Origin of the sequence: Candidatus Nitrospira allomarina (genome assembly GCF_032050975.1) — a bacterium.
Classification (GTDB): Bacteria; Nitrospirota; Nitrospiria; order Nitrospirales; family UBA8639; genus Nitrospira_E; species Nitrospira_E allomarina.
Genome location: NZ_CP116967.1, coordinates 2,825,470 through 3,056,155, shown reverse-complemented (window position 1 = coordinate 3,056,155; position 230,686 = coordinate 2,825,470). Strand labels below are relative to the sequence as shown.

The 230,686-nt window shown below is 50.1% G+C and carries 198 protein-coding genes, 2 tRNA genes and 1 pseudogene (2 of these 201 running past the window's edge); 74 read left to right on the top strand and 127 right to left on the bottom strand.

What is annotated here, in order from left to right:
- A protein-coding gene (locus tag PP769_RS13560) for a class I SAM-dependent methyltransferase (protein WP_312640985.1) crosses the window boundary here: on the top strand, positions 1–591 show its 3' portion. It extends 363 nt beyond the left edge of the window; only the last 591 of its 954 coding nucleotides appear in the window; the start codon falls outside the window, past its left edge; its stop codon occupies positions 589–591.
- A gap of 161 nt (positions 592–752) precedes the next feature.
- On the opposite strand, the gene PP769_RS13555 is transcribed toward PP769_RS13560, so the two are convergent.
- The 3 genes from PP769_RS13555 to PP769_RS13545 form a co-directional block, all read right to left on the bottom strand.
- The gene (locus PP769_RS13555) at positions 753–3,053 is read right to left on the bottom strand and encodes a hybrid sensor histidine kinase/response regulator (RefSeq protein ID WP_312640983.1); all 2,301 of its coding nucleotides are present in this window, start codon (positions 3,051–3,053) and stop codon (positions 753–755) included.
- A gap of 81 nt (positions 3,054–3,134) precedes the next feature.
- Positions 3,135–5,354: a histidine kinase N-terminal 7TM domain-containing protein gene (locus PP769_RS13550; protein WP_312640981.1), complete on the bottom strand. Its 2,220-nt coding sequence runs from the start codon at positions 5,352–5,354 to the stop codon at positions 3,135–3,137.
- A 350-nt stretch (positions 5,355–5,704) separates the two neighbouring features.
- Positions 5,705–6,430 (bottom strand): HAD-IA family hydrolase, encoded by a 726-nt coding sequence (locus tag PP769_RS13545; protein WP_312640979.1) that lies wholly within the window; start codon positions 6,428–6,430, stop codon positions 5,705–5,707.
- A gap of 411 nt (positions 6,431–6,841) precedes the next feature.
- On the opposite strand from PP769_RS13545, the gene PP769_RS13540 reads away from it, so the two are divergent.
- The 8 genes from PP769_RS13540 (at position 6,842) to PP769_RS13505 (ending at position 16,901) form a co-directional block, all read left to right on the top strand.
- Positions 6,842–9,658 carry a valine--tRNA ligase gene (locus PP769_RS13540; RefSeq protein ID WP_312640977.1) on the top strand — a complete coding sequence of 939 codons (2,817 nt, stop codon included), beginning with the start codon at positions 6,842–6,844 and terminating at the stop codon, positions 9,656–9,658.
- Entirely contained in the window at positions 9,658–10,566 is a 909-nt protein-coding gene (gene nadC / locus PP769_RS13535; protein WP_312640975.1) for a carboxylating nicotinate-nucleotide diphosphorylase, read from the top strand. Before PP769_RS13540 ends, nadC begins: the two co-directional genes overlap by 1 nt.
- 32 nt (positions 10,567–10,598) lie before the next feature.
- Complete coding sequence (locus tag PP769_RS13530; protein WP_312640973.1) at positions 10,599–11,423, top strand: biotin--[acetyl-CoA-carboxylase] ligase; 825 nt, start codon at positions 10,599–10,601, stop codon at positions 11,421–11,423.
- A 40-nt stretch (positions 11,424–11,463) separates the two neighbouring features.
- Positions 11,464–12,240 (top strand): type III pantothenate kinase, encoded by a 777-nt coding sequence (locus tag PP769_RS13525; protein ID WP_312640971.1) that lies wholly within the window; start codon positions 11,464–11,466, stop codon positions 12,238–12,240.
- A 111-nt stretch (positions 12,241–12,351) separates the two neighbouring features.
- A complete protein-coding gene (gene grpE, locus PP769_RS13520; RefSeq protein WP_312640970.1) occupies positions 12,352–13,014 on the top strand; it encodes a nucleotide exchange factor GrpE in 663 nt (220 codons plus the stop codon).
- A complete protein-coding gene (gene dnaK, locus PP769_RS13515) occupies positions 13,011–14,942 on the top strand; it encodes a molecular chaperone DnaK (protein ID WP_312640969.1) in 1,932 nt (643 codons plus the stop codon). The genes grpE and dnaK overlap by 4 nt, the downstream gene beginning before the upstream one ends.
- Before the next feature lie 59 nt (positions 14,943–15,001).
- On the top strand, positions 15,002–16,126 hold the full coding sequence (dnaJ, locus tag PP769_RS13510; protein WP_312640966.1) for a molecular chaperone DnaJ: 1,125 nt from the start codon (positions 15,002–15,004) through the stop codon (positions 16,124–16,126).
- A complete protein-coding gene (locus tag PP769_RS13505; protein WP_312640964.1) occupies positions 16,050–16,901 on the top strand; it encodes a 16S rRNA (uracil(1498)-N(3))-methyltransferase in 852 nt (283 codons plus the stop codon). Before dnaJ ends, PP769_RS13505 begins: the two co-directional genes overlap by 77 nt.
- A gap of 23 nt (positions 16,902–16,924) precedes the next feature.
- Here PP769_RS13505 and PP769_RS13500 read toward each other — a convergent pair whose 3' ends face one another.
- The 9 genes from PP769_RS13500 to PP769_RS13460 all read right to left on the bottom strand — a co-directional run bounded on the left by PP769_RS13500 (position 16,925) and on the right by PP769_RS13460 (position 28,180).
- Positions 16,925–17,950, bottom strand: coding sequence for a YCF48-related protein (locus PP769_RS13500; RefSeq protein WP_312640962.1), 1,026 nt, complete (start codon positions 17,948–17,950; stop codon positions 16,925–16,927).
- Between the two features lie 11 nt (positions 17,951–17,961).
- On the bottom strand, positions 17,962–19,608 hold the full coding sequence (locus PP769_RS13495) for an IPT/TIG domain-containing protein (protein WP_312640960.1): 1,647 nt from the start codon (positions 19,606–19,608) through the stop codon (positions 17,962–17,964).
- A 514-nt stretch (positions 19,609–20,122) separates the two neighbouring features.
- Positions 20,123–20,587, bottom strand: a complete 465-nt coding sequence (locus tag PP769_RS13490; RefSeq protein WP_312640958.1) for a RidA family protein — start codon at positions 20,585–20,587, stop codon at positions 20,123–20,125.
- 24 nt (positions 20,588–20,611) lie between these two features.
- Positions 20,612–21,619 carry an endolytic transglycosylase MltG gene (gene mltG / locus PP769_RS13485; RefSeq protein WP_312640956.1) on the bottom strand — a complete coding sequence of 336 codons (1,008 nt, stop codon included), beginning with the start codon at positions 21,617–21,619 and terminating at the stop codon, positions 20,612–20,614.
- A gap of 77 nt (positions 21,620–21,696) precedes the next feature.
- On the bottom strand, positions 21,697–24,357 hold the full coding sequence (gene alaS / locus PP769_RS13480; protein WP_312640954.1) for an alanine--tRNA ligase: 2,661 nt from the start codon (positions 24,355–24,357) through the stop codon (positions 21,697–21,699).
- Between the two features lie 42 nt (positions 24,358–24,399).
- A complete protein-coding gene (gene recA, locus PP769_RS13475; RefSeq protein WP_312640951.1) occupies positions 24,400–25,500 on the bottom strand; it encodes a recombinase RecA in 1,101 nt (366 codons plus the stop codon).
- Positions 25,501–25,583: 83 nt separating this feature from the next.
- Positions 25,584–26,198, bottom strand: coding sequence for an RNA 2',3'-cyclic phosphodiesterase (gene thpR / locus PP769_RS13470; protein ID WP_312640949.1), 615 nt, complete (start codon positions 26,196–26,198; stop codon positions 25,584–25,586).
- A complete protein-coding gene (locus PP769_RS13465; RefSeq protein WP_312640947.1) occupies positions 26,182–27,462 on the bottom strand; it encodes a CinA family nicotinamide mononucleotide deamidase-related protein in 1,281 nt (426 codons plus the stop codon). The genes thpR and PP769_RS13465 overlap by 17 nt, the downstream gene beginning before the upstream one ends.
- 58 nt (positions 27,463–27,520) lie before the next feature.
- Positions 27,521–28,180, bottom strand: a complete 660-nt coding sequence (locus PP769_RS13460; RefSeq protein WP_312640945.1) for a hypothetical protein — start codon at positions 28,178–28,180, stop codon at positions 27,521–27,523.
- A gap of 188 nt (positions 28,181–28,368) precedes the next feature.
- On the opposite strand from PP769_RS13460, the gene PP769_RS13455 reads away from it, so the two are divergent.
- The 3 genes from PP769_RS13455 (at position 28,369) to PP769_RS13445 (ending at position 30,777) form a co-directional block, all read left to right on the top strand.
- Positions 28,369–29,076, top strand: coding sequence for a chlorite dismutase family protein (locus tag PP769_RS13455; RefSeq protein ID WP_312640943.1), 708 nt, complete (start codon positions 28,369–28,371; stop codon positions 29,074–29,076).
- Between the two features lie 303 nt (positions 29,077–29,379).
- Positions 29,380–29,595, top strand: coding sequence for a hypothetical protein (locus tag PP769_RS13450; RefSeq protein ID WP_312640941.1), 216 nt, complete (start codon positions 29,380–29,382; stop codon positions 29,593–29,595).
- A gap of 15 nt (positions 29,596–29,610) precedes the next feature.
- A complete protein-coding gene (locus PP769_RS13445; RefSeq protein ID WP_312640939.1) occupies positions 29,611–30,777 on the top strand; it encodes a hypothetical protein in 1,167 nt (388 codons plus the stop codon).
- Positions 30,778–30,813: 36 nt separating this feature from the next.
- Here PP769_RS13445 and PP769_RS13440 read toward each other — a convergent pair whose 3' ends face one another.
- Positions 30,814–32,055 (bottom strand): EAL and HDOD domain-containing protein, encoded by a 1,242-nt coding sequence (locus tag PP769_RS13440; protein WP_312640937.1) that lies wholly within the window; start codon positions 32,053–32,055, stop codon positions 30,814–30,816.
- A 199-nt stretch (positions 32,056–32,254) separates the two neighbouring features.
- On the opposite strand from PP769_RS13440, the gene PP769_RS13435 reads away from it, so the two are divergent.
- Positions 32,255–32,330 (top strand) — tRNA-Met (locus tag PP769_RS13435).
- 79 nt (positions 32,331–32,409) lie between these two features.
- Here PP769_RS13435 and PP769_RS13430 read toward each other — a convergent pair.
- The 3 genes from PP769_RS13430 to PP769_RS13420 all read right to left on the bottom strand — a co-directional run bounded on the left by PP769_RS13430 (position 32,410) and on the right by PP769_RS13420 (position 37,123).
- Positions 32,410–33,375 carry a sensor histidine kinase gene (locus tag PP769_RS13430; RefSeq protein WP_312640935.1) on the bottom strand — a complete coding sequence of 322 codons (966 nt, stop codon included), beginning with the start codon at positions 33,373–33,375 and terminating at the stop codon, positions 32,410–32,412.
- 725 nt (positions 33,376–34,100) lie between these two features.
- A complete protein-coding gene (locus tag PP769_RS13425) occupies positions 34,101–35,594 on the bottom strand; it encodes a class I SAM-dependent methyltransferase (RefSeq protein WP_312640933.1) in 1,494 nt (497 codons plus the stop codon).
- Positions 35,595–35,767: 173 nt separating this feature from the next.
- The gene (locus PP769_RS13420) at positions 35,768–37,123 is read right to left on the bottom strand and encodes a glutamate-5-semialdehyde dehydrogenase (RefSeq protein ID WP_312640931.1); all 1,356 of its coding nucleotides are present in this window, start codon (positions 37,121–37,123) and stop codon (positions 35,768–35,770) included.
- Positions 37,124–37,536: 413 nt separating this feature from the next.
- On the opposite strand from PP769_RS13420, the gene rpsB reads away from it, so the two are divergent.
- The 5 genes from rpsB (at position 37,537) to alr (ending at position 41,510) form a co-directional block, all read left to right on the top strand.
- Positions 37,537–38,319: a 30S ribosomal protein S2 gene (rpsB, locus tag PP769_RS13415; protein WP_312640929.1), complete on the top strand. Its 783-nt coding sequence runs from the start codon at positions 37,537–37,539 to the stop codon at positions 38,317–38,319.
- 61 nt (positions 38,320–38,380) lie between these two features.
- Positions 38,381–38,977, top strand: a complete 597-nt coding sequence (tsf, locus tag PP769_RS13410; RefSeq protein WP_312640927.1) for a translation elongation factor Ts — start codon at positions 38,381–38,383, stop codon at positions 38,975–38,977.
- The gene (pyrH, locus tag PP769_RS13405) at positions 38,977–39,705 is read left to right on the top strand and encodes a UMP kinase (protein ID WP_312640925.1); all 729 of its coding nucleotides are present in this window, start codon (positions 38,977–38,979) and stop codon (positions 39,703–39,705) included. Before tsf ends, pyrH begins: the two co-directional genes overlap by 1 nt.
- 14 nt (positions 39,706–39,719) lie before the next feature.
- Positions 39,720–40,277, top strand: a complete 558-nt coding sequence (gene frr / locus PP769_RS13400; protein WP_312640923.1) for a ribosome recycling factor — start codon at positions 39,720–39,722, stop codon at positions 40,275–40,277.
- 9 nt (positions 40,278–40,286) lie between these two features.
- Entirely contained in the window at positions 40,287–41,510 is a 1,224-nt protein-coding gene (alr, locus tag PP769_RS13395) for an alanine racemase (RefSeq protein WP_312640921.1), read from the top strand.
- Positions 41,511–41,572: 62 nt separating this feature from the next.
- On the opposite strand, the gene PP769_RS13390 is transcribed toward alr, so the two are convergent.
- The 5 genes from PP769_RS13390 to PP769_RS13370 form a co-directional block, all read right to left on the bottom strand.
- Positions 41,573–41,884, bottom strand: a complete 312-nt coding sequence (locus PP769_RS13390) for an MTH1187 family thiamine-binding protein (protein WP_312640919.1) — start codon at positions 41,882–41,884, stop codon at positions 41,573–41,575.
- Positions 41,884–42,540, bottom strand: a complete 657-nt coding sequence (locus tag PP769_RS13385; protein ID WP_312640917.1) for a precorrin-2 dehydrogenase/sirohydrochlorin ferrochelatase family protein — start codon at positions 42,538–42,540, stop codon at positions 41,884–41,886. The genes PP769_RS13390 and PP769_RS13385 overlap by 1 nt, the downstream gene beginning before the upstream one ends.
- A gap of 213 nt (positions 42,541–42,753) precedes the next feature.
- Positions 42,754–43,653, bottom strand: a complete 900-nt coding sequence (metF, locus tag PP769_RS13380) for a methylenetetrahydrofolate reductase [NAD(P)H] (protein WP_312640915.1) — start codon at positions 43,651–43,653, stop codon at positions 42,754–42,756.
- A 32-nt stretch (positions 43,654–43,685) separates the two neighbouring features.
- The gene (locus tag PP769_RS13375; RefSeq protein WP_312640913.1) at positions 43,686–44,774 is read right to left on the bottom strand and encodes a hypothetical protein; all 1,089 of its coding nucleotides are present in this window, start codon (positions 44,772–44,774) and stop codon (positions 43,686–43,688) included.
- Positions 44,775–44,925: 151 nt separating this feature from the next.
- On the bottom strand, positions 44,926–45,744 hold the full coding sequence (locus tag PP769_RS13370; RefSeq protein ID WP_312640911.1) for an ABC transporter ATP-binding protein: 819 nt from the start codon (positions 45,742–45,744) through the stop codon (positions 44,926–44,928).
- 388 nt (positions 45,745–46,132) lie between these two features.
- On the opposite strand from PP769_RS13370, the gene PP769_RS13365 reads away from it, so the two are divergent.
- From PP769_RS13365 to PP769_RS13345, 5 genes are all read left to right on the top strand, one after another.
- On the top strand, positions 46,133–46,366 hold the full coding sequence (locus tag PP769_RS13365; RefSeq protein ID WP_312640909.1) for a YtxH domain-containing protein: 234 nt from the start codon (positions 46,133–46,135) through the stop codon (positions 46,364–46,366).
- Between the two features lie 693 nt (positions 46,367–47,059).
- A complete protein-coding gene (locus PP769_RS13360) occupies positions 47,060–48,178 on the top strand; it encodes a glutamate-cysteine ligase family protein (RefSeq protein WP_312640907.1) in 1,119 nt (372 codons plus the stop codon).
- Positions 48,171–48,917, top strand: a complete 747-nt coding sequence (locus tag PP769_RS13355) for a gamma-glutamyl-gamma-aminobutyrate hydrolase family protein (RefSeq protein WP_312640905.1) — start codon at positions 48,171–48,173, stop codon at positions 48,915–48,917. Before PP769_RS13360 ends, PP769_RS13355 begins: the two co-directional genes overlap by 8 nt.
- A 379-nt stretch (positions 48,918–49,296) precedes the next feature.
- The gene (locus tag PP769_RS13350) at positions 49,297–50,907 is read left to right on the top strand and encodes a sensor histidine kinase (RefSeq protein ID WP_312640903.1); all 1,611 of its coding nucleotides are present in this window, start codon (positions 49,297–49,299) and stop codon (positions 50,905–50,907) included.
- Positions 50,900–52,258, top strand: a complete 1,359-nt coding sequence (locus tag PP769_RS13345) for a sigma-54-dependent transcriptional regulator (protein WP_312640901.1) — start codon at positions 50,900–50,902, stop codon at positions 52,256–52,258. Before PP769_RS13350 ends, PP769_RS13345 begins: the two co-directional genes overlap by 8 nt.
- Before the next feature lie 962 nt (positions 52,259–53,220).
- Here PP769_RS13345 and PP769_RS13340 read toward each other — a convergent pair.
- From PP769_RS13340 to PP769_RS13285, 12 genes are all read right to left on the bottom strand, one after another.
- Positions 53,221–53,844, bottom strand: coding sequence for a DUF3015 family protein (locus tag PP769_RS13340; RefSeq protein WP_312640899.1), 624 nt, complete (start codon positions 53,842–53,844; stop codon positions 53,221–53,223).
- Between the two features lie 371 nt (positions 53,845–54,215).
- A complete protein-coding gene (locus PP769_RS13335) occupies positions 54,216–54,428 on the bottom strand; it encodes a hypothetical protein (RefSeq protein WP_312640897.1) in 213 nt (70 codons plus the stop codon).
- Between the two features lie 419 nt (positions 54,429–54,847).
- Positions 54,848–55,513 (bottom strand): Crp/Fnr family transcriptional regulator, encoded by a 666-nt coding sequence (locus PP769_RS13330; RefSeq protein WP_312640895.1) that lies wholly within the window; start codon positions 55,511–55,513, stop codon positions 54,848–54,850.
- A gap of 65 nt (positions 55,514–55,578) precedes the next feature.
- The gene (locus PP769_RS13325; RefSeq protein ID WP_312640893.1) at positions 55,579–55,950 is read right to left on the bottom strand and encodes a response regulator; all 372 of its coding nucleotides are present in this window, start codon (positions 55,948–55,950) and stop codon (positions 55,579–55,581) included.
- 118 nt (positions 55,951–56,068) lie between these two features.
- Positions 56,069–56,227, bottom strand: a complete 159-nt coding sequence (locus tag PP769_RS13320; protein ID WP_312640891.1) for a hypothetical protein — start codon at positions 56,225–56,227, stop codon at positions 56,069–56,071.
- Positions 56,228–56,381: 154 nt separating this feature from the next.
- Positions 56,382–56,603 (bottom strand): CsbD family protein, encoded by a 222-nt coding sequence (locus PP769_RS13315; protein WP_312640889.1) that lies wholly within the window; start codon positions 56,601–56,603, stop codon positions 56,382–56,384.
- A gap of 542 nt (positions 56,604–57,145) precedes the next feature.
- Positions 57,146–57,352 (bottom strand): hypothetical protein, encoded by a 207-nt coding sequence (locus tag PP769_RS13310; RefSeq protein ID WP_312640888.1) that lies wholly within the window; start codon positions 57,350–57,352, stop codon positions 57,146–57,148.
- 157 nt (positions 57,353–57,509) lie between these two features.
- Entirely contained in the window at positions 57,510–58,442 is a 933-nt protein-coding gene (locus PP769_RS13305) for a hypothetical protein (protein ID WP_312640887.1), read from the bottom strand.
- 588 nt (positions 58,443–59,030) lie between these two features.
- Positions 59,031–59,198, bottom strand: coding sequence for a hypothetical protein (locus PP769_RS13300; RefSeq protein ID WP_312640886.1), 168 nt, complete (start codon positions 59,196–59,198; stop codon positions 59,031–59,033).
- Between the two features lie 321 nt (positions 59,199–59,519).
- Complete coding sequence (locus PP769_RS13295; RefSeq protein ID WP_312640885.1) at positions 59,520–60,410, bottom strand: sigma-54 interaction domain-containing protein; 891 nt, start codon at positions 60,408–60,410, stop codon at positions 59,520–59,522.
- Positions 60,411–60,884: 474 nt separating this feature from the next.
- Positions 60,885–61,304 carry a DUF1499 domain-containing protein gene (locus PP769_RS13290; protein WP_312640883.1) on the bottom strand — a complete coding sequence of 140 codons (420 nt, stop codon included), beginning with the start codon at positions 61,302–61,304 and terminating at the stop codon, positions 60,885–60,887.
- A gap of 250 nt (positions 61,305–61,554) precedes the next feature.
- A complete protein-coding gene (locus PP769_RS13285; RefSeq protein WP_312640881.1) occupies positions 61,555–62,208 on the bottom strand; it encodes a Crp/Fnr family transcriptional regulator in 654 nt (217 codons plus the stop codon).
- A 617-nt stretch (positions 62,209–62,825) separates the two neighbouring features.
- Here PP769_RS13285 and PP769_RS13280 point away from each other — a divergent pair.
- From PP769_RS13280 to PP769_RS13235, 10 genes are all read left to right on the top strand, one after another.
- Positions 62,826–63,221 (top strand): DUF4398 domain-containing protein, encoded by a 396-nt coding sequence (locus tag PP769_RS13280; RefSeq protein ID WP_312640879.1) that lies wholly within the window; start codon positions 62,826–62,828, stop codon positions 63,219–63,221.
- A gap of 279 nt (positions 63,222–63,500) precedes the next feature.
- Positions 63,501–64,364 (top strand): mechanosensitive ion channel domain-containing protein, encoded by an 864-nt coding sequence (locus tag PP769_RS13275; RefSeq protein ID WP_312640877.1) that lies wholly within the window; start codon positions 63,501–63,503, stop codon positions 64,362–64,364.
- Between the two features lie 184 nt (positions 64,365–64,548).
- Positions 64,549–67,881 carry a maltose alpha-D-glucosyltransferase gene (gene treS / locus PP769_RS13270; protein ID WP_312640875.1) on the top strand — a complete coding sequence of 1,111 codons (3,333 nt, stop codon included), beginning with the start codon at positions 64,549–64,551 and terminating at the stop codon, positions 67,879–67,881.
- Positions 67,881–68,030 (top strand): hypothetical protein, encoded by a 150-nt coding sequence (locus tag PP769_RS13265; protein WP_312640874.1) that lies wholly within the window; start codon positions 67,881–67,883, stop codon positions 68,028–68,030. Before treS ends, PP769_RS13265 begins: the two co-directional genes overlap by 1 nt.
- Positions 68,023–70,011 carry an alpha-1,4-glucan--maltose-1-phosphate maltosyltransferase gene (locus tag PP769_RS13260; RefSeq protein ID WP_312640873.1) on the top strand — a complete coding sequence of 663 codons (1,989 nt, stop codon included), beginning with the start codon at positions 68,023–68,025 and terminating at the stop codon, positions 70,009–70,011. Before PP769_RS13265 ends, PP769_RS13260 begins: the two co-directional genes overlap by 8 nt.
- A gap of 464 nt (positions 70,012–70,475) precedes the next feature.
- Positions 70,476–70,922 carry a response regulator gene (locus PP769_RS13255; RefSeq protein WP_312640872.1) on the top strand — a complete coding sequence of 149 codons (447 nt, stop codon included), beginning with the start codon at positions 70,476–70,478 and terminating at the stop codon, positions 70,920–70,922.
- A 276-nt stretch (positions 70,923–71,198) separates the two neighbouring features.
- Complete coding sequence (locus tag PP769_RS13250; protein ID WP_312640871.1) at positions 71,199–72,560, top strand: TrkH family potassium uptake protein; 1,362 nt, start codon at positions 71,199–71,201, stop codon at positions 72,558–72,560.
- 1,220 nt (positions 72,561–73,780) lie between these two features.
- A complete protein-coding gene (gene tkt, locus PP769_RS13245; RefSeq protein ID WP_312640870.1) occupies positions 73,781–75,865 on the top strand; it encodes a transketolase in 2,085 nt (694 codons plus the stop codon).
- A 43-nt stretch (positions 75,866–75,908) separates the two neighbouring features.
- Positions 75,909–76,922, top strand: coding sequence for a phosphogluconate dehydrogenase (NAD(+)-dependent, decarboxylating) (gnd, locus tag PP769_RS13240; RefSeq protein WP_312640869.1), 1,014 nt, complete (start codon positions 75,909–75,911; stop codon positions 76,920–76,922).
- Positions 76,903–77,121, top strand: coding sequence for a hypothetical protein (locus tag PP769_RS13235; protein WP_312640868.1), 219 nt, complete (start codon positions 76,903–76,905; stop codon positions 77,119–77,121). Before gnd ends, PP769_RS13235 begins: the two co-directional genes overlap by 20 nt.
- Positions 77,122–77,706: 585 nt before the next feature.
- Here PP769_RS13235 and modA read toward each other — a convergent pair.
- On the bottom strand, positions 77,707–78,510 hold the full coding sequence (gene modA / locus PP769_RS13230; RefSeq protein WP_312640867.1) for a molybdate ABC transporter substrate-binding protein: 804 nt from the start codon (positions 78,508–78,510) through the stop codon (positions 77,707–77,709).
- 796 nt (positions 78,511–79,306) lie between these two features.
- Here modA and PP769_RS19780 point away from each other — a divergent pair.
- The 13 genes and pseudogenes from PP769_RS19780 to PP769_RS13160 all read left to right on the top strand — a co-directional run bounded on the left by PP769_RS19780 (position 79,307) and on the right by PP769_RS13160 (position 102,242).
- Positions 79,307–82,499: pseudogene (locus PP769_RS19780) on the top strand (efflux RND transporter permease subunit).
- A gap of 19 nt (positions 82,500–82,518) precedes the next feature.
- Entirely contained in the window at positions 82,519–83,766 is a 1,248-nt protein-coding gene (locus tag PP769_RS13215) for an efflux RND transporter periplasmic adaptor subunit (protein ID WP_312640864.1), read from the top strand.
- A 14-nt stretch (positions 83,767–83,780) separates the two neighbouring features.
- Entirely contained in the window at positions 83,781–85,397 is a 1,617-nt protein-coding gene (locus PP769_RS13210; RefSeq protein WP_312640863.1) for an efflux transporter outer membrane subunit, read from the top strand.
- A 960-nt stretch (positions 85,398–86,357) separates the two neighbouring features.
- Positions 86,358–89,531 carry an efflux RND transporter permease subunit gene (locus PP769_RS13205; RefSeq protein WP_312640862.1) on the top strand — a complete coding sequence of 1,058 codons (3,174 nt, stop codon included), beginning with the start codon at positions 86,358–86,360 and terminating at the stop codon, positions 89,529–89,531.
- A gap of 1 nt (position 89,532) precedes the next feature.
- Positions 89,533–90,798 carry an efflux RND transporter periplasmic adaptor subunit gene (locus PP769_RS13200; protein ID WP_312640861.1) on the top strand — a complete coding sequence of 422 codons (1,266 nt, stop codon included), beginning with the start codon at positions 89,533–89,535 and terminating at the stop codon, positions 90,796–90,798.
- Between the two features lie 91 nt (positions 90,799–90,889).
- Positions 90,890–92,422 carry an efflux transporter outer membrane subunit gene (locus PP769_RS13195; protein ID WP_312640860.1) on the top strand — a complete coding sequence of 511 codons (1,533 nt, stop codon included), beginning with the start codon at positions 90,890–90,892 and terminating at the stop codon, positions 92,420–92,422.
- 33 nt (positions 92,423–92,455) lie between these two features.
- Positions 92,456–92,740 (top strand): hypothetical protein, encoded by a 285-nt coding sequence (locus PP769_RS13190; RefSeq protein WP_312640859.1) that lies wholly within the window; start codon positions 92,456–92,458, stop codon positions 92,738–92,740.
- 239 nt (positions 92,741–92,979) lie between these two features.
- Positions 92,980–94,386 carry a Si-specific NAD(P)(+) transhydrogenase gene (sthA, locus tag PP769_RS13185; RefSeq protein ID WP_312640858.1) on the top strand — a complete coding sequence of 469 codons (1,407 nt, stop codon included), beginning with the start codon at positions 92,980–92,982 and terminating at the stop codon, positions 94,384–94,386.
- 407 nt (positions 94,387–94,793) lie between these two features.
- On the top strand, positions 94,794–96,137 hold the full coding sequence (locus tag PP769_RS13180) for a cytochrome ubiquinol oxidase subunit I (protein WP_312640857.1): 1,344 nt from the start codon (positions 94,794–94,796) through the stop codon (positions 96,135–96,137).
- An 11-nt stretch (positions 96,138–96,148) separates the two neighbouring features.
- Positions 96,149–97,183, top strand: a complete 1,035-nt coding sequence (cydB, locus tag PP769_RS13175) for a cytochrome d ubiquinol oxidase subunit II (RefSeq protein ID WP_312640856.1) — start codon at positions 96,149–96,151, stop codon at positions 97,181–97,183.
- 316 nt (positions 97,184–97,499) lie between these two features.
- Positions 97,500–98,195, top strand: coding sequence for an HAD family hydrolase (locus tag PP769_RS13170; protein ID WP_312640855.1), 696 nt, complete (start codon positions 97,500–97,502; stop codon positions 98,193–98,195).
- 539 nt (positions 98,196–98,734) lie between these two features.
- Positions 98,735–100,399 carry a glucose-6-phosphate isomerase gene (gene pgi / locus PP769_RS13165; protein WP_312640854.1) on the top strand — a complete coding sequence of 555 codons (1,665 nt, stop codon included), beginning with the start codon at positions 98,735–98,737 and terminating at the stop codon, positions 100,397–100,399.
- Between the two features lie 199 nt (positions 100,400–100,598).
- A complete protein-coding gene (locus tag PP769_RS13160) occupies positions 100,599–102,242 on the top strand; it encodes an acetolactate synthase large subunit (RefSeq protein WP_376753446.1) in 1,644 nt (547 codons plus the stop codon).
- A 199-nt stretch (positions 102,243–102,441) separates the two neighbouring features.
- On the opposite strand, the gene PP769_RS13155 is transcribed toward PP769_RS13160, so the two are convergent.
- Entirely contained in the window at positions 102,442–103,986 is a 1,545-nt protein-coding gene (locus tag PP769_RS13155) for a DegQ family serine endoprotease (protein ID WP_312640838.1), read from the bottom strand.
- Positions 103,987–104,511: 525 nt separating this feature from the next.
- On the opposite strand from PP769_RS13155, the gene PP769_RS13150 reads away from it, so the two are divergent.
- The 3 genes from PP769_RS13150 (at position 104,512) to PP769_RS13140 (ending at position 106,050) form a co-directional block, all read left to right on the top strand.
- Complete coding sequence (locus PP769_RS13150; RefSeq protein WP_312640836.1) at positions 104,512–104,892, top strand: hypothetical protein; 381 nt, start codon at positions 104,512–104,514, stop codon at positions 104,890–104,892.
- Entirely contained in the window at positions 104,889–105,329 is a 441-nt protein-coding gene (locus PP769_RS13145) for a hypothetical protein (protein ID WP_312640834.1), read from the top strand. The genes PP769_RS13150 and PP769_RS13145 overlap by 4 nt, the downstream gene beginning before the upstream one ends.
- A gap of 121 nt (positions 105,330–105,450) precedes the next feature.
- On the top strand, positions 105,451–106,050 hold the full coding sequence (locus PP769_RS13140; RefSeq protein WP_312640832.1) for a hypothetical protein: 600 nt from the start codon (positions 105,451–105,453) through the stop codon (positions 106,048–106,050).
- A gap of 145 nt (positions 106,051–106,195) precedes the next feature.
- Here PP769_RS13140 and PP769_RS13135 read toward each other — a convergent pair whose 3' ends face one another.
- The 6 genes from PP769_RS13135 to malQ form a co-directional block, all read right to left on the bottom strand.
- A complete protein-coding gene (locus PP769_RS13135) occupies positions 106,196–107,665 on the bottom strand; it encodes a Do family serine endopeptidase (RefSeq protein WP_312640830.1) in 1,470 nt (489 codons plus the stop codon).
- Between the two features lie 306 nt (positions 107,666–107,971).
- Positions 107,972–108,739 (bottom strand): CBS domain-containing protein, encoded by a 768-nt coding sequence (locus PP769_RS13130; RefSeq protein ID WP_312640828.1) that lies wholly within the window; start codon positions 108,737–108,739, stop codon positions 107,972–107,974.
- 174 nt (positions 108,740–108,913) lie between these two features.
- Positions 108,914–110,221 carry a magnesium transporter gene (gene mgtE / locus PP769_RS13125; RefSeq protein WP_312640826.1) on the bottom strand — a complete coding sequence of 436 codons (1,308 nt, stop codon included), beginning with the start codon at positions 110,219–110,221 and terminating at the stop codon, positions 108,914–108,916.
- A 23-nt stretch (positions 110,222–110,244) separates the two neighbouring features.
- A complete protein-coding gene (locus PP769_RS13120) occupies positions 110,245–111,081 on the bottom strand; it encodes a magnesium transporter MgtE N-terminal domain-containing protein (protein ID WP_312640824.1) in 837 nt (278 codons plus the stop codon).
- A gap of 3 nt (positions 111,082–111,084) precedes the next feature.
- The gene (locus PP769_RS13115; RefSeq protein WP_312640822.1) at positions 111,085–111,933 is read right to left on the bottom strand and encodes a mechanosensitive ion channel family protein; all 849 of its coding nucleotides are present in this window, start codon (positions 111,931–111,933) and stop codon (positions 111,085–111,087) included.
- 206 nt (positions 111,934–112,139) lie between these two features.
- Positions 112,140–114,374, bottom strand: a complete 2,235-nt coding sequence (gene malQ, locus PP769_RS13110; RefSeq protein WP_312640820.1) for a 4-alpha-glucanotransferase — start codon at positions 114,372–114,374, stop codon at positions 112,140–112,142.
- 533 nt (positions 114,375–114,907) lie between these two features.
- Here malQ and PP769_RS13105 point away from each other — a divergent pair.
- Together PP769_RS13105 and PP769_RS13100 are read left to right on the top strand one after the other, a co-directional pair.
- A complete protein-coding gene (locus tag PP769_RS13105) occupies positions 114,908–115,237 on the top strand; it encodes a DUF2934 domain-containing protein (RefSeq protein WP_312640818.1) in 330 nt (109 codons plus the stop codon).
- A gap of 69 nt (positions 115,238–115,306) precedes the next feature.
- Complete coding sequence (locus PP769_RS13100) at positions 115,307–115,534, top strand: YtxH domain-containing protein (RefSeq protein ID WP_312640816.1); 228 nt, start codon at positions 115,307–115,309, stop codon at positions 115,532–115,534.
- Positions 115,535–115,687: 153 nt separating this feature from the next.
- Here the strand turns inward: PP769_RS13100 and glgX are convergent, their stop codons facing one another.
- Positions 115,688–117,823, bottom strand: coding sequence for a glycogen debranching protein GlgX (gene glgX / locus PP769_RS13095; protein ID WP_312640814.1), 2,136 nt, complete (start codon positions 117,821–117,823; stop codon positions 115,688–115,690).
- Positions 117,824–118,030: 207 nt separating this feature from the next.
- On the opposite strand from glgX, the gene treZ reads away from it, so the two are divergent.
- A complete protein-coding gene (gene treZ / locus PP769_RS13090) occupies positions 118,031–119,908 on the top strand; it encodes a malto-oligosyltrehalose trehalohydrolase (protein WP_312640812.1) in 1,878 nt (625 codons plus the stop codon).
- A 145-nt stretch (positions 119,909–120,053) separates the two neighbouring features.
- On the opposite strand, the gene glgB is transcribed toward treZ, so the two are convergent.
- Positions 120,054–122,258, bottom strand: coding sequence for a 1,4-alpha-glucan branching protein GlgB (gene glgB, locus PP769_RS13085; RefSeq protein ID WP_312640810.1), 2,205 nt, complete (start codon positions 122,256–122,258; stop codon positions 120,054–120,056).
- A gap of 56 nt (positions 122,259–122,314) precedes the next feature.
- Between glgB and PP769_RS13080 the strand changes: the two genes are divergently transcribed.
- The 5 genes from PP769_RS13080 to PP769_RS13060 all read left to right on the top strand — a co-directional run bounded on the left by PP769_RS13080 (position 122,315) and on the right by PP769_RS13060 (position 128,523).
- Positions 122,315–122,596, top strand: coding sequence for a lipopolysaccharide assembly protein LapA domain-containing protein (locus PP769_RS13080; RefSeq protein WP_312640808.1), 282 nt, complete (start codon positions 122,315–122,317; stop codon positions 122,594–122,596).
- 6 nt (positions 122,597–122,602) lie between these two features.
- Positions 122,603–123,895, top strand: a complete 1,293-nt coding sequence (gene glgC / locus PP769_RS13075; protein ID WP_312640806.1) for a glucose-1-phosphate adenylyltransferase — start codon at positions 122,603–122,605, stop codon at positions 123,893–123,895.
- 10 nt (positions 123,896–123,905) lie between these two features.
- Positions 123,906–126,812, top strand: coding sequence for a malto-oligosyltrehalose synthase (treY, locus tag PP769_RS13070; protein ID WP_312640804.1), 2,907 nt, complete (start codon positions 123,906–123,908; stop codon positions 126,810–126,812).
- Between the two features lie 287 nt (positions 126,813–127,099).
- Positions 127,100–127,411: a YtxH domain-containing protein gene (locus PP769_RS13065; RefSeq protein WP_312640802.1), complete on the top strand. Its 312-nt coding sequence runs from the start codon at positions 127,100–127,102 to the stop codon at positions 127,409–127,411.
- Positions 127,412–127,566: 155 nt separating this feature from the next.
- On the top strand, positions 127,567–128,523 hold the full coding sequence (locus tag PP769_RS13060; protein ID WP_312640800.1) for a cation diffusion facilitator family transporter: 957 nt from the start codon (positions 127,567–127,569) through the stop codon (positions 128,521–128,523).
- Here the strand turns inward: PP769_RS13060 and PP769_RS13055 are convergent.
- Complete coding sequence (locus PP769_RS13055) at positions 128,520–129,062, bottom strand: phosphatase PAP2 family protein (RefSeq protein WP_312640798.1); 543 nt, start codon at positions 129,060–129,062, stop codon at positions 128,520–128,522. The genes PP769_RS13060 and PP769_RS13055 overlap by 4 nt on opposite strands.
- 108 nt (positions 129,063–129,170) lie before the next feature.
- Between PP769_RS13055 and PP769_RS13050 the strand changes: the two genes are divergently transcribed.
- Entirely contained in the window at positions 129,171–129,953 is a 783-nt protein-coding gene (locus tag PP769_RS13050) for a TatD family hydrolase (protein ID WP_312640796.1), read from the top strand.
- On the opposite strand, the gene PP769_RS13045 is transcribed toward PP769_RS13050, so the two are convergent.
- A complete protein-coding gene (locus tag PP769_RS13045) occupies positions 129,937–130,482 on the bottom strand; it encodes an NYN domain-containing protein (protein WP_312640794.1) in 546 nt (181 codons plus the stop codon). The two genes, PP769_RS13050 and PP769_RS13045, sit on opposite strands and share 17 nt — an antisense overlap.
- Positions 130,483–130,620: 138 nt before the next feature.
- Here PP769_RS13045 and PP769_RS13040 point away from each other — a divergent pair, with 138 nt between their 5' ends.
- From PP769_RS13040 to PP769_RS13030, 3 genes are all read left to right on the top strand, one after another.
- A complete protein-coding gene (locus PP769_RS13040) occupies positions 130,621–131,865 on the top strand; it encodes an N-acetylmuramoyl-L-alanine amidase family protein (RefSeq protein ID WP_312640791.1) in 1,245 nt (414 codons plus the stop codon).
- Between the two features lie 147 nt (positions 131,866–132,012).
- The gene (gene truA / locus PP769_RS13035; RefSeq protein WP_312640789.1) at positions 132,013–132,747 is read left to right on the top strand and encodes a tRNA pseudouridine(38-40) synthase TruA; all 735 of its coding nucleotides are present in this window, start codon (positions 132,013–132,015) and stop codon (positions 132,745–132,747) included.
- A 253-nt stretch (positions 132,748–133,000) separates the two neighbouring features.
- Complete coding sequence (locus tag PP769_RS13030; protein WP_312640787.1) at positions 133,001–134,275, top strand: Glu/Leu/Phe/Val family dehydrogenase; 1,275 nt, start codon at positions 133,001–133,003, stop codon at positions 134,273–134,275.
- Between the two features lie 64 nt (positions 134,276–134,339).
- On the opposite strand, the gene PP769_RS13025 is transcribed toward PP769_RS13030, so the two are convergent.
- The 13 genes from PP769_RS13025 to PP769_RS12965 all read right to left on the bottom strand — a co-directional run bounded on the left by PP769_RS13025 (position 134,340) and on the right by PP769_RS12965 (position 146,914).
- Positions 134,340–135,263: a class I fructose-bisphosphate aldolase gene (locus PP769_RS13025; protein ID WP_376753445.1), complete on the bottom strand. Its 924-nt coding sequence runs from the start codon at positions 135,261–135,263 to the stop codon at positions 134,340–134,342.
- Positions 135,264–135,386: 123 nt separating this feature from the next.
- A complete protein-coding gene (gene cysE / locus PP769_RS13020; protein WP_312640783.1) occupies positions 135,387–136,037 on the bottom strand; it encodes a serine O-acetyltransferase in 651 nt (216 codons plus the stop codon).
- Between the two features lie 47 nt (positions 136,038–136,084).
- The gene (gene ispF, locus PP769_RS13015) at positions 136,085–136,567 is read right to left on the bottom strand and encodes a 2-C-methyl-D-erythritol 2,4-cyclodiphosphate synthase (protein WP_312640781.1); all 483 of its coding nucleotides are present in this window, start codon (positions 136,565–136,567) and stop codon (positions 136,085–136,087) included.
- Between the two features lie 54 nt (positions 136,568–136,621).
- The gene (gene ispD / locus PP769_RS13010; RefSeq protein ID WP_312640779.1) at positions 136,622–137,326 is read right to left on the bottom strand and encodes a 2-C-methyl-D-erythritol 4-phosphate cytidylyltransferase; all 705 of its coding nucleotides are present in this window, start codon (positions 137,324–137,326) and stop codon (positions 136,622–136,624) included.
- Positions 137,319–138,344, bottom strand: a complete 1,026-nt coding sequence (locus PP769_RS13005; protein WP_312640777.1) for a PIN/TRAM domain-containing protein — start codon at positions 138,342–138,344, stop codon at positions 137,319–137,321. The genes ispD and PP769_RS13005 overlap by 8 nt, the downstream gene beginning before the upstream one ends.
- Positions 138,345–138,360: 16 nt before the next feature.
- Positions 138,361–139,368, bottom strand: a complete 1,008-nt coding sequence (gene fbp / locus PP769_RS13000) for a class 1 fructose-bisphosphatase (RefSeq protein WP_312640775.1) — start codon at positions 139,366–139,368, stop codon at positions 138,361–138,363.
- A 264-nt stretch (positions 139,369–139,632) separates the two neighbouring features.
- Positions 139,633–141,030 carry a phosphomannomutase/phosphoglucomutase gene (locus PP769_RS12995; protein WP_312640772.1) on the bottom strand — a complete coding sequence of 466 codons (1,398 nt, stop codon included), beginning with the start codon at positions 141,028–141,030 and terminating at the stop codon, positions 139,633–139,635.
- 22 nt (positions 141,031–141,052) lie between these two features.
- Positions 141,053–142,501, bottom strand: a complete 1,449-nt coding sequence (locus PP769_RS12990) for a mannose-1-phosphate guanylyltransferase/mannose-6-phosphate isomerase (protein ID WP_312640770.1) — start codon at positions 142,499–142,501, stop codon at positions 141,053–141,055.
- Positions 142,502–142,636: 135 nt separating this feature from the next.
- Positions 142,637–143,104 carry a KdsC family phosphatase gene (locus PP769_RS12985; RefSeq protein WP_312647055.1) on the bottom strand — a complete coding sequence of 156 codons (468 nt, stop codon included), beginning with the start codon at positions 143,102–143,104 and terminating at the stop codon, positions 142,637–142,639.
- A 973-nt stretch (positions 143,105–144,077) separates the two neighbouring features.
- A complete protein-coding gene (locus tag PP769_RS12980) occupies positions 144,078–144,401 on the bottom strand; it encodes a hypothetical protein (RefSeq protein ID WP_312640768.1) in 324 nt (107 codons plus the stop codon).
- Positions 144,402–144,595: 194 nt separating this feature from the next.
- A complete protein-coding gene (locus PP769_RS12975) occupies positions 144,596–145,390 on the bottom strand; it encodes an ElyC/SanA/YdcF family protein (RefSeq protein WP_312640767.1) in 795 nt (264 codons plus the stop codon).
- A 353-nt stretch (positions 145,391–145,743) separates the two neighbouring features.
- On the bottom strand, positions 145,744–146,115 hold the full coding sequence (locus PP769_RS12970; protein WP_312640765.1) for a hypothetical protein: 372 nt from the start codon (positions 146,113–146,115) through the stop codon (positions 145,744–145,746).
- A 187-nt stretch (positions 146,116–146,302) separates the two neighbouring features.
- A complete protein-coding gene (locus PP769_RS12965) occupies positions 146,303–146,914 on the bottom strand; it encodes an OmpA family protein (RefSeq protein WP_312640763.1) in 612 nt (203 codons plus the stop codon).
- Between the two features lie 243 nt (positions 146,915–147,157).
- On the opposite strand from PP769_RS12965, the gene PP769_RS12960 reads away from it, so the two are divergent.
- The 4 genes from PP769_RS12960 to PP769_RS12945 are packed head-to-tail and all read left to right on the top strand — an operon-like array spanning position 147,158 to position 151,809.
- Positions 147,158–148,123 carry an ABC transporter ATP-binding protein gene (locus tag PP769_RS12960; protein ID WP_312640761.1) on the top strand — a complete coding sequence of 322 codons (966 nt, stop codon included), beginning with the start codon at positions 147,158–147,160 and terminating at the stop codon, positions 148,121–148,123.
- 26 nt (positions 148,124–148,149) lie between these two features.
- A complete protein-coding gene (locus PP769_RS12955) occupies positions 148,150–148,920 on the top strand; it encodes an ABC transporter permease (protein ID WP_312640759.1) in 771 nt (256 codons plus the stop codon).
- Between the two features lie 5 nt (positions 148,921–148,925).
- Positions 148,926–150,434, top strand: coding sequence for a GldG family protein (locus PP769_RS12950; RefSeq protein WP_312640757.1), 1,509 nt, complete (start codon positions 148,926–148,928; stop codon positions 150,432–150,434).
- 1 nt (position 150,435) lies between these two features.
- Entirely contained in the window at positions 150,436–151,809 is a 1,374-nt protein-coding gene (locus PP769_RS12945; protein ID WP_312640755.1) for a DUF4340 domain-containing protein, read from the top strand.
- A 124-nt stretch (positions 151,810–151,933) separates the two neighbouring features.
- On the opposite strand, the gene PP769_RS12940 is transcribed toward PP769_RS12945, so the two are convergent.
- Positions 151,934–152,128, bottom strand: a complete 195-nt coding sequence (locus PP769_RS12940) for a hypothetical protein (RefSeq protein ID WP_312640753.1) — start codon at positions 152,126–152,128, stop codon at positions 151,934–151,936.
- A 358-nt stretch (positions 152,129–152,486) separates the two neighbouring features.
- The gene (locus PP769_RS12935) at positions 152,487–152,807 is read right to left on the bottom strand and encodes a cupin domain-containing protein (RefSeq protein ID WP_312640751.1); all 321 of its coding nucleotides are present in this window, start codon (positions 152,805–152,807) and stop codon (positions 152,487–152,489) included.
- Positions 152,808–153,329: 522 nt separating this feature from the next.
- On the opposite strand from PP769_RS12935, the gene PP769_RS12930 reads away from it, so the two are divergent.
- From PP769_RS12930 to PP769_RS12920, 3 genes are all read left to right on the top strand, one after another.
- Positions 153,330–153,965: a DsbA family protein gene (locus PP769_RS12930; RefSeq protein WP_312640749.1), complete on the top strand. Its 636-nt coding sequence runs from the start codon at positions 153,330–153,332 to the stop codon at positions 153,963–153,965.
- A 54-nt stretch (positions 153,966–154,019) separates the two neighbouring features.
- Positions 154,020–154,235, top strand: coding sequence for a hypothetical protein (locus tag PP769_RS12925; protein WP_312640747.1), 216 nt, complete (start codon positions 154,020–154,022; stop codon positions 154,233–154,235).
- Between the two features lie 135 nt (positions 154,236–154,370).
- Positions 154,371–154,700, top strand: coding sequence for a hypothetical protein (locus PP769_RS12920; protein WP_312640745.1), 330 nt, complete (start codon positions 154,371–154,373; stop codon positions 154,698–154,700).
- 124 nt (positions 154,701–154,824) lie between these two features.
- Here the strand turns inward: PP769_RS12920 and PP769_RS12915 are convergent, their stop codons facing one another.
- The 5 genes from PP769_RS12915 to PP769_RS12895 all read right to left on the bottom strand — a co-directional run bounded on the left by PP769_RS12915 (position 154,825) and on the right by PP769_RS12895 (position 156,799).
- Positions 154,825–154,986: a golvesin C-terminal-like domain-containing protein gene (locus PP769_RS12915; RefSeq protein WP_312640743.1), complete on the bottom strand. Its 162-nt coding sequence runs from the start codon at positions 154,984–154,986 to the stop codon at positions 154,825–154,827.
- Between the two features lie 96 nt (positions 154,987–155,082).
- The gene (locus PP769_RS12910; protein ID WP_312640741.1) at positions 155,083–155,406 is read right to left on the bottom strand and encodes a hypothetical protein; all 324 of its coding nucleotides are present in this window, start codon (positions 155,404–155,406) and stop codon (positions 155,083–155,085) included.
- A complete protein-coding gene (locus PP769_RS12905) occupies positions 155,403–155,624 on the bottom strand; it encodes an addiction module protein (protein WP_312640739.1) in 222 nt (73 codons plus the stop codon). The genes PP769_RS12910 and PP769_RS12905 overlap by 4 nt, the downstream gene beginning before the upstream one ends.
- A gap of 243 nt (positions 155,625–155,867) precedes the next feature.
- Complete coding sequence (locus tag PP769_RS12900; protein WP_312640737.1) at positions 155,868–156,056, bottom strand: hypothetical protein; 189 nt, start codon at positions 156,054–156,056, stop codon at positions 155,868–155,870.
- 206 nt (positions 156,057–156,262) lie between these two features.
- Positions 156,263–156,799, bottom strand: a complete 537-nt coding sequence (locus PP769_RS12895; protein WP_312640735.1) for a hypothetical protein — start codon at positions 156,797–156,799, stop codon at positions 156,263–156,265.
- Between the two features lie 947 nt (positions 156,800–157,746).
- Between PP769_RS12895 and PP769_RS12890 the strand changes: the two genes are divergently transcribed.
- Together PP769_RS12890 and PP769_RS12885 are read left to right on the top strand one after the other, a co-directional pair.
- A tRNA-Ser gene (locus tag PP769_RS12890) sits at positions 157,747–157,837 on the top strand.
- 133 nt (positions 157,838–157,970) lie between these two features.
- The gene (locus PP769_RS12885; protein WP_312640733.1) at positions 157,971–159,032 is read left to right on the top strand and encodes a hypothetical protein; all 1,062 of its coding nucleotides are present in this window, start codon (positions 157,971–157,973) and stop codon (positions 159,030–159,032) included.
- Between the two features lie 364 nt (positions 159,033–159,396).
- Here PP769_RS12885 and waaF (PP769_RS12880) read toward each other — a convergent pair whose 3' ends face one another.
- The 22 genes from waaF (PP769_RS12880) to bamA all read right to left on the bottom strand — a co-directional run bounded on the left by waaF (PP769_RS12880) (position 159,397) and on the right by bamA (position 182,004).
- Positions 159,397–160,395, bottom strand: a complete 999-nt coding sequence (gene waaF, locus PP769_RS12880; RefSeq protein ID WP_312640731.1) for a lipopolysaccharide heptosyltransferase II — start codon at positions 160,393–160,395, stop codon at positions 159,397–159,399.
- Between the two features lie 81 nt (positions 160,396–160,476).
- Complete coding sequence (locus PP769_RS12875; protein ID WP_312640729.1) at positions 160,477–161,187, bottom strand: hypothetical protein; 711 nt, start codon at positions 161,185–161,187, stop codon at positions 160,477–160,479.
- 17 nt (positions 161,188–161,204) lie between these two features.
- Positions 161,205–161,525 carry a hypothetical protein gene (locus PP769_RS12870; protein WP_312640727.1) on the bottom strand — a complete coding sequence of 107 codons (321 nt, stop codon included), beginning with the start codon at positions 161,523–161,525 and terminating at the stop codon, positions 161,205–161,207.
- A 25-nt stretch (positions 161,526–161,550) separates the two neighbouring features.
- Positions 161,551–162,711, bottom strand: coding sequence for a glycosyltransferase family 4 protein (locus PP769_RS12865; RefSeq protein WP_312640725.1), 1,161 nt, complete (start codon positions 162,709–162,711; stop codon positions 161,551–161,553).
- 32 nt (positions 162,712–162,743) lie between these two features.
- Positions 162,744–163,565, bottom strand: a complete 822-nt coding sequence (locus PP769_RS12860; protein WP_312640723.1) for a glycosyltransferase family 2 protein — start codon at positions 163,563–163,565, stop codon at positions 162,744–162,746.
- A gap of 166 nt (positions 163,566–163,731) precedes the next feature.
- Entirely contained in the window at positions 163,732–164,502 is a 771-nt protein-coding gene (locus tag PP769_RS12855) for a polysaccharide deacetylase family protein (RefSeq protein WP_312640721.1), read from the bottom strand.
- A 66-nt stretch (positions 164,503–164,568) separates the two neighbouring features.
- A complete protein-coding gene (locus PP769_RS12850; protein ID WP_312640718.1) occupies positions 164,569–165,765 on the bottom strand; it encodes a glycosyltransferase family 4 protein in 1,197 nt (398 codons plus the stop codon).
- Positions 165,766–165,769: 4 nt separating this feature from the next.
- Positions 165,770–166,537: a glycosyltransferase family 2 protein gene (locus tag PP769_RS12845; protein WP_312640716.1), complete on the bottom strand. Its 768-nt coding sequence runs from the start codon at positions 166,535–166,537 to the stop codon at positions 165,770–165,772.
- Positions 166,538–166,567: 30 nt separating this feature from the next.
- Positions 166,568–167,668 carry a glycosyltransferase family 9 protein gene (locus tag PP769_RS12840; RefSeq protein WP_312640714.1) on the bottom strand — a complete coding sequence of 367 codons (1,101 nt, stop codon included), beginning with the start codon at positions 167,666–167,668 and terminating at the stop codon, positions 166,568–166,570.
- A 75-nt stretch (positions 167,669–167,743) separates the two neighbouring features.
- Positions 167,744–168,346 carry a D-glycero-alpha-D-manno-heptose-1,7-bisphosphate 7-phosphatase gene (locus tag PP769_RS12835; RefSeq protein ID WP_312640712.1) on the bottom strand — a complete coding sequence of 201 codons (603 nt, stop codon included), beginning with the start codon at positions 168,344–168,346 and terminating at the stop codon, positions 167,744–167,746.
- A complete protein-coding gene (waaF, locus tag PP769_RS12830; protein ID WP_312640710.1) occupies positions 168,343–169,431 on the bottom strand; it encodes a lipopolysaccharide heptosyltransferase II in 1,089 nt (362 codons plus the stop codon). Before waaF (PP769_RS12830) ends, PP769_RS12835 begins: the two co-directional genes overlap by 4 nt.
- Positions 169,432–169,498: 67 nt before the next feature.
- Positions 169,499–170,599, bottom strand: coding sequence for a tetraacyldisaccharide 4'-kinase (gene lpxK, locus PP769_RS12825; RefSeq protein ID WP_312640708.1), 1,101 nt, complete (start codon positions 170,597–170,599; stop codon positions 169,499–169,501).
- 55 nt (positions 170,600–170,654) lie between these two features.
- The gene (locus tag PP769_RS12820; RefSeq protein WP_312640706.1) at positions 170,655–172,013 is read right to left on the bottom strand and encodes a 3-deoxy-D-manno-octulosonic acid transferase; all 1,359 of its coding nucleotides are present in this window, start codon (positions 172,011–172,013) and stop codon (positions 170,655–170,657) included.
- A 7-nt stretch (positions 172,014–172,020) separates the two neighbouring features.
- On the bottom strand, positions 172,021–172,227 hold the full coding sequence (locus tag PP769_RS12815) for a hypothetical protein (RefSeq protein WP_312640704.1): 207 nt from the start codon (positions 172,225–172,227) through the stop codon (positions 172,021–172,023).
- A 2-nt stretch (positions 172,228–172,229) separates the two neighbouring features.
- Positions 172,230–172,745: a lysophospholipid acyltransferase family protein gene (locus tag PP769_RS12810; protein WP_312640702.1), complete on the bottom strand. Its 516-nt coding sequence runs from the start codon at positions 172,743–172,745 to the stop codon at positions 172,230–172,232.
- Positions 172,746–172,765: 20 nt separating this feature from the next.
- Positions 172,766–175,648 (bottom strand): lipid A export permease/ATP-binding protein MsbA, encoded by a 2,883-nt coding sequence (msbA, locus tag PP769_RS12805; RefSeq protein ID WP_312640700.1) that lies wholly within the window; start codon positions 175,646–175,648, stop codon positions 172,766–172,768.
- A gap of 48 nt (positions 175,649–175,696) precedes the next feature.
- The gene (locus tag PP769_RS12800) at positions 175,697–176,653 is read right to left on the bottom strand and encodes a Gfo/Idh/MocA family protein (protein WP_312640698.1); all 957 of its coding nucleotides are present in this window, start codon (positions 176,651–176,653) and stop codon (positions 175,697–175,699) included.
- 87 nt (positions 176,654–176,740) lie between these two features.
- Positions 176,741–177,610, bottom strand: a complete 870-nt coding sequence (locus tag PP769_RS12795; protein ID WP_312640697.1) for an LpxI family protein — start codon at positions 177,608–177,610, stop codon at positions 176,741–176,743.
- Between the two features lie 27 nt (positions 177,611–177,637).
- The gene (lpxA, locus tag PP769_RS12790) at positions 177,638–178,447 is read right to left on the bottom strand and encodes an acyl-ACP--UDP-N-acetylglucosamine O-acyltransferase (protein WP_312640692.1); all 810 of its coding nucleotides are present in this window, start codon (positions 178,445–178,447) and stop codon (positions 177,638–177,640) included.
- 71 nt (positions 178,448–178,518) lie between these two features.
- Entirely contained in the window at positions 178,519–178,974 is a 456-nt protein-coding gene (fabZ, locus tag PP769_RS12785) for a 3-hydroxyacyl-ACP dehydratase FabZ (RefSeq protein WP_312640690.1), read from the bottom strand.
- A gap of 67 nt (positions 178,975–179,041) precedes the next feature.
- Entirely contained in the window at positions 179,042–179,614 is a 573-nt protein-coding gene (locus PP769_RS12780) for an OmpH/Skp family outer membrane protein (RefSeq protein WP_312640688.1), read from the bottom strand.
- A gap of 53 nt (positions 179,615–179,667) precedes the next feature.
- On the bottom strand, positions 179,668–182,004 hold the full coding sequence (bamA, locus tag PP769_RS12775) for an outer membrane protein assembly factor BamA (RefSeq protein ID WP_312640686.1): 2,337 nt from the start codon (positions 182,002–182,004) through the stop codon (positions 179,668–179,670).
- Positions 182,005–182,568: 564 nt separating this feature from the next.
- On the opposite strand from bamA, the gene lon reads away from it, so the two are divergent.
- From lon to PP769_RS12755, 4 genes are all read left to right on the top strand, one after another.
- A complete protein-coding gene (lon, locus tag PP769_RS12770) occupies positions 182,569–185,043 on the top strand; it encodes an endopeptidase La (RefSeq protein ID WP_312640684.1) in 2,475 nt (824 codons plus the stop codon).
- Positions 185,044–185,053: 10 nt separating this feature from the next.
- Entirely contained in the window at positions 185,054–186,097 is a 1,044-nt protein-coding gene (thiL, locus tag PP769_RS12765; protein ID WP_312640682.1) for a thiamine-phosphate kinase, read from the top strand.
- 21 nt (positions 186,098–186,118) lie between these two features.
- Positions 186,119–186,568 carry a DUF2062 domain-containing protein gene (locus PP769_RS12760; protein WP_312640680.1) on the top strand — a complete coding sequence of 150 codons (450 nt, stop codon included), beginning with the start codon at positions 186,119–186,121 and terminating at the stop codon, positions 186,566–186,568.
- Between the two features lie 124 nt (positions 186,569–186,692).
- Complete coding sequence (locus tag PP769_RS12755) at positions 186,693–188,108, top strand: HD domain-containing protein (RefSeq protein ID WP_312640678.1); 1,416 nt, start codon at positions 186,693–186,695, stop codon at positions 188,106–188,108.
- A gap of 64 nt (positions 188,109–188,172) precedes the next feature.
- On the opposite strand, the gene PP769_RS12750 is transcribed toward PP769_RS12755, so the two are convergent.
- The 40 genes from PP769_RS12750 to PP769_RS12555 all read right to left on the bottom strand — a co-directional run.
- Entirely contained in the window at positions 188,173–189,678 is a 1,506-nt protein-coding gene (locus PP769_RS12750) for a CsgG/HfaB family protein (RefSeq protein WP_312640675.1), read from the bottom strand.
- A gap of 172 nt (positions 189,679–189,850) precedes the next feature.
- Positions 189,851–190,456 (bottom strand): PilZ domain-containing protein, encoded by a 606-nt coding sequence (locus tag PP769_RS12745; RefSeq protein WP_312640673.1) that lies wholly within the window; start codon positions 190,454–190,456, stop codon positions 189,851–189,853.
- Between the two features lie 86 nt (positions 190,457–190,542).
- Positions 190,543–190,791, bottom strand: a complete 249-nt coding sequence (locus tag PP769_RS12740) for a hypothetical protein (RefSeq protein ID WP_312640670.1) — start codon at positions 190,789–190,791, stop codon at positions 190,543–190,545.
- A 319-nt stretch (positions 190,792–191,110) separates the two neighbouring features.
- Entirely contained in the window at positions 191,111–191,422 is a 312-nt protein-coding gene (locus PP769_RS12735) for a hypothetical protein (RefSeq protein ID WP_312640668.1), read from the bottom strand.
- Between the two features lie 13 nt (positions 191,423–191,435).
- A complete protein-coding gene (fliS, locus tag PP769_RS12730; protein ID WP_312640666.1) occupies positions 191,436–191,828 on the bottom strand; it encodes a flagellar export chaperone FliS in 393 nt (130 codons plus the stop codon).
- 15 nt (positions 191,829–191,843) lie between these two features.
- A complete protein-coding gene (fliD, locus tag PP769_RS12725; RefSeq protein WP_312640664.1) occupies positions 191,844–193,259 on the bottom strand; it encodes a flagellar filament capping protein FliD in 1,416 nt (471 codons plus the stop codon).
- A 121-nt stretch (positions 193,260–193,380) separates the two neighbouring features.
- On the bottom strand, positions 193,381–193,779 hold the full coding sequence (locus PP769_RS12720; protein WP_312640662.1) for a flagellar protein FlaG: 399 nt from the start codon (positions 193,777–193,779) through the stop codon (positions 193,381–193,383).
- 67 nt (positions 193,780–193,846) lie between these two features.
- Positions 193,847–194,674 (bottom strand): flagellin N-terminal helical domain-containing protein, encoded by an 828-nt coding sequence (locus tag PP769_RS12715; RefSeq protein ID WP_312640660.1) that lies wholly within the window; start codon positions 194,672–194,674, stop codon positions 193,847–193,849.
- Between the two features lie 237 nt (positions 194,675–194,911).
- Positions 194,912–195,460 carry a hypothetical protein gene (locus PP769_RS12710; RefSeq protein WP_312640657.1) on the bottom strand — a complete coding sequence of 183 codons (549 nt, stop codon included), beginning with the start codon at positions 195,458–195,460 and terminating at the stop codon, positions 194,912–194,914.
- Positions 195,441–197,096: a glycosyltransferase family 9 protein gene (locus tag PP769_RS12705; protein WP_312640655.1), complete on the bottom strand. Its 1,656-nt coding sequence runs from the start codon at positions 197,094–197,096 to the stop codon at positions 195,441–195,443. The genes PP769_RS12710 and PP769_RS12705 overlap by 20 nt, the downstream gene beginning before the upstream one ends.
- 40 nt (positions 197,097–197,136) lie before the next feature.
- Positions 197,137–198,954 (bottom strand): glycosyltransferase family protein, encoded by a 1,818-nt coding sequence (locus PP769_RS12700; RefSeq protein WP_312640653.1) that lies wholly within the window; start codon positions 198,952–198,954, stop codon positions 197,137–197,139.
- Between the two features lie 60 nt (positions 198,955–199,014).
- Entirely contained in the window at positions 199,015–200,250 is a 1,236-nt protein-coding gene (locus tag PP769_RS12695; RefSeq protein WP_312640651.1) for a glycosyltransferase family 9 protein, read from the bottom strand.
- Positions 200,251–200,283: 33 nt separating this feature from the next.
- Positions 200,284–205,479 (bottom strand): glycosyltransferase, encoded by a 5,196-nt coding sequence (locus tag PP769_RS12690; protein WP_312640649.1) that lies wholly within the window; start codon positions 205,477–205,479, stop codon positions 200,284–200,286.
- Positions 205,480–205,504: 25 nt separating this feature from the next.
- Positions 205,505–206,518, bottom strand: coding sequence for an NAD-dependent epimerase/dehydratase family protein (locus tag PP769_RS12685; protein WP_312640647.1), 1,014 nt, complete (start codon positions 206,516–206,518; stop codon positions 205,505–205,507).
- A complete protein-coding gene (gene rfbC / locus PP769_RS12680) occupies positions 206,511–207,068 on the bottom strand; it encodes a dTDP-4-dehydrorhamnose 3,5-epimerase (RefSeq protein ID WP_312647053.1) in 558 nt (185 codons plus the stop codon). Before rfbC ends, PP769_RS12685 begins: the two co-directional genes overlap by 8 nt.
- Positions 207,028–208,056, bottom strand: coding sequence for an NAD-dependent epimerase/dehydratase family protein (locus PP769_RS12675; protein ID WP_312640645.1), 1,029 nt, complete (start codon positions 208,054–208,056; stop codon positions 207,028–207,030). Before PP769_RS12675 ends, rfbC begins: the two co-directional genes overlap by 41 nt.
- Before the next feature lie 29 nt (positions 208,057–208,085).
- Positions 208,086–208,847 (bottom strand): hypothetical protein, encoded by a 762-nt coding sequence (locus PP769_RS12670; RefSeq protein WP_312640643.1) that lies wholly within the window; start codon positions 208,845–208,847, stop codon positions 208,086–208,088.
- Positions 208,847–209,818, bottom strand: coding sequence for a class I SAM-dependent methyltransferase (locus PP769_RS12665; RefSeq protein ID WP_312640641.1), 972 nt, complete (start codon positions 209,816–209,818; stop codon positions 208,847–208,849). Before PP769_RS12665 ends, PP769_RS12670 begins: the two co-directional genes overlap by 1 nt.
- Before the next feature lie 18 nt (positions 209,819–209,836).
- Complete coding sequence (locus PP769_RS12660; protein ID WP_312640639.1) at positions 209,837–210,952, bottom strand: aldo/keto reductase; 1,116 nt, start codon at positions 210,950–210,952, stop codon at positions 209,837–209,839.
- A 15-nt stretch (positions 210,953–210,967) separates the two neighbouring features.
- A complete protein-coding gene (locus tag PP769_RS12655) occupies positions 210,968–211,435 on the bottom strand; it encodes a hypothetical protein (protein ID WP_312640637.1) in 468 nt (155 codons plus the stop codon).
- The gene (locus tag PP769_RS12650) at positions 211,407–212,417 is read right to left on the bottom strand and encodes an NAD-dependent epimerase/dehydratase family protein (protein WP_312640635.1); all 1,011 of its coding nucleotides are present in this window, start codon (positions 212,415–212,417) and stop codon (positions 211,407–211,409) included. Before PP769_RS12650 ends, PP769_RS12655 begins: the two co-directional genes overlap by 29 nt.
- Positions 212,418–212,449: 32 nt before the next feature.
- On the bottom strand, positions 212,450–213,394 hold the full coding sequence (locus PP769_RS12645) for a transketolase family protein (RefSeq protein ID WP_312640633.1): 945 nt from the start codon (positions 213,392–213,394) through the stop codon (positions 212,450–212,452).
- A gap of 16 nt (positions 213,395–213,410) precedes the next feature.
- On the bottom strand, positions 213,411–214,250 hold the full coding sequence (locus PP769_RS12640; protein ID WP_312640631.1) for a transketolase: 840 nt from the start codon (positions 214,248–214,250) through the stop codon (positions 213,411–213,413).
- A 1-nt stretch (position 214,251) separates the two neighbouring features.
- The gene (locus PP769_RS12635) at positions 214,252–214,812 is read right to left on the bottom strand and encodes an NUDIX hydrolase (protein WP_312640629.1); all 561 of its coding nucleotides are present in this window, start codon (positions 214,810–214,812) and stop codon (positions 214,252–214,254) included.
- Positions 214,813–214,825: 13 nt separating this feature from the next.
- Positions 214,826–215,947, bottom strand: coding sequence for a GHMP family kinase ATP-binding protein (locus PP769_RS12630; protein ID WP_312640627.1), 1,122 nt, complete (start codon positions 215,945–215,947; stop codon positions 214,826–214,828).
- Complete coding sequence (locus PP769_RS12625; protein WP_312640625.1) at positions 215,944–216,921, bottom strand: GDP-mannose 4,6-dehydratase; 978 nt, start codon at positions 216,919–216,921, stop codon at positions 215,944–215,946. The genes PP769_RS12630 and PP769_RS12625 overlap by 4 nt, the downstream gene beginning before the upstream one ends.
- A 38-nt stretch (positions 216,922–216,959) precedes the next feature.
- Positions 216,960–218,096 (bottom strand): alpha-ketoacid dehydrogenase subunit beta, encoded by a 1,137-nt coding sequence (locus tag PP769_RS12620; RefSeq protein WP_312640622.1) that lies wholly within the window; start codon positions 218,094–218,096, stop codon positions 216,960–216,962.
- Positions 218,086–219,015, bottom strand: coding sequence for a thiamine pyrophosphate-dependent dehydrogenase E1 component subunit alpha (locus PP769_RS12615; protein WP_312640620.1), 930 nt, complete (start codon positions 219,013–219,015; stop codon positions 218,086–218,088). The genes PP769_RS12620 and PP769_RS12615 overlap by 11 nt, the downstream gene beginning before the upstream one ends.
- A 788-nt stretch (positions 219,016–219,803) precedes the next feature.
- Positions 219,804–219,962 carry a hypothetical protein gene (locus PP769_RS12610; RefSeq protein WP_312640618.1) on the bottom strand — a complete coding sequence of 53 codons (159 nt, stop codon included), beginning with the start codon at positions 219,960–219,962 and terminating at the stop codon, positions 219,804–219,806.
- Positions 219,963–220,334: 372 nt separating this feature from the next.
- Positions 220,335–220,580, bottom strand: a complete 246-nt coding sequence (gene csrA / locus PP769_RS12605; RefSeq protein ID WP_312640616.1) for a carbon storage regulator CsrA — start codon at positions 220,578–220,580, stop codon at positions 220,335–220,337.
- 108 nt (positions 220,581–220,688) lie between these two features.
- Positions 220,689–221,165: a flagellar assembly protein FliW gene (gene fliW, locus PP769_RS12600; protein WP_312640614.1), complete on the bottom strand. Its 477-nt coding sequence runs from the start codon at positions 221,163–221,165 to the stop codon at positions 220,689–220,691.
- A gap of 87 nt (positions 221,166–221,252) precedes the next feature.
- On the bottom strand, positions 221,253–223,607 hold the full coding sequence (locus PP769_RS12595; protein ID WP_312640612.1) for a response regulator: 2,355 nt from the start codon (positions 223,605–223,607) through the stop codon (positions 221,253–221,255).
- 10 nt (positions 223,608–223,617) lie between these two features.
- On the bottom strand, positions 223,618–224,580 hold the full coding sequence (locus PP769_RS12590; protein ID WP_312640610.1) for a GGDEF domain-containing response regulator: 963 nt from the start codon (positions 224,578–224,580) through the stop codon (positions 223,618–223,620).
- 69 nt (positions 224,581–224,649) lie between these two features.
- Positions 224,650–225,801, bottom strand: coding sequence for a flagellar hook-associated protein FlgL (flgL, locus tag PP769_RS12585; RefSeq protein WP_312640608.1), 1,152 nt, complete (start codon positions 225,799–225,801; stop codon positions 224,650–224,652).
- Positions 225,802–225,881: 80 nt separating this feature from the next.
- Positions 225,882–227,528, bottom strand: coding sequence for a flagellar hook-associated protein FlgK (gene flgK / locus PP769_RS12580; protein WP_312640606.1), 1,647 nt, complete (start codon positions 227,526–227,528; stop codon positions 225,882–225,884).
- Positions 227,529–227,535: 7 nt separating this feature from the next.
- Positions 227,536–228,033, bottom strand: coding sequence for a flagellar export chaperone FlgN (gene flgN, locus PP769_RS12575; protein ID WP_312640603.1), 498 nt, complete (start codon positions 228,031–228,033; stop codon positions 227,536–227,538).
- 33 nt (positions 228,034–228,066) lie between these two features.
- The gene (locus PP769_RS12570; RefSeq protein WP_312640601.1) at positions 228,067–228,387 is read right to left on the bottom strand and encodes a flagellar biosynthesis anti-sigma factor FlgM; all 321 of its coding nucleotides are present in this window, start codon (positions 228,385–228,387) and stop codon (positions 228,067–228,069) included.
- A 61-nt stretch (positions 228,388–228,448) separates the two neighbouring features.
- A complete protein-coding gene (locus tag PP769_RS12565) occupies positions 228,449–228,805 on the bottom strand; it encodes a rod-binding protein (protein ID WP_312640600.1) in 357 nt (118 codons plus the stop codon).
- A 57-nt stretch (positions 228,806–228,862) separates the two neighbouring features.
- Positions 228,863–229,969 (bottom strand): flagellar basal body P-ring protein FlgI, encoded by a 1,107-nt coding sequence (locus PP769_RS12560; protein WP_312640599.1) that lies wholly within the window; start codon positions 229,967–229,969, stop codon positions 228,863–228,865.
- 154 nt (positions 229,970–230,123) lie between these two features.
- On the bottom strand, positions 230,124–230,686 hold the 3' portion of the coding sequence (locus PP769_RS12555; RefSeq protein ID WP_312640598.1) for a flagellar basal body L-ring protein FlgH. Its footprint extends 139 nt past the window's final position; 563 of the gene's 702 nt are visible here — the last part of the coding sequence; its start codon lies beyond the right edge, outside the window; the stop codon is at positions 230,124–230,126.

The following is a 230,686-nucleotide window of genomic DNA, read 5'->3' as shown; positions in this document are numbered from 1 at the left end:
TTTTTTCATACCCAAAAAGCACCTAAGGCAGTCAGAAACCGATTATCTTTTTTCCTTGACCAATTATGGAAAACAAAAATGGAAACCCCTTCAACCAGCCATATCCTCAACTTAGCCTCCGGCCCTGGACGCGATATGTATGAAGCTCTCAAGGTTCTTGGGACTTCCAAACTCGAGATTGATTGCGTTGATCAGGACGCACAGGCCATCGATTATGCCAAGGACCTTTGCCGTGACTTTCTTTCTCATATTCAGTTTACGCACAAAAACGTGTTTCGTTTTTCACCGAACAAAACCTACCACCTGATTTGGTCGGCGGGATTATTTGATTATTTCAATGACAATATCTTTAAGCGAACCTTAAAAAGGTTCTTTACCCTTCTCAAAACAAATGGGAAAATGGTGATTGGGAATTTCACCACTGAGAATCCCAGTCGCGGCTATATGGAACTTTTCAAATGGGATTTATTTCATCGAAGCCAAATGCACCTTCGCATGCTTGCGCAGGAATGCGGGTTTACAGAGAATCAAATCCGTATTGAACAAGAACCTGAAGGGGTCAACCTATTTTTGGTAATCACAAAGAATTAACCAGAAAGAAAGGCATCCCTCTTTCGCATCGCACGGGAGCTTGGCTTTTTCAGGGACAGTGGTCATAGAAATAGAAAACGGGGGAATCCGTCACCAATGAGGATTCCCCCGTTTTCACAAACAATTAGGCAAATGCCAGGACACCCCACCTTGGCCAAAACTTATGATGTCGTCTTCTCTAAAACGGAATGAAGGACCACACTGAGGTCCACAAGGTTAAAAGGCTTGGCTACTCGACCCTTGAAACCATAATCCTGATAATTGGCAAGGACAGGGTCATTCGAATAACCACTCACCACAATAGCTTTGACTTGAGGATCTATAGTCAAGAGCCGGCTGATGACTTCTTTTCCTCCTAGCCCGCCGGGTATGGTTAAATCAAGGATGACGGCTGAAAATGGGGAACCAATTTCTCTTGCTTCACAAAAATTTCTTAAGGCTTCGTCTCCATCTTTGGCTGTTTGGTAGCTGTAACCACAGGTTCCCACCATCTCACCAAGAACGTTTCGTATTTGAATTTCATCATCCATGATTAGTATTTTGCCTTGTCCTACTTTCACGCTCCGCTCCGGCAATTCTGGAGACATTTCTTGAATAGGAATAGCGGGTAAAAATAAAGAAAAAGTACTACCTTCGCCAAGTGCGGACTTCACAGCCAACAATCCGCCATGATTCCTCACAATGGAGTAGGACGTCGCAAGTCCTAACCCTGACCCTGTGGACTTGGTTGTAAAATAGGGATCAAATATTTTTTCTAGATTGTCCTTTGAAATCCCAATCCCGTTGTCAATGAAGCGGATTTCAATCCAATCCTGAGCATGCGAAGTCATCGCTCCCAAACCAGATAGTTCAACCCCATCTCCTTTAACATTTTGAGCTTGAATGATACATTCCCCTCCCTCCTCCATCGCCTGCCTCGCATTGATCACAAGATTATGAATCACCTGGCAAATTTGACCAGCATCAATTGTAACCGGCCACAAATCATCGGAAATGTTAAAGATTGGACGGACATTAGAGCCGGCGAGCACCAACCGGACATTCTCATGCAAGATCTCTTTCAAGGAAACAGTCTTTTTTACCGGGGCCCCGCCCTTAGAAAAAGTCAGGAGTTGCCTCGCAATATCTTGTGCTCTCAAAGAGGCATGTTCGGCCTCAGAAATCCGAGTAAATAGCGGGTTGGATGAGTCCAGTGTATATTTCGCCAATGACAGTTGGCCTAAAATGGCTGTGAGCAGATTATTGAAATCATGGGCAAGTCCTCCGGCCAGAAGCCCAAGTGATTCGAGCTTTGCCCCCCGCAACCGCTCTTCCTCCCATTTCTTTCTTTCCGTCACATCCTGAGCTATCCCAATGATCCGATGGATCCTCCCTGATGAATCCTTCACCGGAAAGGTTCGGTTATGGATCCAGCGTAGCTCATGGCGACCAGTGACAATTCGATATTCAATATCAAGGCCTTTTGCATCGATTCTCTTTAGAAACAAATTTTCAACCTTGGCCTGATCTTCCTGAAAAACAATGCTCAACCAATCAAAAGGATTATTCATGAGTTTTTGAGGATCCCCGCCCCAAAGTCGTTGGTAAGCAGGACTCACATAAACAATTTGCTGTAGGTCTACATCCCAGATCCAAAACACACTATCCACCGTTTCGGCCAGTTGGCGAAATTTTTCATCACTGTCTCTAAAAGCCAACTCAGCCATTCGAACGTCTGTCACATCACGACAGATCAGCAAGACGGTTAAAATTTGTCCACCGATAGTTGGCTCCGGACAAAATCGTATTTCAAAATTTTTCAGTCCTTTTCCAGTAGGATGGGAAATCTCCAGGGATTCTGATATACCCTTTTTACACACCGATTGAATTTTCTCTTCAAATACACCTGCGACCTTTTGAGATACCCCCAATTCAATGAGTTCTTTACCCAAATACTTTTCTGGGGGAATTGGGTCAACGCTATCCCACCACCGATTTAAATACATAACACGGTTCTTACGATCAAAGCGTCCAATAATATCGGGAAGATTACCGGTCAAGGATTGAAGCTCTCGGTCCCAGCGCTGCAATTCCTCTTTGATATGTTGGTGATCAGGGATTTCAATTAACGCCCCATGGCAGATCATTTCATTTTCGATGCTCCCCTGAGACATCACACTATTTTCTTGAACCCAAACCACTCGATTTCCTTCACCGAGCATCCGATATTCTAACCGAATGGTTGCAGGCAAATGGGTGTGTTTCTCCCAAGCTCTCAAAAACATATTCCGATCTTCCGGATGAATCCGACAAAAAAACGCTTTAGAATCTTGGGTGAGTTGCTCAGGAGTCAAGCTTAACAATGAATAAACGTACGGACTCACAAACTTAAAATTCCGATCAATCCCCTGTTGAGTGCACTGATAGATAACCAGTGGTACATGGTCAAAAACGGAACGCTCATTTCGAGAGAAGCTATTCATAGAGGAAGAATGCCGCAATTCAACTACCGACCTGACTCAGAAGGAGTCAGCACCCAACCTCCAGGATTCTACCAATTTTTCCTACGAAAAAGGATGGCCAGCGTCTGGGGTTACCTTCACCTGCTTAAGAGGAATGGCGGGGTTACGAAATGAAGTCAAGGAATACTCATTGCCATAGGGTAGACTGAGGGGCAGTTGGATTTGAAATCCAAGAATGCCACGCTCATTGGTCAAAAGCTGAAGACGTCCAGAATGACGTTGAATAATTTGATGTGCAAGGATCAACCCTTGCGTGGCGGAAGGGTCAGGTTCATCAATTACGCAATTATCAAAGTCCCACTCCTCTATTGAAACCAGCTCAGAATCCGTTGACATTCTTTCCGCTTTCCACCACACCGAAACTTGAAGCCAATTTTGCCCCAAAACCTGGCGACCAGCTTCTGTTTCAATTCGCAAAGTTCCAGACAAATGCGAGGGGTCCTTTAAGAGAAATAACAGGCCATTGAAAATGGCCTGCATGAGCCCCTGGCGATCGACAGAGACCATCGGAACATCTGGACTAAATATCTTCTCAATCATCGTCTTATGGTAAGAAGGATTGCTCGCTACAAACAAAAGACAGGAATCAATGATATCGTGGATATGGGCTTTGGCATTCAATGATCCCGATAAAGGTTTGACATATTCTCTGATCTCTTTTGTTAAGGCTTCTATCTTCGCAAGATCTTCTCCGACGATACGATGAAGCCTATCCATAAATTCCCCGTCATGCCGTCGCATTTCAGCCACTTGAACAAACGCTTTAATTGAGACTAATGGACTATGAAGTTCCTGAGTCAATCCATTGGCCATGGCCTCAAGCGACCGTAGGCGATCCACTTGGCAAAGCAAATTCTGGGACCGGTGAATTTCTTCGCGTAAAATAGCATTTTCTAAAGCTAAGGCAGATTCCTGAATAATGGTATTCCAAAATGTTTTTCCACCCATCATCCGAATAGCTTCACTAGACGTAGGGCCAAGCGCCAAAACGCCCAATAATTGGTTATTCCCAAAGATCGGATAGAACAACTCTAATCCGGCACCTTCTAATATTTCGGCTATATGCCTCTCGCCCTCATTGGAATCTAAACCTTTTAATTCCCCGATGGAGACTTTTGCCTGCGTAAATAGTAGTAATTGTGGCAGATTGTCGGAGATAGCCCATCCATTCTGGATAACAGGATGATCAGGAGAAAATCCGAAATTTGAAACGGCCCTATAACGATTTTCTTCAACTTGCAAAACAAAGATTGCGGCCTTCGATGCTCCAGCACTCCTTCCGACCGTTTCTAGAATCGCCTGACCCAAATCCTGAATATTATGCATGTTAGCGACTTTTGAAGAAAATCTGGAGAGAGCTTGAGTCCTCAATTCCCGGCCTTTGAGTATGGTTCTCGCGACCGCGCCCTTCGTTCCCACTTTCATCTGATAAACTCCCACAACCGTCATGAGATGGAGCACAAGTTGCACGACGGAAAACCGGACATTAATGGCACCCAGCAGGGATTTCTGGGCCAGTAGCAGCATCGGATACACCGGCTGCGAGACAAACAATAAAATAGCAAAATAGGACAATCCTTTTTCAACATACACTGAAAATTCCAACCAGTGAAAACGCAACAAGGTATAGGCTACGATTGAAATATATACCGCAAACCCAATAGTTCCGTAGGGTAATACTTCAATCCCATACCACAAGGGATAATTAGTAGCCCCACCGATGTATCCGATTGCAGAGCCTATAAGGAGATACAAAAATTGCCTTCGACGTAATCCTCTTTCCTTCGCATAGGCTTGAATAAGAAGAAGATGGGCAAAGATTACAAGTCCGACCCACCAAATCAAACAAAAATGAAAGACCAAACCAGGCACACCCCAAAACGGAAAAACGGAAATTTGGCGGACACCTTGAATAAAGAAAGGCGTAAAATCGGCAAGAAGGAATACCCCTCCCACAAGGTAATTCCATTTAATGGTGGTACGATAAATATTCTCTTTCTTAAGTAAATACAAAACATGATGCAGAAATGTAATGGGAATAAAGATCGCCCCTGCCATTAATATACGAAGATTGAGGAGCGCAAAAAACTCGGAATCCGCGACTTGCCAGGCACAATACCCAAAACTCCATAAAGCAGTGGCGATTCCAAATAAACCGAACGTCCAATGCCTGGGATCCTTTGGAGCGCGGAAATAGACAAAGGACGCCAACCCGCTAGCGGCCAACCCATTCAACAATCCACTGATGGCAAAGAATTCCACGGGCTTCGTGTTTTTGACGAAGGAGTATTAACTTACGGATTCCACACCTGGAAAGAGTTCATTATGTCAAAAAAGGCCGCACCAGCCTTGAAGGGATATACTTTGATCATGAACCGTAACCTGAACGGCCCAAATGGTCAAGTATTCCCATTTTGATTTCCTTTGAGCTTCTTAGACGCCTTGGTATCGTGAAGGGTCGGCTTGCGAGCTTGGTGCCTGGCCACTCGCCGCCATTCGGCCCTTTCAGGATTTACCCTCTTACTTACCCGTCGGTGAGGGAAAGGGACGGGGCACCTGGTTTTCAAATCGCACTCGGAAGGTTGGGAAAAATTTGGATGCAGGGTGGGGTTTTAGCGATGCAAGAGGTCGTATGAACGCAGTTCAATCAAATTTGAAAGGGTCTGTGGATGATGAGGGACGCTATTTGTTGAACGATCAATCAAGACGGCATGAAGACCAGCCTGTCGCGCCCCCTCGAAATCCTCAAGAGGATGATCTCCTACATGAAGTGCTTCTTGAGGGATCACCATATGTTCATCGAGGGCATGAGCAAAAATATTTTTGGCTGGCTTGGCGGACCCGACCAAACTGGAAATGGTCACAGAATCAAAAAACGTGCTGAGACCAAGCCCACGCGAAACCTGAAAAAACCGACTATCAAAATTGGAAATAATTCCGAGTTCAAAGCCTTGCCCTTTCAACTCAGCTAATATTTCGAGTGTTTCAGGAAACAGCTCCCAATGGATAGGCTTCCCAAACGCCTCGAATACCTCCTCAAAAAACTCGTCAAATCCTTCGAACATCCCCACCCGATAAAAAACGGCATGCACAACATCAAACCACCACAACCGCTCGCACTGCTTGAGTTTTTCCGGCCGCTCCACCGAAAAAATCGGAAGAGGCATGTCTTTCATGGTTTGCTTGAATGCGGCATTCAATGCATATTGGGTGTGTTCGGTGTCCGGGACCCCGTATTTTTTAGCATACGTTAAATAGACCTCCCCTACCGATCCCTTTACATCGAATAAAGTCCCTACGGCATCAAAAAAAATGACTTTTATGGGGGAGGAACTCATACAATAAATGAGGAGGGAGGAGGATCAAGGGCGTAGAGGCCGACGACCTGTCCTCTGCCTAAGAATGGCCTTGTAGGTTCGTTCGATCAAACGAAAATCATTAGGATGGAAATTCAAGAAGAGAAATGAGGCTCTATGGAATGAAGGCCACGGCCTCAAAAAATCAGGCTCTTATTTCTTTTTGCCCTTTTCGCGCCGGGCCACTTCTAAACCTTTTACCCGCTGTTGATTTTTTCGATGTTTTCTTCGCAAATCACGATCTTTTTGCCGACCACGTGGCATGGGTGTTCTCCTGAGTGAATTGAAATACTTTGGAAATTTAATAGAATTTGTTTTTACCACAGGCATCATAGGAGGAACAAGAGGTCGTATTGCGGGCCTGTAGGGCCCGTGATAACATCGGAGACTTTTTTGCCAATTCCAAAACACCCTATCAACAATAGTATGTCATCTTCACAGTTAGAAAAAACCTACAACCCTAATGAAGTCGAGCAACGGTGGGGGTCCTATTGGATGCAGCACCATCTCTTCCAACCTGACCTCGGCAACCACTCTCAATCATATTGCCTGGTCATTCCTCCCCCCAATGTCACCGGATCACTCCACATCGGCCATGCCCTCAATACGACCATCCAGGACATTATCGTTCGATGGCGACGCATGCAGGGATTAAACACTCTTTGGGTTCCTGGGACAGACCATGCGGGGATTGCGACGCAAAATGTAGTGGAGCGGCAACTCGCGCAGGAAGGTCAGTCACGAGAACACATCGGGCGCTCGGCCTTCATCGACCGGGTCTGGAAGTGGAGACACCAATCAGGAAATACCATTATCGAACAGTTAAAACAGTTAGGAGCCTCCTGCGATTGGTCTCGTCTCCGGTTTACCATGGACGAAGGACTTTCACGAGCTGTTCGAGAGGTGTTTGTTCGTCTGTACGAGGAAGGACTTATTTACCGGGGGGAACGTTTAATAAATTGGTGCCCGCGCTGCCTGACAGCCCTGTCCGACATTGAAGTCGAGCACGAACCAATTAAAGGAAAGCTTTATTACATTCAGTATTACCTCTCTGACGATCCAACACAATTTCTCATGGTGGCCACTACCAGACCAGAGACCGTTCTGGGAGATACCGCAGTGGCTGTCCATCCTGAGGACCCTCGCTACCAGCGGTATATCGGCAAAGAAGCTCGCGTCCCTTTAACGACACGAACCATTCCCATTTTAGCTGATCCGATATTAGTTGATCGGGAATTTGGAACCGGAGCCGTCAAAATTACACCTGCTCACGACTTTAATGACTTTGAAGCAGGCGAGCGACACGGTCTTCCGCGCCTGTCCATACTCGATTTCCAAGCTCGAATGAGCCTTTCAGGACTTCAAGAATCTCAAGCAGACTCCAGACTTCAAACCACACTCAACCTCAAATCAGTCCAGGAAGCCCGCACCATGGTGATAGAAGCCCTGGAGAAGCAAGAACTTCTCCTAAAGGTTGAAGATCACGCCATGGCCCTCGGGAAATGTTATCGATGTAAAACCGTTGTCGAACCCTATCTTTCACCGCAATGGTTCGTCAAAATCCAACCTTTGGCAACTCCTGCCATCCAAGCGGTTGAAACCGGACACATTCGAATTATTCCCGATGGCTGGAAAAACAATTATTTGGGCTGGATGCACCAGATCAAGGATTGGTGCATTTCTCGCCAAATCTGGTGGGGACATCAAATTCCCGCCTGGTACTGTCGAACCTGCAACAAGGACAAGTTACTCCAAACTAGCCAGGTTGGCGAAGTCCCTGGCGACAAAATGATTTCTTCCCACCTCACAATGAGCTGCTTTATCACCCCCGATGCACAACCCATCGTCTCGAGAACTCCACCACAATCCTGTCCAACATGCGGCGGGACCAACCTCTTTCAAGACCCTGATGTATTGGACACCTGGTTTTCATCCTCCCTCTGGCCGTTTTCTACCCTCGGGTGGCCAGACAACACAGAAGACTTCAAATCATTTTACCCAACAGCAACCCTAGTCACCGGACTGGACATTCTCTTTTTTTGGGTTGCCAGAATGATCATGATGGGCCTGAAATTTACGGGGCAGGTCCCATTTCGTGATGTGTACATTCATGCCCTGGTTCGAGACGCCGAAGGTCAGAAGATGAGCAAATCCAAAGGAAATGTGATTGACCCCCTCACCAAAATGCGACAATATGGAACGGATGCCCTGCGGTTTACCCTGGCCTCAATGGCCTCTCCTGGCCGGGACATTAAACTGGCCGAGGAACGCATTGAAGGATATCGAAATTTTGTCACAAAACTCTGGAATGCCGCACGATTTATTCATCTCTATGCGGACGGACCGCGGACATCACTCGCAGCAGAGCTCCGCCCTTTTCCAGATCGATGGATTCTCAGCCGACTGAACCATACGATCCGTGAAGTGAGCAATGCCTTTGAAGACTATCGCTTTGACCAAGCCGCCTCTGCTCTCTATCAATTCGTCTGGCATGAATATTGTGATTGGTTCATAGAACTCGCCAAACCCTGCCTCCAACAGGAAAACCATCCTGATGCGCCTGTCACCCGCCAGACACTCTTGGAATCATTTGAAATCATCCAACGGCTGTTACACCCCGTGATGCCATTTATTACCGAAGAAATATGGCAATCCTTCCCGCACGAAGGGCTATCAATCATGACGCAACCCTTCCCTGCTGAAAAGCCGGAATGGGTCAATGCTGAAGCCGAACAGGCTTTTTTGTTTCTCCAAGCGTTTGTCAACACGGCGAGAACCGGGCGAGCCTTCCTGAATATTTCCTCTGCTCAAACCCCTTCGATCTATGGAGCGACCACCCAGGACAATGACACGGCCACTCTGGCCTTTCTTGCGCCCCATATCGAGTCAATTCTGCGCTCATCGGTCATCACAGACCAGGGCATCCCTTCTCTCCGTACATTACAATTGCCTTCTGGTCATTTCAGCACTATTGGCATTCCTGTTCCCAATGAGATTGACCTTCATGAAGTGATCAAAAAAATTCAGAAACAAATTGGAGAAAAAGAGAAGGAAGTGCAGCGCCTTGGCAATCGGTTATCCTCTTCTGAATTTAGGGAGAAGGCGGAGTCTTCCGTAATACAGGAATCAGAAGACCGCCGTACCAAGCTGATTGATGAGTTGGGAATTCTGAATATGACGGAACAACAACTGGTTTCCATGACGACCTGATGGGTGTACCTTCTCTGGCCTCGCCTCCTCCTCTTTTTTCCATCCGGCGCGTAATCAGCGCTGCGCTGGAAGAAGACCTTGCCTACGGAGACTTGACCTCAACCCTTCTCATTCCACCAACTCTATTAGCTCGCGCCGACATCATTGCAAAAGCCCACATGATCGTGGCGGGTGTGGCCGTTGCCAGAGAGGTGTTTCAATCAATCGATTCAACCCTTGAACTTACCACTCATGCTGGCGATGGAAGCATGGTGCGCCCGTTAACCACTATCCTGAGCATGAAAGGAAAGGCGCAATCGCTCCTTCAAGGCGAACGAATCGCCCTGAATTTCCTCCAACGGCTTTCGGGAATCAGCACTCTCACCCATCAGTTCTGCGAGGCTGTTCGTGATTATCCAGTCGCTTTAGTGGACACACGAAAAACAACACCTGGACTCCGGGCCTTAGAAAAATGGGCCGTCCGCCTTGGCGGAGGTAAAAATCATCGCTTCTCACTCCATGACGGCATTCTCATTAAAGATAATCACTTGATGGTCATGGCATCCCAACGGATGAACATCACCCAGACATGTTTATGGGCCAGGCAACATGCCCCGCATGGCCTTCAAATTTGCGTGGAAGTCGAAACAATTGCTCAGGTTCGACAGGCCTTAAAGGGAAAAGCCGATGTTCTTTTATTGGATAACATGACCCCCCGTCATGTCAAACAGGCCATAGACATCATCCAAAAACAGGCCTTGGTGGAAGTATCAGGAGGCATGACCTTGGACAACGTTCGAGATATGGCAGAAGCCGGACCGGATTTCATCTCGATTGGGGCACTCACACATTCCGCGCCATCCATGGACCTCTCCATGGAGATCGTTCCTCTCCGAACAAAAAGACGTCCTCAAAAGCGCCAACGATGAGACTGATTTTCCTCTAACCCCCTGACTTATCAGTGGTATCCTCCTCAAAAATAGCCGCCCTTCTCCCCTCAAAAAAATTTGGCAAAACCCTTTATATTTTTGATGAATTAGGCTCAACCAATGCATTGGCCGTGGAAAAAGCCAAGAACCAAGCACTTTCTGGAACCGTCATACTGGCCGACAGACAAACCTCGGGACGAGGTCGACTTGATCGGTCTTGGTTTTCCCCAGGCAAGTCCAATATTTACGGATCTCTCCTTTTTGTTCATGAGACACCCATTCAATATTTAGGATGGGTTCCTCTCATGGCCGGAGTGGCCATTGCCCAGGCACTCGAACAACAGACATCTATTCGTGTCGATCTAAAATGGCCCAATGACTTATTAATTGGAGGTCGTAAATTGGGTGGCATTTTATGTGATTCCTTTCGAAATCCAACACACCATTTCTGCGTGGTAATCGGATTTGGAATTAACGTTAACCTCACTCAATCGGAATTTCCTTTAGAACTTCAAACTAGTGCGACTTCTCTGCAGATCCATTGTCGCTATAGTGTGAACAGAGAAGAGCTCATCATGAAAATGATCACATCACTGGAAAAAAACTGGGAAAATCTGAGGTCCAACGGACCTCTGTCTTATCTTGTGGAATACACGCATTGGTGTGGCACCATTGGACAAGCAATTCAGGTACAGTTTCCTGATGGAAGCCAACTCCAGGGGCTGGCTCATTCCATAGGAGAACATGGCCAACTCAGAGTCATTCCTTCCCCTTCCGACTTAAACGATCAATCAGCCAGGATTCGAGATATTCATTCCGGCGAAATCCTTCATCTTCGCACAACCGCCCAACCATGACCCATCTCTGAAGGACTGCTCAAAAGGAGAGACCTTTTTTATGCTTTTAGCCATCGACATTGGAAACTCACAAATTGTCTGTGGGGTTTTTCAAGACAGCACCCTGATCTCACACTGGCGCTTATCCACCGACAATTCCAAGACTCCTGATGAATATAGCATTATCTTTCGGTCCCTCCTTCAATTTCATAAAATCCTGCCAGAAGACATCCTAGGCTGTATCGTCACTAGTGTGGTCCCCCCTCTCACACATATTTTCGACATGTTGGCCCAATCATTATTCGGACAATCACCTCTAATCGTCACCAGCGCATGTCCTCATGGGCTCATCCTCCAGTACAATAATCCAGAGGAAATCGGGACAGACCGTCTCGTCAATGCGGCCGCAGCATTTGCTCGGTATAAACGATATCTGATTATTGTTGATTTTGGGACCGCGACCACATTTTGTATCGTCACACAACAAGCCGAGTACCTAGGTGGAACCATTGCCCCTGGCTTAAAAAGCGCAGCAGATACCCTACACACCAAAACAGCAAAGCTTCCAAAAGTTGATTTGGTTATCCCGGCATCCGTGATTGGAAAAGATACGACTTCCAGTATGCAGGCAGGAATCATGTATGGATATGCTGGATTGGTTGATGAAATCGTGAGGAGAATTCAACAGGAAATCGGAGAATCCCCACTTGTCATCGCGACTGGCGGGCTGGCCCAAACAATTGTTCCAATTTCTCACACTATTCAGGAGGTTAGACCCAACCTGACATTAGAGGGCTTAAAGCTCCTCTATGATCGCATGAACCCTTCCTGTGGATAACTCATCTCCAGATTTATAAATACTTTAGCTTACCAAAAATCATAAGAAATTTAAGAGGATGGGTTGACTTGCCAGATGAAGTGACTATCTAACTTGCGATAAGCAATTTGAATGTCTCTCTCTTCTTACTGGTCATTTATGACGCAACAATCGGGAAAAGGGAAAACCATGTCTTCAACAGAGGAAACTACTGGAGAAGTGACTACAGAAGAAGTCAGTCCTCAAGAACATTCGAACGAGGACACATCAGAAAGTGCTTCTGAAAATGGCGGAACGCCAGAAGAAGAACTTCAAATTTTCCGAGATAAATATTTACGCCTGGCCGCAGAATTTGAAAACTACAAACGCCGAGCCCAGCGGGATCAGAGCGATTCTATTCGATTTGGCAATGAATCATTATTGAAAAATTTACTTCCTATTATTGATAACCTTGAGCGGGCCATTCAATGCGCGAAAGATGCAGGAACGAGTGGCCCCTTACTAGAGGGGGTAGAGCTTACCCACAAACAATTTCTGGAAACCGTAAGCAAAGTTGGCGTTCGACAACTAAACACTGCAGGAAACTCATTTGATCCTGCTATTCATCAAGCGGTGACCCAGGTGGAATCGGAAAACATGAAGCCAAACACGGTGATCGAGGAATTTCAAAAAGGATATTTATTGCACGATCGCATTTTACGTCCGGCTATGGTAAGCGTGGCGAAAGAAAAATCAGAACTGACAGAACCTGGTTCGACTGAAGAATCCGGTGAAGAGGGAGGAATACACGTATGAGCAAAATTATTGGGATTGATTTAGGAACAACAAATTCTTGCGTGGCTGTAATGAGCGGTGGAGACCCAACAGTCATTGCCAATTCGGAAGGCGGACGGACTACCCCTTCGGTTGTTGCTTTGACCGACAAAGACGAACGATTGGTCGGACAGATTGCCAAACGGCAAGCCATAACCAATCCGGAAAACACTATTTATTCGGTGAAACGTCTAATGGGAAGAAAGTATTCTTCTTCCGAAGTCAAAAATGCCGCAAATCGACTATCCTATAAAACGGCCGAAGGTGCTAATGGGGACGCCCACGTCATCATTCGAGGGAAAAGCTATAGTCCAGCAGAAGTTTCCGCCATGATTCTTCAAAAAATGAAGCAAACCGCTGAAGATTATTTGGGAGAAAAGGTGACGGATGCTGTCATTACGGTCCCAGCCTATTTTGATGATAGCCAACGCCAGGCTACCAAGGACGCAGGGAAAATCGCGGGATTAAATGTCTTGCGCATCATTAATGAGCCGACTGCAGCATCTCTCGCCTATGGGCTCGACAAGAAAAAAGATGAACGTATCGCGGTCTACGATCTCGGCGGTGGAACCTTTGACGTTTCCATTCTAGAAATTGGAGAAGGCGTCTTTGAAGTCAAGTCCACAAATGGTGATACCTTTTTGGGCGGAGACGACTTTGATCTTCGGGTCATGGATTGGTTAGTTGAAGAATTCAAAAAAGATCAAGGAATCGATTTACGGAATGATCGAATGGCCCTGCAACGACTGAAAGAAGCAGCCGAACGGGCAAAAATCGAGCTTTCCTCCTCCCAAGAAACCGAAATAAATCTACCCTTCATCACCGCTGATGCCAGTGGACCAAAACATTTGGTACTTAAACTCACCAGGTCAAAATACGAGCAATTGGTGAATGATTTAATTGAGCGAACAATCGAACCTTGCAAAAAAGCTCTGGCCGATGCGGATATGACCACCAGCGACATTAATGAAATCGTCTTGGTAGGTGGAATGACTCGGATGCCGAAAGTGATTGAACGAGTTAAGCAATTTTTTGGAAAAGAACCCCACCGTGGAGTGAATCCTGATGAAGTCGTGGCAATCGGTGCGGCCATTCAGGGTGGAGTCCTCAAGGGAGATGTGAAGGATGTCCTGTTATTGGATGTCACCCCGCTTTCACTCGGCATCGAAACATTAGGGGGAATCTTTACAAAACTCATCGAACGCAACACCACCATCCCCACCAAAAAGGGTCAAATTTTTTCAACAGCCGCCGACAACCAAACTGCCGTGACCATCAGAGTCTTTCAAGGTGAGCGGGAAATGGCCAATGACAATAAGCTATTGGGACAGTTTGATTTAGTGGGACTTCCGATGGCACCAAGAGGTGTTCCGCAAATTGAGGTTACATTTGATATCGACGCTAATGGCATTGTGCATGTCTCAGCCAAAGATATGGCCACGCAAAAAGAACAATCAATCAAGATCACGGCATCTAGCGGATTAAGTAAGGAAGAAGTTGAGCGTTTGGTTAAGGAAGCTCAAAGTCATACCGAAGAAGACAAAAAGAAACGGGAATTGGTCGAAGTCAAGAATCAAGCCGATACCCTTATTTATAGTACAGAAAAGAATTTGAGCGAACATGGAGACAAGATTGAGGAAACGGAGAAGTCCAACATCACCGAGGCGGTAGACGCACTTCGTAAAGCTATGGAGGGAACGGACCTCGAAGCGATTAAAACCGCCATGCAAAACCTCACCACCGCCTCTCATAAATTAGCAGAGGAAATGTACAAAAAGGCTTCGACGGATGCCTCTGCCAGCGGCTCTGGACCAGAAGACGGCCCTGGAACAACTGGCGGAGACAGCGCTGGCAGTGAGGAAAAAGTTGTAGATGCAGAATTTGAAGAAGTTGATAAAGGCAAAAATTAAAGACTTTTGAGCAGATTGATGCAGACGGGCATACCTTATTCCACCTTTGGAAAACACTGATGGCACAGACCCAAAAACGAGATTATTATGAAATTCTCGGGGTGGACCGCAATGCCTCGGAAGAAGACATTAAAAAAGGTTTTAGAAAACTTGCCAGGCAACATCACCCGGACTTGCATGCCGACCCAGTTCAGAAAAAAGCGGCTGAGGAAAAGTTCAAGGAAGCCGGGGAAGCCTATGAAGTGCTCAGCGACCCAGATCGCCGAAGAAAATATGACATGTTCGGTCATGCAGCGGCTGGCCAGGGAGGAGGAGCCGATGGATTCGGGTTTGGAGGTGGCGGCTTCGGAGATATGTTTGGGGATATCTTTGAGGACTTTTTCGGTGGAGGCAGAGGGCATAATCGAGCCGAACAGGGCAATGATCTTCAATATAACTTAGAAATTTCCTTTGAAGAGGCCATTAACGGCAAGGAAGCCAAACTCAAAATTCCTCGTTGGGAGGTCTGTGAAACCTGCCATGGAACTGGCGCGAAATCCGATCAAGGCGTCAAACCCTGTTCCGCATGCCGAGGGGCTGGACAAATACGGTTGCAACAGGGTTTTTTCACCATTAATCGAACCTGTGGGCAATGCCAAGGGTCAGGTCAAGTCATTGCTGACCCATGCAAGACATGCAGAGGACAAAGACGCGTTCACAAGGAACGGCTTTTAGCAGTTACCATTCCAGCTGGAGTCGAATCCGGCATGAGACTTCGACTTTCCCATGAAGGCGAACATGGCATGAATGGCGGACCTCCTGGAGATTTGTATGTGGCGCTCAATGTACGGCCTCATCCACACTTTCAACGGAAGGGCCAAGAGATACTCTATGACCTTCGCTTGGATTTTGTAACAGCGACACTTGGGGGAAAAGTCGAAGTGCCTACATTAAGTGGAACCACCATGGTAAAAATCCCCGCAGGGACCCAACACGATCAAATTCTCCGGCTCAAAGGGTTGGGTGCTCCCGGGCTTAAGTCCCAAACTCGTGGCGATCAACTGATTCGGACTAAAATTCAAATTCCTACAAAACTAACCCCAAAACAACACGAACTTCTTTCCGCTTATGCGGAGGAGTGCGGAATCTCTACGGACACGCAAGGAGAAGGCCTGTTCGATAAAGTTAAAAACATGTTTGATTAACCTGCCGCTTTTACTGCCTCTCCCCCCCTCACGGAAACAGATGCCCGTCTTTTTCATTCATTCAACCCAGGTTGATGATGAAAGAATCACGATCTCCGACCCCTTATTCAGTCATCTTTCAAAAAGTTTACGAATGAGACCGGGAGACCAGCTGATTCTAAATGATGAGCAAAATTGTCGATACCATACCACAATTCTTCAAATAACCAAGCAGGCTCTCTACTCGACGGTTCTAAGTATCCAAAAATCCCCGCTCTCCTCCACTACCCCAATTATCTTGGCACAAGCCGTTTTAAAAGGGGAAAAAATGGCCTGGGTCATCCAAAAAGCCACCGAACTTGGGGTCCACGCACTTGTACCACTGATTACCGAAAGAGTTATTCCACGAGTGTATCCATCACATGCAAAGAATTATCAGGAACGTTGGGATCGCATTGCATTGGAAGCCGCACAGCAAAGTGAGCGATGGAGCATCCCAAAGATACTTCCCATACAGACCTTCCAGGATTTTCTACGGCAGAAAAATAAAGGGTTACAAATTATGTTGGCCGAGCGGCAGGAGACGGCTTCACTATCGACCATAGCCTTACCATCTGATGATCCAAATGGCATGACGGTGCTCATCGGTCCAGAAGGAGGTTGGACGAAAGAGGAACGACAAATAGCCAAGAACCTGAATGTTGTTTTTGCCACGTTGGGACAGGGAATTTTACGAGCAGAAACAGCCAGCCTGGCTTCATTAGTCATTCTACAAGCCAGACTTAACTATCTGTGAGAATTAAACCGAAGCGCCCAGCACTAGGGATGAGATGGCGAAGAATTCAAACGAATGATCGTCCCATGGTCTCCCACAGCAAACCCATTGGAAAGTTCAAGGAATGATTGAGCGTACAGGGTTTCAGAGTTTAGGGGTTCGATTTCCTGCCATGTAAAGCCGGCGTTGTGAGTCTCTAAAATGGTCCCCCGCTCACCAACAATTCGACCAACCAGGGGGTTTATAAAACTAATATTCACCAAATCGGCTGGTTTAATGCATGGACTTCCACAGGGTCGAGTGTGATCAACCCATACTTCGCCTCCATTCAGCGTTTGGAACATAGTTCCCTGCGTCCCAACAACCCATCCAGCCACATTATCCGTAAACACAATATCAAAAAATGTGGCGGGATTATTGGTGGTCTGGAGCCCCCAACTCTTTCCCCCGTCAGTAGTCGCCAAGATGACACCAAGGGCACCAACAGCCCAACCATGTTTTTCATTAAGAAAATGAACACCAAAGAGATCTGCTGTCGTCCCACTCACCTGATCAGCCCAGCTCTCTCCCCCGTCTTCAGTGTGTAAAATGACGCCACGGGAACCGACCACCCATCCATGTTCAGGTGTAAGAAAATCAGCCGCGTAGAGCGTTCCATTTGTCCCACTCTCCTGCGGGATCCACTGTTTTCCACCATCTACAGTATGTAATATCGTTCCGTTTTGTCCAAGAATCCATCCGTGCGTTGCATCAGCAAAAGTCACCGCAGTTAATAACGCATTGGTGCGTCGAGGGCTCGAATTCCAGGTAGCTCCACCATCGTCGGTGTGAAGAATCGTTCCTCCTGCTCCAACGATCCATCCCTTCCTGGCATCCAGAAAATGCACACCAAGAAAAGTCACCTTGGTAGGACTGGTCTGGAGTGTGAGGGCAGACGGAGTGGTTTGAGGAAAGGTTGGCTGAGGGTTCACAACTAAGGCTATACCAGCAAGAACTCCCAACACACACAGACCTTTCACCATTCGATTCCAGTCAGGGAGATTTTTCATTAGATCAAGTTTCCCAATCATGCCAGAATTCATTACTGGGCTCGCCCTTTTTCATTCCAATAATCTTTGTCAGGAAGGCCTCTCTGTAAAATCGTAAATGGCCCCCCCACGATAGTAATATACTTTTTGGGCGTACAGCATTCGCCGGTATCGAGCATATCCCATGACCCTCGCTTCAAAATCAGTTCCCCTTTAGTGAGGTCAGGCTCAAAACCTTCGGGGTTTCCAAAACCAAAGGCCGGACGGCGAGGGACACGGATCCTAATCTCCGTATCGGTCCATGATTCGACATGGGTTGCAATGCCGTTCACCAACACCTCACTGCGAGACACATCCTGCCCTAATCTATAATTATGCCAGTCATGGGCATCCTGATTGAGAGATAAACGAGTGGCTTCGGAAATTTTCAAAAATTCACCAAATCCCTTACCAGTAATAGTCACGACTTCGTCCAAGCCGGCTTCTTTAGGAGAATAGGAGTGAATTTCCGGCTGAACAACAGTAAAGTCTCCTGCCTTTAATGTCACAATCTCTTGTCGCTCACAACAGGTGCCATCAATTTTAGGAGTAGCTCCTCCACGTTTCACGATTACCGGCCCGCTTTTGGCGCTGAATGGCACCCATACATCAATTTGTTCATCAAGCCAACGGTGAATGACAGCCGGCACTCCCCCAATCTCCACCCCGTTGCCCCCGGAAAGAAAATCAAAGGCATATGCAGTGCCGCCGGCTTCTGAATACACACCAAAATTTTTCCCCTTAATCGTCACGAGTGTTCCAATTGGTCCTTGAGGGGGAATCATTCCTGATATCTGACTGGTCAATATGGTAAATGTTCCAATCTCCCGCTCCTTTCCTTCTCGATGGAGCATCAGAGAACCTGATTGGGCATTTAAGGGCACATGGGCCACGATGGTTCGATCGGACCACTGCGCAATGATCGCAGGCTTTCCGCCAAAATATATTCGTCCATCTTCAGGTCGGCTTTCTCCAAACCCCTGACCCGACAGTATGACCTTACTTCCGATTGGGCCCTCAGTAGGATCAAAGGCAATAGAAGGAATTATGGTCAAAGGGACGGCATTACTAACCGCATACTCAACAGGAGCACAACATGATCCATCCGGTAGTGGGTCGCTTGACGCTAAGCGCACTTCCACATCACCGGACTTGGCATTAGCCGGAATGAGAACTTCAATTTTGGTAGGCCGCCACCGCCGCACCTCTGCCCGAATCCCATTGATTATCACTTGATTGACCCCGAACATGGTATTGGGATCACGAGACCCAGCCGTATTGCCGAAATGTTCACCAACAATCGTGAGCAAGGAACCCGCTTCGGCTTTCGAAGGATTCAAGCTGGCAATACGTACATTAGTAACAGAAAAAATTCCGGCTTCTCTTTTGGCCGATCCGTTGATAACCATTACCGGGCCGGAACGAGCGTGCAAAGGCACCTTAACCAGAATGAAATCAGGTTCCCAGGATTGAATGAGGGCCGAGACCCCCTGAAATTCCACTCGATTAGCCTGGGTATTTTGAAATTCACCAAAACCTTCCCCACTAATGGTCACTGTCGTGCCCGGCGGTCCATCGGAAGGGAACATTTCAGCATAGGCCACTGATGAAAAAAGAAAAAAACCTAAGGCAACGCTCATGAGACTTCGAACTCGTTTCATAGGTAACAAACCTTGCTTATTGATTCAAAAAATGAATTAGGTATGAACAATGGACTTCTTCATTAAATTAAACTGAGAAGAGGAGCCAACCCAACTTCGTGGCTACCAACACAGGGGATGGAACCAAGTCAGAGCGGGTGTCCACAATGACTATATCAAGCGATCTTTTCATGCGTCAATTTAGAGAACTGCACCAACAGAATGATGAACATTCACAGCCATTTTATATCATAGATTTTCAGCTAAACTCTTCGTTTACCAAATGCCATTTTAGGACCAAATGGGAGTAAAAAAGTCCCACACCACATTATGTAAAGATCTCCTGACGCTCCTAATGGCGGTCTTCCGATTTGAACAAGCCAAAAAAATATCGCTGAACCAATTCGGATATCCAACCATAGCGACCCCTGAAATCTCAAATGATGCGGCTACAGGACCAAGGGGAGTCAATCCTTACCAAAGCAGGAGTCGGGATGGCACACGCTGAAGGGATGATTAAGAAATACGAACCAGCTTAAGGGTGTGACACTTGAACGATCAATTCAAGCTCAATTGGAGCATGAAGAGGTAATTCGAATGCCCCAAGAGCTAATCTGGCATGACGGCCGGTATCTCCAAACAGCTTAACCAACAAATCAGAAGCCCCGTTAATCACCGCAGGCTGATCCACAAAACCTTCCACGGACGCTACATGCCCCGTCAAACGCACCACCTGTTTGAGACAGGCAAGATCTCCCATCATCTCTTGAAGGATGGCTAACCCATTTAGCATGGCTAACTGGGCAGCAGCAGATCCTTCTTCTACCGTCAGCTCTCGCCCGAGTTTTCCAGGGTACACAATTTGCCCGTCACGAAAAGGCAGCACCCCACTCACAAAGATTAAGTCTCCTGCCTGACGAGCCGGAACATATGACCCGACTGGACAAGGTGCCGCAGGCAGCTTTAATCCCAGTCGGCTTATTGCTTCATAAACACCCATAACGGATATTACACAATCAATCACTTACGAAGCACGTTTACTCATCGATCGTCGTTGGTAAAAGTCTACCGCCTTATTATGATCCGCTAATGTCACAGAAAATTGATGACTCCCATCGTTCCGTGCCACAAAATAGACAAAATCGGTTGTCGTAGGATAGAGCGCAGCATGAATTGCAGCCAAACCCGGATTAGCAATGGGTCCAGGGGGAAGCCCGCGTACCTTGTAGGTGTTGTAGGGACTATCTACCGACAGATCGGCTTTTCGAATATTTCCATCAAACGATTCGAGGGCGTAGATGACGGTGGGGTCGCTCTGCAAGGGAATGCCCAGCCGGAGACGATTATGAAATACTCCGGCAACCAAGGGTCGTTCGGCTGCCAGCCCCGTTTCCTTTTCCACCACGGAGGCTAGGGTCAACACCTCCTGAAGAGTCATGCCCATGGCCATTGCCCGGTCTTTGAATTCTGGAATCATCACATCATGAAACCGATGAACAAATGTTCGAATAATGGATTCCGGCGGAGTAAAGCGAGAAAAATGGTAAGTATCAGGAAAAAGGTAACCCTCTAATGTAGGGGCCTGGATATTCAGGCTCTGAATAAATATCGGGTCATGGCTTAATCGAAAAATATCCTGCTTGACGGCAAGACGTTTATGATCCAGGATGTCCGCAATTTGTGCAACGGTATAGCCTTCGGGAATGGTAATGGCATATTGATAAACTTCACCTTTCACAAGTTTGTGCAGTAATTCGGTGGGTTGCATTCCCGCATTCAGTTCATATTCGCCTGGAATGATATTTCGATCGACCCGCTGCACACGCCCCAAAAGCGTAAAAAACCATTCTGATCCAATAAGGTTATGGTGATCGAGAATGTGGGAAACCTGCGTAAATGGAGTACCGGGTGGGATCTCGACAAGAACCGGTTGGGTTGATCCACCCATGGGTTGATTCATCCACATAAAACCACCCATGACCAGAACTACCACCGTTAAAAGACTTACTACTGTCCGGCGAACAAGGATCATGTCACGACGTCCCCTTTCCTGCTCCCCGTCGGTCCATGTGGGGGGACAATGCAGCTACATCATCATGCTGAGGGAGTTTATTCCTCCTTCAAGGTACCTCTGTGTGAGGCAACATAGTCATAAACGCTCCGCAAGGCCTCATCTAACCGTTCTGGTTGATTACCACCCGCCTGAGCCATATCTGGTCGGCCGCCTCCAGACCCCCCAACAAGTTGAGCCACATGTTGAGCGACTTTTCCTGCAGGGATTTTGTGAGCCTGTTCTTTGGCCACAATAACCAATAACGAAACTTTTCCTTCTTTGACCGACCCCAAAACCAAAATACCCGAAGGCACTTTGTGGCGAAGCTTATCAGAGAAGGTTCGCAATTCTTGGATAGTCAAACCATCGATTCGCTGGATAAGGATCGGCATCCCGTCTATGTCCCGAATCGACGCTTCCTGAGCAGCACCTTGCTGATCAAGCAATTTTTGTTTCGCACGCTCTAATTCGCGTTCGGTATCACGGAGGGTTCCAACAAGTTTCCTGACTTTTTCAACGACTTCATTGGGACCGGCTTTCAGCACGGCGGCCAATTCTCTCCATTCGGCCTCCTGATGCTGAGTTTGGGCCACAGCTCCCTCGCCCGTGAGCGCCTCAATACGCCGGACACCTGCCGCAATACCTCCTTCGGACACAATACGAAACAGACCGACATCTCCTGTTCGAGCACAATGTGTTCCCCCGCACAATTCCTGACTAAACGAACCCATTTCTACAACCCGAACCTGCTCACCATACTTATCACCAAAAAAAGCCAGAGCACCTCGACTTAGAGCATCCTGAATTTCCATTTCTTCAACCTTAACAGTCAGGTTCTGACGGATTTGTTCGTTCACCAGTCCTTCGATTTCTTCAATATTTTTGGGGGTCAATCCTTTGAAATGTGAAAAATCAAATCGCAATCGATTTGGGGCCACCAAAGATCCATGTTGCTTCACATGAGGACCTAAAATTTCCCGCAATGCGGCATGAAGAAGATGGGTCGCCGTATGATTTCGTGCCGCGCTCTGCCTTAAATGACCCTGTACCGTGGCGGTGAGAACATCGCCAACATGAACAGATCCTTCGATGACCTGGCCCTTGTGGAGAAACCACCCCTTTGCCAGCTTTGTCGTATCATGGACGACAATTCTTGCCGATGGGCCCACCAACGTTCCCTGATCCCCGACCTGTCCACCACCTTCAGGATAAAAAGGCGTGGTGTCCAGGACACACTCTACCATCTCCCCTTGCTTGGCTTCCTTGATGACATGCTCGTCCTTCACCAAGGCAAGTAGTTTCCCTCTATCTTCCTGACTGGCATACCCCACAAATTTAGTCAAAGGGAATTGCCCGAGAGCATTCACCAGGTCGCTTCGAGAATCTGCCTGGCTAAACCTGGCAGTTTTTCTGGCTCGATCACGTTGCGCCTCTAGCGCTTGCTCATACCCAACATGATCGACGGCCAACCCTTCTTCTCGTGCAGCATCTTCCACCAAATCCAGGGGGAAACCGTAGGTATCATATAACTTAAAAACCGCTTCCCCTCCTAAGATTTGGCTCCCCTGTTGCTTGGCTTCCTCCAGGATTTGATTAAGGAGAGGCAAGGCCTGTTCTAAGGTTCCAATAAACCGTGTTTCCTCCCCCTGCACAATCTCAGAAACCGTATCTTTCATCGAACGAAGATCCGGATAGACCGAATCCATTAGATCAATTACGGAGAATACCAGGTCATATAAAAATTCTCGCTCCACCCCCAATAACCGGCCATGCCGTGAGGCTCGACGCATGATCCGTCGCAGGACATAGCCACGCCCCTCATTCGATGGCAACACCCCTTCAGTGATTAAAAAGGTCATCGCCCGCAGATGGTCCGCAATCACCCGCATCGACCGGTCAGCCGTTGGGGAAGTACCATACACCTTTCCGGTATTTTTCCCTATCCGTTCCAAAATAGGGCTGAACACATCGCTATCATAATTTGACGCGACTCCCTGGGTTACCGCTGCCAACCGCTCTAACCCCATTCCGGTGTCAATACTTGGTCTGGGTAGAGGATTGAGTGTGCCAACAGAATCCCGATCAAACTGCATAAACACCAAATTCCAAATCTCGAGATATCGATCACAGTCACACCCAACGGCACAGGTCGACCGCCCACATCCGAATGCCTCACCCTGATCAATGAGAATTTCGCTGCAAGGACCACAGGGACCCGTCTCTCCCATTTGCCAAAAATTGTCCTTTTCACCCAGACGAACAAGGCGACTCTCTGGAATACCCATTCGTGTATGCCATAAATCATAGGCTTCCTGATCTTCACGAAACACCGTCACCCACAATCGATCAGGCGGCAGGCCGGCCATTTGAGTGAGAAATTCCCACCCAAACGCAATTGCTTCCTCTTTAAAATAATCTCCAAATGAAAAATTGCCCAGCATTTCAAAAAACGTGTGATGGCGTCGGGTAAAACCCACGTTCTCCAAATCATTATGTTTTCCCCCCGCCCGCAGACATTTTTGAATGGAGACGGCCCGGTCATAGGGCCGGGATTCCTCACCCAGGAACACACTTTTAAATTGATTCATACCCGCGTTGGTAAACAGGAGAGTAGGATCTGCTTGCGGAATGAGTGGCCCGCTGGGCACCACCGAATGCCCACGGCTTGAAAAGTAGCTTACAAACGCCTGCCGAAGCTCAAGTGATGTTGCAATCATATCAATGATTTTTGCTCAAGATGATTTTGCCTCCAGGCCAGATCAGTCACGATCCCCAGCTGATTTTTTTGCGTTGGGACTGACAGGCGTGGATGATTCCTCTTGTTTTTGAGGCTCCCCGGAAAGGCCATAGCTGTTTCGTAATTGCGTGTCGATGTCCTGGGCAATATCCGGATTACTTTTCAGAAAGGTTTTGACCGCCTCCCGGCCCTGACCGAGCCGTTCCTCCTTATAAGAATACCACGCTCCAGCTTTATCTACGATTCGACGCTCAACGCCTAAGTCCACTAATTCCCCGACTTTGGAAATACCTTCGGCGAACATGACGTCAAATTCGGCTTGTTTAAAGGGTGGCGCCATTTTATTTTTGACCACTTTCACCCGCACCCGACTCCCCATCACTTCCTGCCCCTCTTTAATCGATTCAATCCGGCGAATATCCAACCGCACTGAAGAATAAAATTTCAAAGCGTTGCCGCCGGTTGTGGTCTCGGGATTACCAAACATCACCCCAATTTTCATGCGAATCTGATTGATAAATACCACCGAAGCTTGAGACTTGGAAATAGCCCCGGTTAGTTTTCGCAAGGCCTGGGACATTAATCTCGCCTGAAGCCCCATATGGGAATCTCCCATTTCCCCTTCGATTTCGGCACGAGGGACCAAAGCTGCAACGGAATCAACGACAATGATATCCAACGCCCCGCTTCGAACCAGCGTTTCGGCAATCTCCAGAGCCTGTTCGCCAGTATCCGGCTGGGCCACCAGCAGATCATCGGTGTGGACCCCTAGCTTTTTAGCATAGGTGATATCCAACGCATGCTCGGCATCGATAAAGGCTGCCGCCCCGCCGGCTTTCTGCGCTTCGGCAATGGCATGCAGGCACAACGTGGTTTTTCCAGACGACTCCGGTCCGAAGACCTCAATGATTCGACCTCGAGGCAACCCTCCGATGCCCAAGGCCATATCAAGCCCGAGAGACCCCGTCGAAATGGCCGGAATATCACGAGGAACGTCTTCTGTCCCTAGCTTCATAATGGCCCCTTTGCCAAATTGCTTTTCAATTTGGGTCAGAGCCAAATCCAGCGCTCGTTTTTTTCCGTCTTTTTGGGTCTCTTTTTGAGGAGCTACGCGTTCTGCCATTGGGTATCCTTTTGTTCAATATTTCTGAGCATGCAAAGTGGCGGCTATCTTACCCCACACTCTTTAACAGGTAAATGCCTAACTTAGATTGAAAAATGTGATCCAGGCTCATTGAATGGCACCGTCCTCAAAGCCGTATATTCCGCACCGGATTGGGTCACCTCACTGCGAAAAAGTGTGATACGGTCAACATGGAGTATCCCAAGGTTCTGAGGTTGCTCCAGTAAGCCGGAATGAGTCAGTACGCCACCAACCTGAGATTGGTCATGTTTGATCCTGGCCAAAGTCAAATGAGGGAAATAGGGCTTCTCCTCAGGAGGAAAGCCTAACGGTTCCACCGCACCTTCGATTCGTGAAACAAGATTGACCAAGCCAGGAATATCTCCCGTACATCCGATCCACAGTATCCGTGGACGTCGAAGATGCGGAAAGACCCCCAGCCCCTGAACCTCTAAGGTGAGAGGAGGCTGACTTGTTCGGATAGGCTCAATGGCAGTCAAAACCGGTTCCACCATGGAAGCGTCCACATAACCAAGAAATTTCAGTGTGAGGTGTATCGACTCAGGGCGAACCCAATTGACCACTGGCAAGCTTTCTCGCAGCCGACGTTGAAGTTCAACCACCTTCCGGCGCAAATCCAAGGAAATTTCAACAGCAAGAAAGACTCGCAGACTCTTCTGATTAAAATACCGCTTCATTGGCGTATCGTCGGATCAAATCCAGAACAGCCTGAGAGGTCTTCAATGTAATTTCCGCTCGATCCCCATGAAATCTCCAGCATTGACTCTGAGGCCCATGCGGACCATCAATCGCTCCATACACCAGCCCCACTGGCTTGTTCAGAGTCCCTCCCCCAGGACCCGCAATTCCCGTGACTCCAACTCCCACATCAACTCGACTTCGCATACGAATTCCTTTGGCCATGGCTATGGCTACCTGTGAGCTCACGGCCCCATATCGACGAAGCGTCGAGGAGGGAACTCCCACGAGTTCTCGTTTCGCTTCATTACTATAAGATACGACTCCCCGGTTCACATAACGCGAACTGCCGGGCACGCCAGTCAAACGATGGGCCACTAATCCTCCGGTACAGGATTCGGCGACTGCCATGGTCCAGGAACGGGCTTGTAAGACTTCCCCGACAATTTCCTCCATGGTACGTTCACCTTCGGCAAAGAGCCAGGGGCCTAAACAATCACGGATCTGGTGAATCATGTGATTCCTTTCCAGGAGGCCCGGGGATATTTCCTTCACAGTAACGGGTGGGCCGTCGAACACCCAACAACTCACCCTCACCGTCACTCCCCTGGGCGAAGCTAAGATTCCAATCTGAAAATTTCGATTGTCCTTTAAAAAAGGATTCAATCGCGTTTGAACATCGGATTCGGGCAATCCAAAAGTCTGAAATGTATGGTGCCAATAGTGCCTGTTGCTGTTGAATAACTTTCGGAGTATCGGCTGAACCTGAGAAACCATCATAACTTTGGCCTCACGAGGAACACCTGGTAATGCAATAATGACTGATCGCCCGCTACGCATCAAAAAACCGGGAGCCGTGCCCACGGTATTCACCAACATCGTGGCTCGGGAAGGAAGAAAAGCCTGCATGGCCAATAGCGGTGTGACCGGTCTTCCAAAGCGTCGATAGTAAGCCTTGAGATTGTCATAGGCTTTTTTTCGTTTGATCAGTGGACATTGAAGCGTCGCGGCAACAGCCTCACGGGTACAATCATCCAGTGTTGAACCGAGGCCACCCGTCAAGACGATCACATGAGCGCGCTTCATCGAGCCACGAAGAGCTTCTTGAATATCACATTTTTGATCACCAACAGAGATTTTTTTCCGAACCTCAATGCCACACTCAGCGAGAAGATGTGCGACGAATACCGAATTACTATCGAGGCGTCCGCCCAGAAGCAATTCTGAACCCACAGCAATGATGTCAGCAAGAAGGAACTTCATGTTCAAGTGATTCAGCCCGATTGCATCAAACACAGTCGTTCCATTATCCCCATGACCTTTAGGGAATGGACGCAAAATCTAGATCAAAGGTCACTTCGCCTCCGGTTCCTGGGAAAACTTTGACGGTGGTTTGAGCCAAGACATCAAAAACGTCATAGTTAAAGGACGCCACAATCTTTGCACGATACATGGGGGGGCCTTGGTTTGGGCTGAGCAGCGTCGCTCTGGCATCAAACCGAATGCGATCAGGCTTGATTAACCGATCTCCCTGTTTAAGCAACAGATAGCTATCTTGGGCAAAGGTTGGTGAATCCCCAAAAATTATCACCACGACTTGAAGGGATTTTTCATCCAGAATTCGCTGAATATCCTGGGATGCGAGACGTTCTCCTCGAAGAGCAAAATGACTGGACATCACCGCAATTCCATTTAATTTCGTCATAAGAAATCCATGAGCCTGAGGAACTTCTTCAGAAGATATCCCGAAATGCCAATAGAGCCTATCGGGTGGAGTTCGGCTTCGGGCTCCCTCCTGACCATTTTTGATGGCTTCAAGAATTTGAAATTCCGAGGGATGTGGAACAATACCCCACACCGGAGAGGAAACTAAGATGACCAGCCCCGCTGCCAAAAGAAACCAAAAACCAGCATCTTTTACCAACCCCAGCAAAGACCCCACACATAAGGAAAAATGTCGAAAAAACAAGATTTGATTCATTGGCTATGACCTAAAATGGTGCTCCCCTCCTCAAGATTAAAGTCCTATTTCTGACTCCTCCTTTTCCAAATGGATCTTAACAGCCATCATGCCACCGGCTCATTGACAATATTGCAGTAGCGATGTTAAGACCTATTTTTTTAAGTGATTAAAAAAACACGGGTTTTCTTTCCAGGGGAGGTATGATTATGGCTGGTGCCGAAGAGGCTGCCAAACAACAATTTGTCAATTTTGCTTTTTATAAAGTCGACCCTTTGTGGAGACGTCTTCCCAAAGAAGAGCGAGACCTCGGCAAGCAAGAATTCATCCGCGCTGCGGAAGAATATTCCGGCAAAGTTATTGTCGTGCCCTACACCACAACAGGCATAAGAGGTGATTGCGACTTTATGTTGTGGCGAATTAGCTATGATCTTGAAATGTTTCAAGAAATGAGTTCAAAGCTCCTGGCTACAGGCCTGGGACGGTACCTTACCACGCCGTACTCTTATCTTTCTATGACGAAACGATCCATATACGTCGATCATCACGTGCATGAGGGCCAAGAAAGTCGAAGATTGAAAATTTCTCCTGGCCGCGCGAAATATATATTTGTATATCCATTTGAAAAAACCAGAGAGTGGTATCTGCTCACCAAAGCCGCCCGACAAGGCATGATGGATGAACATATCGCTATTGGGCATAAGTACCCCTCAGTTAAACTCAATACCACCTATTCATTTGGATTGGATGACCAGGAATTTGTGGTTGCCTTTGAAACCGATTCCCCACAGGACTTTCTAGACCTCGTCATGGAGTTACGCTCTACCGAAGGCAGCCGTTATGTCAAACGTGATATTCCAATTTTTACCTGTATTATGAAAAGTCTCAAAGAAGTTGTTGAAACTCTCGGAGGGTAATCTCCCTCACTTTTTCTCGTAACGCACTTTAGAACAGCCTACAGACTTCATTCAAACATAAGCCCTTTAACAGATACCCTTCAATTGAAGGGTATCTGTCTGTGATTTTAATTCCAATTTTCCCGATAGATTCAAACTTTCTTGAATTCCTCCCACCTGCAGCAACAAATTTCTTCATAGAATGCATTAGATTGCAGAACCTCCGGCTACCCCCCCACCCAGGCACTCGACCATTTTGACAGGCCTCAAAGAGGTGTGTTATCAAGAAAATCAAAGTCTAATTTTCATTTGGGAGTGCCAGAGATGGAAGGGGAAAAGGATATTCTTTTTGTCCGCCGGGACAAAGATGGCGCGGTAACTTTATATATTGACGAAGATTGGGCTGCAGAACGGGGGGTTGATCCATCGCAATTAGTCAAAATTGAAATTCCCCGTGAACTCTATGCCAATGGAACAGTTCAGCAACTAAGAGAATACGCAGCCACATGCCTCGAATCTCTTGATAATAGCACTCCATAAAACTACATAAAAATTATGTCTACAACACTGCGTTTCGAACACATTGAAACAGCCATTCAGGCGCTTCCGACTCAAGGCCGCACCATGCTGCAGCTTCTTTTGTTGCAGTACATGAACCTAAGTTCTGAAGCCATCGACTATATGGTCAGCGACCAACCTGATTCCCGCTTCCTGGCAGGCAATCAGCCAAAAGGAAACCCGCTCTCTCTTGAAGCCGAAAGAAATATCACATCCCGTGCGAACCAGTACAAAGATTACTACCGGCAAAAACGAGAACGCCCAGGAATGCACATTGAATTCCTGACTCAAGCATTGAAAAACATTGATAAATCCATTCAAATCGCAGAACGGTTGCTCATTTCAGAATTTGGATTGGCCCAGAATGCCTTGCAGGATGCTAAAACCCAAGCACCCTCGATTCTACTTCGTCAGGAACTCCGGAAATTACAGCGTGCATGGGATAATCAGGAACTCTCCACGAAGGAGTATCAAATACAGCGACTGCTCCTGGAATACCAGGCCTTATTGCGACGACGTGGGATCTTCAGACGTCGATTGAAGTTCGCTCAAAATGAATTTATTGCTTCCGGAAACTCTCCGTTAAAGGATCACGAGATTGCCCATGTCTGGGGAATTCCTTTAGGTAGCCTGGTCGCCAGAAAGGTCAAAGCCCTTCAACACTTTCTGACTGAATTACAAAAACACCAGGACAATCTCCCCGAACCAAATGAGTCGTTGCAACCAATTAACCTCTGGCAAGAAACTCTTACCCTTTTATCCCAACGTCCCATTGAAAGGTCAATGGTTGAATATGATGGTTTGGAAAAAACAGAGGAGGCGTTACTTGATAAATTACGAGCATTTGTCGACGGAAGCATGTCAGAGCCTGAAGAATCAAAATTCTGGACAAGCATTACCAAAGTCAATGACACCGAATTTTCAGGAACATGGAAATCTCATGCCCGCTCTATTTTAGCTTTCCAACGATTACACGCTCTGATCAATGATATGGATTTTTCAGAAGAAGGATTGGAAGAAAGCCTACGGATCAAAATTTACCCACAACTCCCTGATGACCAACTGGCCCCTGAATCCGATGATAAACCTATTGAGCTTAGTGAGAAGGGCTTAGGTGTGCTGAATTATTTCGTAGGAGAACCAGACGACAAACGAAGGGGATAATCCTCGCTTCCGAACCTGCCAATTCATCCTTCTCCGCTATTTTTCATTCCCGGCAAGAGTTGTCTTCATGACCTCGTTGGCCCATTCCGTACTGAGGAAATACTCTTGCCGCACCACATGAGGTTCAAAGCAACTGTTTTCAATTTGATCCCACTCCCCTCGTTCGTAGGACATCACGCACCTTAAAATTTCCCCTAAACATCCCTGGCCTTCGGTCAGAGCAAGCAGAATTTCAGAAGCAAGAGGAAGGTCTGCGAGAAGTTGCTTCATCTCACAATCAAAGTAGGCATCCAACACAGAAAAGAGGCCAACGGTAAAGCCTTGGCTGGTAGACTCTCCTTGCAACCGGCTCAAACCTTGACACATTCGTCCCCGGATGAGGGCAATGCGCATCAGCTCGCTTGGCTTTCCACCAGTATGGGCCAGCACCAGCAAGGATGCCCATTGCCGCATACGTTCGGTCCCTACCATTCCCACGGCTTGTCCAATTGAATTAACCACTCGAGGAAGGCCAACAGACGCAGAGTTCACAAAACGAAGAAGCTTAAGGCTTAGTGACAGGTCATTTTCGACTAATTCCTCAAGATCTTTTATTCGGATATCAGGATCTTGCAATTTGGCCAATAAAAGCACAATCGCCATGCGGTTACCGGAAAGCTTGACTCCCTCCATGATTTGCGGTTTACAAAAAAAGTAACCTTGAAAATATTCAAATCCTTTTTCATAACACAGCGTATAGACTTCTTGATCTTCGACTTTTTCTGCAAGCAATCGAACAGGGTACTGCTTCAACACATCAATTTGCTCAAGAAGCTGTTCACTCGTTAATGCTAATATATCCACCTTCACAAAGTCCGCAACATCTAATAATGCTCGATGAGAATCCCGAACGATAAAGTCATCCAACGCAATTTTGTACCCAAGTTGCCTAGCCCTGAGAAGAGATTGGATGACGACGGGCGTAGGCTCAATGGACTCCAATACCTCAAGAACCACATTGTGACTTGGCAGAACTTCATAATTTTGGCTTAAAAAGAAATTCGCTGTCAGGTTGATGAACGCCTGACTCGTCCCAGCTATTTGGTCAATTCCCATCTCTAAAAACGTATTCACCATGACCCTGGCGGTGGCCTCATCCCCGTCAACTACTTGCGCACTATTGGCTTGACCATCTCGATACAGGAGTTCATACCCGAAAACTCCATTTTGACGATCAAAAATAGCTTGTCGCCCAACCAGAACGGATTGCTTGATGTTTGGAGCAGCCGTTGAAGTCATAAAAACCTTCCAAGGTAAATAAATAAGAGTTTTAAAAGTATCTCCACGATCCCTAGGACCTAAAACAAGCAAAGGCGGCTCTTATTGAATCCAGGATGCTAGGGCTAAGAAATCCACCTAAAACTTGATCTTTTTCAGAAAAAGAATTGTCCCAAGTTCTCTAGCTATGGTATAGATCTTTTCGTTCAAGGTGAAATACGGCGGTGTAGCTCAGGTGGTAGAGCAGCGGACTCATAAGCCGCGGGCCGGGGGTTCAAATCCCTCCACCGCCACCAAGTTCCTTCTTCCTCTTTGCCTCTCTGATTTCTGAAGAAGCCGAAGGCTCTCCCCCTTCGGAGGCATCGGACACAAACGTCACCCGACATAAACGTTTTTGTTTGCATTCAATGAGGCATCTGCTATTGAATCCGAATGACTTCTATCAGACGACGCTTCTTTAAATGGCACTTCAATAAATACCGAAGTCCCCTTAGACGGTTGACTGTGAATTTTTAGACGAGCCCCTATCTTCTTTGCCCGATTGACCATAATTCCCAATCCATGTCCCTGAGCCCCGACAAGATCAACCTCAAAGCCCTTTCCATTATCTGACACCTCAATAATTGTATCTGTAGGCGTCGTCTTTGCAGACACTTGCCCTCGTTTGGCATGCGAATATAGTACGCTATTCCGAACGGCTTCTCGTACAATATGCAAGAGATGGGCACCCTGCTCCCGTGACAGATGATCCTCACAGGAAGGATCAACATAGACAAATATCGGGAATGAGGCTTCTCGACTCAAATCCTCAACAAGGGTCTTAAGTGCCACCTCAAATTTGTTTCCGAGCAGGACTCCTGCCTTGAGATTCTCCAAAAACACCTGGAGCATTTCTGACATTTCCGCCACTTGCTCAATAATGAAGGTGGTGGGACGCCCTACTTCCATAGCCATTTGAATTTTATGCAAGGCACGGGCTATTCGTTCATGAAAATGCAGAATAATAACATTTCGTTCTTCAATGACGGCTAATAACTCCTTATTGCGTTGAAGAAGATACAGGAATGGAGACAACTGTACGATTCCGCCTAGCAATAATCCCGCTATAACAAAACCCAGCCATGTACTCACAAAATTCAATGAAGGAGGATTGATTTCAAGAAATAGAATAGATACCCCATAGGTTTTTTGAATGGCCAGGAGCCCAACTGCCGCACTTAAGAGTTTCCACACCAGGGTGTTTTCAGTCGAATGTACCCGACGAAGAAGCAAAAAGACCGTCAACCAATGCATCAGGCAGGTTGCGATCAATACCCAAAACAAGAGGCTTCCACCATCCATCTACCTAAGACATCCTTCCCTCGTAATATCTGGACATTCCTTCTTCACCTTGTATAAGCCATTCTCTGTTCTTTGTGTTTCGTGTAATCCAATGATGTTGGCTATGGCAAGAACGGATCAAACCAGGAAATAGACAACCCTTGCCGGGTGCATTTCATAGCCTCACATTCTTTGTCGGAAATTTCCCCAGGCATCTTAAGAAAACGGATGCCCAATCATTTTGATATAGGCTCTTTGCTTTGACAATTTGCTTCAGCCCAATCTCCTTTCCAAGACCCTGCCGCCATGGCATGCCATTAATTCTAGAGTCCTACCTTTGAGGTATTTACCGGTAGGTGTAGGTCAGACAGACTCCTCTCAGTATGGAGATCTAGTCATATGCGATTTCTCCTTATTTTCTTGTCAAGTCTTCTTTTCTGGTCAATGACCATCTCGATTGAGTATGGGAATCGAAATCCCAGCACAACTTCCACAGCGCAAGCCTGTTCAGGAGAAGTCAATGGAGAAATTCTACTGGATTATCTATTCATCGGTAGGATTAAGGGCATAAGGGATAACGGGCACATACTCACTGTTGGCCTCCCATCTGATTGGGCATCTCTCCCCCCAGACGTTCAGCAAGAGACATATGAAGCAGTCACCTGCTATGCAAAAACACAACAGCGCACACTACAGGTTATTGAAACGCAATAAAGAATCGGACTAACGACTCAGCTTGAAGAAACTCAGGCAGGTGGACCGGGTGGGCGCTGCAGAGACTCTCGATAATATTCATATAGAACTTGAGCCCGTCCTTCATCAATAAGAACGAGCTGACGTTGATCGAAAGTATTGGCGCAATATAGATATGTTAATTGGGTTGTGGTCCCTAACTCAATATGCATTTCTCTTCCCCCACCATCCTGGCAAGTGGTCTCCTGTTGAATGCATTTGGAGGGGAGGCCTTCGTATATGATTTGAGCAGAGGAATGGTGATTTTCATAACAAGGCAAGGATAAATCCTCAGGAGCGTGAATCATGTTTCCCCAAAAGTCATGAACCAATTGTTGAAAATCAGATTCGGTTATGTGCGTCACAGTTTCAACTAATTGATACAATAACTCCCGATCTGCCTCACCCCCAACAATCAACCCTGTCAAACCAGAAGAATGCTCGCACAAACCCCAAACTACGATTTCCTTCCATAGTCCGAAACGAAACATCCAGGTTCCTAGATTTGAATGAACACCAGTAATGCTGGCAGTCACTTTACCCTTAACCAGCTCCTGACCCATTCGCTCGGCGGCAATTCCGATACAACGATAAAGTGTTTCGCCTGGTTCCCGATACGGTTCCTCATCCCACTCAAAAGGTTTCACGCCCTGTGAGAGTCGGGCAACCTCATACAGAGGTCCATCGAACACTTCTTCATCTACTGACCAATATCGGCAGAAAACGGGAGAAGATATGGGAAACACCCCTCTGGCATCTAGCGCTCGTTGAAACAAAATTCGTCGACCAAGATTCCATGTTTTTTCAAAAAGGATCATTCGTCCCATTGGCCCTAAAGTCCGCAACAGGGCATCTAAACGTTCCTGTATCCCCGTCAGAACTTCCAATTGCTTCTGTCGTTGAAGGTCACAGGCACGTTGAAACGTTTTCCAGGTTTGGCTTGGAAGCCCTGGCTCCCGTTCCGCCTGGAACAACGCATGAGTCGAAAGAATAAGATCGTAGGTTCCCGAGATCTGCTGTTGTGGCACCTGAGAGACCTCGAAACGAACATTCCTGATTCGTCGTTTTTCTGCCTCGAAACAAGCTACCTCAATTGATCGAGATGACCGATCGATTCCTAAAAATTCAATGTCAGGATGCTGTTGGGCAAAAAAAATGGTTAGAATGCCAATCCCACAACCAAAGTCCAATGCTTGGTTTGCCGGAGCAATCCTGCCACACACAGAGTTTCCAACTGTCAAAAAATAATGGAACCGTTGGGAATACAGAACAGGGATAAAATCCCGATGGGCCAGTTCATCATAAAAATCAATGTCGCCTTTTCCGTCTTCACCACCATATCGATGGTCGATTAATCGTTGAAAATCGCACAATTCCTCTTTGGAAAGAGTCTCTCGTTGCCATTCATAATATGACGCCTCATCATGAAACTCTCGCAATCCCCATGACAGCAAATACGGGAAAAGCTCCGCATGGTAATCAGAAATTTCTTCCCTTTTATATCGCATAATAAACCAGATTAGGACAATTTACTCTAAAAAATGAATACAGAAAATGTTGGGATACAAAAGAAACACAGGGATAGAAGAAAACCTAATTACAGGAGTGGGTAACGGAGATCTGGGTATATGCACGGCCGACACAAAGGGGCTGGCCATTCATTCATACGTCATCTGAAAAACTAGAACTTGGCAGATAACATCATCGCATCTTGGTAGGTCTGAGGAACTGGATGTGGATGTTGAAGTTGTCCAGTTCCCAATACCATATATTTTTCAATCGTGAGCTTCGAGAGAATAAGAGGACCTCGCCCATGCATACGAGTGCTATTACTCCCGATATCTGGACCAAGCCCAAACTGGGGTCCGCCATGAAGACGGGTCGAAGCATTCACCATAACAGCGCTCGAATCGACTTCTCGAACAAAACGCATGGCTAACTGATAGTCTCGAGTGACAATAGTATCGGTATGCCCTGGGGCATAGCTCCCAATATGATCCATAGCTTCTTGACTATCTTTCACCACTTTAATATTCAGAGTTAAGGATTGATATTTTCTCCCCCAATCCGCTTCCTCCGCCGCTTTAATCCCTAAATGCCCGGTCATTTCTAAAATACCCATCATGGAAACCGTTTTAGGGCAGCCACGCAAAGTCACACGATACTCCTGAAGAAGTCTTCGTGTTAACCCTGGCAATAAATGCCGACAAACGCCCTGATGAACCAAGAGAGTGTCCATGGCATTCGCTGCAGATGGCGATTGAAGCTTGGCATTCACTGCAATGGTTTGGGCTAAAGGGATATCGACATCCTGATCGACATAAACATGACACAGTCCTCCCTCAAATCCAATGACAGGAACCCTCGAATGCTCCAAGATCCCATTTCGCAAACCAGCACTCCCTCGTGCAATGACAGCTTGGACATACTGAGGATATCGCACCATTTCCAGTGCCGCCTCTGGGGAACTCCGATCGAGAAATGTCAGCCCCCCTGTAGGGGCACCATTGGACACCGCCGCCGCTTGGAGGTGGTGAACAATCGCACTATTAGTATGAAACCATTCAGTTCCCCCACGAAAGACACAGACATTGTTGGTCTTCATGCACATTCCTAACGATTCAGCGGTCAACAAAGGCCCCATATCCGATACCACCGCGACAATACCTAGCGGAGAACGGACAGTATGAACCTGCATTCCATCTGGAGTAAGCCAGGCATGACTGGCCTCTCCGATTGGATCAGGAAGAGCTTGCAAATCTAACAATCCTTGGTGCATGAGGCGAATCGTGTCTTCTGAAATTCGAATCCGTTCTGAGGCCTCACGATGGGCTTGTTGATCGGTTTCCTTAGAAATGCCAGCCAAATCTTTTGCATTGGCCTCCAAAATTTCCTGAGTATGATCGACTAAACTCTCGGCCATCGCCTTTAAGACCTGATTTTTCACAATTGAAGACAGGCATGCCATGGGGCGAGCAGCCTCCTTCGCTCCTTTTAAAAGCGCTTGCACATATAATTTGAGAGGTACTTCAACCATCCATCGCACTCCTTCATCATAAAAATTTCTGAATGCGGGACTGACTATAGCCAGGAAGGCTCACAGAGTCAAAAATAGCATTGATTCAAAAAAGATTTTTCTTAGAACACTTTCAGTTTACTCTACGACCCCTCTCCCGAAGCTAAAAGCGCGTCGCATACCCATAAAAGATAGTCAGGGTTGAATTATAATTTTCACCTATGCTAATCTCCATTGGTTTAATGGAAAAATATTGAACATCACTTAATTGCATGAATGTCTCTTCACTTGGAACAGCCTGCCTGATAAGACAATCCACACCTATTGTCTCCTGCCGGTCCCATTTGAGCCAAATTACTGTTTTGTGTTTCTTTAAAAAATCCACGGTTTTGTGTTAATCCGTATATCTCTGAAAGGGGGTGGGAAGGTCCGTTATGGTCACGATTAAATCGTTATTAGAAGCTGGGGTTCACTTCGGGCATCAAACCAATCGCTGGAACCCGAAGATGAAACGCTATATCTTTGGTGAAAAAAACGGCATTTATATTATTGACCTCCAAATTTCTCTCCAATGCTTTCAAAAAGCCTACGAATTTACTCGTGATACAGTGGCTGCCGGGGAATCCGTCCTATTCGTAGGGACCAAGCGGCAAGCCATGGGTATTGTGGAGGAAGAAGCCAATCGTTGTGGAATGTTTTTTGTTAACCAGCGATGGTTGGGTGGGATGTTAACAAATTTCCAGACACTCCGTCGCAGCATCAACCAACTTAAAAAGCTTGAAGCTGCGGAAACCGATGGCACATACGAACGACTCAAAAAGAAAGAAATCGTTCGCATGAAAAAAGAGCAAGCCAAACTGGAAAAATATTTGAGCGGTATCAAAGGCATGAATGATATTCCTGGATGCATTTACATATTGGACACCAGGATCCAGCACATTACGGTCAAGGAAGCTAATCGCCTTGGCATTCCGGTTATTGCCTTAGTAGACACCAACTGTGACCCTGAAGGGGTGGACTTTCCTATACCCGGTAATGACGATGCCATTCGATCCCTCAAATTATTTACCGGACAGATTGCGGACGCCTGCATAGAAGGTACGGAACTTCGCCGGAAGCGCCAGGAGTCAGTGGCGAATGGCGAAGGGTTTCTTCCCGACAACACCGAGCAAGGTCATTCATCGGTTGTGCCAAACAAAAACACCCAACCTGTCTAAGGATCCTGGGTTCATCTAATTAAACTGAAATTTATATTACTGTCAGTAGGAGAGCATGCACATGTCTAGTTTGAGTGCCTTGGTGAAGGAGTTGCGAGGCAAAACAGGGGCAGGAATCCTTGATTGCCAAAAAGCCCTTCAAGACACAGGAAATGATGTCGAAAAAGCCATCGATCTGTTGCGTCAAAAAGGGTTGGCCGCTGCACAAAAGAAAGCAGGCCGAGAAACCAAAGAGGGTATTATTTCCTCGTATATTCATTCAGGATCAAAAATTGGGGTCCTGATTGAAGTTAATTGTGAAACAGACTTTGTCGCACGCAATGAAGAATTTCAAGCTTTCGTTAAGGAAGTGGCCTTACAAATCGCTGCCTCACATCCTATGTACATTAAACGGGAAGACATTCCGGTAGACTTGATTGAACGGGAAAGGAATATTTATCTCGCACAGATGAAAGAGTCCGGAAAGCCCGAAGGGACCTGGGAGAAAATCATCAAGGGAAAGCTCGAAAAATATTATCAAGAGCAGTGCCTCTTGGAACAAGCCTTTATTAAAGATCCCAGCATTACCATTCAAGATCTCCTTTCGCAGAAAATCTCGAAGTTAGGAGAAAACCTCACGATCAGTCGCTTTACGCGCTACCAACTCGGCCAGGACTAATGCCCCTCAAATATCGTCGGGTCCTCTTGAAAATTAGTGGAGAAATGCTCGCGGGAGAGCAAACCTACGGTATCCAACCTTCCGTTTTACATAATCTCGCAGCCGAAATTGCCGACGTACTGACCCTGAACGTCGAAATCGCCATTGTGATTGGAGGTGGAAACATTTTCAGAGGTCTTGCTGCCAGTGCCTCTGGCATGGAACGAGCCTCGGCCGATTACATGGGCATGCTCGCCACCCTGTTGAATGCTTTGGCTTTACAAAATGCTTTAGAGAGCAAAGACATCCCCACCCGTGTCTTATCGGCAATTGAAATGCGGCAGTTAGCCGAAAGTTACATTCGTCGCCGAGCTATTCGGCATTTGGAAAAAAAGCGCGTGGTGATTTTTGCCGCCGGTACTGGGAATCCCTACTTTACCACCGACACCGCTGCCGCACTCCGAGCCATGGAAATTGGTGCGGATGTTATCATGAAAGGCACCAAGGTTGATGGCATCTACGATGCGGACCCTATGACGACACCCTCGGCCAAACGCTTCACAGAATTACCATTTTTATCGGTGCTCAATAAAAGCTTGAAAGTCATGGATGCCACAGCCATTACACTCTGTATGGATAACGATTTGCCTATCATTGTGTTCGATCTGACCTCATCAGGAAATATCAGAAAAATCCTTGAAGGGGAATCTGTCGGCACTATTGTTTCCAAAAATGCGCTTGTCACTTAACGTGGGGAATGATCATGAACGATCCAACCATTCTTAAAACCACGCAGCGAATGGAGGGAGCCATTGAGCACCTCAAGAGAGAATTCATGTCCCTTCGTACCGGTCGCGCCTCATTGGGATTACTCGACCATATCACCGTTGATTATTACGGGACGCCCACTCCACTCAAGCAAGTCGCCAACCTCGCGATTCCTGAAAGCCGACTGATCACCATTCAGCCCTGGGATACCTCCCAAATCAGGGAAATTGAACGTGCCATCATTAGTTCCGAACTTGGCCTCACTCCATCCAATGATGGCAAACTCATCCGGCTCCCCATTCCGCCGCTGAGTGAAGAACGACGGAAAGATTTAGTCAAACTCAGCAAAAAATACGGGGAAGAGACCAAGGTGCAGATTCGTGGATTTCGTCGGGAAGGCAATGACGAACTCAAACACCTTCACAAAGAAGGCTCCCTGACAGAGGATACCCAGCACCGGCTAGAAGCTGAAATCCAAAAGCTCACAGATAAATTCATACAGACTGTTGATGACCTCACCAAGAAAAAGGAGGAGGAAATACTCGCAATTTAAGGAATATTTGTGATACCGATTAGGCCACCTTCACCTTCCGACCTCCGGCACGTCTCGTCTCCGATTACCGTCTCAATCAGTCTTGATGCCCTAACCAGGAATTTTCACCAAATCCGGCAATGGATCACTCCGTCTATAAAAATTCTGGCCGTCATTAAAGCTGACGCCTATGGCCATGGGGCGATTCCTGTGGCTCAGACTCTGGAGCATGCGGGAATTTTCGGATTTGGTGTGGCATCCGTTATGGAAGGGATCACCCTTCGAGAACACCAAATTCACTGCCCCATCCTGGTCATGGGGCCCATCCTCCCTCAACATCTAAGCGAAATTATTCGCCATCAGCTTACTCCGGTGATTTCTCGTGCAGAAATTCTTCAACAACTTATCGAGTTACTTTTTCCTCGAGCCACCCCATTTCCGATTCATCTCAAAGTCGACACCGGATTACACCGACTCGGCTTCGAGAATGATGAAGCCCTCTCCCTTCTAAGCAAGCTAACTCTCTCGACCCCTCTCATTGAAATAGAGGGTCTCTTAAGTCATTTTGCTGATGCCGACAATCAGGATCACACCTTAACCAATCTTCAAATCCAAAAATTTCTGGCCTTTATCGACCAAGCGAAGCAATTGGGAGTCCAACCCCCCATTCTCCATATGGCCAATAGCGCAGGCATCCTGTTTCATCCAACCGCACACTTGGGAATGGTCAGGCCTGGATTAATGTTATATGGATACGCACCCCTGCAGGAGAGTTTCCCCCAATCCCTCACTCTTGAACCGGTAATGCAAGCCACCACATACCTGGCCCACCTCCGGTCTCTACAGCCTGGGGAAATTGTGGGGTATAACGCCCTATTCCGCACACGGAGGCCATCTCAAATCGCCGTCCTGCCGGTCGGGTATACCCACGGATTTCCTAGACACCTTACGGGAGTCGGACATGTCCTCATCAAAGGAGAGCCGGCCCCCATCATTGGAAAAATTTGTATGGATATGATGATGGTGGATGTTACGGATATTCCCCATCCAACTGTGGGAGAGGAGGTCGTGTTACTGGGAAAACAGGGAACACGGAAAATAACAGCTGAAGATCATGCCAGATGGTTGAATACGATTCCCTATGAAGTGTTGTGCGGGATCGGAGGAAAAGCGAACCGAATTTACCTTCCCCCTACACTTGACTCCTCTCCTTCACATACCTCAACGCAATCAACCAAAAAAATATTGGAATAACTCCTCAACATACCGATGCCTTCACAACACGGCCACCCCGGCTCGGCCAAACCGTTTCAGGATCATGTCGTTTTCAGCTTACGCTTCAAACGTTTCTCCACGCTGGCCACCTTGCCAGCCAACCGGCCTTTATGGCCACGCCGGTAATCAACCTTAATCACACAAGAAATCCGCGGACAATCCTTTTTCATCCTGGTATAGCATTGCTTCACGACTCGAAACACGTCATCCCACTCCCCTTCCAACACCGTTCCCATGGGATTGAGGCGATATTCCACCCCGCTTTTATCAATCAGGTCCAGTGACCGGGACACGTATTTTCCAACACTTTCACCCTTACCAAGAGGTGACATGCTAAATTCCAACAGCACCATTACCCACCTTCCTTTCCAACGGGTTCCACCTGCTCTTCACTGGACAACTTCCAACTATTGGGATACTGCAATTCCCCCGACAATTGAAAGCCATTGACCGCTTCCGCCAAGCGCTCACGACGCCGCAGATCGCTCATTTCCGTGCTCTTTAGCTCTTCGCGCAGGGCCCCTAGCCAATCCAGAAACTGGTCGAATTCTTCATCAAACAGCATTTCAAGATTGTGACGAAGCACCTTGGCCAGGGCCGGAGCGGTCCCACTCGTACTAATCGCTATTCGAAGATTCCCGCGTTTAACCAGCGCAGGCATCATGATCGTGGAGTATTCAGGCAAATCCATCGACCACACCAGAAAGCGTTCGGTTTTCGCCAGTTCAAATAAGGACTTGGCCAAGTCCAAATCATCCTTCAACACATTCATAATCAGCACAACCCCTTGGGCATCCCCCGATCGAAATGTCCGTCCCCGGTGGATAATTTTTCCTGAGGCGGTTAACTTCCGCAAATCAACATGAAGAGTGGGATTGACCACGGTAATTTTTGCTCCGGCATCCAACAAGCGATGCACCTTCTCCACGGCTTCCTCATCACCACCAATTACCATACACTGGCGGCCATCCAAATCAACTGTTACTTGAAATCCTGCATTCTTCGTCATGAGTATCCTCCTTTAGAACCCAAGTTATCTTACCCAACATACACCACAAGGGGAAAGGGTAAAAAAACAATCTCCAGGCCCACCCAATCAGATAGGTCACAGCCACCACAAAACACAAGAAAAGGGAAACAGAAGACCCAGTCCAAGAGAGCTGAGAAGCCGAATTTCCATCATTGATGAGTGGAGGAAAATACAGGATTACTGAGGCAGGACTTATTCAACCGGATGCTGCAAACTTTCCGAACTTTGAATGCCGAGAGATTCATAGATTTTCAAGGTCGCTTTTGATTTATTCAAGGTATAAAAATGAATTCCCTTTACCTTATGATCCACAAGATCCACCACCTGTTCGGTCGCCCAATGAATGCCAACCCCTTCTGCATAAGTATCATTCTCAGCTCGATCCATAGCCCGTAACAGTTTGGCAGGAATACGGGCCCCAAGCGCCAACTCAGACATCCGAGCCATGCCCTTTCGGGAAACTATCGGCATAATGCCGGCAATAATAGGAACTTTAATGCCTACGACTTCGCAACGTTCACAAAAATCGAAAAAGTCCCGATTATCAAAAAATAATTGGGTGCAGATATAATCAGCTCCCGCATCGACTTTTCGCTTCAGATTGTCCATTTCCTGTAACCGGTTTGGCGTACCGGGATGCCCCTCGGGAAATCCTGCCACGCCCACGCCCATCTCAGGAAATTGCTGCTTAATAAACCGCACAAGATCAGACGCAAACTGAAAGCCGTCTTCGGGAATCTGGACATCCCTGCTTCCCTTGGGAGGATCTCCCCTCAAAGCCATAATGTTATGAATACCGCTCCCCTGATATTTCGAAAGAATATGATGAATTTCGTCACGCTTGGACCCCACGCAAGTTAAATGCGACACAATGGTCAGGTCGGTTTCCCGTTGGAGTTTTACTACTAAATCATGGGTGCGTTCACGGGTGGATCCGCCAGCACCATAAGTCACACTGACATAGGCAGGCTTTAACGGCATGAGGGCCGAAATCGCTTCAAACAATTCTTGAAACCCCCGTTCCGTTTTTGGAGGGAAAAACTCAAAACTAATCGCAGGATTATAGGTCCGCAACACTTCTGAAATATGCATGTCGATACCTTAAATTGCTCACTAAGATTTGTCTAGTCTCCGGCACGATTCGACCCTGCTTGAAGAACAGCAAGGGGCCATACGCACCAACGAACGAGAATCGCTCCAACAAGACCTGTGAGGACCAGAACGGTCAGAAGATGAAACAGGGTCAGATTTCCAATCGCAATGGGGATCCCCTGTGCCTGTAGGGTGCCCAGAAACATCACATACCGGATCATCCCCATCAGCACCAGCGTAATCACCGTACAAATGAGCCCTCCCCAAACAAGCCCTTTGACCTGGGGAACCATAAATGACGCATTCAACAAGACCATGGCCAGCAACGCCGTCGTTACCCCCACAAAGAAGAAGACAGAGGGCAATCCCGTCCCGTCAATCAGTCCTCCCCTCGGCACCTCACCCAAAACAAGAAACAACCAGGGTCCGATAAGCACTTGCGGAACCAGCCCCATTAACATCCATCCCACACCATATCGAACACGCTCATCGGAAGGGGGGTAGGGGGATAGAATGGTTGAGGCGGAACCATTCGACGCACCCGTCCATCCGAGCAGACCAAGCAACGTCACCACCAATCCCCCTGCCGCCAAGCTGGCAAAAAGGAGGTGAAGGCTTTTCGGAATGACACGAGTCCAATCCACGGTCGACACTCCAAGAAGAAACCACCCACCGCCTACATACCCCTCATGAGCCATCGCATCCCATCGCCCAATCCATACGACACCTGCTCCAAAGATGAGCATGCTTGCACAAGCCAACCAGACAAGGCCTGAATTTCCTCCAGGACATTCCTCCGGCCGGCTTTTCCAAAGACAGATTCCCCCCAACATAAAACCCAGTATTTCTTCATAACTCCACGGTCCCCCGGCAAGATGAGATTCCGGTAGCGGATACCCAAGGAGGGCGGGCACAAGAAGACCGACAATCCCGGACAGTACCAATAAACCAATCGTTAAGCGAAGAACCAAGGGGCTGAGAACGTCGCGCAGGCCTTGATGGGGGGAATCGCTCTGCCATCGACACAGTAAGTCCGTCATCAGCAATAGAAGTGTCAACCCTAACGGCAACACCATCCGCCATACATCCAAGACCGTAAAGAGAAGAAACCCGTCAACCATATCCGCTCTCTTTCCTTAACACATGAATAAAAAAAATTGGATAACTTCGGGCCCAGGCCATACCGGATGAACAAGAAACCTGTAGGGAATAGAACACGTCCTGGAAGCCAAAGTCATCTTCAGCCCATTAAACGGTCTTCATGACCCGACTTTATCCGGATAATGCCGGAACAATCTGAAACCATCCCTGATCATGAAGAAGATGAACCGGAGTCTCAAAAAGAGCAGATAAACTCTGATCATTCAGAACATCCCTCTTAAAACCATCTTTCATGATCCGCCCCTGCTTCAACAATACAACCCGCTCAACCTCCGGAGGAATTTCATGGACATGATGCGTCACCAAAATCACCGTTCCCCCTTGGCGTATAAAATTCCGAATGATCTGAAGATATTGAAAACAAGCCTGCACATCCAGCCCAGTGGTTGGCTCATCCAACACAAGGATCTGAGGCTCGTGAACCAAAGCCCGACCCAACAAGGCTCGCCGTTGTTCTCCTGTCGACATCTCCCCGAAAGGGCGATCCCGAAGATGGGCAATCCCAAGCATGCTCAACATCTCAGAACTTTTGGAGCGATGTCGGAGACTAATGGCTTGATGTTCATACACATCCAAACTAGAGAAAAATCCCGAAAGAATAATATCCAGCCCCGTTGTATGACAGGGATAAGCCTGTTGCATATCCCCTGAAATTAACCCGATCTGTGAACGGAGGTCCCACACATTCCAGTGCTCCTTCCCCATCAGCCGGACATAACGATCCGGCCCGGCGACGGGATACAGTTCCCTCGAAAGCAGCTTCATGAGTGTCGATTTGCCTGAACCATTTGGACCCAGGATAACCGTCGAACGGCCCTGAGCAATCGCCAGAGACAGATCGTGGAGGACAGGCTGACTGCCGCGATACACCGTCGCATGGTGAATCTGAATGAAAGCGGATATGTCTGAACTCGACATGTCATCTGACATACACAAGCCCTCCTGCCCCGTGAACAAATAACCAGGACCCACAAGCCATATTAAACACATGACGCCTTCTCGGAATTGGTAGAGTTCATAGACCTCAAGCGCGAGGGCAGTGCAAGTCCCTGCAACTTTTCTTACACCAAAACCCAGCAATTCTATCCTTTACCAAAACAAACCGTCTCACACAAAGACAAATTGTTCCATCCTGAATACACAATCGAACTGGAAATTCACATAATGCTCAAAATCAGGTCGTCGTATATCATGAATAGACACAACCATCACTGGCACGTCAGTTGCTTCCAATAAAAATTGAGCGAGGGAAAGTAAGCCGTTGAGGGCGGCCAATATTCACCATTTTCAGCAGACGTATAAAACGAGGGAGGTCGCAATGAAATGGATGTCTTCAGGATGCGCAATCGGGACTATGGCCTTTGTGTCAGGTCTCACATTGGGAATCGCAGCAGGGCTGTTGTGGGCCCCACAGTCCGGGAAACGAACCAGAGAAGACCTACATGATCTTGCCTCCGATACCTTGGATCAAGCCGAAGACTGGCTGGATAATACCAAAGAAACGGTTGATGATTTTGTCAAAAGAGGAAAAGCGGCCGTCATGGGCGCCTAATTCCGGCATTTTTGTGGACGAGTGGTCAAACAATGTTCATGGTATATTTAACCTTGGACGAAGCGAACACGCCCTGGGAAGCGATGTCATTTTGAGCGACCTTGTCATTCAACGCTGTTCGACAAGCCTGCCCTGGTGCAGTTGAAGGGGCACAGCCCGAGTTCTTTCGAAGACCCTCAGTCTCAGTTGTGCCTATTCATTCTTGTTGCAGATCCTTCCCATGGGCTCAAGACGACAAATTGCAAGAGGGCCGTGCCAATACAGCAGTTGTTGGTCCCCTGCCGGGATAAGGGATCCCTGGTTGTGCACATACTTCCAGACCTACCTCAACCCTGTTGCCTTGGGCCCCAGGATGAATCCCAAACAATCGAGGAACAATATTTTTTTCTAGACTCTTCTTGCCCAGGGGGATACAATTAAGTCCTGTTGTCTGGTCCCATTGACCTTCCAATATTCCGGTATTTATTTGACCGTATTTCCACATTACAAGTTATTCCCGAAATTTTGAGCGGGATACTCTGCAGTGGTCTGCTGTACATTCACCAAGCCCAACCACTTCCCATTCGCAGGAAAATCTCATTCTCTGACGGATAGTTCCGCCAAGGGAAGGTGGCACAAATCTGATTAGATACCGGACACAAAACCAATCCCGTTCTTGGACCACCACAACCGATAAGGACATACGATTTTGCCATGGCAGGCCTAACACAAACTCCGTTTCATCAACGAATCGTCATCGGCGTCGAAATTGAGGCGTACAGCATCAATGTCACCGATCACAAGATCGGCAGGCGCCTGTCAAAACCACGGCCTGGTCTTTCCGAATCCGGCGAACGATTTACCCGGGATGCCTCCATCGGCAGTGAGTATAATAGCCGACCATTCACAACCATCCGGGAAAGCTTATTTTTACTCAAGGCCGGCCTGCGAAAATATCTGCGAGGCCTGTATCGCAGTCGAGAAGACGAACAAGACTATCGTGTGCCGTTATTTGTGGGAGGCTGGACGAACCGGTTTGCCGGCACCCACCTTCACATCTCTGTCGCCAATCGTAAACTCACCAAACAAGAAGCCACCGCACTCAGCTGGCATCTGCATGACCAGCTCCCGTTGCTCATCGCGACCGGAGCTAATTCTCCCATATGGGACAAAAAAGTCACGGGCAAAGCCTCCAACCGGTTTCTTCGTGGAAATGCCACCTACTTCACCCCCACAAAACGAGGGGACCTCACATCGGTCGATACCCGGGAACTGGTCTATAGCAAAGGCCGGAAAACCAAACCGCCCACTCTGGAAATACGGGTCTTCGATTCCAATATTCCGGAATTTGTCGTGGCGAATTTATGCCTGGTTAAGGCTGTCTGTCTGCGATGGCTGCGGGGCGAAGCCGCGGCCAATCGGATGAGCCATGCCGATTACCTACTCGCCCGGACAGAAGCCGCCACGAAAGGCATGAAAGCCAGGCTTCCCTGGAAACGCGAATGGATGCCGGCTCCGGACTATTTAGACCAGTTCTTATGGGAACACCGGGAGGAATTCGACGCCATGGATATTCCTGAAGAAATTTATGAGGTCCTGCGCCTGCTCAAACGCAGATATAACGGAGCACGGCTCATTCATGATGCGGTGGCCCTGGCCATTCGCGAGCACCCGCAAACCTGGCAACGCCGTTTCGCCAAACGCTATCGCTCAGGATTGGGGCATTTGCTCAGCGGCAACACTTTGCAGGATTTTGCCGCAGAACTGGAAGTGCCCTTTCCCAGCACCGAACGGGTGTGGCTGGGTCGAAAACGAGCATCCATCGATGAGTAAACGCTATCCCGCCCCGTTGATCGGGATCACTTGTGAAGCCGTGTCTAATCGCAAGGACTTCGCCAACTACGACTTGTTATGTGATCACCGCTATGCGGCCGCCGTCACCGAAGCGGGCGGCCATCCCGTGTTGCTCCCGATTAACCACAGGGAAACTCTTCGCAATCGCTATTTAGAAGGCATCGACGGGTTGGTCATTGTCGGAGGAGACGATTTGGATCCAACCTGGTATGGAGAACGCCCAAAAAAACGCACAAAAGTTGCATTTCAAAACCGGTCCAAATTTGAAGCCTGGTTATACAAGGCCGGGAAAACCCGTCGGTTACCCATTTTAGGAATTTGCTATGGCATGCAGCTGATCAATGTCCTGGAAGGCGGAACCCTTCATCAACATATTCACCCGCCCAAGAAGGGCTACAATGTGGACCATGAAGGAAAGAAAAACGGGCTACATCCAGTCAAAATCATTCAGGGCACTCGATTAGCCAAAATTCTCGGAAAGGGTCGCAAGGTAGTGGCCACAGAACATCACCAGGGCGTCCGGACACTGGCTCCAGATTTTATTCCTGCCGCCATCGCCAGCGACGGACTCATTGAGGCGATGGAACATCCCAAATACCCTCATATTTTTACGATTCAATGGCATCCGGAACGACAACTCCGCAGCCAAACCACACAACGGCTCTTACGGGCCTTTGTCCGATCCTGCCAACACTACCAGCGAACAAGAAACTCGTAGTAGGCTTCAACTCGTCCTATTGTCCAACCAAAAAAATCGTAAACTTTAGGACCAAGGGATCGGACAATGAGACCGGGAAGAGTGACGGACTGTGGCATCTGGCAATCTGAAAGGGACCCATCCTGCACGAGACATTCATGGCCAAGGTAAACCGGAACGCCCGCACCATACTGTCATTCTGAGCCGGAGGCAAAGAATTTTGCCCAGGTCGAACAGTCCCACACCCTCCGAAAGATCTTTCGTTTTTCTCAGGGTATCAAGATGACTCAAGATATGGACACGTACCTGACGCATTCACCATTCTTCATCGGGCATGCGGGCTTTGACACCCCTGGACTTCTTACCAAAAGATGACAACAATCCGTTGGAATTTCACACAATGATTTCCTGGCAACATCCCTGGAAGCTCCAAGCCAAGGCTTCCTTCATCATCATCCTCATTGTGGGCGGGGCCATTCTGGTCACGGAACTCCTGCATCAGTATTATGTGGCGGAATTGGCCAAAGATGTCATTCACTCAAAATCTCTTGTCCTTTTGCGGCAAATCGGCGCGCGCTTTCAATCAGAAAAGCATTTTCACAATGCGATATTACGGGAGAAATATTTAAACGATTTAATGAGCCGGAACCCGGATCTCATCTTTCTCCGGGTCTACGGGAAAAGCGCCAAACCCGATGAACCGCCTATCCTCCTGACGCAAGTTGGAGACACCAAGGACGCTTCAAGTGAAATCCCGTTGATGGTCACCCACACCTTCCAATTTGAAGAACCCCAAGGCCGCTTTCACGATCAACCCGGGGATGATCGGCTTAAACTATCCACGCCTCTTGCCATACAGGGAAAAACCAGCGGGGTCATTTACGCCGAATACTGGACTGGACAACTTACCACCATTACACGTTTTTTTCTCAATTGGTCGCTCGTCATCAGCCTGATCATGGGATTCGGCATCGTGGTGGCGTTAAACTTCTTTCTCTATCGACATGTGATCCGTCCACTTGGACGGCTAAAAGCCGGGCTGGCTGAAGTTGAAAAGGGGCAATGGGCCACCCTGGTCCCGATCGAAAAAACAGACGAGATAGGCGAATTAGCCCGCCAGTTCAATTCCATGGCACAACAGATTCAGGAGGTCATGAGGGAAAATGCGTCATTGAATCAGGCATTAGCTCAGGCCCGGGATGCCCTACAGACCAGAGTGGAGGATGCGACGGCAGAACTACGGCAACGGAATGAAGAGTTGGCCGCCGTCAACGAGCGCCTCTCCATTGCGCAACGTGATATTCTCCGGCAACAACGGTTGGCTGTCTTGGGTCAACTGGTCGCCACCATCGCCCACAAGATCGGCACACCCTTAACGGCCATTTTCGGACACCTGCAACTGCTCCAGGAAGATCCGCATCTTTCCCATGAAGTCCTGGAGCGGGTGCGAACCATGCTCAAACAAACCGACCGGCTCACTCACAGCATCCAGGACTTACTTACCTTTACGCGCACACCCACCATTTCCGTCGAACAGGTCTCGGTTCCGACCCTGATCGACCAGTCGTTACTATTATTTCGCCCCCTTCTCCAGGAGCACGGCATTCAAGGCCTTACGCATTTTGCACCCGATTTGTGGTCGGTCCAGGGAGATGCCTTTCATCTTCAGGAGGCCATCAACAACCTCATCGATAACGCGATCGATGCCATGCCGGACGGCGGGCAATTGACCATTCGGGCCCGAAACGCCGAAGATACCCATCAGGCAGGACCGGAGGTCATCATTGATATTCACGATTCAGGACCAGGGATTCCGCGTGAACACATAGAAAAAATATTTGACCCCTTCTTTACCACCAAAAGCGTGGGGTCAGGAACGGGCCTTGGGTTGGCCATCACCACCGAAATTATTCAATTGCATAAGGGTCACATCACCGTGCATAGCGAAGAGGGCCATGGCACCCGTTTTCTCATTCGGCTGCCGGCCTGGGGGAACTCGGATCATGCATAAAGCTACCATCCTCATCGTCGATGATGAACCGGACACACTGATCCTCCTTCGGGAAATCATGGAAAAAGAAGGCTATCAGGTCTACACCGCGACGAGCAGTCAAGCCGCCTTACACACCTTCGTCGATCAAACGCCCGATGTCGTGTTATCGGATATTCAAATGCCACACATGGACGGACTCGCCCTCCTGGCCGAAACACGGAAACGCAGCCCCCTCACCCAGGTCATTCTCCTCACCGCCTATGGATCGTTGTCGACGGCAGTGGAAGGGATCAAAGCCGGGGCCTTCGATTACCTCTCCAAGCCATTCGCATTGGAAGAAATTCGTTCCGTCGTCAGACGGGCCTGTGACCATAAACACACTCTGGAGCAGGCACGCGTATCGATTCAGCCACTTTTGCCAAAAGGAAATGGCATCAACCAGATACAAGGCAACAGTCCGCCGATGGTGGCCGTATACAAACTTATCGCCAGGGTCGCCCCAACGGAATCCACCGTCCTCATCCATGGTGAAACGGGAACTGGAAAAGAACTCATTGCCAGGGCCATCCATGCCAACAGTCTCCGAAGCGACGGGCCGTTTATCGCCGTGGATTGCGGCACCCTCACAGAAAATCTTCTGGAAAGTGAATTATTCGGTCACGAACGCGGCGCCTTCACGGGAGCCATCACCCTCAAAAAAGGACTCCTGGAATCGGCCAATCGAGGCACCTGCTTTCTGGATGAAATCGGCGATATCTCCCCGAACCTGCAGAGCAAACTTCTCCGGGTCCTACAAGAGCATGAAATCCGCCGAGTGGGCGGCATGGAATCGATCAAAGTCGATGTCCGCATCATTGCCGCCACCAACAAACACCTTAAAAAGCTGGTGGAATCCGGGAAGTTTCGGGAAGACCTGTATTATCGGCTCAACGTTGTCACACTGCATCTGCCATCGCTGAGAGAACGGGTCGAAGATATCCCCACACTCATCGACTACTTTCTCACCAAATATACCCAGCTCAACAATAAAGTCATCACCGGAGTGCACCCCCAGGCGTTAGCCCTGCTCACCAACTATTCCTGGCCGGGAAATGTGCGTGAACTCGAACATACCATCGAACGAGCCGTGGTCATGACTCCACATTCGCTTATCATGTCTCACGACCTCCCGTTAGCGCTTGTCGCGCCTCCCGCCCTACCCGACCAATCGCCATCCCACCCAGACTGGAAAACGCTCGGACAGCTCGAACGGGAACACATCCTTAAAGTCTTAGATGCCCAGCAAGGCGATGAAAACCGCACCTCGGAACTTCTGGGCATCCACCGGAAAACCCTCCAACGCAAACTCAAAGAATACGGCCTCCGCTAGCCTCAGTCCCCGTCATCCGCATCCAATATCCACCCGTGTTTCTCATCATCAGAAAAGGAAACCAGCAGGAAGCAAAAACTACAAGTAACCTTCACTGACCTTTCACCTTCAGGTCGGCTAACCAGCCTGACGTGTATTTCGTCAGGCGGACCTTGTTTGACCCTTGCGAGTTGGGCCGTCCTCCCTGCGCCCACGTCAGCTGGATTCAATGAGGCCGACCTGGGTGAAAGTATGATTGTTGCGTCTCGAGGAGCGCAACCGTTGTTTGGCGACTTTTCCCGAAACAAAAGGACCTCACCGTACGGGGGCGAAACCCCGGAACCTCACTTCCCTCTTTTCTTAATCACCAAGACATTTTTACGGTCCGCGCTTTTTCCTGGAAGGTCCTGAAGGGTTCGTCTTCTGTGATCCGACGCCTGCCGGCTGGCCCCAAGGAGGGCGCTCTTTTCAGCAACGGACCCTGTTTGAGCGGAGCGAGTTGGGCGAGAGGGGAGTCATTAGATCTGGCGTCCATGAAATAGGCCTATGCCAAGCCGGCAAGGCTAGGAGAGGATGATTGTCCGTCTATGCCTCTCGCCAATTGATGGAGAAAGGAAAGATGGATCCCCCATAATGAATTGCGGAAAGAAAAAAAAGACTGATCGATGCTGGATTTTCTTCCTTGCAGCTAAGACCCATTTCATTCGAGAAAGAAAGCCAAAACCATGTTTACTCAGCTCAGCCAGATGGAATTGGCCCAGGTGGGCCCACGAAGGGTGGCCAACTCGCAAGGCTCAAAACAAGGTCCCTAACGAAAAAAACGTCAGCCAGGTTAGCAACCTAAAAGTGAGGGCCGTAGGAGAAACCCTCGTCATATTTTTTCTCCTTCCCGTTTGCAACTGGCGGGAAATAAGAGAGTTCGCCTTCCTCACACCATGCAGAGGCAAACTAAGAGTCCGAGGATCATCCAATGAGGCCTTCCCTTACGAGTAGGGTGACGTCACGCGTAACGTTTTGATCAGACGTCTAAACGATTCCGGCCGGGATTGGCTCTCATCAAAAATAAAGGCATGTTGGCGTTGTGCGGATTGTAAGAAATTGTCTCGCGTTTCTGGTGGGATACCCATTAACACGGACAGAGAGACCAGATATTCTCCAGATCCCCTGGATATGTCCTCTTGCAAATTGTCAAAGTTGACGACCACAAACGCAATCTTTTTATGATCAGGGTTGAGCATGCCATCCGCATTGAACCATGCTCCGGGTGTCGTGCTGGAAAGAAATTCTCTGGTGGGCTCGGTGAGATCGGATGTCGCTTGACTGGTCCCGTCGGTCAGTCTGGTAATCGAATCTGTCGAGGCGTCAGTCAGCTCGGTGGAAGCATCAAACGGGGCCTTGGTCAAATCAACCGTGGCATCGGTAATACATCCAGTTAAGAACCCGCCCATGAGCATGGCCACACACAACCCCCGTATGGAATGGAAGAAAAACGGCTTCCGGTTTTCCCGTAGATCCCATTCGACAGTTTCGGACGAGAGACAGAGGTGTGTCGGTGCGAGCCGCGGCCTTTTAAGAAAACGATATAAATGACGGAAATAAGTACTCATGCGCTATTCCCCCTTAGTTAGGAAAATAAAAAAATGTATGAATTATTGAAAATAATAGACAATTACTCTGCTTTCCTTCCCTCCCCAAGTTTATCCTGAAAGGACAGGATTTTGTACTATTGACGAATACATGGATCATGGTTCGCCGCCACATCTCTCACAGCATTAGATTGAGAAGGACTACCCAACCCCGCCTGAGGTCATGTGGGCCCTGAGGGCCTACACGGCTTCGGACTGACATTCTCCCGGTGTTTCCGTATTTCGAAATGTTGGGAATCTTGAACAAACGGGGTGGGACGTGGTTCATGCTGCCCCTGCATTCATGGTCCGGCAGGTGGCAATGGCGTGATTATGGAAAACGAGCCCGCTCGTTATTTGCGGGCAGCCACTGCCCGCACGGTCAAGGCATATTGATTGATGCGTTCCGCCCGGGGCGATGAGATCTCCCCCTTTTTCCTCATGGGCTCTTCTATGGATTCACAATTGATGCACCGCACCGCATCATACATCCAGACAGATCCATTGTTTTCTAGACCGTAAAACTGATCCGACATCTGAAATCCTCCGCAACGTAGACAATTCATATCTGCCTCCTTGTTGACTACAACCTCCGTTATGAAATAATTGTTCCTCCGTAAGCCTTTTCTCTACAAGGTCGACATCTTTTCGGCCTACGACACAGGCAACGCCTCCCTCTCCCAACATGCTTCAGCCACAGATGCAACCTATAGCACACTCATCATTGGCGATAAGCCCGAAGAGGTATCCATGGCGTGCCCCTTTAACAATCAATCCCTTTCTGCGAAGCGCGAGAGCACACAGTTTGACAGGCGTGAAATGCCCTAACTCATAATCATAGGCCTCCGTGGAAGGTCTGTCTGGTCAATTTTGCTCAGTGGTGTGGACGAAAACGATGGCACCGCGAGGAGGTGTTCCGGCTCAACTTTATTGAACCGACTGAACGGCAAGAGAAGCGGAAGGGAGACCAAACGGAGGAGGTATTCTAGTCGTGAAGGACGACATTCAGGAGGGAACTGTGCACGTGCAATTCCTTGTCCGCTTTGCTGTTGTATTCAATGAAGCCCAGTTTGCGAAACTTATTCATAAAGTAACTGACGCGAGAGCGCGTGGTGCCGATCATTTCCGCCAGCGTTTCCTGACTCAATTTCGCAATGACGGCCTCCGGCTTGCTTTCTTTTCCAAAATGGGCCATGAGGAGCAGCACACGCGCCAGCCGCTTCTCGCTGGAATTGAAGAGTTGATCGACTAAATCCTCTTGGATGCGAATATTGCGTGCCAGGAGATGCGTGAGGAATAGTTCAGAGAAAGTGGGTTGGTCATGAAGTATTTTGATCATGGCGGTTTTGCCAATGCGAACGATTTTGGCCACACCGACCGTGGTCGCGGCCTCCAGACGCAATACCTGGCCGGTGAGGCAGGCTTCCCCAAAAAAGGTCGCTGGCTCCAGAATCGCCACAACGGCCTCCTTTCCGCGTTTGGAGACTACCGTAAGCGTGACCTGGCCCTGCAGAATATAAAAAACGGCCTCAGCCCTCTCACCTTGTGAAAAAAGAACCTGGTTTTTTCGGCACGACAGGATGGTTTTACCCTCCCCGACTTGCGTCAAAAATGCGATTGAATTGAATGAGGTTCGTCGTTTAGGTGCCATGCATCCTATTGGAATAAGAAGGGTATGAATTCATGATAACGTCAGGCACTTGAAAACCATTTTTCTTAAGAAGCCGCGCCGACCGAGCAACGAAGGACGCCTTCCAACTCTACCCAATTAAAGGGTTTATACAGACAGGCCCGCGCCCCTGCCGCAATTGCCTGGGCCTCCAGGTGGCATTCAGTATGGCCAGTGAGCATCACGACCGGTATGGACGGGTACCGCTCCTGCATATGCTGTAGGACCGTCAACCCCGTGATCCCAGGCATCTTATAATCAAGGAGGACCAGGTCATAGTCCGCCTGTCCGAGCATCACCAACCCTTCCCGGCCATTTTCAGCAAGGTCTACGGTGTGCCCGGAATATTCCAGGCGAATTTTCAGATAATCCCGAATGGAAACGTTGTCGTCGACCACGAGAATGTGTTTTCTAATCATTGTAAAAGGCAACCTTTCCTGTCAGAAATGGTTTGCATGCGACTGCGAGGCATCGTCCCTTTTAATTCGAAACGAACGATGCGCTTCCCTCCGCGTAAAGCTTTCTCCTTTCACTGAGTTACTTTTCACTGAAAACTACCTTCTTGAGATGGACAAGCTGTTCCGACCCTTTGAGCAACGAATCAGAGTACCCGGGACCTAATTCGTGAGCGAGACCATTTTCGCTATGGCCTGAATAGCCATATTGGCGTTCATCGTCATACGCTCGTTTATGCATACCTAATTGGTCTCATCGAAATAAGGCACAAGAAGAAAATGGTTAATTGGACACAGCCGGCATGTAGGCGGTGCACACAATTATGAGATAGGGTATGTTCATGAATTTCTCATTGCCTGAATGGAATGCTTGCGCACTGCTCTCTCCTTCGAAATTACTCGTCAGCAGGTCTTTTGCTTTGTGATTTCAACCGCATACGGCTTGCGCCATTCGGGAGTTCATCCTTTTTGTCACCATACCGCTCCTGCACCTTGCCGAGGATCGTGAGGTCAATTCCTTCAATCTGCTGCAAGGCATCATCGGTGAACTTGCCATACCGCTGCTTGAGTTCACCTTTGAACTGCTTCCATTCTCCTTTGCGTTGATCGCCGTTCATATTTTTCTCCCTTCCATAAAAGAATCGGGTCCGCTGAGTACCGTCTCGAACGGTCCCTGACCCCCTATTTTTTCCGATGATGGGTCACTATGAAAGCAAGGCCGGACAATGTCTGGTCAAAATTGCTCAATTTGGGGATTTTTTTAAAGAAGAGATTTGGGGGAGAGCTTTCAGGAAAGACGGCCTGCTCAGACATAGACTGTCCAGCATCTGACTGGAACCCTGCCAATTTCAAGGATAACGGGCGCGAGGACGGCTATTGCAAACACGACCTATAACCGAATGGTGAGTTCATTCATCCTCCAGGAGGGTGAAGTCCTGGATTAGACACGCAAGGGTGCCGGACCTTATGACTTACCATAACCGGGATAGCCTGGCTATGGCCTACTCGAGTTATTGAGGTGCCCTGACAACAGCCAACCGATGTGGTCAGGACAAACCCTCCCGACCTACCAGGCAGATTAGACCTGGCCGTCTGCCCCCACTTCTACATTTCACAAGTGGATGGGTCTTTTTCTCCATCTGTTTGAGGAGAATGTGTTTCATAACGTGGCGAGCGTAGTGAATCGGTATGCAAGTGAGACTTTCGCAGCACCCTTTTCCATGAGACCTACTACAGCCAGGGTCGCTCCATCCTCCTGGATCTTTTCAACGAGTGGCTCCAGCCCTTCTCTCCTCACGAACTCACCAATCTCTTTTTTTGTCCCAGTGGGTTCATCACGTCGTGTCCCGGAAATTGAACCCCTCATCCAAAGTTCTCCCACTCCGAGTGATCGTAGCCTATGCCGGGACACACAAGCTGTCATTTGCCATTGAATGTCGTTCCTTATCCGTACAATGTTTTCTTGATATGCGGGAGAATTGCTTTTTCATTCAATCCTTTTTCAACTGCCTTTACCCATTACCTCAGGCCCCTTGCATGTCTTCAGGGCACTGGGAGTGACTGCTTCTCGAAGAAGGGAGGTTCCCCGCCACGGAAGGCCAGCGGCCCTTTTCTTTTTTCAGGGTATGAGGGGAGATATGCAGATGCAGTTGTGATGGCATGGTGGCATTGAGCCAAAATACGCCTCTAAACTTGGCAATAGTGTTCATACAGGACTGGCATAACGGTAAATGCCACATACGGTACTCGGATCCATACCCCTCCCTGAACATCTCATACCAATTTTCCTCTTTCACACACCGGTTATACTGAGGATCACTTTTACGGTAAAAAGGCGATAACGTCCTCAGAATTCTTCGGATGTCCTCATGGAAGACTTCAGGTTGACTCCGTTGCGTCTCGGCTAATGAGTACATTTCCCGGTTGGTCAATCCGATTCCTTCAACCGCCTGGTACCATCCCTTTTGCCCCCACCGTTCGAAACCCTTATAAATCTGCAGCGTTTCTCCTTTTTCCAATCCCAGAAAAAGACCCACCTCGGCGGGTTTCATGCCATAAAAATGATAGAACAGACAAATGAGGGCATCATGGCTTACCACAGCACGGCGGAGCAGTCCTTCAATAAATCGATACAAAATGGAATTGGAAGTCAGCGGAATGTGTGATTCCTGGAATCTTTCAAGGAAATCCGAAATAAAGCCGTCCAACAACACCGTTGGATGACCCGGCAATTGAGATGGGCAATACTCAATAAACCAGACAATCAGGTCAAAGGACAGCCTGCGAAGCGATTTTTCATGTGAGGTGTCGTCGACCCATTGCCCCGTGTCCTGTAAATTTCGTTTGATAATGCCCGATGACCGTTCCAGGAAAAACGGAAAATCCGCCGAAATACTTTCCAGGAATTCATCTTGAGTCGTCGCCAGCCCATTGACTGAAGAAGTTAGCGTTTTCACGGTGTTCTCCTTTCAGGCGAATAAGACCATATATATATCGATTGTGTTCGAAGCGTCTTCATCTTTACCGGCCTGTTTCCAGATTATAGAGGTGCTGATTCAACGCACACGTGGATGCATGATGTTTGACTATTCTGGAATGAGCTCCCATGCGATAATACCTGTTCGGTTTTTGAACACCACTGGGATCCCTCATCTTCAGATGATTGCCCAGTATGGCGGGAAGGCCTGGCCCTGTCTGTTCAATATTGCTCAGATTGCAAGAATTAACATGAGTGCGTGACCGCGGTTGTTTCGGTTCGGAGAAGCGACCCCGCCGCCACAAGAGGTTCAGTCAAGCGTCCCATCGATCCCGTACTGATGTTGGAAGGCTTAAGAAGATGAAAGATTGGTAGTCGGGCTTACCTACCCGAAGCTGGATTTTCCAGTAATCCAATTTGTTCGCTCGTCATGGACAGCTTGTGAAACTCGATAGCTTTGTTTAACTGTTTGTGTCTGTGGGATCTTCATGAGTCTCATCCTTTCGTGTGGTCAGGTGGTCCAATATCACTTGCTTAAAGAATCCCTCCTGATCGGCGATTCGATACATTATGCCCTCTTTTTTAGTGTCTCGGACATGACTTCCACGGCCTCTTGTTCGGTGAGTCCCTGAAATCTCCTCCCGCGGCATCCACAGGCCATCTGATCGGGATGCGTGCAGCGTTGAATGATGTGGTCCGCCACCCAGCATTGTAAATTGTAATTGTAGCGTGTCATGGTGTTCTCCTGGTTTGGTGTTCGGATCGGATTCATCTTTGGGAAAAATTTGCGGCCAAAAGGAGAGACATGCAAAGGAACCAGGAAAGGTGCAATCCAGGGTTTTGCTCTCGCATGACGCCTTGGACGCCACCCTGCTTTCGAATTGGTGTCCGAGTCCCAACAAGCCTCGTATTTCAAGAAATTGGGAAGGATGCCAGGTTTCACACCCTCTCATGGTGCGGCACCTCCTGACTCATCAATGTGCCATGTACCTCATACCGATTAGATTCGGTGCATTACCGAATTTTTTAGATTCTGTGATTGCCGGAGTGCTTCCTCTCAATGAAAAATATTCAGCGACGTTCCGTCAATATTCAATAGCGGTGTTTGTGAAAGAATCATGGCACATTCAATCACGTTCTCAAGCTCACGGCTGTTTCCCGGCCAGGAATGCTGAACCAACTGCTCCAGCGATTCGGGGTCAATGTCCTCGCACTGGCGACTGAATTGTATGGAATATTTTTTCATAAAAAAACGAGCCAACAGTGGGATATCTTTTCGACGATGGCGAAGCGGAGGCGTGGTAATGGGAAAGACGTAAAGTCGATGGTACAGATCCGACCGAAACCGACCTTTCGCTTTCGCCTTGGTCAAATCCTTATTCGTGGCAGCGATGATTCGCACATCAACCCATCCCGATTGGGAACTACCGACACGATTGACTATCCCATCCTGCAGGAGGAACAACAAATTGGCTTGCGCTTGAAGGGGCATTTCCCCGATTTCGTCCAGAAAGAGGGTTCCTCCATCTGCCAGTTCAAACTTTCCTTGCCAGCATTGTTCGGCCCCTGTAAACGCTCCCCTCTTGTGACCAAACACCTCGTTCTCTACTAATTCCGATAGGAGCGAGGCGCAATTGACGATGACGAACGGCTTATGTCGACGGGGGCTCAGTTCGTGAATGTATCGAGCGAACAGCTCCTTGCCGGTTCCGGTCTCTCCCAGTATTAACACGCTGACCCCGGTGGGTGCGACGGCTTCTCCCAGCGCCAAAGCCTGCTTGAAATCTCGACTGACACCCACCATTTCGCCAAAAGCATGACGGCCTTTGATTGTCTCCTGGAGATCTACGTTTTCCGGCGATTGAGGTTCGCGAAGTTGGCTGTTCTCCTCATGGGACCCTAATTGGAATGAGTTCTGCACTAAACGGGAGACTCTGCGATCCATCATCTCACCTCGTATTAGTTCAGGTTATAAGGAGGAGGGTTGCCTACCTGAGGCGATTAGTATTATGGAGGAGACATCAAGGTGTCTGGTCAACATTGCTCAGATTTGAATGATTCACATGCGGAAGGAACCTCTAAGCATTCTGGCAGGAGAAACAGTCCGGTAGGGACAAGACGTTCAACCAGTCAAGGGATAATTAAGTCCGGCCAGGCTCCCGTGAGGCATATAGTCTCAGGGAGTGTTAAATATTAGTAATTTCCATGACATATTGACCCATAGGCCCGTTGACTCTTAAACCGATGAAGCAGCGAAATTTTTACAATATTCAATGGCCCCGTCGGAAATCCCTCCCTCGCTAAGCGATGAGCACTTTGTTTCTCACTGCGCGTTTTGACGAGCCGGGAGGCTGATGGCGGAAAGAGGTTGTTTCCCGACTCCCTTCAGACGTTGCGGATTGTTTGTTTAGCCCACACGTGGCTAAAGGCGTCCCTCCAGCAGACTTCGAACTTTCTCCATTCGCTCCCGGTTGACACCAAAATCGGAATACCCTACCCGTGATGCCGATCGGAAATGAATGGTCTTTGCCGCGTCATCAAACAGAATCTCGACATCATCAACAAAGCGAAACAGGAAACTTCTGACTTCGTAATGAAGGAAGATCTCCCCTTCCTGAACCAACTCCGTGCGACTCAATTCACTGAACACCTGTTTCACAGCCCCTTTGGCCTCATTCAATGTTTTCTTGAATCGATAGGGGGCGATTGCATGTTTTTCCGACTCACTAAACGTGAAGACGCAATTGGGACTATCGGGGCACGGGTTGAGGCGATGATCTTTCATCGTCAGTTCCCTTTCTGTCCTTCCATGGGCCATCGTGGCCAAGAATATCAGAGCCATCAAAATCATTTTCTGCGACAACATAATCATCATAAAACCAGTTATCCTTTCTCCGACGATAGGTTCCTAGATTGAGTTCGATTTCAGCCAGCCAGAACATTGGCCCCTGGCAATAGAGAAGTCCATTCTGGCAGGATAATCTGCAGAATGCTGATCAGAATTGCTCAATCTAGAGGGAATAAGCGTGGATGAGCCAAAAACCGACGAGTTGGGGTTTACCAATCTGACGCCGCGATAATAAATGAAAACCTTAGTCGTGGAGAACGACATTGAGGAGGGAGCTATGCACGTGCATTCCGCCGTTGTAATCAATGAAGCCCAGTTTGCGAAACTTATTAAGAAAAAAACTGACGCGAGATCGCGTGGTACCGATCATTTCGGCGAGCGTTTCCTGATTGATTTTCGCAATGACCGCCTCCGGCTTGCCTTCTTTCCCAAAATGGGCCATCAGCAGCAATATGCGCGCCAGCCGCTTCTCAGCCGAATTAAAGAGCTGATCGACCAAATCCTCCTGAATGCGGATGTTGCGGGACAAGAGATGAGCCATGAACATTTTGGAGAAAGCGGGTTCGTCGTGAAGCAATCGGATCATCACCTGTTTGTCAACACGGACGAGAGTGGATTCTTCCAGGGCGGTCGCCGTAGCCATATACACCAGCTGTCCGGCGAGACAGCCCTCCCCCAAAAAAGCCCCCGACTCCAGTATGGCAACGACGGCTTCTTTCCCCTCCTTCGAAACCACGGTCAGCTTGACCTGGCCCGACTGAATAAAAAATACGGCCTCTGCCTTCTCTCCTTGCGAAAAGATAACCTGCTTCTGGGAAGACCTCAAATTCGTTTTACCGCTTCCGACTTTTTTGAGGAACACTTGAGAATTAAACTGCGATTCCGACTTGCCTTCCATAGGCTATCTCCTTTGAAAGACCTGAGATTAGGGGGAAGGGAGGGATTCGTGCAAGACGCCGATTAATGCCGTTTATTTTTCCATAGGTTCAATCATCGAATCAAGCCTCTTACTGATTTGATAGGACAATTCTTGTCGGCGACCTTTCACCCCGACCCCCATAATTTTCCGCCCATTTGCCTTTCTGTAGGATATTCCAAGGCAGACGATTGGTCTCGGACATACTGCCATCTCCTCGCACACGGTCCCTAAGGCAAACAGGCTCTCCCCGGCGAATGATCACCATTACCCCCTGTGGCCTCATCTCCTTCACTAACCAGATCGGGACAAAGGGTCCAACCATGGGCCAAACTGTTCCCCACATCGGGCCCCTTTCAGGAAAAATAGTTGAAAATCCGGTATCTATCAACAGCCATTCGCCATTTGGTATTGGCGTAGGATTTGCTATATCAGACAGTGATTTCAAAAAACATCACTCCCGGCCTACCCCAGGAAACGTGTAAGAGCAAGGTCCCGTTTTGCGAGAAGAGAAAATCCCTATATGGAAGTTCGTTGTCAGGACGGAGAGGCGTTCCCCTGCGGGAATATATGCGGCCTTGTTCTGCTTGAGTGTCCTAATGACCGGCTGTCAGGATCCCCCGATTCACGAATTACACAAAGCCCGTCAAGCGGTGGAACATGCCAGGAGGGAAGGAGCCTTGATTTTCGCACCTGATCTCTACAGTTTAGCGGAAAGTGAGCTGACAATCGGAGAAGAAGAATTTCTTGCACAAACCAGAAAAATGTTCTGGGCTCGAGATTATTCCATGGCCACCCGATTAATTATGTTGGCACAAACGGATGCCCATCAAGCCCTCTCCCTGGCCAAAGAGGAAAAACAGAAATCTTCCATGGCAGACAGAAATCCTCCACCTCATCTTTCAGTCCACAGCCACCTTGAGGGGCACCGTCTGACCAAGGGGGACCTGTTCTTTCAGGACCACGAAAGGAGGAATAGTTCTCAAGCTCGGTGACTCCTGCAAACCCCTTTGATTAGGAGAACAAATACAGTATGATCTGGAGAAGTCGGTTGGCATTTCTCAATCGGATCTGCCTGCTCACAGCTCTTAGCCATTCGCCTTCAGCCTGACTCGTTGGATCGTGATTCACCTGTGTTCCTCGTTCATCTGCAAACGTTTCGGCATACCCCTTTTCCCACAATCGGGCAGACCTGGAATGATGCCTGAGACCGTTATGCCTGTCGAATTGATCCCAACGCGTCCAGACCACACATACGTCATGAGGAGCCACACGTGGAACAAATCCTAGATTCACCCGGTGACATATTTATCCGGTACGGCCTGAGTACGTTCTTTCTCTTGTTAATCATTATCATCGTCAGGATGGGGATTCACCACAGTCTCTTTCGGTCAACGGAGCTTTCCGTGGAAACACGGAGACGGTGGGCGGTCAACCTCAGAAATGGCCTGCTTCTTCTGTTTATCCTCGGGATGATTTTCATTTGGGCCCCGCAACTCCAAACCTTTGCCGTCTCCGTCTTTGCCGTCGCCGTGGCCTTCGTCCTGGCCACCAAGGAAATCATTGACTGTTTGAGCGGCTCAGGACTCCGGGTGTTGACCAAAGCCTATTCCTTGGGTGATCGGATCGAAATCGGAGGGATTCGCGGAAACGTGGTCGACCACAATGCCCTGACCACCACAGTGTTGGAAATCGGCCCTGGGCAAACCTCTCACCAATATACCGGCCGGGCCATGGTCATCCCCAACAGCTTTATTTTCGATCACCCCTTAACCAATGAAACCTATACCAAAAAATACCGCCTTCATATTGTGACGGTCCCGCTGAGTACCGATGATGACTGGAAAACTGCCGAACGTCTGCTGCTGCAGGCCGGCGAGGAAGAAGCCGCGCCGTATATCGAAGAAGCCAGAACCTATCTTAAAAAACTCGAAGGCAAGTTGTGGTTGGACTCCCCCTCCGTGGAACCACGGGTCACGATTCAGTTGCCGGAACCCGGCCGCATTAATTTATTACTCCGCGTGCCCTGCCCGACTCAATATCCCTCACGCCTGGAACAAGCGATCCTTCGAAAATTTCTTGCTGAATTTTCCTTTGCTCCTCGCCTGGTTATACAGGAATCTCATTCTTCTCATTAACAGTGGATTAGCCTTTCCACCGGTTTTTATGGTAAACCCTTGTGACTCATTTTCATCGTTCAGCATCCTCGCTGACCAGTCATCAACCCAAACATTGCCGATTCCACGATACACATCGAGGGCCTACTCACCGGGTAGGGCCGAGGACAAGAACTGAATATCCCGATTCAGGAAAGGCACATCCATGATTGTCGACATACTCGAGAATGATCCACTCTGGTACAAGGACGCCATTATTTATGAACTCCATGTTCGGGCGTTTTGCGACAGTAACGCCGATGGCATCGGGGATTTTAAAGGGCTTACCCAAAAACTCGATTATCTCCAGGATCTGGGTGTGACCGCGATCTGGCTCCTGCCTTTTTGTTCATCTCCTCTCCGGGACGATGGCTATGACATTTCCGACTACACCAACATTCATCCACATTATGGAACCAGGCGAGACTTTCAGGCGTTTGTCCGGGAAGCCCATCGTCGCGGATTACGCGTGATTACTGAATTAGTGGTGAATCACACCTCGGATCAACATCCCTGGTTTCAGCGCGCGCGGAAAGCCCCACCCGGCAGCAAATGGCGGAATTGGTACGTGTGGAGTGAGACCCCGGATCTCTATTCCGACACCCGCATTATTTTTAAAGATACCGAACATTCGAATTGGGCCTGGGACCCCGTGGCCAAGGCGTATTACTGGCATCGTTTTTTTTCTCATCAGCCGGACTTGAATTACGACAACCCTGAGGTGCAAAAGGCGATCTTTGAGGTCCTGGATTTCTGGCTGGATCTGGGTGTGGATGGCTTGCGACTGGATGCCGTGCCCTATCTCTTCGAGCGGGAAGGGACCAATTGCGAAAACCTCCCGGAAACGCATGCGTTTCTCAAAACATTAAGAACGCACGTCGATAAAAAATTCAAAAACCGTTTCTTTCTCGCGGAAGCCAATCAATGGCCGGAAGACGCCGCGGCATATTTCGGGAAGGGCGATGAATGTCACATGAACTTTCATTTTCCCTTGATGCCCCGCCTGTTCATGTCGATGCAAATGGAAGATCGGTTCCCGATTATCGATATTTTGGATCAGACTCCCGCGATCCCGGAATCCTGCCAATGGGGACTTTTTTTACGTAATCACGATGAACTCACACTTGAAATGGTCACGGATGAAGAACGGGATTATATGTACCGCGTCTTCGCCCATGATAAGCAGGCCAGGATCAATCTGGGAATCCGGCGGCGATTAACTCCGCTCCTGGGCAATGACCGGAAAAAGATTGAACTGATGTACAGCTTGTTATTTTCGATGCCGGGTACACCGGTCATCTATTACGGGGAAGAGATCGGGATGGGAGATAATTTTTATTTAGGCGACCGAAACGGGGTCCGGACTCCCATGCAATGGAGTGCGGACCGCAATGCCGGATTTTCCTATGGCAATCCGCAGAAGCTCTATCTTCCGATTATCATTGACCCTGAATATCATTACGAAGCCGTTAACGTCGAACTCCAACAAAACAACGCACAGTCGCCCCTCTGGTGGATGAAGCGCATCGTCTCCTTGCGTAAACGCTATAAGGTCTTTGGACGAGGCTCCATTGAATTTCTTCATCCGTCCAACCGGAAAGTCCTGGTCTTCCTCCGGCGGTACCAGGACGAAACCATTCTGGTGGCCGTGAACTTATCCCGGCACGCCCAATGGGTCGAACTTGATCTCGCTGAATTCAAAGGACGACGTCCCATGACCTTGTTCGGACGGAGTAAATTCCCAGCCATTGGCGATTTGCCTTATCTGCTCACGCTGAGCGGACACGCCTTTTACTGGTTTGCCTTGGACCCCGTTGAATCCAAACAACTTGAGGCTCAGGGAAAGGCGGACCACGGCTTACCCACCATCACGATCTCCAAAGATTGGGATAATCTCATCCAGAAACGGGAAAAAGCCAAACTCGAAAATGCGTTACCCCAGTACTTACAAGGCCGACGGTGGTTTGGCGGCAAAGCCCGCACCATGCAATTTGTGGAAATCACCGAAACGATCCCTCTCCCGCAGGAAGATCCTTTGGCCGTCCTCGCGCTCATCCGCGTGGAATACACCGAGGGAGAACCGGAGATATACCTCTTACCCTTGCAGTATCTTCCGGCCGATCGTATGGCCCCACTCGTGGACTCTCCGGCAGCCATTGCACGCGTGCGAGTCAAAATGAAAGACGGTGAGCAGGAAGGCCTTCTGATCGATGCTATGTGGGATCGGGAGTTTCAAAAAATGCTGTTGGATAGTATTTCCCGAAACCGCCGGTTCAATGGTCCGGCGGGCGATTTGGCCACTCAAGCCACGAAAATCTTTCGTCGGCAGCTCCAGAAAGAGGTCCCGACCCTTGAACCAAACCTGTTAAAGGGTGAACAAAGCAACTCCTCGGTCTTGTTTGGACATGACTTCATTTTAAAACTCTACCGCCGGGCTGAAGTCGGCGTGAATCCTGACTTTGAAATCGGACGGTTTTTAACCAATAAAGGATTTCCGCACATTGCCCCCCTGGCTGGAGCCATCGAATATCAACGGGACAATGGCGACCTCCTGACATTTGGTATCTTACAGAAATTTATTCAAAACGAAGGAGACGCCTGGAAATACACGTTAGATGAACTGAGTCGATATCTGGAAGAAGCGCTCACGCATCCCACAGCCATCACCACCTCATCAATTCCTCAAAAATCTCTGATGGCTCTGGTAGACGAGGAGATACCGACCGGCGCCCGTGAATGGATTGGCCCGTATCTGGAAGAAGCCCGGTTGTTGGGCCTTCGAACAGGAGAACTGCACGCCGCGCTCGCCTCCGATTTCGAAGATCCCGAGTTTAAACCAGAACCGTTTACCGATTTTTACCGGCGGGGTCTATATCAGAGCATGCTGGGAACGGTCAACATGAACTTTCCTCTTCTTCGCACTCAGGTCAAAGGGCTTCAGGATCCTGTGCAATCCATTGCAAAAAATGTATTGGAGGGAGAAGGCCGCTTACGCAAACGTCTGTTAACCATACGGGACCGGAAACTCACCTGCACCCGCATCCGGTGCCATGGCGACTACCATCTCGGCCAGGTGCTCTATACCGGAAAAGATTTCATCATCATCGATTTTGAAGGCGAACCGGCCAGGCCCTTGAATGTCAGACGACTGAAGGAATCGCCTTTGCGGGACGTGGCGGGCATGTTGCGATCCTTTCATTACGCGGCGCATGCCTCCTCTATTGGATTGGTCGAGGGCGTTCGACCGGAAGACTTTTCTTTGCTTGAACCTTGGGCCCGCTATTGGCAGATATGGGTCAGCGTCAGCTACCTCAAGGCGTACCTATCCATTAAAGAAGTCCGTGACATTCTTCCCCCGTCATCGGACGACATCCAAATTTTGCTGAATGGATATTTACTTCAGAAAGCGATCTATGAGCTCGGCTATGAACTCAATAATCGGCCCCATTGGGTGCGTATTCCCCTGGATGGCATTCTCCAAATTTTAGAAGTGGACTGATGTTTCTCAAACCGAGCCTTGAACCGGGACTCTGGCTGGCTCCTGGCGATCGTCCAGTCATATTAGGCATTCTGGACGGGGAATACTTGCCAATCGTCATTTACAGGAATATCCAAGAAGCCACATACGAAGGAGTGCCTCATGTCTAATATTCCCAAAACGTTACAAACCCTGATCATTGAACATGTCGAGCCTGAACTGGATGGGGGGCGCTATCCGGTCAAACGGATCGTCGGGGAGAACCTGGACGTCACAGCCGACGTGTTCAAGGAAGGACACGACACCATAGGGGCCGTCCTTCGGTACAAATTGCTGGGACAGAAGGAATGGTCGGAAACCCCCATGCATCATGTCGATAATGACCGGTGGGCTGGATCATTTCCCCTCGCAGAAAATACCCGATATCTCTATTCCGTGGGAGCCTATGTCAGGAGTTTTGAAACCTGGAAAATTGAACTGACCAAGAAACATGGGGTGCTTCCGGACCTTTCCAGTGAATTATTGGAGGGAGAAGTGCAAGTCAAAGAGGCGCTGAACAGGGCGAAAGGTCCCGATAAGTCCGAGCTGAAACTCTGGTTGGAAAAGTGGAAGTCCGCTTCCGACCAGGAAGCCCGGATCGCCATCGCCCTGGATCCGATTGTGGCCACACTCGTCGACCGACACGAACAACGGGCTGCCTGGTCCACCTATGAGAAGGAATTGGAAGTGATTGTCGACCGAGAGCGTGCCCGGTATGGCGCCTGGTATGAAATCTTTCCCCGGTCAGAAGGAACCGTGCCGGGAAAAGGGGGAACATTTAAAGATTGTGAACAACGCCTTCCGGCCATCCGGGATATGGGATTCGATGTCCTCTATCTCACCCCTATTCATCCCATCGGAGAGACCAACCGGAAAGGCCGCAACAACAGTTTGAAGGCCAAGCCGGGCGATCCGGGCAGTCCCTGGGCCATCGGAAGTCGACATGGAGGACATGATGCGGTCGAACCGGCTCTGGGCACCATGGACGATTTTGACCATTTTCAACAAGCCGTCAGAAATCACGGAATGGAAGTCGCCATAGATTTCGCCATCAATGCCACCCCGGATCATCCCTACGTGACACAACATCCTAACTGGTTTAAGCAACGCCCGGACGGGACGATCAAATACGCCGAGAACCCTCCTAAAAAATATGAGGACATTTATGGATTTGATTTCTATACCGAAGCCTGGCAGGACATCTGGCAGGAAATGAAGCGGGTCCTCCGCTTTTGGATCGAGCATGGAGTCAAAATTTTTCGAGTGGATAATCCCCACACCAAACCCGTGATCTTTTGGGAATGGCTTATTCGGGAAATCCAGTTGGAGCACCCGGATGTCCTGTTTCTGGCAGAAGCCTTTACCCGGCCTAAAATGATGCGGGTTTTGGCGAAAGCCGGGTATACCCAGTCCTACACGTATTTTACGTGGCGAAATTCAAAAGGAGAAATGACCGAATATCTGACCGAATTAACCCGGACCCAAATGCAGGAGTATTTCCGGCCGAACTTTTTCGCCAATACGCCGGACATCCTGCCGGAAATTCTCCAACAGGGAGGTCGGCCGGCCTTTAAATTCCGGCTCGTGCTGGCCGCCACGCTCTCCCCGACCTATGGGATCTATAATAGCTATGAACTGTGCGAAAATAAGGCAATTCCCGGAACCGAGGAATATCAGGATTCGGAAAAATATGAAATCCGGCATTGGGATTGGGATCGTCCCGGAAACATCCGTGACTATATCACCCGCATCAACCAGATCCGCCGGGATCACCCTTCCTTGCACACCTTCACCAATCTGCAATTTTACCAATCCGACAACGACCACATTCTTTTCTATGGGAAAATGAATGCCGACAAGACTGACATTCTTCTGTTCGCGATCAATATGGATCCCTATACCATCCATGAGGCTCGCCTGCGAATTCCGATCGATGAATGCGGCATTGGTGAACAGGACACTTATCAACTGCATGAACTCATTCAAGATTATCGCCATCAAGTCGTGGGAGGTGACTACACCATTCGATTGGATCCTCACGACGAACCGGCGGCTATTTTCGCACTCCGGCGCCGTACTCGTCGTGAAAGCGATTTTGACTATTTCATGTAACAGGGAACGATCCGCAGGTTTTCTTACCCCACAATGAAAAAACAGGCCCCTGCCATTTCTTGGCAGCGGCCTGAACTTCCACAGAGCCTTCATGGGCGCAATGCTCAACGAGGACCTCCTCTCCCACATTACCGACGAGTTTAGGCACACAATTCCTATTTGCCGCTCTTCAGATCGATCCCCGCGACTCATCGGCAAGGATAATGAGAAACAGAAAAATCCAATCCCTCGCGATTTGGCCATCTCAGGAGAAAAATCCCAGCAACAGAAGAGACAGATTGTCTCCTTTTGAGACAACCTTTCTTTCCTTTTGAAGCCAGTCACATTCGCTTCTCGGTTCCGTTTGTGCCATTTCTAAATATACCTTTCAATACCCAGTAATTAGGAATGCCTCTTAGCACCTCGGAAGCCGACTCCGAGGAATATTCATGGAATGTTCCTTGCACTTCTTTGCTGTCATGCACATGACAATCTCACCTTGGAGAGATTTTGAGGCACCAAACTCATCGGTCTCCCCTCAGATCCTGCCCAAGAACCAAACCATAATCCTGGTGGAGGATCAATCTGATCTCCGATGGCTACTGAAACGTAGACTTGAAATAAATGGGTATATATGCCTGGAAGCGGCAAATGGAAGAGAAGCCTTGTCCCTTATTCAGGTGCACCCATCCATTCGTCTTATCCTTTCCGACTACCTGATGCCGGAAATGAATGGCATGCAACTGCTTCAAGCCCTTCGGGAGAGCCCCATGAATCGAAAAATCCCGTTTATACTGGTCACCGCGTGCTGTTCAGATCAGCTCCACCACCAAGGTATGAGTGCAGGGGCCTTTGCGATCCTAGCCAAGCCTTATCACCACGGGGAACTCGTCCAACTCCTTGAACAAGGAATATCCACTCAAGCCGCCTGATGCTGGCGATCTTGACTGAAAACATCTCCCTAGACAAGATTGCCAATCAAGTGCCGGACAATTTCTTTTCTTCCTTTGTTTTCCCCCGGAATGTAAACTGCCAAGAAAAAGATTCGTGAATGAGACTTCTCACCCGATTGATTCAGCTGAACGGCTTTGAATTTCGATTATTTCTCGGACCTGCTCATGTGAGAAGGTAGGAGAATTCATGCCTTAGCTGTCATGTTGCCTTCATTACCACTTCCTACTCGTCTGGGCTCGTGGAATCCGACCACCATGACTCGTCGATTGTTCCCTCACGGCCCACTGTCAGCCGGTCAGCTCGTCACACTAGGCGGCATTGCCTTGATCACTATCGGAACATTCCTACTGAAGACCCCATGGGCCACCACCCCTGGTAAATCGTTAAGTTTTCTCGACGCCCTCTTTACGGCAACTTCGGCCGTAACGGTCACCGGCCTGATTGTGGCGGACACGGAAAAAGATTTCACCTTATTCGGACAGATCGTCATTTTGACGCTCATCCAACTGGGCGGGTTAGGGTACGCGATGCTCGCAACCATCATGCTCATCGCCGTGGGACAACGCATCGGACTACGAAACCGCATGATGGTGGCTGAGGCGCTCAGTTCATTGGATTTGGCGGGATCGATTCGTTTTGTCAAAACCATTTTAATCATCACCTTTACCTTTGAAGGTTTGGGCGCATCCATCCTGGCCGCCAGGTTTTCCCAGGAAATGCCCTTATTAGAAGCCTGCTGGCATGGTATTTTTCACGCTGTTTCCGCCTTTAACAATGCGGGATTTTCAACGTTTTCTCAAAATCTAATCCCCTATCGTGACGATGTCCTGGTGAATGTTTCCATTAGTCTCCTTTTCGTTCTGGGCGGAATCGGGTTTATTGTCTTCCGCGACCTGCTGAGTTATTACCGAAAAGAACGGTATCGAATTCAAACCCATACGAGGCTGGCCTTACTTGTTTCCGTAAGCTTATGGGTGATTGGTACGATTGGATTTTATCTGTTGGAAATGCATAGTCCGGCCACGCTTCGCTCGCAAACTCCTGCAGCGGGTGCCATGGTCGCAGTCTTTCACTCGGGAGCCGCCCGGACAGCAGGATTCAATACGCTGGACCTGAGCCTCCTCCGACCCAGCACCTTGTATATGCTAATTTTGCTAATGATCATCGGGGGGTCACCGGGAGGAACCGCTGGAGGAATTAAGACCACCACGTTCGGCATTGTATGTCTATCAGTCTGGGCCGTATTCCGAAAGCGACTGGATGTGGAGTTTCATTACCGACGGATGCCTCTCCATCTTGTCTTGCAAGCTCTGGCAATCATGTTCCTGGCCATCGGAGCCGTCACCACGTTAACCTTTTTCCTCGCCTTGATTGAAAATAAGCCTTTTTTGGCTCTCATGTTTGAAGTGGCCTCCGCATTGGGAACGGTTGGGTTTTCCGTTGGAAACGGAGGCGTGCTCAGTCTCTCCGCGATACTAACGGATTTTGGAAAAATCATTATTTTATCCAGTATGTTCCTCGGGAGATTCGGACCTCTCCTGGTCGGTCTCGTCTCCCTCACTCCACCCGTCCGCATGCTCTATCGTTTTCCTCAAGCAAAAGTGGCGATAGGTTAAGATGAGACGCATACCAACACCTGACCAATTGGCCGGCTAAATGTCATGAGGGGATCTTCCAGCACCCTACCTCATGGGATTTAGCCTATTTTCAGGTGAAGGCCTCACACTTTTCCTTTCCGTTTCATCCCAAAAACACCGATGCACAATGGGATAGTACTCATGGTCATGGGTGCCAATCGAGAACTTCCGTGCATTGTGAAAGACCGATTTTTTTAGGACACATTACTTGCGAAATCTCACTCGCCATAGCAATGGTCTCTCACGCCTCACAATAATTTGCCGGAATCGCCGGGGATGGCAGGCGTCCACTGCTGCCATCTCAATTTTGCTTTTTCAATTGGTTTTCTATCACCTCTCTACCCTCTCTCGCCCAATTCCCTCTGTAGGCATGTTCCCCAAGTCGGAATCAACATTCAAAAAAAGCGACCCTTCCCTGCACTATTCATAGCATTTTTCTTTTGCACGATCAGGTCTCAAGTAACCGGTCCCATTCAATCCAGTTTGCAGTACACAAGTTTGAAAGGCTGTACTTGAGCAATTTTGCTCCATTATTAAAGTGCTTTTTCGCGCAACCCATGAAATCTAAGGAGGTTTCCCCGCGGGATTTTTTCCTATCAAATGACCTTTCGCCCGCAAGAGTTTAATTGTTTTCTCATTGAATAACATATGAAGAAAACACTGTATTCTCCATTGAATTGATTAAATTAATTTTTCCATTGCGGCCGGAGACGTGTTTCCACATGGGCCCTTAGAGCTGGACTCAGGCGTCCTCTGACTTCGACCGGCCGATACGCTGTGGGCCAACAACTCGTGGAATGGAATATGAACAATTCCGGAAAATGGCAGACAGGATGATCGCGGCACGCCCGGTTACGAATTTGATCTTCCGTTGGATCATCGGTTAAATAGGACAAGGCTTGAAGAACGAGGGCTTACACCATGAGCAGGACATCCTAACGAGTGGAAGGATTAACACGGCTGAGTTGTCGGGGGTCACCTGACGCATTCCCCCTTGTTATGGAAGTACCGCAAGGAGGAAGCCACCTGTCAGATTTTTTTAGAGATGTCCTGGAAGTAATTCAAAGTCGAGGTACCCGGCAGCGATCGGGTAAGAAAACACTGAAGAAAAAGAACTCAAAATAATCTCTCACCTTATTGGATGGCCTGGAATCCATCGAGGTGGGGCCACCAAAAGAAGCCTGCAAGGAAAACGTACGATGAATACCACAAAAGCAACAACTCTGAGTCCGGCGCAATTGGAGCAATTGTCGATCAATACAATTCGTTTTTTGTCGGTGGATGCGGTGCAAAAGGCCAACAGTGGTCACCCGGGACTCCCGCTGGGCGCAGCCCCGATGGCCTATGTCCTATGGACACGATTTCTTCAACATAACCCCTCCAATCCTCACTGGTTCAATCGAGACCGGTTCGTTCTGTCGGCCGGCCACGGATCGATGCTGTTGTACAGCTTGCTTTATCTCACCGGCTATGACTTGCCGCTCGATCAGATCAAACAGTTTCGCCAATGGGGCAGCCTCACGCCGGGTCATCCCGAGCGAGGAATAACCCCCGGCGTTGAAACCACCACAGGCCCGCTCGGTCAGGGATTCGGCAATGGAGTGGGCATGGCTATCGCCGAAGCCTATCTTGCCGGGCGTTATAATCGGCCCGGTTTTGAAATCATACATCATTACACCTACGGGGTGGTTAGCGACGGTGACCTGATGGAAGGCGTGGCGGCCGAAACCGCCTCCCTTGCGGGTCATTTGAAGCTGGGAAAGCTGATCTATTTGTATGACGATAATCGGGTCACGCTCGCCGCGTCCACCCAGCTCACGTTCACCGAAGACCGCGCCCAACGATTTGCGGCGTATGGCTGGCACACACAAACGATCGACGACGGCAACGATGTGAACGCTATCGATCGCGCTATCCATGCCGCGCGTCAGGACACAGACCGGCCCTCACTGATTCTAATAAGGACTCATATTGGCTATGGTTCTCCCCACAAACAGGGAACCTTTGCCGCGCATGGGTCCCCGCTCGGCGAGGAGGAAGTGAAATTGACGAAACAGAACCTCGGCTGGCCCATTGACCCCCCATTTCATGTACCGGAGGAAGTTCAGCAGCATTGTCGCCAGGCCATTGACCAGGGCCGCCAAACGGAGGCGAAATGGCACGAAACATTTTCGGAATATGAAAAAGAATATCCGGACCTTGCCCGTGAACTTCGCTCACTCATCAAGGGCGAATTACCACCAGGCTGGGACGCGCACATCCCGCAATTCCCCGTCGATAGCAAAGGCCTGGCCACCCGCGTCGCCTCGGGAAAAATCATGGACGCAATCAGCAAGGCACTCCCTGGCTTAATCGGGGGCTCGGCTGACTTGAATCCGTCAACCTTCACGGAACTAAGCGAAGCCGGCAACTTTGGGAATTCCTCCACGGCCATTGGTGATCTGCAAGGATCGGCGGGCGGCGGATGGAGTTATGCCGGACGTAATCTCCAGTTCGGGGTACGCGAGCATGGGATGGGTGCGATTTTGAACGGCCTGGCCACGCACGGCGGCACCATTCCCTTCGGGGCGACGTTTCTGACCTTCTCCGATTACATGCGACCGCCGATTCGCCTGGCCGCGCTGATGGGGATCCAAGTGGTATATGTGTTCACGCATGACAGTCTCGCATTGGGTGAGGACGGCCCAACCCATCAATCCGTTGAGCAGGTCGCCAGTCTTCGAGCGATTCCCAATCTGATCGTGATCCGACCCGGCGACGCCAACGAGACGGCAGCGGCTTGGCGCGTAGCGATCGAAACGCGTGACCGGCCGGTGGCCTTGATCCTGACGCGGCAATCTGTGCCAACGCTCGATCGCACAGAGTTTTCCGCTGCGGATGGCCTGCAGCGTGGCGGATACATCCTGGCCGATGCCCCGAATGGCCATCCTGACCTCATTCTGATCGCCAGCGGGTCTGAAGTCTCTCTGATCGTGGAAGCACGGCAGAAACTTCTGGAACAAAAACTCCAGGTGCGCATCGTCTCGATGCCGAGCTGGGAACTGTTCGAAGCCCAGTCACAGGAATACCGCAACACGGTGTTGCCGGGGGCAGTCGGCGCAAGACTTGCGGTCGAAGCCGGAGTGTCTCAGGGTTGGTCTCGCTATGTCGGCAACCATGGTGACGTGCTCGCCGTGGATCATTTTGGTGCATCGGCTCCCGGCGATATTGTCATGCGAGAGTATGGCTTCACCGTCGCCAACGTATGCAGGCGGGCTCTAACTCTTCTGAAAACGCCACGCTGAAGATCGGAAGACACGAATACCCATTTTAGGAAGGAGAGACACGATGCAACTTGGCATGATCGGTCTTGGACGAATGGGCGCGAACCTGGTCCGGCGCCTGACGAAAGATGGCCATACCTGTGTGGTCTACGATAGAAACCGCGCTGCCGTAAAAGAGCTTGAGGGCCAAGGCGTACAGGGCGCTGCCTCGCTTGACGAATTCATTGTGAAACTGTCCAAACCACGTGCGGCCTGGGTGATGGTGCCCGCCGGTGTGGCCGGCGAAACAGTCCAGGAACTGGCCTCGCGCATGGAGGCAGGCGATATCATCATTGACGGCGGCAACACGTATTACCGCGACGATCTTGAGCGAGCGAAGGCTCTCAAAATCCGCGGCATTCACTATGTCGACTGCGGCACCAGCGGGGGAGTTTTCGGTCTAGAGCGCGGCTACTGTCTGATGATCGGCGGAGAGGAAGATGTCGTCAAGCACTTGGAGCCGATTTTCAAAACTATTGCGCCGGGGATCAAGGCGGCGCCCCGCACCTACGGGAGGAGCGGCGCCCCAATTCCCGCCGAACAGGGCTATTTGCACTGCGGCCCGACCGGGGCCGGACACTTCGTGAAAATGGTCCACAACGGAATAGAGTATGGCCTCATGGCGGCCTATGCCGAAGGTCTCAACATTCTCAAACACGCCGACGTCGGGCTACACCCCCGCGAGCAGGATGCCGAGACGACACCGCTGCGTGACCCGGAGGCCTATCAGTACCAGATCGACATGGGCCAGGTCGCCGAGGTATGGCGTCGGGGCAGTGTGGTGTCCTCCTGGCTGCTCGATTTGACCGCGGCCGCGCTGGTTGAAGATTCGGAGCTGGCCGGGTTTTCGGGACAGGTCTCGGATTCCGGCGAAGGGCGCTGGACGGCGCTGGCTGCGATTGACGAGGGTGTGCCGACCCCGGTGATCAACGCAGCGCTCTTCGGGCGATTTGAATCCAGGGGTGAGGCCGACTATGCCAATCGACTCCTCTCCGCCATGCGAAAGCAGTTCGGTGGACATGATGAAAAAAAGGAATGAGGAAGCTGAAACGAGCAGGAGCCATGGCGATGACACGCGGTCCGACGCCCTGGGGTTCTTCTTGGCGGTGGTCGACTCAGTCCTGAAACCGCACCCCCCGGACAGTTCCTACAAACGCGGCGGATGGGGGCCGAAAGAAGCCACCACGCTCATCGAAACAGACGGAGGTTGGCTTAACTCCGTCAGCCTGCAAGCCTGACGAGTCGGTCTTTCTCGCGGAACGTCGGGTTGCCCATAGCCAGAACCGGAAAAATCTTGCATGAGTTCTGGCCACCCGCGTCACGGGCCACAAAGAAAAGAGTCGCATACCCCCCAACATGCGATATGCATGACAGCACCACTTCGTTCACGCCGATTCATCGAATATCAAATGCGCGTTGTTATGTTTAGGGTTTTTCCAAGCCTGTCTATCCGATCGGGCAGGATGGAATGAATGGGATTACCCGACAGCGATAAGAGTGTTGCCGAGCGCTCGGCTGTTCAGCCGTCGACTCACGGTCCATCCGATTCTGAATTGGTGACCTGAAACAGGTTGAAAAAAGTCAGGACATCTTGACGATTTAGCATCGATCCATTTCACCAGATGCTGAAGGCCCCGTTCAGCATGCCGGCGCCTTGGAGACCAGTCCCGACCTATGAGACTTGTGGGTGTGTGATTTCGTAATTGTTCGCCTGTCTGCCCAAAGGAATGCGCCTCCGCATCCGCTATGAGTCACATTCGTTCACCGTGATAAAATGTGTCGCATGAATAGTGAATACCACGCTCCATCCTTCCGCCTTTTCCTCACCCATTCGATGACACAGAATCAAAGTCATGATCAAATCCATATTTGACGAGAAGTTTTTGTATGCGAGGACTCATGATGAAATCGAAAAAGTCCTTCGCGACATTCAGGGATGCCTTTCGACAGGTCGATACCACCGCTTCCCCGAACCGTACCGGAATATGCATTCCGGCAGGATTTTCATCAATGATGCGCACTTGCGGATTGTTGATCGCATCAACGCGATAGATGATGCCCATATCCGCCTTCCCTGTGTGAATCAGATTCACAATATCCCCAGCATGCGCGGCATAGACCAGCTTGAATCGGCTCTTATAGTGGGGATCGAGCTTGGCCAGTGCCTGTGCCGTGATTTCTCCCAGCGACGAAGTGTTTGGATCCCCAAGGGCCATGCGGATCGCTCCATTGGGCAGCGCCTCACGAAAGGAGATCGGCATAACCCGTGAGGTGGCAGACATGACGAGCACGAGAGAAGTCTGCGCGTAGACCCTAGGCCCTCCATTGAGAGTCAGCCTCTTTTTTTGCAGTTTTTCGACTTCCCCCACCGCCGCAGGAAGAAACACATCAATCGGAGCTCCCTTTTCAATTTGCCGGCGAAATATTTGCGACGGACCGTACACCACCTTTACGGCCGCGTCATATTCTTTTTCAAACATTGGAACAATTTCCTGTAATGCCGCCCTCAGGCTTGGGGCAGCCCCAATTGTCAGAGCTTCAGCCTGAACAGGCCCTCCAGTTGCCACGACACCTAGGATCCCACCTACCAGCGCTATTGCCCTACCAAAATTGCGAATTCCCATCATGCTGCTCAGCTTTCTGACCTTCATCGTTAGAGGGTCTAATTTGTAAGATGAATAAATGAGATTGAATCTATCCTCAATCAGAGATCTCGTAAGATGACTTCTGCTGATGCGCATGGCCGCAGAGCCCCCTCCCCAAATTTTCGCCCCACCGCTAACAAGAGGTTCGTTGCCTGTCCACCATTCACTTCGTCGCTGCATCACACGCTAATCTACCGTCATGCGCCAAGGAAATATGCTTACAAATCAAATTGCCCCATTGAGGTCCACGGATTCATCATTTGTGTCCCAGCAGAAAATCTCAACCCGTTACCATGCCCATCAACTTCTTCTTCCTGAAATGACAAATAAAAAACATGCGAACTCAATAAGGAGAAATAGCAAAATAAATGCCTATGTCGGATCTATAAAACGGAATAAGAAAAACCCCTTCAATTCGAATCTTTTTAAGTCATTCTCTGAATTTCCTCTCTACCGGCCTGACCGGCCAATCTTTCGGAATTGTGAATTTTCGCACGATGCGCTCAGTGCAAAAACCGAATCCCTACTCCTTAAACTTTGCTGTTCAACATGTTCGACGTAGACCTGATGCCGACGACATCGCGCCAATAACCTGCTCGCATCCTACCGTGGCTTCCTGAAATGTGGAGGTCAATTAGCTGGGTAAGGATTTTGCTAGTCGCTAGGGAAACCGCTGAGTTCAGTGGATGAGACCCGGATCACGGAAACCAAAGAGGTCGTGTAGCTCAGTATTGTTTACCATGACAGAAACTCAACCAGTTTTTGGGAGGCTTCGTGCATGAATCAGATTGTCCTCATTGCTCTGCGACGCCCGTATACCTTCGTGGTTATGACCATTCTCATCGTGCTTCTGGGGGTTATGACGGTGCGCCACATGCCGACCGACATCTTTCCGGATATTACGATTCCCGTCACCTCTGTGGTCTGGATCTATTCCGGCATGCTGCCGCAGCAGGTAGAAGGGCGCATCACATATCTGTTCGAGCGTTTCCTAACTTCGACAGTGGAAGGCATCAAGTATATTCATAGCCACTCTTACTTCGGCAGCAGCATCACGAATATTTTCCTTCAGGATGGAGTCGACGTCGGCAGGGCCGAAGCGGATATCGTGGGTATTGCACAAAATGTTGTCAATGCGCTCCCACCCGATATTTCGCCGCCCATGGTCATGCGTCTCGCACCATCTTCTATACCGGTGGCCATGCTCCAAATCAGCTCCGATCACATGACTCCGGCAGAGCTTTATAATCTCGTCTACATGCGAATCCGTCCCCTGCTTGTGACGGTACCGGGGATCGTTTTGCCACACCCATACGGCGGCCAGGATATGCAGGTCATGGTTAACCTTGATCAGCAGAAATTACTTGCCCGTCAACTCACTCCGGCGGACATTCACAAAGCGCTCATGCAGCAATATCTCGTGCTACCTTCCGGCGACATCAAGATCAAGGAGACCGACTGGATCGTCCTGACAAACGCCTCACCGTTGAAGATTGAAGATTTCGCCGATTTTCCGATCAAGCGTGAAGGTAACGCATTCGTCTACCTGCGCGACGTGGCCACGGTGCGCCTCATGGGGCGTGTGCAACAAAACGCGGTGCTGGTAAAAGGCAAACAGACCGTCATCCTCGTCGCGATGAAGAGCACCGAGGCCTCGACCCTTGACGTCGTCAATGGTATCAAAAAGATGATCCCGCGCGCCGAGCAGGTTTCTCCGGAGGGGGTGGAGATCAAGCTCATCGACGATGCCTCGACTTTTGTGAAAGATTCGATTTCGGATGTCTTGCATGAGATGCTCATGGCCGGAGGGCTGGTCGGAATTATCGTGCTGTTGCTGCTTGGTTCATGGCGGGCCACAGTCATCGTCTGGACCTCGATCCCGCTGTCTATACTGACCGCCATCATTGGTCTGCATCTGCTCGAAGAGACGATCAATGTCATGACCTTGGGCGGGTTGGCGCTGGCCGTCGGCATTCTGGTCGACGATGCGACCGTAATGATCGAGAATATCGATCGCCATATCGAAATGGGCAAACACCTCGAACAGGCCATCATCGACGCTGCCAACGAGATCGTTGTCCCGACCCTCGTCGCCACACTCTGCATCGCCATCGTCTGGCTCCCGCTTTTCGAGCTTGGCGGCGTCGCAGGCTACCTGTTCAAACCCATGGCGGAGGCGGTCATCATTGCAATGCTGGCGTCCTTCATCCTGTCACGAACACTCGTGCCAACCATGGCGAAATATATGTTGAAGGATCACCATGTCGCAGCCGCATGAACCTCACGAAGGGTCTGGCCCGGAAACATCGGCGAACGTCCTGGTCCGCTTTCAGAACGGGTTCGAACGCGGCTTCAACCGGTTCCGGGGGCGTTATAGTGCCCTACTCGAACAGGTGATCGCCAACCGGCGGGCCTTCGTCGCCACCTCTCTGGCCATCGCCGTGGCTTCCATGTCCCTCTTTTTCTTTCTCGGGCGTGATTACTTTCCCGAGATCAGGTCGAGCGTCATGACGATGCATATGCGAGCGCCGCTCGGGACACGCATTGAGGTATCAGGACGCATTGCCACTCTTGTCTCCAACACCATCCAGGAGTTGTTGCCCGGTAAAGTTGAAAACATCGTCAGTAATTGTGGTCTACCGGTCGGACCGCATAACCTCGCCTTCATTCCGACACCAACGATCGGCTCCCAGGATTGTGACTTGACGATCCTCCTGAATGATGAAAAATCCCCGGTCTGGGACTATCGGCGAATTCTCCGCAAAGGATTGCGGGATCGCTATCCCGGAACCGAATTCACCTTCCAACCGTCCGATCTGACTGCAAAAATTCTTAACTTTGGGGCGCCTGCGCCGATCGATGTGCAAATCAACGGCCCGGACATGTATCCCAACTATGAGTTCGCACGTAAATTGGTGGGCAAATTTCGCGAGGTTCCCGGTGCCGCAGACGTGGTGATCCAGCAGACGATGCGCACACCGACCCTCATGGTCGAAGGCAATCGCACGTTCGGACTCGGAGTCAACAGGTCCCTCAAGGAAATGGCCGACAACCTGCTCATGACGACCGCCGGGAGCCAACAAACCGACCAGATCTATTGGCTCGATCCCAGTACCGGCATGTCGTACCTGATTAATGTCTATACGCCGCAGCCACAGATCAACAGTGTCAACAGTCTCAAGACTATCCCGGTCGAGTCCGCGAGCGACTCGAAAGATCCGGAGGGACAGGAAGTGCAGCTCCTCGGAAATTTGGCCGACATTACCGCGACGGGCACCCCGGGCGTAATCACGCATGGGAACATCATGCCGCTGTTCAATATCTATATATCTGCCGAAGGACGGGACCTCGGCGGCGTGTTGGGGGATGTTCAAAAGGTCGCCAAAAGCATGGAAGACGAGAAGCCACGCACCGCTGAGCTTGAAATCCACGGCCAGGCTTCGTTGATGCATGACGCGTATTTCGAGCTGATCTTCGGACTTCTCGCTGCGGTCGTGCTGATCTATCTGCTGATTGTCGTCAACTTCCAATCCTGGCTGGATCCTTTCATCATTATTACAGCCCTCCCCGGCGCTCTGGCGGGCATTGCGTGGGCCTTGTTCCTGACCCATACGCGGCTTTCGGAGCCAGCCCTCACGGGCGCCATTATGACCATGGGCACGGCAACCGCCAATTCAATTCTTGTCGTGTCCTATGCACGCGACAGGCTGAAGGAGCATGGCGATGCATTGCAGGCCGCGATGGAAGCCGGAGTAACCCGCTTCCGACCCGTGCTCATGACGGCCTCGGCCATGATTTTCGGGATGGTCCCTATGGCGACAGGATATTCCACGAATGCACCTCTGGGACGCGCCGTCATCGGCGGCTTACTTGTTGCCACCGTTTTTACCCTACTGTTTGTGCCTTGCGTCTACGCGATGATTTATAACAGGCGAGCGGTTCGCCAGAAGGACCATGCATACAATGCGTAAGATTGTTCGTGGAAGACTCATGGTCATCTCGGTTGCCCTCCTGTGTACCTTCTACCTCGGCTATCGGGTTTACGAGAGCAAAAGCGACGCCTCTCTGCTGCGCAAGGAAACGCACGAAAACGCCGTCTCCACCGTGACGGTCATTCATGCAAAGGCAGTGCCTCCGACCGAGACTATTACGCTCCCCGGTACTGTTGAAGCTTGGTTTCAGGCTCCAATCTACGCACAGGTCTCGGGGTATGTGAAGATGTGGTACAAGGACTACGGCGCGCTGGTGAAAAAAGGCGATATCCTCGCCGAAATCAACGCGCCCGCTCTCGACGCCCAATATCACCAAGCCAAAGCGGATCTGGAGTCGGTGCGCGCCATCTATTCACTCGCCGAAATTACAGCCAAGCGCTGGCTGGCTCTCCGCCAAAACCATGCGGTCTCCGAGCAGTCGATTTCTGTGAAGGTGGCGGAAGCAAAAGCGGAGTTGGCAAAGGTCAGAGCAGCGGAGCAGAACGTCAGGAACTTCGAGGCCCTCATCCGGTTCAAAACCATTGTCGCACCCTATGACGGGGTGGTAACCGTCCGCAACATCAATGTCGGCGACTACGTCAATAAGGAAGGGACGATCAGTTCCCCCGGCTCGGTCAGCAATCTCTTTACTGTGGCCGACGTGAGTCTGCTGCGACTCTTTGTCTCCGTGCCGGAGTCGTTCGGACCCTTCCTCCAGCCAGGTCTCACGGCCGACGTAACAGTACCACAATTGCCCGATCGTCATTTCACCGCCAAATTCCTGACTGTCTCACGTGGATTCGACGTCAGCACACGTACCGCGATTACCGTCTTCACGATCGAAAACGAGGACAGGGCTCTTTGGCCGGGCTCCTACGCCCAGGTCCACCTCACGGCCCCGGTCGACCGGAAAGTGTTTACGATTCCATCCACCGCATTGGTTTTCCAGGAGCGCGGCACGCAAGTGGCTGTGGTGGCGGAGGACGACCGGGTGCACTTTAACCCCATTACCGTGAGCAAACTTCTCGACAATGCCGTCGAAGTAGCCGAAGGGATTTCCACCACCGACCGCATCGTAAACAACCCCAGCGCCGCGTTGCTGGAAGGAGACACCGTGCGCATCGTGACCCCGGCCCCCGGTTATGACCTTACCAATACGGATGCATCCGCACCGACCGACGCGCCCGAGCCCACCGGCGGACCGCTGCCAACAGGCGCACCGGCGCCGAACGAGTCATCGCCACCAAAGGAACACACTTTACCATGAGAGCCGCGATACCCATGATTGGCGAATGTTTATCCCTGAGACTGAAAGCCTGGCCTATCTTTCTGTCCCGTGCGTGGCGCTATGGCTTGTTCCTCCTGACACTCAATTTACCGGCTTGCAATTGGTTCCCGGCTGTCGATCTAGCGCCTAGCTATGAACCGCCCCAATACGTCGTACCGACCTCATGGAAAGGGGCAAGTCCCTTCGTCGAGGCGAAGCCGTCTGATGATGAATTACGCCCGGATTGGTGGAAACTTTTTAACGATCCAATTCTGAATAGTCTTGAAGAACAGGCCATGGCAGCCAATCCGGATCTGCAAGCCGCCGGAGAACGATTCGTTCAAGCTCGCGATTTGATGATGAGGGCGCGCTCGCAGTACCTTCCTCACGCCGGTCTGGGGTTTGGCGTCTCGAACAATAGGCAATCCGATAATAGTCTGTTTCGCGGCCTCGGCGAAGACAACCGGGAAGTGTCCATTTCCACCGGAGGTTTGGCGTCCTGGGAGCCCGATTTTTGGTCCGCGCTTCGCAATGCTACGCGGGCCGAACTCTACCGCGCCGAGGAGCGCGCCGCGGATTATGGCCTGGCGCGACTCAGCCTGCAGGCGGAAATTGGGGCAAACTATTTTACACTCCGCGGATTCGACGCGCAGACGGCGATCTATGCCCAATCGATCGACCTCTATAGAAACGTGCTCAACCTCGTCAATGCCCAGTTCGCCGGCGCGATCGCATCCGCATTGGACGTCGCCCGAGTTGAATCCCTTCTGTTCAGTACGGAGACAAAATTAGCCCAGATTCAAGGCCAACGCCAAGTGACGGAACAGGCGATCGCCATTCTTGTCAACATGACGCCGAGCAGCTTCACGATCGAACCGGTGGATGACCTTCGCGTAGAGAATTTCGCCATTCCCAGAACCATCCCTTCCACCTTGCTGGAGCGGCGGCCTGACATCGCCGGGATGGAGCGGCGGATGGCACAGGCGAACCGCGTTATCGGCATCGCCCGCGCGGCTTTTTTCCCCGATGTGCGGTTCTCGGCCGGCGGAGGGTTCGAAGATAACGGTTTCAGTCTGATCAAGCTCGCCAGTAGTTTTTGGTCCTATGGGTCCACTGTTTCGCTGCCGCTCTTCCAGGGTGGATATCGCCGCGCCCAATTACAGCAGGCCTGGTCGGCCTATCGCGAAACGGAAGATCGCTACCGGGCAACCGTGCTGAACGCCTTTCGGGAAGTCGAAAACAATTTGAGCCTGACCAACCGGCTGACCCGGGCGGCCAATCGGCAAGGCGCCGCAGTCGGAGCCACGCTCAAGACGCAAAATTTGACGACGGAGCTTTATCGCGGCGGGTTGGCCTCCAGCCTTGAACTCATCTATGCGCAGGTCGCCACACTCGAGGCGCGTATCGACTTGGTGTCTATCAAGGCCGACCTGCTGAGAGCTTCGGTTGCGCTCGTGCGCGCGCTCGGGGGAGGCTGGAACCGCAACCAATTACCTTCGGACGAGGAGATCCAACCATTCGATACGTTCCAATATGTCGATCTCGACAAACCGCCACCCGCCGGTGGCATCGATGTAAATGTGTTCAACAGAGGAATGAATAATGATTTGACCAAACCGTCCGTTCCCTGAAGGATGGTTCACTGTGCAGAAAAATTCAAACATATGACGGTTGAATCTAAACAGATAAAAATCGGGGAATCGAGCGCAATTTCAATCCTCAACTCTGCAAACAGGTGAAATCCTGCTCATTCAGATACTTATTTGAGCTACAAATTTCATAGGAAATGGTCAATCAAAGACTCTAAGAAGGTTGATCTCACCATGTTTTTCAAGACACCCGTCTGACCCTTCTTTCTTCATCTCGGCTTCCGTGTTCGGATTGTTCGCGCATTGGAACCTATCTAGGTTCGGTGCTTTTTTGCACGGACGGGTGAAGCGTTCGACAATCGGAGACCATGGTTAAGCAGATCCCGCTCATGAATCAACTCATTGACGCCCCTCTAATCATTCCCGAAGACGATGTATTCTTCCTAAGCTGTCATCCATTCTAGCAACCGCTTTCAGCAAGGACCTCGGAATAGAATCCTCGCTGTCCGTTCTTCTTCTCATATTCAACCGATTAACCTAGAGGCGACAGGCCAGGGATTGGAAAGCTTCCGACCTATGGCCAATATATTAAACTTCAAGCAATCAGCCCGTGTTGACACGGGATCAAAGGCACAGGTTTAAGCAGGATTTTTTGGTGCGATTGCCCAACTTTTGGAGTTTTTGGGGAAATTGAAGATTCCGCCTGATGCACGCCTTTTAAAAATGCACCCAACATTTGCCAAACTTTGCTGAAAAAAACATTCCAGTTGAACAGATGGAGATCGCTACAGGTGGGCACCGCTGACCTTACTAATCCGAATATCGAGAGAATTCAATTTGGGGATTGTTTTGCTATTCGGTAAACAATTTGGTAATTGTTCTGCTGTTCACCAGTAAAGATGCTTGAGTCAGGGGTTGTATCTTATACGGATCATGAGGTACGCAGTGTCTCAATGACAAAAACCTCAACCCGCCGATAGCCGTATTTAGCAGAAATTGCTCATGAATCAGCTTGTCCTCATTGCTTTGCGAAGGCCTCTGACCTTCGTTGTTCTTGCCATTCTCATCGTGATTTTCGGGACCAAGTCGGTGCTCCAAACCCCAACCGATGTCTTTCCGAATATCAAAATTCCCGTCATCTCCGTGGTGTGGTCCTACGCAGGTTTGCTTCCGAGCGATGTATCCGGACGTATTACGTTTTATTTCGAACGTGCCTTGACCTCGACTGTTGAAGGCATCAAGAAGATTGATAGCAAATCCTATTTCGGTATCAGCATCATTAATATCTTTCTTCAGGACGGAGTCAACCTTGCCGGGGCGGAAGCCGAAGTTGCGGCGATTTCGCAGACAGTAGTCAAAGCCCTGCCGCCCGATATTTCACCGCCTATGATCATGCGTCTCGAGGCATCCTCAGTGCCGGTGGCCATGCTGCAAGTCACCTCCGACACGCTCACGCCCGCAGAGCTCTATAACCTTGCCTTTACCCAAATCCGGCCTCTTCTCGTGACGATTCCCGGAGCGATCCTGCCGCATCCCTACGGAGGACAACCGAAACAACTCCTGGTCTCGCTTGACCAGCAAAAGCTCCTGGCCCGTGGCCTTACTCCAGCAGATATTTTCCATGCCTTCGATAGGCAGAATAAGGTGTTGCCCGCAGGCGACCAAAAAATTAAGACCACGGACTGGATGGTCCAGACAAACGCGATGCCGTTGCAGGTCGAGGATTTTAATAATATTCCGATCAAGCGAGACGGAAACGCCTTCATTTATATGCGTGATGTCGCCAATGTGACCCTCGCCGGCCCGCCACAAACGAATGCCGTGCTGGTGGAAGGCAAACAAGCCGTCACACTCGTCGTCATGAAGAGTGGTGAGGCTTCGACCTTGGAAGTTGTTGATGGGGTCAAGAAGGCGATCCCGCGCATTGAAAAGATTGTGCCCAAGGGCGTAGAGGTTAAAATTCTCAACGACGCCTCGCTTTTCGTGAAGGAATCGATCGCGGACGTGGTGAAAGAAATGGCCACGGCTTCCACACTGGTTGCCCTTATCGTTCTGTTGTTACTGGGTTCATGGCGGCCAACGGTTATTATTGCCACCTCGATCCCACTCTCCATCCTCTCCGCACTCATCGGCTTAAACTTATCCGGAGAATCGCTGAATCTCATGACCTTGGGCGGTTTGGCGCTGGCCGTCGGCATACTCGTCGACGACGCGACGGTCATGATTGAGAATATCGACACCCATCTCGCTATGGGCAAACCCCTCGATGAGGCGATCGTCGACGCCGCCAACCAGATCATCGTCCCCACCTTGGTCGCCACGTTAAGCATCGCCATCGTCTGGCTCCCGCTCTTCGAGCTCAGCGGCGTATCCGGCTGGCTATTTGCACCAATGGCGAAGGCGATCATTTTTGCGATGCTCTCATCGTTCATCCTTTCCCGGACACTTGTGCCAACCATGGCGAAATATATCCTTGCGGATCACCACGAGGCCGCTGAGGAGGGTGGAGACGTCGATCCGGATAAACGCCGAAGCTTCTTCGTCCGATTCCAGCAAGGCTTCGAACGCGGTTTCGACCGGTTCCGTGAGCGTTACAATGCCCGCCTCGAACAAGCCATCGCCCATCGCCGCACCTTCGTCGTCATCTCTCTCTCCCTCGCACTTGTCTCCCTCAGCCTATTCTATTTCAACGGACGAGACTTCTTCCCCGAGGTCAAGTCGGGGACGATGCAGATGCATATGAGGGCGCCGCTCGGCACGCGTATTGAGGTCTCAAGCCGTCTCAGCTCTCTCGTTTCGAAAGACATCGCGCAGATGCTTCCCGGTCAGGTTGAAGGGGTCGTCAGCAATTGCGGCCTGCCGGTCGGACCGCATAACCTCGCTTTTATACCGACACCGACGATCGGGTCCCAGGATTGCGACCTGACGATCGACCTGAAAAATGAAAAGTCCCCGGTTTGGGACTATCGGCGTATTCTCCGCAAAGGTCTTCGGGAGCGGTATCCAGGCACCGAATTCACGTTTCAGCCGGCTGATCTGACCGCCAAAATTCTCAACTTTGGCTCGCCGGCGCCGATCGATGTGCAAATTAATGGGATGGAGATGTATGCCAACTACGAGTTTGCACGAAAATTGGCAGGAGAACTACGCAAAATTCCTGGCGCCAGCGACGTGACGATACAGCAGACGATGCGGACACCAACCCTTTTTGTTGAGGGCCAACGCACGTTCGGCCTCGGCACCAACCTGAGCGAGGGGGAAATTGCCGACAATCTGCTATTGTCCACCTCTGGTAGTCAACAAATCGACCAGCAATATTGGCTTAATCACAAAACCGGCATTTCCTATCAGATCAACATCTATACCCCGCAACCTCAGCTCACGAGTATTAAAAATCTCATGACGGTCCCTGTCGATCAGAACAATCTCGACTCGTCGCAAGACAACGTTCAGCTACTCGGCAATGTAACCACACATTCAATGATCGGTACGCCTGGCCTGATTTCGCACGCGAACATTATGCCGCTCTTCAATATCTATGTGTCCGCCGAAGGGCGCGACCTCGGAGGTGTTCTGGCGGATGTCGAGAAGGCTGCCAAGGATCTGGAGAACGAGTTGCCACGTAGTGCTGCGCTTGAAATTCATGGGCAGGCGGAAACCATGTACGAGGCATATGTCGAGTTGATTGTCGGTCTCATCTTTGCCGTCGTGCTGGTATATCTCCTGATCGTCGTCAACTTTCAATCTTGGCTGGATCCCTTTATCATTATTACCGCATTGCCCGGGGCGCTGGCGGGTATCGCCTGGGCATTGTTCCTGACACACACGAATATTTCCGTGCCGGCGCTGACGGGGGCCATCATGACGATGGGCACCGCAACCGCCAATTCGATTCTTATCGTATCGTACGCCCGTGAACGGCTCGAAATGCATGGAGACGCGATCATGGCTGCTGTCGAAGCCGGAAAAGCCCGCATCCGTCCGGTGCTCATGACGGCATCGGCCATGATCATCGGCATGCTGCCGATGTCGATGGGTAATTCGCCCAATGCGCCGTTGGGTCGGGCTGTCATCGGCGGTCTGATGGTCGCGACCGTATTTACCTTGTTTTTTGTGCCCTGCGTGTATGCCATCATCTACAACCGGCGAGGGTCTGGCCAAAAGGCCAGTGAATAATATGAAGAACCTGCGTGGAAAAGGCCTTGTGATCCTCGCCATCCTGCTGGGTCTTCTATATATGGGCTATCGAATCTATGCGCACAACAGCGGCGCCGCTGCCCTGCGCGAGGAAACCCTTGCAGACGCCGTCCCAATCGTATCCATCATCAATCCCAAACCGTTACCGCCAACACAGACTATTACCCTCCCAGGCAATATTCAGGGTTGGTTTGAGGCGCCGATCTACGCCCAGGTCTCGGGCTATGTGAAAATGTGGTACACGGATTACGGAGCGAAGGTGAAGAAAGGCGATGTCCTGGCCGAAATCAATGCGCCGGCTCTTGACGCTCAATATCGGCAGGCCAAGGCGGACCTGGAGTCTGAGCGTGCCCTATATGGTCTCGCCAAATTAACCGCAAAACGTTATCTGGCGCTCCGCCATAATCATTCCGTCTCCGAGCAGTCGATTTCAGTAAAAGTGGCAGAGGCGAACGCCCAGGCCGCAAGGGTCAATGCCGCAGAGCAGAATGTCAGAAATTTCGAAGCGCTGATTCGGTTCAAAACGATCGTGGCGCCCTTTGATGGTGTGGTGATTGATCGCAATATCAATGTCGGTGACTATGTCAACAAGGAAGGCACGATCAGTTCTCCCAGTGCGATCAGCAACCTGTTTACTGTGGCCGACGTCAGCAAGGTGCGCCTCTTTATCTCTGTGCCGGAGTCTTTCGGAGCATTCCTCAAGCCAGGCCTGACGGCCGAGGTAACTGTGCCGCAATTGCCCAGTCGTCGTTTTACCGCAAAATTCCTGACCGTCGCAGGTGGATTCAATGTGAGCACACGGACCGCGGTTACCGAATTTGTACTGGACAACGAGGATAGAGCCCTTTGGCCTGGCTCATACGCCAAGGTAAGTCTCACGACGCCCGTTGATTCTGATTTCCTCACGATTCCAACCAGCGCGATGGTGTTTCAGGAAAATGGGACAGAAGTCGCCGTGTTGACGGATGACGATCGGATTCATTTCAAGTCGATCACCGTGGGCAAAATTCTCGACGCCACGGTCGAAGTCACGGAGGGGATTTCCTCCACCGATCGCATTGTGAATAATCCCAGCGCGGCGTTGCTCGAAAACGAACAAGTGCGCATCGTCACGCCCGCACCTGGGTATGACCGCCTCAACACGAATGGACCTACGTCAAAAAACCCACCCGAAAAACAACCGGACGAACCTGTGTCAAAGGCCCAAACCGAAGCACCGATGACAAAAGACCAATCATCACAATGACGGTTGTGGACACATGGAAAGCATAGCCTTGCAAACACGGCTAGAAATGTCATGTAGGTTATTACCTTGGGTATGGCGCAGCACCGCGTTAATGATTGCGCTTTATTTATCGGCATGTTTGCCTCACGTAGATCTCGCGCCGGACTACCAACCCGCTGAATTCATCGTCCCCGTTTCATGGCATGGTGCCAGTCCCTTCGTCGAAGCCAACCCATCGGATGATGAATTACGACAGGACTGGTGGACGCTGTATAACGATCCGGTATTGAATACGCTTGAAGAGCAGGCCATGGCGGCAAATCCTGATTTGCAGGCGGCCGCTGAGCGGTTCGTCCAGGCTCGCGATATGATGATGAAAGCCCGGTCACGTCGCATCCCGCAAGTGGGCCTGGGATTCGGCACCTCCCGCAATAGGCAATCCGAGAATCATCTGTTTCGCGATCCCGATATTTCGGACACCGCATCGACGGTCTCTCTTGGAGGGATTGCATCCTGGGAACCCGATTTCTGGTCGGCGATCCGGAACGCCACGCGTGTAGAGATGTACCGGGCCGAAGAACGTGCCGCTGAATATGGGCTTGCGCGCCTCAGTTTACAGGCGGAAATTGCGGCAAACTATTTCACGCTACGCGGTCTCGACGCGCAACTTGCGATTTATACCAAATCAATCGACCTCTATAAGGGCTCGCTGGAACTGATCATGAACCAGTTCACCGTCGGGATCGCGTCACAACTTGACATTGCCCGTGTCGAATCGCTGCTGTTCAGCACTCAGACGAGAGAAGCCGAGGTTCGAGGCCAACGCCAGGTGACAGAGCAGGCGATCGCCATCCTTCTGAATAGGGCGCCGGCCAGTTTCACGATCGACCCCGTCGACGACCTTCGTGTGGAAAGTTTCACGATTCCGAAAACCATCCCCTCCACTCTGCTGGAACGTCGACCCGATATCGCCCGGATGGAGCGCCGGATGGCCCAGGCCAACCGTGCCATCGGCATCGCTCGCGCCGCCTTCTATCCTAATGTGACGTTCCTGGCCGGCGGAGGGTTCGAAGATTCCGGCTTCGATCTGATCAAGCTTGCCAATAGTTTCTGGTCCTATGGGTCCGCCATTGAGCTACCGCTCTTCCAGGGTGGATATCGCCGCGCCCAATTACAGCAATCCTGGTCGGTCTATCGCGAGACGGAAGACCGATACCGTTCGACAGTGCTCAACGCCTTTCGCGAAGTCGAGAACAATTTGAGCCTGACCAACCAACTCACCACTGCAGCCAAACGGCAAGACGCGGCCGTCGGGGCCTTTCTCAAAACGCAAGACCTGACATCTAGCCTCTACTTTGGCGGACTGGCCTCCAGCCTTGAGCTCATTTACGCGGAGGTCAACACGCTAGCGGCGCGTATCGACGCTGTGGTCATTAAAGCCAACCTGCTGAAATCATCGGTGGCCCTCATTCGTGCGCTGGGCGGGGGCTGGAACCGCAACCAATTGCCCGCCGATGAACAGATCCAGCCATTCGATACGTTCCAATATGTTGATCTTGACAAACCTCCACCCGCCGGGGGAATCGATGTCAACGCAGACAATAACGCGGTGAATAATGATTTGACCAAACCACCCACTCCGTGATCCACGCTCATCCCTGGTCAATTGGAATGGCTTATGCGGCAAGGTGACAAAGGGACTCCTGGTGGTATTGGCGTCGATCATCACGGGAATGGGAACCGGTCGGCACTCTTAGATGTTCGGCTTATACAATCCCTACTCAGTGACGTGATAGGACACATTGGAGAATTGACCATCAACCTGGATGGCATCAAAAACCGGATAGATTATTACAGAAACTCCCAGCACGAATCCCCCGTCCTGCAGGATGTGCTTGATCTTCAAGGGTGGGCCCGGCACCTGGAACCATGGAATCTCCACATGGAAGGTTTGCGATATTAGAAGGCAAAGATATGGCAAGTACAAGAACTTCCCTCTAGGCACCATGAGTTAACGCCTACATGGCGCAGGTATGAATACCAATGGCGGTAAGGTTTAAGGCTATCCCCGACAACAGAATGGCAGAGTGAAAATGCTTGAGACTCTTCCCCATTCTGTGTTTACATCGGGGATGCTTAAGAACATCCGTAATTGATCGTGGCACATGGCATCAAATCTATTGTGATATATTTTGGATTCAGATGAGCAATCAATTCGAATTTGATCTGTTATGCATCGGCAGCGGCCCGGCAGGCCAACGAGCGGCAATTCAAGCCGCCAAATTCAGGAAGCGGGTGGGAGTGGTTGAACGTCAGCAATGCGCGGGCGGCGTGTGCATAGAACTCGGGACCATTCCCAGCAAAACTCTGCGCGAGGCCGTGTTATCCTTCATGGCCACCAACCATCCGTTTGTCCAACAGACGAGAAACCGGGAACGGCACCGTCCCACAGCCGAACAATTATTCTCTCGGGTGCAACTCGTCCGAAACCGCGAAGTCGACATCGTGGAGGACCAGCTCTGGAGGAATGACATCGAACTCATTTCCGGCGAAGCCTCCTTCACTGACGCCCATACCCTTGTTATTCACACAGAACACGAGACGAAAACCGTCACGGCTGAGAATATCCTGCTTGCCGTCGGAACCGTTGCCGCCCCCCCACCTGGTACCGGCGTGGATGGTGAAATCATTGTCACCAGTGACGAGATGGTCCACCTGACATCCTTGCCCAAAAGATTAGTGGTGGTCGGCGGGGGCGTAATCGGGATGGAGTATGCGTCAATGTTTGCCGCACTCGAAATCGATGTGACCGTGGTGGACAAACGGGAGCACTTGCTGGAATTCCTGGACAACGAAATCGTTGAGGAACTCATTCATCAAATGAGAAACCGGGATGTGACCTTCCGATTGGGAGAAACCGTGGAAGAATTGACCATCTCTGAAGGTCCTCCCAAACAAGCTGTGATACAACTGGAGTCAGGGAAGCGCCTTGTGTCCGACATGGTCCTGTATTCCGCAGGGAGAATCGGCGCAACCGACCGATTAAATCTAGCTGGTGCGGGCCTGACGGCGGATAATCGTGGACGCATTGCGGTCGATCAAGCTTTTCGAACGCAGGTCCCCCATATCTTCGCCGCCGGCGACGTTATTGGGTTCCCCAGTCTCGCCTCCACCTCCGCCGCGCAAGGTCGACGGGCTGCCTGCCATGCCTTCGGGGTCAGTGCCGGTCCCATGGATTCACACTTTCCCTTCGGCATCTACGCCATTCCTGAGATTTCCATGATCGGCGCGCATGAACATGAGCTGACCGAAAAAAAAATCCCTTATGAAACCGGCGTTGCCCGCTATAAAGAAATCGCTCGCGGGCAAATTATGGGAGATGACAGTGGTTTGCTCAAAATGCTGTTTCATCGTGAGACCCGAAAGCTCCTCGGCGTCCATGTGATTGGCACTGGTGCCACGGAGCTCATCCATATCGGGCAGGCGGTGCTGGAATTGGGGGGAGGTCTGGACTATTTTCTTGACCGTATCTTCAATTATCCGACTCTTGCGGAATGTTACAAGGTGGCCGCCTTAAATGCCTTTAATAAACTTTCACAAATAGGATAGCACCCTCAAACGACGTTGATGGATGTTCAACGAATACAGGTCTTAATGAATTTCCTATTGGAAGGTTGTCGTATGAACCCTTCCCAGCCATCGAACAAGTTTTCGACCCACCATGCTAAACGCGTATCTTCACGCGGATAAATCAGAGGGGCATTCTTTGAATGGCTCAACGTGAATTCATGCGGGTACATTTTTCAGATAAACCGACGGTCAGGATCTTAATTCGTCAGAGACTTCTCATTTCTTGGCAAACTGTTTGTGTATGGAGTGGACTGGGGCACCCCACTCTACCTGTTGGATGTGGTACGCCGGCAACACCGTTGAAAGAGAGACTTGCTTGCTAGAAGAAGTTCTTTAGCCGGACGATTCTCGTTCAGGGGCGTCACTGTTCAGTTCGAAGGATTTTTATGGCCAGCGCGCTACTCTACGATCGCCTGCAATTTGCCTTCACCGTCACGTTTCATTATCTCTTTCCACAATTGACGATAGGGCTGGCCTTACTGCTGCTTTACCTGCGAAGCCGTGCCCTTATTTCCGGCGACGACCACTACAATCAGGTTGCCCGATTCTGGACAAAGATCTTTGCCTTGAGTTTTGCCTTTGGTGTCGTGACCGGAATTCCATTGGAATTTCAATTCGGCACCAATTGGGCGAAATTTTCGAACTTCGCCGGCGGAGTTATTGGCCAGACACTGGCCATGGAAGGCCTGTTTGCGTTTTTTCTGGAATCCTCGTTTCTCGGTATCCTGCTGTTCGGCGAGGGGCGATTCAGCCAGCGGGTGCAATGGTCCGCATCGCTGATGCTGTTTCTCGGATCCTGGCTCTCCGGCTATTTCATTCTGGCAACGAATGCCTGGATGCAACATCCGGTTGCCTATACGGTGGCTCCGGACGGACGGTTGTTCGTCGACAGTCTTTCCGGTCTGCTCACGAATCCTTGGCTAGTCTGGCAATTCGCCCACAATATGACGGCCGCGGTCGTGACCGCCTCATTCGTGGTGGCCGCGGTCGGTTCGTTCTATCTCCTTTCCGGTCTGCACGTGAAATATGCGAAGACGTTCCTCCGCACCGGCGTGGTGGCAGGGGCCATCGCCACGGCGCTGATGATCTTCCCGACCGGCCATGAGAATGCCAGACAGGTGTTTGAACACCAACCGGTCAAAGGTGCCGCATTCGAAGGGCTCTTCAAAACCGAGCGGGGCGCGGGCATGGTACTTATCGGCCAACCGAACCTCGAAACCCTGACGATCGACAACCCGCTCGTCGTGCCGGATGCCTTGAGTCTTCTGCTTTTTGACGAACTCTACGCCGAGGTTAAAGGGCTCGAGGCCTTTCCACGTGCAGAATGGCCGGACAATGTCGCGCTGCTCTACTATGCCTATCATGTGATGGCCGGGCTCGGAACCCTGCTTGTGTCGATCATGGGTCTGTCGCTGCTCTGGCTATGGCAGGGGCGGTTGTTTACGGCAAACTGGCTGCTCTGGCTGCTCATGCTTGCCGCTCCCTTTCCCTATCTCGCCACCACGGCCGGCTGGATGACCGCCGAACTCGGCCGGCAACCCTGGCTGGTATATGGCCTGCTCCGCACGGCTGATGGTGCCTCACCGCTGGTTCATTCGGGAAACGCACTGTTTACGTTACTCGGGTATTTCGGCATCTATCTTGTATTGGGACTGCTTTTCCTTTTCCTCATGGCTGAAATCATACGGCATGGCCCGGCGAGCTCATTCCCTGAGTCTGCAAACCCATAGGAACCGTTACGATGGAAACCTTCTGGTATGTTGCCGTCACCTTGATGCTGGCTGTCTTTGTTGTCCTTGACGGCTTCGACTTCGGCCTGGGCATCGTCTATGCCTTTGTCGCGAAAAATGAAACGGACCGGCGGGCGGCGTTGGCCGCCATCGGCCCCATTTGGAACGGCAACGAAGTATGGCTGATCGCTGCAGGTGGTCTGTTATTCTTTGCCTTTCCCAAGGCCTATTCGGCAGGGTTCAGTGGTTTTTATCTGGCCTTACACCTGGTCTTGTGGCTACTGATTGCCCGTGGACTCGCACTCGAACTTCGTTCGCACGTGGATCACGCCCTGTGGCGCCAATTTTGGGACGTGGCGTTTGCCGGTGCGAGCCTCTTGCTGGCTGTCGTGTTCGGCGTGGCCTTGGGCAACCTCATTCGCGGCGTGCCCTTGAATTCCGACGGCTATTTCTTCGTGGCCCTCTGGACAAATTTTATGACCGGACCGGAGCCGGGCATACTGGATTGGTTTACCGTTCTCATCGGAGCCACAAGCGCAGCGATCCTCGCCATGCACGGCGCCAATTTCCTGGCCATGAAAACGGAGGGCCAGTTGCGGAACCGGGCACGGCGTGCGGCCTGGCTGATGGGATCGGCCGTGGTTATTCTGGTCGGGCTGGCCCTGACCTCCGTCCCCTTTGTCCAACCCTTATTCTTTCGCAACTATGCCGCCCATCCTGTCGGATACATTTTCCCCGTTCTCAGTATAGCGACGCTGTTATTGGCTCTCATGATACGAAGGCGCAATTGGGATGCGGGAGCATTTTCCGCAACGAGTCTCCTGATTCTGACGATGCTGGGCAGCACGGCCTGGGGGTCATACCCAAACATCCTGATTGCGACAAACGATCCGGCCAATAGCTTGACCGTAACCAACGCCACGGCCGGCCTCTATGGTCTGCAAATCGGCCTCTGGTGGTTTTTGGTCGGATTCATTCTGCTCATTGCCTATCAAGCTTGCGCGCATCAGGCGTTCCGGGGGAAGGTCAAACTGGGGGCACACTGAAACTGTCCATTCTATAGATTCGTCTCAACACCAGCTTCACGACCAGAATCTCTCAACAACAGGCCTCCGTGCTGAGGCTCGCCACCAAAGCGTTCCCCGAGAGTTACCAGTAACTACAGATGGAATGATTGGGCAAGCAACTCCCTCTTCTTGATCTGCGTCATCTCTGAACGTATTGCTATCACGGCTCTGAGGGTTGGACAGACTCCTCAGAGGAATTGTACGATCCTGTTGACAAAGGAAAAACTGTTAGAAGCAGATGCGCTCATCGAAACAGACGGAAATTGGCATGATCCATGCCGGAGAGGATAAGAACATGACGGTCCCGAAAGAAGTGGTCTTCCTATTGGATGTAGATAATACCCTATTGGATAACGACCACATCGGCACCGACCTCAGCCATCATCTTGCGCAAGAGTTTGGCGAGAAAAACCGGGATCGATACTGGGACATTTTTGAGACGTTGAGAAAGGATCTCGGTTATGCGGACTATCTGGGAGCTTTGCAACGCTACCGTGTCCAAACCATGAATGACCCGCGGTTGTTGTTGATGTCTTCATTTCTGGTTGACTATCCGTTTGCAGAACGCCTCTATCCTGGCGTGCTCGACCTTCTGGCTCATCTTGATCATTTGGGCCGAACGGTTATCCTCTCGGATGGTGATGTGGTCTTTCAGCCCCGCAAGATCCAACGCTCGGGATTGTGGGACGCAGTCGAGGGTCGGGTGCTAATTTACGTGCACAAGGAACACATGCTCGGCGATGTTGAGCGACGTTTTCCAGCTCGACATTACATCATGATAGACGACAAGCTTCGTATTCTTGGAGCCATGAAACACGTCTGGGGCGATCGTCTGACAACGATCTTTCCCCGCCAGGGCCATTACGCGTTGGATCAAAATAACCTCAAGGCCTACCCCCCGGCTGACCTTACGGTTGAGCGCATCGGCGACCTGATCAAATATGATCTACCTGCCTTGATGGGCAGGATCGATACCGGCCATACGGACTAGGAGACGCCATGAAGGGGAAGATCAAATCAGGGATTATGGAAAGGATATTAAGAAACTGTGGAATATCGTCACATCCCAAACTCAAGCGTTGGTCCCAAATGTAGACAATCTGCGTTTATCCATGGGAATCCATTCATGTACTTACCCTTCCGATCAGTCAGGGTTCCCCGCAGGTAACATGGAAGTGAACCCTGTTGTCATTCCTGTTTTGAATCATGATATTTCTGGGATGAACCGTCAATGGGCTACACAGTTCTTCTTGGCACACCCTGTTGCATTTTATAAGCCATATGCCCAAACTTAAAGAAATGGCAGTATCGACTTCTTATCTGGTGAAGGAGCCCTTTTCAGAGGATTTGTTTCCTGCTACGCTCGACATGCAGGACGTTAGGACCGATGAGTGATCATGTCGGAAGATGAAAATGAGACACCTGCACGAAACTTCCAACGTGAAGGGACGGCACCTTTGCCAATTTCTGGCATGATCTGATGAACAAGATTCTCGCCAAAATCACCACAATGATAAAGGTCGCATCAGCATGAGCCGCGTGAAACCGACCACTCGCAGGGCTCGCCGGGTGTTAACCAAGCGGCCCGCGTGGAAAGCGTTGGCCGCGCATTATAAGACGATCCACAGTCTGCATCTGCGCCAGCTCTTTGCCGACGATCCCGACCGGGGCGAGCGCCTGACCGCCGAAGCCGCCGGCATTTACCTTGATTATTCGAAAAATCGCATCACCGACGAAACATTAGGCCTCCTCCTTCAGCTTGCCGAAGACTGCGGTCTGCATGAGCGCATCGCTGCCATGTTCTGTGGGGAAGAAATCAACGTGACAGAAAGACGCGCTGTTCTGCACACGGCTCTGCGCGTGCCCGAGACCAAACGAATTCTCGTTAATGATGTCAATATCGTCCCTGAGGTACATGGGGTTCTCAACCGCATGGCGGAATTTTCACATCAGGTCCGCAACGGCCTTTGGCGGGGACACACCGGCAAGCGGATACGCCACGTGGTCAATATCGGCATCGGCGGCTCTGACCTCGGTCCGGTGATGGCCTATGAAGCGCTGCGTCATTATAGCCAGCGCGACATGACATTCCACTTCATCTCGAATGTAGACGGCACCGACTTTGCCGAAACCACGCGCAACCTCAACCCGGAAGAGACGCTCTTCATCATCTGTTCGAAGACGTTTACGACCCTGGAAACCTTGACGAACGCCCATACCGCGCGCGCGTGGAGTGTGCGCCAGATCGGACACGAGCAAGCCGTGCGCAAGCACTTTGTAGCCGTATCGACCAATGCCGAAGAGGTGTCAAAGTTTGGGGTCGACACGGCAAACATGTTCGAGTTCTGGGACTGGGTCGGCGGGAGATATTCGATGGATTCCGCCATCGGCCTCTCGACCATGCTCGCCGTCGGCCCCGATCACTTTCGTGCGATGCTCGCTGGCTTTCACGCGATGGATGAACATTTCCGCACGGCTCCATTCGACCGCAATCTGCCCGTGCTCATGGGGCTCCTCACCATCTGGTATAACAATTTCTTTAAGACAGAGACGGTCGCTGTCTTACCCTATGACCACTACCTCAAACGCTTCCCGGCCTATCTCCAGCAGTTGACGATGGAGAGCAATGGCAAGCATGTCACGCTCGGAGGCGCAAGCGTCGGGTATCAGACAGCTCCGATTTATTGGGGCGAACCCGGCACCAACGGCCAACACTCTTTCTACCAGCTGATCCACCAGGGAACAAAGTTAATCCCCTGCGATTGTATCGGTTTTTCCCAAACCTTGAATCCGATCGGCCATCAGCATGACATGCTGATGGCAAATCTATTTGCACAGACCGAGGCGTTGGCCTTCGGGAAGACCGCCGAGGAAGTCAATGCCGACGGCATACCAAACTGGCTGGTGCCGCACCGCGTGTTTGATGGCAATCGCCCGACCAACACCATTCTTGCCGAGCGTCTGACGCCGGAAACGCTCGGGGCGTTGGTCGCGCTCTACGAACACAGCGTCTTCACACAAGGGACGATCTGGGATATCGATTCATTCGACCAATGGGGCGTTGAACTGGGCAAGGTGCTGGCAAAACGGACGCTTGCAGAACTGGAAAGCCCTGAAGAACCGCAGCTCAAGCATGACAGTTCGACCAACGCGCTCATCCGTCGCTACCGCCGCTTCCAGAAAAGTCCTCCCTGAATGGATCACATCCGGCCAACTGGCCGGATCGGTCGGCGGGCATGTCTAGCGGGCGGCTGTGTCTGCGGCCCGCCCGGCAATGGACTATACGGCGCGCGCGATTCCGCGCTGCGACGGAATCGCGATTATCCTGAGAAAAGCTCACATTCTCTGGCAGCGTTACTCAAATTTTTCAAGAATATTGAATACGGAAGCACGCATGAAAGCCGCCACACTCATCGTACAATGTCTGGAGAACGAAGGCGTGAAATATATCTTCGGTGTGCCGGGCGAGGAGAATATGGATCTTCTCGATGCGATGATCGGTTCTTCTATCTGCTTTGTCATGACCCGCCATGAGCAGGGCGCGGCCTTCATGGCCGACGTGTACGGCCGGTTGACCGGCAAAGCCGGCGTGTGTCTCTCCACGCTGGGGCCAGGCGCAACGAATCTCATCAGTGGCGTGGCCGATGCCACCATGGATCGTGCGCCACTCGTCGCCCTGACGGGCCAAGCCGATCAGGACCGGCTGCATAAGGAATCCCATCAGCACCTTGACATTGTTTCCCTGTTTCGTCCTGTGACAAAGTGGAATGCCACCTTGCCCATTCCCGACATCATTCCTGAAGTCTTTCGGAAAGCCTTTAAGCTGGCTCAGTCCGAAAAACCCGGCGCCACACACATCGAAATTCCCGAAGACATTGCCTCTATGGAAACCGAGGGTCAACCTTTGCTCGTGCAATCGGTTCACCCCGGCGGGGCCGCACCCGAACAACTCGACAAGGCCCGACGTATCATTGGGGAGGCCAGGGCTCCGATCGTGCTCGCGGGCAATGGCGTCATTCGCGGACATGCCTCCGAAGCGCTGGTGCGCTTTGCTGAAAAGCTGAACATTCCAGTCGCCACAACCTTTATGGCCAAAGGCACCATTCCCGATACCCACCCGCTCTCGCTCGGTGCCATTGGACTGGAGACCATGGACTATGTGAACTGCGAATTCCTGGATGCGGACGTCGTGATCGCAATTGGATATGACATCGTGGAATATGCGCCCCATGCCTGGAACCCCAACCGCGATAAGAAAATTGTGCACCTGGACATGTCGCCCGCCGAGGTTGACGCGTCGTACATCATCGAGGTCGGGGTCGTGGGTACGATCACTTCGTCACTTGAAGCGCTGACAGATCAGGGCCACGCGCCCGCTACGACGCGTGCCTCACGTTTTCGCCAAATGCGTCACGAGGAATTGGCACAAGGCGGTCAGGACACGTCATTTCCTCTTAAGCCGCAAAGAATCCTCGCGGATCTGCGTGCGGCGCTGGCCCACGATGATATCGTGATCTCGGATGTCGGCGCGCACAAAGTCTGGCTTGGGCGCCTCTTCCCATGCTTTCTTCCCAACACCTGCATCATTTCGAACGGGTTCGCGGCCATGGGCATTGCCCTGCCCGGCGCAGTGGCGGCCAAATTGGCACACCCGGACCGCCGTGTCGTGGCGGTCACCGGGGACGGAGGGTTTCTGATGAATTCGCAGGAATTGGAGACCGCCGTACGCATGGCTACCCCCTTTGTGGTGCTTATTTTCAATGATGGCGGTCTCGGCCTGATTCGCTGGAAACAAATGCAGCAATTCGGCAGATCGACATACGTGGAATTTCACAATATGGATATCGTGAAATACGCGGAAAGCTTTGGTGCGAAAGGGTATCGCATCGCATCAGCAAAGGAACTGGCACACGTGCTGCAAAAGGCGTTGAACTCCAATACCCTTTCAATCATCGACTGCCCGGTCGATGCTTCTGAGAATTTACTCCTTACCCAAAGACTTGGCACTCTTCCCTCAACGCCTGAGGGTCAACGATAAACACACCGCGCGTTCTCAGCAAGTTTTACCAACGCGATACGCCTCACCCCTTACCCCTCTGCTTCATGTCCAATTGAATAACCCACCTCGGCTCATGATCTAACCAACTCCTTAACCAAAACGGGATACCACACCGCTCCTTTTTTAATTCAGGAAGTATGGTATCCCGCTAAGACTTACCGTGTATTTTTTCGGTCTATTAGACTTTTACAGTCAGATACAAAGCTCCTTGACCCCTATGAATAAAGATCAAGGCGGAGGACTTGTCCGTCAAGCTGGAGGTCACTTTTCTGAAATCCTCCTCCGAGCGAACCGGATTACGATTGATTTCGCTGATCACATCGCCCTGAGCCAGTCCTGCCCGTGCGGCATAGCTTCCCGGTGCGACATCCATAACCACCACCCCGTTCACATTTTCTTCCACCCCTAATTGCTCGGCCATACCAGGGTTGAGATTCTGAACAGCCACCCCGGCAAGGGGTCCTTCCGTCGTGCCCATCTGGCCTGCTTGTGCCACTTGGACAGGCTTATCTTGTTCACGAATTTCCGCATTCAGAGTATGCTTCTGCCCATCCCGGATCACCACCATCTTCACCTCCGTTCCAATAGTAGTCCTGATAACATGATGCTGAAGACTACGCGGATCCAATACGGGTTTGCCCTGATATTCGACAATCACATCACCCCGTTTGAGGCCCGCCTTGTCGGCAGGACTTCCGGGAACAACATTAGTAACCAGCGCACCTTTGGATTGATCCAATTTAAAGGAGCCTGCGAGATCCGTCGTGACGGCTTGTATACCGACGCCCAAGAATCCTCGCACAACTTTTCCGGTACTGACCAAACTGTCATACACCGGTTTGGCAAGATTGGTGGGAACGGCAAATCCCACACCTTGGTACCCGCCGGATTGGGAAAAGATTGCGGTGTTAATTCCGACCAGTTGGCCTCGCGTATTCACCAACGCGCCACCGGAATTCCCCGGATTGATCGCGGCATCGGTCTGAATGAAATCTTCATACTGAGTAATGCCCATGCCTCCTCGACCTAATGCGCTGACAATCCCCAGCGTGACGGTGGAATTCAACCCAAAAGGATTGCCGACCGCCAGGACATATTCTCCGACTCGAAGCTCGCCGGAATTTCCCCATGGAACATACGGTAAATCCTTCCCATCAATTTTAATGACGGCTAAATCAGTCTGAGGATCAAGGCCGATCACTTTTCCCGTGAATTCCCGATTATCCGGAAGGGTGACCATGATTTCCTTGGCCCCATCGACCACATGATCATTGGTCAACACAAATCCATCACTAGAGATAATGACCCCGGAACCGGCTCCCTGCCCTTCCGGAGCAGGAGGCCCGTTGGGCCTGTTCGGCATTCCTGGCATCTCCGGCATTCCTGGCAGACCGAAAAACTCTCTCATCGGATCAGACGGCATCCCCGACATGGGAACCGGCGCTTCTTTTCGAACCGTAATATTAACCACTGCGGGGGTCACCGCCTGGGCAATGTCAGCAAATCCTCCTTTTTCCATATTGGGAAGGGATCCAACGGATGCAGGATCTGCCGGATGAGAAACTGCTGCTTGCGAATGAAAAGGCATATTCCATGACCCGAGCAGTAGGATTCCAGCCAGGAAGCCGATGCCGGCCAGTCCCGCCTTCCCGGCATTCATTCTGGTAAAGGACAACGGCCATTGAAACCGCCAACCACGAGAACCACGATTGTTTGTACCCATTGACACTCCTCCTTGATAGTAAGATTGCCGACCCTGAGATATTTCGTATCGACATCCTATCTATTCAGTATAAGCTGAGGATTAATTGACTATTAATTTTGATTAATTTTCACACGATTATTTAAACGCTGACGCATCTCTCCACTTAGAAATCAACTGCCGGCAACAACCCGCTCGCAAACCAAAAGAAAGGCGCCTGCGCCATATGTCATCCGAAGGCCGAGGGCAACCATTTTCCCCAATTGAGCAAACAGGGCATGCCTCCTGAATCGACCTTGGACACATCCATGAGAAGGATCAACATCGACTTTTCAAGGTGTCCGTGTCCAGACAAAAACAGGTTCACGGTAGATTCCCAATGAATGTCGTGTCACAATAATGTAAGGAGGACGGACAGACCGACATCCAGAAGAACAAGATGACGGTCATTTCAGCATAGATGCCTCAATCTGCAACTGATACTTACATGGGGGTCAACGCTTTTCAGATTTCAAAAGGACGGCTTGACCGGAACAGGAGGACATCATGGAAATATTGACTCTCGTGATCGCTATCGTCGCCTTAGTGATTGCGATCATGGCCTTTCAACGAACCGGCGGGGGAATGCGCGATCTCCGTCGACAAATAGAAGACCTCACCGAAAAATCCGAACATGCGACCAAGGGGGCCCGCGACATGACCGCTGATGCCCTTAGCCGCCTGGAAACGTTTATTCGTGGACAGCAGAAACCTGCGCCATCGCAGCAGGTACCACTGGAAGACAAACTTCCAACCACACCGCAGACCTTTTCTTCAACAGAGCAGGAAAAACCAATAGACGAACCTCCAACCACACAGCAGACCTTTCCTTCAACAGAATCGGAAAAACCAAGAGACGAACCTCCGACCACGGAACGGAAACCATGAAACCATGGGTCATACCGGCGACGGTATTTTTTCTAGGATTAGGCTTTGGCTTAAGTGGCCCGATGTTAGCTTCACGGTATTTGAATTCCTATCTTCCCGCATTTTTAAAAGACGCCATGCATCCACTTGAGGGATCGGTGACACACAAACAACGCCAAGAGGATCGTTTACTGGTCACGATTACGACTCAAGACGGAAGCATTTTAGCCACCTTTCAACAACAGGTGGCTGAGATCGAGCTCCTCATTGAGGAACGGGACCTGGTGACATTAGACGTGCCGAAATACGAACCTTTTATACACAACCCCACATTGCTTCGGGTCACAAAACACAAGGAGATGAACCCTGCCCATGCGGCACCTCCGAATTCGTCCGTTCCATCTGGCCTGACAAAGGAATCCGGCTCAATGATTGATTCCCCAGGATCTGCTCCCTAAACTAACGAGGCAGTATCGAACACCTGTTCTCCTTAAGGAGGACTTACGTATTTCCCTGGGCTTATCAAAAAAAGAGGTGAAAGTGATTTGGTTAAACGAAGCACGTCAGTTGAATAGGTCCATGCTATGGATTCTACAAGTTCTCCTGTTGGTGGGTATATTGACAGGCTGCGGTGCCATGAATGCCATACCCCTTCCCGAATCGCCAACTGCAGTTCAACAACTCCTCATGGCTCAAGCCGTGGAGCGAAGCTTGCATGAAAAAAACACCATGCCCATTCCCCTAACCACTGGAGATACAGTAAGTCTGGATATGGCTGGATTAAGCGTTGAACAAGGGTTGGCCGTTGCACAAAAATTTTTTAAGGGAGCCATTGGGGGCTGGCTGGGGGAAAATGGACTGAAAATCGTCATGGATCCAGCTCAAGCCAAGTACCGGATCCACATCCTTGTTCAGGGTTTAGGAGTCGAGCAACGGTCCTCCTTGTTCGGGTTACCACCAATACAGAGTGCGCTTCTCCCCATTGCCTTGCCCGAGATTGCGATATACGCTTCTCAAAAACTGTCAGGATATACCCGGTTCCGCCTGGACATATACGAAACAACGACAGGACAGTTTGTTCGCTCCACTCCCTGGTTCCAAGGTTCAACCTACTTCAACGAATATACCATCTTGTTTTTTTTCGACTTCGAGTTTACCGATTTGATCGCTCCATTTTGATCTGGTGCTCTTTTTTCGACCAAGAATATTTAAACATCCCCGGCCTCTTGAAAAAACAAAGAGCCATTGGACAGAAAGTTTAAATGCCCTAGACAAAAGCTCCTCTGATAAATCCGTGAATCACCAGAAACCTCTCTTGACTCCTTCAGGAAGATTTCACCACCACATACAAATGACGTGAGGAACGGACAAGCACGACCAGTACCGCGTGTTCCTTCTTAAGCCGTTTAAACCAGGAGGAATACTCCCTGACGGATTCCACGGGATGCTTATTTAATTCAATAATGACATCTCCTTCTATGATCCCCGCCAATTCAGCGGCACATCCTTCCTCAAGGAATGAGACCACCGCTCCCTTGGTGGCAGGATTCAACCCATATTCCTGAATGGCCGCCTCATCGACATCGGCCACTTCCACACCGGAAAGAGGATGTTCCGCGCGAGGCGTACGAGTACGCCGGGCCTGAGGGGTCGGTGGTTGCTCACGGATAACCACTCTTACCTTACGTTCTTTTCCATTTTCGACCATACCCAGTTCAATCTGTTCTCCAATAGTGGCACGTGTCACTTGTTCCAGCAACATTTGTCCATCTTTCATATTTTTTCCTTGGTACTCAAAAATTACCTCTCCCCGGTGTATCCCGGCCTTGTCGGCCGGCCCACCAGGAACCACATCCGTCACCAGGGCCCCTTCCCCGCTTTTTAGGCCAAACCACGGAGCCAGTTCCGTCGTCATTTCCTGTACCCCCAGTCCTAAATATCCCCTAACAATCTTGCCATGTTTGATCAGTTCCTCTAACACAGGTCTTGCCAATGAAGAAGGCACAGCAAACCCCACTCCTTGATACCCTCCACTTTGAGAGGCTATTGCTGTATTAATGCCAACTAATTCTCCTCGGGTGTTCACCAACGCCCCACCTGAATTTCCCGGATTTATTGCCGCATCGGTCTGAATGAAATCTTCAAAGCGGGCTAACCCCATCCCTCCTCGATCAAGAGCGCTGACGATACCTAGCGTCACCGTTGAATTCAGACCAAACGGATTGCCAACGGCCAATACATATTGACCAACGGCTAATGAGGCGGAATTTCCCCAGGGAATCACAGGAAGTTTGTCTGCCTGAATTTTGATAACCGCCAAATCCGTCTCGGGATCCGCCCCAACAACCTTGGCTGGAAATTCACGTGAATCGGGAAGAGTGACAAGGAGATCACGGCTTTGGGCAATCACATGATTGTTGGTCATAATGAATCCGTCGGGAGACAGGATGACACCTGATCCTGAACCCTTTTGGCGTTTGGGAATACCCGGTGGGGGTTGGCTTTCACCAAAACCTTTAAACGGAAGTGGAACGCCTCCTATACGGGATTCGACAATATCAACAGTTGCCGTGATATTCACAACTGCCGGGGTCACGGCCTGAGCCACGTCCGCAAATCCTGCTTCCTTGAATGTTTTTTCCTCCATTCGTTCCAGGGGGGACTCTGAGGACTCAGCTGCCCATCCGGCACCTCTGTCTATTCCAATACTCAGCGCAACCACACTGCCACAACCGATCCACAAGGCCAGGACGGAACTCAGGATCGCCATACGCCTGGGAAAGTGACGCGTCACCTTGCAATTCCTATTACCCATTTTTATCTTCATAATTGGTTCTTGATGTATGATCTGCGATCTCGGAATAGATTATCCGATGACTAAAAACACGAATGTCCCCAGAGTTCCACCAGGCAGATTTTTCTCGGCTTACGTTCGCTGCCTCCGAAAGCTTCATTCAATGGCGGATCAAATATATTATGGAATAATGTGGAACCTTCCTCGAGAAACACAACCACGATAAAACCTGCGTGTGTTCCCGAGGAAGAGAGCCTGATAGCCCGATGCTAGGAGGCGAGTGACAATCTCTCAGAAGACAAATCTTTATACAACCCCGGAATAATACCGGATTATATCTGAAACCGAAACCACACCAACGATCCTGCTACTTTCTGTGACCGCAAGGTGTCTGGTACCTTTTTCTTTCATCAGGCGCACGGCTTCGACAATTGGATCACTGGTTTCAACCGTGACTAACGGTTCGCGCATGCAGGTCTTCACCGTGGTGGTAATGGGATCTGTTCCGGACGCGACGACCTCTCGAGTCAATTCGGTTTCGGTAATATACCCCAAGTACTCATCTCCACTTTGAATTAACACCGACCCAATTTTCCATTTTTGAAGGCACTGTCCGACTTCCTGCAAGGTGGCATCGAGCGACACGGATCGCACAGTTTTTGCCATATAATCGGAGACGGTCGGCCCGGACGCTTTCCGTTTCTTGGATTCCTGCGAGAGGGAGGCTCGCCTGGCCTCAAGATCCGCAATAGCGCTTTCCAGCACTCGCTGCCGTTGCCGGATCGTTTCCCGCTGTGAGTGGTGGGTGGTGCCTTCCGGTGCCTCTTCAGAAAGATTCATCAGCCCCGCTGCCTCTCCTAGTTGGGCATAGTCATAGGTATCTAAGAGCGGAGAGGAACTGCCTAACGCATCGGCGAGAATGTCTTCAGTAGCGGAATCAAATTCGTTTAATGCGACCGTGGAAGGCTCATCTATCAGGAATTTTTTCAGGCTCTCCAATTGTTGACGTATCCGGGAAATATCCTGATCCAATGTCCCCACTCGATCCGTTTTAGACATCTTCTGTGATCCCATAGAGCCTCCTTTCCTCAATGACATACGATATAAAAAAGAGCAAAAACGATACTACCCTACCATCAATTAGTAGGCAATCAGAAATTTTCTTGGAAGGAAAATGGGCCGGCGAGGGGTATGGAAACGGGGGGGGAGCGGACGTGAAGAGGATCCTGTCCACAAACCGATCAATAATCAGGTTTCCAATAAACTTGAAAGCAGGGTGGCAAGCCCCAGGAAACTGAAAAACCCGACTATATCGGTCACCGTGGTTAATACAATGGAGGAGGATTGAGCCGGATCCTGTTTGAGTGCCTTCAAGGCGATGGGAATGATCGCACCGGATAACCCTGCAATGACCATCGAAATAATCATGGACAAGCCGATGATGAAAACCAATCCCAACGACCGGCTCCACAATCCCACTGCAAGACAGGCTGTCGCAGAAACAGCCAGGCCATTTAAAAATGCGACATAGACTTCCTTCCCGCTGACCCTGAGCCATTGGGATGGTCGAATATCCCGCAGAGCCAACCCGCGAATGACCACGGCGAGGGATTGGGCCCCGGTATTGCCTGACTGCCCGGCGACAATCGGGAGTAAAACAGCCAGAGCGGTAAATTTCGCAATCGTCCCTTCAAACATTCCCACGACGAATGCAGCCAAGAATGCCGTTAACAGATTCAGTTGCAACCACGGCAATCGTTTTCGGACGGAAAACCACACGGGGGAAAGCGCACGCTCATCTTTATTGGCACCCACCATCGTCAGCAGGTCTGCACTCGCATCTTCCTGACTGGCCTTGATAATGGCTTCGTTCCGGACAACGCCTAAGAGCCGTTCGTCCAGATCCACAACCGGAATCGTAAAAAAATGTCTTTCACCAAAGAGTTCGACAATCTCTTCACGCGACTCCAAAGGATGAATGGTAGGAAGATCCTGAACCATAACCGACTGCAATTTTTCCTCCGGATCCACCAGCAACAAGTCACGGACGGAAATCCGGCCCACGAGCTTTTGGTTTCGATCAATGACATAGACGTCATGGACATCCTTCTGGGCCCTGATCCGCACCTGGACCATGGCTTCTCGAACCGTGCTTTCTTCCTGCAACACAAAAAATTTTGGATCCATAATACGACCGACGGATTCCTCCGGGTAGGTCATATAGGACCGGATTTCCTGGGCATACCGTTCAGGAACTCTGAAAAGAATTGCCCGTTGCAGATCGTCGTCCAACCGTTGAAACAGAGATGCAGCTAATGAGGGCGAGAGATGCGGCACAACCTGTTTCAGCAAATCGGTGGGCATGATCGCCAACGTATCCGCAGCCACGGGAGGAGTAATACAGGCCAGAAGATTCGCCCCATTTTTCGGACTGGTCCCTTGCAAGACTCGCAGGATATCCTCCACCGGGTACCCTTCAAGAATTCGTGCGGCTTCCTCATGATGGTTCTGAAAAAACGCCTCGTTGAGGAGATGCCCCCTTCCCCGGACCTTCATACTCCTCTGCGTGGTCAGATCCCTCACCCTATTTTGTTCCGTTCTTGTAGCGTCTCCGCCACATCGGTCATTAAGCGAATGCCGGTTAACGAATAGACTTCCCAAAGTTGCATGAGCGAATCACTCACCGATCCCAACGGGGCCTTGCCTCCGACATCTTTTTCAATCCTGCGTAACATCCGATATCGCAGGGCTCCAAAAAATGTTCCCCATCGATCCACCACCGGCAAGGTATGAAACCGGCTCCACTCAGAATGTTTAAGAATTTCTTCCAGATTGGCTTCGGCTGATAAGGTGGTGATCTGGGTCTCCATCAATGTTCCGACTAAATGATCAGACCGATCAATCAGCAGTTGCCTCAATGTGATGACACCTTCCAATTTACTATCGCGATCGATGACGTAGATATAGTACATGGCTTTCTGGCCATAGGTACGAATACGGTCAATGGCCTCTTCGACGGCAATATCAGGTGGGAGGGTAAACACCTGAGGATCCGCTAAACTTCCGGCCGTGTTGGGTGAATACCGCAAAGCACGGCGAAGGGTAGCTCCCATGGGATTATCTAACCGGTCCAACACGTCCTGACGAACAGGTTCCTCAAATTGTCGAAGAACCCCGATTGCAGATGTGGCATTCATGGCGCCTAAGACATTTGCTCCAAGATCTTTCGAGAGCTCTTCGATGATTTTGGCCGTGGACACCGGCAAACAATGCTCTAAAACACCAGCGATTTCTTCCCCGGGTAAGGCCTCCAGGAGCGAAGCCGCTTCATGAGGATCCAGCGATTCCAAATGACGAGCCGCTTCTACGGGATGCGCCTGCAAATACCCCAGAGTCAGCCGATGTTCGAGTTCCATATGCTAATGCTCGGGATGGGTAATGACGGCTGTTGTTTCGGTAACCTGAGTCGCAGGAACGATGACCCGGCCTTCCCGGGTTTCCAACACGACCGAAATTGGGGTGACGGCAACCACGGTTCCTTGGTTTTCCCCAATTTTTACGGTCATGCCCACTCGAACCATTGACCCTAAATAATGGGCGGCAATGAGATTGGCCACAGCGGATCGTGACCCCAACCCGAACGACAAGGCCGCGCCCCCGATCAATCCTGCTAAGAGGATGACAATGGTATTGTTCAGCAATTCCGTATTAATTCCAAGTGCGTCAATCGCCGTCACCACAATCAACAACACGACCGCCACATAGACCGCCTGGGCCACCATCGTCCCGTGAGTAATTCCTGCCGAACTACACGTCATGGTAATCAACTCACGAACAAAATTCGCGGCAATTAAACCCAGAACCAGCACCAACACCGCAATCCCGACTTTGGGAATATAATAGGCAATACTCGTCAAGGCATCCGAGACCATGGTCAAACTGAGGGTGTCGGACGCTTGAATGAGAAAAACCAGAAAAATAATCCAAAACCCAATCATCCCCAAAATTTCAGAACTTTTCTGCTTGGTTCCTGACCGCTCCAATAAGGTTTGCACGGCAGTTCGACTCAGCAAACGGTCAAACCCCATCAATTGCAACAGGCGGGTCACCACGACAGAAACCAGCCTGGCTAGCACATAACCAAGCCCTAACAACATGCACGCCAAAATCAGGGTGGGCAAATAGGCAACAATTTGAGCCAGGCTCGCGGTAACCGCGTCGGTTAAGCCATCCACCCACCCGGCCATCGTCAACTTTTTCTCTTGCATTTGAAGGATCGTCCTCTCTGCGGTATCGACCTAACTTAGACGAAACGCCTTGTTTTCCCCATCAGACCCGATGGGCAGCGGACCACGCCAATCGTTGATCATAGTATCCTCCTACACATCACGCAACTGACATTCCGGCGAGACACCGTATTTGACTCATGGGATACAATCTGCCTGTCCACCCTTCTATTAAGCGCTCATGAAGCCTATTCCCTGTCAATTTGGTGCTTCCGTCCACCTTTCCGTCGTTCACGCTGCATCGCCTTAGTAAAGCTCAGGATGGCCGGATCATTAAGCCAAGCAGTCAAGTCTCGCCCGATCCGCACTCGCCAGGAAGGATAGACTGATTCCGGTGCTCCAGGCAGATTAGGCGTATCAAGCTCAGCCAACAAATCTTCAAGCTGCACGATGAGCAGGCGGGAGGGTGTCCTGGCTAAATACCGGTACATGGCTTGAAGCATATCGTCCGACAGGTTAGCGGGAATTGGCTCGGCAGCACAGAGGCCCTCCCGATGTAAGGCCTCCCATAATTGTTTCCGATCTTCCGCCCGCTGCTGCCGGTCTTGCTTGCAATCTTTTTTTCTGAGATATACCCCCCCTGCTTGCTTAATCATGATATCTCGCCCAACCCAAAAACCTTTGAGCGTAGGTAGGTCATGTGTTGTTGCGGCCACAAGGGCCTGCTCAGGATAGGCATGTGGAGGGGACATCTCCCCCCCATTTTTTCGTTCAAAAAATAGCAGGCGATAGGAGAGAAGTCCGGCGGCATCTAATTTTTCCCGAATGACAGGAGTGACCGCACCCAGGTCTTCCCCAACCACCATCACTTTTTGTCGCACACTTTCTAAAGCCAGGACCGCCAACATTTCATCCACATAGGTTCTGACATACACGCCATCCTTTCCTGTTCCGCCTTGGGGAACCCAGAACATTCGAAACAACCCCAAGGCATGATCGATTCTGAGGACACCTCCATGTCGCATATTTTGCCGTAAGGTTTCTCGAAGAAAGCGATAGCCATCTTCCCGCAATCGAACGGGATTGGGAACAACCAGTCCCCAACTTTGTCCATTGAGATTAAAGGAGTCCGGCGGCGCGCCAACGGTAATCTCTGAGGCAAGCTGACGTTGAAAGACCCAGGCATCAGCTCCCTCGGGATGAATGCCAACCGGTAGATCGTGATACAGCCCGAACGACAACGAATGTTTCTTCGCAACACGATCGAGGTTCTGTAATTGCAACTCACACAACCATTGGACATATTGATAAAATTGGATTCGAGTGGCATGGGATCGTTGAAACACTTCCACATCAGGTGACTGTGGATGCCGAAAGGAGTTCGGCCAGGTACGCCAGGCCACCGTTCCCAATCGCTCCGTCAAAACCTGAAATGTACAAAACATGGTCAGATGGGGATTGAACCCGGACACAAATCTGGTAAATGCCCTTCCACGTGCCGTAGGGTGCATAGGCTGGAGATGGTGTCGTCGAAACACTCGGAAGAGTTCTTCGAGAATGGTCCATTTCAGTTTCCCTACGGCCTCATAATCGACCAGTGGACTCTCCCGAAATTGTTGGAGGCGCTGCTGGAATTTTGCACTCTTGGCCTTCTGACGAAGCCGTGCAGAAGTCCGCCACTCCTCCACCCCCTCCAGGTTCAAGTACATAGGGCTCCAGAAGAGACGGCTGGACGGAGAATAAGGGCTCGTTAATCCCACCGCTGGGATATGAAGAGGATTGACCCCAATGGTGGCCACTCCCCAACGAGTCCCCGCCACCTTCATGACCTCTTCTAAATCTCGAAAATCCCCAATTCCCCAGTTTCTGTGGGACCGTAACCCATAGAGTTGGAGCGAAATTCCCCAAGCCCGTTTGGGTGAAGGGGGAAGATAACATTTCTTGGGTGCCACTATGAGCAGGGCCTGTCCCTCCACAATTCGCTCTGCATACAGCTTTACACGGACCGAAAGACGGAAATATCCAAGTGAAAATTTTCCCGAAAGAGGAAAATGAACCTGGACATATTTCACGCCACGTATCGTCTTCTCAGAAGTGACCTTGCCCCTGGATCCTGGCAGAGATAGGCGCCGGCTGCCTCCCTTCTCATCCGTCACCTGGATGACAAGGGAAACCTTTTCCAAGCTGATGTCCTCAAGAGGAAGGGACAGAGCCAACATGAACGGAGCATCAGAAGGGTACCGCACCACAACTGATTCAATGACCTGCGTCCAGGTTCGGGAAACCGCATGAGCAAGCGAGTCAAGAATGTCCTTCTTCGATGAGGCCTTCACCCCCATGCTTGCCAGGACTTGTTGAAGATGAGGAATCGTAACCTGCCGCTCAACACCTAAACCATCAAAATAAACCGGTTCAATCCCATACTGACGGCCTAACTGCCAAATCGGCTTCGTGGTAAGTTCAAAGTTATTCATCGTTGTCATTCAAAAAGATACTCTCCTTGATGGCAGTTGTTGCGGAAAATCGCTACTAACCATCCCTCATTCTCAGTTTGGTGGCCGCCGGCTCATGAGAGTGACTTGCTGAAGCACCATGCATCCACCATATTTTGTTGGGCACTTCAGATCAGAAGATTTTCCCAATCATCCACTCGGAAAGAGCATCCCTCCCTTCCCAAGGGTCTCCTATCTCCGTTAAGACTTTATCGTTGTAATTGTAAGGGAAGAGCAATCTTGTGTCTTCAACAAACCTCGTTATTAACTCCTGAAAATACCGTTCCGAAAAATCAAAATTTGCCGCGATCCATAGACCTCTGATTTTTTCATGGGAACGTTTCCTCCCACTTCAGGAAAAACCCCTTTTCGTCCATTCACGACACGGCCGTTGCCTCGAAAAAAAGCAAAACCTCGCCCAACAGCTTGGACGAAGAGCCCAAATTCCGGTACAATACAGTGATAAATGAGTTGGAATGGGGTCCCTCAAAAGTCAGACAAGCATAGGAGCTGAGAAAGGAACCATGCCCCCTAAAACACCAGACGAGAAACCCAAGAAAAAACCGTCCACCACAAAAAAAACGACATCTGAACCCAAGACGGCAAAAAAGCCCAGCAGCAAATCTGTGGGATCAGCTACAACTAAGCGCCCGGTTTCGTCTCAGGCAATTGACAAGGAGCCTGAAGTCTCCTATCCCGGTCCCTCAATGGCTTTATCCGAAGAATTGCGGGAACGCATTGCCCAACGCGCCTATGAAATTCATCACCGGCGCGGGGGCCAACATGGCAGTGATTGGGAAGATTGGCTTCAAGCCGAGCGTGAGATTCTCTTGCATCAGCCTCCGCCACCATAGTAGACAGGTGGAATATTGATTGTTCAATACTTTTACTCACTGACCTCACACTAATGGAGGGTATCTCACATGGATAACGACACTCGATATGTCCTGCTCGCTGGACTTTCTCTTATGGTCGGAGTGGTTCTCGGAACCGGACTTGGTCTGTTGATGGCTCCTCAGTCGGGATCCCGAACCCGTCGTCAGTTAAAGAATATGATGGAAGACGCCAGCGAACGGGCCGGAGAATTTGCCGAAGATGCCAAAGAAGCGGTCACCGGGATGGTGGAGCGCAGCAAGAAATTTGTCGTCTAGCGGACTGAGGCCAGATGTGCCGTTTTCCCCTGAAGGCCAATGTCGACCTTTCCGCTTGCCCATTTTGCCCTAGCCTGGGGCATAGCGGTTGTGTCATTCCTATGGACCAGCGTTACATCGGGCTCAAGAGGTGGTGACCATGACCGAGGTCCGTCAGGATTTCGGGGTTCGGAACAAGGCCAGCCCCCGAGAAATTAAATGATAGGGTTGTCCCCCTTTCAATAATTTCGAATGCTTGGGATTTTTCTTGTCAAGCGGTACAGCGGTGTCAAATTCCAACTCCCACCGCACCGACTTGGTGTGAGCAGGAAGTATGAAGTCCACATCCTCATGATGGGCGTTTATCAATACTAAAAACGTCTCATCCACAATCGGTCGTCCTTGACTATCTTTCTCTACAATGGCATCCCCGGCCAACCGTATTCCCAAGGTTCGATGCCCCATCTGCCAATCTTCATGCGACATTTCTTTTCCATGCGATCCGAACCAGGCCACATCCTTCACTTCCGAATCTTCTATCCGGCGCCCTTGAAAAAACCTTCGCCGTTGAAACACCGGATGGGTTTTTTTAATGGCAATGAGCATCTTCACAAAGTCCAGCAATCCGAGTTGGGATCGCGTCAGGTTCCAATTCAACCAACTCAACTCGTTATCCTGGCAATAGGCGTTATTATTCCCCTGTTGCGTACGACCTAACTCATCTCCGCCACAGATCATGGGTACTCCCTGGGATAACAATAAGGTCGCGAAAAAATTCCTGACCTGCCGGTCCCGCAATTCCTGAATCGCGGGATCCTCCGTCGGGCCTTCCACACCGCAATTCCAACTATCATTATCATCGGTTCCATCCCGATTCCCTTCCTGATTGTCTTCATTATGCTTGTGGTCATACGACACCAAATCCTGAAGGGTAAATCCGTCATGAGCGGTCACAAAATTTATACTGGCATAGGGTTGTCGCCCGCTTTCTCCGTAGAGATCGCTGCTCCCGGACCAACGATTGGCGATTTCCCCAAGCAACCCACCATCACCCTTCCAATACCGGCGAATGGAATCACGGTATTTCCCATTCCACTCGGCCCACCCAGGAGGAAAGTTTCCCACCTGATAGCCCCCTTCCCCCAGATCCCAGGGTTCGGCGATCAGCTTCACCTGTGACAACACAGGATCCTGGTGAATGATGTCAAAAAAGGCGCTGAGTCGATCCACATCATGTAATTCCCGTGCGAGCGCGGATGCCAGGTCAAACCGGAAACCATCCACATGCATATCATTCACCCAATACCGCAAACTGTCCATGATCAACTGCAAGGTCCGGGGATGTCGGACATTCAACGTATTTCCACAGCCGGTATAATCCATGTAATAGCGTGGATTGTCCGGAGACACCCGATAATAGGAGGCGTTATCAATCCCTCGGAATGATAACGTCGGCCCGAAGTGATTCCCTTCTCCGGTATGGTTATAGACCACATCAAGGATGACTTCGATGCCGGAACTATGAAGTTTTCTGACCATGGATTTGAACTCATCGACCTTTTCTCCTCCACCGGGGAAAGCCGAATACCGGATATCAGGTGCAAAATATCCGATGGAGTTGTAACCCCAATAATTCGTGAGGCCCTTTTCTTTCAAATAGAGATCATTCACAAAATGGTGAACCGGCAACAATTCCACTGCGGTAATCCCCAGCGATTGCAAATATTCGAGAATCGCCGGAGACGCCAAGCCTGCATAGGTTCCCCGCAATGCTTCAGGAACATCCGGATGCCGCATCGTCATTCCCTTGACGTGGACTTCATAGATGACCGTCTGCTCCCAGGGGATATTCAGACGTTGGTCTCCTCCCCAGCTAAAGGCCTGATCGACGACCACCCCTTTGGGAATGTTTGACGCGTTGTTCCGGTCATCGAATGAAAGGTCACCTGCCGGGTCGCCAAGACGGTAACCAAACATGGAATCGGACCATCGCACAACACCTGTCAAGGATTTCGCATACGGATCAATAAGAAGCTTGGCAGGATTAAACCGGTGCCCAGCCTCGGGTTCATATGGCCCATGCACCCGGTATCCATAGAGTTGGCCAGGACGCACCTCCGGTAAATACACATGCCAGACTTGATCAGTTCGTTCTTCAATAGGAATCCGGTGGGTTTCCTGGTCCTGAAGTTCATTGTCAAACAGACAAAGATCCACACCGGTTGCATTTTCGGAAAACAGCGCAAAATTGACTCCTTGCCCATCCCATGTGGCACCGAGCGGATATGATCGACCTGGCCAAATTCTCATAAAATTCTGCTCTCCTGGATGTCGGGTTACGGATATCGGAAATAGCGGGGGACGATAATACAGCATATCTCAAAATGGGGCAAACTTAGCCAGACGCCTCTGACCTTCCATATACAGCTCTTCAGCATTTTTGTTAAACTTTCACTTATCCCATCCCCCACCAGCCAACAATACTAATCCTAAAATACCAGCCGGGAGGCACCACCTTTGGAAAAATTAGAGGCAGTAGGATGGCAATTAGACCTGGGCGCCTCGTATATCGACGCCTCATCTGTGGAGTTTCGGGTGTGGGCACCCCAGGCCCAGTCGGTGGCCGTCAAAATCATGGGAAGTACCGGTGAAGCGATCCCCCTTGGTCAGGAATCTTTGGGATATTGGAAAGGCACCGTGCAAGACCTTTCTCCAGGCACCCGCTATCAATATGTATTAAATCACACCATTGAACGCCCTGATCCGGCTTCCCGATCGCAACCGGATGGTGTACACGGCCCCTCGGAAATTATTAATCCTCTGGCATTTTCCTGGACGGATACAGCTTGGCGTGGCCTGCCCCTCGGTCAATACATCATTTACGAGCTCCATACCGGCACCTTCACCCAGGACGGAACCTTTGATGCCATCATCAGCCGTCTGCCATATTTGCGTGACCGGATTGGTATTACCGCCATTGAACTCATGCCGGTGGCGCAATGTCCTGGGTCCAGAAACTGGGGATACGATGGAACCTTTCTCTTTGCTCCGCAAAACAACTATGGTGGACCCGATGGCCTCAAGCGATTGGTCAATGCCTGTCATGCAGCCGGTCTCGCGGTGATCATGGACGTGGTCTATAACCACCTGGGTCCGGAAGGAAATTACCTTGGTGATTTTGGGCCGTACTTTACCGACACCTATAAAACCCCATGGGGGAGCGCCCTCAACTACGATGGACCCGATAGTGATGCTGTCAGACATTTCATGATCAGCAATGCGGTCTATTGGATTCATGAATACCACATTGATGCGCTACGCCTAGATGCGATTCACGGCATCTTCGACTTCAGCGCCAAGCATCTTCTTCAGGACATTGGAGAAGCCGTCCATACGGAGGGAGAACGACTCGAGCGCCAGGTTCAAGTCATTGCCGAAAGTGATCTGAATGATGTCCGCATCATTTCGCCTCTCTCACGAGGGGGATATGGGTTGGACGGGCAATGGAGCGATGACTTTCATCATGCCCTGCATGCCCTGCTCACAAATGAGCGTAAGGGCTACTATGAAGACTTTGGACAACTCAAAGACCTGGGGAAGGCCATACGGGAAGGGGTGGTCTATTCCGGACAATATTCTCCACATCGACGACGGAAACATGGCAATTCCTTCAAACCCTGCTCACCAACACAACTTGTTGTGTGCGCCCAAAATCATGATCAAATCGGCAACCGCGCACAGGGAGACCGACTCAGTCGCTTGGTGAATTTTGAAGCCCTCAAAGTCGCCAATGCCACCGTCCTGCTCTCACCATATCTTCCTCTTTTATTTATGGGAGAAGAATACGGCGAAACCGCTCCTTTTTTGTATTTCATCGACCACGGGGATCCTGCGTTAATTGAAGCCGTCCGACAGGGGAGAACCAGGGAATTTGCCGCGTTCGGATGGACGGACATTCCTGATCCCTACGCTCAAGAGACCTTCGATCGTTCCACCATTCGTCCTTGTCTTGAAACCAATCCCCAACAACACGCCCACGCGCGGTGGTGCCAAGCGTTGATTCAGCTGCGCAAATCTATTCCCGCATTAGGCACCGGAGCGAAGGGACACAGAATCCAGATTGGGTCACATGCGAAAAGCCAATTGCTGATTATTCATCGCCGTGCTAAACAGGGCCCAGAGGCACTGGTCCTCCTGGGGTTTCACCACAAGGCCTCCTTAGCTTTGGTCAAGCTTCCAAAAGGGAATTGGGAATCCCGCCTGGATAGTGGAACCTTCGCCGATGGCGATCGGGAAGAACTCATGGCTCCCTCTCACCTACCCGTTCAGAATGTGGAGCAGGTCTCTCTCAAGCTTCCACCCTATCCCGCCTGGGTGTTTCTGAAATCTGACTAGGTTCAGGTCAAGACCATTAGGGCGAGCATACGGATGAAGATCCCTTTCTCTCTGTCCGGAATGATAAATGTCGTTGTCGGCTCACCATACCAATCTGATCGAAAAGGAAGAGCAAGAACAGCCATTCCACAGAGGTCTTGGAAATCTACACAGGCTTAAAGAAGACTGCGGCTAAGGGCGGAAGGGTAATCACTACAGAAAACGGCTGGCCATGCCAAGGCATGTCTTCGGCCTGTACACCTCCAGAATTCCCCATATTACTTCCACCGTACGCTTCAGAGTCACTGTTCAACAGCTCTCGATAATATCCGGCGGTGGGCACACCCATTCGATATGTTTCTCGAGGCACAGGGGTAAGGTTCAGGGCACAGACCACAATATCGGAAGGATCTTTTGCGCGCCTGAAATACGTGAGCGTCGAATGATCACTGTCATGAAGATCGATCCACTGGAACCCCGTCCAATCATAGTCAACTTGATGGAGCGCGGGTTGTGAAGCATATAATCGATTGAGATCAGCGACATAACGCTGGAGACCCTGATGCCGATCATACTCAAGTAGATGCCATTGCAGGCTATCATCATGGTTCCATTCCCACCACTGGCCGATCTCGCATCCCATAAATAGCATTTTCTTTCCAGGATGCCCCCACATGTGTCCATACAAGGCCCGCAAATTCGCAAATCGCTGCCATTCGTCCCCGGGCATTTTATCCAGAAGCGATTTCTTGCCATGGACCACTTCATCATGAGAAAGCGGGAGGACAAAGTTTTCGGTAAAGGCATAGACTAATCCAAAGGTCACATTATGTTGATGATACCTCCGATAAATAGGATCCAGACTAAAATAATCCAGGGTATCGTGCATCCACCCCATATTCCATTTAAACGTAAATCCCAACCCTCCGACATAAGTCGGCTTGGAGACCCCAGGCCATGCCGTGGATTCTTCGGCAATCATCACAATGCCGGGATGTTCCTGATGAGCCACGGTATTGAGCTCTTTCAAAAATTCCACTGCTTCAAGATTCTCTCTGCCCCCGAATTTATTGGGAATCCATTCGCCGGATTTTCGGGCATAATCAAGATAGAGCATCGATGCCACAGCATCCACCCGAAGGCCATCAATGTGATACCGGTCAAACCAGCTGAGTGCGCTATTGATCAGAAAGTTTTTGACTTCGGTCCGACCGTAATTGAAAATTCGGCTATTCCATTCCGGATGAAATCCGAGCCGCGGGTCCGAATGGTCATACAAATTTGTCCCATCAAACCAGGCCAAGCCATGGGGATCTTCCGGAAAGTGCGCAGGAGCCCAATCCATCAGGACCCCGATTCCGGCCTGATGACAGGCATCCACAAAAGCCATAAACTCGGCAGGAGTGCCAAACCGCCTTGTGGGTGCAAAATACCCCGTGGCCTGATACCCCCAAGACCCGTCAAAGGGATGTTCCGTCACCGGCATCAGCTCAATGTGGGTAAACCCCATGTCCTTCACATAGGGAATGAGAGTTTCCGATAATTCTGAGTAGGTCAGCCATCGAGACCCTTCCTCTGGAACACGTCTCCAGGATCCCAAGTGCACCTCATAGATGGACCAAGGCTGAGCGAGGGGATCACGATTTTGCCTGGCTGCTATCCACTCCCCATCCCGCCATACATATCCCGAAAGATCACGGACAACAGAAGCCGTTTTGGGTCGTAATTCAGCTGAGGAAGCATACGGGTCCGCTTTTAAAAACGGCGCATCCCCATTTTGCGGTAAAATCTCGAATTTATACACCGCACCATCATTCATATCCGGAATGAATAACTCCCAAATGCCACCACCTCCCCGGCTTCTCATGGGATGCCGACGCCCATCCCATTCATTGAAGTCTCCGACCACGCTGACCCGTTTGGCATTGGGTGCCCACACCGCAAAGTTGACCCCTTGAACATCCTGATGGGTGCAAACTTGCGCCCCAAGCTGTTCATAGCCTTTATAAAGCTTGCCCTCACCGAATAAATGTAAATCAAAATCTGAAATACGCGGAAGAAACGCATAGGGGTCGTGACGTTGACTGGTTTTTCCCTGCCGATCGACAATGCGAAATTGGTAACCCGTGCCCAATGAATGCCCCTCCCATCGAGCTTCAAAGACTCCAGCAGGATGCACGAGCTTCATGGGAATAGGGGTGTTGCCATTGTGGCCAGAAAGCACCGCAACTTCGGCAGCGTCAGGCAGAAAAGCCCTGATGCAAACACCAGAAGAATCCGTCGATTCCCCGCGATGAGGACCCAAGACTGAAAACGGATCCCATTCAGTGGCAGAAACCAGACGTTGAAAACGATTTGAGAGCGTTGGCATTGCCAATGACTCCTTTCTGTGTTAATTAACACCATCCTAACATAACAAAAGGGACTATGTATTCTGCACTGTTGGCCTTGCTGCTTCTGTTGTTCTTTGCGGTTGCTTTTTCGATACAAAACTCCGAGCCTATTATTCTGAACTTTTTCGCCTGGACCATTCAAGGGTCCCGGGCCTTGATATTGCTCTCAGCTTTGGCATTAGGTGTCGGCCTGACCCTGCTGGCTGCATTGCCCATCTATATAAAAAAAATCCGCCTGATCGCCAAGCAACAAAAAACGATCGCGACACTGGAACAATCCGTCGCCCAGTTCACCCATCCTCCGTCGAACACCTAAATCTGTATGAAAAGCTCTTCCGGACCTCGCCGCAAAAAAATTATCGAACGGACGCCACAAAAAATCCTTGCCATGATCATGGCCGGTGGCAAAGGGGAACGGCTTATGCCGTTAACGGAACAACGGAGTAAGCCATCCGTGCCTTTTGCCGGCACCTATCGTATTGTCGATTTTGTCCTCAGCAATTTTATTAATTCCGGCATCCAGTCCATGTACGTTTTGGTGCAATACCGTTCACAATCCTTGATTGAACACCTGAGAAGGGCCTGGCGCTTTGGTGGCACCAACCGACAAAACTTTATTACGGTTGTCCCTCCTCAGATGAAGGGACGCGGCAAATGGTATGAGGGGACAGCGGATGCCGTCTATCAGAATATTAATCTTATCCAGGATTTTGCGCCAGGATTGGTGGCCGTCTTCGGAGCCGATCATATTTACCGTATGGATGTGCGGCAGATGATCCAATTTCATCTTGACCAGGAAGCGGATGTGACCGTCGCGTCGCTTCCCGTTCCGATTCAGGCAGCAAAGGGGTTCGGAATTGTCGAGGTCAATGCCGACCATCAAATTATCGGATTTGAGGAAAAGCCAGCCTCTCCCAAACCCATGCCTGAAAATTCCGGTATGGCGTTTAGTTCAATGGGAAATTATATTTTTAATGCCGACATTCTTGTGAAAATCCTGGAACAAGATGCCAGTCAAGCTGGCACGCACGATTTTGGCAGGAACATTATTCCGTCGCTCATCAAATCTCACCGGGTCCTCGCTTATGACTTTATGGAAAATGTGGTTCCCGGTATCCATCCTTACGAAGAATGGGGGTACTGGCGCGATGTGGGAACTTTGGAGGCCTATTGGCAAGCGAATATGGATATATTGGGAGAGTCACCGATCCTTGACTTACGAAATGTCAAATGGCCTATTCTGACCGATGCGTCCGTTGAACCCGTTGCCAGTCTGGTCCGATCCCACATGGATGACGCCATGGTCGGCCAAGGAAGTCTCGTCGTAGACAGTACGGTGAAACGTTCCATTATTGGACGCAATGTCAGAATTGGAGAAGGCTGTACCATTGAAGAATCGATTATTCTTGATGGGACACTCATTGGCTCCCATTGCCATCTCCATCGTTGTATTGTTGACCGATTTAACATTATCTCGTCCGGAACCACACTAGGCGACAAACACGGACGAGACAGTCGACGATCCGCAGCCGGGAAGCTGGGCCTCACTCTCTTTCCTCGTGGGCAATCATATGGCGGACGGGCCATCCATTCTTCACCCTCCTCTTTAACATAAAGGAGGGAGCATGACTCCTCTGCCCCTGCACATTCCGCTCTCGACCTATCGGCTTCAGTTTAACGCGTCATTCACATTCCAGGACGCCTCTCGCATCCTCCCTTATTTGTCTCAACTCGGCATTACCGACTGCTACGCCTCTCCCTATCTGAAAGCCACTCCAGGGAGCACTCATGGATACGACGTGGTCGATCCCACGGAATTAAATCCGGAGATCGGCACGGAGGTCGATTATCAGGCATTTATCCAAGCACTTCACCAACATGGCATGGGTCAGATACTGGACATTGTCCCGAATCATATGGGGATAGCCGCGTCGACGAATCTTTGGTGGCAGGATGTCCTGGAAAATGGTCCTTCCTCACATTACGCAACATTTTTCGATATTGACTGGACACCGGTGAAACCGGAATTAGAAAACAAGGTGCTTCTTCCTATTCTCGGAGATCAATACGGCATTGTCCTCGAAAACCAGGAAATCATCCTCCACTATGACGACGGGCATTTTTTCCTCACCTACTATGAAAATCGTCTGCCCATTGATCCCTGCACCTGGAATACCATTCTGACATTCAGGCAAGACACTCTCGACCAAAGCCTGGAAAATTCTGATCCGCACTTGCATGAATACCAAAGCATTATCACCGCTCTTTCCCATTTACCGGCCAGAACCGAGACGGAAGCCGAGCGGGTTGCCGAACGATACCGGGAGAAAGAGGTGATCCGCCGCCGCCTCTCCACGGTGATTGCCGACAATTCAACTATTCGCGATTTTCTGCTGGAGAACATTCGCTTACTGAATGGCATGAAGAACTCTCCCCGCACATTCGATGTCCTCGACCGCCTGGTGAGTCACCAAGCCTATCGTCTGGCCTATTGGCGGGTCGCCGCTGAAGAAATAAATTATCGCCGGTTTTTTGACATCAACCAATTGGCAGCCATTCGCATGGAGCAACCGGAGGTCTTCCAAGCGGCCCATCAAAAAATATTTGAATTATTAGCATCCGGTGCCGTGAATGGACTGCGAATTGATCATGTCGACGGGCTTTATAATCCAAGAGCCTTTCTGGCCCAATGGCAACAATGGGCGGCTGAACACTTGGAGGTGCAGGCTGACACCCAAGGCCGCTCCCTCTATCTCCTCGTTGAAAAAATTCTGGGTACGGAGGAACATCTCACTTCCGATTGGCTGTGCCATGGCACAACTGGATATGACTACCTTGCCCTCGTCAATCAATTATTCATCCAGGAAACCCACCAACGACAGATCGAACAGATCTACAGCCGATTTATCAAACAGTCGCTCCACTATGACGATCTGATCTACGACTGCAAAAACCTGATCATGACCAGTTCCATGTCGGGAGAAATCAATGCCTTGGGGCATCAGCTGAATGTCCTCTCCGAGCGAAACCGGCGCTCACGGGACTTTACGCTTAATAGTCTGATCCATGCGATCCGCGAAATCATTGCCTGTTTCCCGGTATATCGAACATATATCGGACCCGATCCTCTCGAAGGCGTCCTGGATCGTGATCGCGTGTATATTCGGCTAGCGGTGGCCCGAGCTAAACGGCGCAATCCTGCCATCAGCAACCTGGTCTTCGATTTTATCCGCGATCTCCTCTTAAGAATTCCCCAGAATTCACCGGATCTTGATTGGGAGGTGATTCGCCCCTTTGTCATGAAATTCCAACAAACGACCAGCCCGGTCACCGCGAAAGGCGTTGAAGATACCGCCTTCTATTGTTACAACCGCCTCACATCTCTCAATGAAGTCGGTGGCGAGCCGCAACACTTTGGGGTCCCGCTTACAACATTTCACCAATACATGCAGGATCGGGCGATCCAATGGCCGGCAAGTCTCTCCTCCACATCCACCCATGACACGAAACGCAGCGAGGATGTCCGGGCTCGAATCAATGTATTGTCGGAAATTCCCAAAGAATGGCGGCAGCATCTTCGAACCTGGAACCGGCTGAACAAAAAAGCCAAACAAAGACTTAATGATCAACTGGCACCGAGCTTGAATGAAGAATATTTGATTTACCAGACACTGCTCGGCACCTGGCCGTTGGGTGGTCTCTCTGAACCGGCTCAACCTCAATTTTTGGGGCGCATGCAGGGGTATATGGTTAAAGCCTTACGGGAAGCGAAAGTAAACACCAGCTGGTTAAACCCCGATGAAGCCTGGGAAGCCGCCGTTGGGGAATTTCTTTCCCGCATTCTTTCTCTCAGGCCTTCAAATGTCTTTCTTCAAGATTTCATCCCCTTTCAACAACGCATTGCCAAATATGGCATCTATAATTCTCTAAGTCAGGTCCTTATTAAAATCCTTGCTCCCGGTGTCCCCGATTTTTATCAAGGCACGGAGCTTTGGGATTTCAGTCTGGTCGATCCAGACAACCGACAACCCGTGGATTACCTCTTCAGACAACAACGGCTGTCCCAATTACAACACTTGCAACAGACCACTGCTCCTCTCGACCTTGTCCATACGTTATTACAGGATGCGGAAAGCGGCCTGATCAAAATGTATTTGACCACTACCGCGCTTCATATTCGGAAGAACCATCCCCACCTGTTTCTGGAAGGATCGTATCTGCCCCTGGAATTCAAGGGGGAACAGGCCCATCATGTGTGCGGATTCATGAGACACCATCACTCACATACCTGTTTGGTCATATTCCCACGACTGTTAACGACTCTCATCCCCGACCAGACCATCAGTCCGCTCGGCGAATCCATATGGAGACAAACTTCGATGCGGCTCCCTCCGGAATTCGCCACACAATCGTTTCGTAATCTTTTGACCCAAGAAATTGTCACTCCACAAAATGGCTCGAGCATGGTAGGATTACCCCTAGGAATGCTTTTTCAACATTTTCCTTTTGCCCTATTGGAGCCCGCCTCATGACTATGAGCAAGTTGAACACGGCACACGCTGCGGACCAAGAATCATACTCTGATCAGTCCACGCCGGAGGGAGGATTAGGCTGGGAGGGACATGTCCATTTTTCTGAAGACCTCCCACTATGGAAACGGGTTTTGGACACATGGCCTGAACTCCGAACGGGCTTATCCTACAGTCTTATCTTTGCCTCTGGAGTTCTCTTGGGAGGAGCCATCATGGCAATGGCCTCATCGAAGAATTATGAGGACCGTTCATAACAATTAAACACAGCATTACGAGGGAGGAATTTCATGATGGATGAGCATACGACGCAAGGCGACTCATGTTGGGTGAATACATTTGTCTTCATTGCAGGATTTCTATTGGGCGCCGGTAGCGCCATACTCTTGACCCCTGAGGCAGGGACTCACGTGCGCGACCGATTGGCACGAGGTGCGAAAACCGCACAGGACGAATTTTCAGATATGGCTTCTCAAACGAAAGAGGCTGTGCATGCCTGGTCTGAAGAGGCCAAAAAAACCATGAAACAGGCGGCTACTCGAGTCAACTCCGCTGTGGATGCCACCAAACAAGCCGTCAAAACCGACTCCTTCGACGTGTAAATATCGTACCCGCCGCCTAGAAGGGAGGGGGACTTTCCCCCTTCACCGTTCTCAACCTCCCAAGTGCCGGGATCGTTCCACCGTTTGTGGTAAGACGAAGGAAGGCTTGCCTCTTCTCATTGTCCAGAATTGAGATTCATGCGAGAGTAGTTCCTATGACATCTTCAAAGTTGAACGCCTCACCACTCACGTATCGTCTTAAGCTGGGCCTCGTCCTCAATGGCATCATCATTCTCGCTGAATTCATCGGCGGTTATGCGATCAATAGTCTTGGACTCATGAGCGATGCCGGGCACAATTTGATCGATCAAGGCTCTCTCTTGTTAGCCTTGTATGCACATATTCTGGCCACCCAACCCGCCACGGAACATCGGACGTTTGGCTACCACCGCGCTGGAACCATTGCGGCGTTTCTCAATAGCCTTTTGTTAATTTTCACAGGGGGAATTATTGGAGTGTTTGCTCTCGACCGGATGTTTTCACCGGTTGACGTACCTGGCTTTTGGGTGATGGTGATCGCCGGTATCAGCTTGATCGCCAATCTGGCCGTCGCCCTGTTATTGCGTCGTGGAGCCGAAGATGACCTGAATATTCGGGGGGCTTTTCTTCATATGGTGATGGATGCCTGGATGTCTCTTGGCGTCATCATCGCCGGGTTGGGTATCGCCCTGACCGGCTTCACCATTTTAGATCCACTGATCAGCCTGCTCATCGTCATCATTATTGTGAAAGGCAGTTGGCCACTTTTTCGTGAGTCGCTGGATATTTTATTGGAATCAACGCCCCCTCACCTCAAAACATCAGATATTGTGGCTACCATTGAAAACGTTCCTGGTGTCAGAAAAGTTCATGATTTGCATATTTGGTCGGTTGAACCCCGCATTGTGATGTTGACGTGTCACGTGTTGGTTGACGCCGAGACGGTTCCCGATAAAGATCAACTACTTCAGCCCATTCAATCAACACTCTCTTCCAAATTTGGCATTCATCACTTAACCATTCAATTGGAAACCGCATGCCAGGAGCAAGAGGACCTGCATTGCAATCTCAGTTACCTGACGAACGGCTCAACTGGCGCAGAATCCATACCTCCTCATCTGCACCATCATTAACTCACAATGGGTGTCCTTCGAAACACCCGCGTCTTGAGTAAAAATCCCACCCCACCTCCTAACAACGCGCCAAGGACAACCCCGACCAACACGTCTGTCACATAATGCGCACCCAGAAACACACGGGACAATCCAATCAGCCCAAGGAGTGGCCACAATACCCATCCTAGCGCGGGGTAGAGCATGACAAGAAAGCTAATAGCCGTGCCTGAATTCAACGCGTGATTAGACGGCATACTAAAAGCCCCCCCACACCCGACTAATTCATGAATGTGCTCGAGAACCTGGCAAGGCCGTGGACGACCAATCAAGACTTTCAGCTGGCCGCCCAGGAAATCACTCAAGCCGATAAGGACCCCTAAACAGGGAATCGCGAGTCTGGCTTCGCCCCATTTCATCCACCCCCAATATCCCACGAGTAAGATTCCAGGAATCACCAGATTGCTTTCCTGCGACACCTGAAGCATGAACCAATCCAAACCAGCAAACCGACCGGCCCACCCATTAATCGACGCAAACCATAATTCATCGATATTCATCGTTGTCCCGTACCTCTTCCGTATTTGTCCTCAGCGGACACGACATCCTGCAAAAATTTGGACGGGTATGATAAGGTACTTTCTTTTTTAACAAGAAAGGCTTTCTTCATGCTGATCGATACCCATGTTCACTTGGATGATCCCCGTTATGATCCAGATCGAGACACTATATTTCAACGGGCCCAGGAAGCCGGTGTTGAAAAGTTTGTCACTATTGGATGCGATCTTTCTACAAGTCATGCCGCCGTGCAATTAGCTACAAGCCGACCCAATGTGTATGCCACGATCGGGGTCCATCCCCATGAAGTAAAACGTATTGAGCCCAATTGGTATGCGGAATTCAGCCAACTGGCCCAGCAACCAAAGGTAGTCGCCTTCGGCGAAATCGGGCTTGATTATCATTACGATCACTCTCCTCGAGAAACCCAACGCCAACGATTTCGTGAACAAATTGAATTGGCGCAATCACTCACCCTTCCACTGGTCATTCACACACGTGAAGCGCAAGAGGATACGATGGCAATCCTGCAGGAAGCACATGCCGAAAAGGTGGGCGGCGTCTTCCATTGTTTTTCGGAGGATCTGGCCTTTGCCAAACGCGCTTTGGACCTGGGCTTTCATCTCTCATTTTCCGGAATCATTACCTTTCGCAATGCTTCTCAGTTACATGAAGTGATTCGCACGGTCCCTGATGACCGGTTGCTCATTGAAACCGATGCCCCATATCTGACCCCCGTGCCGTTTCGAGGGAAACGTAACGAATCATCCTATGTCACCTATGTGGCCGAACAGATTGCGAAAATTAAATATGGTGATTCTGACGCAGGATTGGCACGAGTAGCCGAACTGACCACCAATAATGCCTGTCAGCTCTTTAAAATTTCTTCATGATTCGATTGCGTTGACGCAACTTCTTGGGAAGTTTTCGGGGATTGCCCTTCTTCTCCTTAGGTCGGACCGGCTCCTCATCACTATCCTTTTGGGGGAGTCCCCCTCGGGATCGACTTACCGGTGATCCTTGAATACCCGAAGTAGCCAGGCGTGTGACAAATTCCTGAGACCTGATGGAAAAGGCCCCAAAAGCTTTTGCAACCGCTATCACTTCAAGATCAGAAGAGACGACTGCGGCCCCTTTCCCGTGGCTCCGGATAAAATCCTGAATCACCCCATCCGCCTTTTCACCCTGGCCCGTATATATAACTGTTACACCGTTTCGGTGGATGACCTGCCGACCCGCTCCCGTTTGTTGCCAGGCATCAAAAACTAAGGTGACCAGGTTGTGGCGTTTGTGCCCATAGAGACCTACGCGCACAATAAACTCCTCTCGGCGATGCTCCCCCTGTTCAACAACCCGATGGGGCGGGAGCCCCATTGCGCCCAACACATTATATCCATCGATGATCAAATGTTTCGGTGCCACTGTGGTTCCTTCATGGTGCGATGCATGATCTACCCAGAATGATGGAGTCTACCCGCAATACGACCTGCTTCGAAAGCGCTCCTTCCCTTGACAAGAAGGCGATCTTCTGCGAAAAAAGAAAGGAACGGTTCACTATCTATGCCTTCCATTCGAATGATATCCCTTTATTCCTGCATCGGCATGTTGTTCCTGGTGGGATCTCTTCCCCTGGCTGGGGGAGCAACAGAAACTCGACCGTTCGCCGGGAAGCAAGCCCAACCACTGATTCATCTCATTGCACAATCATCACCGTCAACCTCCATTCGCAATATTCGTGCTCATCGCCATAAAAACTATACCCGTGTGGTATTAGACCTCACTCGTTCCGTCCATCCAGCGCCCCAAGAGCATCAAACGGCCACAACATTTGAATTGGAACTTCCTAACACCAAACTTGCGAATCCTGCCGTTACCAAATCAACAGCAGACTCCCTTCCTTTGCAATTGGACCTTTCCACCACTTCTTCCGGATCCATTCTTCTCAGCATACCCATTGACGGGTGGAAACGCTATAAGTGGTATGTCCTCAAAAATCCTGCTCGCATCGTTCTTGACTTGTACCCCATAACCGAGACGTCGGCTCTCGCCCGTGCACCGGATAGGGGCACACCGGCTTCTCCAGTGGTTCCTCCGCCAACTCCGCCACCACCTGTCAGAAAAAAAGATCTGGTGATCGTGATTGATCCGGGACACGGAGGAAAAGACCCCGGGGCTTTGGGACGCAAGGGCACAAGAGAAAAGGATGTGGTCTTACATGTGGCGAATCATTTGCGAGACCTGCTGGCCAAGGAAGGTTCCACGAAAGTCTTTATGACTCGGGAAACGGATGTCTTCATCGAATTGGAAGACCGGGCAACATTCGCCAATACGCACAAGGCGGATCTTTTCGTCTCGATTCACATTAACTCCCATTCCCAGAGTTCCGTGAAAGGTTTGGAATTCTACCATTTTGGTGAAGCCAGTGACCCACGAGCGCTTGCTGTTGCTGCACGGGAAAATGGCACTCCTCTTGAAAAAAATGCCGCACCCTGGCAATTTATCCTTGCCGATAAACTTAATGATAAAAAAATTGACGATTCCCGTGAGTTAGCATGGACAACCAAAAATTCCCTGGTGAAATTTTTAGATAACTTTTATAAAATCAAGGATCATGGGATTAAAACAGCTCCATTTTTTGTGCTGCGAATGACTACCATGCCTGCCATCTTGGCGGAGATTGCCTTTATCTCTAATCCAACAGAAGAAAAGCTTTTACAAAGTTCTACCTATCAAAAGCGAGTGGCCGAGGGCATATTTAAGGGACTTCAATCCTACATTACCCCCTTACAAACCGCTTCCCGATAACCGGGACTGCCTCCGCCTTCTTCAATTGGCTTCCTCTGGCCTCACGCTCCCCTAACGATCGGCACACTGACATTTCATGTTTCCACGCCCATAGATAGCTTTCATGACACCGAAACCCGTTTCGTCATCCTCCTTCCCCTTCGAATCATGGCCACGATTAAACTAACAATCGAATATGACGGCACGGCTTACGTTGGATGGCAACGACAACCCAATCAGCCAACCATACAAGCCGCTCTAGAAACAGCGCTCACACGCATCACCCAACAACACATTTCTGTCATCGCCGCTGGACGAACCGACGCTGGCGTCCATGCCCGTGGACAAGTCGTCAGCTTTCAATCTGACAGACCCATTCCAATTCATAAGTGGAGACTCGCAATTAATAGCGCCCTTCCCCACGATATTTCTGTACTGTCGAGTGAAGAGGTTCCTGAATCGTTTCATGCTCGCTATAGTGCAAAAGAAAAATTGTACGAATATCGAATCTCCAGACATCCCGCCCGCCCGGCTATCGATCGGAATCGTGTCTGGCACCTACCCTATGACCTGGATATCCAGGCTATCCGGGAGGCCTTGTCTGGATTGATAGGTTGTCATGACTTCACCTCATTTCAAGGCCCACGTGCCAGTACATCGGATCCCATGTGCATCGTGTCCCAAGTTTCCCTCAGTTCGGATCTCATGTCCCTGATCATTCAGATTCAGGCCAATCGATTCCTGAAGCAAATGGTTCGGGCAATTATTGGCACGCTAACTGAAGTCGGACGACACAAAAGAGCACCGGATTCCATTCAAGATATTCTTCAGGCTAAAGACCGACGGGCTGCAGGAGAAACGGCACCTCCCCAAGGGCTTTATCTCCTTCAAGTGTTTTACTAAACTCTCACAAGGATATAAAAAAACCCTGCCATGAATCCTGCCGTATGGCCCATCTGCCCCGCTTGTCATTCCCGCAATAGGCCACAGACCCCACAAGCCATTTGAGATTTTATTTGTTTTATTCCCATAGGGAGCTGACTCATTATTACTTAAAAGGCAGAAACTTTTTCCAGAGAAAGAAACTACTTAGGCTAAAATTCCTGATATACTTAAGAATTAGGACTGCAAATTTCCATCTTACCGGATACCTCGTATGAATACTGACTTTGCTCCAGAGTTCAATCATCCAACATTCCGCTTGGCTGTGGCCCAATTTGATCAGGCGGCCCATCATATGAATCTGGACTCAGGCCTTCTCGATCGGCTCAAAGCCCCTCAACGGTCTCTCTGCGTCAGCATCCCTGTCCGAATGGATAACGGAAAGGTTCAAGTTTTCCGTGGCTATCGAGTGCATCATGATGTAGCCCGCGGCCCCACAAAAGGCGGCATTCGCTATCATCCCGATGTCAGCCTTGGAGAAGTCGCGGCCTTAGCCATGTGGATGACCTGGAAAACGGCGTTAGCGGGGTTGCCGTTTGGTGGAGCCAAAGGGGGAGTCGCCGTCGACCCCTCACTTCTTTCACCAGCTGAGTTAGAAGGCGTTACCCGACGCTACATCGCAGAAATTTTTCCATTATTGGGACCGGACAAAGATATCCCCGCCCCCGATATCGGCACTAATCAGCAAGTCATGGGATGGATAATGGATACCTTTAGTCAACAGGTGGGATTTACCGTCCGCGGGGTGGTCACGGGCAAACCTCTTTCAATTGGAGGCACCCTGGGCAGGGAAGAAGCAACCGGCCGTGGTGTGGTGGATGTGACGTTGGAAGTCCTCCGTCATTTTGGTCTGTCCACTTCAGACACGACCGTAGTCATTCAAGGGTTTGGGAATGTCGGATCCCATACTGCACGAATTCTTCATCAGGAAGGCGTAAAAATACTGGCGATCAGCGATCAGATGGGCGGGTTGTATAATCAAAAAGGTCTGGATATTCCAGGTATTCTCTCTTACTTGGCCACCGAGAAAGCGTCGATTCCTTCTCTCACGCAATTTGGTGAACAGATTATTAACGAAGACTTACTCCTGCTACCCTGCCATGTGCTCATTCCGGCGGCAGTATCTGAACAAATCACCGCCAATAACGCCTCGCGCCTTCAATGCCAGTACCTGATCGAAGCAGCTAACGGCCCAACAACTCTCGAAGCGGATGCCATTTTGCAGGAACGGGGAATTTTCGTTGTCCCGGATATTCTCGCCAATGCCGGTGGAGTCATCGTCTCATATTTTGAATGGGTGCAGGACGCCCAACGATTTTCCTGGCAGGAATCAGATATCCACAGCCGACTCAGGAACATCATTACCGCGGCTTTTCACCGCATACTCTACCATGCGGAGGAGAAAAAACTAACCATGAGAACCGCTGCATTGATCGCAGGAATTGAGGAAGTCGCTCAAGCCCACCAATGCCGTGGGTTATACCCCTGATTCCACGGCCTTCCCGGACCTGTTTAATGGGGGTAGAGCTTTCTCAACTTGACTGCAGCAATCTTTATGAAATTTCTCCGGCATAGATCTTCATGACGGTTGAGAGAAATTCAAGAGCCTGCGGTCTCGGCCGTTGAAAGGAATTTCTCCCGATAATGGATCCAAACCCTCCACCGTCCCGAATTCCTCTGGCTTCATCGAAAATTTTCTGATCTTCCCCTTTGGCCCCGCCAGAAAAGATGACAATGCGTCGCCCCTGAAAAGTACTCTGCACCACATGGCGGATACGTTCCGCTGGCGTGCTAATAGGAATCTTTTCGGCCTCGTACACTTTTTTTGCCGCTGCCTGCTCAATATGATTTGAAGGCACCTTCACTTTGATAATGTGCGCTCCGAGTTGGGCCGCAATTTGTGCGGCGTAGGCGACGACATCGATTCCGGTTTCCCCTTCCTTGCTGAGTCCTGCCCCCCGTGGATACGACCACACCACCACCGCCAATCCGTGGGACTTGGCCTCCTGGGCAATTTCCCGCAGATGATTATACATTTCCTGGCTATGGGCAGACCCTGGATAAATCGTATATCCCACCGCACAGCACCCTAAGCGTAGTGCATCGTGGACACTCCCGGTAATTGCGGAATTGGGATCCTTGCTTTCAAACAGTGAATCGTTATTGTTCAATTTCAGTATGAGTGGAATTTGACCGGCATATTCTGCCGCCCCCGCCTCGAGAAACCCAAGAGGAGCCGCGTAAGCATTACATCCGGCATCAATTCCCAGCTGAAAATGATAGTGCGGATCATACCCTTCAGAATTGACGGCAAAACTTCTTGCAGGACCATGCTCAAAGCCCTGGTCCACCGGCAGAATCACCAGACGACCGGTCCCGGCCAACCGCCCCGTCATCAACAACCTGGCAATATTTGCAAGAACTCCAGGAACATTACCATCATAATTCCGTAATATTTCTTTGACTCGTGGTGTGATAACGTTGGATCCCTTCACAAAATATCCCTCCCTTTCAACAAAATATTCCCGGCAATCAAACTTCTTGGGTAGTTTAGAAGACCTCTTCCCCCTAAAACAATATGGAGCATTCGCTCATATCCGTTATAATTCTTTTTCAGATTGTTCCACCTGTTTTCGTAGGGCAATGAGTTCTTGTTCCATCGCATCAAACCGTTCAGCTATCGGATCCGGAATATTGGCATGATCCATGGTTGCTTCAGGCACCCGATCTCCAATGGTTTTAATGATTCTGCCAGGTATCCCAATGACCGTTGAATTCGAAGGCACTGACCGAAGAACCACCGAATTGGCTCCAATTTTGACAAAATCTCCGATCGTGATATTCCCAAGCACCTTTGCTCCAGCTCCAACGACCACATGGTTTCCCAATGTTGGATGGCGCTTACCACGTTCTTTGCCGGTTCCACCCAGCGTTACGCCTTGAAAGAGGGTGACAAAGTCCCCCAGAACAGCCGTTTCGCCAATCACGACCCCCATCCCATGGTCAATGAAAAACCCTCGTCCAATCTGAGCGCCTGGATGAATTTCTATACCGGTCAGCCAGCGAGCCAGTTGCGAAATTAACCGCGGGACAATCGGAACGTTTTTCCCCCATAACCAGTGAGCCACCCGATGAGCTAATAACGCATGAAAACCTGAGTAGGCCAGCAACACTTCCCAGCGACTGGTTGCCGCCGGATCGCGCTCAAATACTGCATGTAGATCTTCGGTAATTCGTTTAACCCATCGCATACGCGCACCATACGGATATACCCCAAGGAAGAGGAGACGGCATCATTTCATAAGGGCGTGGTGCATTCAATGAGACAAACGGCCATGGTAGCAATGCCTTCTGTCCGCCCAATCATTCCAATTCCCTCACCACTTTTGACTTTGACATTGACCTGAGAAGGGGAAACCTGCAGCACTTGCGCAAGACTTTCTTGCATCGAGGCCGTATACGCGGCTAATTTCGGTGCCTGGGCTAAAATGACCGTATCCAGATTCACCAAGTTAAATCCTTTGTCACGAAGGCTTTGAGCGACACTTCCCAGCATAACCAAACTCGAGAGGTTTTTGTATTCTGGATTACTACTTGGGTACCGTGTTCCGAGATCTCCTTCTCCCATGGCTCCTAAAATGGCGTCGCAAACGGCATGGGTTAAGGCGTCAGCATCGGAATGGCCATCCAATCCTTGAGAGTGGGGGACGACTACGCCACCCAGAATCAGGGGACGGCCTTCCCGGAAGGGATGAATGTCATAACCTTGACCAACTCTCATATCACATCAAAAACGAGCGAAAAAATCCATTTGAATGGAGGCTAGCCTGAAATTTCACCTTCGGCTTCCAATCGTTCCCAAAATCGCTTCCCCAAACACCAGATCATCCGGCTTGGTCACTTTTATATTAAAACAACTCCCCTCCACAACGGAAACAGGGTAACCCATCCGTTCGATGAGGGCCGCATCATCGGTGACGTCCCATTGGTGTTGTTGCGCCTGTTGGTGTGCCTCAACCAGCCAGTCATACCGGAACACCTGCGGTGTCTGAATCTGCCAGAGTTCTTCCCTCTTCAGCGTCTCTTGAATGACCCCAGATGCATCAACCCGCTTCACCGTATCATGGATCGGCATGGCCACCACCGCTGCCCCTGATTTCCCGGCGCAATCGATCACATTCCTGACCATGCGTTGGTCAATAAAGGGACGGACACCATCATGAACCAAAACCCCGTCAGGTCGGTCGGAAATGGCCGCAAGTCCGTTTCTGACAGAATCTTGTCGCCGCGCTCCTCCCGCCACCACTTTGGCGACTTTCTCTAGACCGAAAGGTTTCACAATTTCACGCCAGCAATACTCCCGGTCCGATGCCGGAACAGAGAGAACGACTTCGCAGATCTCTTCGAGTTGTTGAAAAACCTGGAGTGAATACACTAAAAGAGGCAGATTCCCAAGAGTAAGATATTGCTTGGGTGTATTTCCTCCCATGCGGGTACCAAGGCCCGCGGCAGGAATTACCGCCACAACAGAATTAAACACGCGAGAAGCTCAACTCCTCGTGTTCAGTTTCTTCTTTCAGGCGGGTAAAAATCATTCGGCCGGCACTCGTTTGCAGAACACTCGTCACAATGACATCCGCATTTTTGCCGATCCATCGCTTGGCATGGTCAACCACCACCATGGTGCCATCATCCAAATAGGCCACACCTTGCCCGGCCTCTTTCCCTTCTTTTAAAACAAAGACCCGGATCGTCTCACCGGGAAGAACCACCGGTTTCAGCGCATTACACAAGTCATTGATGTTCAGCACCCTGACGCCTTGGATCCCGGCAACCTTATTGAGATTAAAATCATTGGTTAGCACCTTTGCATCCATTTGCTTCGCGAGTTCAATGAGCTTGGTATCCACCTCTTTTACATGAGGAAAATCATCTTCTACCAGGTCTACCTTAATATTGCTGACTTTTTGAAGGACATTCAAAATGTCCAACCCTCGTCTTCCACGTGCCCGCTTTAATCCATCAGAGGAATCCGAAATATGCTGTAACTCTTGGAGGATAAAATGTGGAACCACAAGGGTTCCCTCAATAAAGCCCGTTTCGCACAAATCGGCAATCCGACCATCAATGATGACACTGGTATCAAGCAGTTTTTTGATGCGAACCGACTCCGTATCGCCTGTTGGAATGGCGGATGCGGCCCACCCTTCAGTGGCAAATCGTATTCCCATGATTAATCCCCAATAGGGGATTCCCAAAAAAATCACCAAGCTGGCCAAAAGGTTAAAGACGGAATTAGGAGAGCCTGCGACTAATCCCGTCACCGAGACGATCAATCCCGCCACAAGGAGACCAACAACTAATCCACCCCCTCCACACACGACGAATGGTAAAGGCGCGGCCTTCAATCGGTGTTCCACACCCAGAATAATTGCACCAACCCCGGCCCCGATTCCCCCGCCCATGAGCAGAACACCTATTTGGCCGTCGGTTGCTCCCCATGCCAAGGCCATACCTAAGACCACCCCAACCCCTAGAAATATCATTCGCAACACCATAGGAGATTCTCCTTCCCTAGATTGGTGACTCAGACCGCAGAAACGCTTCAGCTTTGGTCACATCATCCTGACTGCCAATATATAAAGGGACTCTCTGGTGAAGGGCTTTCGGTATTAGTTGATTGACGGGTTCAACACCCGTACTCCCCATACCACCGGCTTGTTCAACCAAAAATGATAAGGGTGCGGCTTCATACATGAGCCTCAATTTCCCCTCAGGGTTTTTCTGCTCTCCCGGATACATATAGAGACCACCCTTGCACAACACCCGATGCACATCAGCCACAAAACACCCGGAATAACGACTGGTGTATGGTCTGCCTGTCTGAACATCCACTTCGTGTAGATAGTGAAGAAACTGCTGTGTGCCGGTAGACCATTTTTGGTAATTACCTTCATTCACACTATAAATTTTCCCCCGCTTGGGGATTTGAATATTCTTGGCTGAGAGGAAAAACTCCCCGGCTTCCTGATCCAACGTAAATTGATGCACACCATGGCCGCAGGTATACACTAAAAGCACACTTGACCCATACAAGACATATCCGGCAGCCACCTGATCGCACCCTTTTTTTCGCAAGGCATCTTCAGAAGTAGGGAAACCCTCAACTGAAAGTCGATGGATGGAAAAAATGGACCCTAAAGACGCGTTGACATCAATATTAGATGAGCCATCCAAAGGATCCAAAAAGACCGCATACCTTCCTTGCCCATCGGCTTCTTTGATGAGGTAGGGCCTTTCCATTTCCTCTGAAACCAGCGTACTCACCAGTTCCATGTGCTCAAACACATCCAAAAATATCTGATTGGCTCGTTCGTCCAACTTTTGAACCTCTTCGCCTTGAACATTAATTAACCCCGTAGAACCAAGGAATTGACTCAATCCGGCTTTTCGAAGATCCTGGGCAATGAGTTTCCCACCCAAAGCAATTTGCATGATGATGCGGGAAAATTCACCGGAGGTTCCCGGAATAGGCGCTTGCTCACGAAAGGTATGTGTCGATAAGGAAAAACGCGGAGTCATCAATCCTAATCCATAGACTATACTAGAGGATTTTCATTATATGCTTTTCCGCATAAAGGAGCAACGCACGTTCGAGAGAAATTCGCGTTCGGTCTGGAAAGATTATTCTGACGGATGAATCCGGCTGGCTTATAGAAAGCCGGGCGTTCATGCTGATGGATATCACAGTGTTCCTGATCTGATCGACGATGACTTCACCAGAAGCGGTTGAGAATGCCCACAGACACGATCTGAAATAAAAAAGTGAAATAACCCGCTGAGAGGTTAGGTGGTGAGGTCTACGGTGGCTTCAGAAAGTTGTCCTTCCAGATACGCCTGAATTTGAGTGAGATGAGTGTGGGAAGAGGCTTCAAAGCGAAGGACTAATGCTGGTTGAGTATTTGATGCCCGAATCAGACCCCACCCTTCGTCAAAACGGACACGAATGCCATCAATGGTGATAATGTCACGAATGGGCAAAACTGATGTCTTCGGATTTTGCGTGTCAGCCGCATGCTTCAAACGGTTTCTCACAATTTCGACTAATGAAAATTTTTGATCATCCGGACAATCTACTCGAATTTCAGGAGTTACCACGGTTTGAGGAATATCGGCCAACAGCGACGACAAGGGCTTTTTCCGTTTCACAAGAATTTCGATAAGCCGGCAAGAAGCATAAATGGCATCATCATATCCATAGTACCGATCCGCAAAAAACAGGTGTCCCGACATCTCCCCGGCAAGTAAAGCCTTTTCTTCTTTCATTTTGGCTTTGATAATGGAATGTCCTGTTTTCCACATAATACCCCGTCCACCCCGATTTTGAATATCGTCATACAACCCCTGAGAGGCTTTCACTTCTGAAATAATGGAACATCCAGGATGATCATCCAGCACATCCCGGGCAAAAAGGAGCAATAACCGGTCACCCCACATAATTTGGCCCTGTTCATCAATGACGCCAATCCGGTCAGCATCACCATCGTACCCGATTCCTACATCAGCTCCGGTTTCTTTGACCTTCTTAATCAGGTCCTTAAGATTATCCAGCACAGTGGGGTCGGGATGATGGTTCGGAAAATGACCATCTAGATCGCAATACAATCCGGTCACATCGCATCCCAATTGCTCCAAAGCTTCTTTGGCAAACAGAGACGCCGCACCATTTCCACAATCAATCACAACCCGAAGTCCCTGGGCTCTCAGCGAAGAAAAACGTTCTTGTAAAAACTTGAGATATTCGGGAATGATGGTTTGCGTTGACACCGTGCCTGACCCGGATGCGAACTCGCCGCTCTCATAAATTACCTGTAATTCTTGAATATCAGCCCCGTACAGTGCTTCCCGCCCGATACACATCTTAAACCCATTATATTCCGAAGCATTGTGACTGCCGGTAATCATGATGCCCCCGTCAACATCACAGGAAAACAGAGAAAAATACAGTAAGGGGGACGCACACAGGCCAAGATCAAGTACATTGACCCCTGAACTGGTCAGGCCGGCAACGAGATGATTCCGAAGTGCTGATGAAGTTAAACGGCCATCCCGGCCCACGGCGATATTGTGGACACCACGTGCTCTAGCCAGGGTCGCATAGGCACGGCCGATTCGCTCAACCACATCAGGACCTAAATCATGGGCTACAATCCCGCGAATATCATATTCTCGAAAAATTCCCATCCGGCTTTCTTTCCTTCCGAATCTATCTAATAGGTCGCAATCGACCAAAATCGTCCTGAAGTCGAACGATATCATCTTCTCCAAGGTAGGGCCCATTTTGAATTTCAATAATCTCTAAAGGGATCTGCCCGGGATTTTCTAGACGATGCGGTGTTTCTTTGGCTATCCCTGTACTCATTCCCGCCTGCAAGTCGTAGACTTCTTCGCCACGAGTCACCCGGGCCGTCCCTGCAATGACCACCCAATGCTCACTGCGTTGATGATGTAGTTGAAGGGAAAGCCGTTTTCCAGGGGCGACTTCAATCCGTTTAACTTTATAACCTTTACCCTCTTCCATGACGGTATAGGAACCCCAAGGACGATGCACGGTTCGATGTTCTAAATGTTCAGGGGCGCCCTGTCGCTTCAACAGATTGACAATAGCTTTGACATCTTGCGCACGATCCTTCGGACAGACCAGGGTGGCATCGGGCGTATCCACCACCACCATCTTGTCAAGGCCAATCGTTGCTACGACCCTTCGATCCGCAAACAGCACCGAATCGCGGCTTCCCAGATCGATAATATTCCCATTCCGGACATTTCCATCTTTATCCAAAGGCACCACTTCTTCCAAGCTGCTCCAACTCCCCACATCCGACCATCCAAAGTCTATCGGTATCACCACACTTCGGGCAGAATGTTCCATCACCGCCTTGTCAATAGAAAGCGATTCGACTTTGGCATAGACCTTCCGAAGGTGGGAGGGGAAACCCTCATTTCCCATCTCGCCTTGTAAACCAGTCAACAATTTGGATAACGCCGGTTGGTGAAAGGCTAATTCTGATAAAATTTGGGAAGCTTTCCAGACAAAAATACCGCTATTCCAAAAATAATTTCCGGATCGATAATATCGTTTGGCAGTTGTGAGATTCGGCTTTTCAACAAACCGGGCCACAGAATACCCGATGAAGGGACCCTTGGCTCCGATCCTCTTTCGCTTCAAAGGCTGAATATAGCCATACCCTGTTTCAGGACGAGTCGGCTGAATCCCAAACGTCACCAGATGCCCACTCATCGCCAATTCACTGGCAAATTGTACGGCTCGCATAAATTTTTTGGAAGCTTTCACGACATGATCTGCCGGCACCACCACCATTACAGCTTCAGGATCTTGATGTATCAATCGTAAGGCCGCGAGAGCGATCGCCGGTGCCGTATTTCTCCCTTCCGGCTCAAGAATGACATTTCCAGCAATGTCATCTTTCCACTGATTGAGTTGAAGTTTGATGGATTCCGCTTGAACGGCATTGGTGACAATTGCCATCCGATTCGCGGGGATATTCAGTAATAGACGCTCAAACGTCTGCTGCAGGAGGGTTCCTTCTCCCAAAATTCTTAACAATTGCTTAGGAAATCGTTCCCGGCTCAACGGCCAAAACCTGGTACCACTCCCCCCGGCTAAAATCACTCCATAGACATGAGGATTCATGTTCGGTCCTTCTCCTCCAATCGATTCAAATGCTTAAATGGACCCTATGCACCATACTCAACAAACAAAGGTTCAAAGCTCATAAGAAAGATTGTCGGAATGTGACACTAAAAAATCCACTAAATACTTGTAGGGCTACTGAGGGACTTTTGCGGCCAAAATTCTATCGATTATTTCTCGAACAGCTCCCTCACCACCATTTTTTTTGCAGACATAATGCACGACCTGACGGACTTGCGCCACACAATCCGCGGGAGCCGCAGCGTATCCCACCGTTTTCAAGGCCTCCACGTCATTCACATCATCCCCAATGTAGGCCATTTGTGAAAAAGGAATCCCGTACTTTTCAGACAAATGGCGCAGAATTGCCACCTTATCCTTGGCACCTTGAAAGACTTCGGGAATGCCTAATTTTTTTCCACGGCGAGCGACAATTTTGGTGTTTTCCATGGTAATGATAGCCGTGATCACCCCTTGGGCCTGTAAGAGCTTAATCCCCATACCATCACGCGTGTGAAACTTTTTCAATTCTTCGCCCGATTCCCCATAGTACATGCCGGCATCGGTCAGAACCCCATCCACATCCGTTGCAAATAATCTCAGCTCTTTGAAAACTTTCTCTGTTCTAACTACCGCCCTTGGAGAATCCTTTTTTTTGAGAGGACGTACTGTTTTTTCCCCTTTGGATTTGGATAAAGAAGCGATTCCGTGGTTTTTTCTCACCTGTTCAATTCTACCTTTCTATTTCACCATTCTTAGGGCAATCTTCAATATACGCTTAAGTTTAAGGCAGGTCTTCCGTTAAGACCACAGGAGGGATAAAATTCGTAGGCAGCCAAATTTAACAATCCATTTTCCGTTTGTATTTTTGCAAAACCCGCTTAAACAAGGTTTACTTGTGAGTTCTTATTTTCGATTCCTCAATATTTTGGCTCTTTGTTCCAGTCTTCTTTCCTGTTCATCCCCCCAATCCCAGCAAAGACTGGACACGGCATTATGTTGGCTACGCCCCTCTTGCCTTCCCTCAGACCTTCCATCCCCCAGCGAAAACGTACCACAAGCCGATACAGCCTCAGAGCCAATTAACGCAGCCGTTTCCTCAGATGAGTCTCAATCCCTATCTCCGCAGGTTTCGTCTTTTGAAAGAAGAGATGTCTCGAACTGTCTCACATCTGCCCAAATCACCGTTACGCCATCAAACCCTGTTGTCAGCATTTCGTATATTGAACCCACAACAAAAGCCAACGGCCAGGCCTTAACAAATCTTGCCAAGACTACCATTTACCAAGATATAGGAAAAGGATTACTCAAATATAAAGAGATCAGGGCGACCAATCCCGGAGGAGGGGGAACCATTCGAGAGAAAGTTTCGTTCAGCCTTAAACCGGAGGAAACCATTCAGGCCACAATTTGCATAACCGCAACGGATACAAATGGCCAGGAGAGTTAAGCGTGTATAGGCTGATTCCCCAATTTCTTGAGCCTCATTCAACGTGGAGAAGCCAGGAGAGTGGTGTGCAGATGGGTAATGGGAAGTCATTTGCTGAAAATGACTTCATAAAGCTTTCTCGTTCTATCACGGCTTGAGAGTAAACCCGTGTTGTTCCATACACTCACCTATTTCCAACCCCTGGGTAACCGAATCTCTCTTCCAATCACTCCCCTGTTCCGCAGAAACCAGCGCAACACAGGTTGAATGCGTTTCAATGGGATCCGCACCTTCTCCATCAGTGGAAACCCACTCCCCCTGTAGGCAGTCTCCATAGGGATGGCAAATACGATCCGCACGAGTGGAACCGTGGTTCGGATGATAATACGATTCCCATATACTACACCCCTCCAGAAAAAAGACACTGAGAAACATAATGAGGGCTCCTCCCGCCCATCTTTGCCAATTCATTACTTTGCTAATCTCCCAAAAGTCCCAGCCATATTGTGAATCAAACAATAGACGACATCGCTTGTATCTCTATCGGATAGCCTGCGCTAAGAAATTAGGCCATTCGTTCTCCATAACCAGCGCAGGGACATTAACCCTCTCAATTGATTTTATTCCCCTTAAAAGGTCAAGATTCAGGGCCTCCCCCTGCTTCATTAAATCTGATCTTGAACCCAGGCCTCCAATAAACCCATATATTCATGATAGGCCAATTCGGCAAGACGCACTCCGGAGGAACTCGGGAAAAAGTTCACTAAAGACCAAAACTGCATAGGAGGAACCCATTGTCCTGTGGAGGCCGGAATTGGATATAGACCCTGTTTCTCAAATAATTTGACCGCACGTGGCATGTGGAAAGCACTTGTCACCAAGATAAAAGGCTCATCATGGACGATATCCCGAACATACAGAGGATGATCCTTGGTATCACGGGATTCAACCTCCAGAACCATATCTGCCCGATTGACGCCTAATTCCTCGGCGACTCGACTCATGGTGGTCGCTTCAGGAGAACCCTCAAACCCCGTGCCCCCTGTCAGAATGATTTTACTTCCGGGCAGCATGCGATGAAGCCGGATACCCTCCATTAATCGAACACGGGAGTGATGAGACACTCGAAGCTGATAAGGCAACGTGGCATCTCCGGCAGTACCGCTGGCCAGGACTACAATCCATTTCAGGGATTCTTGGGTATTTGCGATATCCCCGGAAGTCAGAACCTGGGAAAGATTAATAGGAGGATATTGTGATTCCAACGTACGTATGATACGCCCTGAGATTCCTTCATAACCGCTGATGACAAGCAGAATGAATCCCAGGGAAACCAGGACTTTCCCAAGGTATGGCTTGCGGGAAAAATACAAAAAGACAAGCCCGCACGCCATCACCTCTACACACAGAGAGAGAGGAGAAAACAATGAGGCCAAAATCTTTTTAAGACCGAGCACCATATGTTCCTTTCCTGCTATCAATGTTGATGATAGGGAAGGCTCCGCCTTTTCTTTTCGTGGCACAGATCGACGATTATACGAATTTTTCCATTATTTTCTTCTTGGTTGCCATAAGGTGGATCGGCCCAAATCCAGCATCATTCGCTTCGAGCATGAGGACTAAAACAACTATGATCTCTCCACGAGATGGGTGCGCGAAACGATAATCAAAGCGACCCACCGCCCGGGATAAATGCCTTGGCTGTCCTGTTTTTCATTGAAAAAAACCCTGGGCACCAGGATCGACGAAGCGCCACCCTGGGAGGGCGTACCCGCGCGGGATGAAATTTGAGGTAAGAAAAAAGAATATCGGATTAGGGAGAAGACTCCGAGCAGGAAAGGACCAGACCTTTCTGGTGTTTTTTGAAATCCTGGATGGAGACATCAAGGCTTCGTTGCGCAACAAGGATATCTCTCAATAGATTTCCTTGGGGGGATTGATGGGTCACGCAATGAATCTTTCCCCCTTGAAATCCACGACGGCTCCGCCTGCATCCATCAAATTCCTTAGGAGCATGCCGGAGACTAAACTTAGCTTCTTGCAATTGGTCATGCTTCCGGACGACCTGTTCCTGGGCAGCCTTCAAAAGAGAGACAGCCTCGGTACATGAAAAATCCCATACTTCCGAGAAAGCGGAAGAGGGAAGTAGTAGGAAGAACCAGATTATGATGGACCAAAACCGCATAGACATCCTCCTCATCTTGAGGAAAAGAGCGAAAATATTGTTGAGAGACTTGCAAATTTTCTCCCAAAATATCCCGCGGTTTTGACCCCTTCAATAACCTAAAAGGAGGGACGGCCATCATGGACCAGATTCATATGAGTTCTAAAGACGTACTCCGAACACATAAATAGTTGGAAATTTTACAGAATTATTTCAACACAAAGTGGGCCCGTCTATTCTTTTGAAAACATTCACGAGTGGGTTGAAGACAAAACGGTTCATTTTTCCCCAAGCTTAGAGTTCGAATAGATGAAGCGCTCACCCCTAAATCCACCAGGTAATTCTTCACCGCCATCGCGCGACGCTCACCCAAAATAAGATTATATTCTTCGGTTCCTCGCTCATCACAATGCCCTTCAATCAGGACAGTACGAGTAGCGTGCCGATTCAGGAGTACTTCAGCGTTCTGCATCAGGATAGGAACAGCCTCACTCCGGATATAATATTGGTCGTAATCAAAAAAAACATCTTCCAACGTCGAGGGAAGAAGGGAATGATTGGCAGTTTGCGAACTGATGTCACTTATTGCCGGCGGTATTTCTGATATTTGAGGTTGGGAAACGATGGGAAGGGAGGGTTCCGGATCGGGCACAGAGACGGCAGGGGCATTCGCCACCGAAGGAGGAGGAGAATCCGGAGACTCCTCGACTGGCTCGGCACCATGGCTGAAGATGGACACATGATGCCAGGAACTACACCCGCTCAAAAAAGCAACCAACAGCCCAAGAATCGCAAGTTTTCCCTGAAACAACTTCCTCAATGGTGGCCGTTACTCCACTCTCCCAAGGCAGGGTAGAAGGTCCCTTACTCGCATAACTCATAAATCCCTATAATAGTAGCTATCATACAACTTTCATTAAAAGAGTCAATCTCAATCGGCACTGCGCCCATGTTTAAACTTGACGGATTTTTTTTCACATAGGTATGATCGGACTCCTGTCGAGCTATTGCATTTAAAGTCACTTTTCTCACCATTTCACGACACAACTCGCTGGGCATCCGTATGATTGACGTTCAACATGTGACCAAACGCTACGGGAACGCAACCGCGTTGGATGACGTCTCTTTCTCCATTAACAAGGGGGAAATCGTGGCGTTCCTCGGGCCAAATGGCGCAGGAAAAACCACCACTATGCGTATTCTGACGGGGTTCATGCCCCCAACTTTGGGGACCGTCCGCATTGCAGGGTTTGATTGCCTGGAAACACCCTGGGAGGTCAAAAAACATATCGGGTATCTCCCCGAAACTCCCCCTCTGTATCTGGAACTGACCGTCACTGAATATTTGACCTTTGTGGGGAGAATTAAACGACTTTCCGAGGACCAACTGGCCGAAAGAATGGAGACCATCATTACCCAAACGGGCCTGGCCGATGTTCGGGGCCGAGTCATCGGACATCTATCCCGTGGATATCGACAACGCGTTGGGTTGGCACAAGCCCTTTTGCACAATCCTCCCGTTTTGATTTTGGACGAACCAACGACCGGTCTAGACCCGAATCAAATTATTGAGATCCGGGAACTCATTAAAAGCCTGGCGGGCTCCCACACCATCATTCTCAGTACACATCTATTGGCCGAGGCAACCGCTATTTGCCAGCGCGTCATTATCATTCACCGTGGCCGAATTGTTGCGGTAGACACCCCGGAACAGTTAGGGGCCAAACTCCGTGAATCGGAAACGCTCAGTCTAACGGTGAAGCAATCGGATCCGGACCTGTTGGAGGCGCTACACCAAATTCCTGGAGTCATCCGGGTCTCTCAAGGAGCAACGGCTCACACCTATCTTCTGGACACGCAGATGGGGCGGGATATCCGGGAGGAATTGACCCAATTAGTCGTCTCCAGAAATGTGGGCCTTCTGGAATTAAAAACCCAACCACTCACTCTTGAGGATGCGTTTAAGGTGCTCACACAAACCAACACTCCCGGCGGACCCAACAGTACCACCCCTGGTGGGCCACACTAACCGCCTTTACCCGGATTACTCTCATTATGACCCCCGTTCACACGATTGTTGCCAAAGAATTACGAAGTGCGTTTGTGTCTCCCGTGGTCTATGTCATTGCGGCCATCTTTTTGGCTATCGTGGGGCTGTTGGCCTATTCCGCGGCCGCCAATGCGAGTAACCAGGCTATCCGCCTGATGCAAGTACAAAACACCTACGCACAACTTAATCTCAATGATATGCTGTTCAGACCCCTCTTTCGAAGCATCAACCTCATCCTCATGATTATTCTCCCATTACTCACCATGCGTCTCTTCGCCGAAGAACGCAAACTTCGAACCTTCGAACTTCTTCTCACGTCTCCCATTGGCGTCAATGAAATTGTGTCTGGAAAATTCATGAGCGTGATAATCGTCTATAGCGGACTGTTATCACTGACAAGCCTCATCCCGATCACGCTTTCCGCTTATGCAACCTTTGATTGGCGACCGATTTATCTTGGGTATGTTGCGCTGTTTCTCCAGGGAGCCCTTCTGATATCCATTGGTCTGTTTGCCTCGGCATTGACCGAAAATCAAATTATTGCGGCGTTTTTAAGCTTTGGCTGCATCTTAGGTCTCTGGATGCTTGGGGCGTTAGGGGGCATTGTTGGGGACACCACAATCGGACATATTCTGTCCTATCTTTCTTTTAGCGAACATTATGAACGATTGATTCGTGGGCTTTTCAACCTCAAAGATATTCTTTATTACGTCTCCGGCATAGCTTTTATGTGGTTTGCCGCTCACCAAGCCGTCGACGCCTACCGATGGAAGTAACGCGTGTGTCTTCAATTCTTGGAATAGCCGGAACGATAATAGCCCTGATAGGATTGGGACTTCCCTTGGTCTATCCTGCTGCAGGGAGCCTCTCCTCAATCCTCCTCGGCGTGGGAACAGTCTGCCTCCTGGGCTATTTTGCCTACCATTTTCGGAGCCTCACCGCGTTGGCTCGAACCCGGTCTACCCGACTCGGCGCACACAGCCTGTTTTCGGTGCTGCTTGCCGGCGTCGTTGTGGCCTTACTCAATTTCCTCGCAGCCAAGCATGCGCCGCAATGGGACTTCTCCGAGACGCAAAATTTCACCTTAAGCCGACAGACCTATCAAGTCCTTCGAACTCTTCCAAGAGAAGTGAAAATGACGGCTTTCACTCATGAAGGGAGTCCAGGTTATGGCGGATACCAGGACCTCTTGACGACTTATGCGAAGGAGAGTCCTCTCATCACACTGACATTTATCGATCCCGAACGCCAACCAGACAAGGCAAAAGAATATCAAGTGACTCGAATCGACACCGTCGTCGTGGAAAGTGGTCCCCAAAAGGTCTATCTCCAACGGTCTTCTGAAGCCGACATGACCAATGCGTTACTCCGCGTCACACAGGACAAGAAAAAGCGCATTGCCTTTGTCACGGGCCATGGCGAAAAAAGTCTCTCTGATACCGAATCGTCAGGATTATCCCGGGCCGGCGATGCCCTGACCAAGCAAGGTTATGAGGTGGAGACAGTGAATTGGCAGGACACAGCTTCACACGACGCGGCAGTCCTCATCGTGGCCTCCTCCACAGAAGCCGTATCCTCTGATGATCAACAATGGATAAGTCAATTTTTGGAAAAAGGAGGACGGGTACTGGTGATGGATGATCCAGGCAGCGGCACTTCCCTGGATCCCCTCTTTACGGCGTGGGGCATTCAATTGGGAACCGGCATCCTGGCTGATGAACAAGACCGCTTGGGACGTGGCAGTCCCACCGCCTTGCTCGTTCGAACCTTCACCACACATGACATCACCGAAGACTTCACCACTCCTATCCTGTTTCCCGTGTCCCGCTCGGTGACCTTCGACCCGGCACAAGGAAAGACCTGGGAGTATGTCGCCTTAGCCCAAACATCTCCGGAAAGTTGGGAAGAAACGGACCTAAACAGTCCTCAACCGGAATTCACGGCGGGGGAAGATCTCAAAGGCCCCTTTACCGTCGCGGGCCTCTTAATCCGCAAACCGGTCGACCAGTCCCCAACCGCACATTCTGCCGTCCTCATCGTGGGGAATGCCGCCTTTGCGACCAATGGGTATCTGACGTATCCGGGGAACACGGATTTTTTCTTGAAAGCCATTGCCTGGCTTGCGCAGGAGGACGCCTTAGTTTCTCTGACACCAAAAGATCCGGCCTTTCATCCATTCATACCGAATCCTTCACAGGAACAAGCGCTCGTATTTTTTCAGGTCCTGTTCATTCCACTCCTCACCTTATTTATCGGTCTATCTGTTTGGAAAAGGCGGCGAAGTTTGTAACATGATAAATCCCGTTCGCGTAACGCTCATCCTGGCTCTGGTCGTTCTAGGCTTGGGAGGCTATATCCTCCTCGTTGATATTCCACAATCCCGCCAACTGGAAAAACAGGAGACCCAGGAACGACAGATCCTGCCGTTCGATGACCGGGCTATCACGCAGATCACCTGGGCCACCCCCACGGAGACCATCCACCTCGAACGTGATGATCAATGGCGATGGATGATGACCGAACCCATGCGATCCCCCGCGGACTCGCGTGAAATTCGGCGGATTCTGCGAGCCTTGACGATTGGAAAAATCAAGCGGCATATCGAGGATGGTCCAAGCAATTTGTCGGAATACGGATTAGAGCCCCCTTATCTAACCCTCACCCTGACCACTCCGACCGAGACGCAGGAAATGGCTTTAGGGGATGCCGGACCCTTTGCTCCGTCCTTGTACGTCCAAACGAAACCTGACAATCAGGTCGTGCTGACAACACTAGATGTGATGACTTTCGCCCAAAAATCCCTCACAAGCTTTCGGCTTAAAGACCTTTTGTTTTTCGAACGGGATCGAGTCCTGGAACTTCACATTCAGCTCGGACCAACTACCATGATCATGACACGAGTGGCAGGAGCCCATAGTTTGACGCCGAATTGGATGTTCCAAAGTCCGGTGAAGGGACCGGCAGACAAAACCGCCGTGGGCACACTCCTCATGGATTTAGGAGGCCTGGCCGCCACCGGCTTCATTGACACCGAGGAAGAAAAGAAACGGATTCTGGGCCAACCGGCGCGCATTCAGGCTGAGATACAGATCGTAGAAGGCGCACGTACGCACCAGCTGGAACTCTATCAATTTGCTGATCCAGAAAAGGCCTATGCCATTACGTCGGCCTCCGGCCCGCTCTATGAGATCCCACCGGGCATTCTAAAACCCATCACGCAAGGCATGTTTCATTTTCAGGACAAACGTCTTTTTGGTATGGAAATCGCCGATATCGCGATGCTGACAGTCCACACCCCCCGGGATCATTATATTCTCATTAACCAACATGATGAGTGGATCCTGGAGGACAATCCCTCAGCAGAGGTAAACCAGGAAGTTGTGAAACTGTTTGTCAGCCGGATCGTGGACGTTCCAGCAGAAATATTCCACCCTGATTCCTCTTCCGCCTCAACAGATCATGGGATGGCCTCACCCAACGCCACGATTTCTGGCATGAACCGCAAGGGACAGGAAATCGGACAATTAATGTTGGGAAAGAGAGAACGAGGCCTGGTCTTCGCAAAGGGATCAAGCCTGCCAGGGTTATACCAGGTCCGATCGACGATTCTTGATCAAATTCCCTCCAAAACCCAACTGATACGGCAGGCGGGCTCAACCGAATAGACTTCCTGCTCACTCCTTCATCGCCGCTTCAGGCCTTAAATGGCATTCTTGCACCATTTGCGCAGGTTCAAGAGCAACAGATAGTCACAATCATCACGAACCCCAGACTTCCCCAAGCTAACTCTTAACGGGCTGGAGCTTGTTGGCCTTCTTCCTGGCCCATTTTTTTGAAGAACCGATCGGAATCCTGCTGAATGTCCTTTTTTGACGGGTCGAATTGAGGGTCGGGTGCGGAAGAACACCCCATCATCATCGCTCCCATCAAAAAAACAGAACAGATGATAACCGTCACCTGAGTTGTGGCATTACTCCAATTCATGATCGTTTGCCTCCAGCATCAATTGAATCTGTGATGGGTATGTTAAGAACGGTGAAGCCATCATACCCTACATCGGACACTGAACATCGATCAATACACAGACTTGAACCAACTGAATGATAGGTGCCTGCTAAGGTCCTGGCTCTTCAAATGTCACGACCACGCCTTGATGCCGTACTCATTGCGATAGCGGGTGAAGGCATCCGGCTCACGTAAATGGGCATTGGCCAAATCCCTCATAGCGGAAAGCCTGATCAAATACCCGAAAGATTATGCTGGACGTGATAAAAAGATACCCGGAAGCTCCGATCAACACCATCAATTCCCCACAGCACTACCAAACCCAAGATTTCAGTCTCTAGCCGGGATTGGGAGCCATAAACACCAGTACGCGAAGCCGGTTCGTCGTATGGTTCACCACCCCATGCTCCTCACCAGCGGGAGCCATCGTCCCCTGCCCTTCCCCCAGAACCCGGCTTTCACTTCCGACCCGAAACGTGCCTTCCCCTTCTAAGACCAAATAGACTTTGTCCTGGTCGGCATGCACATGGCCTTTTTGCTCCTGCCCGGGCTCAAAACCATACACATCACAAAAAAATCTCGGTGATTGAAACACATTCTGCTTCTTCATCTTTTCCTTCGAAAACTGGCCATAGTCTTTGACATTCACCACATTCACTTTATTGTCCTCCTCAATTGAACAATGCCGATACCGCCTCCACCATTCTCTCCATCATCCCAAAAAATTCTCCTACCCGGAATAATCCCTCAACATCCCGGACCTCCCCGAGGCGATTTCACTTTCCAGGAGTGATGAATACTCCTTATTTCCAAGGAGATATTGACCAACAGGCACATTGCATATCAGAGGTCTCTGGGCGGTTGAAAAAATTTTGTCCAGTCCAGCCCTGAGTCGTGTCGAAGGGGAGGCCGCAAATTGCCTGCCGTGTCCCGAAGGTCACAACCGTTGTTTTGCGCACAGAGCGACCTTTCAATATGTGAGGACGGAAATGACAAAAACGCCGCTGGCGCCTTTCTTCATCAGCTCCTTTTCCGGAAACCTTGAAGGACCCTAGGTTCAGTCTGATATGATGGGCTAACGTGAGCGTGCCTCCAAGAACGGAGCATGTTACCCTAACAGGCTCCGAGGATTCGAGAGAAAAAGTCCAAAAATAGGATCGAAATCAAGAAAGGATCAAGCATGAAATCAGGACAGACGCAAAAATCCCGCATTATTGGAGGAATACTCCTGATCAGCCTGCTCGGATGGGCCAATGTGGCCTTGAGCAAGATACAGGGCGAATACGAACTGATGGAGGGGGAGCCTTCTCAACATGAAGCCGGCAAGGTCATTCTGTTTGAATTCGCTGACTTTTACTGCTCACATTGCCACATGTTCGAACGGGTTGTCGGAACGAAACTGAAAAAGGAATTTGGCGACAAGTTAGAGATTAGAATGGTGGGATTTCCCGTCATACCCGGCAAACTTCCGACCGCCTTTGAAATGTACAATCAGGCCGTCACCATGGGCAAAGGGCCGGAAATGAAACAACTCCTCTTTCAGTCCATTCACGAAAAAGATATTCAGGTCTTCGATAAGACCATGCGTTCCCTCCTTCTGAAAGAGATCGGGCTCGATCCGACGGAATTTGAAACAGGACTCGCCAGTGGGAAGCCTTTCAAAACACTCGCGAAAGGCCGGACGTGGGGGGAACGAATCAAGGTCACCCATACGCCAACCGTGCTCTTGGATGGAAACATTCGCGTGGCGAACTTAACCGCCGAAAACCTCAAAACGGTGATCGAAAGCATTCTCAACCAGGACAGCAAATCTTAAAGTAAACGATGAACTTATCAATTTGTTTCGAAACGATAGCAAAGGAAGGACACCATGGGACGAAAAAAATCGGATGACGAACTTTTCCCTGAAATGGCCGCAATGCTCGAAGGGATGCAGGAACTGATGTGCGATGAAGATGGCAAACCGCTCTCTCCCGATCACCCGCAATATCAAAAACTGACTGGGCTCATGGAAAACATTGCCACCCGAGCCCGGAAACGAAACGAGCAAGATCCTTCGACCTCGGGCCAACACGGAACCGCGTAATTTCGAATCGGCTCATAGGATCTACGCCTTGGAACTACACCTTCGATTGATTCCTTGCGGGCCTTCCGTCGAATTGGTAAATCTAAAATTGGAGGTGGACCAGTTGAACCTTCATACGAGAGGGGATATATATTGATGGGGACAGACCCTGCCAGTCTACAACGATTAAAAACCTTCATGGACCTTATTCGACGAGCGAAGCAAGTAGGTGCCGAACCGACCTTTATCAGTACCCCGACTGAGCATGGCGATAATATTAACGTGGCCGCCACCATCGACGGAAAACAGGCCACTGCGGGGATACTATTTTGGGATGTCAGCTTATTACAAAATAACGGATTGGCCGATACCTTGGATGAAGAAGATCTCGCTCTCGGTCTCAACATCACAGACGGCCTGGTCGAGGATGCCGAAAAAATCCTCGCATTCGTCGATACCGAACTGGCGAAATTAGCTTCCACATAAAAGCCCCCTGTGTGAAGCTAGTCAGCTCCACTCTCGCAAAAACCATAAGTTCCTAAGCTTCACCACCTTCAGTTGCCGGAAAACAAAAAGGAGAGAATACGTCGGTGAGATAGGTGCTTTCGATTCAACTACGAGAAGCCTGGATGAGAATTCGGACTACCCGCCCCACATCGGCCACCAACCGGCCGTTGGCCTGATCAGACAGCTCGACCATGGGGTTTGACGCGGGATTCAAGGTAAAGGTGCCGAGGAGATTCCACTGCCCGCCGTTTTGCGTTTGATTCATTGGCACCCCTTCTCCGTCCAGGGGGTCTTGGAATCGTCCCACTGATAGATCTATTGTGGCCGAGAGGCGGAAGACACGCAGGATGGAAATGAAGAGCTACACCCTTTCGACTACCGCCGGTGCTGGAGAATGGATTGGATGCCCCGAGGATCGCGGGCGCAATGAAAAAAAACCGAATACCACAATTTCGCGTTCTTCTGTACCGAAGTAAATGGCATACGGAAATCGCCGAAGCAACCGACGGCGAAATTTGAGATGTAGGATCGGATACAATAATGGATTTTCTGATAATTTCCCGGCATCCCCATAAAAGGTACGCAAAAACTCCGCACCCAAACCTGGCGCCTTCTGCTCATACCAAATGTATGCGGCAACGGCATCGTCCTCCACTTCCGGCAGGAACCGAAGCGTATAGGTCATTTACGACGATCGATTCTGCTTTGTAATTCTTCCAAAGAGAGCAGGGGGCCGGGTTGGGTCTCTTGACGGTGAAGTCGTCTCTCGAGTTCGTTGGCATGACTTTGGGGAATTGGAACGGCGGATGGATCGGACGCTATATGATCCCAGAGCTCCTCGACGAGCAGAATTTTTTCTGGCGTGCTTAATCGGTCAATTTCTGGAATGTCTTGGATTCGCATGTATGTTCTCCTCTCATCCCGGTTCCCCGTGCAGATTAGCTCCTGGTAGCACCACCGAAAGGCTAAACAGGCAGATCGCATTTGTCAATTTCCTGATGGCTGACTCAATGATCTACATGAACCTACTGAATGCTTTGGGCTATTCCTAAAGTTGGTACCGACTGAATGGCAAACCTTTCCCCTCCCCTGCCATGGCTACCCGAGAATTTTGCCACGGATTCATGGCAAATCCCCTAACTCTAACTATCCCGCACTGGGCTCTTGCTGATTCACCAGAATCTCGGTCGCTCCGCCCGCATGCTGGACCAAGAAAACAAGTGGGTCTGCCATTTCGGCGTGGCCGAGACGCGGAGACGAAATCAGAAACAAGGCGGGCACTGTTTGAGCCAGGCGAGTTTGCCCCCCGCTGGATTCGGCGAGCAGCGCAGGCATCTTGCAGATCACGCCGGGGGCCAGTGGTTTTGGGTCCTTTTGCCTCCACAACAAAGGTCGCGCTCTTCGAGACGCAGCAGTCAAAACCTCGGTCGCCGGGCCGAGACCCCGCTCAAGAATCTAAATTCAAGGTTCCTGACTGCTTCTCCAAAACTTTATTTGACTACGCATCTCCTTTTTCTAACCCGATCCGCTCATAAGTTAATTCATGCAACTAATTCTTTAAAAAGTTTTCTTAAATCAATGCCTTTTTTGGCAGATTCAACTTTAAAGTGAAATCCATTGTGAAGGTTATCAAAAACCAACTCTGCCCTATCCAGCAATGCCTTATTTTTATTTGGGCTTTCATGCCGCAAGAACCAACGAAAAAAATCGGCGGACCTCGTGGATTTCAAAACTATGCCTTGAAATCTTATTTCGCAGCCAGGGGAAAACCAGAATCGATGGAAAAGGGTTTTAAAAAGTGTATTGTTACACTCTAGGAGGCAAAAAGAATCTTCTTCACTGTGATCCTTAAGCTCCCAATGATGATAATGTACTATTATGTTGGAACGACCAGTCTTAGAAAACAACAATTCTTTTGCCAAAAATGGATCATAATGTAATCCACTAAGTTTAACGATAAGAGTGGCCCCATCAAAACATAGGCTTTGAAAAGCATTCCAATACTTCCTGGATACAAAAGGCAAAAACTTTTCACTTTCCTTCCAATCGTCTGGATCCAAATATTCACCATTTTTCACTTGCGACAGAATTTCTATTCTTTGGTAAAGTCTGGCAGAGCGTTTAAATATCTTGTAATTTTTTTAAAAGATATATTCACCTTCTTAAGTGGTGGCATAAATTACCTTTCAATCCTATGGAATAATGGGGGAGGGAATGGGTAGAGCCCGGGAATCGCAACAGGAATATGCGATATGTCAGGATAAAATCCATTCAGTTTTTCCGAAAATTCAAGATCGAATACTTTATTGAAATCATTTGCGTAGGAAAGAATCTGATTTTCTTTTCCCCTTTAGCCACTTAAAAAATCGATAGGTATGCAAAATGATCCCCAGGATAGCTAGTGCCCATCCTCCGTAAGTTATCCAATAAGGCCAATAAATTTTTGTGGAATTCTCGTTTGGGAAATAAAAAGAAAGAAACACTCCGAGGGAAAATAATCCCCATCCCACAATCACGAGGGTATAACTATAAGTCTTTATTTTGTTATCCAACGGTAAGGGCCGTTCCGTTATGTTCTCTACATTTTCCACATTTGGATGGAGTGTTGGAACAGCCTAAGATCTTGGTGTAGCATGCATCCCTCCATCCCTCCCGAGATACCGGCTCCAAAAGAAGGACCAAAGGAAATTCCAACACCGGCAGTCCCATTGGAATCAATAGGTGCCCAACACATTCCATAGCCCGCAGATTTTTTTTTGGGATAACCTTGGCCTGTGGGCATTTCTTTGCACCTCATAATATCCCACAAAAAGCTTGTTAAGAATATATCCAAGAACCGTTGGGGCATGGTAGGATCACCATTCTGATGGATAGGGATATGTATGTGAGGGGGATCATTGGCGCATAATTTGGGGATTGGATTTTCCAACATGCGATTCATCCGCAATCCGGCCGCAATCTGCTCTTGAAGTTACCCATGCTGTTACTCTATAAGTAGTCACAATCAATTGACATACACTTGCGCGGAGAGGTGGCCGAGTGGCCGAAGGCAACGGTTTGCTAAACCGTCGTAGGTCAAAAGCCTACCGCGGGTTCAAATCCCGCCCTCTCCGCCATATTTTTCGTCCAATTTTTCTGATTTGCCTTCGGTCCTTAACCTTCACCCCCCTTCCTCCGGCCACCGCTACCCGATATCGTTGGAACCAAATGATCCACCTGCCCCGCATTTCGCTTTGCTAAATATAACCTATGCGTGAACATCGTTGGGAAACCCAAGCGACGCTCTCCTTCGAGGACATTTTATCGGTGGCGGGCAAATTGAGGCAGTTAGGCGTGACCTCAATCCACGCGGACAAGGAAATGATCGGCTATATCGAAGAATGGGAAGTGGACCATCCACAGCGCATCCAGACTCTCGCGCCATGGCCCACTGAGGATGTCACCCTATTACATCTCCTCGACAACTGGCAGGGCGACTTTTTTCTATTGGCAGGCCACTATCACTCCATCTTTCAAACGCATCAATCGGTAAACACGTACTGTTCGATCGCGCATCCCTGGCGCATGACCCAGCCGCTGACGACACTCCTGCCGGAGGCCTGGCTGTGGCTCGGATTCCGACATACCCATGGATTCATTCGGGTCAGGGTTCATACCACCGAAGTCATGACACCAGGGGAAACCCTTGCCAAACGGCGGGACCGGTTTTGGCTCACCGACCGGGAAAATGCCTTTCGGACCGCCATTCAGGTCCTGGATCTTCCGATTGAGGTGACGCAAAAAGGCGCACGAGTGCTGCTGCAGACAGACCGAACCGATACTCCGCTCTTTTGCTCATGGCCGGATGCGTTCGGACCCTGCCAATTCGAACTCAACTCGCCGGATCCCTTTGAGTTTTTGGTGTCGGCCAGTCAATTGGCTGCGACCTACCAGGGAAAACCTGCGAATTTGCGTGTGTATCTCACAGGGTTTCCCGAATCCGCCCTCTTGGATTTTACTGGAATCACTCCCAATCCCCGGTTCATGTATCGCTGTTCTATTCACTGCACGCTGTCCGATATGCCTGAGTTGCTTCAGCTCTTAGAGCCGCAAGGGCGGGTGTATGGCAGCCTGGCAGAATTTCAGACCGACTATCTCCTTCCTGAAGGGGAAGACGTCGCGGCCATAGTGGGTCTGGTGGGCACGAATGGTGACTTTCGTCTGGAGATTCGCCTCAACCAACGACCTCTTCCTCATCAGGCCACGGAACAATGGCTGGAGGAATTGGTTGGCCATCCCCTCGTCTATGCACCCCTACCCGCCTTCCCGTAAGGGCATATTGGGGCTGTTGAAAAAAGCCGCCAGCGGCGTTCTCGCCATGTTTCCGTGCTCACGTACTGGCAGTACGCTCTGCGCGCAAAAATGACTGCGGCCTTGCTGGACGAACTTTTTTGAACCGCCCCGAGCCTCTAATAGGCAACGTGCCTGGGGGTCAATATGCCCTTGGAAATTATTATTATTCAAGACTCCCATATTGAACAACACTGCCAGCGGCGTTGCCGGACAGTCCTTTTTGAACACTCCCTCATTGTCTTCAGGTTAGGCTCTGTCACTCATATACCGATGAAAAGGCAACATAATTGAATTCACCACCTCCCGTCACAAATGTATTGAGTTCCTGGGTGATCACGAACACTCATTCCAGGTACAGGCCTGCAATCCGGCAGACTTCCTCAACTGATATTTGCCGCATACACCCTTCTTCCCCCCGGGAACACGCGTCATGAAAGCATTTTTCGCAGTCCAGGCCTTTATAAATCACGGAAACATTTCCTCCCCTCGGACCCCACACATGAGGATCAGAGGGACCGAATAACCCCAGAACAGGACAACCGACGGCTGCCGCCATATGCATCGGGCCCCCATCGTTCCCGATAAATAAGGCGCTTCGCTTCATTATTGCCGCCAGTTGACGCAAACCGGTCTGCCCCATCACATTACGCGGTTTGGACCTGCTCAGATTGACAATCTGTTGTCCTATCAGCATCTCTGACTGGTGTCCGATTAAGGCCACGACCGCTCCCTGATCGGCCAGCCAATCGGCCAGGGCGGCAAATCGCTCAAGAGGCCAGGCTTTTTTGGCATATCGCGCTGGAGGATGAAGAAGCACCAATGGGGCCTGCCCGATCTTGAGCGAGGCCAACAGGTGATCCCCTTGCTCATGGTCTTCAGGTCGCAGATACCATTCCGGATTGCCCACGGGATCACTGATCCCTAAGGCTGACAAGGCCTGGGCATGATAATCCACCATGTGCATGGAACCATAGGCTGATGGCAACACATGCGTATACAGCTTTCCACGCCACCGATTCTCCCGATTAAAGCCCAGCCTGACACCGGCACCCGTCCAATAGGTCAGAAAGGCGGAGCGATCCCCGTCCGTTAAATCCACGACCCCATCGAATCGGGCCTGACGCAGCGATTGGTAACACTCAAATTGTTGGCCCCATCCTTCACGAGGTAACACCATGATTGTCTCCAGATAGGGATTCCCGAATAACACACTCTCCGTTCCAGGATTTACCAGAAAGGTGAGTGATGCACCGGGAAATCGCTTGTGCAGAACGGGAAGAAGAGGGGTGGATAACACGACATCCCCGATATACCGAAGTTTAATAAGTAAAAGACGCTTCACGTGAATCGTGACTTCGAGATGATCCTGAAAGAATAATTCTACAGGGGAACGGTTCGGGTTACACTCCGAAGGGGCTTCTTTTCATGAATCCGTCTGATGGAACGGAAGGGTGGCTTGCCAGTAAGGCCATAAGACCGACACGGTATAGATTCCCAGCACATATTCTCCAAATTCTTCCAGCCCCATGAAGAATAGCTGTGCATCTTCCAACCCAAGAATGGGAAGATAATACCCATGCACTTTATCCACCACCACACAGAAACTCAGCAGCAAGCCTCCCAGGGTCAATTGGCCAATCCAGGGAGCACGACTTTTCCAGGCTGCCGCCAGTCGTGACCAGATTCGAAAACAGAGAACTATTCCAATAGCCATGACGGGAATAATCATACCCCCAATTACCAACAGTCGTTCCCAAAGCGGAAAGCTCGAGTTCCAATAATTTGCCAACTTATCAAAGTTCCATCCGGTCGCCCAGACATGCGCATCTAACTCCCGCAGCCCAAAGAGAAGGCAGAGAGCCGTGAGTCCCAACCACTCAATGCGATGGTGGGAATGACTGAGGCCCGCAGTCAGGCACCACACCATGGCAACAAACCATATGCCCGCACTCATCATCTCAACCGGCCCGTTTTCTGAGGCAATGACGTCCCCCCACGCCGGCAAATTGGTCGACCATTTTGCCAGGAGCGTCATTGTTAAACAAAAAAAGAGCGCCTCCCCAAGGTTCCTCCAACACAGCCGGACCTGTCCTTGCCGTGTATCCCCGAGGAGTGAAGGCTTGTTCGAGGGCATTTGAGGAAATCCCGGTCTCATGTCACTCTGACTGACATCTCCAACAACAGCAGATAGAACCAGTGACAGCCGCCGGCAAGAATCAACGACATGCCTCCAAAGAGTACGGCAGAGAGCCTCCTGCTCAGGAACCAACCGGCACTCACAATTCCCATAACGACGAAATAGAGTCCAAGAATGAGAAACCCGAGCCCAATAAACCAAATCACCAAGGCCATTCCCCCGAGGTCGTAGATATACGGGAGTCCCTGCTGATAATACGGAACGCGAGGAAGCCCAACCGTGACACTTGCCGCTAGCAATACCATCCACGTCGGCCAGGACGTTATCCCAGCCATTGCCATTTTCATCAAGCACCTTTGGTTAGCCATGCACGTTCCTATAGAGATTCAGCGTTTCCTGTGCCGCCCGCTCCCACGTAAAGTGCTTGACCCGCTCGAACCCCTTGTTGCGTAATTGCGTTTGTAATTCGCGATCACTCACCAGCCGTTCTATTTCCATCCCCAATTGTTCCGGATCCTGAGGATCGACATAGAGAGCAGCATCCCCTGCCACTTCCGGCAGAGCACTCCCCGTCCCGGTAATAATCGGGGCACCACACGCCATGGCATCAAGAAGTGGAATGCCGAACCCCTCATACAAGGACGGAAACACAAAAACCTCCGCATGGGAATACAGCAGCCGTAAATCTTCGCTGGACACATAACCAGGGCAACATACGTAATCACCGATCCCCAAATCCCTGGCCGTCACCATCAGGTTGGCGCCCCGTGATTCTACCTCACCGATGGCCACAAGAGAGAAGGATGAGGCAAGTCGTGGTGATCGGGCAAATGCCTTAAACACTGCGGTATGATTTTTCCGGGGCTCAGCTCCTCCCACAAATAGCACAAAGGGACGGGCAGGAATGTGCAATCGAGTCCGGACCTCCTGAAACTTCTGATCATCCCGATCAGGAAACATGGCGGGAGACGGCCCGTGGTGGATCACCGTAATACGGTCGGACGGGAGATGAAGCACCTCTTGAATTTCCCGGGAAGAAAATTTGGAGACCGCCACCACGCGAGAGACCTGCCTGGCGCGCAAACCTAACTTCCAGGAGGAAAGCGCTTGGCCAAGGAGTTTCTTCGAATATTCCGGATGACGTGCCAGCCAGACATCATGAATCGTGAGTATGGTGTGACGTTGGCCATAATCTGGAGCCTTGAAGTTGGTCCCATGAAAGATATCGAGCGGGGGTTGATCGTTCTCCATTCGGCCAAATCCCCACGAGGACTTGGAGCATTTCACGGAGACATGCGACGGGAATTGAAGCGGAAGGGGTTGGGAAGAACCACCCAATGAAGCATAGGCCTCCCATTCAATATCCTGGGAAAAGGAAAACATGGCAGGAAAGAGACACCGGACATACTGTCCAATCCCGCTATAGGCGGAACGCATGGGGCCGGCATCAAACCCGACGCGCATCAGATGTTTGAACTGTTGTGAGTCATCGGACAATGTCTTATCGTCATGGACTGTCATTCTGGAGGGCGGGTCACCCCTCGCGATTTTAATTACTGAGAATATCCCTGGGCTTCGAGTTGTCTCATATGCCAGAGCTTGGCATATTTCACAAAGGTATACATACTGGATAGAGCGCTGACTAAAAACCCCGCCATGCCATCACGATAAGCCTTTCGGGCGAAATAGTATTTCGAAAACGTAAAGATCGGACGAAACAGGAGGTCTGTGCCACGCACATGGCGTTTGGTTCTGGCCCGGTCTTGGGCAGCCAAGGTCGTAAAGTTCGGAAATTTTTCAAAATAATTGTGAAGCGTGGGCCTGGTGAGATGCACCAATGGACACGAGAGAAACGCAGATTCTCCTGAAAAGATGAATTTATTGTGGGGCTCGGCATCATCCAAATGACCGATTCCCCGGCGGAACAGACGCAATTGATAATCGGGATAACACCCGGCGTTCAACACCAAAGAGCCAAAATAATAATTATGACGGGGGACATAATAGGCCACAGGCCCATCCTTCGAACCGGCAGACAGCACGGCTTCTATCTCAGCCTGAAGTTCGGCAGGAATTCGCTCGTCGGAATCCAAAATAAACACCCAATCCGTGGTCGCTTGATCCATCGCATAATTTTTCTGATCCCCAAACCCTCGCCAGGGGCGTTGAAAAATCTTGTCCGTAAACGTTCTGGCAATCTCCATGGTGCGATCCGTACTGAATGAATCCACCACGACGATTTCATCCATCCACCTTGCACTTTCCAAACACGGCTGAAGGTTTTTCTCTTCGTTGAATGCCACCACGGCACAAGAGACCGTTTCCCGCGTGACCGACGTGACATTCTTTTGGGCCGGACTATTCTGGTTTTTCATAAGATAAATGATCCGTTATCACTAACCACCAGGGGTAAAAAGAACCGTCTATGCCCGCATGGAGTTTCGGGCCTTGTATCATCGTCAATTGGTCGATCCCTGCGCATCAGGCATTTCACTCCACCGGTCCTCAACCGGCATGTCTCAGTTTCCATTCACATGTCCTTCACTGGACTTCTGAGAGCCAAACCGTCCCATACGGTTGGAAATATTGACAGAGGTCCTCAAACACCACCATGCCATCGGCCACGTCCATGCACATCGGATGGGCAAGGACTGTGGCGGTTCCTCCTTGCTCGCATATCCTCCGTATACTCGCCTTCACCCGGTCGGCCCATTCCGTGATAGGCATTCGGTGGGCAAGACGCTCCGGTTTGGTTTTCCCATGTTGATATTTTCCATGTAAGACATGTTCGTGATCCGGAAGAACATTCATCGGAACCGAACGATAACCGGGACGCACCCATTCGGGAGAGATTTTCAAATCGGAGACCTCATCGGACACCACATGGATTCCACAGGATTCTAATAAGCGATCCGTATCAGCGGTTCGTATATAACTATGATTTCGCCAGGTCTGAATTCGATGGCCCGTCACCTGTTGAATGCTACCAATGGTCCGCTGAATATCGCGAAGTTGGTGCGCAGTGGTTCCCCATGGCGTTCCATACACTTTCTTGAATAGTCGAGATAACGGATCTCGAAAAGCCGCAAAGGTATGACCACCAATTTCACAATGCCGCAGACCCGAAAGGATTTTCACCGTGTCCGGTTCTTCCTCACAGGCTTTCCCCGTAAAAAACAGCGAAACTTTCACTCCGTACTTCCCGGCAATATCACAATATTTCGCGGCTAAGGCGACTTCTGTTTGAGAGGAAAATGGCGTATCGGTTCCCCGATACGAGCGTTGGTGGACATCCCCTGTCAAACAAACCATGTCCTCGAATCCTTTGTAGCTCAAGCCGGCTACGTCGCCGACGCTCTCCCCGCCCGTTCAAGACCTCTACACACCAACGGGGGCGTATGATTGCATCAATTGCCGATACACCAACTCCGTTTGAGTCAGCATGTGTTCCATGGAAAATCGTTCGTGAATAACTTGTCGCCCGATCTTCCCCATTCGGGTCGCGGCAATGGGATCAGACAGAAGACAGGAAATTTTCTCGGCTAAGATCTCGGGGTCTCGTGGAGGGACCAACAGACCGTTCAGGCCATCCTGCACCACTTCGGGCACCCCTCCCACCGCAGAAGCGACCACAGGACGTTCCATAGCTAAGGCTTGAGTGAGAGATTGGGGAATACCTTCTTCAAAAGAAGGAATGACCACCACATCCAGTATCGCCAGCATAGCCGGCACATCCTGCCGAAACCCGATGAGATGCACACAGTGCTCCAAGCCAAGCTCTCGAATGCGACTCAACAGTGCCGGCTGTTCTCCGCCATCTCCGATGATGAGGCACTCGATGCTAGGAAAACGTGGCGTGAGCCACCGGACCGCCTCGACCAAGACGGCCATGCCCTTTTCCGGGCGCAGAAAGGTGACGGCTCCGATCAGCGGACCTTGGCTTCCAAGCCCCAAACTCTTTCGTAAGGACACATCCGGGTGTTGAGGATGGAACCGGTCCAAATCAACTCCCGTGGGAATCGAAATGACCCGGGAAGGGCTCAGCCGGTTTCCTGTCATCAATCCCTGTCTGACCGCCTCACCCGTGGTGGTGACGACATGCGGCAATTTTCCATAGAGGAGTCGATGCCGCCACGTCCGTGAGACTGGCGTGCTTTTATGGCGGGTCCGGACAATGATGGGCCGTCGGGACGAAATCCGTCCGGCAATCGACGCCGTCCAACTATCAAGAGACCCGTGCGTATTGACCACATCAATTTCATAGTGTTTCAAGATTCGCAAATAGGAAGGGATTAACGTGATCCACCCTCGCTTGCCGGACGTGGTTGTTTTGACCTGGAGCCCTCGCTGTTTTGCCAGGGCGGCCAATTGACTCCCATGAGGGGCAGCGACGATGACCGTATGACCACGCTTCTCCATGCCTTGCGCTTCCTCCAACACGCGGTATTCCTGCCCTCCCATCCCTGAAGAAGATTCCGTGTGAAGAATGCGCATGGGTCTCTGATAACGAGAGAGAGTTGGGCTTACCATCGGCATCGCCAATGGGGGATCAAGGGGATCGCAGAGAAGGTCCATAAGATCAACTTTTTTGCATTTCCCACAACTTGGCGTATTTCACAAAGGTGTAATAGGCATACAACATAGATAAAATCAGTCCCGGTTTCCGGTCCAACATCCCTCCCCGAAACACATACATTTTCAGAAAGGTAAATAAGGGACGAAGCACCAACTGATGGGGGCGGAATGTCCGGCCTGCACGATGCATATCCTCCGCCCGCAAGCTGGAATACCGATCCATTTTGCGAAAGTAGTGATCGATATCCCGAAAGGGAATCTGCTCCAGACTGGCATGAAGATATCCAAGTTTTCCTTTCAGCTCATAGCCCTCATGGACCAGCTCCTCTCGATAGCGCATGTGTCCCTTATGAAAAAACTGTGGTTGCCGGTAATCAGGGTACCATCCACAATGTTTGATCCACCGCCCAAGGAAAAAATTCCTTCTGGGAATCTTATACGCCCGTGCCGAAGGCCCCTCAAGGAGCAACCGTTCGATTTCTTCCTGCACCGTTGGCGTCACCCGTTCGTCCGTATCCAGGCTCAGTACCCAATCATGCGTGGCATGGGTCAGGGCGTGATTCCGAAGCACCCCAAACCCCTGGAAGGGATAATGGAAAATCTTGGAGGTAAATTCACGGCAAATTTCCGTCGTCCCATCCGTGCTGTGAGAATCGATCACCACCAGTTCATCCACCCAATGAAGACTCTCTAAACATTTCCGCATGTTCGGCGCATCATTATAGGCAATCACCACAGCGGAAACTTTTTCTCTCGTGCGTTGTTCCGTCATGCGGTTGCTTCCTTCGACCTTCTCACAGATTTACGGTTTCGCCGAGAATTGTGTTGCCGGCACACGATCGTTTTTTCGAAGAGAGAGGCCTCCGACGATTCCTTTGATCTCACGAATGAGATTCTCGAGCGAGATCGATTCCATGCATTCCAGATAGTTGGGATTTTTGCATGTTCGTGCTCCACAGGGACTGCAGGGCAATTCCATGCGTACGATAACATGCTTTCCAAAGGGATAGGGACCTGTGGCTTTGGGATGCGTAGGGCCAAAGATCGCGACCACCGGAATGCCCACTCCCGCTGCAAGGTGAATGAGCGCCGAATCGTTTCCAATGAGCAGGTGCATTCTTCGCAAGAGTGAGGGTAATTGAGGAAGAGACAGTCGTCCGACCAGATTGATCAGCCCCTGAGGCACGAGACGGTCAAATGCCCCGGCAGCAGAGATATCTGAAGCCCCACCCAAAAGTACAACACGAACATCGGGCCACTGCACCAGTTCGATGGCCAGATCCACAAACCGTTGAAACGGCCAGGACTTCATGGCAGCCCGTGTCCAAGGTGCCAAAGCAATCAAATGTTCATGGTCCCGGACGTGTGCATCCTGAAGCATCGTTTCGATTGTGAGACGATCGGTAGAGGATTGAGGCAGATGGAACACCGGAGTCGATGAGCGTGCGCCCAGAAATGTGGTGATCGCGACATTCCGATCAACGGCATGGACCTCCAGCAAACGCCAGGAGGAAGGTTTCGTCTCGGGCAAAGGCACCTGGTGTGTATACAACCAGGTCGCCCCTTCCCGGGCTCGCGCAAAACCCACGCGGGTTCGAGCCCCAGTCATCATGCCGAAGATTCCTGAACGAAACAGCCCTTGAAAATCCACAACCAGATCGAACTGCCCTCTTCGGAGTGTACGAATGATATGCGGCCAATTCTGCCAAGACACATTCACAGACAAAATGTCATCAATATCGGGGTTCCCTTCCAGAATCGGGGCCCAGATCTCTTTAACCATCCAGGTCAGTCGGGCTTGCGGGAACCGCTGACGCAACGCAGCTACTGCTGGAAGGGCATGAACAATATCGCCCAGCGAACTTAATTTGATGACCAGGATGCGTTGAGGAGTGATGTTCATACGTACACGCGAGAAACATTTAGCCCATCGGCCACATACAAGATCCCGATAACGCGCATGAATGGATTAGCGGCTTCATCGGTTTTGCCTGATTCGGTTGTCTCGGTTCATGATCTGCTGTTCTATCCAGTCCACGGCATGAACAAAGCTGTCCGCGACATACGCAATCGGCACCTGTCCCGCCTCTCTCGCCCTCACCACATCCGCACTATACGAACTCGTCATGACCAGGACACCGGGTACCGAGGCGGCGTAGGCCGCCTCCAAATCACTGCGTTTGTCCCCGACCAGATAACACTGCGATACATCGAGAGCAAATCGAGTGATCGCTTCTTGAATTAAACCCGCTTTGGGCTTTCGACATCCACATCCGTCTTGAGGATGATGAGGACAGAAGAAAATACCATCAATCCTGGCTCCATAGGGACGAATCAACTCGGCCAGCCTCTCATGGATCGATTCCAACCCCTCGATGGTCATCATTCCCCGACCAATAGCCGATTGATTGGTGACCAGAAGCACCATAACCCCTAAGTGGTTTAATCGGGCGATGGCTTCAGGGACTCCGGAAAACAAAACCAATTGTTGGGGAGAAGTGACATACCCCGTATCGTGGTTCAAGGTGCCATCCCGATCCAAAAACACGGCCGTACCCCGTGCCGCAGAATCATTTCTCATCCAACATGCCCTCTGATCCGACCCTCGTTCCCATAGCCCGATGGCATCCTGATTTGAGACAGCGCGACCTCCACAACCTGCTCAACGGACACTTGGGTCATGCAACGATGATCAATCGGGCAGGCGCGTAATAAACAGGGTGCACATCGAACCGATGCCGTCACCACGCCACTGAATTGCCCATGAGGACTTGTCGTGGAGGGATCCGTTGAACCAAAAATCGCCGCGACCGGTACCCCAAGAGCCTGGGCCACATGCATGGGTCCCGTGTCGTTGGTAACCAAGACGGAGCAGCGTGTCAACACTCCCATTAATTCCCGTATGGTGGTTCTTCCTGACAGGACAATCGGCTCATACCGCATCCGTCTGGCAATATCCTGCGCAAGGGCTTCCTCTCCCTTGCCTCCAATCAGGACGCAGCGAACAAACGGAGCTCCCGGAAATTCTTTTGTCAGCTGCTCAACCAGCCGATCACCCACCTCCGCGAAACGTTCCGGTATCCATCGCTTGGCCGATCCATACACCGAACCGGGATTAATCCCAATGACCAGACCGTCTGATGGAAGAAAGATCTCAGGAAACTGTCTGGCACAGGCATGCCTCACCTCAGAAGAAATAAAAAGTTGAGGGGACCCGTCGTTTTTCCCGGGAGAGTGGGTGATGGCCTTCACGAGTTCCTGATAATATTTCGTATGATGCAGGGTAGCCCGATCCGGTCTGGGCACAGGCTGGGACAGAAGCCAACGCCGTCCGTCTGTCGCATACCCGATGCGGGAGGGGATGCCGGCCACCCAGGCAATGAGGGCCGCTTCAAAGGCATTCTGGAATAATACCGCACGATCAAAATTTTTCCTTTTCACAAGTTGAATGAGGTGCCAGAGGCCGAGAAGGCCCTGATGTTCCCCTTGATAGACATACATCATGACCTCATCCACGCCCGGATGTCCTTCCAACAACTCTCCGATGATCGGCCTGGCCAACACCGTGATCTTGGCATGCGGATCATGATTTCGTAAATCCATGAGAGCCGGCAAGCACATCACGGCATCTCCGATCCAGTTGGGAACACGGACGAGAATGTTCATCGAAAAACGATATGGCCTTTCACATGAACCGATTGCTAAACCCTATCTGACCAACCCTATCTGAGTCCTATGGACAGATGGTATGGAGCTGTTCACGTAACCGGTCTTCCCCTTGAGCTATCCGGACTTGCCCATCCAGCGCCCATAGAGGGTCATCACATTTCAGGTGCTGTTTAATTTTCACAGCATCTTTTTCTGTTGTGATCACGAGAGCAAGCCCTACCCGTCGCATCTTTAAACGAATAGCTTCAACATCTTTCTCTGAATAGGAAAAATGATCGGGGTACCGAATCTCCTCGTCCACCGTCAACCCACAGGAGACCACACTCGATCGAAAGGAGGCGGGATTGCCTATCCCGCTAAAGAGCAAACAGGCTGTCCCCTTAAAGGCCCCGGCCGGTTGAGATTTCCCTGTGGCAATATGCGTGAACATTCCGGGTTTGGTTTCCAGACGTATGGGGACAATGGGCATTCCCAGGCTCTGTTCGATTCGATTCTGAAGTGATGCAACCGATGTAACTTGTTCCGTTCGACTGAAAACGAACGTCGTGGCCCACTTTGCTGCGGACAGGGGTTCCCGCATTCGACCGGCGGGCACAACCCCCCTTAAGCCCTCAACATCGGTCGCATCAAATACGAGCACGTCCAGATCGCGATAGAGAGATAGATGCTGGAAGCCATCATCAAGAAGAAAGCAATCGCATGAGGCCTGCTCTAAGACCCACTGTCCCAGACGATACCGATCGGTCCCCACAGCCACAATCGCCCAAGGGCATTTGCGCGCCATCAGCATGGCCTCATCCCCTACCGATCGCCAATCTCCTTTCAGCGAGACACCATCAGAGACCAACCTATTCTCTACCGAACGTTCTCTTCCATACCCTCGGCTTAAAATTGCAACCCGCTTGCCCCGTTCATGAAGTCTGGCGGCCAACCACATCACCAATGGAGTCTTCCCGGTTCCCCCCACGGTCATATTGCCCACACTGATCACCGGTTTTGGCAATCGATGTTGAGGAAACCAGCCGCGTTGATAGGCCGTCCTCCGTAAATGACCGACTGCACCATAGGGAACGGCACACCCCCGGAGAATCCATGGGCAACGCCGGTCCAACCAACGCCAGAGCCGTTCCGGGTTCACACCAAGCGAAGGAGACGTCGTGTTCACGAAGGACACATGGCGGATATCATATTCTCTCCTTATTTAGGGCTCTAACAGAGGCTTATCGGAGCACTTCTTGAGATGTTCGTGAAGACCCCTTCGCCGACAAAGAGAAAAAGGTCGAATTGTCTTTGTTCAACAATTGATCAATCCATTGAAGATTCCTGGTGACGACGCCCCGATGGGTCCGGACCATTTCCAACGCCCTTTGGCCCATCTCCTCGGCTGCCGAAGGATGGGCGATCAGACGAACCAATTGAGAGGCCAAATCCTCCTGATTCTGAATTTGTATGCCTCCCCCTGCTCCCAGAAGCCGTCCGGCAATGTCACGGCAATGATCGACATGGGGACCAAATAGAACGGGGCGACCCCATTGTGCAGGTTCCAACAGATTATGTCCGCCAACCGGAACCAGTGTCCCTCCCACAAAAGTAACCCAGGCCTCCCGGTAGACCAAGGCCAACTCCCCTCTGGTGTCTAGCACGATGACGCGAGGACCCTTCTGAAAAGCCTGATCTCCGACATTCTGCTCCAACCGGCTGCGACGGACACAAGCAAATCCATACTGTTGAATGACCTGTTCGAGCTTAGCCACACGCTCGATATGGCGTGGAGCCATCACCAGTACCGCCTGAGGGTGTCGGGCAATCACCTGCCGGTAGGCATCCAACAAACACTCTTCTTCCTGAGGGTGCGTACTCCCAGCCACAACCAGCCGCTCAGCGGCTTGGCACCCGAAGAGTGCCCTGAACGAAACATTTCCATCGGCAGCCTGTGCTTGGTCAAGCCCTTGATCAAACTTCATATTGCCGGTGACATGAATGGCATTTGGCTTGACGCCCAAATGTCCGATGCGTTCGGCATCGTGTTCCGATTGCATTAAGGCCAGATCGAGACAGCTCAACACCTGCTTCATCATTCCTCTAACCCAGCGATATCTGGCAAAGGATCGTGAAGAGATTCTCCCGTTGACAAGACAGATCGGCACTCGATGCCCTTCAAGGTTTTTCAGCAGATTGGGCCAGAATTCTGATTCGACCAAAATAAAGAGCCGGGGCTGAAGTATCCGGATATACCGGTCAACCGCCCACCAAAAATCAACGGGAGCATAACAATGGACAGCCACACCCTCCAAACGCTTGATCACGACTTCCCGACCGGTCTCCGTCACCGTGGACACGACCAACGGCCATTGAGGATACCGCGCCTTCATCGCGTGGAGCAGCGGAACGATCGTGGCCACCTCGCCTAAGGAGACGGCATGAATCCAGATGACCGGTTTTTGCAGATTCCGCAATTCGACAGGAACCGCCCCAAGCCGGCACCACAGGCCGCGTTGACTGCGTTTTTTTGTCAGCAGGAGTCCGATGATCACGGGAAAGGCCAGAACCAGCAGGACATTATACATTACATAATACATGAGTCGGTCACCGATCGAAGGTCTCATTCATATCGATCAGATTCTGGGAAGACATTCGGCGGAGAAATGATTCAACCGGGTCGGAATCCTGAACAGCCAATTCCGCTTGAGCCGTAAGCCGGTTCAACGAACCTTCCAGCTCCAACCCGGGACCGGACAGCTGCTCGTTGGAAAGATCCCGGCTTACCCAGATGGGTGGGCCCCATACAAACAACCCTATCCCACCGGGATAGGGAATCTGGAAGCGATCCCAACTCGTAAAGACTTTTTTTTTGAGCAGGCAAAAGTTAAAGGGATTATGGGCAATCCCGTCATTTTTGCCAGATAAATCACTCCCGATTGTACCGTGCAGGCTGGCCCCTTCGGACCATCGGGCGTCACAACCAGATCTCCGCCATTCCGCCCGGCCTTCAACAATTGCCTGGTCGCTCGAAGTCCCCCGCGTGTGCTCGACCCGCGAATGGACTGAAATCCAAAATATCCCATGATTCGCGCGATAATTTCACCATCCCGATGTTGGCTAATCAAAATTGCGGCCTGTTGCCCACGGTAGGCCAACGGCATCATCAACTGACGGCCATGCCAAAAGGCAATAATGATCTGTCGCCCTTGGCGATACAACTCGTCCACGGTTTCCCCACCGACGGTAGATAGACGCATGGTACGCCCCAAAAGGCGAATCATGTGAGCGGCCAATGGCGGAGCGACGGACAGTTTAATCCAATTCAACATAAGGAACGGCGTTTTTCAATTTAGGAGGTCGTCGGTAACGGTTCGGGTTGAGTCAGTAAAAATTGCGTTTGATACAACCGAGTATAAAGGCCTCCCTGTTGAAGCAAAGTGGCATGAGTACCGATCTCTTCAATTTTTCCGCGATTCATCACCACGATACGATCGGCATGTTGGACCGTGGACAACCGGTGGGCGATGATCAAGGTCGTTCGGGCTTTTACCAGGTTTGCCAGAGCTTTCTGCACCAGCTTCTCAGATTCCGAATCCAGAGCGGACGTCGCCTCGTCCAGAATCAGAATCGGGGGATCCCGCAGAATTGCCCTGGCAATTGCGAGTCGTTGACGTTGTCCACCCGATAATCGTAGTCCATTTTCACCAACCAGCGTATCCAGTCCATGAGGGAGCCGCTCAATAAATTCCCAGGCAAAGGCGGCGCGAGCCGCCTCAATGACAGCCTCTTCACTCGCATCCAGACGGCCATAGGCGATATTATTCCTGATCGTATCATCAAATAACACGGTTTCTTGAGACACGATGCCAATCTGCCGTCTCAGAGATGATCGATCAACCAGGCGAATATCCTCACCATCAATCTTCACGGTGCCTTCTGTCGGACGATAAAACCGTGGGACCAGACTCACGAGAGTGGTCTTTCCACTACCACTGGCCCCGACGAAGGCCACCACCTCCCCGGCGTTGATCGTGAAATTGATCCCGTGCAAGGCCGCCTCGTCAGAGCCCTCATACCTGAAGGTGACACCGGAAAATTCCAAATTTTTCGCCATTGGTGGAAGAATTTTCTTGCCTTCGTCTTTCGCTAATTCACTTTCCAGGTCGAGAACTTGAAACACCCGCTGAGCCCCCGCAAGCGCACGCTGAACCGACTCATTGGCTCCGGACATTTTCCGGAGGGGGGCATACGCCATGAACATGGCAGCCAGAAAGGAAAAGAACTCTCCCGGCTTCATCTCTCCGGCAATGACTAATCCTCCCCCATACCAGATAATAAAGGCCACACCGCAGACCCCAATGACTTCAAGAAGTGGAGAGGCCATCGCTGAGGTTTGAGAGGACTTCACTTTTGCTGTCCGAAAGGCTTGATTCGTCAACGAGAATCGGTCAGCCTCCTTCTCTTCCTGACCGTAGGCCTTCACGATCTTGATCCCGGAAAACGCTTCCTTTAAGACGGAAGCCATTCTCCCAATGGATTCCTGGCCACGTTTTGAAAGTTTACGAATCCGTCGGCCGACCCGTACCAACACCAAGGAGGAGAAGGGTAATACCACCAACACAATCGTCGCGAGTTTCCAATTTTGATAAAAGACCACGGACAGCATCGCCACAAACGTCAGCCCCTGTTGAAAAATATCCTTCAACACACTGGGAATGGCATTCGCCATTTCGTTGACATCGCTAATCACCCTGGCCATCAACCGTCCTGACGTATTCGCATCGTGAAAACGAATAGGCAGGCGCACGATATGAATAAACAATTGCTGGCGAATATCGGACACCAGCCAGTGGCCCACATAACTCATGAGATACCCCTGTCCATAGGCAAAGGAGGCTTTTAAAATCGCAACACCCAGGACAGCCAACGGAAGGATGAGCAACATCTCCTGATTGCGCTCAATAAAAATTCCATCCAGAACCGGTTGAACAAGCCACGCATAGACCGCTGATAATCCTGCCACCCCGGCAGAACAGACAAACGCACCAAGCAACCGCAGGCGGTACTCCCTCAGATACGACACAATTCGCCAGAAGGTCTTCATACGGTCGCCTCGGCAAGGATACAGGCTGCAGCCCGTTTCGACGCTCCCGCCCCCCCCCAGAGCCGTCCGAATGGTGTGGAAAGCCTGGGTCATGTCCTGTTGGCGACGAACGTCTTGCAAGATGCCTAAGGCTTCATGGGCGATATAATCCGGGGTCATACGATCCTGAATCAGTTCCGGAACAATTTCTTGACCGGCTAAAATATTCACGAGACTAATATAAGGAATTTTAACCAGACGTTTGGCAATATGATAGGTCAAGGGAGATGTTCGATAGACCACAACCATCGGTGTTCCAATCAGTGCCGCTTGCAACGTCGCCGTCCCAGAGGTCACCAGTAAAAGATTTGAAGCCGCCATTACCTCATTGGACAGACCTTTGACTACCTTGACCTGTTGGCTAAAAGGTCCAAGGAGTTCATTCACCATCGAATCGGACAGTGAATGCGCTTGGGCAAGAAGGACTTGAACTCGAGGGTAGGGAATACGAATCTGTTCAACCGAACGCAGGAAGGCCGGCAACACCTCCCGGACTTCCCGGGCACGACTCCCAGGCAGCAGACCGATCACCAGATCCTCTCTGTTCAACCCTAATTCCTGACGCTCATGCACCATATCATAGGCAGGCTTGAGCTCATCCAATAATGGATGGCCAACATACGTGCAGGGAATGCCGGCTTTTTGGAAATAGGCCTCTTCGAAGGGAAGAATCGCTAACACATGGCTGATAACTCTTCGAATAAGTGTTAAACGACGGCTTCCCCATGCCCACACCTGAGGGGCAATGTAATAGATAATTTTGCATGACCGTGGGGCAATGGCCTTGGCCAGGCGAAGATTCAATCCCGGACTGTCGATGAGGATAATGACATCAAACCGTTCACGCTGGAGGTAACTGGTTAGCGTTCGTAGGGTCTTCCACCCCTGTATGAGCTGCCGGATTCCCGGAACGCCCATGGCGTCTACCCGTTTGACATGCGGAAGAAGCGAGACTCCGGCTGCCAACATCCGACTGCCACCCACACCGATTAATTCCACACCGGGATTCAGTTCCCGTAGTGCCAGCGCTAAGTGCGCTCCGTGAATATCGCCGGAGGTTTCACCGGTCACTAAAAAGATTTTTGGCATCGGGACTCTAACCGACCGCTCATGGCAAATAGCCCGCCCTGACGCGGATTACCGTGGCGAGTGCCCGGCATGTTGTTGAATGAGCGAGACCACTTGGGTTGCGACTCGCAGAGCTTCCACACCTTCTTCTCCTGAGACACCTCGGGCGGAAGGATTTCCCAGAATCGATTGAATGAAGCAACCCAATTCACGAGTCAGGGCATCGCCTTCATCACCCTTGATATGTTGCGTTTCAACTTCAAACGTTCCACCTTCCAAACTTCTCCTGGTGTTCATCACCGCCTCTTTTCCACCAAAATCAACCGAGAGATAGCGATCCCGTTGATATACTCTGATCTTTCGCAGTCGTCCAGTCGAGATGCGGCTGGCAGTCAAATTCGCCAGACACCCGCTTTCAAAGAGAATTCGCACATTGGCAATATCGGGCAGATCGGTAAACACCGGCATGCCTCTCGCCTCCACCTGCAGGATAGGACCCAACCCTAAGGATAACAACAGATCCAAATCATGTATCATGAGATCCCGTACCACATCGACATCGGTTCCTCGAGGCTGAAAAGGACTTAAACGATGACATTCAATAAAGCCGGGCTGACTCACGAGAGGACGCATCACTTCCACGATCGGATTAAATCGTTCAATATGGCCAACCTGCAGTATGGTCCCCCGGGCTTTCGCCAGGTCGACTAACTGCTCACCTTCCCACACATGGCTGGCAATTGGCTTTTCGACCAGAACATGGCACCCGCGTTGCAAACAGGTCGTGACCACCACCCCATGTGCCGAGGTGGGGACCGCCACACTCACCGCATCGACCAATGACAGCAGCTCGTCCAAATCCTGGAAATACGACACTCCACATTCATCCGCCACCAGATGCCCGCGTGAGGTATCGGTATCAGCGACCCCAACCAAGGTCACAGAAGGCAGGGTTCCATAGATGCGAGCATGATGTCGGCCCAAATGACCAACACCAATCACCCCAACTCGTAAGGATTGTGTCATGTAGGGATCGGTCGTCGCTGAAAAGGAGAACAGAAACTGCGGTTCCAGTTACACCACACGAAACACCACGATGGGGAACCCGTCCCCCTACCGTGGTGGAGCATCGGAAGACGCGGCATGCTGCAAAGGGCCAGTCGGAGCAATTCCCACAATCGCGATATTCGCTGATCTGGCATTCGCACTCATCTCTTCCCGATCAAGAACGACGGTGCGCCCGGCTTCAATCGCGAGAACTGAAGCCTTTACCGCGACCATGGACTGAATGGTTTGAGGACCAACAGCCGGCAAATCAAACCGAAGATCCTGGTGCGGTTTCGTGCGTTTGACCACCACGGTTCCCTTGCCACCAAGTGTCCCTCCACGAGTAATGGTCCCATCCGTTCCCTCAACAGCTTCAACGGCGACAATCACACGATTTTTTACCAGGACACATTGCCCAATATCTAACTTTCCCAAGGTTTCCAGGGTATCCCAACCAAATTGAATATCCTCCCACTCTTTGCTCGTTGGTTTCCTGTGGGCAAGATTGCCCTCTTTCGCCAGAATGCCTTCCAGGCCAAACGTAGACTCCCGAATCTCAATTCCTTCCCGCTCCAATTCTCCAGCCACCGCCCTGAGGATCGCATCGTCCTTCCAATGTTTCAAACGGCTAAAAATGGCCAAAGCCCGGAGGTCCGGCCGAAGTGCCGTAAAAACATGCGTTTTGTGGATGCCACCCAACATGACGGCCTGGCGGATGCCATCACCCTTTAATGCCGCCAGGGCCTTACTAAACTGCCCGACCTTGAGCCAATGAATGCGATCCACATGGGATTCAAGTTCCGGAAGAGTCTCACCCACATGCGCGATGGCGGAAACCGAAAACCCTAACCGCCGGACATTATCGGCAAAAATAATCGGAAAGCGCCCGTTCCCCGCAATCAGTCCAATCCGCTCACCTTGCTCAGGAGAAATCATACCCTTCGCACCAGGTCAGCCCCAGCCTTACTCCTCTTCATCATCCAACTCCCGTGAGGAGACCTGGCAGATCCCGCGACTGGTACTTTCCAAAAAGGTGAGTAACGTCATGACGTCTGTGCTTTCCCCGTACTCGTTACGAGCAAGTTTAATGGCTTCTTGCAGGCGATGTCCCTGTCGGAATAAGAGTTCAAATGCGGCCTTTAAGGTATTCATACGTGCCCCGGAAAACCCATGGCGTCGCAAGGCAATCGTATTCAGCCCAAACATTTGTGCACGATAACCTCCTGCCGCACGCACAAACGGCGGGACATCCCGTCCTAAGGCGGAACACCCTCCCACCATCGCATATTCACCAATCCGTACATATTGGTGCACCCCGACTAAGCCTCCGATCACGACAGAATTTCCCACTGAGACATGGCCGGCTAAGTTTGCCGCATTGGCCATCACAATATAATTACCCAGCTCGCAATCATGGGCCACATGGGTATAGGCCATGAAAAAATTATGGTGCCCGATTCTGGTCACTCCGCTTCCAAAAGCTGTCCCTCGATTAATCGTCACATTCTCACGAACAATATTATGATCCCCGAGACAGACTCTGGTGGGCTCATCTTTATATTGCAAATGCTGCGGAGGGGTTCCAATAGACACAAATGGGAAAAACCGGCAGCACCGGCCAATGTCCGTATGCCCCTCTATACACACATGTGCCACTAATTCGGTTTGATCTCCAATCGTGACATGTTCCCCCACGACACAATAAGGCCCGATGACGACATCTTCACCTATTGTAGCTTTGGGATGGACAATTGCTGTGGGATGAATATTCATCAAATTCTCACTTTATTGCGTTGAACATGAATTCAAAGCCAGACTTCGCGCAACAATCCTGTTGCCTGTAGCTAGGCCTCACTTTCTTCGACTTTGACCATGGCGGTCATTTCGGCTTCGCAGACTAAGGAGGACTCGACCAAGATTTTCCCGGCCATCTTCCAAAAAGGATCTTTTCTCCGGATCACCTCCACCTCAACCCGCAATTGATCGCCGGGAACGACCGGTCGACGAAACTTGGCTTTTTCAATTCCGGTGAGAAAAACGGTGGGGCGCCCCGTCCCCATCGCCGTTTTTCTGGCCAATACCCCGCCAACCTGTGCCATCACTTCTAGAAGTAACACACCAGGCATAATGGGGTACCCTGGGAAATGCCCTTGAAAAAACTGTTCGTTGGCCGTGACGTTTTTAATGCCCACAATCCGCGTCCCATCTTGGAATTCAAGGATCCGATCCACTAACAAGAAGGGATACCTGTGTGGGAGTAATGCCTGAATCTGGAGAATATCTAACTCGCTCTCAGCCATACTGACCCCTTTCTCTCAATGTTACTCTGGCACTATTGGTCCCTTATGACCATGAGCCACCCTTTGACTAGGGTATGCGAATCTCTCCGCTCTCCCGATCCAGCGCCTGAATAACCTCAGTAGAAATATCCAGGCCGGGTTGATAAAACAACGTGCCTGAATTCACACCATATTCTAAGACCAAGCCCAGGCCACGCTGACCGGCAACTTCCGTTACCACCTTTTGCACCTGGAGACGAAATTCGTTTTGCAATTCGCGTTGTTTTTCTTGGACTTCTCTGTTTAAATCGGCTACCTTTTGCTGATACCCGGCCATTTTTTCCCTGAACTGTTCTTCCTTCCGATCTCTGGCCTCCTGACTTAACACCGTACTTTGGGCCATCAATTCACTTTCCAACTTACGCAATTCCTTTTGCTCTAATTCCACAAGTGTCTGCCGATCCTTCATGAAGGCATTCAGCGCATCCGACAGCCGTTTCCCCTTGACCGTTTCAGCCAATATCCGCTGAGGATCAACAACGCCGACCGGGAGATCCGATGGATTGTTGGGCGCTATAGCCGTGCAACCCCAGGCAAAACTCAGGACCAGACTTCCCAAAGTCATCCACCCTCCGATACCCCCAACTCCTGTCTTCCTCATTATATGTTCTCTCCTCCCCCTCGCCATCCCACGTGGTCTTGGTGCAAACTTATCTAAAAGACCGATCCCACGGAAAACTCGAATACCCACTTTCTGTCATCCTTTGGGCCATCGATCGGTCGGCCATACGCCGCCCGAAGAGGACCAAATGGGGAAATCCACCTCACCTCCATACCTGCAGCCATTCGAAGATCAAAATCCAATTTATCTCCTTGTGAAAATCCTCTTCCATAATCGAAGAAAATGACGCCGTTCAACTTGGCATCTGGCAACACCGGAAAGATCAAATCATTATTGATAATGATTTGTTTATTGCCACCCTCAGGATCGTTACTATCGGTCACCGGCCCGGCACGACCATATTTAAATCCCCGCACGGTGTTGATGCCTCCCACATAGAAAAACTCCGGAATGGGGAAATCCGAACCATTAAATCCGTCTCCGTATCCAATCCGTCCCCGAATAGAATGACGAAAATCCCAAAATGGCAAGGGGGTAAATTTCATGGCATCAAACGATGCACTATAAAAATTATTTGTCCCCCCAAGGGCATCCGTTCCAAAACTCGCGATGACACCGATTCGAGTGCCACGCCGGGGGTCTAAATAATAATCACGCGAATCCCTGAATAAAGAGGCACGGAACCCGGTCGTGGACTGCGTGCCTTCCTGGTCTTTAATGAGATCGTTGGCATCCGATTCCACATCATCAATCTTGATCTTCTCAGCTACCAGGGTAAAGGTACCCGTCAGGTATTCAGAAAAACCCCGACCAAACGTCAGATTGGCCCCTTGCTTCTTTTCAAGGTACGTCAGAAAATTGGTTCGCGAGCTGAACAAATCTGCCTGGCCGGAGGTTAAGGTATCAAAAATAGCCGGATTTCGAAAGGTTATAGTTCCCAGAGTACGCCGTCCTCCTACCTGCCCTCGAATCCTGGCTAAATACCCACGCCCGAATAAATTTCCCTCGGTAATATCCGCAATCAATGTGAATTGGTCCAAGGTACTGAACCCTCCGCCAATGCTGAAGGAGCCGGTAGGTTTTTCCTTGACTTTAACCTCTAAATCGACTTCTCCTGGAGCAATTTGTTTGGGAAGAATTTCCACAGTTTCAAAAAAATTTAAATTATTCAGACGTTCGAAACTTCGTTTTATTGCCGGGGAATCGATCATATCCCGTTCATCCACCCGCAATTCACGCCGGATCACATTGTCCCGCGTTTTATTATTCCCGGTGATGCGGATATCTTGAATTCTGACCATTTCTCCTTCTTCAATGGAAAAACCAATTCGAGTGCTCCGAGTGGGGGGATCAGGCTCTACCGAAGGATTGGCCTCGGCAAACGCATAACCACGACTGCCGTATAAATCCGTCAACCGGGTAATCTCATCACGGATTTTTGCACGCTGAAACACTTCACCAGGCTCAATAATCAATCCTTCCCGCAATTCTGCATCAGAAAAGAGCGTATTTCCGGTATACTCGATTTGACTCACCACATAGGGCTCTCCTTCGACAATCGGGAAGACCAAAGTAAACCATTCTTTCTTCTCATCCAACTCCATGCGAGGCATCCCCACCTGGACATCTAAATAGCCTTTATTGAGATACACTTCTTTAATCCGTTCGACATCATTCGGCAGCTCATCCCGATGAAGGATGCCGGCATCCGAAAAAATTGACCAGGGCCAGGAATATTCCCGGTTGGCCATAAAGGACGTCAATTCCTTCTTCTGGATGACATTACGGCCTTCAAATACGATTGTGCGAATATGGGCCTGACTCCCCTCTTCGATATAAAAGGTCAATCGTACTTGATTGTTCTCGATCATATCCGTGATAGGAATAATTTGAGCATGGTAAAAGCCCTTGTCGTGATACAACGATCGAAAATTTTCTACAGAAATCTTTACCTGTTCTTTATCCAAAAACACCTGATTTTTTACGGTATTTTTTTCGTTCAGTTTATCGTCTGACAACTCTTCATTCCCATCAAACACCACTTCGATCGTAAACGGCTTTTCCTTCACACGAAAGACCACCAGGACTCCATTGGCCCTGACTTCGGTTGAGACTTCGACTTCCTCAAAAAACCCCATCCCATAAATAAGCTGAATTTGTTCCCGAATGGACTCTTGGGTAAATACATCACCTGGTTTGATGGATAATTTTCCTAAAATTGCCAGGTCTTCAATATGCTGGTTTCCTTCAATTTCAATGACCTCGATATGGGACTGGGAAGATTGGGCCAACACCGGCCTCTCAAACGAAAGTGTTCCTACCACAAGAAGGCCAACAAGGAGAAAAAGGCTGACAAAAGGAAAGAGAGAAATCCCGGAACGCCTCATCTTGTGCCCAAGACCCAGTGACCCAGGCAACACTAGATCCATTGGGCATCTCTAAAGCGATGGAAGAAACCAGAAGGGTGTATCACAAAAAATTTGTATGGTCAGCGGGACAGCAGAATTGCCCCTTCAATTTGGTCCCCAACAGTTAAACCTTAGAGATGCTGGTGGTAATGGGGGGAAGCCAGAGAAATGAGGAGACAATCATCATGTTGGGATCAAGGTGCCAGATTATATTCTTGATAGGATTCCTTGTAAAGGCAACATCTTAGGCATGTGCTATTCTCAGAAACACCCCAAGAAGGGAGCACGCATAAACCTTGACAACATTTTTCACCTTCTCCTAGTATCAAAATCAATGAAAATCATGTAGGTTTTCTTAAACAACGAATAATGGAATTTCATTCAGAGACCCATTCCTAACCCCAAGCAATCTTCGGCATTGGCTGTGCCAGCCGGGACCATCGTAACGTTCACAATGGGTCCGAAGATATCTCTGCTCTGTCTGGTCAAGTCTCCTTTTCCGATGAAGAGATTGAAAGAAACACTGTCCACCATTTTGACCAATTCCTTGATGAACCCATTCGTTCATCGTTAGAAATGAAACTGATGACTGAAGACTATCCGGAGATACCCGCACCGTCTATTGAACAGATCCCCGAGGAATTACCCCTCCTACCAGTACGGGACATTGTCGTCTTTCCCTATATGGTGCTCCCCCTGTTTGTTGGGCGCGACATGTCCATTAAAGCCATTGAAGCCGCTCTCTCCTCCGATCGTTTAATCTTTTTAACCACTCAAAAAAATCAAGACGTGGAAGTGCCAGAGACCCAAGACCTCTATCAATTAGGCACGGTCGGGGTCATCATGCGCATGCTGAAACTTCCGGATGCCCGTATCAAAATACTCGTGCAGGGCCTCACAAAAGCCCGGGTTCAAGAATTTACCCAAACCAATCCATTTTTCTCCGCCCGCATCAAAACATTGACGGAATCATCCACAGCGCTACCTTCCTTGGAGAAAGAAGCCATCGTTCGCTCCACCCGAGAGTCCTTGGAAAAAATTGTCGGATTAGGAAAAGTGTTAATGCCGGATGTGCTCACCGTCATTGAAAATCTTGACGATCCTGGACGTCTGGCAGACATTATCTCTTCCAATCTTGGGCTCAATATCGAGATCACTCAGGGAGTCCTCGAAATTGACGATCCTCTTCTCCGCCTGAGGCGAGTGAATGAAATCCTGAGTAATGAGCAGGACGTCTTGTCCATGCAACAGAAAATCCAAGCTGAAGCCAAGGGGGAAATGGATAAGACGCAGCGGGAATACTTCCTTCGCGAACAACTCAAAGCGATCCAGAAAGAGTTGGGAGAACTCGATGACCGATCTGAAGAAGTGGCCGAATTTCGTCGAAAAATACAAGAAGCCAGCATGCCGGACAAGGTCCTGAAAGAGGCGGAGAAACAACTGAAACGTCTGGAAAAAACACACCAGGATACGGCCGAGGCCGGGACGATCCGAACGTACTTGGAATGGATAGTTGAATTACCTTGGAACCGTCATTCTGAGGATAACCTCGACCTCCCCCAGGCAAACCAGGTGCTGCAGGAGGATCACTACGATCTTGAACGGGTCAAGGAACGAATTCTGGAATATCTCGCCGTGCGCAAACTCAAAGACAAAATGAAAGGACCCATCTTGTGTTTTGTGGGCCCTCCTGGAGTTGGCAAAACTTCTTTAGGTAAGTCGATTGCCCGTGCCATGGGACGGGAATTCGTTCGCATGAGTTTAGGTGGAACACGAGACGAAGCCGAAATTCGAGGACATCGCCGAACCTATGTTGGAGCATTGCCAGGAAGGATTGTCCAAGGGATCAAACAGGCAGGGACGAATAACCCCGTGTTCATGCTAGATGAAGTTGATAAGATTGGAACCGATTTTCGCGGGGATCCCTCGGCTGCCTTGCTGGAGGTGCTCGATCCGGAACAAAACCATGCCTTTGTCGATCACTATCTCGGAGTCCCCGTTGATCTGAGCAAAGTCATGTTCATTACGACCGCAAATTTGACGGATCCCATTCTCTCTGCACTACGGGACCGAATGGAGATCATTGAAATACCAGGATATTCGGAGGAAGAAAAGCTTGGCATTGCTCAACGGTATCTGATCCCGCGTCAGTTGGAGGAACACGGAATCACACAAGAGCACTTACTCATCACCGATTCGTGCCTGGCGCGCATCATTTCTCAATATACCAAGGAGGCCGGGGTCCGCAATCTGGAGCGTGAGTTGGCCAATGTCATGCGAAAAGTGGCGAAACGCATTGCCGAAGGAAAGATCAAACGCTATCAGGTCACTCCCCGAAACCTCCATCACTACCTCGGTGTTCCTAAATACGTACCGGATCAGGAACAGGAAAAAGATGAAGTCGGCGTCTCAACTGGACTCGCATGGACAGAAACCGGTGGAGATGTCTTGTACATCGAGGCTTCGGTTATCAAAGGAAAAGGCCTCTTGACCTTAACAGGGCATCTTGGCGACGTCATGAAAGAATCTGCTCATGCGGCACTGACATATATTCGCTCCCAGGCCAAGTCATTGGGAATCAATCCTGACATTTTCGCTAAACAGGACATTCACGTTCACGTGCCGGCCGGGGCCATCCCCAAAGACGGACCGTCGGCAGGCATAACGATGGCGACAGCCCTTGCATCCTGTCTCAGCAGTAAACCCGTCAAACGGGACTTGGCGATGACAGGGGAGGTCACGCTTCGCGGCAGAATACTGGCCATTGGCGGATTAAAAGAAAAAGTTCTAGCCGCTAAACGGGCCCATATCAAAACCATTGTTATGCCTAAAAGAAACCAGAAAGACCTCGATGACATTCCCAAACATCTACTACGAGGCCTTGAGTTTATTTATGTGGAAAATATGTCGGAAGTTCTCAAAGTCGCCCTTCGCACCAAAAATCGACATGATTTGAACCCGTCAACGACTCATGGACATAGTTCATCCGGCCGTCGAAAAAAAGTTGCCTCCCCGGTCAACCGTCGCCCTTTACGACAATCCATCACCAAGACACGCTGACTTTTTTATCATGTCCCCTTCCCGCCGCCAGGCGCCCGTGTCAACAATAGGGGAATTCCAACTTATCCGCGCCCTGATTCGTGGTTTTTCCCCACCCGGTCCTCATACCCTCATTGGCATGGGAGACGATGCAGCGGTTCTGGCCCACCCCTCATCAGCCCACCTCGTCATATCCACCGACCTCCTCGTTGAAAACATTCATTTCTCCAAAAAGACCTCTTCATTTTTTGACCTTGGCTACAAGGCAGCCGTAGCCAATCTCAGCGACATGGCCGCAATGGGAGCCATTCCCACATATATCCTGGTAGCCGTTGCCCTTCCCTCTCATGTGAGATATGGAGACTGGAAGGACCTCTATCGTGGACTTTCCGTTCCCTGCAAAGCCCATGGGGTTCAACTTGTGGGTGGGGATACTTCGGCATCACATGCCTCTTTGTTTCTGGCAATCACCATACTCGGACAGGTAAAACCCGGTCAGGCGTTAACGCGGGGTGGGGCTCAGGAGGGAGATATCATCTATGTCAGTGGATCGTTAGGGAACTCAGCTGCAGGATTGGACTATCTGACCCATCACCCTTCACGCGGAAAGAGTTCAAAATTGCAACAACCCATGAAGTTTTTAGTTGGTCGCCATCTCCAGCCCACTCCTCGTATTGCCTTAGGACGATTACTGTCTTCCCGCCGTTTGGCCTCGGCCGCCTTGGACCTATCTGATGGCCTCTCAGGAGATATCCAACATTTGTGCCAACAAAGCCGTGTGGGTGCACTCATTCAGGAGGCCAGCCTTCCCATGTCACCTCATCTCATCGCATATGCGTTAAAGACGAGGAAAGATCCTCTACCCTGGGCTCTCCATGGAGGAGAAGAATATGAATTACTGTTTACCGTGTCTCCCAAGAAACAACATCGCCTGGAATTGGCCGTCAAACAACTACGAATTCGTGCCACTGCCATTGGTGTCATTACCTCTCGTGGTTCAGGAGTTCAAATAGCGCATCAGGACGGCAGAACCCAAAAATTGGTATCTCAAAGTTATGTGCATTTTTCGAAGTAAGAGAATGCTAGGAACCTGTCCATGGTAACGCTTGAGTCTGTCCGCCAACAATTGACTCAGGTCTTACATCTTCGGGAAACTCCTCACCGCACAGCCTTGGCATTTGCTCTAGGTGTGTTTATCGCCTTCGCACCACATTATTTGTTCCACACCGCCAGCGTGGTATTCTGCGCTTGGGCCTTCCGGCTGAATTTTTTAGCGCTCTTTCTGGGGTCATTGATCAACAATCCCTGGACACTTATTCCAATCCTCGCTGCCAGTCTCTATACCGGAATGCTATTGATAGGCGCATCCTCCTCAGCCACGATCGAGTGGGATCAGATGAGGGTGGACAATATTTTTGACATGCTTTCCCCCTATCTCATTCCTTTTCTCGTTGGAGCTTGTGCCCTGTCGATTGTCGGATCGTTGATCGCCTACCCCGTCATGCGATGGGTCATCACCCGATACCGAGGGCTCAAGAATTCCTAGAACAAAAACAACCATGTCACATCAACACAATCTAACCGTGAATACTTGTTATGCCATGCATTTTCCGATAACCCCGCACCCCTCAACAGGGGATAGCTTGAGTTCAGGAACAGCCGCTTAGCCCATGCCCGTGTCCGAACCACTCTCATCCCCGTTTGATGGGGTCTCGCTTCTAGCCGATCCTATTCACGGCTATATTTCCATCACCGTTCCCTATCAAGAACCTCATCCTACAGAACAGACCGAAAAGGATTTGATTGATTCTCCCTGGGTTCAACGGCTTCGGTATATTCTTCAACTTCAGAGTGCGCATTGGGTCTATCCGGGCGCTGAGCACACCCGCTTCCAGCATTCCCTTGGGACCATGCATCTGGCTGGTCGATTTATGACTCGCCTCTACCCGTCACTTTGCCAAACCGTCTCCGAGGTACCTTCGTGTCATTTTTTGGAAGAATTTATTCGTATAACGGCCCTGCTCCATGATATCGGACATGGGCCGTTCTGCCATTTTTTTGACCATCATTTCCTGCATCAATTTAACCTCACGCATGAGGTGGTCGGCCAACACATCATTCGTGACCACCTGGGGCCGATTATCAAAAAGATTTGTCGGAGTCCGTCCGGGCCATTTGCTCCAGGAGAACAATTGGATCCAGAACATATCGCCTTCCTTATTCTGAAGGATCCTCATAAACCGACGAAGCATCTCCCGCCATGGGTCGTCGCCTTACAACCTCTTCTTGGCGGAATTTATACCCCGGACAATTGCGACTACGTCCTCAGAGATTCCTACATGTGCGGAGTAGCCATTGGCCCTGTAGATATTGAACGACTCCTTCATTACACCTTCTTTTCCTCACAGGGACTCACGATCCACCAATCAGGGCTGCCGGCGTTACAAATGTTTTTACACGCCAGGCTTTACCTCTATGCCAATGTCTACTACCATCGCACCACACGGGCGATCGACATACATCTTCAGGAAATTTTCCAACCCACCATGGAGATCCTGTGCAAACAAAACCCTCTCCAATCCTTACCTCATTATCTACATTTAACCGATTGGCACGTCATCGAAACGGTACGTTCATGGAAGCACGCTCGTTCCATACACAAACGACAACTGGGGATGGAGTGGAGTCAAATTATCGGAAGACACGTGAAGTGGAAAACGGCATTCAGCACTCTGCTCCCCATCATTCAGCCGGCATCATCATCCTTTCAACCTCAGGTCTTTCTGAGCCGGATGCGTCGATTGTTACCTACTCAATATCGTCAACAAGATATTCGGGTAGATTTTGCTCATAAGGACCCTCGCCCTATTAATTTGCTCAACATGGGAAACTTTCAAATATTTGTCTGGAACCCGGCCAAAGGCACGGTCGAAACAGACAGCCTTCAAAAATACCTTCAGTATCTTCCAGCCCGAATGATCACTCTGCGAGTATTCAGCCAGGATCATTCCATTGATAAGATCCTAGCCAAAGCGGCCGAGGAAACCCTACGACGGCACTGGCCAACTTTAATTCAACCGGTTTAAGTGCCTATAACAGGGCAGTTGCCCCACATATAGATCGATTAAAATGAGAAAATCGCGGGCCGGGTCAGTGAGAGCGACTGCCAAGATGGAGGGCGGAAATGTCTTTCACCAGGGTGAGTTGTAAGCGAAATGTTTTAACCGGATCGGGGAGATGGGGGACAACCTGACCGGAATCCTGACACTCCAGGCAAGCCCCCAATAACTTTATTTGAAGGTCCTGTAAGCTTTCAAGAAAAAAGGGATCATCCGGCCAATGTTGAAACTTGATGTCACCAATTTTCCCTGCTTGCACATGGACAACACCCACTGCCGTCCGTTTATTACCTGGGAGATATCCTCGCATTGGCAGCCCTTCCGTTACCGCAGGAGCCCAGTTGGATTTGATAAGAGTTTCTAATCCCTGAAGAAGCATGTCTTCCCTATCAACCAGTGGCAAAATCGGGGTGTTCTCTGCTTTGTGCTCTCCAATGGGCTCCAGCACAACAAGAACGTGCTCGTCCGGCACAGGAACTACCACGCTATCAAAGGCCACAAATTGCCTTTCCCGCTCAACCCAATCAACCGGGAATTTGACGAGCCCGGTGACAAACGGGTTCGGCCACATAGGTACGGATACCCCTTGATTCCCTCGCATTGAAAATTTATGTTCGGTCCGCCAGCCCCAATCGGAATAAATCGCCAGCACATCCTGCTTTTCGTTAAGAGCACGGATAAAAACGCGCCGGGGCTTTTGAAAATATTCCATAAATAATGACCGGGCTCCTGAACTCTCATCTAGGGTCGTTTTAAATCCATCAGAATCTACATTCCCCCCCAAATCGGTTCCTGACTTTTGCGCTTGGTCGAATATGCCGGAAATCCGATGTGGAGAGAAAAACAATGAAAAAGGAATAGCCATGACCGGAACAGACCTCTTGGGAGCAATCGAAAAGCGCCAATCCTGATACAGGGGTTGCCCCATTTCAATAACATATCCCTCATCCCAAATCGTTTCTGCTAACTGATACGCTTCCCTGCGCTGATACGTGAGCTTTTCCAATGATAGGAATGCATCAATATGAGATACCATAGATGAAGAATTTGGTTCGGGAAAAATCACCTGTCGCCCTTTCGTGCCAACTCCCGAATCCCCCCTAAGGGGCGGCTTCAGGTCTTCCGAACTTTTATCAATCATTAATCGGTTAACTCCATCAAAAGAAGGATCAAACACACCAATGAGGTGAGTCACAAGGTCTTGCTCCAATCCAGGAATATCCGATTCTACCCCCTGAGCGTGGACCGAGCCTACGACCACCCCGGTTTCTACGTCGACAATCTGCAGATCCACGGAGAGAGTGTTCTCCTGAAAATAAATTCTCCCTTGAATGAGATACCGTACTCCTTTTAATCGTCCAAGACCGACAGGATTCTCACTTGAAGAAAATCCTCTTTGTTGAAGCCATTGCTCCCGTAATACCGAACCCAATGCATCTCGCGATACCACCTCAAGTTGGGGCCATTGCGCCAAATCACTGACAAGCATTTCCTGAAGTCCGCGGCCCAGCCAGTTTAGGTGGGAATACGGGCTCATATTTTCCAAAGGAAGGATAGCAACGCTATGCCGTTGATTGAGAACAGGCGGTTGTATATTGGGAATGGGGGATGAAAACGATGAAGTCGGAGAAACGGGAACCTCAGGGGGCCTCTGACATCCTGCCATTAGCCCGAGACAGGACACCAGACACCAGAAAATTACTGGAGCCCTAGTCAAGGACGGAATCGACAGGTTGCTTGAGGCGAAGCCGTTGAATGGTGGCTTGAGACCGAAGTGTGTGTCGAATAATCGCTTCGCGATCATCAGAAGAAATTTTGGTGAATTCCACCGCGATCTCAAATCCTTGTTCCTTGCCTTTTGATTTAGCATCTACCCTAACAATTTTCCCAACGGCCTGAATCGGTATAAATGGCCGCAAAATGAGGCGTAGAACGAGAAAAGAATCAAGGGGATATGAGTCTTCAGAATAAAACTTAATTCCGGAACCGCATAGGCTCACTGTCGTTAATTCTGGAATGGCCCCCTTGAGATTTTTATCTTTTCCCAATGTCCGGAGAATGGATGTCAACATCCAGTCAATACGCGTGACCATCTGTAAGAGTAAAGGATCACGGATGGTAAGGTCCTTCTCATCCACCATCGCTTTCACTAAATCCGGGGAGACCGCTAGCTCATCCCATTGCCACTGGCTGAATTCTGCCCCATCAAGATCAATCATTTCATAAGAAAAGGCTAGAGGAATCTCAACCCACAGACACACAGGCACATCTACACGGCAATCTTGACGTCGATCCTCAGAAGCCACGATATCCATAAGCCACCTTTATAAGAATCGCCCTGTCATCACACATAATCAAAAGGAATACCAACACTAAGGAGTCTTAAAACACAGCTTTCATATTAGGGATTCCTCGCGGCTTGAAGGCTGCGAATTTCCAAAAGAATATCCCTGGCTTGTTCGGCAGCCCCATGAATTTTTTCCAATTGTCGCTTCAGCTGTTCATCTTCGCACCGACGTAGTGCTAACTGGGAAAACACCACAATAGGCAACAATTTATTGGAGAGCGAATGTAATAATTTCCCGTTTTGTACAGAATTTTCTGTCAATACTGACAAAGATTTTTCAGATGATGCTAATTGTTGAGTCATCCTGTCGTCCCCTTAAATAGAGGGCTAAACAACCAGCCGTGGCATCCTCTAAAAATGGATATCTCATCCCTATGGAATGCAATCTCGCAATTGTCATACCTGGACAGCGCATCTTTCTTTTCGGCGGTTTTTCCAGAGAAATGTAGGGCAGAAGGAAACATGGGGAATTCTTTCTTTATCGATTAGGAGTACCTTGACTCTCTTCGTCAAAATTGTGACAGGGAAATTCCATCATGTCAGGAAAAGATTTGGAGGTTGTTCTGTGGCGAGATTCCCATGGTGCAGCGCATGACAAACCTTTCAACATGCCCTTCCACAGTCAGATGGTCAGAAGATGTCGAGCCGGGGTTGTCGGGTCTCTCCACTGTCGCTTAAGAACCCCTAATTTCCGTCGTTGATCTTGAATATCATTCAGTTGTTGGTTGATTGCCCCTTGCACTTCTTTAACTCTGGCAATGAGCCATTGATCAGATTCCACAAGGGACTGAATGGCCTTCAAAGAAAGAGATTGTGGTGGTCCCTGCGACATGCGCTGATCATAGAGAGCAATGACTTGATCCCATTGACCAAGTCGAGCTGCCTCTATGGCATCTTGGGTAAGCTGTTCTAACAAACAGTCGGCATCAGACATGCGGCACCGGTGGTTATATCCCGACCACCTGAGGCTTAGTACCTTGAACAGCCAAATCAAGCCAGGCCTCTCGGATAAGAGACAGACACCGGATTGGGCCTTCTAAGCGGCGGGGTTCATTTTTCAGATTGGCTTGAGTCAACTCAAATTGAATGTATTCATACATACGACGTAAATCTTGCGCGATCCCGCCGCCTTCCTCCATATTGAGGGAGGCCGATAATTCCCCAATCACTCGAAGGGCACGATCGAGAAAACGAGCCTTATCCTGATAATTTAACGTGGACATCCCCTCTTGCGCGAGTTTCATAGAAGAAATAGCCCCATCATATAACAACACAATCACTTGAACAGAAGACGCAGTTTGGATTTGCGTGTTTGCATACGACTGAGCACCAACCATCATACAAGCATCCTCTCTTTAGCGATTAATCGATGGAAAGGCATTTTGCAACTGGTTCAACTGCCCTTGCAATCTGGCCAATAATCCATCTAAATTGGCAAATTTCAAACGTTGTTGTTCTTCAAATCGAGCCAAAGCTTCTTCTTTAAAAGATATTTGATTGGTAAAATCATTTACTTGTTTTGTCAACGCCTTTTGCCGAATGGTCAGAGAGCCTGTCGCGATGTCATCTAACCCGTCAATGGCATTGACCACGACTTCAGCGATTCCATTTGTCCCTGTGGTGACGTTCTTAACAAACAAGTCCCGGACCGCCGAAAAGTTGGTGCTCAACGCCGAATCTAACGTTGCTTCGTTGAGCTTGATTGTCCCATCTGTTGCTTGGGTTTCGAATCCAATTCGGGAAACTCCCGTATAGGTCGTCAGACCACTGATTTGGGAAAAGACCGACTCCCTGACTCTATCAAGAATATTACGAGCCAAACTCTCTCCAACGAAAATTCCTCGTTCTTTTGTTTCTGTATTATAGAAAGTTCGTTCATTCACGAAGGAGACAATATCATTATACCCCGCTACAAATTCGGAAATCGCTTCTTTAACCGCTGCGTTATCCTGGGTCACTGAGATGGAGACAGGATTAGTGGTATCAATGGCTTGGAGATTAAGAGTCAGGCCGTCAATCACATCTGACAGGGTATTCGTTGATCGATTGATGGTAATCGCCGTGGTACCAGCTCCGACATCCGTCGTTCCCAAAACCACTTCAGAATCTTGGGCAGACTGAAACGTATCTACTCCTGTGGCAACGGTATTCAATGTTGTGTCATCAGCAACAATCGTGATGGTATGATCCACTCCTGTTTCATTCGCAGATAAGACAAGACGAAATTGGGGGGTTCCCTCGCTACCCGTATTTAAAATTGAGCCACTCACTCCCGCACCCAAATCGTTAATCGCGGCACGCAAATCTTCCAATGTGCTGTCCGCGTTTAGATTTATCGTTTGAACCGCACCACTCCCCACCTGAAATTGAAAAGTCCCCGATGCTCCACTGACAATATCGGTATCGGTTGAGGAAACCGCTGTGGAGGCCTTAGATATAATTTGATGGGCGGACGCAAGCTGATTCACCGTCACCTGATAGGTGCCTGGGGCCGCCGCCGAAGACACACTCGCAGACAAGGGAGTCTGCGCACTGGCAGAAGCGACATTGACTTGGTTTTTATTAAAACTCACCCGAGTGCGAAGGCTGCTGGCCAGACCTTGAAAACTTACCAGTTTTGCCCCCAGCAAGCCCAATTCGGTTTGTTTTTTTTGTGCATCGAGTTTACGCGTGGTCAGCCCATCAATCGGTAGCCGTTTTGCTTGGACTAGAGCGTCAACTATTGGCCCAAAATCGACACCATTACCGAGTCCACCAAAACTAATAGCCATGTCCTACGCCTTTATTTTTTGATATCCCGTGAAGAGGCACCAAATCGACATGCGGCCAACCCGGTCTCTCATGTGTCTGGACTTGCGCCTTATGAATAGAACCAATGGATCGAACTGTGATTTAGATGTCCTCTTCCACAAACAGTCCGATCTGTCCAGTAATAAATCGTTCAAGTTCTATCATGTTCTCTGAGGGTATTTGTCGGATAAGATCACCGGACTCTTGATCCACGACCCGAAAAACAACCTGATTAATATCCTTTTCTAAAGATATTTCAATACGGGGATCGACATGCTTCAATAATTCTTGGAGTCGAGTCACGGTCGCTTGTACCTGCGCAGTTGTTAATGGGGTGTTGACCGTGTAACTTTCAGTAGAGTCAGTGGGAAAAACTGGTGCTTTTTTTTCGAATGGGCGCTGAGCATCCCCCGGTAAGGGCTTTTGTCCATCCCGTACGCGAATCTCATTTCCAACTGAGATATTTATGAAAGAGGCGCTGTCAGAAAGTGTTGAAATCATAATGGGTTAACCCCAACTTTCTTAAAGGAGAAACCGGGACTTAGCCCCGGTTTCTCCTTATGACTGATTACTGCAGCAAGGCAAGGGCTTGCTGAGGCAACGTATTGGCTTGAGCCAAAATTGAGGTGCCCGCCTGAACCAAAATTTGATTCCGGACGAACTTTGCTGTTTCGAAGGCGATGTCAGCATCACGAATCCGTGATTCAGCGGCGGTGATATTCTCACCAGCCACCTGCAGATTTCCGACTGCAGCATCAATCCGGTTTTGTAAGGACCCGATATTCGCTCGAGCAGTCGCGACGGCACTAATCGCACTATCAATATTGGAAAGAGCGCTTAAGGCATTACCAGAAGTCGACACATTGACCGAGGTCAGACCTATTGCACTAGTAGTCAAATCATTGAGGGCGATGGACAGCGTATCATTCGCTGAGCTTCGGAAACCGATTTGAATGCTCAAGGAATTGTTATCCGTTCCACTTAATAATTTCACTCCATTAAACTCGGTCACAGAAGAAATTCGATCAATTTCGGAACGGAGGGCGACAAATTCCTGATCCAGGAAGGACCGCTCATTGGAGCCAAGAATTCCACTGGCCGACTGCTCGGCGAGTTCCCGAAGCCGACCCAACAAATTACCGATACCTTCCGCACCACCGTCTGCAATCGCCAGCAAACTAATGCCGTCATTAGAATTTCTCACCGCTTGATTAATACTACGAATTTGCGCACGTAAAGTTTCCGAAATTCCTAATCCTGCCGCATCGTCCGCCGCCCGGGTAATCCGCAAACCCGAAGACAGACGGGAGACAGACCCTTCCAATTGAGCACTGTTCACGCCCAAATTTCGTTGGGCGTTGATTGACGCAATGTTGTTGTTAACGACAAGTGCCATACATTCCTCCTTGATGGCTGGGCCTCAAAGGATCCGTCCTTTGGGGGTGAAAGTAAATCAGGTGAGCCGATAGGCCTCCTTAGGGTTTGTGAATTGAACCAATTTTAACTTCACTCGTATGTATCGACCATCAAGAAAAAAACTTGAGAGGTGGTTTCCCGTCATCCATAATTTTTCCTCAATGAACCCCTGTTTACCTGCCAGACCAGCCGCTTTGGGTCGGAAAGACACCCGCGTTCACCTTGTGGGCGCAATGCTTAAAGCTAGACGAGGGAGCACTTCATATTCCAACATGTCTGCAATTCGAACGACATCTTCAATTTCTCGGGCCTTCATGAGTTCATTGACCCAACAGGCCAACTCTTCAAGAACTTCAGGCTTCTTGAGGCCTACAGACTCATGAACCTGCAGCCACTCAAGGTAATCCGCCATTTGTCCAAACCATTGGTCTAACTGCCGAAAACTTCCATGTCCTTGACGAAATTTAATGACAAAACTTTGGCCTTGAAGACGGACCTGTTGTCCGAATTTATCTCCAGTTTTTTGAGAATATTCCACAATGTTTTCCAAACGTTTACTCACCGCTGCGATGGAACCAAAAGTGCTGACCACTTTGGCCAGGGTGGGAGACACCAACTCCCGATCAGTCATTTTTCGATTGCCAACCAACAATTCTGTCACCAAACACCCTTTAGCCTGTGCCCGATCACTCAAATCAGCTAGAACTTGGCCTAACTGAGCACTATCACTCACCTCCCAAATGTCTTCATCCAATTTCACACGCATATCGAATCCTCCTTGGATCATGAGTAATCCTCTCGGCCAATTGTGTCAAATTTTCACCCGCGCGGGTTCGGAACGCATGGTACGCCAGAGCATTTTCCTCGGCCATGTCGGCGAGAGTCGCAGCCTCCAAACTAAATGTCTCTCGGAAGAAGGCCATCGCTAAAGGACCAAAGGCTAATGAGGATTGGGCCACCTGCTGCATGGCCAAAGTATCGACTGATAATTGACGTTGCGCCTCCTTCAATAGATCAACGGGAATAGGCCTTTGTCGACAGAGGTCCAAGACCATGTCCGCTTGCCTACACAACTGATTAAGCTGGGGAGCCAAGAAACACCAGAGTTCCTCACATTCCTGCAAATCAGGTGGAGATCCGTTGGAATTAGAAACCCGGCTTGAGATACCCGTAAAAGATTCATACCAATATTGACGCCAAAACTCTGCATACCAGGCGACTCTCGAGTCTTCAGTCCCCGCTCGTAATATAAATGTTCCTAAGTGATCCTCATTGACACCGCCCTCATAAACACGAATTTGGGAGGACAATTTGGGAAAGGGACGAACACCTAAAAGATGCAAACAGAGCTCAGCAACCTCCCGAGGAATAATATGGTCTTTACAGGCGTGATGCGGGCAGATCTTATCGAATCCACAAGGCCCACAAATGATATCCGGCTGAATCACCCAGTTTCCTGGCCCAAATGGCCCTGTTTCCCAAAAATCTACATGACCCACCGACACATTGAGGACTGGAGTATTCACGCCCACCGCCATGTGCATGGGTCCCGTATCATTAGTGACCATCAACTGACAGTGTTCAAGCAATCCGATCAGTTGTGGAACGGTGGTTTGCCCAACCGCTTCGCAGAGGATTCCCTGGCCTCCCGCCTGGCGGTAACACCGAATTGCCTCCTGAACATCTGCTTCTTCTTTCTTCGTGCCAATCAGGACAAACCCCACTTGTCGTTGCTGACTGAGGTGTGCCATCGCTTGGCCAAAATATTCCGGTCGCCAGGCCTTCATCGGATCACTTGCACCGACTTGGATGCCAATCCATTCATTGGGGTTTCCTGCTTGCCGTAAATAGATCCGCGCCCATTCCCGTATCGGAGGCGGGACTTGCAAGCGAATGGGATGAAAGGCTCCAGGCCCACTTCCACCAAGCGAAAACAGATCAACAATATTGAAGCGATTCAATTGCCGATACACATGAAAATCCACGAAATATTTCATCCAAGGATTTTTCACGATAAAACTTCCATCCTGAGCCGTGGTCATTCCTCGCTCATCTGCACATCCAACATATTTAACCAGAAAGGCACTGCGTCGATTAAATGTGAGGTTCACCACACGATCGTATCCAACCTGGAGCAATGGCTGTGCCCAACGAGCAAGATCTTGGTAAAGAGCTACCACATCGCGGGCTCGCACCCGGCTTTCATCCATCAGCAGCTGAAAGTCAAACATCAACACCTGTCGAATGCCAGGAATTAGGCTGGCCACATGGGCAAACTCTTTATCAACAATTAGATCAATGGCCACACCAGGCCATTCTTCCTCCAACCGCGCAAGCAGAGGAACCATCTGAATCAAATCTCCCATCCGGGTAATATTGATGATGAGGACTTGTTTATTCATACAAGAATTGCCAGTAGTAAAAATTCTTCCCAACAAGGACTCAAAGAAAGTCACGTTTTTCCTGGCGGTATTCATCCATCATCAGAATCAGTAGTTCCTCACGGTTCAACCGGGCTTCAGGCCCTTTCTTCCGAATGTTTTTCGCCACATCCACCAACTCCACACGATCGGTTCGAGGAAATTGCTTCAACATTGGAATTAATTCCGGAGTCTTCCCACTTCGCGCCACTAAGGATTCAGCATGCCGGTCTCCCTGAAGGATAGCTCCTAACCGGTCAGGGCTCGCCATACCCACGGCGCCTAAGAAGGTCTTCATCCGATGTCCGTACGTATGCGCCTCTAATACCCGCTTCCGGGACAATTCAGCCATGGCCGCTCGCCTGGCTGGTTCGTGGAGATAGGTTTGGACGGTTGGGAGGAGCTGATCCGGATTGTTAATTACCGCCATCATCGATTCATCAAAGAGGGCCGGAAGCAAGGTGCGATTATCGACCACTTGAAATACCCCGCAACTGGCTAATTCGAATGTCCTGGGATTCACCCCATCTCCCTCGGGATCGAATCCGTCTCCCGTATACGAATGCAAATTAATATTGACCGAGGTGGCATTGAAAATTTTCACACTGGTGGAGGTATCAATACGCGCCCCTCCTCTTTGAAGAACCCGCGTTAACACCCCCGGGTTGTCCCATTCATTCCCCCACAATTTAAATGTCCACTCTTGGCCGACCAGGGATGGGAGGATATGTCGCCGGTTTCTATACCCTGCTCCTAAAAACGAGACGTCGGAGCCAAACTCCTGTTGTTCCTCCTTAGTCAAAGTCATGGGCTGATGTATGGCCGGATCAGCAGCTAAGGGAAGATACGAGACATGTTTGGCGCCGGCTTTTCTGAAAGCGTCCAAACAGGCCGCTTGTTGCATCACAAACCAAAAGTCATACCCCGTCACCATCTGCTGCCAATAGGTTAAATGCCGAAAATTTTCCACAAACCACATGGCCGTTAGCACCTTCTTTCGACGCATTTGCTCTAAAACGGCCATGGTCAATGGGGCCTGGGACAGGGCTAACACTAAATCCGGGGGATCTTCTGCCACATGAGCAAGGCTTATCACCGCCAGCGTTTCACTCATCCGTTGTTGAACTGTGAGCCGCAACCGGTGATCACGGATCGTTTCCAAATTTTGATATCCCGCGTAATGAGGACTATGATCCACCCAACTTACACGATGTCCAAGGCCTTCCAATGCGTTTACCACATATCGGGCGATCGGCAACGACCCGCCATAAATAGGTCCGACCACCATGATGTGAAGCGCCCCGCTTAATTGTTGAGCGAGGTGCTCACGAAGCTGCAGACGAAAGTGTTCATAGGTCTCACGATGAACCGTGGCGGCAGGTTCGTAGCTCAGAACGCGCACCCGCTTGGCTTTCTCTGTCACTTGGACAGCCATATCAGCCGTGGAACCCGTCAGCCACATCACCCATTCACCCCACCCTTCCAGCGCCCGGACCGAGACACAATCCGCAAATTCAGAAAGATCCGGCACGGCGACCATTATGACCTGGTCACGGGGCAACATCTGACGCAAGGCTTCCACATGGTAGAGCAGTCCCACGCCAAGGAGGACAATAGTTTCCCCTGCTTGACAGTCTTTCACGCGTTCTTCAGCCCAGCGCTCCGCCTCGCGAACCGGATCATACGCACTATGGAGATATCGGGAGTTGACAAGCGCGGTGGGCATTCCGGATTTAGCTGGTTGGATCGACAGGGTTCCTCCTGGTACCTGAAGGATCTGAGCGGCAAGAATCGGATCCTGATCGCGTAGAATACCGATATTCTGTTTCAACACGTCCATTTATCTGTTCCTGGTTGATTGCCCTAAAAACACAGATTTAAGCTACCGGAGCATTCCCGACTACTTCGAGACTTCCATCCGAATACCTTGATTCGCCAGCTGAGACAGCACATCCCAGGTGTCCTTTCGCCGGAGAACAGCTTCGTCAGGTATGCCATCCCTGGTATAAAACGCCCCCCACTCATCTCTATTGCTGGTCCAGAGATCCCACTCATCTGTTGTTGTATTCACCGTGTCTTCCCGAATTAAATTGACGGTTTCCATCACAGGCCAATAGGCCGAGGATGATCCTGCAGGACTTACGTCACGGACATTCGGACTCTCCCGAAGTTGCGCTCCCGCGCGTTGCCACACATAATGACCAACCCCATAGGGGCCCGTTTCATGGACTCTGGCCTGGGAGAAATACCAGCCGATCGCCCGAGCCCCACACATCGTTCCGAGATGCAATGGTCCCGTATCCGATCCGACCACCCACTGACACCGATTAAGAAGAGCCACAAGCTGGGGCAACGAAGTCCGACCACACCCATTCACCACCCGATTGAGATATTTAGCGGGAAGGCGATGCTCTAAGGCCAATGCCGCTTCCCGTTCTCCCGCACCACCGACCAAAAGCAGATAGCACTGAGGAATGTGCTCAGCGCATGCGGCAATCAGGTCTTGCCACACAGAAAGGGGAACTCGCCGGTCGGCATCTCCCGCACCAAGAACAATTCCGATGAGAATAGAAGACTCACCATTCACCGGCAGTTCCAGCTCAAAGGGCAATGCCACCTCCGGGGCCTTCAAGTGTGGAACGTTCAATGGTGGGAGAACCTGACACAACCCGCAAAAAGCATCTGCTAAATGCACCCGGTTGCTCCCTCGCTTTTGAGCGATCTGACGTAAATATCCCGCCCATGCCGGAAGCGTCGGATTCAATGGCCCGTGTTCACCTGGACCAACAACCAGATCACCTAAGACATGAGCAGTAAGAATCCCTCGAGGATGATTATTCAAATTATAGGCCAGCGAATACGTGGGGAAGCCGCACTGGGACAAATTCTGTTTGGCTTGGATAAGCACTTGGTCACAATCCATCATCTTCCTCGTGGCCAATTCATGCCATTGTTCCCCATTCCAAGGGAAAACCCTGTCCACACAGGGGAATAGTTCGCCAAGCGTCACCAATGGAGAAGGGCAAAGAAGGTCAAGTGCTCGTTCAGGATGAGCAGAATGCAGGGAGGTCAGAACAGGAAGAGATTGGACCAGATCACCCAGCCGAGCTAATTGAATTAAGAGGGCTCGGGACATAGGCTAACTTGACTAGGCAAGAAGTTCCTCTGTTTAAGTGGCCAGCGCATGACGGTCAAGAAGCGTCGTCTGAAGAAGTACCCCTAAATCGTGTAACCCCTCAAAGTCGGGCTTCAAGAGACTCAACATTTCAAACTGGCGCTTGGCGGAATCCAGTCGTCCCGCACGAAATTCAATTCCCGCCAGCGCGAACCGCCTATCGCAATCTGCAGGATTTCGCTCAACATACCGTGACAGTCGTTGCCTTAAGTCTTCCCACTGCTCAAGAGCCGTGCCAGCCTGAATCAAGCCGTTCATCGCGTCGGAATCGTCGGGATGCTCAATCATTATCTGATCGAACACCCTCCAGGCTTCCTCATGATTTCCCATTCCCATACACGCCATTCCCAGTCCAAGCCCGGCTTTTCGAGAATCTGCGCCACAATGAAGAGCTTCACGAAATGCCCTGGCCGCTTCGGCGCATTGTTGGGATTGCATCATCAAAATTCCCTGCAACCAATGACCAGATCCATCGTTGGGATCCGATTGAAGGAGCGCCTGTATATGTTGAGTCCCCTCCCCGAGATCTTTCATCGTGAGAGCGAGTGTTGCCAACCGTTCCCGTGCCTCTCGATTTTCCCCAAGACTCAGTGTCCGCTTCCAGAATGACCGCTCCCCATTCAAAAGCTGAAAGGATTGGCAAAGTTTCGCCGCCCATCTGAGCACCTCAACATCTTCCGGCCACTCTCGATCCTCGGAAAGAAGACCATGCAATTCAGCGTCCTTCGGACCATTCAAAGTCTTGGATGTGTCACTTCGTTGCCTTAATAAGAGCTCTTGCACTCTCTGCACTCGTTTCCACTGTGAACGTTCCACGTCGCTCTGAAAAGGTTCGAGGGACTGCCGAAGCCATCCGTCGCGAAAATAATACCGGTTGGCATATCCTGCAGGAACCGTATACAGATCCTCATCGACCACAATAGAGGTAGCCCATCGGTCCATCAGAACTTTGCCGTTGTGTCGTTCAGCCTCAGGGTCCTTCCTTCCCGGAGTTTGATGCTCTAAATGATAGAGCACGCTTTTCGGTTGATAGATGACTTTCTTTCCCCGTTTGCCCACTTTGAGGCACAGATCCACATCCTCAAACCCATTCCGATAGATCTCATCAAAACCGCCAACCGCATCAAATTCCTCACGGCGGATGAGCATACATGCGGCGGTGACCACCTGAAATTCCTGGCGAACATTGGTTGCGGGTAAATCGCCAGACGCTCCACGGAATAAATGATAAGGCGTTAAGCAATTTTTCGAAAACACCACTCCGGCATGTTGAATCGTATCATCGGGATAGAGCAACTTACTTCCAACAATGGCCACATCAGAATGCTGCTGAACCTCCTCCATTAAAGCCCGCAACCATCCCGCTTTCGGTATCGTGTCGTTATTCAAAAAAACAAGGAAACGTCCTTTTGCTGCCGCCGCCCCTTGGTTACAACCCTTGGCAAAACCATAGTTTTCGGGATTGGAAATAACCTGGATATCACCACCCAGAGTGGACAGGAATTCTTTGGTCCCATCAGTAGACGCATTGTCCACCACAATCACTTCATACGAACAGCTATCCGTGACCTCCGCCAAATGGGTCAAACACTGCTGTGTCAATTCCACTTTATTCCAAACAGGAATAATGATTGAAAAATCAAAGGGATACCTGCCCTGGTTGCTCGGGGAATAAGCCGGCGCTGGTGGGCTCTGAATTTTCGACTGAGGCCCCCTGGTTGAGGATTTTACGTCACGGCCCAACCAGGCCTGTTCATACTGAGGAAGCACATGTTCCATAAGACGATGCTTTAATACCCAGGCTCGGAGATGATCTCCTTCACTTTCTAAGGCACCCAAATCATGAATTCGTTCGCGAATCGCTTTAATCCAAACTCGGGGTTCATGCGGCAATCGAAGAATCGGGGCCTGTTGATGTGGAAAAATATCGGTTCCAATAACCGGATACCCCAATATCCCATACTGCAAAATCCTGATATCACTCTTGGCTTCATTAAATTCATTGGGAACCAATGGGGCCAGCGCCAGATCAAGATTGAGACTGGCCAATTTTTTCGGATACTGAGCCAGGTCCACCATCGAGAGCGTTTCACTGATCACACCTGAACTACCAGCCATTCGTGGTGCATCTCCAAGAAATACCCATTCGACTTCATCTTTCAATGCCTCAATAATCGTTTCCAAAATCGCCGTATCACCTTTATGCACATTCGTTTGTCCTGCCCATCCAATTCGAGGGCGGGAACCGACTCGACGTGTCGGTGTGAACCCTTCCCATTCCCGTCGCACTAAGCAATTAGGAAGAACCGTCGAATGAATCCCCCGTTTTCTCAGATCAGCCTGAATGGGTTCAGTAGAGACCGTCACGCAATCTGTCATGGCCATGAGCCGAAACATCTTCTCAATTTTCTCAGGAGGTAGAAATTGAAGATTGGGATTATCAGTGGGAATCTTCCACAATAAGTCATCACAATCATGTATAAGACGTGTGCCCTGGGATCGGACCTTAGCCAGGTCAGCCGCATCCAACAAACAAGTGCGCTGGAATACCCATACATGGCCAACCCCCATAGGGGGGATTATGTCACCGAGAATAATATTGGCATCGCAGACGACTGCCCCTTTTTCCCAGATTCCCTCACCAGCCAAGAGTGGCTGAAGAAGCCGAATCTGACCACAAATATGATCTGTACCAATCACGGAGACCTGACGAACCTCGTTTCGAGAGGTTTGTTTCAAATTTTTCAAGGAGATCACTTTTGACTCTTGCACAGTCTGTATATCTCTGAAAGATGACACATCAGGGGGATGAATGGATTCCTTTTTCTTTTGAAATTCTTTAACAAAGGGAGAGGAACAAAACAGCGATTTCACACCTGTTTGATAATCCTTCCAATTTTTTTTCGCGATGTCCTGAACATTTCTTCGCCGCCATTCATCTTTGAATGCCCGGTACTCAGCATGGGTCTCTTCTTCAATTCCATCAGTGGCCTTAAACGTCTGTGCGTCGATGTGGGCTGCCCTTCCGGCAGGTAGATGCAATCCCACTTTTTCATCCTCCATATAGGCATTTTGCAAACCATGCAACTGGATTCTCAGCCCATAATCCGCATCCTCTTCCCCATACAACCCGTAATCCTCGCACCAGAATCCCAATGTTTGATAAGTTCTTTTGGGAATGAGAGTACAAGCCCCGTTTAAATTTCCAATTTTCGGCCGAACAGCCAATCCCCGAATCTCGCGGACAGGATAGCTCTGTCGTTCAAAGTTATAGGCAATAGCGCCCAATTCCGGAATACTGTCGATGACCTCAACCATTCTGGATAACCAGCCAGGCTTTTGGATAACAATGTCATTGTCCAGCTTGAGGTAATACTCTGCATCAGGCTCCTGACTCCATGCCAAATTCGAAGCCTTGGCAATTCCAACATTGGCCGGCAACAAAATCAGATTGGTAATAAATCCCTGCTGATGAAGCGCTTGCAAATACTCTGGCGTGCCATCTGTACTTCCGTTATCCACAACCGTGATGACATGGGGGAAACAGGTGTGCTGGAAAAGCGCAGCGATAGCTGCCTTCGTAAATTCCAGCCGATTAAAGGTCACCATGCCAATATTGACATATTTTTTCGTCTGGATTGTGCCTTGAAACTGAAAGTTATTTATGTACTGTCCCTTGGGGGCAGGAAATTTGTTCCGGTAGGCATGTTGAACGTCCAGAGTTTCCCGGCGAGCACGTTCGAGGTTGGAATTAATAATTCCGTCAGGGTTCTCGTAATACACCCCGAGAAACGATGGTATATGTTTCATGGGATATCGTTCAGCAATCCTGCACCAAAATTCATAATCAGCGGCCGAGGGCAAATTTTCATCAAAATATCCGACTTCATCATGGACGGATTTCCGCCACATGGCTTGCGGACCCATATGACACCCTGACAGCATGATTTCTTGAGAAAATTCAGGACGAATATGATAGCCACAACGAATATGGGTCGTGAAAGTTTGGTTTTCGAAATTCGAGACAAAGACATCTCCATAGACCAGGGCGACATCTTGATGGCCCTCTAACTCTGATGCCAAAACATCCAAAGCATCTTTCCGACGCCGATCATCGGTAGGAGCCAGTGTAATGTACTTTCCGCGGGCCATCCGAATCCCTCGGTTACAGGCCGCAGCGGGAGTTTCCCTTTCACTAGTCCGAACATAGATGATGTTGCCGTATCGAGCCTGAAACTCAGTAATAATTTTGAATTCTTCCGTTTGGGACCCTGTTTCCACGATAATTATTTCAATCTGTTCCGCAATAGTTTGCGCTTCAAGATCTTCTAAGGCCCCTCGCATGAACCGTTCGGCATTATAGGCTGCCACGATAACAGAGATCCGGGGAGTACCCATTTTGGATTGCAAGAGGGGGGAATCTTGAAAGGAGCGAAGATGGTCTGATTGCGGAATCACAAGTGCCTCCACGTTTGATCGAAGAATGGAAAAATCATAAGCAAATTCCTTCAGCGAATAGAAATCTCCAGGTTTAGGGATACACACCCTTTTCCCCTGATAATCGAGTGACCAGGGATACGCATTGATCAATGAGTCAGGTTTTCGGTAGACCAATACAAATCCATTTCCGATCTTGTCATCCGCATCCTGACTATCAACCAAAAGAAGCCTTTTCCCAAAAAATCGGGCGAAATACTCCTTCATGGTCGCTATGGAAAAAATATGATAATGGCAGTGAAGGAATCGTCCAGCCTCCAACTCGGTTTCTTCCGAGGCATTCAAGACATAATCTTGCACCAGGTGTTCCCATTCCGTCAGCGGCTTCCCTCTATCTCCAGGAGCTGCATCCGGATGTGGGACAATGAGATATAACAATCCGCCTGGCTTAATGATGCGATACCATTCCAAAACCGTCTTAAAATAATTTGGACAGTGTTCAATCACGTGGGAGGACAACACAAAATCTTCAGACTCACTAGGGACAGGAATCGCATCCGCCTCGGCTAGAATGTGTAGAGGCGCCGCTTCCCCGACCAGGGTGACTTGTTCCCGATGATAGATTTCATCTTTCAGACCCACATTTCTAGTATCCAGGCCAAACGGGTTGTGAGAGGAGGGACCGACTTCCAAACCTTTCAATCCATCCAACCAGCGATGGGCCATTTCACTTTCTGGAAAGATACGTTTCATAGGCCCTTCAGATTCATCCAAATCATTAGGAGGCTCGAACATGGGTTGCGCTGAACTGAACCGGCTCCACCCTCCCCTGAGTCTGATTGTGGTCCCGATACCAGCGTAAAGTTTTCTTTAACCCAACTTGAAGATTGGTCTTTGCCGAAAACCCTAACTGGACGGTTGCCTTCTCCACATCAACCAGCCGAATAGGAATCATAGAAGGTTTGGTTGGGTTAATGACCACATTTGCGTTCTGGAATTGGTCAACTTCTAGAAGAGTCGTTAGGACATCCCGCACACGACGCCCATTCCCATATCCAATATTTACGGGCTCGAACTGATCTAACGTGGCCATGGCCAGCATCACGGCATCAACGAAATCTTCAACATAAATTAAATCCCTAACATCTTCACCCGTTCCCCACACCTCAAGAGGATTCTGCCGTTCGACAACTTTACGTATAAGCGCCGCTGTCACATGGGAACGTTCAAAATCAAATTTATCATATGGCCCATAGACATTAGATGGCCTTACTACAACTGTTTTCATCGGATCCTTAATTTTTTCGGAATAAATACGGCACAGCACCTCCCCGTAGCGTTTCATCCACCCCACACTGAAATACGCCTCATATGGATCCCCCGCAAACATTTCCTCCTCGGAGATCGGCCGCTCCCCACTGGGTGGATAGGCGGCACTACTGCTAATAAAGAGAAACTTCTTTACCTTTGCCTGGTAGGAAGCTTCCAGCATCTGGGCGTTCATCACCACATTCGGCGTCACGTGTGCTAATGGCTGGGTAGCCATGACCGCCGCTCCTGAGGTATTCGCTGCACACATGAAAACATAATCCATGCCCTCTACGACCCGTCGACACTCTTCCATGTTCGTCAAATCGGCTTTGACATATTCCAGTTTCTGGTGTTCGAATTGCGGACCACGGGTATGCAATGTCCCGCGTACATAGCTCCCCTCTTCCACTAAACGCTTAGCCATATTGGTTCCCAGAAATCCTCCCGCCCCTGTCACTAATACTTTGCTACCCTTAAACATGACTCACTCCTTCATCCCGTTGGGAAACAATCGGCTGTTTGACCGGCCACCAGATTCCCAAATTGGGGTCATTCCACGGTACGGTAAATTGCCCTTCCCGGTTGTAATTGGTCGTTTGCTTATAGTGAAAAATTGCTTGCTCAGACAGCACCAGATGGGCGTTTCCAAACTTGGGTGGGATCAAGACTTGGTATCGATTGCGATCTGATAGCGTAAACGATTCCCACTGTTGATATTGTGGAGAGGCGGGATCCCAATTGACGACGACCAAATAAAACTTCCCCCATAAGCATGACACCAGCTTCCAGGTCTCTTGGTCTCCATGAATGCCTCGCAACACATGCCTGCCAGACACGGAGATATCATCCTGCACAAATGGCATATCAATTCCAGCTTGCCGGTACAGGTCCTCGTTAAACGTTTCAACATAGATTCCCCGAAAATCTTCAAAAATTGTCGGTGGAGTCACTAACCTCACTCCTTCCAAGCGGCAGGAAGAGATCTGTAGATTAGGAGGCGGCGAAATAGTTTTGCCTTTGAAGGTATTCATCATGATGCTCCAGATACCAATTCCATGTGTGCAGTAACCCCTCCTGAAGACTCACTTGTGGGTCGTACCCGAGAAGATGTTGTGCTAAAGAAATATCCATCACACGCCGGGGAAATCCGGTGGGTTTCGTATGATCAAATTGGGCCCGGAACGGCACAACCGATTGAAGAGCTTCTACTAATTCTCTAATGGTATAGCCGATACCACTGCCTAAATTGACGTAACGCCCACCCGTGCCATGGTACAAAGCAAGAATCACTCCATCAGCGACATCCCCACTATAGGCAAAATCCCGAATCGCGGTGCCATCTCCCCAGATCACTACCGGATCTTCTTTTGAAAATATGCGTCGCATGAGGGTGGGAATTACCATGGCATTGGCAGGATCAAAATTATCTCCTGGTCCATACACATTGCAGGGACGCACCACGGCGTAGTGCGTCAGACTGTACTGTATTTGATAGGCCCGAACTTGCAATTCGGCCATTCGTTTGGCCCAGCCAGGAAACATATCCATTGGTGGCCCTTCCTCATCTTCTTCCTGTTCCTTGAAAATTTCCGCAGCCGGGTAGGCTCCAATAGATGAGGTATAGACCACCCGATGAACCTTATTCAAGCGGCAGGCCTCCAACATATTGGTATTCATCATCAACAACGGGACAAAAAAACTTGCCGGCTTGGATTTCGTGACCTCAATGGACCCTTTGATTCCCGCCACATGAAAAACACAATCCATATCTTTCACGATACGTTGGCAAAATTCAAAATCGCACAAATCGCCCTTCACATACTCCACCTTATTTTCCACCTGAATCTCATCAAGGGACACACTTCGAACCGAGGCCCCAGCCTCTACCAACCGACTCACAATTTGCCTCCCGATCAACCCGCTTCCCCCGGTAACAACAATATTTTTCCCATAAAAAAACTGCATAATGGAATCAGCAATCATGCCTTTGCGTAATCGTTCAGCTATTGTTTGAGACACGGACTCTCTCCTTAGTGGTTGATGGCCCCTTACTCGAACACCACATACGACACCCGTGAGGCAAAGGGAAACCGCTGAATTTTTAAATGGTTCAATCCAAAGACTTCCATCAGGGCGAGGGTCTCTCCCGGGGAATCAGGATCATTCAATTCATCAAATCCCAGAATAGTCCCCTTGGTCATTCGGGGACGAAGAAGCTCAAGACACTTGACCGTGGGTTCGTACAAGTCTAAATCAAAATAGGCCATAGCCACGATGGTTTCCGGGCATCTAGCCAGATATCGAGGCAACTCCTCCACCACATCTCCGACGCACAATTCATGTTTTTTAATATGGTTTATCGGATTAAGTGTTTCATGAAGGCTGAGTAACTCTTTAAGGCTTTCTGCATAGTGAGGAGAGACGGCCAATTGTCCATTCACCATCATATTGGACTTCCCATCCTTTTCATGGATAGAAGGGAACCCCGAAAACGTATCAAATCCGACAATTTTTCGATGCCGGTTAAAAGGTTCATAGATCCCTCGCAATGCGGAAAACAAGGCAAGATTTTGTCCCCACCGTACTCCAAACTCCATGACGACACCTTGAACAGCAATGATCTGACGGTACAAGAAGTCCATGAATAACAGGCGAGCCAAATGCTTGGATTCTAGAAATAGTCCAAGATTCGAAAGCAATTGGTCCGGGGGAATCGGATTATGAAAAAGCAAATCCCCCATCTGTTGCCGAGCCGCTTGCTCGCTCGAATTCGCATAAGTTTTAATCTGTAATTGCTCCGCGTTCACCATCACATCTTCTCCTCTACCGGCTTCCAGATCACCATAGAATAGCCATCATGGTATAGTGAGCCAAAAGTTCGGATCGTTCTAAGAATTTCCAGCCGGCCTTCGTACTCAAAAACCTTCAAGGTTCCGAGCAATCCTTGCAAATACTTTCTTTTCTCTAGATACTTGGCTGCGACGTAATCAAACAGGACGTTCTGATCGTAGAGCTCATACAGGGTTTCCACGTGTATGCAAATAGAAGGGCGTTGCTTAAGGAGATAGTCCACAAAAGCATGGTACTGACAGCCCAATTGCTCCATGGCGCCAACGGTAAACACCCCGCTCCGAGGATACAGGTCAAAAGATTCATCAGGCTCCATCATGTTAAATTCCTGACCAACGACATTAAATCCATGTTCTTTTCTCAACAGGAGAAGAATCGCTTGAGAGGATTGGGACCAATCCAACCCATACAAGGGACGGCCTGGAAACATGAAAGCTGCATCGACTAAATTATGGCCGGTTCCACAACCAAACTCGTAAATATGGTCAACGTCATGAAACCATTTTTTAAACATCCAGTGGCGCAGAATTTCGACAAAACTGGTTTCGAATTGAGAAGAAACCGGCCGGACATACTCACCCTTTAAACGGATGATTTCCTGGGGTCGCACAAACTTTGGGATTAATGCAGCTAAATCATATCCTGTGCGTTGAAAATCCATCAGGTTCTCTGCCCATCCATCTTCCCAACGCTGCTTACGATGCGTCCCTGCGACTTCCAGCTCCTGGTCAAGGGTTTTCAACACACGAAGCAAAACTTGGTCACGGGAAGCCCCCTGCAAGACGTCATAACGCAAATCATGCCGTCCTACCAATTCCTGACATTCCTGAAAGAGCGTTCCAGGCGCTTCCCCAAATAGGGCTTCAAAATCCTCTTGCTGAAGCCTCCCATGATGCTTGTGATTCTGCTTGAGTGGAAGAGTGGCAATCATAAATCCCTCACAAGGCTATCAGGAGAAATCTTCCACCAGCGCGGGTAGGGGCTTCTCGATACCGTTTGCAATGACCCATGCCCAATATCGGATTCGGCCTTCCAAGAGCTCAAACCGGTCATGGGAAGAACTAGCCGGGCGAAGACGCACCGGTTTCAAAAAATCCCCTGCGGTAATTTGTTGTGCTAATTCCTGCGGACTGGGTACGCAATTCATGGCATTTTCGAGAGCGTCTTCGAGGGTTCGATAGACTGAACGTCCCGAGTCATCAGCGACTTGTATGGATCTAGGAGGAATCTCTAGGAAATGTCCGGTACATTTTCCTTCAAGATGCCCAACATCCTCGTCTGTTAAATCAAAATCCATACTTTCCGCGTTTTCCTTCATTCGTTGACTATTGGTGGTATTCGGAATCACCACAACCGGTAGATGCCCAGTCAACCACCGTAAAGCAATTTGAGCGGGAGTTTTATGGTATTTATTGGCTATCTCCTGAAGAACAGCATACTGTTTCCGATTTGCCACAATTCGTCCACGATGAAGAGGACTATAGGCGATAATGCTAATTCCCTCTTGTTGCCCATATGGCAGGAATTCCCGTTCGATACTTCGATCGAACAAGTTATATTCGACCTGAACAGAAGCTAAGAGCTTAGACGTTAACTGGTGGTGTATTTCTTGAGTATCTTTAAATGAAAAATTGCAGATTCCCACATTTCGGACCAACCCCTTCTGGACCATTTCCTCTAGACCCACCAGGGTGTCCGAGATGGGAATTTGGGGATTAGGCCAGTGGATTTGCAGGAGGTCAATGTAGTCTGTTTGCAGTCGTCCGAGGCTCCCCTCAACAGATTTATTGATACCTTTTGCAGATAAGTTCTCAGGAGAGACCTTGGTCGCCAACACCACACGATGGCGAATCCCCTTCAAAGCCTTACCAATGACCACTTCAGACTCTCCAGCACCATACACCGGTGCTGTATCAATTAAGTTTATGCCCATATCAATTCCGGCCCGGATCGTGGATTCAAGTTGCTGGTACACCTTGCGCTTTGTCAGGGAATGATGAATCCCGGTCCCTTGCCCGATAGCGGAAATTTCTACGTCAGTTTGGCCTAATTTTTTAAGGAGCATCGCGCAAGCCTATGGTTACAGCTGTATATCCCAATCTTTTAAATCTTCCACCGAAACATTACTCGCCCGGCACACTCTGGTTCCCGATTGCACTTCGGCTAAAAGAAGATTTTTCATCTGATTTCTGATGCCATTTAATTGATGAGCCCGTTTCAACCATTGATCATATCGCTGGGGTTCGGCCTTCATGCCCTCTTTACACATCCAGATTTCGTAATTGATTTGGGCAAGCACAATGATGATGCGGACGTTCCGCCCTGACAATTTGATCTGATGTCGATCAGCCCATCCATCAATATCATGTTCCAGATCAGCGATTTCCATTCTCACAGATGTCCGGATCGATTCATGGAACGCCTCCTTCAGCTGATCAACAGTCAATCGATCGACCAGATCTCCCAACCCTGGAACAAATCGTGGATCTGAAAGTCCTTCGGTTTTCCGCTTCCGGTTTTTAGGCGCTAAGGAGGTTTTTCCGTTCATGGGCGAGTTCCCGATTCTTGATATACCAGTGAATAGTTTGGCGAATGCCTTCCTGAAGAGAGATTTTTGGACAGAAACCAATTGTGGCTTCTGCCCGTTCCATCGATAGCAATCGGACAGGGTCTCCGGCCGGCTTTGAGGGATCCCATTCAATTTCAGTGGAGACCCGACTTTCAGCCACAATGATTTCAGCTAATTGTCTGATAGTGGTCGGAACGCCACTCCCCAAATTAATAGGAAAACATGGCGGAGCATGCTCCATTCCAAGCAAAAGCCCCTCAACCACATCCTCGACAAAAATAAAATCCCGTATGGCAGATCCATCTCCCCAAATCCGAACCGGAGACTCTCCATCCAACACCCTCCGAATGAGAGCCGGAATCACCTGTCCCGTAACTGGATTAAAGTCATCAAGCGGACCATACACATTTGAGGGCCGGACCACCCGGACGGCCTCCCAATTATACTCGTGCAGGTAGGTTTCAGCTTCAAGTTCGCCGATTCTTTTCGCAATTCCGGCGTACCGGTCATTTTGTTTTGGAAGACCATTCCAGACGTTGTCCTCCACATGAAGTGTCGCTGGTGGATAGGCGCAAATACTGCTCACAAAAAGATACCGGGAGACTCCTCCTCGAAATGCGGCTTCCAATAGATTGGATTGGTATCGAAGCATGGGCACAAAATAACTGGCTGCTCTTTTCACCCCGATGCCGACCGATCCTTTTATTCCGACCAAATTAAAAACATACTCTTGACCTTCAACAGCTTTTTTACAGGTGTCATTGCAAGTCAGATCGCCTCTAAAAAACGCAATAGAAGAACCCAACAAGGCTCTCGCATAACTTTCCTGTTCCAAAGAAACCACGGTCACCTGCGCCCCCAATGCCGACAAGGCTCGAACAAGGGGAATACCAATCATTCCTGTTCCACCGGAGACCAGAATCCGCTTTCCGAAATAGATGGAGGAATTCGGCTTCGTCATTAACACCCTTACCTAAATTGAGAGAAGAAAAATCAGACCGTCGTGGGTAACAGGGCCATATGCCGAAATGTGTTTTTCAGGCTTTCCTTTTCCAGACCATATTGCCCAAAGGCCCAGGTTCGACTCGCGGAGCCAAACAACATTTCATCACCCAACGAAAGCCCGCAAAAAGGAATAGCGTGGCCCCGCTCACTCAACAGCCTCCCAACCAAACTTCCAATCCCTCCGGTTCGACCATGTTCTTCTACCGTCACAATGGCTTGAGCGTTTCGACACGCTTCCCAGAGTCTGGACTCGTTGCAAGGATTCATTCGATATAAATCCACAAGAGCGACTTCGATACCTTCCTCCCGCAATTCTCTTGCCGCTTCTCGCACCCTGCCAAGCATGATTCCGTTGGTCACCACACAGAGGGATTCCCCCTGTTGAATCGTTTCGAGTCCTAGACTGAAATCATGTTCATTGGGGGCATAGACTGGTTCATAGGGGTCCTTATCGATCCGGATATAGGCGGGCGTTCTACTCTGGTAGGCTTGCTCTACCATGGCCTTGATGGCTACGCCATCTGCAGGCAGATAAATGGTCATGCCTGATAGTGTCTGGAGGAGAGCACAGTCATGTGTCGCATGATGTGTTGGTCCATCCACCCCGTAAGACAGGCCGGGCCCCATTCCCAGAAGGATGACCGGAACCTTTAAGGCACACACATCCAATTTCAATTGTTCATAACACCGCGTCGTAATATGAGAGGCAATTCCATAGACAAAAACCACATATCCGGAAAGTGCCATTCCGGCCGCCACACTCATCATATTTTGCTCACTAATTCCCACATTCAAAACTTGCTGAGGATACAAATCTTGAATCCGGCTTAATCCCATGGCTCCCATATCATTGGTGAGGACAATTGTCCGGGGATTTTTGGCCACAATCTGTAATACACTGTCAAAGACCGCATCACGAAAATCATTCACCATGAGCCATCTCCATGGTTTACACCGATCCCGATGAAGAAATTGCACCCATTAGCTCCCGAATGGCCTCTTCCACTTCCTCACCCTTCGGAATCCGGTGATGCCAATCGACCGAGGCTTCCATAAATGACAACCCTTTTCCCTTCACCGTTTGAGCCAAAATCATCAGAGGTTTCACCGATTGCCTTTGACGAAAGCAGCCTAAGACCTTGTCTAATTCTTCAAAGGAATGTCCATTGATGGACACCACCTCCCATCCAAAAGCCTTCCATTTGCTGACGAAGGGCTCTAGGGCCACATTTTTTTCGGTATAGTTGGTCGCACCTAACCCATTCCGATCGATGATCGCTACCAGGTTATGGAGTTGGTGATGGCTCGCAAACATCGCCGCTTCCCATACGGATCCCTCCTGACATTCCCCATCCCCCATTACCGTTACAACCTTCCAAGGGTATGAATGAAGTTTAGCTCCCAAGGCCAATCCCGCACTCAGGCCTAACCCATGCCCAAGGGACCCCGAAACCCCCTCCACTCCCGGAATTTGGGTATCGGGGTGACCGGCCAGGAGACTTCCCGGCCCGCAAAAATTGTCTAACTCGGTTTTGGGGAAGAACCCCAAATCGGCCAACATCGCATACAAGGTCAAACATCCATGCCCTTTACTCAGAATGAATCGATCCCGGTTTTCCCATTTTGGATCATGGGACCGAAGGTTCAAGTGTCCCCCATAAAACAACGCCACACCAATTTCCACCCACGAAAATGCTGGGGGCACATGGCCTTTCCCGGCTTTTAACGCGGTCCTGAGAATATGGAGTCTCAGCTCTGCGGCTTTGTATTCAAGGGCCTGAACATTCATGTCATACCACCAAACGCGAACCGAATTGCCACTCAACAAGGCTGAAAAGGGATAACGCAGGAATATGCTCAAAATCTCCAGATGTCACGAGGGCTTTAAACTCTTGGGGTGAAACCAGAAGTACGTCTTGGTCCGGAACTTCGGGAGTTGAAGAAAGGATTTCGCAATCTTGAGCCATGAATAAAAAATCTCTCGCACTGTACCGATTCATCATGATATGTCCGCTCCCTAACAAACGAATCGCTCCGGCTCGATATCGCGTTTCTTCAAGTAATTCCCGCGCCGCGGCCTCTTCGGGAGATTCACCGTCCTCAATACTCCCAGCAGGAAATTCAATGGTGTTCCTGCGCAACGCCTGTCGAAATTGACGCACCAGAATAATCTCTTCATTTTTGGTCAGGGCTAACACTAAGACACCATTTGAGCTTTCAATACGATAAAACGGTTGACGGTCCAAGTCAGAAAAGTCATCCCATGCTTCTTCATGGACCCGAAACCACGGACACCCGAATACCTCCTTGGTCATACCCATTTGTGGCGGAACGGAAGTTCGTGACGGCATGTGGTCATGCCTCTCAGGATCGGTGCCCAACAAGAACTTTTTCCTTTGCCTTTTTAGGGGTCTTGAGAGAGGGAAGCCGTCTTCTTTCCATTTCCTTATGGACCCCTTCTCCCTCGGAAGGATATCCGCCGGATACCCTTCTATCAGGCCCATCGTAGTAAATTATGCTGCTTCCTGATTGTGAAAAGGAAAACGGCACACAAATATAGGGATGCATCGCTGAAAGAAAATGTGCCTGCTTGGAAATCGGAACATAAAACAACATAAACCCGCTGCCTCCTGCCCCGGAAAGCTTTCCACCAATCGCTCCATTGCCCAGAGCATTTTTATAAATTTCATCAATTGTGGAATTGGAAATGTCGTGGGAAAGTGCCCGCTTAAGCATCCAGCTTTCATGAAGCAATTTTCCGAACTCCTCCAGAGAATTCGTTCCACTCAAAATACCCAAACCCCTGTCCACCATTACACGCATGGTTTTCAGTTCGGCAGACCTGAGAGAAAAGTTCTTGGTGACACTTTTTGCAATGTCTGAACCTAAGCGACTGGTCCCGGTATACAGTAGAACGAGATTTTGCTCCAGTTCAGCCAGTCGCCCCAATGATAAGGTGAGCGGTTCGACTTGAATCTGACCGTCTCGTAGAAAACGAATAACATTAAATCCGCCGAAGGCGGCTGCGACTTGATCCTGGGAGCCAACTGTTTCTTTTAAGATATCCTGCTCTAAAGTGAACGCCTGGCGGGCCAGATCCATTTTCCCCAACATCTCTCCCTTCAACCCAGTGAGAGCTTTCACCAGACCAACCGAAAATGAAGAGCTGGATCCAATGCCTGACCGGGCCGGCAGATCACCCTGATGCTGAATTTCCACTCCCTGAGAATCATCAAAACCTAAAAACCGCAGGCCCTCTCGAACGGCAGGATGCAGAATCTCTCCAATAGTCGATACCGTTTCAATATGCGACCAGACAATCCGGTGTTTAATATTGAAAAATGGAGGAAGGTATCGACAACTCACATAGCAATACTTGTCAATTGTGGTGGAAAGAACAGCGCCCTCTTCCCGAAGATACCATTGAGGATAGTCCGTGCCTCCTCCGAAGAACGACAACCGATAGGGGGTCCGAGAGATAATCACGCAGCTTTGCTCCTCTTGTGGTAACGCCTTCGATAAAAATCCAGAATTCCTTGTAAGGTTTCTTCAAAGGGGATGCGTGGTTCCCACCCCGTCGCCGCTTTAAACTTTGACGTATCGGGAATCTGCAGGGTGACATCCGAGGGTCGCAACAATGCGGGATCCACCACATGCTCGATGCGACAGGCTGCCATGCCTTTGAGAATCTCGAGCATGTCGCGCAGTGTCATCGTACGGTTACCTCCGATATTATAAACCTCCCCGGCTGGACACTTTTCCATCAGCACCCAGTAAGCCCTGACGGCATCGCGAACATCTGCAAATGTCCGAATACTGTCCAAATTTCCAACCCGGATCGGATTTTTCCGAAGCCCATACTCCACCTCGACTATTTGCTTGGCATAGGCACTTTCTGCAAAGACATCCCCTCGCCGTGGGCCGGTATGGGTAAACATCCTGGTACGGACGGTTCGAATGCCGTAGGACAAAAAATATTGATAGGCAATCATGTCTTCCCCGACTTTGGACACCGCATACGGGCTGGCCGGACGAAAGGGATTGGCCTCCGTGATAGGCACTTCATGCGCCAACACCTGTCCGTACACTTCAGAGGAACTGCAGACATGAACTTTAGCATCGACTCCGGTAATTCGGAGCGCATCGAGCAAATTGGTCGTCCCGAGCACATTGGTGGAGAGCGTGTCGACCGGCGCGTCAAAACTTGTCGTGACAAAGGATTGTGCCGCCAAATGAAAGATCCAATCAGGTTGGATTTTTTTGATCACGACAATGAGCGAATTCAAGTCCCGAAGATCACCATAATGCAGGGCAATGCGATCTTTAATGGCCACAAGATGATCAAGAGGGGTTCGCCATCGAATTAATCCATGCAGATCCACGTCCGGGTGATCCGCAAGGATATACTCCGCTAAGTGACTGCCTACCATTCCTGAAATCCCCGTAATAAGCACTTTCATCTTCGCATTCCTTTGATGAGGTGGTCCCACAATCCTGCTTAAAAAGGGCCTTTGAACCGTTTATACACATCTGCCATCGATTGGGTATCGGGCAAAGGCAACCCATGGGTCTCCTTCCCGGTGACGAGGACAGCCAACGCATCCACTAATTGGCGCAAATCGGGATAAAAGAGATCTTCCAAACACTTGGCCGTAGGACAGGGAGCGGGCTGCATTCCCAAGGTCACCACCGGTGCCTTCAAACATCCGGGATTTCTTTCAGCGACCACACGACACACCTCCGCGCATACACCATATTCCCGCCAACTCGTATCCGCCACGACCAGCCGTCCCGTTTTTTCAACACTGTGCATGACCAAATCCCAGTCAGGGCTGGACACGCAATGCAAATCAATCACCTCGCATTGAATATCGGACACCAGGGCCAAGTGTTCTGCTGCTCTCATGGCTTCCAACACCATGATGGAGGTGGCCACAATGGTGACCTCCTCACCTGGTCGTACTAACCGGGACCCGAAGGGATCGATCTCCTGCCTCGTGGCTAGAGGAGTTACATAAAATTGCAGGTCGTACATCAACCGGTGTTCGAATGAGATGACGGGACCCCGATAGCCATCAATCACCGCCGGATAGGTGTCGAGAATCGATTGCGAACTCGAGGGCATCACAACCTGCAACCCGGGGATATGCGCAAAAAGAGATTGGAGGCTTTGTGAATGTTGCGCACCTTGCCCCCAACTTCGCCCAACGATCATGCGAATCAACATGGGCACGTCAAACCGGCCACCGAACATATATCTGTATTTGGCCGCTAAATTAATTATCTGATTCATGGCTAATAATGAAAAGTCGGCACGAATATGGGTCTGAATCGGATACAGCCCATTTAACGCGGCCCCAATGGCTACCCCTGTCATGCCTTCTTCGGCAAGTGGCGTATCCATCACTCGATCCGCGCCAAACTCTTGACTCAATCCGGTGGTGGAACCAAATATCCCTTTGTGGTCATCTACCCCCTGCCCCAGGATAAGAACGGAATCATGCCGCTCTAAGGCGTCATGCATGGTCCAATGCAGCGCGTCCCGATAGCTCATGATCTCCGTACCCGCCTCAGCACGAAGACCCGACGCCGCCTGGCCGTTCACACGGGATGTGACCGCCGCATTACACAACATCGCGAAGTAATTCCTCCACTGAGGGAAATGGACTGCTCATGGCAAAATGTACCGCTTCGTCTATTTCTTTCAGGATGGCTGGGCGAAACGTTTCGACTAGGTTCCCATACTGTTCGAGAGGATCCTGTCGTTTCCAAGCCAACCACTCTTCAGGTTGTCGATAGCCACACATGAAGTCTTCGCCAGGCCCGACATGCTCTTTGTACCGATAGGTCCGAATCTCCACAAATACCGGTTCTCGGGTTAACCGAACACGTTGAATAATGTCTGACATCGTGTCCGCCACCTTCACAAAATCATATCCCTCGGCAATGTGGTACACCGGAAGACGATATGATCGTGCATGGTCAAGAATATCGTACCCCTGTCTGGATTTTTGTGATGAATGCACGGCTAATCCGTTATTCTCACACAGAAATATCACGGGTAAGCGATGAAGAACCGCGAAGTTCAATGATTCGTGATAGACGCCTTCTTCCGTGGCTCCGTCTCCAAACACCCCAACCACCACCTGATCATGGCCCAACCGTTTCGCCGCCAAAGCCGCTCCCACGGCATGAGGAATTGTACTGGCCACCACAGCCGAGGCACCCATCAACCCTACCTCGGGTGCCGCTAAATGCATCGAACCAGCCTTTCCTCGCGCACACCCGGTAACTTTTCCGTACAGTTCGGCAAACATTTCCGCCAAACTTCCCCCTTTAGCCAGATAAAAAGCATGGCTACGGTAGGTACAAAAGACCAAATCTGTTTTTTTTAAATCCCGACATGCCCCTACAGCAACAGCCTCCTGTCCAATCGATAAATGCACCGGACTTTGAATAGCATCGCCAGGATATAATTCGATGATCCGTTCTTCCACCAGGCGTATACGAAGCGCCTGAGAGAACAATTCACAAAATTTTTGAGAATTTTCCATATTGTTTTGCGATTAACCCTCTGCCTCGTTCACCGGTTTCAGAACAGGCATCACAGACCGTGAAGAACTTCACGACTTCTTTTTACGATGTAAAGAAGTTCAAGTTTTATGCCATGCAGTTCAAGTTACAACAGACGGGATCCAGCTCCCAATGCTGGCAAATTCCAGGTCATTCGAAAAACTTTTACCTACTAGGAATTCATTGCTGACAAACTCGGAATTTTTTGCCTAGCAAGAGAAACGCTGATTGAACGCAGGACTGAAGAAACCGGTGGGACCACATTGAGACATAGCCTTTATGGCGCTATGGAATAGAACCCAATACGACCTACTCGTGCGACGATGATCCTCAATCCTCTTTCAAACAAGGCCTATGGAGAATCCATCCCCGTATTGGCTTCCGGTGGGTTAGCACGATCTCCGACACTGTAAGGGTGTTCCCCTCCTTGGGTGATGAAACCCCTGAAGATCTCCCTGGGGTAAGACGGATAGCATTACTGCCCCGAGGATACGCAAACGCTTCAGAGGAAATGGTCCGGCCTGAAGGAAGGCCGCAAATTAAGTCTTGGCGCAGCCCCAGAGCACTTCCTTGCAGGCGATGCGAACAGATGCGCACATCGGGTGCCCGCAGATGGGTATCCCAGCAATCACGGTCTCGGATATGGTCTTGATGGTGTTCTCTGGCATGGCCGGAAGATGACAATCCCGGTGGGCGGCCGCCTGATGCCGGGGGCCATGCCATAGTCTTTATCCCTATCGATCACTCCCGGCGTGGGCCAGACACGGTGTTAGCCTTGGGCATCCGGTCGATTGGCTGTCGTGGTTACCACCTTGTGGACCAGGACTGACTGCATATCCACACTGACATGCTCCCTCGCCCCGTACCAGGACTTCTTCTTGCCTTTGCACCCAATTCGGGCTTGCGGATCAGCCGCCACTTTTGGCAAAACGGCATTATGGCCATTTTCGATTTCTGTTTGCCGCGACTAATCGTGTTCTTTTCACAAGGTGACTTCGTCGAGTAAATGTGTCGCATCTACAAAGGGCAACACGTGATTCCTCACAACCAGACAACTTTGAGTTTCAGGCCCATTGTGGCAACCAGATGAGAGAGCCACGTCGGGCCCATGAGGTGCGTTGACCTACTCCGACTCAATACCCGCCCACACTTTTAATCGAGCCCACCCCAAACACAAGTTATGCCGATCCCTGCCAGAATGGCAGGGTGCAAATGTTTAGGCGGAGCCCACAATGCGGTGGATGGACTCAATGAGGAATCGCCACACATGACGGAGAACACGAGTCTGATCTAATTAGGTTTATTCGGTAGGTTTAACCGGCGGCCTTTTCGGTCTGGGTAGGTGAGCCAAATGCTTCGGATCCGAGGATACGGCATTTAGATTTTCTTGACGGACGGCTTCATATAATTCTTCACGAAGGACACGGACATGCGACGGGCATTCAATCCCGAGTCGCACTTGCCCTCCTTTTATTTGGACGAGAACAATGCGAATGTCATCTCCTACACGAATGGCTTCATCAATTTTTCTGGTGAGTATGAGCATGGTGCCTTCCTTGGCTTTGAGGTAAAATTCACGCGGAGAAGAAACGTCCTTACATCATAAACGCATTAAACCGGTTGGCCCTGTGGACCGGTAGTGTGCCTGCCTTCATTACACCGATGCGGCCTCTCTCGCCGCCCCGGAGTAAGATTGGCACTGGGTAGAATCTTGAAATAATGGATAGCGCAAGGGGATTGATTCATGGAGAATCAATTGTTTCCCGTGTCGTGTTCGTTCATTCACGACAAGAGGGGCACGAAGATTCGCAGTGGCCTGATCGGGCTGGTCAGAGGGGATCGTGACGACCGCCATAATTGAAATGGAATCGGTCGGAGTCATGCCGAGTTCCACCAGTCCTTCTTCGGATAGGTTGGTGCGAAAATCCGGCTGCAAAAGATGCACGTCCATTATCACAAAAGCTAAGCTTGGTTCATCCACGGACTGGAACCACCGATAATCGGCATCCTCTGGCGGGTCGAGCACCACATACCGTCGCAAAGCTGGGAACCCTACGAGGCCACATGGGAACGTTAAAAGCGTGTCATCGGACACATCCAGCATGCCGAACCGACTAGTCTGAATTTTCATGTTGGGATATTCTCCACATAGGTCAATATGTTCATCTTCATGCTGAAGTGAGCCTGTCCTCGAGTTCCCTCTCAACCAAATCTATGCTTAGCACGTTCTCCCCGTACCACAGGGTTGGACCCGATTGTCATTGGTCAGGACAACCTGACAAGCATGAGCCAATTCGTCGACATCATACGGTTTTTGAATAAACCCAATGACACCTTGATTGAATAAATCTTGTACAGCATGGTTCCGGTCATAACCCGTACAAAGAATGACCTTGAGATCTGGTCGAATCCTTCGCAATTCTTCAAAACATGCCGCCCCCGACATTACAGGCATCACCATATCCAACAGCACAACATCCACAGGAATCGTCAAGTCCTGACAAATGTCCACGGCCTCCTTCCCATTCAACACAACCGTCACCTGATAGCCGAGGTATTCCAGTATGGCCTGCGCGGCTTCCCCCACGTCCTTCTCATCATCCACCACTAAAATATGTCCTGTCCCGTGAGAAGGCTCCGTCTTCTGAGTCGATCTGGTCTTGTGAGTCGCACACGGTGCATCCGGAAGATAGACACGCATGGTCGTTCCACATCCAGGGGAACTCGTCACCCCGATATATCCATGATGATTTTTGACGATACCATACACCATCGCCAATCCCATTCCAGTTCCCTGCCCTTGCTCTTTCGTGGTAAAGAATGGCTCAAAAATATGTCGTTGAGTCTCTAGTGACATCCCCGTCCCGGTATCCGTAACCTGAATCAACACATAATCACCTGCACACAGTCCCGGGACACGTGAGGCATATTCCGGTGTGACCGTTTCATTCGAAGTCTGCACAAGCAATTCCCCACGTTCACCCATTGCATCACAGGCATTGACGCCTAAATTCATGAGAATCTGATAGAGCTGGTTAGGATCCCCCACCACATGAGGCCTCGCAGCCGACAGATCCGCTCGAAATGTGATCAGTTTATGGATCGTCCTTCCGAGCAGGCTCATCACTTCCTGAATCACTTCATGGGTATCCACCGTTACATGATGATGTTTGCCCTGCCTGGCATACCCCAGGAGCTGGGAAGTCAATTCCTTTCCACGACGAACGGCTTTCTCGATGACATCACTCGCTGTCCACAAGGAGGTGCCCGCTTTATCCTGAATCTTCAGCAAACTTGCATGGGCCAGAATTGCCGTTAACGTATTATTCATATCGTGTGCAACCCCTGAGGCCAGTCGACCGATAGCTTCCATTTTTTGAACCTGCCGCAACTGATGTTCAAGGGCAAATTTCTCTTCCTCCATGTGCTTTCTTGCCGTCAAATCGCGGGCAATGAACAGAGTTTGACGTTGGCCTTGAAACTGAACCATTCGTTCCAGCATCTCTACCGGAAGATTGCTGCCGTTTTGATGACGAAGGAACGTTTCCTCCCATCTCCGACCCCCACGGGCAGGGTTTGACACCGTAGGACTGGATTCCGCGTCTGCTGACTCAGGTCTGATTAACGAAAAGGCTTCCCCCATCAGGACGGGCGGGCGATACCCTAATTGTTGTGCTCCGAGGGAATTGACGTGAGTGATTATTCCTCGATGATCATAAATCACCAATATATCCGGAAGCGTTTCGAACAGCTCCCTGAATTGAGCTTCAGATTCGCGTAAATCATCAGTGCGGATATCCAGTAAATGTTCCACTCGAGCGAATGCGCGTTCCCACCGTCCTTTTTCACACAATGAAATGATATTGAATGGATCGCACGCTTTTGGTAGATACGCATCTACATGGATCGCCTCAGGAAAGGATCTTCCTGCCGGAGATTCGTGTCCAAGGACAATACACATGGCCTGAGGAAATTGGCCTTTGCACCAAATCCCGAACTCTTCGCTTGTCATATCCGGCAGAGGATCGTCAATGAGGATAATATCCGGGTCGACAAGATTCACCGCCACCTGAACCTGCTTGCCCGCTTCCCATTCCACCACGTGCCACCCCCGTTCAAGGAAGAGGTGATGAATCCCTTGAATGGTCGAATTGTTAGCCGAAACTATCCAGATCCGTGGACGCTGGGGACTTGGAGGACTTTCTACCAGCTGGCGTACCTGCTGACGAAAGCGTTGCGGATCTGTCGGAAGGGCAAGAAATGCGGAGGCCCCGAGATCTTTTAAAATGTCCTGAGCGTCGATTCCGGTATACGTGGCGGAAACGGCAAGGACAGGCGGCACGGCCTGTGTCGACCCAAAGAAGGAATGCAATAATTCGCAAAAACGCCATCCGCTAATTCCCGGCATATGAAGATCAAGAACAATGACATCCGGGACATTCCCTTCTTGGAGCCACCGCCAGGCCTCCTCAGAACAGACGAAACGATTGACCGCAAAGTAATCCTTCTCAAGCCAACTCGCAAGGAGATGGAGTTGGACCGGATCATCATTAATCACAAGGATTGAGGCCATAATTATTGCTTCATTGAAGTTGGGAACTCGTGAGGCGCGAAAAAGTCTCATCCGCATGCCCATGAAATTGCGCAAACTCCACGCCATTTCGACCGCTATTTTTGACTAAATAGAGAACACCGTCTGCGGATTGTATTAATTGTTCAATGGGAATTGGACAGGGATTGGTCCACGTCGTGACCCCCTGACTGACCGTCACCGTGAGATCAGTATTGTGAACGCGAAAGGGTTTCTGGGAAATCGCCACTCGAATCCGTTCAGCGAGCCGAACGGCCTGGGCCGCATCACTATTGGGCAACACCATGAGAAATTCCTCTCCGCCATATCGGCCAATGGCATCATAGGAACGCAAACAAAAACGCATCCGTCTAGCGACCTCAACCAGCACCTGATCGCCCGCAACATGCCCATAGGAATCATTCACATTCTTAAATCCATCCAAATCGGCCAGAATGAGGCTCAGGGGTTGCTGTTCCCGATGGGCCCGATTGATTTCCTGCAACAACGTATCCACAATGGCGCCATGATTCAGAATTTGCGTTAAGGGATCTTGCATCGCCTGAATTCGAAGGGTTTCTCGAGCCGAAATCAATTCATTTTGCAAATCGACAATTCGCTTCCCTGCTCGTAACCGTGCATCCAATTCCCCTAAATGGAAAGGCTTTGTGAGATAATCATCTGCTCCCGCGTCCAATCCGGCAATGAGATCCTCAGGATTGTTCCGCCCCGTCAACATCACAATATACACATAGGGGCAGTCGGTTCTCCCACGGATCTTTTGACACAGTTCAGGGCCATTGAGCCCCGGCATGATCCAATCCACAATCGCCACATTCGGCACGGATCCTCGTGCTAACACCTTCCATGCAGAATCCCCGTCAGTGCAGGAAATAACATCATGGCCCCATTGCCGCAATCGATACACCACCATATGTAATGTGAGAGGATCATCATCAACAACAAGAATTCGCATAAAGATTTCGTACCTATTCAATCACGGGGGTGACACTATTTAGTCTAATAAATAAAAGATCTTCACGGCCTACTTAATGAAATCTAATAAATTCGTCTGAAATTGCCGTGCCAGTGTGCTCATCGAGGCTTCAAGCGTGTTTTGGAGCGTAGCCAAATCAGAAGCCACTTGGGCGATATCCGCATCCTCAAAATCTGACCGAAGAGTTTGCGTATTCACACTCAACAGGTCTAAACCATCTTTGATGGTATCCAGTCGATTGACTCTGGCACCGATTGTAGCCCTGGCATCGTTTACTTGGGAGAGAGCCTGATCAAACTGACCGATGGCCGCTTGAATACCCGACGCATCATTGGTCACCAAGGCCTGATGAAAATCCTGAAGATTTTGAAACAGATCCACCGTGGGGCCCGAAAAGATTTGGTCCCCAGGAACATTGCTTGCCACGGTCCGACCATCACCAACTTCCACCTCCACCCCCGCACCATCGCCTTGATAGGTATAGCCGACTCGTACAAAGAATTGGTCGCCAGCGGCAGGGGGTCCCCCTCCATCCGTAATGGTGACATCCAACCCATCAAACGAGAATGTCGCCCCGGATGCATAAGTATTGCCTGAGGATACGGTCTGATTCGTTGTCAGATTCAGAACATCAAATTGCGTCGAGGAGGTAAATTGGATTTGATACGCATCCGGTTGTAATGCCGGCGCGGACGCCACAGATACGCCAACACCGGCACCTCCCCCATTGGTGATACTGGCTGATCCCGTGGCCGAATCCGGGACAAACGGTTCGGTTTTTGTTTGACTGCCAGCAAACACAAATCGTCCATTCAGTTGAGTATTGGCAATGCCGGCCAAGCCCAGAATCAGTTGCTGAACTTCCTGAGCCGCATTCCGTCGCTCCACGGACGTATTCGTGTCGCTTGCCATATCCAAAGCCAGTTCTTTCGCCCGCTGGACGGTATTCCCAGCCTGTCCCAGAACGCTATCGGATAAATTGAGCCGTCCTATACCTTCATTGACAGTGTTCAAACGATGTTCAGTGGTCCGTAGAACATTCCGGAACTGATTAATCCGTTCGGATGCCGCAGGATCATCAGAAGGGCGATTCACTCGCTTTCCGGAAGAAATTTGTTCCTGGCGATCCCCGATATTTCGCTGAATACCTTGAATCCCCCTTAGCAGCGCATCAACCTGTTGACGATCAGTCACACGCATACGATTGTTCGTCCTTATCCGAAAGATTTGAACCGGTCATCAATGAGACTTACCCCCAGATGGTTGCCCCATCAAGAAGGTTAACGACCCATCGCCAGTATCGTCTGGAACAATTCATCCGCTACCGTAATCATCCGGGCTGAGGCTTCGAATGAGCGTTGAAAACTTAGGAGATTGGTCAATTCCTCATCCAATGAAACCCCGGAGACACTTTCTCTCAAGGCCGTCAATTGATCAATTTCCAGCTGTTTACTATGCAGCGCCTGTGTCGATTGCTGAGTGGCACTCCCGACATCCCCAATCGTAATCGTGTGGTAATCATTGAGTGTCACATTCCCAAGATCCACGTGCCGATTCGTATGAATCGCCACCAGATTTAATGCATTGGTGTTATTTCCGGGAATTCCTGCCGCCGTAGAAGCGGCCGCGATCTTATCCGTATCCGAAAGGGCCACACCAAATTGCTGGGCCGCCCCTTTTTGAGCATTGACATAAAACACATCTCCGGCAGCCGGCGTGCCGTTGATCACGACATCTAACCCATCAAAACTCAGGGATGATCCGGAGGTATACGCCCCAGACGTCACCGTCGCACCGGTCGCCGTATTGACCACCGAATAGGCAGAGGCCCCGGAAAACTGCACCTCATACTCCTGGAAGGTCGCCAAAGTGGGATCTGCAATCGTGACCGAACTCCCGGTGGCACTTCCCGAATTCCGGTCATGGGCCAGAGGAGCTTGAGGACTTAAGGTGGAGAAGAAATTATTATTCGTGGTGCCATCTAAGCCATACCCGGCCTGATGCTGTTGATTAAATTCATTAATCAACACGGCTGCCAATCGATCCACTTGGTCCTGAAATTCCACCATATCCTCATCACGCTGGACGAGTAATCCGCCGATTTGTCCTCCATGAATATTGTGAGTGATTGACAACTCACTCCCGTCACTGCGCACAAATGTCACATCATGCAATGGAGGATTGTCCGGGTCGGCTTCGGTCGACAGCGCATTGGCATGATTACCCGCTACCAAGAGTTGCCCTCCGACATTAATGGTGATTCCGTCATTCAGAGGCACCTGCTCAATATTGACCAAACCCGCCAAATCATTAATGAGGACCCTTCGTTGATCCCGTAAATCCAGCGCGTCACGTCCACCGGATTCCGTTTTAAAAATGACATCATTCAGAGAGGCAATCTTTGTGGCCAACCCGTTAATAGTGTCGACATGCCTGGCAATCTCCCCATCGGCATCTAAGCGGATTTGATTTAATCCTTGCGCCACCGTTACAAACTGGTCTGAGAGGGATTGCCCCTTAGCCAACAGGACCGTCCGCTGAATGGTACTTTCTGGATTCGTGGCCAAATCCCGAACCGCATTGAAAAACTCTGTCAGACTAAACGATAGTCCGGAATTATCCGTTTCGGTAAAAATCCCATCGGCTTGAACCAAGTAATTATTCCTGGCGGTTATAGATCCAATATCCTCATTGACGGAGGTCAACTGGTTTTCCAGGAAATCATCGACGGTCTGACGAATAGCGGCAACCCGGACTCCGCTCCCAATCGTCCCTTCAGCCGGCCGCGCAGTCTCAAGGACGACTTCCTGTCTGGAATAGCCTTTGGTATTAATATTGGCGATGTTATGGGACGTGGTCGCGAGTCCTTGTTGGTTGGCACGAATACCGGAACGCGCGATATTAAAGATGTCACTGATGCCCGCCATAAGACTCCTATCCCTGGAGATGGACCGAGCTAGGAACCGAAGGAAAATGTAATATTCCGGATCCCTGATATACCGGACCGGTACCCAACCCTGTATACATAACCTGAACTGCCTCACGGACCCTATGATAGATTGGGCGAATCAGGGCATCATTCTTTTTCCCTTGTTCCTGGATCAAACGCGCCAGCCGAAGAAGGTCCGTCAACATTCCTTGCGCCAATTGTGCCCGTGGGTCCGGAACGGCTTTCAACCAACTCCAAATTGACTCGTGTGCGGCGGACCCGGCCAACCGATGAAGCTCACGCTCTACCTGCTGCTCCAACTGACACATCGTCTCCAACGCCTGTTCCTTCTGACTGTTTACCTCGACCAACTTAGGGCGATCCATGATCCGAAGGCTGTGCGCTTCTTGAAAAAGCAACACACCATACCGCTGAAACACCGATTGGGCTTCAGCCAACATTTCCAGCAACCGTTCCCACGTTGCCGATTGGGGATGAATCATCGGTCAGCCATTTCTCTTATAAAGGTCAGGTGTTTATTTTGAGCCCAGCTCGTTCAGAATCGTCTCTCGGGTCAAGGCATCGGCCACCTGACTGGAGGTTGCCAATTGTGCCCCCGCCTCCAATACCTCCTTAATACGCCTGATTTTCTCCTCTCTCAGCTCAGGAACCTGCGCCACTCGAGTGGAATAGTCGCGTATTTCCTGGGCCAAAACGGAAAGATCAACAGGGTCAGCAGACGAAGGACGCTGGGTGGCACTTGGCGGGCTGGCCTCCTGCGTCTGAAGGTTTTTAGCTTGGACGTGAAAAAATAGTTTCCCCAGCTCTCCACTGGGATCAAGGCCCCGTATGGTCATGGCTTCTTGCCTCCTTCTCTGTATGTATCGGAAGCAACGCCGTTAAACTTTACAGAACCTCTCAAGATTTCAAAAAAGGGGGACCTGAGGTGGGAGAACGTGTGAGGTCTTCATTCCTGGCCACCGTGTCCAACACATACGCAGAAAGGCCAAACCCTCCCGCCTGAGCGGCACGTTTGCCAATTTCTTCGTCATAAAAGGAATAATACATTTCCCCCATGGGGTTGGCTGTGAACTCGCCTTTGGGGACCGTCTCTCGCATCACCTTCATCAGATAGGACAAAAAATAGGATTCGAATTCCTGACTCGCACCCAGTAATTCTCCCCGACGAACGGAATCTTCCACCCGATCTATCCTCCCAGTGGTGACGGAGTGTGAGAGACCCGTCATATCCATAGGGATCATGTCAGCTATCATAGACCACATCCTTTCCGCCAGACAGTCATCAACAACGTGCTCTCTTCAGATCCTGACCTAGATTAACTCCAAGTCGGCCTGAAGGGCACCTGCAGCCTTTGCCGCCGTTAGTACGGCGACCAAATCGAGAGGAGTAACACCTAATGAATTCAACGCCTTGACCAAATCCCCAAGCGTCACGGAACTGTCTACTTGAATGACTCGACCATCCTCTTCTTGCACATCGGTTTGGACATCCGGAGTCACGACAGTTCTACCGGCACCCTGTGCTCCCCGCCCAAGAAAGGCAGTCTCTGGTTGGGAGACATTAAACTGCGTTCCCACCTTGATCGTGAGATCGCCATGGGAAATAGCCATCCTCGCCAACCGGACATGTTCACCCATGACAATCGTTCCCGTTCGTTCGTTCACCACAACCTTGGCCAGGACGTCCACATTCACATCCAGCCCTTCAACCGCAGCAATCATTTGGACTATCTTGCCCTGAAACCGTTCGGGAATCCCCACGTGAATCTGTCCGGAATTGACAGCCGAGGCCACACCATCCCCAAGATGAGCATTAATGGCTTCAGACACCCGCAATGCCGTGATGAAATCAGCCTGATGCATGGTCAAAGAAAATTTCTCCCACGCTTGCATGTCCACATCCACCGCTCGTTCGACAATCGCTCCACCAGGAATAATCCCCCCGGATTGTTGATTTTTCTTCACTGTGGTCCCTCCAGCACCAGCTTCAAATCCCGATGTGGAGAGTGGCCCTTGGGCGACAGCATACACCTGTTGATTGGCTGCTTTCAGCGGCGTCAACAACAACGTTCCCCCTCGCAGACTTTTGGCATTGGCCATGGAGGAGACCTGCACATCCAATTTCATGCCGGGTCTCGCGAACGGCGGCAATTTGGCGGTCACCATCACAGACGCGGTATTTTTAGTTAATAATTGAATGGGATCAATATTGAGTTTGAGCCCCATGGTATTCAACATGGAAATAATGGCTTGTGCCGTAAATTGACCACCGACGACCGAATCTCCGGTCCGGTCTAGACCAACAATCAAGCCATACCCGACTAACTGGTTTTCACGCACGCCTTCAATGGAGGCGATATCTTTGATGCGGGCCGCCTGAATTTCTCCCGGTAGGATGACCGCACTCGCACTGACCATGAGGCATCCGCCGATCAAAACCAAGACGACACCCCATCCGGAAACCCATGCTCGTCTGGATTTCCTTGAAGGTTTTCTGCCATTTCTAAAAGATAATGGACGATTCACCACATTCTCCAATTAGTTCAAAAAAATGAACTCATCCCCAAATAACTTAAAACGGCGTCAACCAGTCAAAAATCCTGGTGGCCCACCCCGGTCTCTGAACATCATCCACCACTCCTAATCCGGTATAGGAAATTTCTGCATCGGCAACTTTGGATGACAACACCATGTTCTGCGTATCCAGATCGATCCGGCGGACAATGCCCTTAATGGTCATTGTTTGCTTTTCACTATTAACCGTGACCTCCCGCTTCCCCCGAATCCGGAGGTCACCGTTGGGAAAGACTTCAATGACATTGGCGGCAATGGTGCCCGTCAAGGTATCTTCCCGGCTCGTCGATCCGTCGCCCTCAAATTCATGGGAAGTTCCAGCATCAATATTGAAATATTCTGCAAACTTCTGGCTGAGGGTGTTAATCCCGAAGAGTCCCCCGCTTACTCCAGCTGACAGGCTGGAATCCCGGTCTGCTTTCGTGTTGGCTTTTTTGGAACCCTTGTGTTGTTCGACAATTTGCACCACGACAATGTCCCCGATTCGACCCGCTCGCCTATCTTCAAACATGTACGCTCGTCCGTTCCCGGGGTCCCAGAGAGACCCCATGGAGGATGGCG

Coding starts and splice junctions, on each gene's coding strand:
- PP769_RS13555 (WP_312640983.1), bottom strand. CDS start 3,053: ATGAATAGCTTCTCTCGAAATGAGCGTTCCGTTTTTGACCATGTACCA.
- PP769_RS13545 (WP_312640979.1), bottom strand. CDS start 6,430: ATGAGTTCCTCCCCCATAAAAGTCATTTTTTTTGATGCCGTAGGGACT.
- nadC (WP_312640975.1), top strand. CDS start 9,658: ATGGGTGTACCTTCTCTGGCCTCGCCTCCTCCTCTTTTTTCCATCCGG.
- PP769_RS13525 (WP_312640971.1), top strand. CDS start 11,464: ATGCTTTTAGCCATCGACATTGGAAACTCACAAATTGTCTGTGGGGTT.
- grpE (WP_312640970.1), top strand. CDS start 12,352: ATGTCTCTCTCTTCTTACTGGTCATTTATGACGCAACAATCGGGAAAA.
- dnaK (WP_312640969.1), top strand. CDS start 13,011: ATGAGCAAAATTATTGGGATTGATTTAGGAACAACAAATTCTTGCGTG.
- dnaJ (WP_312640966.1), top strand. CDS start 15,002: ATGGCACAGACCCAAAAACGAGATTATTATGAAATTCTCGGGGTGGAC.
- PP769_RS13505 (WP_312640964.1), top strand. CDS start 16,050: ATGCGGAGGAGTGCGGAATCTCTACGGACACGCAAGGAGAAGGCCTGT.
- PP769_RS13500 (WP_312640962.1), bottom strand. CDS start 17,950: ATGATTGGGAAACTTGATCTAATGAAAAATCTCCCTGACTGGAATCGA.
- PP769_RS13495 (WP_312640960.1), bottom strand. CDS start 19,608: ATGAAACGAGTTCGAAGTCTCATGAGCGTTGCCTTAGGTTTTTTTCTT.
- PP769_RS13490 (WP_312640958.1), bottom strand. CDS start 20,587: ATGGGTGTTTATGAAGCAATAAGCCGACTGGGATTAAAGCTGCCTGCG.
- mltG (WP_312640956.1), bottom strand. CDS start 21,619: ATGATCCTTGTTCGCCGGACAGTAGTAAGTCTTTTAACGGTGGTAGTT.
- alaS (WP_312640954.1), bottom strand. CDS start 24,357: ATGATTGCAACATCACTTGAGCTTCGGCAGGCGTTTGTAAGCTACTTT.
- recA (WP_312640951.1), bottom strand. CDS start 25,500: ATGGCAGAACGCGTAGCTCCTCAAAAAGAGACCCAAAAAGACGGAAAA.
- thpR (WP_312640949.1), bottom strand. CDS start 26,198: ATGAAGCGGTATTTTAATCAGAAGAGTCTGCGAGTCTTTCTTGCTGTT.
- PP769_RS13465 (WP_312640947.1), bottom strand. CDS start 27,462: ATGAAGTTCCTTCTTGCTGACATCATTGCTGTGGGTTCAGAATTGCTT.
- PP769_RS13460 (WP_312640945.1), bottom strand. CDS start 28,180: ATGAATCAAATCTTGTTTTTTCGACATTTTTCCTTATGTGTGGGGTCT.
- PP769_RS13455 (WP_312640943.1), top strand. CDS start 28,369: ATGGCTGGTGCCGAAGAGGCTGCCAAACAACAATTTGTCAATTTTGCT.
- PP769_RS13450 (WP_312640941.1), top strand. CDS start 29,380: ATGGAAGGGGAAAAGGATATTCTTTTTGTCCGCCGGGACAAAGATGGC.
- PP769_RS13445 (WP_312640939.1), top strand. CDS start 29,611: ATGTCTACAACACTGCGTTTCGAACACATTGAAACAGCCATTCAGGCG.
- PP769_RS13440 (WP_312640937.1), bottom strand. CDS start 32,055: ATGACTTCAACGGCTGCTCCAAACATCAAGCAATCCGTTCTGGTTGGG.
- PP769_RS13430 (WP_312640935.1), bottom strand. CDS start 33,375: ATGGATGGTGGAAGCCTCTTGTTTTGGGTATTGATCGCAACCTGCCTG.
- PP769_RS13425 (WP_312640933.1), bottom strand. CDS start 35,594: ATGCGATATAAAAGGGAAGAAATTTCTGATTACCATGCGGAGCTTTTC.
- PP769_RS13420 (WP_312640931.1), bottom strand. CDS start 37,123: ATGGTTGAAGTACCTCTCAAATTATATGTGCAAGCGCTTTTAAAAGGA.
- rpsB (WP_312640929.1), top strand. CDS start 37,537: ATGGTCACGATTAAATCGTTATTAGAAGCTGGGGTTCACTTCGGGCAT.
- tsf (WP_312640927.1), top strand. CDS start 38,381: ATGTCTAGTTTGAGTGCCTTGGTGAAGGAGTTGCGAGGCAAAACAGGG.
- pyrH (WP_312640925.1), top strand. CDS start 38,977: ATGCCCCTCAAATATCGTCGGGTCCTCTTGAAAATTAGTGGAGAAATG.
- frr (WP_312640923.1), top strand. CDS start 39,720: ATGAACGATCCAACCATTCTTAAAACCACGCAGCGAATGGAGGGAGCC.
- PP769_RS13390 (WP_312640919.1), bottom strand. CDS start 41,884: ATGGTGCTGTTGGAATTTAGCATGTCACCTCTTGGTAAGGGTGAAAGT.
- PP769_RS13385 (WP_312640917.1), bottom strand. CDS start 42,540: ATGACGAAGAATGCAGGATTTCAAGTAACAGTTGATTTGGATGGCCGC.
- metF (WP_312640915.1), bottom strand. CDS start 43,653: ATGCATATTTCAGAAGTGTTGCGGACCTATAATCCTGCGATTAGTTTT.
- PP769_RS13375 (WP_312640913.1), bottom strand. CDS start 44,774: ATGGTTGACGGGTTTCTTCTCTTTACGGTCTTGGATGTATGGCGGATG.
- PP769_RS13370 (WP_312640911.1), bottom strand. CDS start 45,744: ATGTCAGATGACATGTCGAGTTCAGACATATCCGCTTTCATTCAGATT.
- PP769_RS13365 (WP_312640909.1), top strand. CDS start 46,133: ATGAAATGGATGTCTTCAGGATGCGCAATCGGGACTATGGCCTTTGTG.
- PP769_RS13360 (WP_312640907.1), top strand. CDS start 47,060: ATGGCAGGCCTAACACAAACTCCGTTTCATCAACGAATCGTCATCGGC.
- PP769_RS13355 (WP_312640905.1), top strand. CDS start 48,171: ATGAGTAAACGCTATCCCGCCCCGTTGATCGGGATCACTTGTGAAGCC.
- PP769_RS13350 (WP_312640903.1), top strand. CDS start 49,297: ATGATTTCCTGGCAACATCCCTGGAAGCTCCAAGCCAAGGCTTCCTTC.
- PP769_RS13345 (WP_312640901.1), top strand. CDS start 50,900: ATGCATAAAGCTACCATCCTCATCGTCGATGATGAACCGGACACACTG.
- PP769_RS13340 (WP_312640899.1), bottom strand. CDS start 53,844: ATGAGTACTTATTTCCGTCATTTATATCGTTTTCTTAAAAGGCCGCGG.
- PP769_RS13335 (WP_312640897.1), bottom strand. CDS start 54,428: ATGAATTGTCTACGTTGCGGAGGATTTCAGATGTCGGATCAGTTTTAC.
- PP769_RS13330 (WP_312640895.1), bottom strand. CDS start 55,513: ATGGCACCTAAACGACGAACCTCATTCAATTCAATCGCATTTTTGACG.
- PP769_RS13325 (WP_312640893.1), bottom strand. CDS start 55,950: ATGATTAGAAAACACATTCTCGTGGTCGACGACAACGTTTCCATTCGG.
- PP769_RS13320 (WP_312640891.1), bottom strand. CDS start 56,227: ATGCATAAACGAGCGTATGACGATGAACGCCAATATGGCTATTCAGGC.
- PP769_RS13315 (WP_312640889.1), bottom strand. CDS start 56,603: ATGAACGGCGATCAACGCAAAGGAGAATGGAAGCAGTTCAAAGGTGAA.
- PP769_RS13310 (WP_312640888.1), bottom strand. CDS start 57,352: ATGAGGGGTTCAATTTCCGGGACACGACGTGATGAACCCACTGGGACA.
- PP769_RS13300 (WP_312640886.1), bottom strand. CDS start 59,198: ATGACACGCTACAATTACAATTTACAATGCTGGGTGGCGGACCACATC.
- PP769_RS13295 (WP_312640885.1), bottom strand. CDS start 60,410: ATGATGGATCGCAGAGTCTCCCGTTTAGTGCAGAACTCATTCCAATTA.
- PP769_RS13290 (WP_312640883.1), bottom strand. CDS start 61,304: ATGGCTCTGATATTCTTGGCCACGATGGCCCATGGAAGGACAGAAAGG.
- PP769_RS13285 (WP_312640881.1), bottom strand. CDS start 62,208: ATGGAAGGCAAGTCGGAATCGCAGTTTAATTCTCAAGTGTTCCTCAAA.
- PP769_RS13280 (WP_312640879.1), top strand. CDS start 62,826: ATGACCGGCTGTCAGGATCCCCCGATTCACGAATTACACAAAGCCCGT.
- treS (WP_312640875.1), top strand. CDS start 64,549: ATGATTGTCGACATACTCGAGAATGATCCACTCTGGTACAAGGACGCC.
- PP769_RS13265 (WP_312640874.1), top strand. CDS start 67,881: ATGTTTCTCAAACCGAGCCTTGAACCGGGACTCTGGCTGGCTCCTGGC.
- PP769_RS13260 (WP_312640873.1), top strand. CDS start 68,023: ATGTCTAATATTCCCAAAACGTTACAAACCCTGATCATTGAACATGTC.
- PP769_RS13255 (WP_312640872.1), top strand. CDS start 70,476: ATGACAATCTCACCTTGGAGAGATTTTGAGGCACCAAACTCATCGGTC.
- PP769_RS13250 (WP_312640871.1), top strand. CDS start 71,199: ATGACTCGTCGATTGTTCCCTCACGGCCCACTGTCAGCCGGTCAGCTC.
- tkt (WP_312640870.1), top strand. CDS start 73,781: ATGAATACCACAAAAGCAACAACTCTGAGTCCGGCGCAATTGGAGCAA.
- gnd (WP_312640869.1), top strand. CDS start 75,909: ATGCAACTTGGCATGATCGGTCTTGGACGAATGGGCGCGAACCTGGTC.
- PP769_RS13235 (WP_312640868.1), top strand. CDS start 76,903: ATGATGAAAAAAAGGAATGAGGAAGCTGAAACGAGCAGGAGCCATGGC.
- modA (WP_312640867.1), bottom strand. CDS start 78,510: ATGATGGGAATTCGCAATTTTGGTAGGGCAATAGCGCTGGTAGGTGGG.
- PP769_RS13215 (WP_312640864.1), top strand. CDS start 82,519: ATGGTCATCTCGGTTGCCCTCCTGTGTACCTTCTACCTCGGCTATCGG.
- PP769_RS13210 (WP_312640863.1), top strand. CDS start 83,781: ATGATTGGCGAATGTTTATCCCTGAGACTGAAAGCCTGGCCTATCTTT.
- PP769_RS13205 (WP_312640862.1), top strand. CDS start 86,358: ATGAATCAGCTTGTCCTCATTGCTTTGCGAAGGCCTCTGACCTTCGTT.
- PP769_RS13200 (WP_312640861.1), top strand. CDS start 89,533: ATGAAGAACCTGCGTGGAAAAGGCCTTGTGATCCTCGCCATCCTGCTG.
- PP769_RS13195 (WP_312640860.1), top strand. CDS start 90,890: ATGATTGCGCTTTATTTATCGGCATGTTTGCCTCACGTAGATCTCGCG.
- PP769_RS13190 (WP_312640859.1), top strand. CDS start 92,456: ATGCGGCAAGGTGACAAAGGGACTCCTGGTGGTATTGGCGTCGATCAT.
- sthA (WP_312640858.1), top strand. CDS start 92,980: ATGAGCAATCAATTCGAATTTGATCTGTTATGCATCGGCAGCGGCCCG.
- PP769_RS13180 (WP_312640857.1), top strand. CDS start 94,794: ATGGCCAGCGCGCTACTCTACGATCGCCTGCAATTTGCCTTCACCGTC.
- cydB (WP_312640856.1), top strand. CDS start 96,149: ATGGAAACCTTCTGGTATGTTGCCGTCACCTTGATGCTGGCTGTCTTT.
- PP769_RS13170 (WP_312640855.1), top strand. CDS start 97,500: ATGACGGTCCCGAAAGAAGTGGTCTTCCTATTGGATGTAGATAATACC.
- pgi (WP_312640854.1), top strand. CDS start 98,735: ATGAGCCGCGTGAAACCGACCACTCGCAGGGCTCGCCGGGTGTTAACC.
- PP769_RS13160 (WP_376753446.1), top strand. CDS start 100,599: ATGAAAGCCGCCACACTCATCGTACAATGTCTGGAGAACGAAGGCGTG.
- PP769_RS13155 (WP_312640838.1), bottom strand. CDS start 103,986: ATGGGTACAAACAATCGTGGTTCTCGTGGTTGGCGGTTTCAATGGCCG.
- PP769_RS13150 (WP_312640836.1), top strand. CDS start 104,512: ATGGAAATATTGACTCTCGTGATCGCTATCGTCGCCTTAGTGATTGCG.
- PP769_RS13145 (WP_312640834.1), top strand. CDS start 104,889: ATGAAACCATGGGTCATACCGGCGACGGTATTTTTTCTAGGATTAGGC.
- PP769_RS13140 (WP_312640832.1), top strand. CDS start 105,451: ATGCTATGGATTCTACAAGTTCTCCTGTTGGTGGGTATATTGACAGGC.
- PP769_RS13130 (WP_312640828.1), bottom strand. CDS start 108,739: ATGGGATCACAGAAGATGTCTAAAACGGATCGAGTGGGGACATTGGAT.
- mgtE (WP_312640826.1), bottom strand. CDS start 110,221: ATGAAGGTCCGGGGAAGGGGGCATCTCCTCAACGAGGCGTTTTTTCAG.
- PP769_RS13120 (WP_312640824.1), bottom strand. CDS start 111,081: ATGGAACTCGAACATCGGCTGACTCTGGGGTATTTGCAGGCGCATCCC.
- PP769_RS13115 (WP_312640822.1), bottom strand. CDS start 111,933: ATGCAAGAGAAAAAGTTGACGATGGCCGGGTGGGTGGATGGCTTAACC.
- malQ (WP_312640820.1), bottom strand. CDS start 114,374: ATGACAACGATGAATAACTTTGAACTTACCACGAAGCCGATTTGGCAG.
- PP769_RS13105 (WP_312640818.1), top strand. CDS start 114,908: ATGCCCCCTAAAACACCAGACGAGAAACCCAAGAAAAAACCGTCCACC.
- PP769_RS13100 (WP_312640816.1), top strand. CDS start 115,307: ATGGATAACGACACTCGATATGTCCTGCTCGCTGGACTTTCTCTTATG.
- glgX (WP_312640814.1), bottom strand. CDS start 117,823: ATGAGAATTTGGCCAGGTCGATCATATCCGCTCGGTGCCACATGGGAT.
- glgB (WP_312640810.1), bottom strand. CDS start 122,258: ATGCCAACGCTCTCAAATCGTTTTCAACGTCTGGTTTCTGCCACTGAA.
- PP769_RS13080 (WP_312640808.1), top strand. CDS start 122,315: ATGTATTCTGCACTGTTGGCCTTGCTGCTTCTGTTGTTCTTTGCGGTT.
- glgC (WP_312640806.1), top strand. CDS start 122,603: ATGAAAAGCTCTTCCGGACCTCGCCGCAAAAAAATTATCGAACGGACG.
- treY (WP_312640804.1), top strand. CDS start 123,906: ATGACTCCTCTGCCCCTGCACATTCCGCTCTCGACCTATCGGCTTCAG.
- PP769_RS13065 (WP_312640802.1), top strand. CDS start 127,100: ATGATGGATGAGCATACGACGCAAGGCGACTCATGTTGGGTGAATACA.
- PP769_RS13060 (WP_312640800.1), top strand. CDS start 127,567: ATGACATCTTCAAAGTTGAACGCCTCACCACTCACGTATCGTCTTAAG.
- PP769_RS13055 (WP_312640798.1), bottom strand. CDS start 129,062: ATGAATATCGATGAATTATGGTTTGCGTCGATTAATGGGTGGGCCGGT.
- PP769_RS13050 (WP_312640796.1), top strand. CDS start 129,171: ATGCTGATCGATACCCATGTTCACTTGGATGATCCCCGTTATGATCCA.
- PP769_RS13040 (WP_312640791.1), top strand. CDS start 130,621: ATGCCTTCCATTCGAATGATATCCCTTTATTCCTGCATCGGCATGTTG.
- truA (WP_312640789.1), top strand. CDS start 132,013: ATGGCCACGATTAAACTAACAATCGAATATGACGGCACGGCTTACGTT.
- PP769_RS13030 (WP_312640787.1), top strand. CDS start 133,001: ATGAATACTGACTTTGCTCCAGAGTTCAATCATCCAACATTCCGCTTG.
- cysE (WP_312640783.1), bottom strand. CDS start 136,037: ATGCGATGGGTTAAACGAATTACCGAAGATCTACATGCAGTATTTGAG.
- ispF (WP_312640781.1), bottom strand. CDS start 136,567: ATGAGAGTTGGTCAAGGTTATGACATTCATCCCTTCCGGGAAGGCCGT.
- PP769_RS13005 (WP_312640777.1), bottom strand. CDS start 138,344: ATGGTGTTGCGAATGATATTTCTAGGGGTTGGGGTGGTCTTAGGTATG.
- fbp (WP_312640775.1), bottom strand. CDS start 139,368: ATGACTCCGCGTTTTTCCTTATCGACACATACCTTTCGTGAGCAAGCG.
- PP769_RS12995 (WP_312640772.1), bottom strand. CDS start 141,030: ATGGGAATTTTTCGAGAATATGATATTCGCGGGATTGTAGCCCATGAT.
- PP769_RS12990 (WP_312640770.1), bottom strand. CDS start 142,501: ATGAATCCTCATGTCTATGGAGTGATTTTAGCCGGGGGGAGTGGTACC.
- PP769_RS12980 (WP_312640768.1), bottom strand. CDS start 144,401: ATGAATTGGCAAAGATGGGCGGGAGGAGCCCTCATTATGTTTCTCAGT.
- PP769_RS12975 (WP_312640767.1), bottom strand. CDS start 145,390: ATGGTGCTCGGTCTTAAAAAGATTTTGGCCTCATTGTTTTCTCCTCTC.
- PP769_RS12970 (WP_312640765.1), bottom strand. CDS start 146,115: ATGCGGTTTTGGTCCATCATAATCTGGTTCTTCCTACTACTTCCCTCT.
- PP769_RS12960 (WP_312640761.1), top strand. CDS start 147,158: ATGATTGACGTTCAACATGTGACCAAACGCTACGGGAACGCAACCGCG.
- PP769_RS12955 (WP_312640759.1), top strand. CDS start 148,150: ATGACCCCCGTTCACACGATTGTTGCCAAAGAATTACGAAGTGCGTTT.
- PP769_RS12945 (WP_312640755.1), top strand. CDS start 150,436: ATGATAAATCCCGTTCGCGTAACGCTCATCCTGGCTCTGGTCGTTCTA.
- PP769_RS12940 (WP_312640753.1), bottom strand. CDS start 152,128: ATGAATTGGAGTAATGCCACAACTCAGGTGACGGTTATCATCTGTTCT.
- PP769_RS12930 (WP_312640749.1), top strand. CDS start 153,330: ATGAAATCAGGACAGACGCAAAAATCCCGCATTATTGGAGGAATACTC.
- PP769_RS12925 (WP_312640747.1), top strand. CDS start 154,020: ATGGGACGAAAAAAATCGGATGACGAACTTTTCCCTGAAATGGCCGCA.
- PP769_RS12920 (WP_312640745.1), top strand. CDS start 154,371: ATGGGGACAGACCCTGCCAGTCTACAACGATTAAAAACCTTCATGGAC.
- PP769_RS12915 (WP_312640743.1), bottom strand. CDS start 154,986: ATGAATCAAACGCAAAACGGCGGGCAGTGGAATCTCCTCGGCACCTTT.
- PP769_RS12910 (WP_312640741.1), bottom strand. CDS start 155,406: ATGACCTATACGCTTCGGTTCCTGCCGGAAGTGGAGGACGATGCCGTT.
- PP769_RS12905 (WP_312640739.1), bottom strand. CDS start 155,624: ATGCGAATCCAAGACATTCCAGAAATTGACCGATTAAGCACGCCAGAA.
- PP769_RS12900 (WP_312640737.1), bottom strand. CDS start 156,056: ATGCCTGCGCTGCTCGCCGAATCCAGCGGGGGGCAAACTCGCCTGGCT.
- PP769_RS12885 (WP_312640733.1), top strand. CDS start 157,971: ATGCGTGAACATCGTTGGGAAACCCAAGCGACGCTCTCCTTCGAGGAC.
- PP769_RS12875 (WP_312640729.1), bottom strand. CDS start 161,187: ATGCCCTCGAACAAGCCTTCACTCCTCGGGGATACACGGCAAGGACAG.
- PP769_RS12870 (WP_312640727.1), bottom strand. CDS start 161,525: ATGGCTGGGATAACGTCCTGGCCGACGTGGATGGTATTGCTAGCGGCA.
- PP769_RS12865 (WP_312640725.1), bottom strand. CDS start 162,711: ATGACAGTCCATGACGATAAGACATTGTCCGATGACTCACAACAGTTC.
- PP769_RS12860 (WP_312640723.1), bottom strand. CDS start 163,565: ATGAAAAACCAGAATAGTCCGGCCCAAAAGAATGTCACGTCGGTCACG.
- PP769_RS12855 (WP_312640721.1), bottom strand. CDS start 164,502: ATGGTTTGTTTGACAGGGGATGTCCACCAACGCTCGTATCGGGGAACC.
- PP769_RS12850 (WP_312640718.1), bottom strand. CDS start 165,765: ATGGACCTTCTCTGCGATCCCCTTGATCCCCCATTGGCGATGCCGATG.
- PP769_RS12845 (WP_312640716.1), bottom strand. CDS start 166,537: ATGACGGAACAACGCACGAGAGAAAAAGTTTCCGCTGTGGTGATTGCC.
- PP769_RS12840 (WP_312640714.1), bottom strand. CDS start 167,668: ATGAACATCACTCCTCAACGCATCCTGGTCATCAAATTAAGTTCGCTG.
- PP769_RS12835 (WP_312640712.1), bottom strand. CDS start 168,346: ATGAGAAATGATTCTGCGGCACGGGGTACGGCCGTGTTTTTGGATCGG.
- waaF (WP_312640710.1), bottom strand. CDS start 169,431: ATGAACATTCTCGTCCGTGTTCCCAACTGGATCGGAGATGCCGTGATG.
- PP769_RS12820 (WP_312640706.1), bottom strand. CDS start 172,013: ATGTATTATGTAATGTATAATGTCCTGCTGGTTCTGGCCTTTCCCGTG.
- PP769_RS12810 (WP_312640702.1), bottom strand. CDS start 172,745: ATGTTGAATTGGATTAAACTGTCCGTCGCTCCGCCATTGGCCGCTCAC.
- msbA (WP_312640700.1), bottom strand. CDS start 175,648: ATGCCAAAAATCTTTTTAGTGACCGGTGAAACCTCCGGCGATATTCAC.
- PP769_RS12800 (WP_312640698.1), bottom strand. CDS start 176,653: ATGACACAATCCTTACGAGTTGGGGTGATTGGTGTTGGTCATTTGGGC.
- PP769_RS12795 (WP_312640697.1), bottom strand. CDS start 177,610: ATGATTTCTCCTGAGCAAGGTGAGCGGATTGGACTGATTGCGGGGAAC.
- lpxA (WP_312640692.1), bottom strand. CDS start 178,447: ATGAATATTCATCCCACAGCAATTGTCCATCCCAAAGCTACAATAGGT.
- fabZ (WP_312640690.1), bottom strand. CDS start 178,974: ATGGCTGAGAGCGAGTTAGATATTCTCCAGATTCAGGCATTACTCCCA.
- PP769_RS12780 (WP_312640688.1), bottom strand. CDS start 179,614: ATGAGGAAGACAGGAGTTGGGGGTATCGGAGGGTGGATGACTTTGGGA.
- bamA (WP_312640686.1), bottom strand. CDS start 182,004: ATGGATCTAGTGTTGCCTGGGTCACTGGGTCTTGGGCACAAGATGAGG.
- lon (WP_312640684.1), top strand. CDS start 182,569: ATGACTGAAGACTATCCGGAGATACCCGCACCGTCTATTGAACAGATC.
- thiL (WP_312640682.1), top strand. CDS start 185,054: ATGTCCCCTTCCCGCCGCCAGGCGCCCGTGTCAACAATAGGGGAATTC.
- PP769_RS12760 (WP_312640680.1), top strand. CDS start 186,119: ATGGTAACGCTTGAGTCTGTCCGCCAACAATTGACTCAGGTCTTACAT.
- PP769_RS12755 (WP_312640678.1), top strand. CDS start 186,693: ATGCCCGTGTCCGAACCACTCTCATCCCCGTTTGATGGGGTCTCGCTT.
- PP769_RS12750 (WP_312640675.1), bottom strand. CDS start 189,678: ATGAGCCCGTATTCCCACCTAAACTGGCTGGGCCGCGGACTTCAGGAA.
- PP769_RS12745 (WP_312640673.1), bottom strand. CDS start 190,456: ATGGATATCGTGGCTTCTGAGGATCGACGTCAAGATTGCCGTGTAGAT.
- PP769_RS12740 (WP_312640670.1), bottom strand. CDS start 190,791: ATGACTCAACAATTAGCATCATCTGAAAAATCTTTGTCAGTATTGACA.
- PP769_RS12735 (WP_312640668.1), bottom strand. CDS start 191,422: ATGTCTGATGCCGACTGTTTGTTAGAACAGCTTACCCAAGATGCCATA.
- fliS (WP_312640666.1), bottom strand. CDS start 191,828: ATGATGGTTGGTGCTCAGTCGTATGCAAACACGCAAATCCAAACTGCG.
- fliD (WP_312640664.1), bottom strand. CDS start 193,259: ATGGCTATTAGTTTTGGTGGACTCGGTAATGGTGTCGATTTTGGGCCA.
- PP769_RS12720 (WP_312640662.1), bottom strand. CDS start 193,779: ATGATTTCAACACTTTCTGACAGCGCCTCTTTCATAAATATCTCAGTT.
- PP769_RS12715 (WP_312640660.1), bottom strand. CDS start 194,674: ATGGCACTTGTCGTTAACAACAACATTGCGTCAATCAACGCCCAACGA.
- PP769_RS12710 (WP_312640657.1), bottom strand. CDS start 195,460: ATGCGTGTGAAATTGGATGAAGACATTTGGGAGGTGAGTGATAGTGCT.
- PP769_RS12705 (WP_312640655.1), bottom strand. CDS start 197,096: ATGAATAAACAAGTCCTCATCATCAATATTACCCGGATGGGAGATTTG.
- PP769_RS12700 (WP_312640653.1), bottom strand. CDS start 198,954: ATGGACGTGTTGAAACAGAATATCGGTATTCTACGCGATCAGGATCCG.
- PP769_RS12695 (WP_312640651.1), bottom strand. CDS start 200,250: ATGTCCCGAGCCCTCTTAATTCAATTAGCTCGGCTGGGTGATCTGGTC.
- PP769_RS12690 (WP_312640649.1), bottom strand. CDS start 205,479: ATGAAACGTATCTTTCCAGAAAGTGAAATGGCCCATCGCTGGTTGGAT.
- PP769_RS12685 (WP_312640647.1), bottom strand. CDS start 206,518: ATGTTTAAGGGTAGCAAAGTATTAGTGACAGGGGCGGGAGGATTTCTG.
- rfbC (WP_312647053.1), bottom strand. CDS start 207,068: ATGAATACCTTCAAAGGCAAAACTATTTCGCCGCCTCCTAATCTACAG.
- PP769_RS12670 (WP_312640643.1), bottom strand. CDS start 208,847: ATGGTGAACGCGGAGCAATTACAGATTAAAACTTATGCGAATTCGAGC.
- PP769_RS12665 (WP_312640641.1), bottom strand. CDS start 209,818: ATGATTGCCACTCTTCCACTCAAGCAGAATCACAAGCATCATGGGAGG.
- PP769_RS12660 (WP_312640639.1), bottom strand. CDS start 210,952: ATGCTCCTTAAAAAATTAGGCCAAACTGACGTAGAAATTTCCGCTATC.
- PP769_RS12655 (WP_312640637.1), bottom strand. CDS start 211,435: ATGAACGGAAAAACCTCCTTAGCGCCTAAAAACCGGAAGCGGAAAACC.
- PP769_RS12650 (WP_312640635.1), bottom strand. CDS start 212,417: ATGACGAAGCCGAATTCCTCCATCTATTTCGGAAAGCGGATTCTGGTC.
- PP769_RS12645 (WP_312640633.1), bottom strand. CDS start 213,394: ATGGTGAATGATTTTCGTGATGCGGTCTTTGACAGTGTATTACAGATT.
- PP769_RS12640 (WP_312640631.1), bottom strand. CDS start 214,250: ATGAATGTTCAGGCCCTTGAATACAAAGCCGCAGAGCTGAGACTCCAT.
- PP769_RS12635 (WP_312640629.1), bottom strand. CDS start 214,812: ATGCCGTCACGAACTTCCGTTCCGCCACAAATGGGTATGACCAAGGAG.
- PP769_RS12625 (WP_312640625.1), bottom strand. CDS start 216,921: ATGAAAGTGCTTATTACGGGGATTTCAGGAATGGTAGGCAGTCACTTA.
- PP769_RS12620 (WP_312640622.1), bottom strand. CDS start 218,096: ATGTTGTGTAATGCGGCGGTCACATCCCGTGTGAACGGCCAGGCGGCG.
- PP769_RS12615 (WP_312640620.1), bottom strand. CDS start 219,015: ATGGAAAATTCTCAAAAATTTTGTGAATTGTTCTCTCAGGCGCTTCGT.
- csrA (WP_312640616.1), bottom strand. CDS start 220,580: ATGCTCATACTCACCAGAAAAATTGATGAAGCCATTCGTGTAGGAGAT.
- fliW (WP_312640614.1), bottom strand. CDS start 221,165: ATGAAAATTCAGACTAGTCGGTTCGGCATGCTGGATGTGTCCGATGAC.
- PP769_RS12595 (WP_312640612.1), bottom strand. CDS start 223,607: ATGGCCTCAATCCTTGTGATTAATGATGATCCGGTCCAACTCCATCTC.
- PP769_RS12590 (WP_312640610.1), bottom strand. CDS start 224,580: ATGCGAATTCTTGTTGTTGATGATGATCCTCTCACATTACATATGGTG.
- flgL (WP_312640608.1), bottom strand. CDS start 225,801: ATGCGTGTGACTGATCGTCAACAGGTTGATGCGCTGCTAAGGGGGATT.
- flgK (WP_312640606.1), bottom strand. CDS start 227,528: ATGGCGGGCATCAGTGACATCTTTAATATCGCGCGTTCCGGTATTCGT.
- flgN (WP_312640603.1), bottom strand. CDS start 228,033: ATGATTCATCCCCAATCGGCAACGTGGGAACGGTTGCTGGAAATGTTG.
- PP769_RS12570 (WP_312640601.1), bottom strand. CDS start 228,387: ATGACCATACGGGGCCTTGATCCCAGTGGAGAGCTGGGGAAACTATTT.
- PP769_RS12565 (WP_312640600.1), bottom strand. CDS start 228,805: ATGATAGCTGACATGATCCCTATGGATATGACGGGTCTCTCACACTCC.
- PP769_RS12560 (WP_312640599.1), bottom strand. CDS start 229,969: ATGGTCAGTGCGAGTGCGGTCATCCTACCGGGAGAAATTCAGGCGGCC.